The organism is Gilliamella sp. B3801, from assembly GCF_026536645.1.
Taxonomy (GTDB): domain Bacteria; phylum Pseudomonadota; class Gammaproteobacteria; order Enterobacterales; family Orbaceae; genus Gilliamella; species Gilliamella apicola_I.
Genome location: NZ_JAFNNR010000001.1, coordinates 1 through 230,686, shown reverse-complemented (window position 1 = coordinate 230,686; position 230,686 = coordinate 1). Strand labels below are relative to the sequence as shown.

Sequence of the window (230,686 nt, the reverse complement as noted above, 5' to 3'; positions counted from 1 at the left end):
GCTAATTTTGCAGCGTGCATAATGGCTTCTTGAGAATGTTTTCCTTTCTCTCCATAAGCAATATTATCGGCTATTGTTCCATTGAATAAATGCACGCGTTGCGATACATATCCAATCTGGCTTCGTAATGATTTTAATGTGTAATCTTTTATATTAATCGAATCTAACAGAATTTCGCCGTTTGTTACATCATAAAAACGAGGAATTAAACTGGCTATGGTAGATTTACCGGCTCCAGACCGTCCAACTAATGCAACCGTTTGCCCCGCTTTTATCGTAAAACTGATATCATTGAGTGAGGGTGTATTTCGAGTAGGATAAGTATAGGTAATATGTCTAAACTCTATATTACCATTAACTTTATCTTTCTCAATTTTACCTTCATCTTCTTCTAATGGTGAATTTAAGATCCCAAATAATGATTCACAAGCTACCGCACCTTTTTGTAATTCAACATGTAAACTGGTTAATTCACGAAGTGGGCGCATAACCGCAACCATAGCAGAAAATACAACGGTAAAAGATCCAGGCGTGATATCCAAACTTTCACTGGCAACCAGATACAAGATGCCCCCTAAACCTAAAGTTGCAATCAACTGGATGATTGGTGTTGACAATCTTGAAACAAATTCAATTTTTAATACGCCACGTCGCACAGTATCCGTTATCTGGCTAAAATTACGTTTTTCGTAATCCTTGGCATTAAATATTAATACCTCTTTATGACCGTTTAACATTTCATCGGCAGCGGTGGTAATTTCACCCATCCCTTTTTGCATCGATTTAATGGTTTCTCTAAATTTTTTGGCAATAAATTGTGCGATAAAAATGATTAAAGGAACAATGATAAATAGCACTAATGCTAATTTCCAACTACCATAAAACATGACACAACAAAGTCCAATGGCGTAGGTAATTTCTCGAACCAAGATAATTAATGCATCAGATGAAGCTTTGGATAAGAGTTGTGTATTGAATGTGATAACTGACACAAGGTCACCCACAGAACTCTTATCATGGAAGCTAACGGGGCTTTTAACAAGATGATTGAAGATTAACTGCCTAAATTTGGTGACAACTTTGCCCGACAACCACGATAGACAGTAGGTCGATGCGTAGTTTGACAATCCTCTTAACAGTATTAAACCAATGATCGATCCAGCAATGATCATCAATAACGAATAATTTTTTCCCATTAAACCATGATCCAATAACGGTTTTGTAAGAGAAATTAGCGTAGCATCAGTAGCGGCATTTAATAGCAATCCAAACACGGCCGCAATTAATGCTTTTTTGTATGGTGCAACAAAAGGCCAAAGCAGTCTAAGTGTTTTCCAAGAGGTATATTTGTCCGACATAAAGTTAATTAAAAATTATCAAAATAATAGGTATTATACTACAAATAACGATGTCTCGTTAGTTTAATAAATGCTTAAAAGAGTCTTAGTTAATTATTCCTACAATAAAACTTCGTTCATTTAAAATAGAATAGAATCTTCGCATCAAAAAAAATGCATATCTACTCGATATGCATTTAGATCACCCAATCGTCGATTATTTTTTACATTTAGCGACTAACTGAGAGGTTGAATAACCTTCTATACGTTCAAGAATAATGGCCTCGCCACCATAACTGACTACTTTTTGCGCTTCAGGCCAATTATCAATGGTGTAGCCTTCTTTCGCAATCACATCAGGTCGAAGTTCTTCCACAATATGGCACGCATTATCTTCACTAAATACGATGACATAATCAACAAATTCGAGTGAAGCCAGTAACGTGGCTCGAGTGTTTTGATCTTGAATAGGTCTATCAGCACCTTTATATTTTTTTATCGAATCGTCTGAGTTCACTCCCACAATGAGAATATCACAAACATTTTTAGCTTGTTGCAAAGAACTTAAATGCCCTAAATGTAACAAATCAAAACAGCCATTTGTAAATCCAATTTTTTTACCTTGTTTTTTTAATTCATCAATAATTGGCTTAGCATCGGATAAACTGATAATTTTATTTGTTCGAGTACACTTAATTTCACATTTTTTTGTCGTTAATTTTGCTTTTAATTCATTAAAAGAAACAGTGGCTGTGCCTAATTTTCCAACCACAATTCCTGATGCAATATTGGCTAATTGCATCGCTTCGGCAATTGGTGCTTTTGCACCTAAAGCAATACCTAATGTGGCTAAAGAGGTATCTCCTGCACCAGAAACATCGAAAACTTCTTTAGCTTCTGTTGGTATTTTGACAATGAAATTTTTATTTTCACATGAAATATAAGCCATTCCATATTCACTTAAGGTCACAATAATATTTTTAATACCATATTGTTTTAAGAAAATATCAGCACCTTGTTTCAATTCATCATCAAATTGTGGACTATCAGGATTGAGTTTAATACCTGTTGCATCAAAAAATTCTTTGATATTTGGCTTAATTAATGTTGCACCACGATACTTAGAATAATCATTACCTTTTGGATCAACAATAACTGGAATATTAAACTTATTACAAAGATTAATAATCATCTGAGTGGTTTCTTGATTAAAAATACCTTTATTGTAATCCGATAACAAAACAATATCGGTCATCTTAATGGCTTGCTTGACTAACTTAGAAAATTTAGGGAGTAATTCAGGTACAAACGGAAGTAGCTTTTCAGCATCAGCACGAAGTAAATGATTATGATTAGCGATGAATCGTGTTTTGATAATAGTTGGATGATTTTTCAATCGATAAAGATGACTATGGCTTCCTGCATTTTTTAAAAGTGAAGTAACAAGCTTACCGTTTGTGTCTAAACCAACAAATCCTAAAAAAGTAGGTTTACAGCCAAGAGACGCTAAATTTGCCGCCACATTACCTGCCCCACCTAACATTACCTCTTCATGATCCAATCTGAAAATGGGTACGGGTGCTTCAGGAGAAATCCGCTCTACCGTTCCATACAAAAAACGATCCAACATAATATCCCCAATGACCGTTACTTTAGTATTTCTAAATCTATCAAGGTAAGAATAAAATTGATTCATATTAATATTTCCAGTTTATGCTATTTCAATATTTTTTTAATTTCTTCGAAAATCGAATTTGGTTTGATACTTTTCATACAGATATGATTGTTGTTTTTATTGATACAATATGATGCCCATTTATTATTTATCCATTCGCATGTTAAAGGACACGCACTGGAAGAAATATTGACATTATCTGAATAACCATAAAAGTCTGCAGAAGTCGGACCAAAAATCACGACTGAAACACCACCTTCTAAAGACTTTCTTAAATGAACCATTCCACCTTCTCCATCAATATGTAACATGGAATTTTTCAAAATAGCTTTCAACTGATTTAAAGTCGTTTTTCCAACTAAGTTTAAATCCGTACCTTTAATTAACTGACATCTATCTGTCGATACACCTAATTGAACAATTTTGTATTCTGGAAACGCTGTTTTTATCAGCCTGACTAATTCATCATAGTATTCAAGCGGATATAATTTTGTGGATTCACTTTGAGGATTTGTCCCATCCACCCCACGATTAAGCGTAATAAACTTTGTATCGGCTAATTTTAGATCTTTTAAAACTTTTTCATCATCAGATAGTGCTGGTAAAAATTTATAATTATTGCGATCAATATTCAAAAAACCATAAATATCTGGCTGTTGCAATCTATTTTGATTATTGATTATAGAATACTGAATACTTAATGAGTCAATTTTAGGTGGATCGTACACAATTTTACCATTTATTCGATAAAATTCTTCATACAATTTAACCAATTTTTTTAATTTCAAATTTACATTTGACGGGAGTAAAACTAAATTATTTTTAACTATTAGTGGAAAACGATCTATTTTAAAATCAAGTAAGTAAGCTACTCGATCTTGATTCCACTCATCTTTATGATAGATATTAAAAACTGATTCCCCAATCAATTCTTTAACTAATTTGGTATTCTTTACGAAAATATCGATAGTTTTAATTTCATCTTTCAAATAATCTAAGAGATAACTACAGTAATTAAGATTAATTAAGATATCACCGATTCCCCCTGTAATGAAAAAAGATAAACGATCTAAGCGATATTCAATTTCATAGGGTTCATTAGTAATCGGATCAAATTTTTGCTTGTTTGATTTAAAGTCAAAAAGTTTACACAAATTCCACCACAACAATTTGATTGCAGCTTTTTTATACTTATTGGAATAAAGTGATTTATATTTGTTAACTTTTTGCTGTAATTTATCAAAATAGTTCATAATTGATTTCTTATTTACTCATATAGTTTCAATATTAAAATATATTTACATTAACCTAGCTTTTGGGCGGGGTATTATACCCTAAAATAAAGGAAAATTTTTAGAAAAATTTCTAATAATTAAAATTATTTTTATAGCAAAAAAACTGAATAAATAAGTAATTATATTTATAACTTGAGTAAACAATCGTGTTATTTAACTATGCTAGTTTAGTCTTTGACCTTTCCAATAAAGCGACTATTGATAATAATTAATTTATACTTTCATCATGCTTTAAAAATTTTTTGACTTGTTCAAAAACAAAATTTGTATCTATAGATTTCATGCAGATATGGTTGTTGAGACTATTGATGCAAGTTTTTGCCCATGTTTCATTTAACCATTCGCAACTAAATGGGCAAGCTTTAGAAGCAATATTAATATTGTCAGCATATCCATAAAAATCGGCAGAGGTAGGCCCAAAAATCACGACAGATACCCCTCCATTTAAAGCCTTTCTTAAATGTACCATTCCCCCTTCACTATCAATATGTAGTACAGAATGCTTAAGTAATACTTTAAGGGCGTCTAATGATGTTTCGCCAACCAAGTTTATATCAACATTATCAATCAGTTGACATCGATCGGTTGATGCGCCTAATTGAACAATTTTATAATTTGGATAATTGATTTTAATAAGATTTACTAAAGCATTATAATTGTGTAAGCTCCACAGTTTAGTGGACTCAATCACATTACCTTGATTATCAACGCCCCTGTTGATAGTGATATATTTACCTGGCTTGAGCCTTAAATTGTTTAATATTCGGTTTTCGTGAAATATTTTAGGGGTATACTTAAAATTACGACTAATATTTAATAAATTAGCAATATCAGGTTGTTGTATTCTTTTATGTCCATTGATAAGCGAAAACTGATTAGTCATGCCGTCCATAAAAGGTAAGTAATCAAAAAAACGGGTATTTTTCTTGTAAAAATCTTTGTAAACGTCAATAAGTTTAAGCAATTTTTTATTTTTGGAATGCTTTGAATAAATGAGGTTATTTTCTAAAATTTGTGGGTATCTAACTAATCCTATTTTCAACAGATATTTATCATTTATTGGCTCTAAAACGGGAAAAATATTAAATTCAGCCCCACCATCTAAAGATTTCACCATACCAGCATTATTAACAAAAATATCGATAATAATGTTGTTAGGCTTTAAATATTCTCGTAAATAACAAGCGTAATTAAAACCAATTAAAATATCACCAATACCCCCTGATAAAATTAGGGCTATTTTATTTAAATTTTTCTTAGATATTTTATCTTTACTGGTTTTTAAACTAATTATTTGAACAATGTTCCACCAAATTAATTTAAGCGCAATTTTCTTATCATTAACTTTGTATTTTGTTTTATATTTATTAACTTTTCTCTGTAACTCTTTAAGATAACTCATAATTAATATTACCCCATGTATTAATTTGAATTTTTCCAGCCATTACAATTCGTAATTTAATAAACGCTATCAATTAAATGGGTTGCTACATTACATGCTTACATTAGAACGTTAAAAGCATTGACAATTTACTGCTTTTCTAACTTTCTAATCACTATATTACGTACTATTTTGCAATTGGGTTGAAACATTCAATTATTCGTTTGGTAAAATTAGCTAATATTTTAGTTAAAGGTTTGATATATTTTAATCACGCAAAAAAAGGGATACAGATCATACAAGTGCCATTTATCACAAAGCTGATCCCATTTTTCTATACTGTATCGTGTAACATTATAATATAACGTTTAAAGTAAGCTTATCAATCATATGTCAAATAACATCAGTCATGATTAAACACCAAAATCAGTCTTCAAAGCACAACCAAACTTGGAATTTTCTAATGTTATTTAGTTTATAGCCAATTATTCAAAACAAAATGCCTTTATTTCAATTATAATTTTTAATTCAACATTCTGTATTTTTTTATGCCAATCAATAGAAATCACACTCTACTAAAGATTTTTAGATTATTTCACGACACAACGATTTTATTGACTCTTAATACTTAAATTTTATTACAGTGTTATATTTAATAATTGATAACTGGTCAACATTATTTTTATAAAAAAGTTAACTAATAATTCCAAACTCAATATTGGATGGCGGTAAGTTTATACTATTAGTCACTGAATTGGGAATGAAAGTTGGTAAATATTGATTTTTGAAGTTCGTTTGTATAAAAATTGATTCATTTACTTAACAATTTCAACCAACATGACCTAAATTTAAACGATTATCGATAGCGTAAATTATCCTACGCTTAAATTACACCAAAGGTCTGAAACTTTTTAATGTTTCTTTAATCTGTTCGATAATCAATTGGATATCTAATTCAGCAATCGGATCACCTGCCTTTGTAATCTTGTTTTGTTGTGTAAATAAAAGTTTAGCGTTCGTGCCGATAGGTGCCCATACTTTATTCAGATTAAAACCAGCATTAAAACGATTATTATAAACCGCTATCAATGGTTTATTATAAGTTGATGCAACATGCACAACTGATGTATCCACACTAATGACTAAATGACATAGCGAAACAAGCGCTGATGCCACAATAAAAGATGGATTTCTATTGAGATGAATATTCGGTAATTCATCAATAGCACAAATTTGCTTCTGTTCCCCCACAATAATGGTAGTACAATTTTTTTGTTGTGATAGAAAAGCGTTAATTCTTTTTATTTGTTCATGTGAAAAACTTTTCGTTTCAGACGATCCAAACGGATTAAAAACAATAATAAATTTATCCGATCCATTACACACTTCGTTAATAAACTTTTTGGCTGTTAATAATTCATCATGATAAATATTGAGATGATATTGAACACAATTATAACTAATTTTCAGAAGATCTAGAATTTTACAGCTTCGTTGAGTGATATGAGCGTTCACCTCGTTAAAAACAATTGAAGTATCATATTGTAAGAATTTAGATTGATTAAACCCTATGGTATGCGTCGGGTCAAAAGATGAGATAAGTTCAACTCTTCTAAGACTATTATCACCTTCATCATAAAGATCAATGGCAAGATCTATCTTGATATTTTTTTCGGTTTTGCAAAATTTTTTTATCTCTTTTTTATTAAAAAAGTAAGCATTATCGACTTCAATAAAACCATTAAATAAAAAGCTTAACCGTTCATCCACAACAACATTCACTTGATAATTTTTCTGTCTTAATTCATTAATAAGAAAAGATGCAACGATTGCATCACCAATACCAAAATCGCACATGACTATTAATAATGAGTGATATTTTTCAGCATCAAAAATGGTTTGATTTAATTTTCGTTTGTTAAGTTGATTTGTTTTAAGATTATTCTTAATCTTTTTAATTAGAAAATTTCTATATCGATTAAGGCGTTTGAAGCATTCAATCATTCTTTATTGTCTCGTCAGTTTTCCATAATAAATAGTTCAACAATTTTGTCTTATAAAACAAATCAATCGTTATTTTTCAATTGGATTTTTTTCAAAATTAATCATCGATTCATACCATAATCCCGTAATTTATTGGCGATTGCCGTATGTGATACGCCTAACCGTTTCGCCAGTTTACGAGAACTTGGATATTTATCGTATAACTGTAATAAAATCTCTTTTTCAAACTGTTTGGTCATTTCATCTAATGTCTTATTTTCGATATTATCAATGCTAGATATTCTTGATGAAGTTTGCACTGGTAACTCAATATCATTGACGGTCAATTTAGTTGATGTCAACTGAGATAGAGCGCAATACAGAATATTTTTTAGTTGTCTTACATTCCCTGGCCATGAGTAGCGGGCTAAATAGTCAAAAACTTCATTATCGACATAAGGAGCAGGTATGCCTTGTTTATCGGCAAATTCATTGACAAACATCATGGTTAGCGGAGCAATGTCTTCTTTGCGTTCGCGTAATGAAGGAAGATGTAATGAAAGCACATTGAGCCGATAATAGAGATCTTTTCTAAATTTTCCTTGTTCGACTAAATCGGCTAAATCAACTTTTGTGGCACAAATAATACGTACATCAACATACACCTCGTTATCATCACCAACCCGACGAAAATAGCCATCATTAATGAAACGTAATAACTTGGTCTGCATTTGAAAAGACATTTCATCAATACCATCAAGTAGAACCGATCCGCCATTAGCCTGTTCAAAAAAACCTTTTTTACTTTCTATTACTCCCGGGTAAGCCCCTGCAGCATGACCGTAAAGTTCGCTTTCAACCACTTCATCTGGCATTGCAGCACAATTTAACGCTAGAAAAGTTTGCTCCCCTCGAGGACTGTATTGATGACAGGCATAAGCAAGTAGATCTTTACCGGTGCCCGTTTCTCCCGAGATTAATAACGGTTCACGTTGTATCGAAAACGCTTTAGCTTGTGCAATTAATTTTTGCATGGCATTACTTTGTGTCGCAAAAATGTCAAAAGCCTGACTTGCCACAACATGAATTTTAGATAATCTTTTTTTAAGATATTCTATAGGTTGGATGATAAAAATAGTTTTTGATGTTTCGTTAACTTTTTGCAACAGATAATACTGTGCATTAAGTACAATAATGGTATCATCTAGCTCATCAACACCTTGCGTCTTATCCAGATGAAATATTGCCTGATAGTCAAAAGGTTGTTGTAACGTTAACAAAGTCGATGAAAGTAACGTTTTAGCCTTGTCATTATATGCTATCAGTCGTTTATTATGATCAATTTCAAGGATGGCTATTTGCATTATAATCCGCCCATTTTTCGTTTAGTTTCATCAAATTATTATATCGATTTTGCCAATCAGCTGTTTTGATTAAATCGTCATAGCTAATTTTGTTTTTTGTTAACAGCGATTGCGCTTTGGTTGATCTAAGGGAGTGTTGTTTATCTAAACTTTCCAATTGTTCTAAAATCGCAAAAGATCCTTGACGATTATTACATGCTAACAACAGATCACAACCTGCTGCTAATGCATTTTTCGCTCGCTCAGCATAATTTCCCATGACAGAAGCACCTTCCATCGATAAATCATCCGAGAAAATGACACCATCAAAATGTAATTGTTGACGAAGCACTGTTTTAAGCCAATAGCTTGAACCGCTCGCTGGTTTATCATCAAACGCTGGATAGATAACATGCGCAGGCATAATTGCATCAAGTTTTTTATCAGCAATTAATCTGGAAAATATCTGCATATCATGTTCAATTAATGATTGATTGCGATGATCAACTGGCGTTTCTTTATGAGAATCAGCAATAACATGACCATGCCCCGGAAAATGTTTACCGGTTGTTTTCATTCCAGCACTATGCATACCATCAATCATTGCTGATGCAATTTGGTATGCGATATCGACATCTTGATGAAACGAACGTGAGCCGATAGCCAAACATTCATGACCTAAATCCAATACGGGCGCATAACTCAAATCAATATCAAAGGCAATTAGTTCCATTGCTAACAACCAACCGGCATCAAAAGCTAAGGATTTTGCTTGTTCAATATCATTCAGCAACGCATACGATTGTGCAGGGGGAATTAATGTAAAACCTTGTCTAAAACGCTGAACTCGTCCCCCTTCATGATCCACTGAAATTAATAATCGTTCTGGGGATACTGAACGAATCTCTTTTATTAATTCTGATAATTGTTCTACATTCTGAAAATTACGGCTAAATAAAATGACGCCCGCAACTAAAGGATTTTGTAACAGCGTTTGATCTTCTTTGGTTAAGGTCGTCCCCTCAAAATCAATTAATAGCGGTCCCATTACTCATTTGCCTCAGTTTGATTATTATCAGTTTGCGTCTTTGGCTGAGCAAAATCTTTTGAAGCTACTCTCTCTAAAATTTCACCATTTTGGGTAGAAAGTAATTCTATTGAAAGATCAGCATCTGTGCCATTATCATCATTAGGTAATTGATAAAGTGTGGTAAACAATACATATTGCGCATTTATTGATTTAGCTAACCCAATCATTTTTCCTCGAGACACAAATTTATCATCTGAACCAATACCGATTGCTTGTTTAGCTTGATTAATTGATTGCTTATTAACAACAGAAAAAATGGGTTGCTTACTCATTAACTGGTGTAGCGCTTCATCAATTTGATTATTTGCGACAAATTCACCTGTACGATTTTGTATATCACTGATTAATAATACTCTATTGCCTTCAGGGATTGATGAGGATTGTAGTATTTTAGTAATAAATGGCGATAAAATACTTCGCCAATCTGTTTTTTTAACAATTTGCGGTGGAGTTTCAATAATGCCTATTGGTGAATTATCAATTGGAGGAGTATCGACTGTTTTTTTAGAATCAAGAAGATGACACCCGACCAATAAACTGACAAATGCACTAAATGCTAATAACCTTATAATTTTTTTCATATTAAATTAACCTAATAATCGCCCCAAATTTTTTCCACCTAATAAATGCATATGAATATGAAAGACCTCTTGTCCCGCATCTTTATTACAATTCATGATTAATCGATAACCACTTTCATCAATTCCTTCTTGTTTAGCAATGTTAGCGGCCACAATCATCATATGTCCAAGTAACTGTTCATCTTGTTCAGTCACATGATTAACGGTTGGAATAAGTTTGTTTGGAATGATTAAAATGTGAGTGGGGGCTTGCGGTGAGATATCTCGAAAAGCGGTCACTTTATCATCTTGAAATACGATATCTGCAGGAATTTCATGTCGGATAATTTTACTAAAAATAGTTTCTTCTGCCATTATATTTTCCTTATATAAAACCCGATAAAAGTTAAATTAGAGAAAGCATAACATATTTTTATTATAAAAGTGTATAGATAACGTTACAATTTACAGAAACAAAAAATCTAAACTAAATTGTTTACCATTTCAAAAAAAACAGAGTATAACGCTAAGAAATCATTAATTTTAATGCTAATACCAGTAAGAACATCCCAAACAACTTAATCAGTTTATCCACTGAAATTCTTTGTGCAATTAATACGCCCACTTTTGCCATAGGAATACTAGCTAGCATAATGGCTAATACAGCAGGAACATAAACAAAACCAACGCAATATTTTGGTAAAGGCATGACATGCCAACCAGAAATGATGTAACCTATCGTGCCAGCTATGGCAACCGGTAGCGTAAAAGCCGCTGATGTGCCGATTGCTTTACGCATACCAATACCGCATTTTTTTAGAAAAGGCACGACTAATACGCCTCCACCTACGCCAACTAAAGCGGCAAAAAGACCAATAACACCGCCCATTGCGATATAAATACTAGTATTCAACTTTACCACTTCAGTAGCGTGATTGTGCGCAACTTGACGGGTTTTAAAAACAAATTGACTACCAACATAAATCATGAAAATGACAAAAATCCATTTTAACCAAACACCCGGTATCAAAGGCGTAATGTAGGATCCTCCGATAGTACCAATAATACAACCTAAAACCATTCTTTTTAAAATAGACCACTCGATATTGTGGTTTTTATTATGCATCCAGCTTGAAGACAAACTCGTCCCAATAATTGTTGCTAAAGATGTGGCTATAGCGATATGGTTTGTCCAAACACTATTAACGGTAAAGTGGTTGAGTGTAAAAATTAGCGCTGGCACAATCAAAGCGCCCCCACCGATACCAAACATGCCGGCTAACAGACCTGCTGCCGCCCCAATGCAAAGAAACAGAATAAATTCTAGTATCATAAAGCATCCTTTTGTTTTAGTAGCTAACATTAAAATCGAGATCATAAATTCAGATTTTAAATAATATTTCAAATAATCATTTGGTTATGCATCGAAATTGTACGGTTTTACAGGGTTAATATTTGACAGACCACCTAAGTTTAACATGACAATGTATTCAGTCATGATCAAATAGTGACAGATGACAAAAAATCGCTTATGTTAATAGAAAATCAATGAATAAAATAAATTTCTAAAAGTTAAAATGGTAAGGAGTACATCATGAAAGATCGATTAAAATGGGTTGATGAATTTTGTTTTATGGGCGAAACAGCAAGCGGTCATGCCTTAATCATGGATGGCGGCATTGAACACGGCGGTCGCAATCGAGGTGCTCGTCCAATGGAACTATTACTGCATGGTGCTGCTGGTTGCATGGCTTATGATATTGTCGCTATTTTAAAAACAGCTAAAAAAGATATACGGGATCTGTGGATTGATATCGATAAAACTCAAGCTGATTCTTCCCCTAAAGTTTACACCTCGATTAACTTTCATATTGTCGTCACAGGTAAGAATATTGACAACGAAGTTGTCGAAAAAGCCATAAAACTTGCATCTGAAAAATATTGTAGTGCCTCAATTATGTTAGGTAAAACAGCAAAAATGAGTTACACCTATGAAATAAGAGAGCACCATTAATCGTATAGATCGAAAAGTTATATATAAATAACAAGTTGATCTTAGCTGTATAACCATTCATCCATTAACATATTGAATGTAGGCTTTGATTTTATATGAGAATGGTTATGCCGCAGTTAACAAAGAGTATGCGATTTCGAGATCTGGTCATTCTTGGATTGCTTTTTATTGGACCCGCAGCCCCAGTTGGATTATTTGGGGTATTAGATGCAACGAGTGATGGCGCCACTGCGTTAGTGTATATGGTAGCTACATTAGTTATGGGGTTTACGGCATATTCTTATGCCAGAATGGCAAATGCGTTACCCCATGCCGGATCGGTTTATGCTTACTGTTCAGCGGGAATTCATCCTCATGCTGGTTTTTTAGTCGGTTGGTTATTATTGCTTGATTATTTGTTTATCCCAGCTGTGGCTTATTTATTTAGTGGAATATCCCTCAATGCTCTTATGCCTGATATTCCTGTTTGGCTATGGACGGGTTTAGCGGTTATTGTGACAACAGCACTCAATTTAATAGGGATTAAAAAATCGATTAATATCACTTTAGTTATATTAATTCTTGAAGTCTTAATTTTATTAGCGATTTTAGCGGTGGGAATGTGGGTATTATTAACAAGTAATATTGAACGAGACTGGTTAAGACCATTTACAGGGGGACAATTATTTACTTGGGAAAAATTATTTACAGCGGTATCCATTGCCGTATTATCGTATTTAGGTTTTGACGCCATCGCAACTTTTTCTGAAGAAAATCGTGGTGAACGCAATTTAGTCAGTCAAGCTATCCTAACTTGTTTATTCATAGCAGGGTTACTGTTTGTTATTCAAATTTATGTCGGTTCATTACTCAGTCCCTACTCTCCCGAATATCTGCAAACGCATACAGAATTACAAGGAAAAGCCTTTTACAATATTGTTAACCAAGAGATAAGTCTATGGCTTGGATGGGCATTAGGTTTAATGAAAGCAATAGGCGCGTCATTTGCTGCCATGGTCGGACAAGCTGCTTCTAGCCGTTTACTATTTAGTATGGGTCGAGATAAACGCTTACCTGCAATGTTTGCAAAGGTCGGTAAGCAAAGCGGCGTACCTACTATCGCAATTTTATTTGCAGCAATTTTTAATTTAGCCTTGGCAGCGATTGCCGCAATCAGTCCAAAAGGATTGCCAACTTTAATTTCATTTGTTGATGTTGGTGCACTCACTGCATTTATTATGTTACATCTTTCAGTGATCGGCTATTTCAAGTTTAAAAAACAGAATTTCAACTATGGGATTTCTTCTTTTATATTTGATATATGTTTGCCTATTATCGGTATCTTGGTCTTAATACCGGTATTACTGCATATTGATAATCAAGCCAAAATAGTGGGGATTATCTGGTTAACGATAGGCATTGTTGTTTTGATTTTTAATCAAGGAAAATGCCAATTAACGGCATTCACTAAAGCGAATATATAACCTAATCAACTTTAATTTATATCAACGATGCTATAGTGTATTGAATAATAGAATGGAATATATCAAAATAACAATTAAATACATTTAAGGGATTATTACACTATGTTGGCGGAAATATTACGGGGAGCAATGATCTCCGGTAGTCTTATTATTGCTATAGGCGCACAAAATCTATTTGTACTAAAGCAAGGTTTATTAAAAAATCATATATTCTTTGTATCAGCTATCTGTTTTATATGTGATTTTACCTTAATGTCTATTGGCATCATGGGAGTCGGAACATTTATTAGTGCCAATCCTTTTATTACCAATATTCTTGCCATTTTAGGGGCACTTTTTTTAATATGGTATGGATTTAACGCATTAAAAAGTGCGATAAAAGGCACAAGTAGTATGCAAATTGAATCTCAAGATACAAAAAACAATAGTTTACTTAAAGTCGTACTTGCGACTTTAGCTGTGACGTTACTCAATCCACACGTTTATTTAGATACGGTTGTTATTGTTGGGGGAATTGCAGGCACGTTAACCAGTGAGCAGAAAATAGCATTTCTAATTGGTGCTGTTTGTGTTTCATTTATCTGGTTTTTTGGTATTGGTTACGGCGCCAGACTTTTAACCCCCCTATTCAAACAAAAAAGAATGTCGGTCATTTTAGATTGCTTGGTCGGTTTGGTAATGTTTTATATTGCTTATCGATTAATTATGTATGTTTACCAAGGTATTTAATTGACTTAAACAATTAATATACCATTATTGACCAACAAGATCGTTTCAAAACTTGTGATCACTATGATGATTGCAAGTTAAGTTGAAATATTTGCGAATCTCGTCAAATTTTATTAGCCAACCTGATTAATCCAGCCTTTTTAATCTATAGCATAGTGGTCTTTCATTTTAAACAATGACTATGTTTGTATTGAAAACCTGCACTAATGCGTTTTATTACCTAAATATCTGCAAAATTAAAATCTTTAGCTTATTTTGTTGTTTAGATTAGTGGATTGATAATAAATTCAAATGAAATTTACATATTATGCATATCAAATTCGTTCCAGACGAATTTGTCGAACGCTTGCGTTCTCATCGCTTAGTTTACTTAAATTAGTCTTGTTAATTATGCTGAAAAACGAAGAAAGAAAGTGGTGGGTCGTGAGCTTGATTATTCGGCACATCGTGTGCCTCACCCCTTCGGGGCCAACACTTCGTGTTGTTCAAATTCGTTCCAGACGAATTTGTCGAACGCTTGCGTTCTCATCGCTTAGGTTTACTTAAATTTATATTGTTAATTATGTTGAAAAACGAAGAAAGAAAGTGGTGGGTCGTGAGCGATTCGAACGCTCGACAAACGGATTAAAAGTCCGCTGCTCTACCGACTGAGCTAACAACCCATATAAGAAAACTAAAAGTGGTGGGTGATACCGGGTTCGAACCAGTGACCCCCTCCTTGTAAGGGAGGTGCTCTCCCAACTGAGCTAATCACCCCAAATGTTTTATTGCTAAAACGTCACGGTAAAGATTGGTGGGTGATACCGGGTTCGAACCAGTGACCCCCTCCTTGTAAGGGAGGTGCTCTCCCAACTGAGCTAATCACCCTTACCGTGTGGATGTGCATTATAAGGCACGTCTTATTTCAGTCAACCTTTTTTTTCATAATTTCGCAAAATTAACTTTGTTCGATTTAATTTTAATCTTATTTTGCGTAATACTTCGCAAAAATCCCTTTTTTTCATTTTTATTTAATCAATCCTTATTATGCTTGGTCATAAGGTAATTTAAAATCATAAGTACACAATCGATCATGTTTATCCGAAAATGTCGTATTAAAATTTATATTGAACCCCAAAGGTTACGGTATCAAATTATCTATTTGGTTAACACTCAAACAGCAAAACAAAATGAGACTACCGTTAACTACCCTTATCAAAACTTGAATGATGTTGAACAATTGATTCTTGAGCTAAAGAATCGTATTCCAACACAATCGGTTTTTGAACTTTATCTTAATGAAAATGATTTCCAAACCAAACAACTCAAACTTCCACCACTTAATTTAGCCTTAGGCGAACTAGCTTTATATGTTGAAGCATCGATTTATCAATTATTTGAACTCACCGCTACAAACGTCTGTTATGATTTTATTTATTCTGCTGACAAACCTTATCTTAATGTAACAATATGTAAACGTGATTATGTCAATGAGTGGCTGGATTTATTTAAAAAACACAATTTAAGATTACACTGTATTGGTGGAGTAATTAATGAAGAGATAATCAATTTTTTACCCTGGCGACAAGAAAAACAGAAAAGGCAGAAATTTTCGTTACTTGTTACTATGGTGTGCATAATGGGTATTGCTTGCTGTTCTATGGGTTATTCATGGCATCAAACGCAACTTAAACTCAGTCATTACACCCTATTAAATGTCGAACAACAACATAACGAAAAACGGTTAACTCAACAATTAGCAACTTTTATTCCTAAACTGTCGGTTAGCCAACAACAAATTTATCACGTTTTAACACTACTTTCAGAACAATTACCACCTGTTATATGGTTAGAATCATTCCATTATCAACCGCAACAAGTGATGATTTCTGGTTATAGCTTTCGTCATATTGAGATTATCAATTTTAATCAAACGTTATTACGGCACGATAACATCATAAAAAGTCAGATTCATGACATAACCAGACAAGAACACAATTTGTCATTTAAAATGGAAATCACATTTAATGAAGAGTGATTTTTTTAATCGCCCACTTTGGCAGCAATATACTATCGGTTTTGTCTCTATCATCACAATGATCATCATTAGCTATCTATTTTTTATTGAAGATATTGCTAATCAAGCCAAACAGCAATTTAAACAGCATCAGATTCAGAGTGAAAAAATAAAACAGCTACAAACCCAAATTGACCGATATCAAACCCAAATGAATAGATCATTCATTTTACTTTCAGAAAAAGATTTGGCTCATGCGATTACACAATACCAGTTAACTTTACATACATTCAGATACTATCGAACGGATAACAAAACGATGTGGGATATTGAGCTCCATGGACAATTTACTAATTTTCTAAACTTATTATCGACCTTTAACCACAATAGCTATTATCTTGATTTATCTGATTTTAGGATTCTTCGACAAAATAATCATCTAATTATATCGTTTACATTATCTTTCGATAAGGAAACAACATGAATCATTATTTATTCTCTAGCTTAATTTTTATCATGATGATTTGCTTTAATGCTGATGCAAATCACCGTTTGGCACGCGATCCATTCAATCTGACTGATTTGATATCGTGTACCGAACAAACTAACCAATTATTAGCACAGATACAAAGCTGGCAACTTAGCGGAATCATACAATCACAGCACAATAATTATTATCAAATCTGGTTAACGTCAACACAGCAATGGTTAGCAATAATCAATAGTGAGATTCCTCCAATGTTATTGCCTTGGCAAATCAAAACGCTTACGAATGATAACGTTGTTTGGCAAGCAAATCTGGCTCAATATTGTCAAGATAGTATTGTCTGGATGATGCCATTAAACAAGTGATATGAGGGAATTAACGTATGGCTAACATCCGATATCTTTTATTAAAACACCTCAAAAAATGGCAAATTATTAGCACTGTTTTATTCCTTGCTCAAGTCAATACTAGTTCAGCAACTAACAATCAATTATCTAAAATAAACCATTCGGAACTTATCACGTTAAATTTTTATCAAACTGATATTGGTATTATTTTGCAAGCATTAGCTGACAGTAAACAACTTAATTTGATTATGACAGAAGACATAGCACAAAAACAGACTATTAAGCTTCAAAATGTCGATTGGCATAAAGCATTAATGATTATAATCAATAGCGCTAACTTACAAGCCAAAATTGAGGACAATATCTTATTTATTTCAAAAGCGGAAGATCCCGAACAGATTAATCAAAAACAACGATTAGATAAATTATCACTTGAACAGCGTTTACCCTTAGATACTTTACCTATACGTATTGAGCATGCCGATCTGAACACATTATTGGATATCATCCATAAGCAAGCGCTATTGTCTGAACGTGGTAAAGTGATTGTTGATAAACGGACTAACTCGCTGATCATCACTGATATTCCCCCCAAATTGACAGCGATTAAAAGTCTTATCACATTGTTGGACAAAGCAATACCACAAGTCCATATTTCCGCTCATATTGTCAATATGAGTGATGAAAGTATGTCAGAACTGGGGATTAAATGGGGTTATGTGGGGCAGCCTTCGCAGTTAATCAATAAGTTCGATGTAAAATTGGGCGCTGCCAGTTCAACGGCTAATCTGGGCTTTAATCTTGCGAAAATGTCTGGCAGTTTACTCAATTTAGAGTTATCTGCACTACAGGCGGAAAATCAACTTGAAATTATTGCCAGTCCTAACTTACTGACCGCCAATCAAAATATGGCTTCAATTAAACAAGGCACTGAAATTCCTTACGAAGTATCGAACGGTAGCAGTAACTCGACTTCCATTGAGTTCAAACAAGCCGTTTTAGGATTAGAAGTGACGCCTAAAATCATTGGTGAACAGAGTATGATTTTAGATCTCCATATCACTCAAAACACCGCTGGGCAAGCGATTAAACGCAGTGATGGCGGTGAAGCCCTCGCTATAGATACGCAAGAAATCAAAACCCAAGTCAAGGTAAAAAGTGGCGAAACAATTATACTTGGCGGTATTTTTCATCAAATAAATAGCAAAAACGATCATAATGTACCTTATGTTAGCCAAGTCCCTATTATCGGTAGTTTATTTAAGTACAAAAATAAAAAGCAACAAAAGCGAGAATTAGTCATTTTTATTACACCGCTATTAGTTGAGTAAATGTGTACAGAGTTGTATCATACCCTATATTTTATATTTTTACTTTGAGGTCAATAAAGGATTCAAAGTATTGTTTTTTTAAATCATTGTGATTTTCACTTTTTACACTAGTAGAGAATATTATGTTTCATGTTGTCGCTTCGGATTTAGATGGCACCTTATTAACGCCTGAACACAGTCTTTCACCTTATACCAAACAAGTTTTGCAAGCATTACGTCAAAAAGGCATTCATTTTATTTTTGCTACAGGGCGACATCATATTGATGTTGCGCAAATGCGTGAAAATATGGAAATTGATGCATTCATGATAACGTCAAATGGCGCCCGAGTTCATGATAGTCATGGAAACTTAATTTTTAGCCAAAATGTCGAACCGACGCTCGCCAGTCAAATTGCCCAAGAGTGCACTGACGATCCACTAGTGTTTACCCATATTTACCGAGGTGATCAGTGGTTAATTAATAAAGAAGATGCCTATTCTCTTAGCTTTCATCAAGAAAGCCGCTTTACTTATGAGTTTTTTAATCCTTTTGACTTTGAAACAGATGACATAGCTAAAATCTATTTCACAACAAGTGATGATGCCCTTCATCCACATTTAGTCAAATTAAAAAATCGGCTTGATGAAAAGTATGGCGATCAAGTCAGTATTGCCTTTTCATCATTAAATTGCCTTGAAATTATGGGCGCTAATGTGTCCAAAGGCAGTGCGTTAAAAAAAGTGGTCGATAAATTAGGATTAGCATTAAACGATAGTATTGCATTCGGTGATGGCATGAATGATTATGAAATGTTAAAAATGGTTGGAAAAGGGTGTATAATGCAAAACGCCACGCCAGATTTACGACAAAAATTACCTGAATTAGAAGTGATTGGTTCAAATGCTGATGATGCCGTACCGCATTATCTTGATAAACTTTTTTCAATTAATCCCTAACCAAATTATTGATAAAAATGAAAGCAGACAAAGAACTTAACACAATTGGATTACGCTGCCCTGAACCCATAATGATGGTTCGCAAAACGATGAGAGAGCTTGCTGTTGGGCAAGTTCTTCTTGTGATTGCTGATGATTTAGCAACAACTCGTGATATTCCCAGCTTTTGCCGGCATATGGATCATGAACTATTAAGTTCACAAATTGAATGCCCACCTTTCTATTACTGGATAAAAAAAACGCATTAAATGCAGGTCAACATGTTGCTAAAGATAGATATGTTTATCAATTAAAATCAAGTTGATATAGATAATATCGAAGTGTTCGCCAATCGCGAGTTGTCAAATTATCGCTCATCAAAAAAAGGGTACAGTGTTGCCCTGTTCGCCTTGATTTCAAATTCAAAAATAGACTATAACGAAGTATTAAGGGTTTTCGCATTAAATGCCAACGCTGATTGTGCCAATAAATCTGATTGATGTGATGAAATAAAGCTAATTCACCAGTTATTGTTTGAAAATAGCTAAGACTGCGCCACCACTCAACTATCAATAAAATGATCACCACAAATGTATAGGCGTTAAATGAGGTATCGGCAAATAAAAATAGGCTAGCCATTATTAACAATAAATAAAAACTTGATGAAATGATGATTTGCAAGTAAGATTGCTTAAGTTTTGTACTCCACATAATGATCACCCAAAAATAATAACGTCTAACTTTCTCATACTTTGCTAGAAATATTTTAGAATTAATCAATAATTGTGAAACAACACGCACATAGAATCGTATACGATAAATCGTTATTTATTAAAATGGTTAACTTCAAAATTACGATAGATACACTAAAATCAAATTTTTAATGTGCAATTGAAAGATGATTGAATGATTTTTAGGAAGAGTATTTTATTGTGTTGTTCGATTAAATTGAGTGCTCAGTATTGAAAACGAACAAAGGGACTTATCACTTTTTGTTTTATGCAATTTACTATAATTAGTATATACTCATCGACCTAAAAAAAGTTAAAAACCTTACAGGAAATAGAGTTTTTTTAATTATTTCCAAATTTACCTTAAATCAATTAGGTAGGAATGATTAGTGATGTTAGTTAGAGTAATAAAGTTTTTTCTCAAATTTTTTGCTGGTTGCTTACTGTGTGGCTTAGTCATCGGTATAGCTGGTTACGCCTATTATTCAAAGGATCTACCAGATGTTGCTACACTAAAAGATGTGCAATTACAAACACCGTTACAAGTACTCAGTAAGGATGGTGAGTTAATTGCGATTTTTGGTGAACGTCGACGTACGCCTCTTAAATATGATGAAATACCTAAAACGGTTATTAATGCGGTTATTGCCACCGAAGATTCCCGATTTTATGAACACTTTGGTATCGATCCAATCGGAATTATTCGCGCAATGTATATCGGATTAAAACAAAAAGGATTTTCACAAGGTGGAAGTACCATTACTCAACAAGTTGCTAAAAACTTCTTTTTAACTTCTGAAAAAAGTATTTCTCGAAAAGTAAAAGAAATGATCTTAGCGATCCGCATGGAAAAAGAGCTGTCCAAAGATGAGATCATGGCACTTTACTTAAACATGATTAACTTTGGTTCACGAGCTTATGGTGTTGCCGCAGCTTCCTATACTTTTTTTGGTAAAACACCTGATCAATTAACTTTAGATGAAGCCGCTTTATTGGCTGGTCTTCCGAATGCGCCTTCTGCATATAATCCAATTTCGCATCCTAATAAAGCATTAACAAGACGTAACTGGGTATTGGGACGAATGTTAGATCAATCCTACATTACGCAAGCGGAATACAATGAAGCCATAAAAAAACCTTTAAATGTCAGTTACCATTCTCCACAGATCGCCTTTTCTGCTCCTTATATTGCTGAAATGGCACGGCAATTTATGTTTGAAAAATTTGGCGAAAAAGCCTATACGGACGGTTATAAAGTTTATACAACTATCTCAAAACAAGACCAAATTGCCGCAACAGAATCAATACAAAAATCGATCATTGATTACGACAAACGACATGGTTATCGTGGTGCTAATAAAATTTTATGGAAAGAAAATGAAACCGCTTGGGATGACGCAAAAATCCTCGAAACATTAAATAAATACACCTGTTATAGTGGAATCTGCCCAGCCGTTGTGCTGAAGTCTACGGATAAACAAGCATCAATTGTTTTAACTGATAATAGTCATGTTGAGATTTTGTTCGATGGCATGAAATGGGCAAGACCATTCATCAATGATAATAAACAAGGCGCTTATCCACATAAAGTATCAGATGTGCTAAAAGCGGGTCAGCTTATCTGGGTGAGAAAAGTTAACGACTTATGGGAACTGTCTCAACTACCCACTGTCAATGCGGCATTGGTTTCATTGGATTCTGAAAATGGTGCGATAAAAGCGATTGTCGGTGGTTTTGATTTCAATCTCAGTAAATTTAACCGTGCGACGCAAGCACTTCGTCAATTAGGCTCAAACATAAAGCCATTTATCTATACTGCAACGTTAGAACATGGCTTAACAATGGCAACACTCCTTAATGATGCACCGATTGTTCGAACAACAGGCAGCACGACCTGGAAACCCAAAAACTCACCACCGCAATACGCAGGCCCTTTACGTCTACGCATTGGTTTAGGTATGTCTAAAAATGTCATGATGGTACGAGCCTTACGTGCGGTTGGAATCGACTATGCCGCCACTTATTTAGAACGATTTGGCTTTCCTAAAGAAAATATTTCGCATAACGAATCGCTTGCTTTAGGTTCTGCATCATTTACGCCTTTACAAGTAGCAAGAGCGTATTCTGTTATCGTTAATGGCGGCTATTTGATTACCCCTTATCTAATTGAAAAGATTGAATACACAAGTGATAAAAGTATTATCTATCAACATCAACCTGTTATCGCTTGTCACGACTGTCAAGATGATCTCATTATTACTGACTCAACACCTCAAACTAATAACGATGTGGAAAATGCTACCAATGAATCTGGCAGTGAAGAGCCTGAACAAGCGAATCTCCGAGCGGATGATAATATCATTATTCCTGACATTGAAATTAATCATGAAAATAATAATAAGCCTATCACACCAATTTATGCACCACATACATTAAGTAGTGATATTGCCTTCATTATGAAAGATGGGTTACGTTCAACGGTATTTGGAGGTTCAGATTGGCAAGGAACAGCATGGCGTGTTAAAGCTTTAGGTCGACGAGATGTAGGCGGTAAAACGGGGACAACCAATGCATCTAAAGATGTTTGGTTTTCTGGATTTGGTGCCAATATTGTCACAACTGTATGGATGGGTTTTGACGATCATCGTCGTGAATTAGGAAAAACCTTCCGCGCTGAAGGCGGAGCCAATACGGCCAATCCAATATGGGTTGACTATATGAAAGAAGCATTAAAAGATGTGCCAGTTGTTACAGATGTTCAACCGGAAAACGTAATTAGTGTTACAATCGACCAAAAAACAGGATTATTACCACAATCTGGTGCAAACACCATGACAGAATATTTTATTAAAGGCACTGAGCCTACCCGTTATGCAACTAAAGAAGTCGGTACCGAAACAACAGATTCGGACGGTAACATTTCTGAACTATTCTAATTGAGGTATGATAATGAATGGTTCAATCAGAATAATTGGCGGAAAATGGCGAGGACGTAAATTAGCTGTACTTGACAAGCAAGGGTTGCGTCCGACCACAGATCGCATTAAAGAAACACTGTTTAACTGGCTAATGCCAGTTATTCATGACAGCACCTGTCTGGATTGTTTTTCAGGTAGTGGTTCATTGGGATTCGAAGCCGCTTCACGCGGGGCTAAAAGCGTGACGTTACTTGAAAAAGACAAGCAAGTCGCAAGCCAACTCAACAAAAATAAACAGCTCATAGCAAGTCATGCTATCGATATCTACCATACGGACACCTTAAATTGGTTGAATAAACCTGCCCAAAAAAAGTTTGATATCGTGTTCATCGATCCCCCGTTTCATCAAGGTTTAGTTGCCGATACGGTAAACTACCTTGAGAAAAATAACTGGCTAAACGCCTCATGCTACCTCTACATTGAGACGGAAATCGATCACAATGTATTGAGTTATATTCCGAATAACTGGCATTTACATCGCGAAAAAACCGCCGGTCAAGTTCATAGTTATCTATTTATACGAGAAGAAATTTGATGTTCATATTATTTGGTAAGATTTTTTATTCTATAGTTTGGCTATTTTTATTCGTCAATTTAATCCACCCCTACCCAACTCCAGCCAATGTTGTTGCCTATGTAGGTTTACTCATTTTTACGCTTTTGCACGGTTTACAAGCTTGGATTCTTTACTCAACGATGACCAATCAAGAAAAGCGAGAGGATAAATTTAAACCACTTAGACTATTTATTTTTGGTTTTTTTGAATCACTTAGCTGGAAATATAAAAAATAGTTAAAAAAAAATCTTGCGACCTCAAAAATTTTTTGTATAATGCTCACCACTTCTTACGAAGAATTCCAAAAAGCGGGAATAGCTCAGTTGGTAGAGCGCAACCTTGCCAAGGTTGAGGTCGCGAGTTCGAACCTCGTTTCCCGCTCCAATTTCATCCTTATAAAAACTCTATACATACCCGTTTGTTATATTATTTAATTGTGTTAATAATTATTACCCATTATATTGTCTGTGTAATTCCCTTTTGATAATCGTAGATGTTTTACTTATTAGTAAAGTGAAATGTACTTTGTCTTTTCTCAAAAGACAAACAAAAATAAAGCAAAATAAAAACTCAATTTATTTTGCCCTATATATCGTCGTATGCCTGCAATGCCAAGCGTTTGCTTTACTAATATTATTTTGTTTGCTAAACAACTAAAAACTATTTGTTGTTTTAAAACCACCCCCACCAGATGAGGAACTCGATCTAAATCCACTACTTCTTGAAGAAGAACTCCTTGACGAAGAACGGCTAGAAGATGAACTACTTACTGACCAACCTGAAGAATGCGTTTCTTGTCTGACTACTCTATAGGCTAACAGTGTTTGAATGATGCTTTCAGGAAAAACACGACTATTGAATAAGTTATTCAATAAATCATCAAGTTTTGATGATGATAGATTAAATTCATAAAGAGAACTCGGAATATTATTTTCTTTAAATATATAAAGTGCTTGTTCAAAGCGATGATAAGTATTCTCCAGTTCTCTAATCGTTTTTAGTAACGTGATAAGATAGGCTTCCGTATCCTTAATTTTTTGGTTTAGCTCTAAAATTCTTTCTAACAAAGCATCATCTTCTTTCGATTGAGTCTGCAAAGTTAAATCCGTTAACTTATTAAAAGTTTGTTCTTGGAACAATTTAGCAAGTTGATTTGAAATTGTCCTAAACTGAAAACTTTCGCCTTTTCGAACTTCTTCTAAGGTATTTTCAGTCTCCAGTTTTTGTTTTTTATAATCTGCTAAATCTTGCTCAGTTTGAGCTAATTCCATTTTTGTCTCGGGTAATTTTAAGCTTTTTTCAACTTCATATTCTTTTTGTTCTTTCTGTTTCGAAATTTGTTCGTAGACGTTTTTTTTATTTTCAAAACGCAATTTAGACTCTTTTATTAACGCCTCAAGTATTATCTGATTTTTGTAGTTTTCAGAAAAATTGACAAATCTGGCTACCCAAGCATCTAACTTACGAAATATCCCAAAAGCTTTATAATTACTTTCGCCAAATCGGCGATTAACCAAATAGTTGTAATAACGATTCTTATGATATTGTGCTAATTTGGTTAAAAATTCTTGTTTAGATGCATTATAATTTTTTGTTTCGGAGGTTAACGCTAATTTAGCTTCGTTATAATGATTAAAAATCGAGACATAATCAGCATCACTTTCAAGTTGCATAATCTTCTTTGTTGTTAGCTCATCTAATCGCAACAGCACTTCTGCCATTTTTTGATTATAGTCTTCAATGACATGATCTAATTGACCCGATTTATCTTCTAAATTACGGCATAACTCTTGTAATTGTCGGATGAACTTTTGAATCTGAACATCATCATTTTTAGGCGATTCTAATAAATAAATCGTTGCTATCTTTTGATATATTTCGACCTGTTCATTTTTCATATCCACAATTTTTTGACGAGAATCTTGCAACTCTTTTTTCGCTTTTGTTAATGAAACATTTACACCCGAAAGTTTATCCTCAATATTTCTTTCAATCTTTTTAGGTTGCATTTTTTACCACTCCAAAATCCGTCCTGACTTAACCGAATTTGGGCAAATAAACATTAAACGTCCTTTCGGTTTATTGCATAATTGGTTATTATCAATATGCCCATCATCAATTTTATCTGCTCTGACACTATTATAGGCTTTTTCAGTTACCTGTTGACCAAACATATCCACAAATTCTGTTTCGCCCGTTTCAATACTTTTTACCCATAGCGAAGTGGTATCTCCATTAGGCAATGTTGGAGTAACAATAATGTACCAAGATTTTCCATTCGTGTTTTCATGTGTCCGCTCAACACCCGATTTATAATACGGGTTATCAACAATCGTTAACGTCAAATTAGTTTGAGCAAGCTTAAGATAATAAGCTATCATTTTTTGATAGTTTTCTACATTATCAAAACTGAGATTTTTTAAATCTGCTTGTAACACATCTTGTAATGCAAGCACAGGCCTCATATCCGAATCAGGCACATTAAGTGCTAAAAATTGATTATTATCAGCTTGGATTTTATTTGCTATCGCCTTTGCCCTATCAATAGAATTGTAGAGCATTTCAATTTGACTAAAATCGACAACCTGTTGTCCTTGATTCAGATTGTCAATAACTGAATCAACCTCATGTTGTAATACAGGATATTGCTTACTTTCCTTGATAAATTGGTCACTTTTAATTAATTCTGCTAATCGTCTATCATCTTCAAGCAATGTATTTAACGTTTTCATTTGCAAACGTATTTCAGATAATTTATCACTTACGGTAAGACTGGCTTGCTTAAATTTATTATATGTTTCTTGTTCACTTTCGGTAATAAAAGAACCAGCAACCGTTGGTTTAACCAACGTCGGAATTAAATCTTGATTAAGCAGACTTGCAATAGAAGCTTTTAATTTTTTGGCGGGAATCTGTGCATAATGAATAGGATAATTATCAATTTTGGTAAACTGATTTTTTAACTCAGTTAAGGTGTTTTTAGACATTAAAATCTGACTATAATAATTATCGATGTTGGCTTTGATATCTTTTGTCACACTTAATTTACTGTAAACCACTATGACAGATAAAAACAAAATAACACCGACAACTATTGATATCGCCTTTCTTTTAATATAACAGCGTACCAACAAATGCTGAAACCAAGAACGCTTAGGAGCATTAAAACGTAATCGATGATCAAACCATCGATTAATGCCTTCTTCAATGATTTGATTATCGACAATTTGCCCTTTAGCTTGATAGTAGGATTTAATACTTTCTTTTAAATTACTCCGTAATTTATCGCGATCCAAATGCTCAAGTAACAGTTGCTGTTTTTGGTAAAGCTCATCAATTATTGCCATTGCACCTAATTGATCACTCAGTTTAATATCCTGCATCAACCCTCAACCTTCAAAATGATATTATTAAAGCGTTGTTTTCCTTCTTCAACAATCCGATCTATTTCTTTGGCGTTATCAATCGACTCATTTCTGAGTTCGGCAATTAATTGTTGGCTTGATTCTTGGTAATTTACAATTGATTCGACCAAAGCTCGCAATGAATCCGCTTTAATGGTTGAGCCATAACCTGCTTTTAAACCTTCTTCTAGTTGTTTATTACCAGAAGTCGCAATGCTTTCAATACCTTTACTCATACCTTCTTTCATTGCCTCTAAGGTTTTCGTACTTTCACTTAATCCTGTTAATGAAGTAATTGAAGCACTTAAAGCAGTAAATACAATTTCGTTGGTTGAAAAAAAGCTAACACTTTGTTGATAAACACGTTCTTTCACAGAAGTGGTTTGCTGTAATCGGGCAAAGACTGCTTCGGCAGAATTATAAGAAACAGTTAAATTATTGGCGAGATCTAACACAATTTGATAACGACTATCTTCTTGTTGAACATTACGTAATGCTTCATCTCGTAAAAGTTCTAGACGAGCACGTGCGACAGGATCATCAACATTAAAATTATCAACTTCAGCAATAGCCTCTGTTAATTTTTGTTTGCAGTCATCAAGGCGAGCAGTAGCAATTTGCAATACTTCGTGCGCAACAATTTGAGCTTGTTTTAAGCCAAAACGGAAATCTTGATAAGCATTTAAAATAACATGTTCACGTTGAACCTGATTGCCAGTTTCTTTCGAAACCTCTAAATAGGTTTTCTTAATCAAGTTAAATCGATCTGGAATAGAACCGCGTTGAAATGTCATCCAACCCATTTTGATTTTTTCGATAAAATCTAATTTACCGTCATCTAGCCAACCCAACATTTTTTCCATATCCGTACGAATACTGTCAAAATGGCTGACAATTTTGGTATAGCGATCTGAAACGTGTACACCGTCTATTTGCTCCCGAACCACTTCATTAAATGCACTTTGCTGTTGAAGTGTTCGCGCAATGGCAATAATACGATTTTTATCAATTTCAGCAATATTATCTAATAGTTTTAAAATCGGCGCATCGGCTTGAGGTTTAATCATAATTCCGATTTTATTTAACAATTGTACAGCTCTATCTACATATGAAACAACCTGACTAGACATCCTTTTTATTCCTTTAACCATTTTATCTTTAATATTAATCGCTTAAGCGAGCTGATTGAATTATATCTTAATAAAAAACTAATCACAATTTGAGATTAGTTTTAATTAAAGGTTAATAATTCAAATTTAATAATAAAAACGCAACCCCCGTTTTTGGCATAATATTCCCAATATATTTCAAAAATATGAGCAAAGATGTAATTTATGTTTTGACATATCGCCATTTTGAGAATGGGAGTAATTGGCTATCGCTGACAATAAGGTGGCAGTTAATTTTTTTATAAAAAAATGACTAAGAAAATGGATTCAATCTATTGGATAAAAAAAATAAACTATTTAAATGAATATCAAAAGTAAACAATTTAACTAATCATGATTGCTTATTTTTTGATTGCCAATTTTATTGCTATATGGTAAAAAAAGCTAAGTTACTTCTTTTTTAGTTTTATTTCTTTAAGTAAAAAAACAAACAAATTACAATTTTACACTTTCCCATTTTTAGTAATATAAACTGTTTTCATATTTAGCATTAACAATAATCTGTTGCTAGTCAAAAAAATCGTTTCCAATTATTAGTTATATAAGTAGGTATATGTTCAAAAAATTAAGCCCTCTTTGTTTTTTAACATAATTGCCAGATTCACGTAATGAGTTCTCAGCTGTCATTTTCAACTATTTGCTCTGTCGATTCAGAGTTCTGTTTAATTGTTAATATAAATGAGAGATTACCATGAATAAAATATATAAGTTGGTATGGAATGCACAGCGTCAAGCTTTTATCGTAACTTCAGAAAAAGCACAATCTAAGAGTAAATTATTTTTCACCAATTTACTGTCAATAACAACATTAACGTTAGCCTCGATTTCCATAAGCTATGCACAATGTATTGATAATCTTTCAGACAGTAATACGAATTGCCAGCAGCAGAGTGATCAACAACCATACGACAATCATCAAGTTAGCCAGCAAACTCCAAAATATTTTCAATATCCTTACTCAATAACTAACTTAAACAATTCGGTGGAAATCACACTGCCAAATCATATTGAATCGAATGACGATGGTTATGATTACTCAAGTAGTTCTGATGTCGATAATTTAACTGTGAATCAGCCAGCGGGTGAAATCATTGGCGGTAAATATGGCATTAACATCAATCATAATGGTAAAGGCTCTACAAATCTTACCATTTCTGGCAGTGTTATTGGAAAGACAAATGCGGGGATACAAGTCACACATGCAATTGATGCCCAAGATTTAAATATTACAGAATTAGTTGGTGCTAATATTCATGGACAAGAATTTGGTATCCAGGCAATAAATAACGGGCGTGGGGTAACAACAATTACCACCTCAGAATCCGTGATCGCTGATAAGGGGATTGCTATTAATGTGGAAAATAACGTTGATACTAAAGGTTTAAATATCACGCAATCGGCTGGCGTCATTCATGGTATATTAGCGATTAGAGCTATGCATAATGGTAAAGGTTCATTGAACATCTCAACATCGGGAGAAGTCATTTCTGACTCAGGAGATGGAGTCTACGGAATCAACAATTCAAACGCAAGTGATATTACTATTGGTCAATATGGCGGTTCAATCAAAGGTGCTCTAAATGGGATTTTTGCTAATAATGCAGGCAACGGTTCAACTACAATCACAACGGCTGGAAACATAACAGCACAAACACAATATGGCATATTCGCTCATAATGATTACAATACTCATGATTTAACAGTTACCCAGTCTAATGGACATATCACTAGTCAATCCCACGGTATGAAATTGGAAAACTATGGTAATGGTTCAACAGTCGTAACCACGTCAGGGGATATTATTAGTCAGGAAGGAGATGGGATATTAATCGATAATTTAAACAATACCAAAAAACTTACATTTAACCAATTAAAAGGCAGTATAACTGGCTATCATCAAGGTATTAATTTAATCCACACTGGTAATGATGCTATGTCAATTACAGCCAATGGGGATATTATTGGTCAACAATCAAATGGTATAGCCGCTTTTGGCGCTGCAAATACTCAAGAATTAACTATCAATCAATTGAAAGGCAATATTATTGGTTACACTATTGGTATTTTTGCTCAAAATCGCGGCACAAATTCAACACTGATAACCACTTCTGGTAACGTAACAGGACAAAATTTAAGCGGAATATCTGTTCAGAATGATACTAATACGCATGATATCACCATAAACCAAGCATCCGGTACAATCCATGGGAATTTAAATGGGATTGAAACTTTCAATATGGGTAATGGCACAACGCTAATTACAACTGCAGGTGAAATAACCTCAAGCTCATCAAGTGGTATCTATTCGATAAATTATAACAATGCGAAAGATATTAATTTGATTCAGTCACTTGGAAACATTTCTGGAAAAAACTATGGTGTTTATCTTGATAATAACGGTAATGGTTCAAGCTCTATCACTGTAGCTGGCAACGTTACTGGCGATAGTAAAGATGGTTTATTTGTTAATAATCATACTAATACTAAAAATCTAACCGCTAAACAATCTTCGGGTATGATTCAAGGAAAAGAGAATGGTATCAATTATAACAATTCTGGTAATGGCTCAACCTATATAACAACTTCAGGCAGTGTAAGTGGTGAAGAAAATGATGGTATATATGCAATTAACGATATTCATACACATGATTTGAATGTTATGCAAACGAAAGGTAGCATTAATGGATATCTAAATGGAATCAATATACAAAATAAAGGCAGTGGCTCAACATCAATAATTTCATCGGGTGATGTGGTTGGTAGCCAAAAAAATGGTATTCATGCATTGAATGATCAATCAAGTACTAACTTTGTTGTTTCGCAAACATCGGGATTGATTAAAGGGTTAATTTATGGCGTTTACATTGAAAATAATGGAACAGGATCAACATCAATTAATTCATCTGGAGATATTGTTGGCGGTCAAGAAGACGGCATTTATGCATTAGGAAATGATAATACACAAGAAATAAAAATTGGTCAATTAGACGGCAATATCACAGGATCAAATCATGGCATTAATATTATAAATAATGGTCAAAATTCCAGTACCATTACCACATTAGGCAAGGTTAATGGATTAGAAGGTCATGGTATTAATGCTATCAATAATTCTCATGCTAAAGATCTGACCGTGATTCAATCATCTGGCGAAATTAATGGTAAATTAAATGGCATAAAAATGCTCAACAATGGAACACGTTCAACCCTAGTCAGTATAGCCAGTAACGTTACCGGTAACTCGCTTGATGGAGTAGAAGTTATAGGACAGTCTTCAACCAATAATTTGATATTTGGACAGATAAAAAACAGTGAAATTAAGGGATATATTAACGGCGTTAATTTATTAAATAATGGACAAGGTTCAACAGGATTAAAAGTGGCAGGGAAAATAAATAGCCAAACCCGAGATGCTGTCCTTGTGGTTAATGATACCAACACGAACAATCTTTCGTTTAAACAAGAGAAAGAAGGCAATATAGAAGGCGCTTTAAATGGTGTTTACCTCACCAATCAGGGACGTGGATTTACGCATATTGTTAATGAAGGTTCAATTCTTTCTAATGGTGGTAATGGTATTTTCGTGGTAAATAAAAATTTGACACAAAACCTCAAAATTGAATCGTCTGGTAATATTAAAAGTTTTGATAATGGTATTAATGCCCTAAATGAAGGAAAAGGCTTTACCTCATTATCATCTTCATCAAATATTACAGCTAACATGGGTTCAGGAATTCATTTAATTAATGGAGAAACAGCAACCGATATGACCATTAATCAATTAAATGGCGTAATCTCAGGTTTTGATAGTGGTATTAAAGCGATAAATAATGGTTCAGGCTTCACGCAAATTGATATATCGGGCAAAGTGATTAGCCAAGATAATGTATCTGGGAATGGTATTTATACTTCAGGTAAAGAAAACGCGAAAACCTATATTAATCTTAATCAAGGTGCTGATGTTTCATCAGCAAATAATATTGCGATAAGAAATGAATCAACCGATTCCATCGTCTCACTAAATAATGGTTCTAAAGTAAGTGGAGAAATCAGATTAGGTTCGGGCAATGATACCTTGATCATGAATCAAGGTGCCGATATTTCTGCACTCACTATCATTGATGGTAGCGAGAAAAAAAATCAAATCAGGCGCGCATCTGAACTTGATACGCTCATACTGAATTTACATCTTACAGGTTCTTCAACCTCTGATGGTGCCATTAATAATGTTGCTATTTATAATTGGGAAGATATCACACTTAAAAATACAGGTAGATTAACATTAACCGGTGATCTTAACACCAACAAGCTAACGCTTGAATCTGGTGCTGTAGTTGACCTGCACCCTTCTCTTCATCAAGTTAAAGTTAATGGTAACGTCTACAATGGTGGAACAATCACTTTAAGAAACACTTTTGCCGGCGATAACATGACAATAAGTGGTGATTACATAGGTAATAATGGTAAATTAATACTCGACACCGTTGTTCAAGATAGTAATAGTCCAACAGATAAATTGATTGTAAACGGTAACACATCGGGCAATACATTTATCAGCATCAATAATATTAATGGATTAGGTGCGGATACAGGTAATACCAATGGCATTGAAGTCGTTCATGTTGATGGTACGAGCACGAATGATGCATTTAGCATTGAAAATCAACATATCGATGTGGGTGCTTACGAATATATCCTATATAAAGGCGATATTAATAAACAAAATAATAATTGGTATTTACGATCATTTTTGATTAAAGATCCAGAGCAACCAATCAATCCGGACAACCCAACCAACCCCGAAAATCCGACTAATCCAACTAATCCGGATAACCCGAACAATCCAGATAACCATACAGAACCTACCGACCCGATTATCGACCCTGACCCGCAAGATCCTAATGTAACCCCTGGAACAATAACATACCGAAAAGAAGTCCCAATGTTTGCTGCCATTCCCGCCCTATTACGTCAAGCTGATAATATTATGCAAGGCAATATGCACCAACGTATCGGCAATACGCCATTTTTAGATTCACCGATGACTTGGGGCCGATTCATCAATAAACGGATCAATTTACAACAGAGCGGTATAGCTAACGCGCATAGCAAAGGGAATTATACAGGCTTACAGTTAGGTAGTGATATTTTGCAGAATAAAGAATGGCGTATGGGGGCTTATTTTGGTTATTTACGTGGAGATTTAAGTGTTGATGGCTTTGCGAGTGGAAAAAATGGTCGAGTGGGAAGTAACAAAATCGATTCATACTTTTTAGGTGCATATGGTACCTATATGCAAGACAATGGCACATATGTGGATATTGTTTTACAAGGTGCGCATCATCATACCGATGTAAAACCGAATGGAAATAAAAACAGCAAACAAAAAGGATACGGTTTCAGTGCATCGATCGAAACAGGCAAACCCTTAAACTTATCGGATAGTGGCTGGAAGTTAGAACCACAAGCTCAAATCATTCACCAATGGTTAAATTTGGATGATAGTCATGTGAGTGGAAACACTAAAATTAAACAGAGTCATATCAATAAATGGTTATTCCGTGTTGGTGGTCGAATGGAAGGTCTATTCCAAACCGAAACCGGTATTTTACGTCCCTATGCAAGGGCGAATTTATTCTATTCACCTAATGGTGCCGATCGTATTAACTTTGCCAGCCAGAGTGCATCAACAAAATTCAGTAATGGCGCAAAATACCTCAGCTCAGAAATTGCACTCGGTGGCAGTTATGAATTAAACAATCAAATGAGTATTTACACTGAAGTTGGGCATACGTGGACTAATGGTGGAAAAGCAAGAGTTAAAGCGCCTTTCAGTAGTTCAATAGGTATTAAAGCCAACTGGTAATATTACTGAGCATCCTAATTCAAAAACAGATAAAACCGATAACGTTGTTGCTATCGGTTTTATCTTGAAATTTGTTTACTACTTTTATAATTTAGCCCCAATCATTCATCCAATCACGCTTACAAATCGATAAAAACTAAAAATACATTTTTAGACTTTGTGATATTAATTATCGTCTTCTAGCAACGATTTAAAATCGCTTTCACATCACTGCGTAATTAATCTTAATAATTATCTCAAGCGCTATATAAAAAAACATTATGATAATGATTATTTTCTATAAAGATACTAATGAATTATGGTACTGTTTCGGCTTGTTATACAGATTTTGTTTCAAAATAGGAAAACAATTATGAGTCAATCATCCAATCCATTAGTTCGTTTCTATCTGAAAGTAGGATTAATACCACAGATACTATTAGGATTAATTTTAGGCATTATTTTGGCTGCCGTCTCAAAAGAAACCGCCTTAGATATGTCTTTGATTGGAGAACTATTTATCAATGCGCTTAAATCCGTTGCGCCAATATTAGTATTGATTCTCGTTATTGCCTCAATTGCCAATCACCAACAAGGCAAGCAAGCAAACATGAAACCCTTAATTGCACTTTATTTGACTGGAATGATGTTAGCAGCATTATTAGCCACGGTTGCCAGTTTTCTATTTCCGTCGCAAATCTCATTTGGTGATACACTTGAAAATTTAACCTTTACTCCACCTAATGGCATTTCTGCGGTATTAAAAACTTTATTAGAAAAGATGATCGATAATCCAGTTAGTGCCCTTATCAACGCCAACTATATTGGCTTAATTATATGGGGTGTGGGCATTGGTTTAGCCTTAAGGCACTCAAGTGAAACAACCAAAACCATGATGAGCGATTTATCTTATGCTATCTCATTTATTGTGAGAATTATCATCCGTTTTGCGCCTTTAGGTGTATTTGGACTTGTAGCATCAACACTGGCAAAAACAGGCTTTGGCGAATTATTAAAATATGCGCATTTACTGATTGTTTTAGTCGCTTGTATGCTGATTGTTGCATTAGTGATTAATCCCCTACTCGCATTTCTAGTTATGCGTAAAAACCCTTATCCATTAGTATTTACATCTTTAAAAGAAAGTGCGATCCCCGCCTTTTTTACCCGTAGCTCTGCCGCCAATATTCCTGTTAATATTGAAATCTGTAAAAAATATAAAATGGATGAAGATACCTATTCGGTTGCTGTGCCACTTGGTGCTGCGATTAATATGTCTGGGGCGGCAATCACCATAACCGTTTTGACACTTGCCACTGTCAACTCAATGCCAGCAAGTGCGAATATCCATGTCGATATCTACTCCGCACTTCTACTCTGTATTATTACTTCTATATGTGCTTGTGGTGCATCAGGTATTGCCGGTGGCTCACTGCTTCTTATTCCGGTTGCCTGTAGTATGTTTGGCATACCGAATGAAATTTCAGCAAATGTAATTGGTATTGGCATTGCAATAGGTGTCATTCAAGACTCCGTTGAAACCGCATTAAATTCCTCCAGCGATGTGGTGTTTATCGGTGCTGTATCATCAGCAGCGCAAAAGAAACAATCGGCATTAAATTAACATCTTATTTTTTAATGAAGGATTATTTAAACAATCAGTTAATCAAACAAAATACTTCACTGCTTCAATACCTCCCAAAAGCATGATAATCTAACCATTATCATGCTAAGCGATGAAAGTCACATTTTAACAATGTTATGTGACACCATTCATTTTGGTGTCTATAACCCACATGCACAATAAGATTGCTTTTATTAAAACGACTCATTATTATGAGAATCTTTTTAACAATTTGACAACCCCCTATAAATCACTATGTCAACACAGTCATTCTCAAAAAAAGGTAACGACACTAAAGCAGCATTGATCCGTAGTGGCATGGCGTTAATGACAACTTATGGCTACCTATCCTCAAATCTAGAAAGCATATTGAAACAGGTTGGTGTACCCAAAGGGTCATTTTATTACTACTTCAAAAGTAAAGAAGATTTTGGGCGAGCCATTATCGCGTCTTATGATAGCTTTTTTAGTCATAAATTAGATAAACATCTAACCGACAGCTTGATATCATCACCACTCGCTAGAATCAAAGCTTTTTATGAAGATGCTAAACAAGGCATGGCAAAATATGATTTTAATCGTGGTTGCTTAATTGGCGAACTAATCCAAGAAGAATCGTTATTACCGGAAGGGTATGCACAACTACTTGAACAGATTTTACAAAATTGGCAGACCAAACTAGAACACTGTTTATTACAGGCACAACAATGCGGAGAACTGAGTTCAGCGGTAAACTGTAAAGCCCTTGCAGAATTTTTTTGGATTGGTTGGGAAGGCGCCGTAACTCGTAGTAAATTAATAAAAAAATCGGCACCTTTAGATCTGTTTATTCAACTTTTTTTAGATAAAATAATTCAATAATACCAATGGTTAATTTTGATTTATTCCCTCCTAACCAATTCATGTTACGCACGCTTAAATAACCTTTAAAAGACAATTTATATTATTTTGATTGCCTATCACTAGGCAATATGATACAAATAATAGCGAATTATCGTACTATCTTTTCAAGCAAAAAATAATCGATAAATTCAATATACAATCTTTCCACCTTGTACTTCGTTTCATCATTTTATTTGTAAATAACGCAATTTTATTTTTATTCATAAATATCTTTACATAATGCATTAAATTTTCATAAGTTTTTTGTATCTCGTTACATTAAAAACAAAATATTCGTTGGTTAATTTTCTATCAGCATTTTCATTTAAATTAAAAGCTATATTTTACATAAATATAAATATCTCTGATTAAGTGAGAGGAAATAATGAACAAAATTTATAGGCTTATTTGGGATGCAGTACGTCAAAGTTATGTACCAACTTCGGAAAATACCCAATCAAAAGGTAAAAGTTTTTCGGTCAAATTGCTTACTGTTGTCAGTTTGAGTTTTGTATTAACACATTACAGTTATGCAAGTGACACGGCAAACGATTTAAATAATGCAATTGTTTCACAAAAACATAATATTAATCAATCATTAAACTTGCCATACAGCGGTAATCCTCTACAGAATTTTATTAATCACAGCGCTGGCATAAGTATTTTTGCCACCTCAAAAAACATCACTATATCAAACGATATTACCAACTCGAATGATGGATACGATTACACAACCGACAGTAACACCAGTGATTTTACTTTTAACCAAGCGGCTGGCTCCATAACTGGTGAAGCCAGTGGAGTAAATATTACTCACGGCGGTATTGGTTCAAGTAACATCATGCTATCAGGCGTGATTACAGGAAAAGCTGAGAATGGGCTCGCGGTAAACAATACCGAAACCACAAAAGATTTAAAAGTATCACAAATGGGTAACAGTAGCATTCAGGGTAAAAAAAATGGGATTAAAGTCGAGAATAAAGGTAACGGAACCACAACACTAACCACTTCTGGACGCGTTGTTGGTGAAGCAGCCAACGGAATACAAGCTGATAATGCGACAAGTGCAAAGGATCTTAAGGTTATCCAACTGATAGGAAGTATATCGGGCAGAACAAATGGTATTTATGCAAACAATAGCGGAACGGGCTCGACAACGGTCACTACCTCTGGCGAAGTCATTGGTAGCCAACATGAAGGAATTTACATATTTAATGATACCACAGCCAAAGACATCACCGTTACACAAATGAATGGCAGTAGTATTAAAGGCCACGCAAATGGTGTCAATATTATAAACAACGGTATAGGATCGACGTTGATTAATGCATCAGGAAGTGTTGAAGGTCAAACAGCAAATGGCATGTTTGTCGTCAACAAAGAAAATACAGAAGATCTCACCGTTAACCAATTAGAAGGCACGATTCATGGTAGTACAAATGGTATTAACATGACAAATAATGGTAACGGTTCAACACTGGTTACGACTTCAGGTGATGTCATTGGTGATCAAAATGACGGGTTATTCAATGCTAATCATGCCAATGCCCATGACCTCACACTTAATCAGTTATCCGGCAAGATTCAAGGTAAGCAAAACGGGATCAATATGGCGAATAATGGTAAAGGCTCAACCTTTATCACCACCTTAGGTAATATTATTGGTACTGAAAATGATGGGCTATACTCCTATAACGGTAACAATACGCATGACCTTACTGTGCATCAATCTGGGGGCACTATAAATGGCAAGCTTAATGGCATCAATCTTGCCAACCAAGGAAACGGATCAACCACCATTAACTCAGTGGGTGATGTCATAGGCGAAAATAATGATGGCATGTATGTGGCGAATGATGTCAACACGCAAGATCTGACGATTAAACAAAACGGTGGCAAAATCAGTGGCAATACGAACGGGATTAATCTTGCTAATAAAGGAAAGGGATCCACATTCATAACCACACAAGGAAAAGTGTTAGGCAACCAAAATGATGGTATGTTTGCCCTTAATGATACTACCACTCAGCATCTCACCGTCGAACAATCAGACGGAAGTATTCAAGGTAATAAAAATGGCATAAACATGGCGAACAAAGGCAACGGTTCAACCCAAATTACCACATCGGGTGAAGTCATTGGGAAAAATAATGATGGTATGTATGCCTTTAATGATATCAACACACAAAACATCACCGTCAACCAAAAAGGTGGAAAAATTTCTGGTAATTTAAATGGCATAAACATGGCCAATAGCGGTAAAGGTTCAACCACTATTACCACCTCAGGCGAAGTATTAGGCAATAATAACGACGGTTTATATGCGGCGAATCAATCAAACACTCAAAATTTATCTATTACACAATCGGCAGGCATCATTAACGGGAATGCCAATGGGATCAACATTGCCAATCATGGTAATGGATCGACTTCTATTTCAACATCAGGCGTGATAAAAGGACAGAAAAATGACGGTATGTACGCCTTAAATGGCGCCAATTCACATGATCTAACCGTTAAGCAATCATCAGGAAATATTTATGGTGCATTAAACGGTATCAATATGGCAAACAGTGGTCTTGGTGAAACCAACATTACCACGTCGGGAGATGTAATCGGTGCAAAATACGATGGGTTATATGCTGTTAACGATGTCCATACAACAGATATGAAGATAAATCATATACAAGGTAACATTACAGGCCAAAAAAACGGTATTAATATTACCAACAAAGGTGAAGGATCATCTTATATAACATTAACCGGTAATGTAACCGGTTCAACTTATGATGCAATCGTTGCTTCAAATGATTCAACCGCTAATGATTTATCGGTAATACTTGATAATAATGCCACCATTACAGGACAACTCAATGGCATCAATTTAGTGAATAAAGGTCGTGGTTCAACCTCTATTAACATTAATGGATCGGTCCTAAGCCATTCTTTAGATGCAATCATTGTGGCTAATGATGTTACAACAAAAGATCTGATCTTTTCGCTCCAAAATCAGGCACATATTCAAGGAAGTAAAAATGGGATAAATCTGACTAACCAAGGATTAGGATCGACAAGCATTACTGTCGAAGGTAACATTCAAGCAGGGCGTGGAGATGCGATCTCAGCGTCCAATAAAAATAAAGCTCAACATTTATATATTGAACAAAAGGCAACCAGTAGCGTAACCAGTTCAGATAATGGTATCAATGTGAGTAATTTAGGAACAGGGATTTCATCTATTACTGTATCAGGAAATATTAATGGTGATAACGGTTCGGGAATACTAGTTAAAAACGGCAATACATCAAGCGATCTCATCTTATCTCAAAAGGCTGGTAGCATAATTGGACTAAATAGTGGGATTAATGTCACCAATAACGGGACAGGCATAACTAAAATTGATATCGCAGGCACGGTAGTTGGTAAGGGGCAAAATCAACTTAACCTTCCTGGTGCTGGCATTTACTCATCAGGTAATGTTGGGACAAAAACCTATATCAATCTTAATGCAGGATCGGATGTTTCAGCCCTAATAGGCGCATCAATTAAAAATGAAATTAGTGATGCGATAATTACTCTTAATGATGGTTCAAAAATCAGTGGACAAATCCTACTTGGAACGGGTAATGATACCCTCACCATTCATAAAAATGCGAATATTACCGACCTCACGATTATTGATGGTGGTAGTGATACAATGCGCAGTTCACAATCATCGTCAACCGATACACTGAATCTTTACCAAGATATGACAGGATCATCAACAAGTACGGGGCGTAGTGGCGATGTATCTGTGCTAAATTGGGAAAATATCAATGTAGGGCAAGCGATAACATTTACATTAACAGGCGATTTAGATACTCAAAACCTTACCTTAAACGCTGATTCTGTTTTGAAATTACAAACATCATTAAATCAAGCTACGGTAAACGGTACCATCAATAACGCAGGTACCATAACGCTGAGTAATTCAAAGGCTGGCGAAAATTTAATAATTAACGGTGACTATGTCGGCAACAATGGTAAATTAATACTGGATACCGTGGTACAAGGTAGTGAAAGTGATACCGATAGATTAAATGTGAATGGTCATGTAACTGGACAAACACAATTACAGATAAATAATGTCAATGGAATTGGGGCGGACACCACAAATACAAATGGCATTAAAGTGGTGAATGTGACAGGCAGTAGTACCAATGACGCATTCAATTTGCAAGGTGGACATTTAGATGTCGGCGCTTTTGAATATTATCTTTATAAAGGTGATCTCAATAAGCAAAATGATAATTGGTATTTACGCTCCTATTTGGACAACCTATATGAAGATCAAAATACCGACAAGAATAATACTCATTCAAAGAATGAAGAAAATAATCCGGGAACAACTGATTCTAACAATGATGAAAATAATCACGATTTGAACCCTATTATTGATTCAAATCATCAAAAAGAAGAAAAGCATAATACCAACAACAAACGCTTAACTTACCGAAAAGAAGCCCCACTTTATTCAGCGGTGAGTGAGCAATTACGTCAAGCGGATATTATCATGCTCAGCAATCTACACCAACGCATAGGTAATACGCCAAGCAACGATGTCACTAACACATGGGGTAGATTCATTGCAGCACGTAACGATATCAAACAGAACGGTGTATTGAATACTCACAGCAAAGGAAATTACACCGGTATACAATTAGGTAGTGATATCTGGCAAGATAATGATTGGCGTATAGGCGCTTATTTTGGTTATCTATACGGTGACTTAAAAGTTAACGGGTTTGCTAGTGGTGTAAATGGACATGTTGGAAAAAATACGACTAACACGTATTTTATTGGTGCTTATGGGACTTACACGCATGATGACGGCAGTTATCTGGATTTAGTGGTGCAAGCTGCACGACATAAAATCAATATCAAACCAAACAGTAACACCAACAGCAAACAAAAAGGCTATGGCGCCACCGCTTCAATCGAATTAGGTAAACCGTTTAAATTCAGTGATATGGGTTGGAAGCTAGAGCCTCAAGTACAGATTATACACCAATGGCTCGATTTAGATAAAAGCCATATAAAAGGTAACACAACCGTCAAACATAGTAATAATAATGCTTGGCTATTCCGTATTGGGGGTAGAATCGAAAACGATTTTGCTATGGATTTTGGCACGTTACGACCCTATGCGCGAGTAAACCTGTTCTATTCGCCAAATGGTGCTGATCGTACCCACTTTGCTACACCAAGTTACACCAAGACAATCCGTAGTGGTGCGTCACATACCAGTACTGAATTAGCGATTGGTGGAAGCGTTGACATCAACACGCAATTTACCGCCTACGGTGAATTGGGTCACACTTGGTCAAATGGTGGCAATGCCAGAGTCAAAGCCCCAATAAATGGGTCAATAGGCCTCAAAGCCAACTGGTAAATTAATATAACAACCCCATTAAAACCGATATTGGTGATCAAACAAATATCGGTTTTTTTATATTTAAACCGTTATACAAGTTTAGGCTGACTAAAATAAGCGTAAAATTAACCCCATTAGTTAATACGATTGATGGCAATTTTAACGCATCAATAGCTTGATTAATATCTGTTGCAATAGACTAGACAATCGGTCTATAATTTTTAGACCAACTGTCTAGCAACATTAAATCAGCCTGTTCACTGACTACCTGTTCTACCAATTCAGTGAGTAAACATACCTTAGATTGCCAAATGTAATAAGGAATAACCATGTCATTCAAAGCTATTGTGTTAGAAAAAGATGAAAACCACGGTTTTACAAGTTCTATAAAAACCGTCCCCCAACAACAATTACTTCAGCAAGGTGACACATTAATCGAAGTTCACTACTCAAGCATTAACTATAAAGATGCATTAGCACTCACTAACAAAAGCCCCGTTGTCCGACAATGGCCAATGATACCGGGTATTGATGGCGTGGGTAGTGTCATTGAGTGTGCAAATGGTCACTATCAAAAAGGGGATATGGTCATCTTAAACGGTTGGGGATGTGGTGAAACCCACTGGGGATGTTTAGGACAATATGCCTACTTAAAATCAGAATGGTTAATTCCGTTACCACAAAATATCACCCCTTATCAATCAATGGTTTTGGGTACTGCCGGCTATACCGCCGCCTTATGTGTAAAACGACTGCTTGATTTCGGCATCAAACCGCAAAATGGCGCTATTCTTGTAACGGGTGCAAGTGGTGGCGTGGGTTCCATTGCTGTTGCCCTGCTAAGCAAATTAGGTTATAGCGTAACAGCCTCGACCAGCAAAATGGATGATCAAGACTACCTACGCAAACTTGGTGCAACCAATATCATTGACAGCCAACCATTAAAACAAGCAGGCAAACCACTCCAAAAAGAACAATGGGCTGCCGTTGTCGATGTGGTTGGGTCACACACACTTGCAAATGCGTGTGCACAAACACAATATGGTGGCATAGTAGCTTGCTGTGGATTGGCACAAGGTATGGACTTACCTGCAACGGTTGCACCATTTATTTTGCGTGGTGTAACATTAGCCGGTGTTGATAGTGTAATGGCAACTTATCAACATCGTTTAGCGGCATGGCAGTTATTATCCCAACATCTTGATGCATCAATGCTATCCCATATTGGCAAGACCATAACTTTAAACGACTGCAATGATATCGCCACTAAAATGATAGCAGGACAAATAAAAGGTCGATATGTGGTTGATGTGAAAAAATAAAGTTAATCTTGACGCCTTAAAAGCATTCAAATTAAGATAATCAAGCCAATCAATACCGACAAAAAAATGTTGATCTTAAATACATTATGTAAGTGTTGACTATGGCTTAATATGATACTTTTGTTTGATGCCAGCTAGCTCGTCATGCGTGGTGGCATTAAATGCTTCGACCATCCAGTCTGGCCAACCTTGACCTTCTATAATCTCTTTTTTAAATTGGAGCTCTTCATCTGTCTTATATTTGCCTTCGTTTAAGTCGGTTAAATCATCAAAACACATAAAATTATTGACCCAACCCCAGACCAGATAACTGCCTACACCAGCACGTAATGGGTCTAACAGTATATGGTCGATTGTCTTATGGGTATGAGGTTTACACACCATTAATATGGTGCTATTCAGTGAGTTTCGAGAAAAGTTATGCACCACTACCCCTTGTAAATACGCCCAGTCATACTCTTTAATTCGCTTTTTATTGGGGTGAAGAAGATAAATTGGGTTATAAAGAATTCTAAAACTAAAAAAGTAACTTTCGTTCACATAAACCTGACCCGTTTTGCGGTTAAAAATTATTGGGCTTCCACGACGTGTAAAAAGATTTTGGTATAAACCTGGTAAAATAATATTAAAAAAAGCAAATATCATAGCTAATAAACCAACAATATCTACCATAAAAAAATATATATCTTCTTCATCTTGAAAATTTATAAGACTAAAACACAATTCGAATCCTATAAAAATTCCTGGCACTGCCATAAATAAAGCTAAAAGAAAAAGAAATGAATAAAAAATCTGATCCTCTTCTATTTTACGAATAAAAGCACAATAATTATCATTGGCATAAAGTAGGCGATCATCCTCCCCCGTTATATATGTCGGGCCTTTATCTAAATCGCCAATACAACCGGGTATTTGTGGGCGGTATTTTGATGCCATGTTAACTCCTTATTCCTTATCGTTTTTTTGATATCCAAGCTTATTATGACGCTTCAACATTATACTTTTGTTTGATTTTAGCTAACTCCTCATGCGTGGTGGCGTTAAACGCTTCGACCATCCAGTCTGGCCAACCTTGACCTTTTATAATCTCTTTTTTGAATTGAGTTTCTTGTTCCCATTTGTATTTACCGTCATTCAAACTAATTAAATCATTGGCACACATAAAATTATTAACCCAACCCCAAACCTGATAACTACCAATGCCATTGCGTAGCGGATCTAACATAATATGGTCGATGGTTTTATTGGTATTGGGTTTGCATACCATTAAGATAGTGGAATTGAGGGAATATCGGGAAAAGTTATGCACGACCACCCCTTGTAAATACGCCCAATCGTATTCTTTAATACGTTTTTTATTGGGATGCAAAAAGGTTAAAGGGTTGCGTAATATCTTAAAATTAAAAAAATAGCTTTCATTGACATACACTTTACCGGTTTTACGGTTAAAAATAATGGGGCTGCCTTTACGAGTGAAAAGGTTTTGGAATAAACAAGGAACAACTATTGCGTATAAAGCAAAAATACAAGTGATTAAACCGATTGTTATAATAATGAATACAGTTAGATCTTCTTTCATTGTGAACTCTAATAGAAGATGACATAATTTAGCGCCAAAAAAAAGAATCGGACTACTTATACATAGCAATATGAAACATAGTGAAAGATAAAAAAGTTGATCGAATAAAGTTTTACGTATAAAAACGCAATAATTATCATTAGCATACAATAAACGTTGATCGGCACCTGTTAAATAGTTACCGCCTTTATCTAAATCACCTATCCATCCAAGGATTTGGGGTTGATATTTTGATGGCATGGTTTTACTCCTGATTCCTTATTGTATAGCGTTATATCCAAGCTTATTATGACGCTTCAACATTATACTTTTGTTTGATTTTAGCTAACTCGTCATGCGTGGTGGCATTAAATGCTTCGACCATCCAGTCTGGCCAACCTTGACCTTCTATAATCTCTTTTTTAAATTGGAGCTCTTCATCAGTTTTATATTTGCCTTCGTTTAAGTCGATTAACTCATCAAAACACATAAAATTATTAACCCAACCCCAGACCAGATAACTGCCTACACCAGCACGTAATGGGTCTAGCAGTATATGGTCGATTGTCTTATGGGTATGAGGTTTACACACCATTAATATGGTGCTATTCAGTGAGTTTCGAGAAAAGTTATGCACCACTACCCCTTGTAAATACGCCCAGTCATACTCTTTAATTCGCTTTTTATTGGGGTGGAGAAGATAAATTGGGTTATAAAGAATTCTAAAACTAAAAAAGTAACTTTCGTTCACATAAACCTGACCCGTTTTGCGGTTAAAAATTATTGGGCTTCCACGACGTGTAAAAAGATTTTGGTATAAACCTGGCAAAATAATATTAAAAAAAGCAAATATCATAGTCAATGAAAGAATTATAGTTACCAATGAAGCATATATATCTTCTCTATCATCAAAATTTATAGGTATAAAAAATAATTTGACTCCTGCAAAAATTCCTATAGCGCTCATGAGCAGAGCTAAAAGAAAAAGAAATGAATAAAAATTTTGATCTGATTTTGTTTTACGAATGAAGGCACAAAAATTATCATTGGCATAAAGTAGGCGATCATCCTCCCCCGTTATATATGTCGGGCCTTTATCTAAATCGCCAATACAACCGGGTATTTGTGGGCGGTATTTTGATGCCATGTTAACTCCTTATTCCTTATTGTTTTTTTGATATCCTAGCTTATTATGACGCTTCAACATTATACTTTTGTTTGATTTTAGCTAACTCGTCATGCGTGGTGGCATTAAATGCTTCGACCATCCAGTCTGGCCAACCTTGACCTTCTATAATCTCTTTTTTAAATTTGAGCTCTTCATCAGTCTTATATTTGCCTTCGTTTAAGTCAATTAAATCATCAAAACACATAAAATTATTGACCCAACCCCAGACCAGATAACTGCCTACACCAGCGCGTAATGGGTCTAGCAGTATATGGTCGATTGTTTTATGGGTATGAGGCTTACACACCATTAATATGGTGCTATTCAGTGAGTTTCGAGAAAAGTTATGCACCACTACCCCTTGTAAGTACGCCCAATCATATTCTTTAATTCGTTTTTTATTGGGGTATAAAAAGGTTAACGGATTGCGTAGTATTTTAAAATTAAAAAAATAACTTTCGTTTACATACACTTTACCCGTTTTACGGTTAAAAATGATTGGTTCACCTCGGCGAGTAAATAAATTATGATAAAGTTCAGGAATTATAAGATACATAGCGACTACTGAAATGACCTCTGCAAATATAGGTAGAATCAAAAAATAAATCTCATCTTTACTATCCCATAATAAAATTAATTGAAAAGACATATACATTGCAATAGGTAAGAATAAAATAACGACAGTAAATATCACTGAATAAAAAATCTGATCCTCCTCTATTTTACGAATAAATGCACAATAATTATCATTGGCATAAAGTAGTCGATTATCGGCATCCGAAATATATGTAGGACCTTTATTTAAATCGCCAATACAACCGGGTATTTGTGGGCGGTATTTTGATGCCATGTTAACTCCTTATTCCTTATTGTTTTTTTGATATCCTAGCTTATTATGACGCTTCAACATTATACTTCTGTTTAATGACGGCTAGCTCGTCATGCGTGGTCGCATTAAACGCTTCGACCATCCAGTCTGGCCAACCTTGACCTTCTATAATCTCTTTTTTAAATTGGGTTTCTTGTTCCCATTTGTATTTACCATCGTTCAAGCTGATTAAATCGTTCGCACACATAAAATTATTGACCCAACCCCAGACCATATAACTGCCTATACCAGCGCGCAGAGGATCTAACAATATATGGTCGATTGTTTTATGGGTATTAGGTTTGCACACCATTAAGATGGTGCTATTGCGTGAATATCGGGAAAAGTTATGCACCACCACCCCTTGTAAATATGCCCAATCATACTCTTTAATACGCTTTTTATTCGGGTGTAAATAGGTAAGCGGATTTTTTAAAAATTTAAAATTAAAAAAATAGCTTTCGTTGACATAAACTTTTCCTGTTTTACGGTTAAAAATGATTGGGGCACCTCGGCGAGTAAATAAGTTTTGGTATAATTCAGGTAAAATCGCATAAAACCCTAAAAAACAACCTATCAATGCGAATATACATACAGTTTCAATTTTCACATCATAATCATTTGAAGTATTAAATACAAAGACTATAAGAGATACGAAAACAGTTGCTGGAATCAAACAAATAAACGCTAATAAATAACCCAATGTATGACCAATCTGTTCAGATTTCGGTTTCCGAATGAAAGCACAAAAATTATCATTGGCATAGAGTAGTCGATTATCTGGCCCCGTAATATATTTTGTGCCTTTATCTAAATCGCCAATACAACCGGGTATTTGTGGGCGGTATTTTGATGTCATATTAACTCCTGATTCCTTATTATATAGCGTTATATCCAAGCTTATTATGACTCAACATTATACTTTTGTTTGATATTGGCTAGCTCGTCATGCGTGGTGGCGTTAAACGCTTCGACCATCCAGTCTGGCCAACCTTGACCTTCTATAATCTCTTTTTTAAATTGAGTTTCTTGTTCCGACTTGTATTTGCCGTCATTTAAACTGATTAAATCGTTTGCACACATAAAATTATTAACCCAACCCCAGACAAAATAACTGCCTACACCAACGCGTAATGGGTCTAACAGTATATGATCGATTGTCTTATAGGTATTGGGTTTACACACCATTAAGATGACGCTATTGCGTGAATATCGGGAAAAGTTATGCACCACTACCCCTTGTAAATATGCCCAATCATACTCTTTAATACGCTTTTTATTCGGGTGTAAATAGGTAAGCGGATTTTTTAAAAATTTAAAATTAAAAAAATAGCTTTCGTTGACATACACTTTACCTGTTTTACGGTTAAAAATGATTGGGGCACCTTGGCGAGTAAATAAGTTTTGGTATAATTCAGGTAAAATAACATAAATCCCCAAACAACAACATATAAAACATGATATACCTAAAATTTCAGTTTTCACATCATATGGTGAAGTATTGAATACAAAAACTAACAGTATCGATAAAATAGTTGCTGGAATCGAAAGAATAAATGCTAATAAATAACCCAATGTATGACCAATCTGTTCTATTTTCGGTTTTCGAATGAAAACACAATAATTATCATTAGCATAAAGCAGTCGATTATCGGCATCAGATATATATTTTGTGCCTTTATCTAAATCGCCAATACAACCGGGTATTTGTGGGCGGTATTTTGATGCCATTATATTCTCCTTGTTTTAATGGTTTAGTTAAATTTTACCTTTTTTAGTAATGATTAGTGGTATTTCTTCACGATTATTGTATTGAATAATTATTTGGTACTTTTTAATAAAATATCTGGGCTTACTTCCTGCTGACCATATATCAACGGTTAATCCATCCATATCAAGATCACTTGGTTTTTCGTAAATCATATAAGGTATATTATCGTTTGGGGGTTGGGTTAACACATTTTTAGTGCCGTCAGGTAAAGTTTTGATTAATAAAAATTCAGATGGTTCACGGATATGCTTTGGATGCACTAAATTACTTATCTGCGCATTTTCTGATGTAAGATTATCATATTGTTCAAAGAATTGCTTTTTATCCAATATTATTTTATAACCATTTACACCTAATGGGTCATTTATATGATTTAATTTGATCCCTTTATCTGTGCTTGCTTGATATTTTACATCGATATAACTATCTTCTTCGCCAAATTTTTTGATAAAAAACCTAATATAAACAGTTAGGTTTTCCTTTTCATTTAAGCTTGCAAATTTTGGAATATTCAAATAAAAATAGATATGCCTTTGATATCGATTAGCTGAATTTAATGTCGGAATTTGTGGTGGTGTAATATTCAATTTTTTTACATGCAAAAAAGTTTGAATATTATAAGTCGCTATTGCATAATCATTTAAAGCTAAACCAAAACCACTGTGATCAGTGTAATCCTCTTCTCGATAAGCGCTATAGCCCAAATAATCAAACTCTGCCTGTTTGCCAAAACAGCAGCGGTTTAACCAATGTTGAATAGGGGTTAAATTATCGTATTTTTTACTGAACATAATCATAATTGCACCTGCAATCGCTAAAATGGCACCAATAAGTATAATCACCCATCCCCCTGCTAATATAAGCAGGAAAGAACCAATTCCTGACATTAAAGCCCCCATAACACGTGATACCATGTAACGTTTATCTTTCATATTCATCATATCTAATGCACTGTATAACTCCCCAGCAGCCTCGATCATAGACATTACCCCAAATACTTTATTGACCGTGGTAGATATCATGCTATTTAAATTAATTTTAGCTTTTAGGAGACTTACATTTTTGCCTGCAATAAGCGCATCTTTTAGTTGCATATTTAATTTGATATTTTTATATTGGCTAGTTATATCAACAGCAAGAAGTCCTAATGATAACAATTCTTTAAGTAGCTGTTGTTGGGCTTGTTGAGCGCCATTTCCTTCTTTAACCTTATCCCAATCTTTCAGGATATCGTTAATATTCATTAAATTAATACATCCTAATACCCCACCCACCGCAAGATTGATTTTAAAGGTAAATTTTCCTTTTTTGATTTCATTTTCAGCTTCTTCTAGATCAATTTTAATACTACTCTGATTTTTTTGATTCTCATTGAACACAACAACATCTTTTACTTTTCCAATTTTGTCATCGATTTTGGTTTTGGCTCGGTTGGTGTTTTTATCACTGGTTTCGTTCAATATTTGGGTCGTGGTTGTTTTGCCTCGATTAGCATGTTCTAAGCTTTCAAGACGTATTTTTTGCTGATATTTTAATTTGAAATAATCTTTATAGGCTTGCTCCATAAATTGTTTTAAATTATAAGGGCTTAATTTGCCATTAATACTGTTTATAAAGTTAACAAATAAAGTTTTAGTGTGTACGTCAGGAAAACATAACGTAAATTTAACCTTTTGCACTTTGCCCGATCCCGTTTTGACTGGCTTTTCATCAATATCAAAATTGTCGAGAAAGGCAAGTTCGTGTGGGTGATAAATGCCTCTATTAAAAAAAGACCGGTGCATTTGGGTGAATAAATTCTGAATTTTAGCAATATTTGCGGGTCTCACTTCCACATTAATTTCAACCGGCAAAGCCCCAAGTTTAGCTAGTTGATCAAACGCATTTAATCGCATCCACTCGGTTTTAATTGGAAAACGTAAGGTATCTTTCGCCAAGATTGCCTGCTTTTTTAGTGCTGTATTTGCTAGCGGTTTGCTTTCAAGTGTAACTGCCGCTTCGGCGGTTTGGGTAAGATTAGATAGCTGTTGTTCAATGGCTTTAAGTTCTTTGTTAAGTTGCTGAATTTGGGTTTCATAGCTCCTCTTTAACTTTCTAAGCTGTTCACGTGCAGCGGGATCACTGGCTGGAATGTTTTGCTTTTGCTTTTCCAATTCGGCTATTTTTTGTTGGTTTTGTTCGATTTCAGCTTCTGCTCGTTGCTTGTTTTCAAGTAATACTTTTGTTTTATTTTCTAACTCGATATTATGTTTTTTTTCTGTATAACGATTAATAACCGAAAAAAATTTAGTCGCTTGTGATATCAGTTCAAGGGGTTTTAACAGACTATTATCAGTCAGATCAACATAAAGTTCTTTATCATGATCGATTCCTTTAGGGTTATCGTATTCACTGATGTAGTAAATACTTTCAGGATTACTGAGTAGTTCGTCCCATAATGCGCTGTCTTCATCCAATTTTATTTCGGAATGGGTGGAATCGAGTAACATATTTGTCACTTGTGATAGATAGACTAGTTGCGTTTCTTGACTGCTAAAATCAAATTCACGTTGCCAAAAATGGTTGGTATTGACGCTAAGCGGTTTTGTTTCAGTAAAAGCTGAGGTAAAGCCATCTTTGCCAAATAACCAACGTGCATACGTAAAATAGTCTAATGACCACTCTTTATGGTAGTTCACTACTTCTTTATATGCTTTTTCTAATTCAATATCGAATTTTTTAATTTCACCTTGATTGATGTGTTTATCAAAATCCTCAAGCTTTTCCCTTTTTTCTGCATATAAACTGCTTACACGAGTAAGCATTCTTGTCGATTCGGGAATGCCATTATAGCCTACAGTGTCCAGACCCGAATTTTTAAAATTTTCAATCTCTTCTTGTACTTTTGCAATTTGTTGATCATAAACAGATATAATAGAAGATCGGTATTGTTCAATTAATTGCAATATCATGCGTTTTTTGAACATAACCGGTTTATAATAGTTAAATTGTCGCTGTAACTTTGGATTAATGGTTTTGAACATGTTTTTCGCACGTTGTGCATAAATTTTATTCAAATTATCAATATCGTCAAAACCGTTTATTGTTTCTTCCGCTAAATTGATTTCATCGTCAGTCAGTGGCTGTTCATTAAATTGATGCAGATGTACAATGCGCTGTGTGTTAAGTTCTTCGGCAATGCCAAATGTGTCTTCTAATACAACACCACAAGATATTGGTTTCGATCCTTTATATAACTGGCTAGCATGCGTTGCAAATTGTTTTTTTTGCTGTTTAAAACTGTTAAAGGTATGCGCCGATTCAAAGAAAGGTAATTCATTATCATCAAAACGAAACTCCAATACTTTGCTTGGGGTTTCGGTATTATTTACCTGACCAAAGATATCGGTAAACGGGACAGCCCGGTTACCGGTTGCTTCTGCCGGAGACTGAGCTAAATTAGTAATATCTATTTTGGTAAAACGAGATAATACTTGATTGTCTTGCTCTTTTAGATAATCTTCAACGGCTGTTGTACTCCAAGGTTGCGCACTGTATGCTACCCATGCTTGAGTATAGTCTTGTTGTAGATGAATAAATGCTGCCGGAATAGTGTGACAGTGGTTTTTACAGGCTTTTGATAATGGTCTTGGTTCGGTACAAGCGAGTTCGTGGTTGTTTTTTAACCTTAACGCCCCTTCAATACATTCATATGTATGGATTATTCGACTGTTTATATCTTCACCTTGTTGTTGCATTACATAGATGTAACCGTCTCGCAAAGTTCGTAAAATATAACCGTATTCGTTTAATTCTTCATCGGGCATTCGTGATTTAAAATTTAAATTTTTTGTATAATTTGCCAACTCTTGATAATCGGGATCCGCCCCAACCGTTTTATGTGGTTTCATTTTTATCACCGCCTGACGCAATAAAAATACCGGTATTCCTGTACGACCACACGCCAGGCAATTACCACAGGCTTCGTTTTTATTTTCTATGACAATGTTTTCTGCTTTATTCATCGTATACTCTTTAATTCTTTATTTTTCTTTATTCTGTTAATAAATGGATTTGACTTTCAAGGTTAATCTTGGCGTTAATGACATGTTTAGAGAATGTACCGGGTGCCAGTTGTGCTTTAGGGATCTGTTCAAGTACTTGTGGATGTGTAGTAAATAGATGTTGATACCGTAATCCATTTAATCCCCAAAACAGGATATCAGCAGCATCGGTTAAGCCTAATTTGTCAGCTTGTTCAATTAATTGTGTTGCCTGTATAATTACCTGCTTTTCAAGTGGCACATTTTTTTGTTCCTCAAATCGTGTGCGGTTATTTGCCCATGCATTAACAAGCGTGCGAATGACCCTTAATTTTTTTAAACGCTCACAGTATTCAACACTCCAACCTTGTTCTATTGTTGATTCGTCTTTATTTATATAAGGAATGAATTCTCCATTGTGAATTGACGGATAATAATAGTTTTCAATTTGTGAAAATTGCGCTTTGAGCCATGCGTTGTCTTGGTCTGAACCAAGTTCATGTAAAAATTGCATCCGGAAAGGTTCAAAAAAGGGATAATAATGTTGTCGCAATGTTTTAGCGATGTGATTTCCAATATTAATAATTTGTTTTGCCAATATTGACGGTTTAAGATCGGTGACAATAAATGCACAGATATACCGTTTTGACCAAAAACATTCAACCGAGGCTTGCATCGTGATTTTATCAATGATTGCTTGTTCTAAAAATTGATAAGGTTCAGCAAGCATAACTAATGTTGGGCATACGCTTGGATCATAATCTAAATCAGTGCGTAAAACCGTTGTAAGTTTTTTTTCGCCAAATGATTTATCTTCACCATATAAACTCTGTAATCCTCTACGTGATAATGGACTGACCGAATTAAGTGCGATTTTATTATCAACTAAAAGATAGCGATATTTGTTGAAACTGGCTCTTTTATTTAATTCTCTAAGCATATTTAATCCATTTCGGTACAGAGTTTAACATCTAACTCGCTTGATTTTAGTTGAATTTTTTTGTTTAGGGTCGCAGGTGACATTTTTTGCATTGCATTACATTTAAGATAAACATTATCTGGCGAGCCGAGTTCAATCCCTGCCTTGCTGATTTTGATGTACGAGCCACCACAAACAAACGTCATGTCTTGCGCTGCGGTAAAGCCTACTTTGCTGTCGACACTGTTTATTTGTATATCTTGTTTTGCCGCCAAGGCTAGTTGGTCGGTTTGGGCTTGTACATCGATATCACCTTGATTAGCAAACACTTTCATCCCCGATTTTTGTGCCAGTAAGCTAATCGCTTCTGATGTGGATACGGTAATATTTTTTAACGCCGTGATATCCGTCTGGTTTGACGTTGTCACCGTTACACTGTTGGCACTGGTAAGCTGGATATTTTCTGGACTGGTTAACGCTATGCCTTGTTGGGCATAAGCAAGAATGCCAGGTTGTGATATATTGGTTACTGCACTTTGTAATTGTTGTTGTGAATCAACATCAGGCGCATGACTTTGCGCTTGTTCCGCCGCATTTTGGAGTGCCTTAGCTATCGATAACGCATTTTCCAGTTCGGCAATTGCCCCTTGCATATCCAGTTGCTTGCCTTGCGCTTTCGGCTCGGTCTGACTGGTCAAATACAATCCTCGATTCGCCGCAATCGCCCCCCATTCATCGGTACGCAGTTCAAACCCTTCACCCCGTTGCTCTTTGTTGTTGTTAACAAGATGCCCGATATTGAGTTGTGTTTTACCGTATTCGGTCGCCAGCTTGATATGCTCTTGCCCCCGTTTGTCATCCATACGTAACTTGTTATTGGTTGGGGTACGAATCACATTACGGTGTTTGTTTATTGTCGTCACATGGTCGGGGTGCGCACTGTCATGCAGGGCATGGGCAATATACGGGCGGTCGGGATTACCGTTAGTAAAGGCGATGGCAACTTCTGTGCCGTCAATCAGCGGAAAATGGAAGCCATATTGATTGCCGGCATAACTTCGGGCCAGTCTAACCCATAAACTTTCTTCACCACTGCGCCACTGTGCTAAGTCGAAGTTAAACTTGACCCGATAACGACCGTGTATATCAATGTAACCATACGTATCATTGTCAGGACTGGTCACTCTGGCCGGTAGTGTCCCTTTTATTTCCGGAAAAGGTAACACTTGTGGGCGGTAAGGGATTAATACATTAAATGGTATTGCCGTAAATTCGATTTGATAAGGTTGACTGCGGTCTCCCCTGCCCCGTGTGGTTAAGATGATTACGCCGTCTTGAATGTTATCTAAAGGACTGTTTTCGATAAACACCTGTTGCCCCGGTGTCAGCGTAAAATCATTACAATATCCATAAATAATCTGTTGGTGGCTGATTGCCTGCTGATGCCGGATTTTGGCATACCATTCCCCACTTTCTACAACATTTTCTTCTTTGTCTTGTCGTCGGTTTTTGTAATGTTCATCGTATCGGTAATCGTTACCATATGTCGTGGTTGAATTGACAGCCGTGTTGGCGGTCGATAGCATGTTATCTTTTGCCTGACGATAATTGTAATCGTTTACTGTGACGGTTTGTAATGTAGTGTGTGTGGTTTGCGATAATGCCCATATGCTGTCACAACTGCGGTCTCCCATTCCGCTTGGGGTCTGGTATAGTATGCTACCATGTTTGGTAAAGGCTTGTTGTTCATCCCCCAGTACAATCACCCCACAATGATGTTCAGCATGCGTTTCAAAACGTAGCCATATCCCGACATCTGCCAGTAAGCGCAAGATAAAGTTTAAATCACTTTCTTTCCACTGCGTTATCAGCTCTCTTATCGGGTAGGTTTGCGTTAATTCTAAGCGGTAGTCTATGCCGGTAAAACCATGTTGGCGTAAGATTGATTCCACCACACTAACAACACTTTGATTTTGATATATGGCACAACCTATATTGTTTTTTAATAGGGCTAATTTAGGTTGTAACACGATTTGATAGCGGGCTTCATCTTTACTGGTCGACAGTAAACTAAACTCGGTTACCACGCCATGAACGGTGCGGGTTGACGGTCGTTTATCCAGTGAACTTATCCCACCAACCAGTGCATTCATTGACGCCGGTAAAAACGAAAACGATGCTGGTTGTTTTAAGATTGCATCGGTTGACAGTGAGCGGTTAGCGGTCGTAAATATAATGGTATATTGCCACAGGTTATCGAGCTGTTCTTGAAGGTCGACCGAATAAATGGAAATATCATCTAATTCGCTGGATTTATCAAGTTTAAGAATATAACGATTTTGGGGGGTGTCACTACCTTTAAAGGCATTAAGACCGGCAGAAACTAGATTAAGCAAAGACTGATTTGAAATTGACATCCGAGTATTCCCTTACAAAGCATATCCCATACAAAATAATGTTTGTAAATATTTATTAAAGTTATTAAATGCAAAAAAGATTAATGAGTAATCAATAAGTTTATAAATTACCTTTTTTTTAGTGATAAATCAACCAATAAATTAATAATATAGATTAGTGGTTTCATTGATTGATTACTTAATTTTTCAATCAATTAGTACATTGTTATTGTAAATTTACATTACACGTTAATGTTGTTACTTAGTAAATTTTACTTATTAGTCGTTATTTAAAATTTAATAGGGTGAGATATCGGTATTTAACTAAACCTAATTTTTGGGGGAAAACTGTGTTGTTGACATTGTGTAGTATCGATGTAATTTGTGGTTTTATTGTCAATGGAAACATATTTGAATATTTTCATACATCGGTTTAGAGATTATGATTGATTATTTTTTGTTAATTCCTTATTGTATTGAATGTGTAAAACTTTAATGTTCAGTAATCTTTTTCAGACGCTATTTACCCACCATTAATTTTGCAATTATGTATAATTCATCTTTAAAGGGGATATGATATGCCATACAAAACACGCAATGATTTACCTGAATCCGTACGTCATGTACTGCCAGAACATGCTCAAGATATATTTAAAGAGGCATTTAATAGTGCGATTAAGGAATACCAAGATCCGAAAAAACGACGAGACAATAGTCCGCCTGAGCAAGTTGCCTTTCGTGTTGCTTGGTCGGCAGTTGAAAAACTTTATCATAAAGATGAAAACGGCAAATGGGTAGCTAAATAATATTATCAATATGATTTGAGTATTAGAACAATACTAAAGCCAACTATGATAGTTGGCTTATTCATATGTTTAATCTAGTGTGATATTTTGTCAAATCTGAAGCCCTTACTCAGTCAAATAGACTCTTTTATGGTTAATACCGATTTCTATTGTGATGATCAATATATAGTGTGAATTTCTTTTAACGTTGTGGTTGATATCTGGCAACTATAATTAATTTATTTTCCTCATGTTTTATTTTCTCCTTTCTTGTATTTGCTGTTTTGCTAAACCTGCCATATTGCACCGATATTTTCCTTATCAATACGGAAAATGTTGGTTAGTAATTCTTTATTTTTCCTTTTATACTAAATTTGAATCGTCAACAAACATAGGTGCTTGATTATGAATAATAAAGGTTTACCAAAAGATTTTTTATGGGGAGGAGCGGTTGCTGCTCATCAGTTAGAAGGGGCTTGGCAAGCGGGTGGAAAAGGAATAAGTGTTGCCGATGTCATGACCGTTGGTTCGCCAAAAAATTATCGTAAAATTACCGAAGGAATTATTGAAGGTGAGTATTATCCTAATCATGAAGCCATCGACTTTTATCATCATTATAAAGACGACATTAAACTTTTTGCCGAAATGGGCTTTAAATGTTTTAGAACGTCAATTGCTTGGACACGGATCTTTCCTAAAGGTGATGAGCTTGCGCCAAATGAAGAAGGCTTGAAGTTTTATGATGATCTTTTCGATGAATGTTTAAAATATAATATTGAGCCCGTTGTCACCCTTTCACATTTTGAATTGCCTTATTATTTAGTCACCGAATATGGTGGATTTCGTAATCGAAAATTAATCGATTTTTTCGTTCGTTTTGCCGAAGTGTGTTTTGATCGTTATAAAGATAAAGTCAAATATTGGATGACGTTTAATGAAATTAATAATCAAGCCAACTTTGATGAGGATTTTGCGCCGTTTACCAATTCAGGTATTTATTATCAAGCTGGCGATAATCGTGAAGAAATTATGTATCAAGCGGCTCATTATGAGTTAGTTGCCAGTGCTAAAGCCGTGCAAATTGGTCATGCGATCAATCCCGATTTTCAAATCGGTTGTATGATTGCTTTTGTACCTATCTACCCCGAAACCTGTAAGCCGAGTGATATATTAATGGCGCAAAAAGTCATGGAACGTAAATACTTTTTTGCCGATGTGCATGTTCATGGTCAATATCCAAATCATATTATCAAATATTGGCAACATAAAGGCTTTAAGTTAGATGTAACCAGCCAAGACTTAGAGGTACTAGCAAACGGCACCGTCAATTATATTGGCTTTAGTTATTATATGTCCAATGCGATCAGACATAAAGCAGGCAACGATCGTTATGAATTTAATGAAAAAACCGATTTGATCGGTAATCAATACGTCAAAAAATCGGATTGGGGTTGGCAAATCGATCCTGAAGGATTGCGATACGCATTAAATTGGTTTACGGATATGTATCATTTACCGTTATTTATCGTGGAAAATGGTTTTGGTGCTTATGACAAAGTCGAGGCTAATGGTGCAGTACATGATCATTATCGTATTGAATATTTGCGTGAACACATTAAGCAAATGAAGCTGGCTGTTTTGCAAGACGGTGTTGACTTAATGGGCTATACCCCTTGGGGCTGTATCGATTTAGTTTCGGCAGGCACGGGCGAAATGGAAAAACGTTATGGTTTTATTTATGTCGATAAGGACAACAAAGGCAATGGCACGTTAAAACGTAGTCGCAAAGATTCATTTGCATGGTACAAAAAAGTGATAGAGTCAAATGGCGAAGTTTTATAAAAATTCTGATTTATAACCCATTTTATGGATAACAACTTTTTAGGAGAAGCTATGAAAAAAGCGTTAATTATTTGTGCTGCGGGTATGTCTTCATCGTTAATGGCAAAAAAAGCAACCGAATATTTTACCAATAAAAATAAGGCGATTTCAGTTGATGCTGTTTCAGCAACCGAAGGCAGTAATATGATTAAAAATAGTGATTTTTCCCTGTTTTTAATTAGTCCACAAACAATGATGATGTTAGATAAATTTAAAAAATTGGGCGATGAAGTCGGTAAGCCTGTTGTCAGTATTCCTTTTCAAGCTTATATCCCTACCCCTTCGGGGATTGAACAATTAGCGAAATTGATTGAGGAAAATATCCAATAATTTTAGATCATTGCTGTTTTCAGTATTGGGCGCCGTTTTTTGACCGTTTTAGGGTCGGCGCCCGGCGATGTTGCTTAGAGTGTGTTTGATTAGCAAACTAAAGCAACCACACTATTCTTTATCTTTTTAGCTGTTATAGGTGTGGATGATAATGATTAAAAATAAACAACGCGATCTTATTAGCCTATTAGTCGGCTCAAAAAATCAGTTTAAAAGCAGTGCGTTGCTGGCAACTGAGTTATCATTATCCGATAGAACTGTTCGTACTTATCTTAACGATTTAAAAGCATTGATTGAATGTAATGGCGCCAAAATTGTCAGTAAACAAGGCTATGGTTATCAATTGCAAATCTTGGATAGAACGGCGTTTAATTCGTTTTTGATTGAACATCATTTATTAGATCGGCATGAAGAACAAGCCAATATACGGGAAGTCTGTCACCGCAAACACTACATTCTTAATCTGCTATTACTGGAATGTCAAAAAATCGATATTGAAGCATTATCCGAACAGTTATTTATTAGTTCATCACAACTCAATAAAGATATGCTGGAAATAAAAAATCAGCTTCAACCCTTCGAACTGACTTTAAAGAAAAATAAACAACTATTTTATGTGGACGGTGCAGAAAAAGCCAAACGTCATTTTATTATGAGCTATTTTTTTCATGAAGAATCCATGAACTTTTTGCAGCGTTTAACTTATTTAAATAAGTTTAGTGATGCAATCAGTTTTGACACGTTAACCATTATTATTTTAGATGAGTGTCGTGAAGCAAACATAAAATTGTCCGATGTGATGATGCAAAATATTGTGTTGCATCTTTCTTTAAGCATTAAACGTTTACAATCTGGTCTGACCATTCAAAATTTGGATATGCCAGAAACAACTAAAAGTTCATTGGAATTTCACGTTGCGAAAAAAATAATTGATCGTATTGAGACAGTAATTGGTTTTGCTTTTCCGAAAGAAGAACAGATGTATTTAACCTTGCATTTGATGAGTAAATCTAACTTTATCCAACAAGATTTAGATGCGCAACTCAGCTTAATGTTAACCGATTTATTACTTAAGATTCAGCTTGAAACAGGCTATCAATTTTTGAAAGATGAGCAATTAAAAAATGGCTTGGTTCAACATTTAAAACCGATGTTAGTAAGGTTAGCGCAAAATATCAAACTTGAAAATCCATTACTTAGAGAGATCAAAACCTGCTCGCCCGAATTATTTGACTTAGTTAAGCACTATTTTAAACAACTCCCTAATCTAACTAAGTTAACTGTTCCTGATGATGAATGGGGTTATTTAGCCCTGCACTTTTTGGCTTCCGTTGAAAAACTGAAAAATGCGCAAAAAATGAGAGTATTAATTATTTGTGCAACCGGATTGGGTAGCGCTCAGCTTTTAAAAAATCGGGTCGAGTGTGAATTTGATGAGCGTATTAAAATTATTGATACCCGAGGCTATTATGAAATTGAACCCGACATGTTAAACGAAGTGGATTTTATTATCTCTTCAGTTGATCTTTCTGCTAAAGTCTTTAAAATTCCGGTTTTTCATGTTTCTGTTTTTTTTACTGAAGAAGATGTGCAAAAAATTCGGCGTTATCTTTCTTCACGTCATGTCATAACTTCATCCAATCTGAACTTGATGTCATCGACTCATATCGTCAATGAAAAAAGTCATTTGTCCTATCTTGAGCAAGTCGTTGAAGAGGTGACTGCTGATTACTTTTATTTTTGCCAATGTCCATTAACGAAAGACGATATTTTAGATCTTTTATTGGAGCGTTTAGCGGTCAATGAAGCCTGTTGTTATAAATCAAAGATGATTAAACAAATGGCTAAACGAATGGTGTTAGGAGATATCTTTTTTAGTCCTAACATTGTGGTACCGCATCCTGCTGTTCCTGTCGGAAGATTATCTAAAATGGGGATAGCGCTGATTCCTCATGGTGTCTATTGGGATAAAAACTACCCTGATATTCGCTTTATTTTTCTTATTTCACCGTCTGTTTATCAAAATCCTTCTTTAGCAATGATGACGAAAGCAATCGTCAATTTGATTGATGATTCAGCGATGCAACACCAATTATTACAATGCCAAACTTTTTCCGAATTTAAATCACTGTTTATTAAACTTATAGAAAAGGGAGCGTAACAATGATTCAAAAAATGAGCTCAGAAGATATTCAACTAGTCGCTTTTAATATTATTTTGCATAGCGGCAATGCCAAAACCAAAATCCATGAAGCCTTTCAGGCAATGCGAACAGCCAAGTTTGACCAGGCTAATCAACTTCTTGAAGAGGCTAATCATGAAATTTTAGCAGCCCATCAATCTCAAACCGAATTACTGCAATCTTATGCCAATGGTATGCAAATCGAAATGGAAATTATTATGGTGCATGCTCAAGACCATTTAATGACAACCATGACAATGCGTGAAATTGCAATTGAGATGTCATTTTTATATCAAAGATGTGATCAACTATCGGCTAACTAAAGAGGTTAAGCAATGATGATAAACGCCCAATTTGATAAGTCTAAAAAATTGAGTTTAACTAATCTTTATTTTAATCGTTTTTTAGCGATTCGCTACTCGACTGCTTTTTTGCTATTTTTGAATCTTTACTGGGCTGTTTTTTTGCTTGGTTCGAAGTCCTACACCGCTATTTTGCCTATTACGCTTTTTATTTTGGGTACATTAACCGCTTTTGAACAAGTAAAGCTTTATCGCAATCATGATAACTTTCTACCATTTGCTAAGTTATTTTTTCAAATGATGCTTTTAATGTGTGGCGTGTTAGTTATCACCCTTTATACATCTTTATTTCATCTCTTTTTTCCATTTTTAAAAGATTCGCAACCTGTTTTAAATACGATCATGGGGCTACTAATTGGGAGTGGTGTAATGGCTTTTTTAATGCTTAAAAGATTGGCAAAAATTCAACGTAACGAGGATAAACATTTTAAACGAATCCAAGCTTATGAAGAAATTATTAATTAGATGAGGAAAACAAAATGAATACCGGATTTGTGTTTTTACAAAAGTATTTAATGACACCAATGGCAAAAATATCACAATTTAAAATTGTGCGCGCGGTAATGGCTGCCGGTATGGCATCAGTACCTTTTTCAATTGTTGGCTCTATGTTTTTAGTTTTTAATACCTTGCCAATGACATTCACGGGGTTAGAAGGTTTTTTTGAAAATACGTTTTTTCGGGTCAGTGATCTGTATATGATTGCCAATACCGCTACAATCGGTATTTTAGCGCTCTATTTTAATTTTGTTGTGGGCTATGAATTAACAAAAATTGAAGCTGAGGAGACAGGCTTAAAAGTGAATGCCCTTAACGGTGCAATGTTATCGGCTTTTGCATTTTTTATGACTTTACCGGAATTAGTCATGCAAAATGGGGTGATTACATTATTCAGTGATCAAAGTAACCTTGTGTTTAATGGTCTACGTTTAACGCCTTTTGTGTTTCGCTTAGGCACATCGGGGATCTTTATTGCTATTGTCATGGCAATAGTCGCCACGCATCTTTATTTTTTATGTGTCAGACGAAATTGGGTTGTTAAAATGCCCGAAACCGTACCATTAGGTGTTTCACGCTCCTTTACGGCGTTGATTCCAACGTTTGTTATTGCTTTTTGTATCATTATTTTAAATGGCTTTTTAGTGTTTATGGGGACAGATATCTTTGATATTGTCAGTATTCCGTTTACGTTTGTGACTAACTTAACCAAAAGTTGGTTAGGGATTATGGTTATTCTTTTTTTAATCCATGCATTATGGGTTGTAGGGATTCACGGGGCAAGCATTATTGGGGCGTTTATTACGCCAATTATGTTAGCCAATATGACCGAAAATACCGCAGGTGCACATATTCCATTCGCGGGTGAATTTAATAATTCATTAGTCATTTTAGGCGGCTCAGGTTCGACACTGTTAATGACGTTTTTTATTGCTTTTTTTGCTAAATCAAGCCAGTTAAAAATTTTAGGTCGTGCGTCCGCTGTTCCTGCCATATTTAATATTAATGAGCCGATTATTTTTGGTATGCCGATTGTTTATAATCCCTATTTAGCTTTACCTTTCTTTTTAGCGCCAATGGCATGTGGAACATTAGGTTACTTTGCTATTAGTTCGGGTATTATGAATCCCATTATTGCTTTAGTTCCTTGGCCGTCACCAATGGGGTTAGGCGCCTTTATCGGGACAGGCGGAGATTATAAGGCGGCCATTGTTGCGATACTGTCTGCTATTTTAGCTCTGTTTATTTATCTTCCGTTTGTTAAACTTTATGACAATAAATTATTTAAAGAAGAGCAAGGCAAACCAGTTGATGATGTTCAAGAAGTTGTCGAAGCCGATTGAAAATAAACGAGTATAACCGTTTTATCAATTTATAAGTGTTAATTTAAGTCACGATTAATCATTCATTAATCGTGATTTTTTTGGATGAGTTTTTGCAAACTAAAAATTGTGTTGAATTATCAATACGTCCATTAACAATCACTGAACATAATTTACTCAATGCATGAATCTTCTATGCTATATTCATCTATTCCTCCACTTCAATTTTTGACTCGCTTTTCACATTAATAATAACGATGCCTAGCGACAAAAGTGGGGGAAGTTATCATGTATTTAGCAGGAGGTGTTGTATGTCCTATTTGAAAAATCTATTCATTAAGTATTGCTGTTTTGCTTTGTTTTTATTGGTATCTCAGCAAGTGCTTGCTGTTGAAACTCATCAACTAAAATTAGAAGCAGGTGCAGTTGCTTCACCGGATAATTATGGTGCTATGGCAGCGAAGGAAATACTTGAAAAAGGTGGAAATGCAGCCGATGCAGCCGTGGCTACTGCATTTACCCTTGCCGTGACCTATCCTGAGGCTGGCAATATTGGCGGTGGTGGATTTATGACACTTTGGATGGATGGAAAACCTTATTTTATCGATTATCGTGAAGTTGCACCCCATAATGCCTTTAAAACCATGTTTTTAGATAGTAATAATGAAGTCATCCCTGATTTAAGTCTTTATTCTCATCAAGCTTCTGGTGTACCGGGTACGGTTGCCGGTATGTGGGCTGTTCATCAACGCTTTGGTCAATTAACCTGGCAAGAAGTGATGGCGCCAGCAATACGCCTTGCTAATGAGGGTTTTATTGTCCCACCGCAACTTATTGAACGTTATCAAGAAGCGGTTGTGACTGCGCCAAACAACGGTTATTTTAAGCAATATTTTGGTAATATGAAAACCAATAAACTATTTAAACAACCTGAATTAGGCAACGTCTTAAATAAAATAGCGCAGTTTGGTCGTGACGGATTTTATAAAGGGGAAACAGCCAAACTGATCGCCCAACAAATGAAAAACAATAATGGTTTTATTACTGAATGTGATTTAGCAAATTATCAGATTAAATGGCGTGATCCTTTGATTGCCAATTGGCATGATATGCAAATCGTTACCGCTCCCCCACCAAGTTCCGGTGGCATTGGGCTGGTTCAACTATTATTAATGAAGCAAGTATTAGCTGATATGTTTAAGGATATTAAGCCCAATTCTGCGCAATATATCCATTTATTAGCAGAAATTGAAAAACGTGTTTTTGCTGATCGCGCCGAATACATGGGCGATCCTGATTTTATCAGTGTCCCCGTTGCAAAACTTATCGATCAACAATATTTAGTTGAACGTGCCAAACAAGTTAATCCTATTGCGATTTCGAAAACTGAGCAAGTGAAACCGGGTTTAGACTGGCAACATGAAAAGTTACAAACAACGCATTTTTCAATTGTTGATAAGTGGGGAAATGCAGTATCAAATACTTATACGTTAAATGGTTGGTTTGGTTCGGCTATTGTTGTCAAAGGTACAGGTATTTTACTTAATAATGAAATGGATGATTTTAGTAGCAAGCCCGGTATTGCCAATCAATTCGGTGTGGTCGGTAATGATGCAAATGCCATTGAACCCAATAAACGTCCATTGTCATCCATGTCTCCAACCCTATTTATCAAAAATAATAATGTAGAAATGGTGATAGGTACCCCTGGTGGTTCGCGCATCTTCACATCTATTTTTCAAGTCGTGGCTAATGTTTATGATAATAAGATGTCATTAAAAGATGCAGTGGATGCGGTACGTTATCACCACCAATTATTGCCGAACAATGTGATTTTTGTTGAGCGGTTTCAAACAACTGTACCGAATTTGTTTAAAAAAGAGTTAGAAAACATGGGATATCGCTTCGTGCAACAAGATTTTAGCGGAGATATTCAAGTGATTAAAATTCATAATAATAAACCAGAAGCCGTGTCAGATATCCGTGGAAGAGGTCAAGCGATTATCGTCAATTAGAGGATAGATTTAAGATTACATAAAGAATCAATGTGTTGGGTAAATTGTGCTATCAATGATTAGGATTACACTTAGATTTTTTCTAGATAAGTATGGTAAAAAGTAAATAAAAAGCCCGTCTCATTGACGGGCTTTTTATCGCGATTTGAAGATAATTATTCTGCAATAATTTCAACAATAACTTTAGCAAAAGCTTCGCTGTGTACTTGGAATAACACTTCAAACTCACCTGTGTTACGTAATACACCATTTGGTAAGCGAACTTCGCTTTTTGATACTTCAATACCACGAGCTTTAACCGCATCAGCGATATCACGTGTACCGATAGAACCAAATAAACGACCTTCATCACCAGCTTTAGAAGTAATAGTCACTTTACCAAGTGCATTAATTTCAGCAACGCGCTCTTCTGCGGCTTTTAATGTCTCAGCAAGTTTTGCTTCTAATTCAGCACGACGCGCTTCAAAGAATTCGATATTCTTTTTAGTCGCAGGTACTGCTTTACCTTGTGGAATCAAAAAGTTACGCGCATAACCCGCTTTAACATTAACTTGATCACCTAAGCTGCCTAAATTAGCAACTTTATCGAGTAGAATAATTTGCATTATATGTTCCCTCTGTTGCTAATTACTGATGGTTGTCAGTATATGGTAATAATGCCAAGTAACGAGCGCGTTTGATAGCGCGAGCTAATTGACGTTGATATTTTGCGCTAGTACCAGTAATACGACTTGGTACGATTTTACCACTTTCAGTGATATAGCTTTTTAATAAAGAAACATCTTTATAATCAATTTCTTTAACGCCTTCTGCAGTAAAACGGCAGAATTTGCGACGACGGAAATAACGTGCCATTTGGCTATTCTCCTAATAGTTTAATTTGGTCAGCATGTAACACAAGTTGACTTGTTTGATTACGTTTAGTGTGTGTACTAATAAAGCCACTCACTAATACTTTGCTGCCTTTTTTTATGTAACTTAACTCTTGTTGTCCGCTGGCAATAACGGGCATTATACACCATGCTTGCCTTGTGAGTTCTGCTTCAATTTGTTCAGAAACATGTTCTAAATAAAATTGGCAGTGTGACACTCCACTTGGACTGATTTTTCTTATCGGGGTCTTGGTAACAATACCCGATAACACCAAACGATTATTCTTCGGAATCATCGTCCATGTTTACTTCGCTAAAATCTTCTTCAGCGTTACGACGCTCATCTTTAGCTTTTAACATTGGTGAAGTTTCAGTTACAGCATGTTTAGTACGCATAATTAAACTGCGAATGACTGCATCATTGAAACGGAAGTTATCTTCAAGCTCGTTAACAGCTTCTTGAGTCGCTTCAACATTCATTAACACATAATGTGCTTTGTGCAGTTTTTCGATAGGATAGGCTAATTGACGACGACCCCAATCTTCTAAACGATGAATTTTTCCACCGTCAGTCGTTAATGTACCAGTATAACGTTCGATCATACCCGGTACTTGTTCACTTTGATCTGGGTGAACCATAAAAACAATTTCGTAATGACGCATTATCGCTCCCTACGGATTAATCAGCTTTCTGTCGGGGCAACCGCAACCCATTGAAAGCAAGGAACATGAAAATTTGGCGGTTGAAATCGACGGGGCATTATATATCAACTGACCATAATTGACAAATGAATATGTTAAGTTTAATAAATTTTTGTGCCAGACTAATACTGATGATAATTGTTTGATAACAATAAATTTATGGAATACTTCAAGCAAATTCTTAAATAATTCTTGATAAGTCTAATCATATTTTCATTCTTGGGTTTCTTTACCAATTAAAAAGGTCACCCTTTGGTGACCTGAATATAGCAAAACATTTATTGTTTATCTTTATGTTGTAATCTTATTTTGCCGCTTTTACGGCTAAGCCTAACTGCCATACTGCCATTGCATAATAGCTACTGTGATTATAACGGGTAATGACATAAAAATTAGGTAATCCATACCAGTATTGATAACGATTCCCCATATCAAGCCTTAACAAGCTAACCTGTTTATTGCCATCTAATGTGCTTTGTGGTTTCAATCCTGCTTTGGCCAATCTTTCAATCGAATATTTGGTACTAAACCCTGTTTCAAGCGATAATGCCTGTCCATCGGCTTTTACAGCCACTTTTTTTCCTTTTTGCCAACCATAGGCTTTAAAATAGTTGGCAACGCTGCCAATCGCATCTACCGGATCCCACAAATCAACATGACCGTCATGATTAAAATCCACCGCATGATTTCTAAATGCTGATGGCATAAATTGACCGTACCCCATTGCCCCAGCAAATGATCCATTTAAATCAAAAGGATCAACACCTTCATCTCGACACATAATTAAGTAATCTTCTAACTCTTTAGCAAAATAGGCCGAGCGTCTTGGGTAATAAAAAGCAAGTGTCGAGAGTGCGTCAATAATTTTTGTTTTTCCCATGACTCTACCCCACCCTGTTTCAACACCAATAATACCGACAATAATTTCAGGTGGAACACCATACTCTTTATAAGCTTGCGCTAACTCTTTTTCATATTTATGCCAGAACTCTACTCCTCTTGGCAGATTGCTAGGCGTGATAAATTTATTTTTATAGCGGATCCAAGCACCATTAGGGCCAGTCGAAGGCCCCGACTGTGGTGCTTGTTTGTCCATTAAATTTATAACCCAATCAAGTTTTGTGGTTTGTGCTAGTACTTCTCGAAGTTGTTCCCGATCAAAGCCATGTTTATTGACCATTTTATCGATAAACTTTTCTTGTTCAATAGCCAATGGCGCATCGTTGACAATGACAAGATCATGCTCTTTTTCAAGATAAACACCACCCGCTACATTTGATTGACCTCGATGTTGTTGCATCGGCGATGTTGTCGAGTTGTTACTTTGGCAAGCAACAAGTAACCATACCATACTGAATAAAATGACAATACGTTGCATAACCCATCCACATTTAAAGAGTTAAATAATAAACAGCATAATAATGTATTTCATGCTATTCAACAATGTTTTGACAAGGTTGCCCTTGAGAAATCTGCTTGATATTGGTTAATGTGGTTTCGGAGATATTCAATAAGGCTTCTTGCGTTAGAAAAGCTTGATGCCCTGTAAAAATCACATTATGACACGATGATAATCGACGGAACACGTCATCTAAAATAACATCATTCGATTTATCTTCAAAAAAGAGGTCTCGTTCATTTTCATAAACATCCATTCCTAATGCGCCAATTTTGGTTTGCTTTAAGGCATCGATTGCGGCTGTCGCATCAAGTAATCCACCACGACTGGTGTTAATAATCATGACGCCATTTTTCATTTTTTTAAATGAATCTTTATTAAGTAGATGATAGTTTTCAGGGCTCATTGGACAGTGAAGCGTAATCACATCGGATTTTGCATAGAGTTCATCAAGTTGGACATACTGCGCACCTAATTCGACTGCAATATCATTTGGAAAAGGATCATAAGCTAAAATATTCATACCAAAACCTTTTAGGATTCGGATCACTGCTTGTCCAATTTTACCAGTACCAATCACGCCTGCGGTACGATTATGCATATTAAATCCAGTTAAGCCATCAAGGGCAAAATTCGCATCGCGAGTCCGTTGGTAGGCTTTGTGAGTACGTCGATTAAGCGTCATCATGAGTGCAACGGCATGCTCGGCTACTGCTTCAGGTGAGTAAGCTGGTACACGAACAACCGTAATGCCTAATTTTTTGGCTTCAGCAATGTCAACATTATCAAATCCGGCACACCGTAACGCTAAGATTTTTACCCCACAATGCGCAAGTTTTTGTAAAACGGTTTTGTCAACTTCATCATTAACAAATACACAAACGGCATCATAACCTTGTGCTGTGACTGCTGTTTTATGACTGAGTTTATGATCATAATATTCGATATTAAAACCAAATTTTTTATTGGCAATCTCTAAATGTTCTTTGTCATAGTGTTTACTACTGAAAACCGCAATTTTGATTGAATGTTTCATTTTTTTGCACCTCTGTTCATGGTGATTAACGCATGTTTAGTTGTCTCTGTTTTTTATAGTTTTATTAAAACTATACAGACATTGTAAACCTAAATAAAATAATTTCAGCTCAATGCTATTATGAATGAATTGTTTGCTTTGACCTTAGTGATTATTTTGACAATGATATGTTATGATAGCACTTTGCTAAAAAACTAACCAATAATGTTAAATAATGAATAGAAAGCAAGACTCCATTGTTAAGACCATTTTCACGACTAAAATGCTAATATGTATTTTTACTGGATTCGCATCAGGCCTACCTTTTTATCTTTTATTGCAATTATTACCCGCTTGGCTTGATAGTGAAGGAGTCAATATCAAAACAATTGGCGCGTTTACTTTAACTCAAATACCTTATATTTTTAAGTTTGTTTGGGCACCCTTTATGGATAACATCGCTTTATTTAATTTGGGACGACGCCGTGGATGGATGTTTATTTCACAAATTATATTAGTGATTTCCATTGCCAGTCTAGGATGCTTTTCTCCTTCGTTAAACATCTGGTTGATTGCAAGTATTTCATTCATTATTGCTCTCTTTTCTGCCACGCAAGATATTTCACTTGATGCTTTTCGACGTGAATTATTGTCAGACCAAGAGTTAGGATTAGGTAATAGTATTCATACTAATGCTTATCGTATAGCAGGTCTAGTCCCTGGCTCGCTATCATTAATTTTATCCAGCTATTTGCCTTGGAGCAGTGTTTTTATTATTACAGCACTCTTTATGATTCCAGCTGTTATTATGACGCTTTTAGTTAAAGAACCTCAGAGTTATACCCCTAAAACCCATTCCATTGAAGATATTATTATTAAACCCTTTAGTGAATTTATTACACGTAATGGAGTGATTAAAGCGCTTTTGATTTTAGCCTTTATTTTCTTATATAAATTAGGTGATAGTATGGCAACCTCGTTAGCAACGCCTTTCTATCTACAAATGGGATATGATCGATTAGATATCGGTTTAATTGCTAAAAATGCATCGTTATGGCCAAGTGTATTTGGTGCTTTAGTCGGTGGAATTTTAATGATAAAAATTGGCATCAATCGAGCACTTTGGTGTTTTGGCTTTGTACAAGTTGTCTCAATATTAGGTTTTGCTTGGCTTTCAATTGAAGGCCCTTTTACTGAAATCGCCCTTTTCCAGAAAGTTTTATTAGCACTTGTAATTGGATTTGAAGCCCTTGGTGTTGGACTTGGATCCTCTGCTTTTGTTGCTTTTATTGCAAAAACTACTAACCCACTTTATACCGCAACGCAATTTGCATTATTTACTAGTATTGCATCCATTCCTAGAACGTTAATTAATGCTACTACTGGTATCCTTGTTGAAGATTTAGGATGGACATCCTTTTATGGTTTATGTACGATTCTTGCTATACCAGGAATGTTATTACTTTTTGTAGTTGCGCCATGGAATAAAAAAACTTAGGAGAGAATATGGATCAATTAACTCAAGCATTAAATTTTCGGCATGCATGTAAAAAGTTTGATGACACGAAAAAAATCGCTCAGGCTGATATGGAATACATTTTAGAAGCGGGTCGATTATCACCGTCTTCTTTTGGTATTGAGCCTTGGCATTTTGTCGTTGTGGATAATGATAAAATCAAAACGGAATTACGTGCTGCTTGTTACAATCAAGAACAGGTAACTAGTTGTTCACATTTTGTCATTGTGCTTTATCGTAAAGCCAATAATTTTACATTACAAAGTGAGTATTTGCGTCGTACCGTCGCCCGTGGATTACCGAATGCTAATGATCAAACTGCAATCGATACGGCAAGTCAATATTTCATCAATTTTTATGAGCATGGTTTAGCAAATGGATTAACCGTTAATCATTGGTCAGAAATGCAAGATTATCTTGCTTGTGCCAATATGCTAACAGCGGCAGCGTATCGAAGTATTGATTCGTGTGCTATTGGGGGATTTGAATACGACAAAATTGTGCAAATACTTGAAAAATATATGCCGCAATTTAGTGCTGAATCTTATGGTATTGGACTTGGTTTAGCGTTTGGTTATCGATTAAAAGAGCCAACAGCAAAAATTCGCTGGCCACTAAAAGATCTTACAACGTATTTATAAAATTAAAAAAAACTTCCGTGCCTAATGGCGACGGAAGGAACAAAATGAAAAAAACAACACCGAATTTATTTAACCGATTGGTATAAGGTTTCGGCATCTGTTGATGCCGAATCCATAATAAACACCACGCCAGATAAAATATTGCCAATTTGTGGATCGGTAATATTTTGTTGTAATGACGTTAATATTTCTTGCGCCCAATTGATTTTTCGTAGTACGGCTTCTACGTTTTCTTTTGAAGGATTATTCACTTTCATTTCCCTCCATCTTGCTAGGATTTCATCTTTAAAAATAATGAATAATAGTTATCAAAATAAGTAACAGGTTTTGAATAAGAAAAAAACACATTTTAAAGGCAAAAAAGATAAAAATAAAACAAATGTTGTTTTAAAAAACTTAAATTCAATTAAAAAAACCGAAAAGAAAAAGATAATCGCATTTTAACCAATTAAATAAATATATTGTGTCTACCTATCGCTACAATAATCAATTTTTTTGCCAGAATGAGATCGATAATGATAGACTTGTGAGCCAGAAATATCGTTAATATCAATTGGTAGACTGTTTGTTGGCTGTCAGTAATTAAAAAATTTTCTGCACGAAAATTGACAATAAGATGCCAGAACAAAAATGAGTAAGGATTTTAAAGATGAAGACTAAACATGTACGTTTGTTAATACTGGGTTCTGGTCCAGCTGGATATACCGCAGCGGTGTATGCCGCACGTGCTAACCTTTCCCCTACCTTAATTACCGGATTACAGCAAGGCGGACAGCTTACCACTACAACAGAACTCGAAAATTGGCCAGCAGGTGCACCTGATTTAACAGGCCCTGAATTAATGGTCAAAATGCGAGAACATGCCGAACGATTTAATACAGAGATTATTTTCGATCAAATTGATCGTGTCGATTTTAGCAGTAAGCCTTATAAGCTTTATGGCTGTGAAACAGAATATCATTGTGATGCATTGATTATTGCAACGGGTGCGTCTGCCCAATATCTAGGCTTGCCTTCTGAAGAAGCTTTTAAAAGTAAAGGGGTATCAGCTTGTGCGACTTGTGATGGATTTTTCTATCGTAATCAGAAAGTGGCTGTCGTCGGTGGCGGTAATACAGCTGTCGAAGAAGCACTTTACTTAGCTAACATTGCAAGTGAAGTTCACTTAATTCATCGTCGTGATACCTTTAGAGCAGAAAAAATATTAATGAATAGATTGCACGAAAAGGTACAACAGGGAAAAGTGATTTTACATACTCATCGCATTGTTGATGAAATTTTGGGCGACAATATGGGCGTAACGAGTGTCAGGTTACTAAGTACTCAAGATCCCAATATCAGTGAAAAAGTCGCTGTTATGGGCGTTTTTATCGCCATAGGTCATAAACCAAATACCGAGATTTTCGAAGGACAACTTGAGTTAAAAAATGGTTATATCAAAGTCAAATCAGGTACTGAAGGGCGAGCAACACAAACCAGTGTCGAAGGAATTTTTGCAGCAGGCGATGTGATGGATCACATTTATCGGCAAGCCATTACTTCGGCAGGTACGGGTTGTATGGCGGCATTGGATGCAGAACACTATTTAGATAATTTAAAATAGAAAAATATTGATATTCATGTCATTAGATAAACAACGTCAAACTTATTTATTAAATTGGCTAAAGCAGCATGCAAAAGGATATAAATCTGACTTGCGTGTCTCGACTTTAACCGGGTTTTTGTTAACCATTTTTGTGATCTTTCAAGCGGCTTTGTTAGCGACGATCTTACAAAAGTTAATTATTGAGCAACACAGATTTTTTGACATTTTGCCTTATTTTGGTTGTTTGGTTATTGTGTTTTTAGTCCGCGCTGGTTTACTTTATTTACGAGAGAAAATTAATTTTATTTTAGGCAAAAAAGTTAGAAAACAGATTCGTCATCAATTAATCAATCAGCTTGAAAAATTGGGCCCTGCCTATCTAAATCGAAGCACCACCGGTGCATGGAGTACATTAATTATTGAACAAGTTGATAATCTCCAAGATTTTTTTGCCCGCTATTTACCGCAAATGCGTTTAGTGAGTATGGTACCTATTTTAATCTGTATCGCAATTTTCCCTTTTAATTGGGCAGCAGCACTTATTTTACTCGCTACAGCCCCATTAATTCCGATTTTTATGATTTTAGTGGGTATGGGTGCTGCGGATATTAATCGTCGCCACTTTAAAGCATTGAGTTATCTAAGCGGTCATTTTTTAGATCGATTAAAAGGTCTAAATACCATTCGGCTGTTTAATCAAGGCGAAAAACAAGCTCAAGAGATTAAGCGTGCATCCGAAGATTTTCGCGTTAAAACGATGCAAGTTTTAAAAGTCGCTTTTTTGTCTTCTGCCGTTTTAGAGTTTTTTACCTCGATTTCAATCGCCATTGTGGCGGTATATTTTGGATTTTCTTATTTAGGCGAGTTTGATTTTGGTTCTTATAATGGCACAGTCACGCTTTTCGCTGGTTTTTTTGCGTTAATTTTGGCGCCAGAATTTTTTCAGCCTTTACGTGATTTAGGCACTTACTATCATGCGAAAGCCGAAGCTATTGCTGCCGCTGATAATATTGAATCTTTTTTAAATGATGAAAATTCATCAATAAATGCTGAACATCAAGTAAAATCGATTCCCTTTAATGAGCCATTAAAATCTATTGAAGCAGATAACTTAATCGTGTTATCTAATGAGCGACACCCTATTGTTGGCCCTTTATCATTTTCGCTAAAGGCGCCTTTTAAATTAGCATTAATAGGAACCAGTGGCGAGGGGAAAAGTTCGTTAATGCAAGTTTTACTTGGTTTTTTGCCTTATCAAGGCTCATTAAAAATCAATGGGATTGAGTTTAATCAGTTAAATATCACTGATTGGCAAAAACAAGTCAGTTGGATTGGTCAACATCCCTATCTTTTTAATAGTTCTGTACGAGATAATATTTTACTTGGTAATCCGCTTGCCAGTAATGAAGAACTTCAAGCTGTCATTTGTAAAGCACAGCTTATTGACGTTGTAGCTAAACTGCCTGAAGGATTAGATACCCTTATTGGCGAAGATGCTATCCGGTTATCGATTGGACAAGCACAGCGCGTGGCTTTAGCCAGAGCGATGCTAAAGTCTTGCCAATTATTGATTTTAGATGAACCTACAGCAAGCTTAGATCAAGAAACAATTAATCATTTAGAACGACATAATATTGCCCCTAATACGATTACAATTACCCATCAGTCGGACGATATGCAGTACGCAGATCAAGTTTGGCAACTGGCTCATGGTCAATTAAATTGTAACGTTAAGGAGATCACATGCTAGCAATTTTGCGTCCATACATTGCTCTGTATAAACACTATTTTTGGCAAATCTTAATTGGATTATCTTTATCGATTCTCACCCTGTTTGCAAGTGTGTTTTTGCTCTCTTTATCTGGCTGGTTTTTAGCGTCAACCGCTTTTGTGGGGGTAGCTGGTTTGTATTCTTTCAATTATATGCTTCCTGCTGCTGGGGTGCGGGCAGCAGCGATTACCCGAACGGCAGCACGCTATATGGAGCGTTTAGTTGATCATAATACAACCTTCAAAATTCTTGCTTACTTAAGGACATTAGCTTTTCGCAAACTATTACCATTAAGTGCCAATCAATTAGCACAATATCAAAAAGCGGATCTGCTTAATCGATTTATTGTCGATATCGATGCGCTTGATCATCTTTATTTAAAACTTTTTTCGCCCATTGTAACTGCATTGATAATGATCGCAATTTTATTTATCGGATTAAGTTACATTAATCTACCCATTGCGCTCATCATTACCATTATTCTCACGCTGACTTTGCTTACTGTACCTGTAATTTTTTATTATGCCGGTAAACAATTAGGCGAGACATTGGCAAAACAGCAAAGCGATTATCGTTCACAACTGATTAGCTATTTACAAGGACAAGCTGAACTCACTTTATTTAATGCCCAAGCAAAGTATCGTGATAAACTTGATGAACTTGAATCACAGTGGCTTAGTAATCAACAACGTCAATCAACATTAGTGGCGCTATCGAGTGCATTAATTTTATTAATCTCAGGTTTTTTAACACTGCTGGTATTATGGCTGATCACTCAATATACACTTTCGCCATTAGTTGCCTTATTTGTATTTGTTTGTCTTGCCAGTGCAGAAATTTTAATGCCCATTCCTAATGCCTTTATATTTTTAGGGCAAATCATCGCTTCGGCATCCCGTATAACGGCTATTTTTAGTCAAACACCTGAAATTACCTTTGTGAAAGAAGGTAAAACACTTGATTTGACAATGGCTAAATTACAATTTGATAAAGTTAATTTTAGTTATCCAAATCAACCTTTTATCATATTAAAGGATTTTTCGTTAACGGTTGAATCTGGTGAGCATATTGGGTTGATTGGTAAAACCGGCTCAGGTAAATCAACACTGCTCAATCTGATTAATCGCATTTGGGAACCCAATTCGGGGTCAATCTATTTGAATGATACCCCTATTAACCAGTTGGATGAAAAAACACTTCGCCAAGCTATTGCTGTCGTTCCGCAAGTTATTACCATTTTTAGCGATACGTTACGGCAAAATTTGCTGATTGGTAATGAGCAGGCTACCGATCAGCAATTGATAGATGTTTTACATCAAGTTGAGCTGGATAAATTACTTATTACGGAAAAAGGTCTCGATTTACTTATTGGGCAAGGTGGGCGTGCGTTATCGGGTGGTGAAATTCGCCGTATTGGGATTGCTCGAGCATTACTGCATCATTCACCCTTGATTTTAATGGATGAACCAACCGAAAGCTTGGATCAACAAACGGAACAGCAGATCATTAAACTTATCCAACAATCCTGTAAAGGTAAAACTTTACTTATGGTAACACATCGTTTAATTGATAATCCGTTATTTGATCGAGTAATTTCGCTCTAACTTAGCGTGTAACATAGTGTTATTATTTATATGTTTTTTAGGATAAATTTTTAGAGAACGTACATTTTGTGACTGTTTAACATTTTAAACAGTCAAACTTGAATACGTGACAAACCAGTTAAGATGTTTAAATTTTTTGTAAGATAACTTTTGCCTAATGGTTATCTACACTGCAATTTTTAAAATATGTTATACTAGTGCTTTATTTAGATTGATAGAGAGTTTATTTTGCAACAGTCATTACAAGATTTCATTACAGATAAAATTGATGATTTAAAAGGCAAGGATATTGTCATTCTTGATGTGAAAGGTAAATCAAGTATTACTGATTATATGGTCATTTGCACCGGTACATCAAATCGTCACGTGTCTTCAATTGCAGGGCATTTAATTGATGAAGCTAAAAAGCATGGGTATCTTGTTTTAGGTAGTGAAGGACAAAGTGATGCTGACTGGGTTGTTGTCGATATGGATTCTGTGATTGTGCACATCATGCAAGAAGAAAGTCGTCAACTTTACGAACTTGAAAAACTTTGGGGTTAATTAGGTGAAAATACAGCTCATTGCTGTAGGCACTAAAATGCCTAATTGGGTCACAACTGCTTTTGATGATTATCGCTTTCGTTTTCCGAAAGATATGCCTTTAGAATTAATCGAAATACCGGCAGGAAAACGTACTAAAAATGCCGATATCGTTCGTATTTTAGATAAAGAAGGCGAATCGATGCTTAGTGCTTGTGGCAAAGGTAACCGTATTGTCACGCTAGACATTCCCGGTAGACCTTATACTACTCATAATTTAGCCGAGCAATTGGAACGTTGGAAGACAGATGGACGTGATGTCAGTTTATTAATTGGTGGGCCTGAAGGACTTTCACCAGCTTGCAAAGCAGCAGCAGAACAAAGCTGGTCATTATCCCCCCTTACCTTACCTCATCCTCTTGTTCGAGTTATTGTGGCTGAAAGCCTGTATCGAGCTTGGAGTTTAACCACTAATCATCCTTATCATCGTGAATAATGACAGAGTTTATCATGAGTGAAATTATCTTAGATCTGCAAGTAGCAACAACACAAACTGATCGCCTTCCCACTGAACAACAAATCATGCAGTGGTTAAACGTTATTCTGCCTCAATTTATGGATCAAGCAGAAATAACGATTCGTATTGTTGATGAAGCTGAAAGCCAACAATTAAATCATACCTATCGACAAAAAAATAAACCGACCAATGTGTTATCTTTTCCTTTTGAGTCGCCAATTGATATTGAAGTGCCACTTTTAGGTGATCTCATTATTTGTAAACAAGTCGTCGAAAAAGAAGCACAAGAACAACATAAATTATTAATTTCGCATTGGGCTCACATGATAGTGCATGGCTGTTTGCATTTACTCGGTTATGATCATATTGTTGACGAAGAAGCAGAAGAAATGGAAAGTATCGAAATTGATATTATGAAACAGTTAGGATTTGATGATCCTTATCAACCCATTGACTAATTAAAACAAATCATTACACTATTCTCATTCAATTTATAATTCACATTAACTAAGCTGAGTATAAGAATAATTTACATCATGCAAAATAACTAAGGAATCAAGCAAATGAGTGATGATAATCACCGGAGCCCTAAAAAAGGGTTTACTTTATGGTTAAGTCAGTTATTCAATTCAGAGCCCAAAGATAAAGAAGAACTGATTGAAGTAATTCGTGAAGCCGAAGAAAACGAACTGATTGATCCTGATACTCTCGACATGATCGAGGGAGTAATGGATATTGCAGAACAGCGTGTTCGCGATATTATGATTCCTCGTTCTCAAATTGTAACAATTAAAGATAATTACACGCTTGATGAGTGTTTGAATATTATTTCTGAACATGGACACTCTCGTTATCCTGTCATAAGTGAAGATAGAGATCACATTGAAGGTATTTTGTTAGCTAAAGATCTTCTTATGTTTATTCGTCAAGGTGTGGATAATTTTGATCTGAAAAAAATTTTACGCCCTACTGTTGTTGTGCCAGAAAGCAAACGTGTTGATCATATGTTGAAAGAGTTTCGAATGGAACGCTATCATATGGCTATAGCTATCGATGAATTTGGTGGTGTTTCGGGCTTAGTCACCATTGAAGATATTTTAGAGTTGATTGTTGGTGATATCGAAGATGAATTTGATGAAATTGAAGATCGTGATATTCGTCGCTTATCCCCTCAAGTCTATACTGTTCGAGCACTGACACCTGTTGAAGACTTCAACGATGTTTTTAAAACCGATTTTAGTGATGAAGAAATGGATACCATTGGGGGGTTAGTCATGCAACATTTTGGACGTTTACCCTTACGAGGCGAAAGTATCACTATTGATGGTTATCAATTTAAAGTGACCATTGCCGATCGTCGACGGATCATTCAGCTTCATGTCACTATTCCTGAAGGGGCAACCGTTCCTAATCTAGAGTTATCTGAAAATGCTTAAACATCTGGCATTAGCTATAATTTTCGGGAGTATCGCTGTTTTTAGCTATGCTCCTTTTCATATTTGGCCTTTAGCATTTATATCCTTTGCAGGACTGTTATGGCTTCTAGCTGATAAGTCTAAAAAGCAAGCGATGCTGATAGGATTTTGCTGGGGAATCGGCTATTTTACAGCCGGTGTGCATTGGATTTATATTAGTATCAAACAGTACGGCGAATTGCCATCATCTGTGGCATTAATTATTTTAGGATTTTTGATCCTTTACCTGTCACTTTATCCAATGCTTTTTGCGCTATTACTTAGCTGCTTAAAACGATTTGCACCGCCGTTTTCATTGAAACAGCTAGTCTTTGCTGCTCCTATTTTTTGGCAATTAACTGAATTTTTACGTGGTTATATTTTAACTGGTTTTTCATGGCTTGAGTTAGGTTACAGTCAACTTGACAGCCCATTACGAGCTTATTTTCCCCTTATTGGTATAAATGGTGTGACATTATTAACCACCATTTTAAGTAGTTTAATAACATATTGTTTGTTTAGACTTAAACAAAAAGCTTTCACAAAGCACTTTTTTGGTGCATTAATTGCACTTTTTACGATCTCGATTGCACCATTTTTATTCAATCAGATCAATTGGACTAAGGTAGATAATCACCGAGTAGCTAATTTTGCGTTGATACAAGGTAATATAGCACAATCATTAAGGTGGACTCATCAACAACTAAATCAAACTATTGATACCTATACCAAATTAACCAAAGCAAATTTTGGAAAAGATAAAATCATTATCTGGTCAGAAGCCAGTATTACAGATTTTGAAATAAATCAACAATCATTATTGCAGTATCTTGATAATCAAGCCAGAGCAAATGAGACAGAAATCGCCGTTGGTATCATCGATTATCGTTTCAATGGAGGAAGATATGATGATGACGGTAATGTTTATAATACGCTACTGGTATTAGGTGATAAAACACCTTATGAATATCCAACCAATAATCGGTATCAAAAACACCACTTAGTGCCATTTGGTGAATTCACTCCATTGGAAGCCGTACTTAAACCGATTACGAATCTATTGGGTATTCCCATGTCATCGATGCAATCAGGTGACATAAAGCAAGCACCATTAATAATGAAAGGGTTTAAATTTACTACTGTGATTTGTTATGAAGTAATTTTGTCTGATTTAATGTGGCAAAATTTTTCAGCTGATACTGACTTTTTACTGACCGTTTCTAATGATGCTTGGTTTGGTGACAGTATTGGGCCTAAGCAACATCTTCAAATGGCACAAGCCAGAGCATTAGAGTTTGGTCGTCCTTTGATAAGGAGTACCAATAATGGCATCACAGCCATTATCGATCATCATGGTAAAATCATCCAACAATTACCCCAATTTGAAACATCAGTGTTATCTCAAACCTTATCCCCTACAATCGGTTTAACACCTTATGCAAGATGGGGAAACAGACCTTATTTAATTATCATGCTTCTTATGACACTTCCTTTTTTTATAAAAAAAAGGAAGTCATGTTGAGACTGGCATAATTATTGCTTAAATCTAACTAATTCTGATTAAAATTACTTCGTTCAGTTGTGACAAAATTTTGGTCACAATTGTTCGCATCTAGCTCCAATGATATATAAATAAACAGTAAAAAGTACTTTTATAGTAAAAAATAAGTTATAATATACGCCCTTTGTAAAAATATTAAATATATTTAATATGATACAAATTAAACAGTAGGAGATGAGTATGAACATAAAAACAAAATTAACCAAATTAGTGTTATCATTTGCAATGTTAGGTCTAATAAGTGGTTCAGCAGTTGCTGAAGAACTGACTGGCACATTAGCCAAAATTAAAGATAGTGGTGTGATTGTTGTTGGTCATCGTGAATCTTCTATTCCATTTTCCTACTATGGTAAAAACCAAGAAGTGATTGGCTATTCACAAGATTACTCTAACTTGATTGTTGACGCCGTCAAAAAAGAGTTAAATATGCCTGATCTTAAAGTAAAATATTTACCGGTTACCTCTAAGACACGTATACAATTACTGAATAACTACACATATGATTTTGAATGTGGTTCAACAACCAATAATCTTGAGCGTCAAAAAACGGTTGGTTTTTCAAATAGCATCTTTATTGTTGGTACACGTTTTTTAGTTAAAGCGGATAGCAATATCAATAGTATTGAAGACCTTAAAGGTAAGAACGTTGTAACTACAGCTGGAACAACGTCAGAAATTCGTTTAAATCAAATCAACAATAAGGAAAAATTAAATATTCGTATTATTACACCAAAAGATCATGGTGATGCATTTAATGCGCTTGAAACCGGTCGAGCAGCAGCATTTTTAATGGATGATGCATTATTAGCAGGAGAGCGTTCTCGTGCCATTAATCCAAGTGAATGGAAAATTATTGGCGAACCACTTTCTTATGAATCTTATGGTTGTATGTTAAGAAAAGGTGATGTCCAATTTAAGCAATTAATGGATAAAGCAATTGCTGATGCTCAAACATCCGGAAAAGCATTAGAATCATATAACAAATGGTTCACTCAACCTGTGCCACCAAAAGGGGCCAATATGGAACTTGAAATTTCACCAAAAATGGTTGAGTTATTTGCAAATCCTAATGATAAAGCATTAGATTAACACTTTTCTTCTCTTTCTAATCCCATGTACTAAATGTGAAAACATTTAGTACATAATCTAATTTATGTGAATTAAATATATTATGAGTTTTAATCGAATACTAGCTTTGGAACCTTTTACAGCCTTTTGGAAACATCTTTGTGATTCCATAATGAGCTTTAATTGGATGCTATTTTTTGAACCGACACCTTATGGAGACGGTATTTACTTAAACTGGCTACTCGATGGCGTTTTTGTGACAGTTTCGTTAGCAATCACCGCATGGATCATTGCATTTATACTAGGATCATTGGTTGGTATTTGCCGAACATTAGACAACAAGCTGTTAAACAAGTTTGCTGCTTGCTATGTCCAGCTATTCCGTAATATTCCTTTATTGGTACAAATGTTTTTATGGTATATGTTATTTCCTGAATTATTAAGCGGAAGTTTCAAAACATGGTTTATGTCTGAACTGTCCCCTAATATCAGTGCGTTTATTACCGCTGCAATTGCGTTGGGATTATTTACCTCTGCACGTATCGCTGAGCAGGTAAGAACAGGTATTCAAACATTGCCAAAAGGTCAACGATATGCGGCAATTGCTCTTGGTTTAACAAACAGACAAGCGTATTGTTATATTTTATTACCGAATGCTTATCGGCGCATCATTCCGCCATTAACTTCCGAGATGACCAATATTATTAAAAATTCATCCGTTGCTTCTACAATTGGGTTGATCGACTTAATTGGACAAATCGAACGTATCAATGATGCTACAAACTGTATTATTGAAGTGTTATGTGGCGTAACGCTTGCTTTCGTGTTGATAAACTATGCGGTTCTTTTCATTATGCGAAATGTTGAAAAACACATGCGTTTACCAAATATGAGTCAAGGAGGATAATATGCAGTTAATTAATTGGATTGCCGATATCCCTTCATTGGTCATTGAAAATTATCCATTATTATTAAGTGGATTATGGTTAACAACCAAAATTACTTTTATTGCCGTTGTTTTTGGTATAGTTTGGGGAACGGTACTGGCGTTAATGCGTCTATCAAATATTAAAATATTGAATGTTTTTGCCAAGTGCTATGTCAATTTATTCCGTTCCATTCCACTTTTATTAGTGCTGTTATGGTTCTATTTGGCACTACCACAGGTTATTAAACATTTGTTTAATCTTCCTCCTTATGCAGATGTGCGTATTGCTTCGGCTATGATTGCTTTTGCGCTTTTTGAAGCCGCTTATTATTCTGAAATTATTCGAGCAGGAATTAGCGCTGTTGCTAAAGGTCAATATCATGCTGCTTATGCTTTAGGAATGACAAAAAGCCAATCCATGCGTTTGATTATTTTACCTCAAGCATTCAGATCAATGATTCCATTACTGTTAACTCAAGGAATTATTTTATTCCAGGATACGTCTTTGGTTTATGTAATGAGCTTAATTGACCTGTTTGGTGCAAGTGTCACTCAAATTGGTAGTGTGCAAGGCGGCACAGTCAAATATTCTATGATTATTTTTGCAGCAGCAATTTATTTTATAATTTGTTTTACTGCTTCATGTTTAGTTAATTATTTCAAAAAAGGGATAAGTCGATGATCTCCTTAGAAAATGTATCAAAATGGTATGGACAATTTCAGGTATTAAAAAACTGTACTACACGAGTTGGTAAAGGTGAAGTTGTCGTGGTTTGTGGTCCTTCTGGATCAGGTAAGTCAACGCTGATTAAAACGGTTAATGGTTTAGAGCCCGTACAAAAGGGTAAAATTATTATTGATGGCACTGAAGTGACCAGCAAATCAACTAATCTAGCAAAATTACGCTCTAAAGTCGGGATGGTGTTTCAGCATTTTGAACTGTTCCCACATTTAACGATTTTAAAGAATTTGACGTTAGCTCAAATCAAAGTGTTAAAACGATCTGAAAAAGAAGCGCGTGAAAAAGCATTATCATTGTTAGATCGTGTTGGTTTACTTGCACATGCCAACAAATATCCTGCGCAACTTTCTGGCGGTCAACAACAGCGTGTTGCCATTGCACGTGCACTTTGTATGGATCCAATTGTCATGTTGTTTGACGAACCGACTTCAGCACTTGATCCTGAAATGGTTAATGAAGTGTTAGATGTCATGGTCGAACTAGCTTATGAAGGCATGACCATGATGGTGGTGACCCATGAAATGGGCTTTGCTCGAAAAGTGGCACATCGTGTTATCTTTATGGATGCTGGCGAGATTATTGAAGATACATCTAAAGAGCAATTCTTTAGTAACCCAGAATCAGATCGAGCTAAAGACTTTTTAGCGAAGATTATTCATTAATATATAAAAAAGCACCAGCTATTATTAGTTGGTGCTTGCTTAATCTACTTTTTAATTCTTTTACTTTTGCGAATAATTTGTTATTTGTTTAACTAATCCACTTTCCCGATGTATTTGACTTTTAACTACCCGCTCTAAAATTTTTGTATCAGCGTAAATGGATACTGACTCTTTAGCCCTAGTGATTGCAGTATAAAGTAAAGAGCGATTTAATAACGGTGAGAATTCAGTAGGTAGTATTATATTTACATGATCAAATTCAGAACCTTGTGATTTGTGTATTGTCATTGCATAGGCTGTTTCATGTTCAGGTAGTCGATAAGGTGAAAAGCCTTTAATTATGCCATCCGAAAAAGGAAAATAGACTCGCAATTTAGAACTATCATGTTTTGCATTTAGTGTAATTCCTATATCACCATTGTATAAACCTAACGATGTGCTGTTACGTAAAATCATAACTGGTCGACCGATATACCATTGTTCACGTTGCTTTAAATTAATCAATTTATGTTTAGCTAATAGCAGTTCAATTTGTTTATTTAATCCTTCTACGCCAAATTTTCCTTCACGTACAGCACATAATAAACGGCATTGAGCAAATTTAGCCAAAACAGCAGCTATATCATTATTTGAGTGATGCCTAATGGCATTTAAGTAATCTTTATAATGTTCAACACAGTCTTCTAAAAGCGCTTGGTAGGTTTGACGTGATGAAAGTTCATAATAACTAACATCTTGTAAAGTATTATCAGCAAGTAGCTTTTTAACATTATGATACTGCTCTTCTTTTACTGCATTTGCTAACAATCCAATACCGGATGACTCGTTAAATCGATAACTTTTTTTCAGTAAACAGATGCTATCAGCAATTGTTGTTACTGGTTGGTTCGTAATTGGGATGGTATAGCCGGTTAACTTGCTTAGCTCATCGGCTCTTGATTGGCTGTACCCATTTGAAATAAAGTGACATAAGTCTCCAAAGACCGCTCCGGCCTCAACTGATGAAAGTTGGTCTTTGTCACCTAATAAAATTAGTCGAGCAGAAGCAGGTAGGGCTTCAATAATTCTCGCCATCATATTGAGATCAACCATTGAGGCTTCATCAATTACAAGAACGTCGATATGTAATTGGTTATTCTTGTTATAACTAAACGAGCGATTATCAGTTTTTGCGCCCAATAGTCGATGAAGTGTTACTGCTTCGGTTTTAATATTTAATGATTCAAAAGATAGCTGTTCAATTGCTCGCCCTAATGATTCTGTTAATCGAGATGCTGCTTTGCCGGTTGGCGCAGCTGCTACGATTCGTGTTGCCGGGTTGTTTAATACTATTCCAGCTAGAATTTTAGCTACGGTAGTTGTTTTACCTGTACCCGGCCCACCAGAGATGATGGCAACTTTTCGTGTTAATGCAACAGCAACAGCAATCTTTTGCCAGTCAATACTTGCGTTATTGTGAGAAAATAGTTGGTCGAGTATTTTTTTTAAATTGATGTTTGGCGTAATATCCAATTGAGTTTGATTGAAATAGCGCGCAACAAAACGTTCATCTAACCACATGCGTTGAAAATAGAGTTTGTTTTCAATAAAAACTAAAGGTGCTAGTTGATCGCCAAAACTGACAACATGTTTATTAGACGCTAACTTAAGTACATTAACCCAATCGTTATTCGTCGGTGAATTAAGTTCTGACCAGATTTGTGGCTCAATATTTTCTAATCGAGTAAGATCAAGGCACACGTGCCCTGCTCTTACTTCCATACTTAAGGATAAAACTAAAAAAGCAAAACGTTTAGCAATGACTTCATCTTCACAATCAATTTTATTAACCAAAAATTGAGCCAAATGAAGATCTAATAAACTGATCTGACTATTTTGCTTAAATTGTTCTAACCATGTAATTAACATACTTTATACTTTGTTTTATTCGGTTTATAAACCATATATATCTCGTTCTTTACCATCTGGATAAGTGATTTTAAAACTTAGATTAAGGTTTTTACTTTCACTTGGGTTTAAGGTGAATTGCCACGTTAATAATCCGGTTTGTTTGTCATATTTTGCGCCATCATATTTGGTATCATTAAGTGTTACCGCTTTATTTAAGATAACAGGTAGTTGATCCTTCACAATAATATTTATTGGCAACGCTTTGGTATTTTTGACCTCAATAGTATAAGCATATTTTTCTGAAACATCATCACCAAATAATGTAGGCGTCGAGGTCTCTTTTATATTACGATTTCTGGAAACTAAGATATTTTTATCACGCCCTAATGAAAAATCCAATGAGCCTTTAGTATTTTTGGTTGAAATCATCGTTTCCCCCATAAAATTACCACTGAAAAAGATATTGGCTTTTCCTGATAATAAATTCAGCTTATCCCAATCATTTATTTGCGCTAGTAAGTATGCGTTATTATTAAATTTAGGCATTGAAACATATTGGTAATTTGCTTTAACATCTTTGGTTTGTAATGTGATTATGTTATTTTTACTATCGTTTTTAATTGTATAAGGTAATTTAATATCAAATTGGGTATTGATACCTAATGTATTAACATTGCCAATTTGACTAGGATTAACCAATTTCGATTTGGCGTCACGTTCATAGTACTCTTGTTTTTCAGAGCTGGAAAAAAATAAACCGCTTTTTTCATTATAAACGTCAATATACCATGGATTAAAAACTGGTGGAGTAATATCTTTGCTCGGATTAGATGTCGATAAACTAAAATCAACATTTTGCCAATCTAAACCAGTGTTTTGGTGGATTTCTGCTTTATATGTTAATTGGAGTGGCGAATTGATATCCGCTACTCGCACATCATAAGCTGGTTCCCAACCTGCTTTAGTTGTGATATATGAAAGCGTGATAGGTAGCGTTATATCTTTGTCAGAAGCGACTTTGACTATAACGGCATTGTGTAGTTTTCCATTGTTAGTTTGATTTTCATCTAGTTGTTTTTGATATTCGCTTATCTGCTCGTCTAACTGAACGACTTCTTTTTGTAATCGATTTTGTTCATTTAACGATGTGGTCATATTAGTTTTCACAAAATCTAATACATTTTTCATTGCTGTTAAGTCATCAGGTCCTTTTTTAGCTAAAGTATCTAAACGGTTACCTTGTAAAAGCAAAATTTGTTCCTTAACAGCTTTGAGTTGGATTTCTACTGTATCGCGCTTTTCTTGTAATTGTTTCTGTTTTTCAATAATTGATTGAATATCTTCGGCGTTACGAATGTTAGCCAGATATTTATCATTAAATGATGTAGATAATACTCGGACATCACTATTATTACCAAAACCTACATTGATTGTATTTGGTTTAACCTCATTAGCAATACCTGTTAATACTATTTCACTTTCACCTTTGGTTAATGAAACAGTTGACTGACCTTGTAATTCAGCACCTTTTAGAAACAACGTTACTTTATTGAGTATCACGTCATTAGCGGCTAATACGTTGCTTGATATTAACGCACTTAATAATAATAATTTTTTCATTGTTTTTCCTTTGTTTATAATAAATTTAGATTTTTCATTTAATTGAACTATTCCCGAGGACATGACTATTTTGTCTTAATTAATAAAAAAATCTAATATTTTTTGATATTATTTTTTTGTTTAATATATTGAACATTTCATAAAATTAATATAAATTATGTTACAGATATAAAACACAAAAAGAGAGGTGTTGCTATGAGTAATTTTAGCTATCTAAAACAGGCAATTAAGCGAAAAAATTTATCCCTACAAACCGTTGCCGATGCTTGTAAAATGACCAAAGGTTATTTAAGTCAACTTATCAATGATAAGGTTAAAAATCCTAGCGCACAAAAATTACAATCCCTTCATCACTATTTACAAATAGAGGAATCGACGATAAATAAAAAAGTCGGCGTCATATTTGGTAAATTCTACCCTTTACATACTGGTCATATTCATTTAATTCAACGAGCCATTAGTCAAGTCGATGAACTTTATGTTGTGCTCTGTTCAGATACTATCCGTGATATGGCACTGTTTGAACAAAGTGCAATGTCTCGCCAACCAACAATTAATGATCGTATTCGTTGGTTACTGCAAACGTTTAAATATCAAAAAAATATCCATATTGAATTATTAAAAGAAGATGGAATTCCTGCGTATCCAAACGGTTGGCTTGAGTGGAGTGATCGTGTCAAAAAACTATTTAGAGAAAAAGGCATAAAACCCAATTGTGTCTACTCGAGTGAACCTCAAGATGTCGCTATGTATAAAGACTTATTCGATTTAGAAACAGTACTTATCGATCCAGAACGGAGATTTATGCAAGTCAGTGGGACTCAAATACGTCAAGCACCGCTGCAAAATTGGCAATATATTCCGACTGAAGTAAGACCATTTTTTGTTAGAACCGTTGCTATTTTAGGCGGAGAATCCAGTGGAAAATCAACACTGGTTAATAAACTCGCCAATGTATTCAATACGACTAGTGCATGGGAATATGGTCGTGATTATGTATTTTCACAGCTTGGGGGGGATGAACGTGCTTTACAGTATGCTGATTACGATAAAATCGCATTAGGTCACGCACAATATATTGATTTCGCAATAAAGCATGCCAATAAGGTCTCTTTTATTGACACTGATTTTGTCACCACTCAAGCTTTTTGTAAAAAATATGAAGGTAAAGAACACCCTTTTCTACAGGCGATGATCAACAACTATCGTTTTGATTTAGTGATATTGTTAGGTAATAACACACCATGGGTTGCTGACGGACTACGTTCACTAGGCAGTCCAAAACAACGTAAAGATTTTCAACAATTACTTATCTCAATTCTTGAAAAAAATAATATCAAATATATTCCAATTGATTCGCCTGATTACGAAGAACGCTATTTACGTTGTATTGAATTGGTTAATCAACTTATTAATGATAAAGAGTATTAATTATGAATAAATTAAGTCATCTTGCTATATTTATTGGACGTAATAAATTTTACCCTCTATTTTGTGTACTTTGTGTTACGTTAGCCTTTTTATATACTGATCCTTTTACCCATTTGAATTTACGTTATTTTGTCTCTTATGTTGGTGCTTTTTGTGGGCTACTATGTGTTATTTTATTGGCTAAACGCAAAAATATGGGAAATGTTATCGGTATGCTGGCAGTGGTTGCTGAATGTTATGCCAACTACTTGGGTAACAATATTGGTGCAGGCTTGCCAACTTTCTACTATTTTGGATCGCATATTGTTGGGTTAATCACTTGGGAAAAAAATCAAGACTCACATAAAAATGTTAAAGTGCGTTCGTTGAGTGAAAATGCTTTTCTATATACCCTGATTTTTTTAATCGCAGCAGTATTTTTCAACGTCTACTTAACCAACGCAATTGGTGTTGAAAATACCGTTTATCAATTAATTACAAACTGTTTTATCTTCGGATTAGGCGTTGTAGCTCAACTACTATTAATGATGCGTTATTCATTCAATTGGTATTTATGGGTGATATTAAATGTGTTAGTGATTGGGTTAAATATATATACAAATAATATCGTAATCGCAACGCAATACTTAATCTACCTGTTCAATGCCATTTACGGTATTTGTGAATGGAAACAATCTGAATCTAAACAAACGACCTAACATATTGTTTATCATTAGCAGATTGCTATTAAATGGATAATTTAATAATCAAAAAATAGAAAATAATAAACTTATTTTCTATTTTTTTGACTAGCAATGAGATAAACCTAAATTGATATTTTAATTTTTGAAGTTAACCTATCGAAATATTGGCATTAACATAAATAAACAGCCATTATTCAATTTCACCTTTTACCAAAGGTACAAATTTTACTTCGCCCATATTTTTCGTTATATAACTATCGCCACTACGCTCAATTAATTGTAAAACTTGATGGTTTACTCCTACGGGTATCACTAATCGACCTTTATCTGCTAATTGTTTAACAAGATTAATTGGTACTTCAGAAGCGGCTGCGGTAACAATAATCCCATCAAAGGGACCACGCTCTGGCCACCCTAACCAACCATTACTATGTCGAGTAGCAATATTGTGAATGTCGAGTTGTTTTAAACGACGTTTAGTATTCCATTGTAAACTTTTGATTCTCTCGATCGAACAAACGTGATCAACTAACTTTGCCAAAATCGCCGTTTGATAACCTGAACCCGTCCCTATTTCAAGAACTTTTGAATCGGGTTCAAGCTTTAACAATTCAGTCATTCGGGCAACGATATAAGGTTGTGATATAGTCTGTCCACTACCAATGGGCAAAGAACGATCATCATAAGCTTGATGAGAAAGGGCTTCATCAATAAAATGCTCTCGAGGTGTTGAGGCTATCGCGGCTAATACACGTTCATCTTTGATTCCTTGCTGACGCAATAATTGAATTAGAGACTGCATTTTTAAACTTTGCATGTTAGTTACTCATTTCCTGTAATCAATTCTCGTATTACACTTGTTGCATAACAACCTGATGTTAAATAGAAGTTAATCTCAATACTATTATCATTTATCCATTGCCAATTAAGTTGCTGAGGACGCAATAATATCGAACGTCTTGAGGTTTCAAGACGCTCTTTTTTAAATAATTCAGTAAATAGTGACCAGTTGACTAAACATTTTTGCTCAAATTCAAGTGAGCAAGATTGAGTACCAAGTTGAGAATCCCCTATCATTGGAGCAGTAATATTAACTTCCCCGTTTAACATCCGAGATTGTAACAATGAAAGGTCATTTGATTGCGCAACAAACCAACTTCCTCGTTGAGCTAATTGCAAAATATCACCTTCTAAAACGGTTTGATGCAGACCTTGTTCGATACGTTTACTGACAACATCATTAAAAATGGCACTTCGTGCTGCTGAAAGATAAAAACTTCGTTTTTTACGATCTTTAACGGTAATTTCACCATTAGCCCATTTTAATGCTTGAATTATATTATTATCATCTCGACCAAAGCGCTGTTCGCCAAAATAATTGGGTACGCCATGTTGTTTAATGGAAGCTAATTTTGATTCAAGTTCAATAGTATCACTTAAGTGAGTTAGCTTTATTTTAAAATAATTACCTTTTAACGCACCTATTTTTAATTTTTTATTATGCCTTGTAACCTTTAAAATCTGACAGCCTGCCAAATCAAAACCAGTAAAATCAGGTGATTCCTTTCCTGGCATATGTAAACTGAACCATTGCCGAGTCACTGCATGTCGATCTTTAAGCCCTGCATAGCTCACCAATTTTGGCGAAATACCGACATATTTAGCTAACTGTTCAGCAACAAAAATAGTATTACAATCTTTTTTTTCAAGATAAACTAAAACATGTTCACCTTCGCCGGTTAATTCAAAACCAAGATCTTCTGTTACCACAAAGTCTTCATATTGTTGCTTGTATTGTCCCGTTGTTTTCGGCTTTCTATATAAAAAATTAAGTTCTGCTAACACGAATAATGCCTATTATGTAAATGAATCAATTTAACGTTTTTGAAAGAGTAATACTACCGCTTCACATGCAATACCTTCTTTGCGCCCAGTAAAGCCTAGTTGTTCAGTCGTGGTGGCTTTAACACTGATTTGATCAAAATGAACATTGAGATCTTCGGCTATATTAACTCGCATCTGATCAACATGAGGACGCATTTTCGGTTCTTGTGCAATAATAGTGGTATCTAAATTGACCAACTGGTAACCTTTTGCTTGAACAATGCCATAGACCTCTTTAAGTAATATTCGACTATCAATACCTTTATATTTAGGATCAGTATCTGGAAAAAGTTTTCCAATATCACCTAGTGCTAATGCGCCAATTAGCGCATCAGTAATCGCATGTAACACAACATCACCATCAGAGTGTGCAACCAAACCATATTGATAGGGTATTTTTACACCAGCTAAGGTGATGGGTCCTTCCCCTCCAAATTTATGAACATCAAATCCGTGCCCTATTCGCATAAATCACCTTTTTGCATTTGGTTAGTTAAAAAAAATGAGGCCAGAGCTAAATCTTCTGGATGTGTAATTTTTATATTATCCCGACGGCACTCAACTAATAGAGGATGTCCACCAGCATATTCAATCGCTGAGGCTTCATCAGTAATTGGCACATGATTATTTAAAGCAAGTTGTAAACAAGACTTCAACTCACCAACCTTAAATAGTTGAGGCGTTGCAGCCCCCCACAAATACGTACGATCTTCTGAAGATTCGATAACGTTGTCATTGGTCTGGTAAGCTCGTTTGACAGTATCACTGATACGCGTTGCTAAAATAGCACCCTGTTGTGTTTCAACCACGGTGTTTATCAAACGATTTATATCATTATGATCAACACAAGGTCTGGCTGCATCATGCACTAAAGCCCATTGTTCATCATTTAAAACCTGTAGCCCAGCTAAGACTGAATCAGCACGAGTTGAACCACCTTTGACAACATGAATTCGAGGATGAGTTGCAATAGGTAGAGTTGCAAAAAGATGATCTTTAGCATGGATAGCAACAATAATCTTGCCTATTCGTGGATGAGATAGTAACTTTTGTAATGTATGTTCTAAAATGGTCATTGAACCAATTTTAAGATACTGTTTAGGCGTTTGGCTATTCATTCGGCTACCAATCCCAGCTGCCGGAACGATTGCAATAATATTACTCGTGTTGTTCACATAATGCCTTATTATTGATGAGAATTTGAGTCGATAATGATTCGGTAAAAATATTCATTAGGCTTAACCATGCCTAAATGGCTACGTGCTCGCTCTTCTATCGCTTCTGAACCACGTTGCAAATCATTAATCTCGGCAAACATCTGTTCATTACGGACTTTAAGTTTATTGTTTTGTTCATGCAAGCTTGCAAGCATTTGCACATTTTCTTGATAATCATAGACATTATTTTTTCCAAACCATAAAGAGTATTGCAGATAACCAAGTAACACCAGCAATATTAATACTATTTTCCATTGCCTCATACGTTTAATTTTACCTTTAATCTAGATACATTTTACTGGTTTAGGTAATCCAGCCAATTTCGTTGCTTGTTTTGCTGGTCCTTCTGGGAATAATTTATATAAGTAACGGCTATTGCTTTTTTCTGGTCCAAATTTTTTTTCTAATGCTTTGACTAATGCTCGAATCGCAGGTGACGTTTTATATTCCAAATAGAAATCACGAACAAACAAGATAACATCCCAGTGCGCCCGAGTTAATTCGATCGATTCTTGTAACGCCAGTTCTGGCACAAGTTCAACAGACCAATCCTGCCAATTTTTTAAATAACCGTTATCATCTGTTTTTATCTGTTCTAACATTTTTTCAGTACGCAGTTTTATTTTCTGGATATTATACTCAATTATATGCAATCCAACACTAATTTTGATGTTTAAAGTCACAGTATGGAGCCAATAATGCTTAAAATTGACGAAAATTAAAGCAAACAAGCTTTTTTTCAAAAATAGCTATTTACAAATAAGTCCGACTCCTTTAATATTCACAGCCATTGCGGAAGTGTGGCTGAGCGGTTGAAAGCACCGGTCTTGAAAACCGGCGAGGGGCGACCCTCCCAGAGTTCGAATCTCTGCGCTTCCGCCATTTTTCAATTCAATGTATTGAAAAAGGTGAAGTTTTTAGTAACGTCGAGTATTTCCCCATTTTTATATTCATGCTAAAATCGTTAATAATTATAATAATTTTAAAATCTGTATATAGTAAATTTTTATAACAACATCGAATTTACCTCAATTCTTTTTAATTGGACGTTAGACCTGTACAATTTCTTCATATAAACTTATAACATCAGTGACTTTTATTCCATAAAATTATGTTATATTAATAATAACAAATTCATTCTTACCCAGAATCACCTTAGGATAAAACTCAGGAAAAATTCCCCAGTTTAAATGCAATAACCAGTACGCAATTATTGGTCAAAAATATTAATTTGGCATATAAACTACCTTTGCAAAATTGCACCCAATCAACCATCAGTTTTCAACGTTTTTAAAGTTAATTACTGCGTTGGTAAGTCGCCTTACCTTAATCAACTGAGTAATGTGCTAACGCATGTTCTGTTACCAATCTTGAGTGATGAATCCTTTCTCCTGTCCAATCACGAAAGATTAAACAGAAACTATGTTGATAGATATAAACCAAATTCACACATCTTATTTTACCTGTCAATGACAGATCAAATAAGTGTCCATGACATGGAGGTGGGAAAATATAATTAATATTGAATAGTTGAAGATATTTTTTATTAATGTCATCGCTTCATCTGATAATGGAATGCGATGTGATTATTCTGTTTTCGTTCTTTCAGCGGAAAGATTCAATATTTTACTCTATAAATCAAGTTTATAGCTTCAAAATCAAATTTAGATGAAGCAGGAAACCCCGTTTCAATATGATTAACTCCCAAGGCCTCTAACTCTAAAGCTAAATTAAGTTTTTGTTTTGGATTCATCGCATTTTGTGGCGCTTGTTCCCCATCTCTTAACGTTGTATCCAGTATAGATATTTTTCTCATTTTACCCTCTTTTTTTAAAATAACATACATACTGGTATGTATTAAATCACACAAACAATAACTTGTACACAAATAAAACAAAATAATATATTTTAGTATTTACAATAATTTAACTAATTGTTGCTTTTAAAATGTCGTGGTGTATTATTACATAATATACATACTAATATGTATTTATTAAAAGTAATATAAACATAAACGGAGATAATTATGATAAATGTAGCTATTAATGGTTTTGGTCGTATTGGGCGTAGTTTTATGCGTGCGTTGTATGAGAGTTCGCATAATATCAAAATTGTTGCGATCAATGATTTAGGTTCGATTGAACAACTAGCACATCTTTTAAAATATGATACGGCTTTTGGACGTTTTGCTAAAAGTGTCGAAGTAAAAAAAGGTTGCTTGGTGATTGATGGTCATGAGATTGTGGTATATCAAGAGCGTAATCCTGAAAATCTCCCATGGGCGAAACACAAGATCGATATAGTACTAGAATCAACAGGTGTCTTTAACGATGGAAAAAAAGCTCAAGCCCATATCAAAGCCGGGGCTAAAAAAGTTCTCATCTCTGCGCCTGCATCAAATGTTGATTTGACTATTGTTCAAGGTGTTAACAACCACATGTATAATAAAGATGAACATCACATTATTTCAAATGCCTCATGTACTACAAACTGTTTAGCTCCGTTAGTTAAAGTATTACATGAGCATTTTGGTATTAAATCGGGATTTATGACAACTATTCATGCTTATACACAAGATCAAAATCTACAGGATGCTCCACACCGTGATATGAGGCGAGCGCGTAGTGCTGCTCAAAATATTGTTCCTACATCAACAGGTGCTGCGCAATCAATTGGTATTGTCATCCCTGAGTTGAATGGAAAATTAGATGGTAGTTCTGTACGGGTTCCGGTAATTACAGGATCAATGATAGATCTAACTCTAAATCTAGAGAAAGAAGTGACAGAACAACTAGTAAATGATACCATTAAACAAGCAACCAGCTCTAAAAAAATAGATGGTATTCTCGTTTATACAGAAGATGAAATTGTATCATCAGATGTTATTAAAAATTCAGCTTCATCTATTTTTGACTCTAAACTCACTAAGGTTATTGATGGAAAACTACTCAAAGTTGTTAGTTGGTATGACAATGAATGGGGGTTTTCAAACCGTTTAGTGGATACTATTTTACAGATTAAATAAATAATTAATTAAAATCATACTATCGACTGATGGTATGATTTTTATGGTGAAAATGAATAATAAACAAAATTCCAAAGATAAACTAATTAAAGCTATGGCTGATCTTCTATTAGAAAAAGGTCTAGCTGCTACTAGCCCAAGAGATATTTTAACTCGTGCTGAAGTCGGTCAAGGTAGCCTTTACCATTATTTTAATGGTAAAGAGGATCTGTCCCTATATGCAATAAAATATAACGTAGATCAACTAATAAGTTTTAATGCTTCAGTGCTAAATACAGATAAAAATGCATATAATAAACTTTCAGATCTGCTATTAAGAGCTCGTAACATAGATAGAGGATGTGTAGTTGGTCAAATGGCTCGAGATAGAGCTATTATGGAAAACAAAAAGTTAGCGTCAGAGGTTAATCGTGGATTTGAGTCTATGAAAAAAACGCTAGAAAGTCTTATAAAAATTGGGATTGCTGAGGGTAGCATTTCTAATATTCTTGCACCATTAGAAGCAGCAACGCTCTTAATGTCTGCTTTGCAAGGTGCGTATATTTCTGCAAAAGGATTGCAAGATGATTCCTATTTCCATCTAACTATTAATACATTATTGAAGATATTTACGCCATAACATAAGTTTTACAATCCTGTTTTTTTACTTGTTTTTATCAACTCCATTTATTACTAGTCGTGGACAATATGATTGTTTCCACTAAAAAATTGAACTGATGTCGTCTCTGGGGTTTAGATAAAAATCGCAGGAGAAAATTTAATGCTAAAAATTCAGATAAAAATTTAATGAAATAAATATAAAGATATAAAGTTAGCACTTTTATTTAATCCAGCACTTACATCATTTTTTCAATTAAAATCAGATCTTTTTATTTTTTTATGTACTTTTATTCTGATTTTTTAAAATAATTAATTATTGCGTCAGTGGTGGAATTTTTTCTTAAGTTTTTTCGCCAAATTAGAAAAATATCGATTTTTAATTTTAAATCTTGACTCCTAATTAATTTTTTATATGCAACTCCCTCAACTTTTGCTTGTGTCATTGACTGAGGCAATAGCATCATTCCTTTACCTAACGATACTTCAAGTAACATAGATAAATTATCTTGTAGTTCTGCACGCCGTACAATTGGAAGTTTGAGCGTTTTAAATACTCGTTCACACTGTTCATAAAAAACAGGATTTAAGTATTGTTTAAACCAAAAGAGTGGTAAATCGGTCACATCATCAAGATCTACTCTTTCTTGCTTACTACAGGGGTGACTAGTAGGTAAAACTAAAATCATCGGTTCTTTATAGACTAATAACGAATTTTCGTTGATATCTCTCATTTGATAATCAGAAACAAAAGCAAAATCAATATTTTCTTTTTGTAGCTCTAACAACAGCTCTTTGGATGTGTAGTTGTGTTTATAAATTTCGGTTTCTTCGCTAAAATCCGACAAAAATAATCTAAAGTAAGGAATAAAGTCAAAACAAAGTGTTTTAGTTGTCCCTAGCACTACTTTTTTCACTTCTCTCGATTTGATCGATTTGGTTATGGAACAAAGATCATTTAATAATCGTGTTGCTTTTGATTTAAGATCTTCTCCTTCTTTAGTTAAAACCACATTATGGGAATTTCTCAAAAAAAGGGTGACCTTTAACTTTTCTTCTAAATCCCTGATTTGAATTGAAAGCGGTGGTTGGCTTACGCCTAACTTTTCAGCCGCTCCTCTAAAACTACGTTCTTCACAAACTGCTACGAAATACTGCAACTGCTTTATAGTAGGTAATCTTTTACTATAAATATCCACTATGCCTTAAACCTCTATACATTTAAATCCACATAATTTTCAATATGTTCTTTGAAAATTCTTACTCTATTAGGCATGTAATTTCTATCCTTAAATATTAAATAAATAGGTCTAGTGCTGCCAATCCAATCTGGTAATATTTGTATCAACTCCCCCTTTAATATACTATTTTTGACAAATTGAGATGGGACAAAGCAAATTCCCATTCCTTCTTTTGCAGCCTCAATGATCAGTTCCGTATCATCCATGACTAAACATGGGATTGACCTCACTTCATAATACTCATTTTGGGTTTTATTGGTCAGTGACCAAGTTAAATTATGATTAATATTGATTAAATTTTTATCCAATAAATCAATTGGATGAGCACAACCACCAATTCGTTCTAAATATTCTTTAGAGGTACACAATATATTTTTGGATAATAAGATTCTTTTAGCTACCCAACTGCTATCGGTTAGATCTCCTACTCGGATAGCAATATCAATATTCAAATCAGCCAAATCGACAACTTTATTAGTTGCCATCAAATCTATTTTTATATCCGGGTATTTTTTCATAAAAGAAAAAATACACTTACCAAACCATTGATGTGTCAGGCTTATTGGTGCTGTTATTTTAATTGTGCCCGATAATTTTTTATAATAATCATTTAAATTTTCAGCTGTTTCGACAAACTCCTCTACTAAATTGGTAAATTTAGCAATATACATTTGTCCCAATGTCGTCAGCGTTATTTTTCTACTGCTTCTGAACATCAAAAGACCACCAATAGCTTCTTCTAACTGAGTTAAGCGCCTACTGATTGTCGGAGATGGTATTGAAAGCTTAGTTGACGCTTTAACGATACTACCTTCTTTAATTACATTAACAAATATGAGTAAGTCATCGATTGATAATTTCATTTTTGGAATTTAATGTTGTTATTTTGATCATAGTACTATAAATGAATTCTAAATAGAATGAAAAATAGTTTATTTATAATTTTTTATTTTAAGAGGAAAAATATTCATGAATATATTTGTTACTGGTACAGAAAGTGGAATTGGTCATCAAGTGGTAAGCATTGCTTTATCACAAGGGCACAAAGTTTTTGCTACTTATCTGTCAGAGAAAAAAATAAACGAGCTTAATTCAGATAGTTTATTTACTTACAAACTTGATTTGACAGATCCACTACTAATTAAGAATGCAATTTTAGAAGCTGGAATACATTTGGGAACCATAGATGTTTTAATAAATGTCGCTGGAGTATCATATTTTAACGATCCTTTCACAACAACAGATACAGAGTGGGTAAATACACTTAACGTCAATGTAAGTGGATATTTTTTCTTAACCCGTGGAATACTTCCTTTTTTGAAAAAAAGTCAAAATCCTCACATAATTAATATTTCATCAATATGGGGATTAAAAGGAAGTAAAGATATGTATTCTTATTCAGTGTCTAAACATGCAGTACAAGGTCTTAGTGAAGGATTAAAAGAATATTGCAAGCCTATAGGTATTAAAGTTTCCAATCTTGTTTTGGATAAAGTTGACACTGATTTTAGAGAACATATGGAAAAATATATAAGTTTTAACGATGAACAAAAATCTCGCATGCTTAAACCAAGTAATGTTGCTGAAATAATCATGTTTTTAATTAATACGCCGAAAGAGTTATTAGTGTCATCAATAACGTTAGATGCTTTTTTATGGAAATAAGGAAGATTAAAATGAAAAACAATAAATTAGCTTTTTTACTTGTCACTTTATCTGCCTTTTTTTGGGGTTCTAATTTTAATGCGGGCTCGATTGTTGTGGCATCTGTCACCCCTCTTACAGCTGCATCTGAACGTTTTATTATCGCTGCTATTGCCATTTTTATTTTTATGCTTATTAAAGATAAAAATAATATCATTGCATTTAAATCAAATTGGAAACCGTATACTCTTCTTGGTTTATGTGGTATCACCGGATTCAATTTGGCTTTCTTTATGGGATTACAAACAACATCTCCGATTAATGGTGCACTTATCATGGCAACGTCACCTATCACAACAACGTTAATTGCGTCAATTGTTGATAAATATCGAGTGTTATGGTCACAAGTAATTGGCATGTTAATAAGTTTGGTTGGTGTGATTTTTGTTATCAGTAATGGCGATATTAATAATATTATCAAGTTGCATTTTAACCGTGGTGATTTAATCATTTTATTGGGTAATTTAGCCTGGGCAATCTATACTGTCGGATGTCGTAAATTTATCAGCAACTCAACACCACTACAAACCACAAGTTTTACCATGTTAATAGGTACAGTAGGCATTGTTCTATTTACAATATTTCAGGGTAATTTAGTGAATGCAATCATTAATATTTCATTGTGTCATCACTTAATACTTATTTACATGGGAATAATTGGTTCAGTACTGGCTTATTTATTTTGGAACGTCGGTATAAAAAATCTTGGTGCGGCAAAAACGTCTGTATTTTTCAATTTAGTCCCCGTTTTTACTCTATTATTGGCTTTTATAAATGGCTTGATACCAACTGCTTTACAGTTAATCGGTGCTTTCATGGTGATTGGTGGCGTTATAGGTGCAACAGGTGCGTATAAAACTGTTATGAAAAAGGATTAATCAAAACGATGTAATAAATATATTCACAAACTGATTTAATAGTGTGGCAACTGACCACATTATTGAACAAATATCTTTATTAGCGAGTTTTGTCATGGCAATTCAGAGTATCACAATACAATAATATGGCGATAACTGATTAATCATAATAAAACTCAATACCCATCTTTTTAGATCAGACAAATGGAATTTAGTTATTCAAATCCTTGCGTCAATATCAAAACACACTCTCTTGAATGATTTGTGTATAGCACTCTGCCTTTCATTCTAAATTTCTAACCATCATCACGAAATCATATTAAGAAAAACATTTAATTATCAATTAAATCATCAAGTTAAAGTTTAATAATTCCAATCAAATTCAATCGACTTAACACAGAAAATATTCTCTTTGATATCAATTTCATATCACAAAATAAGTATTTTTGTATTTTGTTATTTCCGTTTAGTCTTTCAACAGTTGTACAACTAATGATCACTTTTGTATATCAGAAAGAGGAAATAAAAAATGCCATCACAATATTTATTAATAAACCGATATCCTGTAAAAAAAGAAAAAGGACAGGAAATTGAAACATTCGCTTTAACCAAATCTAAAGATCTTATCAACAAACATAGTTTTTATATTTCGGATGATAAAGAAGAATTGATTGAATTTATCGCGTTAGGCTCGTTAAATGAATTAGCAGATTACGAAAAAAGTTTTGCACAGGATTTTACCGAATATGCTAACTATCTGTGCGGCGATATTAAGCGTGAATTACTTTTTTATGTTGAAAGTCCTATCCGTTCCGTTACTGTCATTCCTCAAACAAATTTTGTTCAACTTCGTCATGTCGAAGTATTACCTACAGCCTATAACGCTTATTTAAAATGGCGCAACGAAACTATTTTCAATGTTGTTAAAAGTAACGCTGACAAAATCACTTCTTTTGATGCTTATCATTCACTCATTAGCCAAATTCCTGGCGTAATGTTTATCTCATGCTTTAACGGAGCTATTGAAGATTACATAAAACCATTTACAGATGAGCATTACAAAACGATTGTTGCACAAGCAGGAGACAGCTACATCACCGGTGGTAAAGAAGGACTTTATACAAAAATCTATAGAAAATTAGGTGGTTAATAGATTTCCACTATTAATTATAAGGAGAATCATTTTGAATAAATTAGTTGTTGTTGGCGATAAATTCAATGAATTTGCAAAACTTGATGGAACGATTACGTTAAGCCAACTTGCCATAATGGCACAAATGCCTGCAAAAGTTTTTAACATTAAAAATCATTTATTTCCTGGATTGGGGTGTAAAAATGATGAAATAAGTAAATTTAACATTAGCAACAATAGCCCTGAACATTTGGATTTGAGTTCATTATTTTCATTTTATGGTAATAATTTTGCACCGAATATTTATACTCATCAACACAACACTTATAACGTGCTAATCGGTCAAGCAAAAAAATTGGATCAATCTAATTTTGAATTACCTTTTATTCTTGATGAAAGAAATATGCTTATGGGTGATCATCAAACTGGTAGTCATGTACAGGGAATGATTATTACTGAAGCTTTCAGACAAACTTTTATTGCAATAACAGAAGAATTTTTTCTCGCAAAAGAAAATAAAAAAGACACCTATTTTGTCATCAATGAAATGAATGTCAATTTTGAAAACTTTTTATTTCCTTTACCAGCCATCATTCATTTTGAACTTCTCGACATAGACCAAAATAATTATCGGTCAAAGTTGAAAGCCAAAATAACAATCAAACAGGCAAATAAAATTTGTGCCACGATGTTGACCAGTTACGTGGTATATCCGGCGAAAGAACTTTTAGAAAAAGAATCAAAGTTAGCTAAAGATGCAGTGGCTTTATATTTGACTGAATATAAAAGTTTTATGGCATAAAAAAGGAAAGCGTTATGTCAAAATTCCAATTAATTCCAACAACACAAGGCCCTTTATATCCACCTTCTGAAGTGGTTGATAAGTACGGTAACTTTGTCGTTGTAGGAAATTTAATCAAGGAGAATAATGCCATCTCGTGGGGGATGGCGTTAGTTTCCCCAAAAAGCCAATTACCCAAATTTGGTGAAACATGTGCTTATACAATTACTGAAGAATTAGATATTAAAAATGAAAAAAGACTCGCAGAAATAGAGCTTTTTACATTACCGCTTCCGCTACCTTTAAATAATTATCCAATGGTCTTTGCACCGGAACAATGCCCTAATGCTTCACAAATCCGACGCCCTAGTCTTCCATTAAGTAATGGTTATATCTATGACTATCGGGAAAATGACGGACTTCGAAAACTCAATAAAATTGTACTAAGTGATTGGTTAAAAGCGCAAGGAACACTTGATGTAACCATTGATGGTTCCGTTGCTCGATTTGATTTTTGTTTTAAAAACTTAATACCAAATAGCCTTTACACCGTAATGAGCTTAAGAGAAAAAGATCTTAATCCGCAAGAATTAACCCGCCCTGGGCCTTTAGGAATTCCTAATGTTTTTGTGACTGATAATAACGGTTTTGCTAACTATTATGCCATTTTGAACAATCCTTTTCCAAAACATGAAAAAGACAGTAATCGAATTATCAACGTCATTGTGCTGTTCATGAGTTCACAACAGTCTTATGGCGGTGCAATTGGATATTTTGGACTAGGAGGCGATGTCCATGCCCAACTCAAATTGAGTCAAATAGATTTATTTGACCATTTAATTACAAACCCAATTAAGGAGAAATAACATGCCACATATCAATATTATCAGCTGGCCGATATCTGATGATGAAAAAGCTAAAAAATTACTCGAAGAAATAACAGTTGCGACGCATAAAATTTTAGGTTGCCCTATAGATAAAATCTCGATTAGCCTTCAAGAAGTTTCCCCTTCACGGTGGTCAGATGCAGGCGTGATAGGAACTGATCCTAACTTTCTAACCAAAAGCAGGGCTTATATAAGTAAGGACGCTGAGCATGATGCAAACAAAAAGTAATACAAATCAAGCTATAGCTGCATTTTTTGATGTGGATGAAACACTTATAACGATCAAAAGTATGTTTAATTTTTTTGAATATCTGTCTGAAGTAAAAGAACTTCATGATCTCAAAGTTCAATTTGATGACGCATTCAAACAAGCAAGAGCTAACAATCGACCAAGAGAAGAACTCAATTCCATGTACTACCAATTACTTTCGGGTATGAGCATGGATGAACTATTTTCAATCGGTAAGATTTGGTTTGAGCAAAATGTTGTCAACAAGAATGCCTTTATTCAAAAAACAGTTGATCGCTTACATCAACATCAAACTAGAGGCGAACGAACAGTATTTGTTTCTGGGTCAATGCTACCGCTTTTAAAACCGATTGCTGAATATTTAAAAGTCGATGACATTTTGTGTGTTAATCCGGTTGTTGACCAACAGCGAATTTTGACAGGTGAAATTACAGGGATACAAACTATTGGAGCGGGTAAAGCCACCGCAATCGAAAAATTTGCCTTAGAACAAGGAATCGATTTAAGCAGTAGCTACGGGTATGGAGATGATATTTCTGATTTAAATATGTTGTCTTGTGTCGGTCATTCTGTTTACGTCGGCGATCATCCTACGATGTTACAACTTGCCAAACAAAATAACTGGCAAGTTTTATGATTTAAAAAAAGCAATGTTAAAGATAATTAACATTTAGATTGGAGAAATTTTAATATGGAAGAAATTGTAATTGTAGCGGCCAAAAGAACCGCTATTGGAGCATTTCTTGGTAGTTTTGCTGACATACCAGCAACAGAATTAGGCGCAATGCTCATTAAAAATATGCTAAAAGAATCGAATATTCCTGCTAACGAAATCGATCAAGTCATTATGGGACAAGTTTTAACCGCTGGTTGTGGACAAAATCCAGCAAGACAAACAGCGATCAAAGCAGGTTTACCCGAAAAAGTAACGGGATTAACGGTGAATAAAGTCTGTGGTTCGGGTTTGGTGGCTATCAATTTAGCTGTTCAAGCAATTAGAAATGGCGATGCGCAAATGATCATCGCAGGAGGACAAGAAAGCATGTCAACCGCAGCGCATGCTGTTAAAGGAATTCGTAAAGGTAACCGTTTAGGGAATTCGGCATTAATTGACACACTCGTTCATGACGGATTAACCGATGCCTTTCATCAGTATCACATGGGGGTAACAGCTGAAAATGTTGCCGAAAGTCATCATATTACTCGTGAAGAACAAGATATTTTTGCACTGTCCTCACATCAGAAAGCCTTAAATGCAATGAAGAATAATTGTTTTGTCAATGAAATTACGCCAATAACATTAGCCACGAAAAAAGGTGAAGTCGTAATTGATAAAGATGAAGGACCGAGAGAAACAACGCTGGAGAAATTATCAACATTAAAACCTGTCTTCAAAAAGGAGGGAGTTGTCACTGCCGGTAATGCATCATCCCTCAATGATGGTGCAGCAGCGGTAATAGTATGCAGTAAACAAAAAGCAATATCTTTAGGATTAACACCTATGGTCACGATATCTGCTTTTGCCAATACAGGTATCAATCCTTCTGTTATGGGGCTGGGTCCGATTAGTGCCATCGAAGCTTGTTTGAAGAAAACAGGTATGTCTATTGATGATGTCGATCTGTTTGAGTGTAATGAAGCATTTGCTTCACAATCTTTAGCTGTCCAAAAAGTATTAGCGTTAACTAACGATAAACTTAATGTTAACGGTGGTGCAATTGCATTAGGACATCCGATTGGTGCATCAGGTTGTCGTGTCTTGGTTACACTTATACATCAACTAATATCACAGAATCTCAATGTCGGTATTGCTGCATTATGTGTCGGTGGAGGTGAAGGGGTGGCAATGAGTATTCATCGAAATTAAAGAGGAATTAGATTATGGAATCAGGCATGAAATCAATACAGAAACAAGAACAATCAACTACAAGTATTCTTGTTTCTGCCATACTTATTGTGCTTTTGGTCGGTTCAGTTTATATCAGCCAACTCATTTTTCAGGAAATTTCAAAAAGTTTTAACATTGATATTTTAGATGCAAGAAGTATATTTAGCTTATCTTGTTTTTTCTACGCTATTTCCTTTTTTATTTATGGTCCATTATCAGATAAAGTATCAACAAGATTTTTAGTGGTATTTGGGAGTATTGGAACCATTATTTGTCTTGGTTTATCTGGTATCGTCGAATCATTCAGTCTCTATTTAATCATTATGTCATTAATCGGTTTTTTTGCAGCATCAGTTCCGGCTGCATTATTTGCCTATACGGCTAAGAATACACCTAATGAAAAATTGCCTCAAGCAATGGGAGTGATGATTTCCGCCTCTATTGTCGGTATTATTTTTAGCCGTAGTGTAGTAGCCATGATGACTGATTATTGGTCTTGGCAAATTGCCTTCTTTATTTATGCATTGTTAATTGTTTTTGCTTGTCTTTTTATTCCAATGGGTATAAAAAACACGAACAACAATACTTCCAACATGAGTATCGCAAATACTTATCTCACCGCGGCTAAGTTACTGCTAAATAAAACGGTACTTATTTTTCTGTTTGTTGGTTTTCTTCTGTTTTTTGTTTACCTTGGATTATCATCATTATTAACCTTCTATTTAAAAGGCTCGCCTTTTTATCTTTCATCAACGGTATTAGGATGGTTAAACTTTGCAGGAATCAGCGCCGTCATTGGTACTATCATCACAGGCAAATTATCTCAATTTATGACTAAAGGTAGATTATTAATTATTTGCCTTGTATTTGTCAGCATATCAGTTATCACCATCGGATTTAGTACCAATTTATTTTTTATCGCCTTAGGTATTTTTTGTTTATTTCTTTTTGTGTTTGGACTGCAACCTATAGTCATTTCAATACTTAATCAAATTGTACCGATTAATTCAAGAGGCGCTATTTCTTCTTTATATCTTTTATCTTGTTTGGCTGGAGGAAGTATTGGTACTTACGTATTAGGTATTTTCTATGAGAACTTTAATTGGAATGGGGTAATGATTACCAGTATTAGTCTGACGATCATCAATATAGTGATAGCGCTATTCGGGCTCAAATTAACAAAATAATAGGAAAAAATAAAATGGAAACTATCATGGTAACGGGTGGAACTGGGTCAATTGGCAAAGGGATTGCAAAAGTTCTTCTAGAAAATCATTATAAGGTTATCCTTGTCGGAAGAAATTCAGATAAATTATCCGCTACGCATCAAGAATTAGAGTTGTTAACAAACAATAAGCATATTCTTACTCAGATCATCGATATTACTCAAGAAGATCAAGTTGCCGAAAAATTATCGTCTATTTGGGCAAACACGCCAATTGACGGATTAGTCAATGCTGCAGGTCTAGGGGAACCGATTGATTATTTTTTATCCACCAAAAATGATTGGGACGAATCTCTTCAAAGTAAACTTTGGGGCTCAATCAATATGACCAAACAGATCACAAAATTAATGGCAACCAATAAGCGTGAAGGAAAAATTGTCATTATTAATGGAACATTTTGTTACGATCCAAACCCCGATTTCATTATAAATAGTACCGTCAATGCAGCCCTATCAGGCTTTACTAAAGCTGCTTCAAAGTATTTAGGAAAGCATGGAATTCGCATCAACGTCATTAATCCTTGGATTACCGAATCTGAATCTTGGTACAAAACCTCAACCAGACTCGCACAATCTTTCTCAACAACTGCGGAATCATTAAATGATAATTTCAGAAAAATGAATCCATTAAACAAATTTACTGATGTCAATGATATAGGCAATGCCATTGTATTTTTATTCAGTAAAAAAGCTGGTTATATCAACGGTGCTTCAATCAATCTTGATGGTGGAGCATCAATCGGTTATTAAAACAATTTTAAGGAGAATACCTATTATGAAAAAATTTTTACTATCTACCCTCATTTTTATCTTTTCCACTTTTTATGGAGCGATGAGTATGGCCGAATTAAAAACTGTTTCTAAGTCATTTAATGCTCCAACTGGGATTGCCTTTGACAGTTCTGGGGCGATGTATGTGACCAATTGGTCTGGTAATTCAGTGGTTAAAATAGATACTAAAGGCAACAAACAAACCGTTTATTCGAATATTTCCTCACCCGCTGGAATTGTCATAGATAAACAAGATAATATCTATGTATCTTCTTATAGTGATGATTATATTTTAAAAATTACCGCAAATGGAGAAGCTCAAAAAATTTCTGACGGTTATCATACTCCGACAGGCATTGCATTTTCAAATTCTGGAAATTTGCTTATTACCAATCGTTCGACGGGTGAAATCGTTTCACTCAATTTGAACAGTGGTCAGAAAGAAATTATCGTACGAGGATTATCTACTCCAGTCGGCGTCACACAACTTCCTGATAATAGTTTAGTGGTTTCTCAATATAGCGGTCGTTTAACAATGATTGACCCGAATGGCAATAAAACTGAGTTAGGTAGTGGATTTACTCGACCAGGTGTTGGTATTGTCACTGTTTCGCCTAGTGTGGTTGCAGTAATTGATAATGGAGCCAATATGGTACGTCAGATTGATGTGAAAACTAAAAAATTAGATACATTAGTTTCATCGTTATCAGGTGCTGTAGCATTAGCTTTATACAATAATCATTATTATATAGGAACATGGGGAGATGGAGCGGTATATAGGTTTAATAATGATTAATTATGACGGACAAATTGGAGAACTTTTAAATGCATAAATTACCACAAAGAACGTTAGGCTCAGATATTAGTGTCAGTGCAATAGGTTATGGAGCTATGGGACTGAGTGAGTTCTATGGCCCTACTGATGATCAGCACTCAATTAGGTTGCTACATTCCGTTGTGGATAGTGGCATAACCTTGATTGATACAGCTGATATGTATGGTCGTGGGCAAAACGAATTACTCATTGGAACATTGCTAAAAGAATTAACTTCATCACAACGAGAACAATTATGTATTGCAACTAAATGTGGAATAGATAGAAACAATACTATTGGCTATGAAAGAAAAATAAATAATGCTCCTCAATACATAAAATCATGCTGTGAAGCATCTTTAAAACGATTAGGTATTGAACAAATCGACCTCTTTTATATTCATCGAATCAATCCCGAAAACCCCATTGAGGAAACAATGGAGACGATGGCAACATTAGTAAAAGAGGGAAAAATTAAGCATGTTGGTCTTTGTGAAGTACCTAAAGATTTATTAATCCGCGCACATTCAGTCTTTCCAGTCGATGTTGTTCAAACTGAATATTCACTTTGGACTCGGGATATTGAAGATAATCTATTACCGCTATTAAAAGAGTTAAATATTGGACTGGTTCCCTATTCTCCGCTTGGGCGTGGTTTTTTGACAGGAAAATATCAGTCAGGAAAAGATTTTGCAGACGGTGATTTTCGTAAAACTAACCCAAGATTTTTAGATGCGAACATAGAGCACAACAAACTCCTATTAAATGCACTAAAACCGATGACAATTAAATATGATTGTACAAGTGGTCAAATTGCTTTAGCGTGGTTGCTTGCGCAATGGGAAGGTGTTGTTCCTATTCCTGGTACAAAACAAGAAAAATATTTGTTCGAAAATGTTAATGCCTGTTTTGTTACGCTTGAAAAAGAAGATCTTACCATTCTCAATGATTTAAAAAATCGTATTGATATTAAAGGAGACCGCTATACACCAGAAGGTATGAAAGGTATCTTTTAAAAATACTCTGACTGAGCATTTAACAATGAGAGCCTAATGTTGCTTTATTGAAACAATCAATCAGCAATATAGGTAACAGGTGATACACAATTATTGCTTAAATATTATTTTTATACCGCATAGAGATAATAAAAATCATTAAAAAATAATCAGTTTGGAATATCCATAAACGCTATTTTATTTTGTTCATTATTAAAATTTTGATATTAGATATTAAATAAAAAAAAAGCCCGAATAATTAGGGCTTTTTATGTGATTTATTATAACGATTAAGTTCGTTTTCTATTTTTTCTTGCCTTTGTATTCATCATAATACTCTTGAGCTAGTTTACGCATCGATAAGCCAATTGCCGCATATTGATACTCATTTAAGTTAGCTAATGAGGCACGAGCTGAAGGATGTTGTACAGCAAACCCTTTACCCGGTAATAGCACCACACCCGCTTCATCAGCAATTCTAAATAGCAATTCAGAAGGATTTTTATTTTTAAGAATCCATTTGGCAAACTTATCATCATAAAGTTCACGACAAATGTGTTCAAGGTCGATTAGCGTATAATAATCAACACTGTTTCCATCTGTTTTATGTTTCAGACCCACATGCTGATATAGCGAAGCCGCACGACGACGTATTAATGTTTTCAACGTTGTTTTATAGCTCTCATCCGTGTCCATCATTTCACAAAGTGCAAATAATACCATTTGCACTTGTTGAGGTGTTGAAAGTCCTGCTGTATGGTTTAATGCAACTGCACGACTGTCAGCAACTAAACGATCAATAAATTTGAGATTTTCAGGATCGGTAACAATTGAGCTATAACGTTTATTTAAAACTTGTTTTGCTTTACTTGGCAATGATCGAATTGTTTTATCAATGACATTATCTTGTGCGGTTGCAATTACCCCTAAACGCCAACCGGTTGCCCCAAAATATTTAGAGAATGAGTAAACTAAAATGGTATTTTTAGGGCAAATAGCAAACAAAGATTGGAAATCATCGGCAAATGTACCGTACACATCATCCGTTAAAATAATGAGATCAGGACGTTTTTTAACAATATCAGCTATAATTTTTAAGCTTTTATCATCAATTTTTACGGATGGTGGATTGGAAGGGTTAACAAGGAAGAAAGCTTTAATAGCAGGATCTTCTAATTTGCGTAATTCAGATTCAGGATACTGCCAATTTAAATTAGGATCCGAATTAATTAATACTTCAACTAATTGATAATCATTTAAGGCTGGAATTTCAAGATAAGGGGTAAAAATTGGTGCACCAACTGCAATTTTATCGCCATTATGAATCAAACCATTTTCTTTCATCGAATTGAAAACATAAGCCATGGCGGCTGTACCACCTTCGGTTGCAAAAAGGTCGATATCATCGATATTTAGATAGCTTGCCCCCATTTGTCTTAACACATAGGATTTGACGACTTTTTCGCTGAACCGTAGCATTCGATCAGGAACAGGATAGTTACAACCTAAAATTCCTTCTACCATTTCTTGTAAAAATGCATTTTCATCAAGACCAAGTTGATCACGAATATACGAAAATGCTTTACCTAAGAATGGAACACCAGGGGTATTGTAATTTTGACGAATAAAATGCTCAAAGCGCCCTGTTAATCCATCTTTAATTGGAAAACCACCTACCCCTTCATTGAGATAAGAATAAGACATTTCGGATTCTTGAATCGCAAAAACACCAAGCTGGAAAAAAGCTTGACGCGGCCAAGTTGCTAAAAAATTAGGATTACCACGTCCTGCATTTAACATAGCATGATCAGGATGGCTTTGGGCAAGTTTAATTAAGTTATCTTTTAATTCAAAAGGACTTAAATTAGCATATTTTGCATAATCTGATTTGTTCTTCATAATCTTTTACCTTTAATTTGAGTTTTTGCTTAAACAAAAGCCACAACCAATGGACCTAATAAAGTTAGGAATACATTCGCCAGTGCGTAGGTAATAGCAAAAGAATTAGTCGGTGTTGAATTGCCTGCTTTATTTAGCACTTCACCAAAGGCTGGATTAGCACTTCGTGAACCCGCTAAAGCACCGGCAAATACGGCAGAGTTTTTATAACCAAGTACATATTTACCAAAATAAATCGCCAGTAACATCGGTAACAGAGTGACCACAACTCCGATTAAAAACAGTGATAAACCTTGTTCTTTAATGGTATCGATTGCTTGAAGACCAGAACTTAAACCCACGACAGCGACAAAGCCTGCTAAACCAAAATCTTTTAAAAGTTGCAAAGCGCCAGTTGGAATATTGCCTACGGTTTGATGGAAAGATCGATACCAACCAAATAAGAGACCAGAAAGTAATGCACCGCCACCTGCGCCTAGGGTAATTGGAATATCGCTAACCCGAATCACAATTAATCCAATAATCAGCCCAACGACAAGACCTAAACCATGAAATATCCAATCTGTTTTTTCGCTTTTGGTAATCGGTGCACCAATTCGATCTATAACACGTCGAAGATCACTATCCGCCCCATAAATGGTTATCACATCACCTAGTTTTAAAACAATATCATTGTTTAATGGAAGGCTTTGACCATCGCGATGAATCGCAACTAAATAGATACCATGTTTTAAACTGATTACTTCGTCAGATGAAAGTACTTGTGTTAAATTCTCTCCAACATAACGAGAATTACGCATTTCAACATCTTGAGTATTCATCACCACATCCATTCCTGATGCAGAATTAATTTCTGTACCCAAAAGATCATTCGCTTGGATCATAGCATCACGGTGACCAACAACTAAAATAATATCTTTAGCTTTAATCACTGTTTCAGGTGTCGCCTCAAGAATTTTATTGCCTCGTTTTATTCGTTCAATGCTAATGCCATTTACCGTTTTTTCTATATCTGAAACACTTTGATTAATCTTATTTGTCACCCGATACAAACGACCACTAATATCAGATAAGGCAAAATTTTGATTAGCACCTAATAACATCGAGCCATGAAGTTGTTCAGCTTGCGCCTTAATTGCATCATCGCTGATATCTCTACCCATGATTTTAGGTAAAATATTAACACAAACAATAATGGCACCAAGGGAACCAAAGATATAAGTTACAGCATAGCCAATCGTAACATTACCTTGTAAACGACTTAACTCTTCTGCGCTTAAACCAAGCTGAGTTAACGCATCAGAAGCAGTACCCATAATAGCAGATTGTGTCAATCCCCCTGCGGCAAGACCGGCTGCCAACCCTTTATCTAAATGGAATATTTTTGCTAAAACAACGACAGTCACAAAACCTGCAACCGCAATGAAAAGTGCTAAAAAGATTTCTCGTAATGTTTTAATACCTAAAGATCGGAAAAACTGAGGGCCACTTTCAAACCCAACAGCATAAATAAATAGTGCGAAAAGTACCGCTTTAACGCCAGCATCAACAGTTACACCAAATACACTCAGTGCTACAGCGACAAGCAATGAACCGGCTACGCCACCCAGCTGAAATTTACCGATACGAATCCCACCAATTAAATAACCTAAACTCAATGAGAGAAATAATAATATTTCTGGTGAGTGTTTGAGTCCATCTAAAATCCAATTTGAAAGCCATTGAAACATAATCATTGTCCTCAAGTGCTAAAATGATGAATTAAGAATATATGAAAAGATATAAAAAGGAATTTGAAGAATATTCACTAATTTTTATGAATACATTAATATATTAAACTGCTATTTAAAGAATAGAAAGTTAATTTTAACAATTGATATCATCGTTAGAAAAATGGTAAAAAATTTTTTTTGTTCCTTTTTGAAAATAAGGAATTTTTACTGTAATAACTTATTTAAACTAATTCGAGAATACTTTAGAAGATTAGTGCATTATCATTAAAAAATGATAACGCACTAAAATAGGTAATTATTAAGTTCACAATAAAGTGAGCTTAATTTTTATCAATTTTGGACAAATTTATGTTGAGATTAAATTCCATTCCAAATTGATTTTATTTACTGGACTTTGAAGATATTTTGGCGAATTCTATAATCTAGATCATTGACCCAACGATTATAGTTACGATGAACTTCACCCTTCTTATTAATTAAATTTGGGCTGACTGATTTATATTGAATTTTATAGCCTTCTGAAGAGAAATTGATATTCATGGTAGCTTCATATTTTAGATTTAATAACGATGCACGAATATTGTTGTTATCAATTAAATCTAGTTTCCAAATACCATATCGAGTATCACGTTTTTTATTCACCGCTAAAATAGCATTTTTAACCTGCTCTTTACTCAAACCTTGCGATGATGACTCAACTGTTCTTGGTGCCTCATATTTATTGGCACAACCAAATAATAGACAGATAAAAAAAGTGGCTATTATCAACTTAAAAAACTTCATTTGTTTACTCCTTGAATAAAAGTGATTAATTTTTGATTTAACGTTTTTTACAAATTAACAACGTATGTCCATAACCTAAGCCATCAATATCTTTTTCAACATGAAACCCTGCTTCATTTAAACATTGATAAAATATTTTAGAATGGTAAAAACGACTATTGCCATTTGCTAAACAGGTGAAATATAAAGACGAGGCATTCAGACTTAATGCACCGGCCTCAAATGTCTGCCTATCCCAAAACAAATCCATAATGCAAACCGTTGCATCATCTTTCATACTGCGATGAATTAGTGTTAAAATGCGAGTAATTTGTTCACGACTAAAACAGTCAAGAAACTGACTCATCCACCAAACATCAGCTTGATTGGGTAAAATCTCATCTTTCAATAAATCAACTTCAAAGCCCTCAATCCGATCAGATAAACCAGCTTGTTGAATATTTTGCTTGGCAACATGAATTTGCTGCGGTAAATCCAAAAGCGTTATTCTAATATTCGGATTTTGTTTAGCACAAAAAAGTGCCCATTTACCTGTATTGCCTCCCACATCATAAATATGCTTTGGATTTAATTGTTCAATATGTGAAAAAGCGACAGGAAAGGAATGATCAGAATAGAAATGGTCAAATTCAAACCAGCTTTTTTTGGCTTTTTCAGGTAACACTTGTAAGGCAGGATATATGGTTGACCAATCACCAAAAACTTTTAAACCTTCTGGTTTTCCCGATTCAAGAGCAGATTGAAGATAGCGCATGCTTTCATAACAAATATCTTGAGTAAAATTAAGATTAACTTTCGTCATTTTGTCATGCAATAAATAATGACCAATTTTTGCCAAAAAATAACGGGAATGCTGTTGATAAATGACATGCATACTTAAACCAATATCGAGTAATAATTGAATTGCATATTCAGATAAATCAATCTCTTTAATGATTTCATCAACCGTTATTCCGTCAGTACTTGCTCGGTCTATACTTGCTAATATTCCTTTATCTCTCATACAAAGGACAGCTTGAAATAAAATAGGCGAAAATGCGATTTTTTGTGCTTCCGTTATCGCCTCTAACGCAGAGTATTTATCTTCGTTATATCCATATCTAATGTTTTCTTGTCCAGTCAATCTATTGCCTTTTTGTTGATTTAATGTATTGTATTAGTAAATTATCCGTTAAAGGATATTTTTTTGTAATAATATTACAAAATAGTGTTAAGTAAAGAATTAAATAATTAAAATGCTAAAAAATTGAAATAAAAATGAATTTTTCTTTTACCATTGAAAATTGGTTTGCTTTATCTTCTGGTCTCTCAACAAAATCTGACTGGGAATTATGGTCAACATCTTTTAATCATAATTGGGATATGCCCTTACCAAAAACGAAAAAAATACCGATGATGCAAGCCCGTAGAATGAGTATGGGCTCTCGATTAGCTGTGGATGTTGGACTTGAACTGATTGACAATCATCATTTGGATTTAGCGATTTTCACCAGCCAACATGGTGAATTGGAAAGAACCCATAAAATCCTAACTTCGATGAATCAAAATCATGATATTTCACCGACCGATTTCGCACTTTCTGTGCATAATACGGCATCGGGATTAGTCACTATCATCAGTAATAGAAGTATACCTATTAGCTCAATTTCTGCACACAATGACAGCTTTCAACAGGGGTTAATTGAAGCATTTTCAATCTTACATCATGGTAACAAAAAGGTCTTGCTTGTCGATTTTGATGGTTTTGTTCCAGAAACCTATCAAAAACAGATTAATTATCATGTTCCTGCTTATGCCGTTGGCTATATATTAACAAGCGGTGATCAATTAAGTTGTCAAAGCATCGATAAATCATCACAGGTCTACCAACCTATTTATCCTCAATCAATCGCTTTTTTACACGCTTATTTGTGTAAACAAAAACATTTTATTATTCAAGGAAATTCTCAAGATTGGCAATGGACATTAAATCAGTAACCTCAAAAAAAATCTATACTTTAAATCAATGTTGGCGATTATTCGCAATAGCATTTGGTTTCCTATTGTTTGGCGTTTTTGGTTTTGTTGTCTTATCAATTTTTTGGTTTAGTTTATTAAGACTAGCTATTTGGAATAAAAACGACCGAATAACAGTTGCTCAGTATAGTATAAGTATTTGCTTTAAAATTTTTATCGGCATTATAAAATCATTAGGGATTATTCAATATCAATTTGATGGACTAGAAAAACTGAAACAAGATAAAAATTGTCTAATTGTGGCTAACCACCCTTCTTTGCTTGATGTGGTACTGTTAGTTTCTGTTATGCCACGTTGCGATTGTTTAGTCAAAGGCGCATTATTAAATAACGTTTTTATTAGTCGTATTATCAAAACAGCCGGATATATATTAAATGCGGAATCGGAAAAGATATTACCACAATGCCAACAAATATTATCCAATAATGGGCGAATACTCATATTCCCAGAAGGAACTCGAACCGTTCCAGATCAACCGATGAAATTACAACGAGGTGCAGCAAATATTGCATTACGTTGCCATGCCGATATTCGGCTTATTCATATCCAGTGCGATCCTCCTTTTTTGATAAAACAACAAAAATGGTATGACATCCCTATCAAAAAAACATCATTCAACGTTACGGTTGGTGAAAAAATTTCGATTGATGATTTTGTCGAGCCAAATACAACCGTCGCAGCAAGAAAATTAACACGATATTTAACCTCTGTCCTGATTAAGGCTGAGAATAGTTAAGTTATAGCAAAGATAAAGGTACTTTAATGGAACAACTACACAATGAAATTAAAACGTTAATAATTAATGTATTAAATTTAGAAGACATCACTCCTGAGGATATAGATACTGAAGCCCCCCTATTTGGTGAAGGCTTAGGCTTAGACTCTATTGATGCGTTAGAACTGGGTTTAGCAATCAAAAACCAATTTGGTATTGTATTATCCGCTGAAAGTGATGATACCAAAAAAATGTTTTATTCTGTTAAAACATTAGCTGATTTTATCGTGTCTCAACAACAAGGAGCCTAAATATATGGACAAGCAACAAATTTTTGAACAAGTTCAATCTGCACTTGTACAACTTTTCGAATTATCGCCAGACGATATTAAACCCGAATCAAAACTTTTTGAAGAGTTAGATCTTGATAGTATTGATGCTGTTGATTTAGTCGTTCATCTACAAAAAAAGATTGGTAAAAAAGTTGATCCTGAGACATTCAAATCGGTAAGAACAGTCCAAGATGTTGTTGAAGCAGTAAACAAACTAGTTAATAATCAATAATAAAATAATAATATGAACAAAGTTAAGTCAATAATAAACAAGATAACCAATATTTTATTTGTCTTTTATCCATTTATTATTTACTTATCACTACACTACCAACATGTTGAATTAGCTATTTTTTATTTGATATTTTTATTTGTTTTTAGGTTAATTACATTACCAAAACTATTTTCAAATATTAAATGGCTAAGCATAGTTGTAACATGTTTTGGGTTATTGTTGACCGTAATTAGCTGGCTATTTTCAAAATATCAACTCCTACTGTTTTATCCGGTAGCCGTTAATTTGATATTTTTTATTGTATTTAGTTACTCATTAACTCAACCACAAACAATAATTGAAAAATTTGCCAGAATGAACAATCCACAATTACCCGATCAGGCTATACGTTATAAACGTAATGTGACTATTTTTTGGAGTCTATTTTTTATTTTTAATGGCTCTGTCGCCTTAATAACATGCTTACTTGAAAACATGTATTGGTGGACAATTTATAATGGCTTAATTAGCTACCTTTTAATCGGAATTTGTATGGGAATGGAATGGCTAATCCGTCAAAAATTTCAACGTTAAATCTATTATCACAGCAGTTACTGCGATCAGAACAAGAAGTTATCGCATTTAGACACAAACAACCTTTAACCGTTGCGGATCTTAAAACCAAAGTATTCGAAATTTGCCATGCATTAAAACACGATAATAACCAATTATGGGCATTATCAATGCATGATAGTTTTAATTTCGTAGCGGGATTATTGGCATTATTTTATTCAGGAAAACAGCCTATACTCCTTAATCCATCTCATCAAGAGATGCACCAATACTACACCGCTCTTTTAACCGATAACGAGCTGAATAGCAGTCAATTTATCGATAAGAAGATGATCAATATTAATCAATTACCATTAGCAAATTTTTGCAATGAAAAACAACAATTAACTTATAATTTTAAACAACAGACATTAACGCTATTTACCTCTGGCTCAACGGGTCTGCCAAAACCAATTGAAAAATCGGTTTACCAGTTACAACATGAAATTGAAATACTTAATAAGGATTGGGGAAAAACAACTTATGATCTAGTCATTGCATCTGTTTCACATGAACACATGTATGGATTAACGTTTAAAATCATGTTATCACTGTGCTGTAAAATACCCTTTGTTTGTGAACCCGTGCTTTATCAAGAACATTTGGCAACATTCAAGAATAAACGTATTATTTACATCACAACTCCATCGATTATTAAAACGTTAGATAATCATTTACCCGTGATTAATTGTGATAAAGTGATTTCATCCGCAGGTAAATTAAGTTATCAAGAATCACAATTTTGTTTCGAAAATTTAGGCGTTTTACCAAATGAAATCTATGGTTCAAGTGAAACCGGTATTATCGCTACTCGACAACAAACCCAGCCGAATACGCCATGGACGCTCTTTTCTTCAATGCGAATTGAATATGATCAAAGTTTGCAGCAAGCCATTTTATACACGCCATTATTAGATCAACCTGAAGTTCTGAATGATAAAATTAAAATAGTCAGTAATCAGCACTTTCATCTATCGGGACGGAAAGACAAAATAATTAAGATCTCTGAAAATCGAGTATCACTTACCCATATAGAAAATAAAATTAATCAACTTAACGAAGTTGAACAAGTAATAATTATTCCATTAGAACAAAATAATCGAACAATACTTGGTGCCGTAATTCAATTAACGCCAAGCTATAAAAAACTTTTGCAAACCTACAATCACTTAAAATTAACACAATATTTTCGACTTTTATTAAAAGATACATTATCATTAATTGAAATGCCCAAAAGATGGCGATTTGTTGAGTTTCTTCCTAAGAATTCTCAAGGAAAATCCAGTTACATTGAATTAAAAGCATTGTTTAATGCGTTAAAGAAGAATAATGAATAAAAAATATGTAAATGAAATAATAACCAATGTTAGCGAAATAGATCATTTGACTAAAACTGAAGCAAGCATTGAATTTACTATTCCAGATGATCTTTTCTGGTTTAAAGGACACTTTCCGTCTCAACCATTATTACCGGGCGTTGTTCAACTAAACTGGGCGATTTATTATGCTAATCAAATCTTTGGCAGAAAATTTAATCTAATATCAATCGATCTTGTCAAATTTCAATGCCCTGTTTTGCCTAATGATCCTATTATTTTAAATTTAGTTTGGCATAAACAATCCAATAAACTTGAATTTAACTATACTATTACCAACAATGATAGTCATAAAGTTGCTAGTTCAGGAAAGCTAACCTTATGTCAGTAGCGTCATTACATCCAGCAACAGATTATTGCTTTGTTATTCCTTGTTATAATCATAGCCAAACGCTATCAGACGTACTTAAACGCATTGAATCTTATCAATTAACTTGTATTTTAGTCGATGATGGTAGCGACCCCGATGCAGCGCAGCAACTTAAACAAATCACGAGCCAATTTACGTGGGTAACCTTAATTCATTTACCGATTAATCAAGGTAAAGGAGCGGCGGTGATGGCGGGGCTCAATTATGCTTTAAATCAAGGCTATACCTATGCGATACAAATCGATGCAGACGGACAGCATGATACCAACATTATTGCCGAATTGATTCATCAGTCACAATTAAATCCGAACGCACTTATCTCGGGTTGCCCTGTTTATGATAGCTCTGTTCCTAAACATCGGCTCATTGCCCGATATATTACTCATTTTTGGGTCTGGGTTGAAACCTTATCATTTTCAATTAAAGATAGCATGTGCGGATTACGTATCTATCCTTTGCAACAAACATGTAATTTAATTGCGCATTATCAAATTGGAAAAAGAATGGATTTTGATACAGATATTATGGTGAGATTGTACTGGCAAGGTATGCCATCGATTTTTGTTCCTACTCAAGTCACTTATCCTAAAGATGGCATTTCACACTTTAAACCATTAAAAGATAATTTACTCATCACATGGATGCATACCCGATTATTTTTTGGTATGTTGCCACGTATCCCAACATTAATTAAACGAAACACATCCCAAAAGGCTTCACCGTCACATTGGTCACAGATAGAAGAAAGAAAAGGTCTTTGGGGAATCAAATTGATCCTCAAACTTTACCAAATTTTTGGTAAAAAAGTGGCAAAAACGATCATGTTTCCGGTTATAAGTTATTTTTGGTTAACCGGAAAAAAACAACGTCAAGCATCAAAAAACTATTTGCAACAAGTTAAACAATTTTATGAAAATGTCCCGTTAGTTGATAAAAAACAACTGACTTCTTTTCGGCATTTTCAGCGTTTTGGCGATTCACTCTTAGATAAATTAGCCAGCTGGCAAGGGGATATTAACATTCAAGATATTTATTCATCCAGCAAACAAATATTTTTCGATTTAATAAATAAAAAACAAGGCATAGTATTAATCTGCTCACATCTCGGTGACATAGAAATGTGCCGAGCCATTGCAGAGTATTCACATGATGTAAAAATTAATGCATTTGTGTTTAAAAAAAATGCCGCACGATTTAACCAAGTATTAAAAGAAGTCAATCAAGCCTCAACCTTTAATTTAATTGAAGTTGATAGCTTAGGGCCAGATACAGCAATCTTACTTAAACAAAAGCTTGAAGCCGGTGAATGGGTCGCTATTGTGGGTGATAGAACATCAAGCAATCCTCACCAAAGAATTCAAGAAAACAGCGTAATCTGGGCTGATTTTTTGGGTAAACCAGCGCCATTTCCTAAAGGTAGTTTTGTTTTGGCATCAGCTTTAGGTTACCCAGTCTATTTAGTTTGGGGGCTGAAACCCAATGGGCGTTATCAAGTCTATTTAGAGCATTTTGCTGATAAACTGATTACATCAAGAAAAAATCGCCAAGCTGAACTTGAAATGATCATTCAAAATTATGCAAAAAGATTAGAATATTACTGTCTTTTATCCCCTTTAGACTGGTTTAATTTCTTTGATTTTTGGCAATTCAGTCAACCCGATCCCAATAAATTAAATATAAGAAATAAAAGTAATGAAAAATGATTTGAAACACAGCGTAACAATTGAATATACCACTTCATTCCATGATACAGATGCAATGGGAGTGGTATGGCATGGTAATTATCTAAAATTTTTTGAAAAAGCAAGAGAAGCCCTATTCCAAAAATTTAATTACGGTTATCAAGAAATGATCGACTCTGGCTATTTGTGGCCGATTGTTGATACGCGAATAAAATACATATCGCCGACGATAGCAGAACAAACATTAAAAATTGTTGCTACCTTGGTAGAATACGAACATCGGATAAAAATTAATTATCTCATTTTAGATGCTAAAACCGAAAAAAAAATGACATCGGGCTATACCATACAAGTTGCCGTCTCTGCTTCAACACAAGAAATGAGCTTTATCACCCCTCAAATTTTCTTAAATCAATTTGGATTATAAAAATGAATAAATTTATTGCGCTCCTATTGACTACCCTTGCAATATTTTTTTCAAGCCTAACTTACGCTATCACACTTGATGAACTGCAACACCAATTCAGTAAAAATGAAGTGATTCGAGCGAATTTTACGCAAAATCGTTATATAAATGGATTATCCAATCCGCTTCATTCAACCGGAAAGATGATTTTATCCCAAAAATGGGGATTATGGTGGCAACAACAAACGCCTTTTACGATGACTTTGAAAATGAATAATCAAAGAATGGAGCAACGCATCGATGATCAAACGCCTCAAATTATTACCGCTGAAAATCAACCTCAATTATTCGAATTTAACCATCTGCTAACAGCTATTTTCACTGCTGATAAACAAAAGTTAGAAAATAACTTCATGATAAATTTGTCAGAACAAGAGCATCAATGGACACTTATCCTTACCCCCAAACTTGCGCCATTGAACAAAATATTTAAAGAGATAATTCTGACTGGTCATAAACATTTAAATACGATAACACTCAATGATATGCAACATGATAAAACAGTGATCACTTTTTCAAAACATCAAACGGCTAATTTGACAGAACATGAACTATCATTATTCAAATAATTCAATGAAATCAAAAAAACGAGCTTTTTGGTGGCTGTTAGTCGTTATGGGTTTGATGCTTGCGCTCGGTTATCTTATTTTGAATAGCAAACTTAACAGTAGTGTCTTATCACTGTTACCGAAAGAACAAACTCACGATGTGCCGACAGAACTTATTAATGGATTTCAAGACAGGCTTGATAAACAACTGGTTTGGTTAATCAAACCGACAGATCCCCATAATTTAGCCCCCATAACATGGTGGTACCAAAATCTAAAACAACAGTCTTTCATCGCTCAAGTTAATGGGCTAATTGATGAAAATTTTCAGCAAAATTGGGGGACTTTTACTTATCAATATCGTTATCAATTATTGGATGCAAAAACCATTGAACGACTTAAAACTGGCACTCAATTTAGTTGGATTCAAAGCCAACTTTATTCGCCATTTAGTGGTGTTAGTGCAGCTGAACTTAACCACGATCCCTTATTACTTACCCGTTCATCTCAACTAAATCAACTAAGTGACACGCATCATTTAACAATAAAAAATAATTGGCTAGCAGCCCAAGATGCACAAGGTGATATCTGGTATATGATTTATGCTGAATTAAACGGTTCATCGTTTAATATGAACGCTTCACATCAAATGGTGACACAACTTAATTTGTTAGCTGAACAGTTAAAAACAAAGTGGCCTGATACTCAAATTTTAAAACGGGGCGTACTGTTCTATAGTGATCACGCAAGTACTGAGGCAAAAGCAGATATTACCACGATTGGCAGTTTATCCATTATTGGCATTATTATATTAATGATTACGGTATTCCGCTCTGTCAGACCTGTTTTTCTTTCATTGTTATCAATTTTTATTGGTATGATTTGTGGATTAGTTGCGGTTCTCTCAATATTTGGTGAAATTCATATTATGACACTTGTCATGAGTACCAGTATCATCGGCATCACAATTGATTATTCATTGCACTATCTAACCGAACGTTTGCTTCATGGCAATCGTGAATCAGCAATGAGCAGTTTGAAAAAATTAATTTCTACATTGTTCATTGCATTATGCACCAGCTTTATAGCCTATCTAATTTTATTAATTGCCCCATTTCCTGGTTTAAAACAACTTTCTGTTTTTGCTGTATTTGGTTTAACTGGTGCATTTTTAACAGTCGTATGTTGGTATCCTTTTTTAGTTAAAAAATTACCTGTTCGTGAACAAGTTGGTCAACATTTATTAACTTTTTGGCTTCAGCTTTGGCAATCGAGCGTGATGCAATGGGGCATGGTGATCTTTGCATTAATCTTTATTGCTTATGGATTAATACATTTAAAAGTTGATGATGATATTAGTAAATTACAAACTTTGCCAGCCGAACTACAACAACAGGAAAAACAGATAGTCAGTATTACACACCAATCAAACGAACAAAAGTGGTTTATTGTTTTTGGCGATAATGCTCAGCAAACATTACAGCGGCTTGAAAATTTTATCCCACAATTAGAACATGCAAAACAACAAGGCGTATTTGCACAATATCAAATAATTAATTTACCTTCTATTAAAAAACAGCAAAAAAATGTTGCGCTGATTCAGCAATATGCCCCTGAAATCCTAGCTTCATTGCAACAATTAGGTATTAATGCAAATCCACCAAACATTGTGCAACCTATTGATGTTATCACTCCCGAACAATGGCAACAAAGTGTAATTAGTCAAGGTAGAAAGTTACTCTGGTTATCATTGAAAGATGGGAAAAGTGCAACATTAATTCCCATTAGTGGGATTGAGCAATTAACTGAACTTAAAGCGTTATCCAAACCAGATCAAGGTATTCATTGGTTAGATCGCCGTTCAGAATTTAATACCATGTTTACCCATTATCGAATCCATTTATCACAATTAATGGTTGGAGCCGTATTAATTATTTGTTTGTGCTTTATTTTTTATAATATCAAACAAGGTTTAAAATTTGCGTTAAAAAGCACATTACCTACACTGTTATCAATTGGTATCGCGCTATCGGTACATGGTATAATAGGGCAAACAATAAATTTATTCTCAATGTTAGCACTGATTCTTGTCATTGGCATCGGTATCGACTATAGTCTATTTTTAAGTAATGATAAAAGCCAAACTCAAAGTGCACTATTGGCAGTGATTTTGGCTGCCTTAACAACATTATTATCGTTTGGTCTACTCATTATTAGCCATACTAGTGCAATTATGGGATTTGGTTTAGTTTTAACAAGTGGCATATTTGGCGCTTTTTTATTTGCTCCACTTGTTATAAGAAATAAAACATAAAACACAAATAAATAGAAATATCAGGAATTTTTGGATGAAGAAATATTTAGTTTTACTGATTTTAGCACTAACAACACTCATTTCAGCATGCGCACATCAATCTGAACAACCAAAAGCTTGGTTAACTAAGCAAATTAATATCAAATTGCCATCGCCCAAATTTAATCAACCTTATCACGACCAACAACTTCTTAAATTTAAATACCACAATCACGAAAATTCAATTATTACGTTAGTGGATGCGAATCAAAATCAATTGAAAGTTGTGGCATTATCTGCATTAGGAGTGCGGCTATTTGAACTTGAATATGACGGAAAAAATGTTAAAACGAAACAGAACATTTTTGTTAAAGAACTGCCTCCTCCAGAGCAAGTTCTATCAGATATTTTGTTTAGCATTTTACCAACCAAAGAGTGGCAATCTTCATTACCGAAAGGTTGGATTCTGGTTGATAATGAATTTAACCGAATCTTATCAGATGATAAAAATGAACCTATACTGACCATAACTTATCAAGAAAAACTGTCTGATCAGATCCGCAAACCGATCCGAATTGAACATCAAATATTTGGATATCAAATTATTATACAAAGTATGGATACAGCTAAATGATATATATAGCGGCACTTGGTGCAATTAATGCTTTAGGTAATAACCTTACAGAGATAAAACAAAATTTAACAGAAAAATCTGGCGCCAGACACTGTCTGGTTGAAGAAAATCACTGGTTATTAAATGGTAAAAAAACCTGGTTAGGCAAAGTGAAAGACAACTTGCCTGATATTCCAGAACATTTATCCCAATATGGAACACGCAATAATCAATTATTGTATGCAGCTTATTTACAAATTCAGCATGAAATTCATCAAACTATCGAAAAATACGGTACTCAACGTGTTGCTATCATAATGGGAACCAGCACATCAGGAATTCATGAAGGTGATATTTATATTAAACATTGTTTAACCAATAATAATCAACAAAACTTATTTACCTACAATCAGCAAGAATTGGGGGATCCGTCTTCGTTCCTTAAGGCTTTACTAAAATTACAAGGCCCAAGCTATACCATATCAACTGCTTGTACGTCGAGCGCAAGAGCAATTATCAGTGGTAAGCGACTTATTGAAGCAGGTATTGTTGATGCTGCAATAGTGGGCGGTGCAGATAGTCTTGGTAGAATGCCTATCAATGGTTTTAATGCCCTAGAAGCCCTATCAGAAAATCCTTGTATGCCTTTTGCCCAAAATCGTAATGGAATAAATATTGGTGAAGCAGGCGCAATATTTTTATTAACGAAAACTGAAACCAGTGACATTGCTGTTTTAGGTACTGGCGAATCCTCCGATGCTTATCATATATCTTCACCTCATCCCGAGGGCATTGGCGCTGAACAAGCGATGCAATTAGCGCTGGATGATGCCAAATTACAACCAAGCCAAATTGGTTATATTAATTTACATGGTACAGCAACCATATTGAATGATATCGCTGAAAGTAAAGCAGTCTACCGATTATTTAATCAAACATTACCACCCTGTAGCTCAACAAAACATCTGACCGGGCATACTTTAGGTAGTGCGGCTGCCACCGAATTAGCTATTAGTTATTTATTACTTGAACAAAATATTTATCTACCTAAACAAGATTTTTCAATATCGCAATATGATGAAAATCTGGATAAAATCAACATAGTTACTCAAGAAATGATGTTAAAAAAACCTATTATAATGTCAAATTCTTTTGCATTTGGAGGCAATAATACATCACTTATAATTGGAAAAGTTTAATGCAATATCATTTAGCAAGTTATTATTTACCACACGAAAAACCAATGGTCATGATTGAAAAGGTTCACTTTGTTGATGCACAGCAATGCATTTGCAGTGTTGAGGTAAATAAACAAGGCATACTATCCCCTTTTTTAAATGAAGATGATACGTTACCAAATTTTTATGCCATTGAGTTAATGGCTCAAACTATAGGTGTATGGAATGGTTATCATGGCATGGTGAGTGATAAAAAACCCACACTTGGTATGTTATTAGGCGGACGCGCAATTAAAAGTACGTTAAACGCCTTTCCATGCAATAGTCATTTAATGATTCATGCAAATTTGGTACTTAATGATGCCAAATTGGCTAATTTTGAATGCAAAATTATGATCAATCAAGAAATCGTTACAACCGGAAAATTAAATGTTTATGAACCAGATGAATGCGAATTAGACAATTTATTTGGTCAACAGCGATTTGGATAGGAGAAGAACAATAATGGAAAGAACAGTACTTGTCACTGGGGCAAGTAAAGGAATTGGTCAAGCGATTGCTTACAAACTTTCACAAGATGGTTTCACTATCGCCGTTCATTACCACAGTGATAAGCAAGGCGCACTTGATACTCTAGCTACCATTGAAAAATTGGGTGGTAAAGCACGTTTAATACAATTTGATGTCAGTAACCATTCGCAATGTCAACAAACGATTGAGCAAGATATTGCACTTAACGGCGCCTATTATGGTGTTGTGAACAATGCAGGAATCATACGAGATGGCGCCTTCCCTGCACTAACAGAAAATGATTGGAAAGATGTTATTCATACAGATCTCGACAGTTTTTATAATGTTCTTCATCCTTGTATTATGCCAATGATTGGACTACGCCGTGGGGGGCGTATTATTGTTATCTCATCTGTCTCTGGCATAGCAGGCAATCGAGGGCAAGTTAATTATAGCGCAGCAAAAGCGGGGGTAATCGGCGCAAGTAAAGCATTAGCACTTGAACTGGCTAAACGAAAAATCACTGTTAATTGTATTGCTCCGGGATTAATTGATACTGGCATATTAGATATGGAGCCCATTGCACTGCAAGAAGCAATGAAAATGATTCCATTAAAACGAATGGGACAGGTTGAAGAAGTTGCGGGGCTTGCCAGCTATTTAATGTCAGATTTAGCAGGATATATCACACGCCAAGTCATTTCAATCAATGGAGGAATGATATGACCAAAAGAGTCGTTATAACAGGTATGGGTGGTGTCACGGCATTTGGCAATGACTGGTTAAGTGTACAAACAAATTTAAAGCAATTAAATAATGCCGTCAGATATATGCCTGAATGGGAAATTTATGACGGACTGCACACAAAATTGGGTGCCCCTATCGACAATTTTACCTTACCAGAACATTATACCCGTAAAAAAACTCGCTCTATGGGTAGAGTGTCATTACTGTCTACTAAAGCAACAGAACTAGCGTTAGAAAAAGCAGGATTATTAGATGATCCAATCCTAACGAATGGTGAAACAGGTATCGCTTTTGGTTCTTCAACAGGAAGCACTCAGCCAGTTGCTGAATTTGCAACTATGTTAAACGAAAAACATACTAACAACATAACGGCGACCACCTATATACAAATGATGCCACATACAACAGCGGTAAACACTGGCTTATTTTTTGGATTAAAAGGTAGATTGATAACAACCTCGAGTGCTTGTACTTCTGGAAGCCAAGCTATTGGATATGCTTATGAAGCCATTAAATACGGGATGCAAACTATTATGGTTGCTGGAGGAGCTGAAGAGTTATGCCCTTCCGAAGCTGCTGTATTTGATACTTTATTCGCAACAAGCCAATTAAACGATCAACCCAAAAAATCACCACGACCTTATGATCGGGATAGAGACGGACTGGTTATTGGTGAAGGAGCCGGTGCACTTATACTGGAAGAGTATGAACATGCCAAAGCCCGAGGTGCTAAAATATATGGTGAAATTATCAGTTTTAAAACCAATTGCGATGCTAGTCATATCACACAACCACGCCAAGAAACCATTCAAATCTGTATGGAACAAGCTTTACAACAAGCAAGATTAGATCCTAAACAAATTGGTTACATTAGTGCTCACGGTACAGCTACCGCCAGAGGTGATATAGCCGAAAGTAATGCTGTTGCCAATATCTATGGTAACCAAACCCCAATATCGTCATTAAAAAGCTATTTTGGACATACACTTGGGGCTTGTGGTGCAATTGAAGCTTGGTTATCTGTCGAAATGATGCATAATGGTTGGTTCAACCCAACTATTAACCTTGAAAATGTCGATCCTGCTTGTGGTGACTTGGATTATATTGTCGGTTCAGGCCGAAATTTGGATATTGAATATATGCAAACCAATAATTTTGCTTTTGGCGGTATCAACACTTCAATTATTATTAAACGTATCTAGTTTTTTCTAAAAATAACAACTGTATAACTTAATTACAGTTGTTATTTTCTAGGGGGAAGTAATTAATACTCCGTTTCAAGCGAATAAAAAGGGCATTACAGGCCATTTCCTTGCCTGAAAAACAATCTTTCAACGCTTTTTACCACATTTTTTGAAATTTTCTCAGAAAGTTTTTGTCTACGTTGATAACTGACAGAAATAATCTTATGCGAATCCAAGTGAGATAAAATAAAATCATCACTGGTACTGATTTCATCCACCAAGCCTTTATCTTTCGCTTGTGTTGCAAACCAGTGTTCACCCGTTGCCACTTGATCGATATCGATATTGGGACGATACTCTTTAACAAAATCTTTAAATAACAGATGAGTTTCTTCAAGTTCTTGTTTGAATTTTTGGCGACCTTCCTCAGTGTTTTCACCAAACATGGTTAACGTCCGTTTATACTCCCCTGCTGTTTGTAACTCAATATCCACATCATGCTTTTTAAGTAAGCGATTAAAGTTAGGAATCTGAGCAACCACGCCAATCGAACCAACGATAGCAAAAGGTGCTGCAACAATTTTATTGGCAGTACATGCCATCATATATCCACCACTTGCGGCCACTTTATCAACGACAGCAGTAAAAGGAATATTACGAGTTCTGAAACGTAATAATTGTGATGCAGCTAATCCATAACCATGTACAACACCACCAGGACTTTCAAGTTTAATCACAACTTCATCTTCAGGTTTAATAATCGCTAATACCGCCGTAATTTCTTGACGTAATTCTTCAACTTCGTGCGCATCCATACTACCATTAAAAGATAACACAAATAGTTTGGGTTTGGTCTTTTCGTCCGTTTGGTTAATGGTCTGTGAATCAGACGAATCTTCGGAGATCCCTGCTTTAGGCTGTTCGCCCGCTTTTTCCTGTTTCTTTTTTTGCTTAGTGGCTAATTTTGCCTGTTTCTTCTCAAGCTTTTTCTGTTTTTTGAGATCTTTCATAAACTGCTTAGCTTCGAGCTCGTCCATGCTCGACATTAACATCTCATCTTTAACTTGTTCATACTCTTGACTGACATCTTTTACCGATAAGCGACCAGCAATCGTTGCCGATTTGCGACGCTGACTTAATATGAAGATCAGCACGGCTAAAATTGCAACAACAACAGTAGCTGTTTCAGCTAAGAAAAGAGAATATACTGAAAACCAATTCATTTAATAATTATCCTTTGATTGAATATTTTATTTATTATAACAATATAATTGAGGATTGTGCCGAAAATCAACAAAGATAAAAATTGTCGCTTTATTCGGCAATTCAAATTATTTATACTGTTAGCCCAATTTATTGTTATATGAGAACGAATATGTCTTTACGCCCAATTACCGAAATTGCCAATCACTGTAATATACCTGAAGAATTTGTCCTTCCTTATGGTAAACATGTAGCCAAGATCGATTTATCCATTATCAAAGAAAATCAAAACAAAACAACAGGCAAATTGGTACTTGTTACTGCTATTACGCCAACTCCCCTTGGAGAAGGTAAAACGGTCAATACCATTGGGCTAAGTGAAGGATTGAATTACTTAGGCAAAAAAGCGATTGCTTGCATTCGTCAACCCAGTCTTGGACCGGTATTTGGTGTAAAAGGTGGCGCAGCCGGTGGTGGGCAAGCCGAAGTATTACCGATGGAGACATTAAATTTACATTTAACGGGTGATATCCATGCGATAACAGCAGCGCATGATTTAGCATCGGCAGCATTAGATTCACGACTTTATCACGAAGATCGTCTTGGTGATGAATTCACAAACGAAACGGGATTACCTCGTTTAAATATTGATATTCATCGCATTGTTTGGAAACGCGTCATTGATCATAACGATCGAGCATTACGTAAAATTACTGTTGGCGTCGGTGGCGGTGTAAATGGCGTTGAACGTCAAGATGGATTTGAAATTACCGCTGCTTCGGAGCTTATGGCAATTTTAGCTTTAGCTTCGGATTTACAAGATATGCGGGAACGCATTGGACGTATTATTTTAGCTTATAATACTAATGGCGAACCGATAACGGCTGAGCAACTTGAAGTTGCAGGTGCAATGACAGTATTACTTAAAAATGCCATTAACCCAAATCTGATGCAAACTGTCGAAAATACACCGGTTTTAATTCATGCTGGGCCTTTTGCTAATATTGCGCATGGTAACTCTTCTGTTATTGCGGATCGCATTGCATTAAAACTTGCTGACTATGTGGTGACTGAAGCAGGATTTGGATCGGATATGGGGATGGAAAAATTCTTCAATATCAAATATCGTCAAGCAGGAATCAAAGCTGATTGTGTTGTATTGGTAGCGACTGTACGAAGTTTAAAATCTAACAGTGGTAAATATAACATTAAGCCGGGTCAACCCATTCCAAAAGAGATATCGGAATCTAATGTTGAATTACTTGAAATTGGCGCAGCTAACTTGGCGTGGCATATCAATAATGCTAAAAGTTATGGTTTACAAGTCATTGTGGCTATAAACCGCTTTCCACATGATAGCGAAGAAGAACTTGCTTTCTTACAAAAATACGCGGTTGAACATGGCGCATTGGCGTGTGAAATTAGTGAAGTCTTTACACAAGGTGGTAAAGGTGCTGAAAAACTGGCTGAGCATGTTATCAAAGCTTGCGCTATGCCGAGTAAAATTCAATTGCCCTACCCAGATAACATGCCATTGATTGATAAGATTCAAACTATGGTAAAAAAATATGGCGCTAACAAAGCAAATTTATCCGCTAAAGCATTGGAAAACATCAAAGAGATCGAAGCATTGAAACTGGATCATCTGCCACTTTGTATTGCTAAAACACCTATGTCAATTAGTGCTGATGCCAACTTAAAAAATGTCCCGACTAACTTTGATGTCGATATCAGTCATTTAGCCATATCCGCTGGTGCTGGTTTTATTCGAGTTTATGCAGGAAACGTCATGACCATGCCAGGACTTGGTACCAATCCAGCATATAGGCAAATTGATATTGACAAAGATGGTAATATTATAGGTTTAAGCTAATGCAAGAAGTGATTATGCAAACCAAACAACAATATAAAGCATTTATAGATGAACAAAACTGTATTGGCTGTGGCAAATGTATTCGTGTTTGTCCAACCGATGCAATTGTTGGCAGTAAACAAGTTTTACATACCATTTTGCCACAATTATGTACCGCATGTAGTAATTGTATTAATACCTGCCCAACGGACTGCATTACTTTAAGCACTTTAGGCGTGAGACTAAGTGACACAGAAGAGTTACAGTTAACGCATAAAAAGCAGCAACGGCTCAATCACAATCAGTTAGTTCCACCGACAATATTATTTCCTCGCTCTGTGCCAGCAAGTAATACTCAAAATGTAGTAAGCCAAACCGATCGAAAACAGTCGATTGCTGATGCGATTGCCAGAGTAAAAGCCAAAAAAAACCTCGCTAAATAGCGAGGTTTTTATTTAAGACTTAATGCCAACCAATTATTTATTCGGTTAATATCACAAAAATATATTAGTCTTTATTGCCACTTCTAAATGCTCGTTTACGATCATTTTCAGTTAAATGACGTTTACGAATACGAATCGATAATGGCGTAACTTCGACTAATTCATCATCATCAATAAACTCTAATGCTTGTTCTAGTGACATCTTAACAGGTGGTGAAAGCGTTGTCGCTTCATCGGTACCTGACGCACGCATATTGGTTAATTTTTTACCTGTTAAACAGTTAACCGTTAAATCATTTGATCGAGTATGAATACCAATAATTTGACCTTCATAAACTTCAGCGCCATGACCTAAGAACAATTTACCGCGATCTTGCAAGCTATAAAGCGCATAGGCTAATGCTTTACCAGTACCGTTCGAAATCATTACCCCGTTATTACGTTGTCCAATTTCACCTGGGCGCACATCATCATAATGACTGAATGTAGAATAAAGTAGACCAGTACCCGACGTCATTGTCATAAATTCAGTTCTAAAACCGATAAGACCACGGCTTGGAATCACATAATCTAAACGTACACGTCCTTTACCATCAGGTAACATATTGGTTAAATCACCTTTACGTAAACCAAGTGCTTCCATCACTGAACCTTGATGTTGCTCTTCGATATCAAGCGTCACTTGTTCAAATGGTTCTTGCTTTTTACCGTCAATGTCACGATAAATAACTTTAGGGCGTGATACCCCTAATTCATAACCTTCACGACGCATATTTTCGATTAATACAGATAAATGCAATTCACCTCGACCAGATACTCTAAATGCATCCGGATCTGGCGTTTCTTCTACACGAAGCGCAACATTATGCACAAGTTCTTTTCTTAAACGTTCTAAAATTTGACGTGAAGTGACATATTTACCTTCTTTACCGGCAAAAGGTGAACTGTTGACATTAAAGAACATCGTTACAGTTGGTTCATCAACACTTAAAGCAGGTAAAGCTTCAACACAACTATTATCACAAATCGTATCAGAAATACCTAACTCACCTAATCCGGTTAAAGCAATAATATCACCAGCTTCAGCAACTTCTGCTTCATAACGTTGCAAGCCTAAATGACCTAAAACTTGCCCTACTTTACCCGTTCGTTTATTCCCTTCACTATCAATAATAGTGACTTGTTGATTTGGTTTTACACGACCTCGTTTAATGCGACCAATACCTATAACGCCAACATAATTATTATAATCAAGTTGTGAAATTTGCATTTGGAATGGGCCGTCTAAATCAACTTTCGGTGGCTCAACATATTTTACAATCGCTTCGAATAATGGCGTCATATCTTCAGCCATATTTTCATGGTCAAGCCCTGCGATTCCCATTAAAGCTGAAGCATAAACAATCGGAAAATCTAATTGTTCATCAGTCGCACCTAAATTGACAAACAAGTCAAATACTTGATCGACAACCCAATCAGGACGCGCACCCGGACGGTCAACTTTATTAATAACAACGATTGGTTTTAAACCATGAGCAAACGCTTTTTGTGTCACAAAACGTGTTTGTGGCATTGGGCCGTCCATTGCATCAACCAGCAATAGCACAGAATCCACCATAGACATAACACGTTCAACTTCACCACCAAAATCAGCATGTCCTGGGGTGTCAACAATATTTATACGGTAACCATTCCAGTCAATCGCTGTGTTTTTAGCTAAAATGGTAATACCACGCTCTTTTTCAAGCGCATTTGAATCCATTATTCGCTCGTTATCGTCACCACGCAAATTATCAAGCGTACCTGACTGTTTCAACAATTTATCAACCAAAGTTGTTTTACCATGGTCAACGTGAGCAATAATGGCTATGTTTCTTAAATTTTCAATCACAATTAAAATCCCAATTAGGAGACAGATTCTTTAGGCGCAATATTGTACACCTTTTTGATCCAAATGTTGATCTATATCATAAAGTTTCTTTAAAAGAGTGCAATAAATTGATAACCACTTAGAATTTTTAAATTATATTACAAAAAATTAGATTATTAACACACTTCGGCATAAAACTGATCAGCAAACTCTTCTACTTTTGACCAATCTGTATATTCAATCATGGGTTTACTTACATCGGTATCACCTTTACCAAGCCACATAATAAAACGGATCATATTACGGTCAAACCAATTATATTGTGGATAATAAAGTGCCCCTGCAAACACAGCTTTGATGGTCGGTTTCCATAATATTTTAGCTAAAAACTTTCTGGTATATAAATTGGTTTCAGGGGTATTTTTATTGAGCTTTCTTGCCACCATATTCACCCCAAAAAATCCAGACTTTATTTGATTTAATTGCTGATAATGAGCATCAATAAATTTTTTCATTATTTTACTGTAAAAACCATAACGAATTGAACTTCCAAGAAGCACTGCTTGATAGGGTGTTAAATCGATTTTGGTATCCGGTAATAACTCAATCACGTCACAATCACACTTGTGACCCAAACGATTTTTTATTCGCTCCATAATTTTGAGTGTTTGTTTTTCGTGGGTAGTATAAAGTAACAAGACTTTAATAGCAGTGGTCATAACATTGCCTCTTTATTTTAAATATCGACTAATTATCAATATTACTTTTTTTATGATAAAAATTAACAAATTCGGGATGATTTCATGCAAAACTTTGATTATAGTATTAAGCTAATTTAACCAGACCGGAACTGAATATGACGATTTCACCTCCAAAACTGAGTGCAATTATTTTGGCGGCAGGAAAAGGCACACGGATGTATTCCAACCTTCCTAAAGTTTTACACAAAATCGGCGATAAACCGATGTTACAACATGTTATTGATACTGTTCAACAACTTAATCCCCATTATATCAATATTATCTATGGACATGGCAAAGATCAGCTTGAAAAGGCACTGGAAAATCAATCCGTAAATCTTGTTTTTCAAGCTGAGCAACTCGGAACAGGACACGCAGTCCAGCAAGCCATACCTTATATTCAAGATGAAGAAGATATTTTGATTTTATATGGTGATACGCCACTTATATCGGTTCAAACATTGCAAACTTTAATTAACAATAAACCCAAACAAGGTATTGCACTGTTAACCGTTAAACTAGATGATCCAACTGGTTATGGACGTATTGAGCGTAATAATGGCAAAGTGACCGCCATTGTTGAACAAAAAGATGCCACGCCAGAACAGCAAAAAATTAATGAAATTAATACGGGTATTATGATCGTAACAGGAAAACTATTGAAAAACTGGTTATCTCGTTTAACAAATCATAATGCACAAAAAGAGTACTATCTGACTGATATTATCAATTTTGCTTATCAAGATGGATATGACATTATTACTGCTCACCCTATTGAACAATTTGAAGTTGAGGGAGTCAATAATCGTCTACAATTGGCCACACTAGAGCGCCACTATCAACAGCGACAAGCAAAACGTTTACTTACCGCTGGCGTGACTCTACTTGATCCCGAGCGATTTGACTTACGAGGTACACTTTCACATGGTATGGATGTCACCATTGATTGTAACGTCATCATCAATGGCAATGTCAAATTAGGGAATAACGTCTTTATCGGTGCTGGATGTATCTTAAAAGACTGTATCATTGGCGATAATAGTGAAATTAGTCCTTATAGCATAATTGAAGATTCAATCATTGCTGAACAATGTACGATAGGGCCTTTTGCTCGATTACGTCCAGGCTCAAAACTCGATGAAAAGGCACATGTCGGCAACTTTGTTGAACTTAAAAAAGCCCATTTAGGCAAAGCCAGTAAAGCGGGTCATTTAAGTTACCTTGGAGATAGTGAAATAGGGAGTAACGTTAATATCGGTGCAGGCACTATCACTTGTAATTATGATGGTGCAAACAAATTTGAAACCATTATTGAAGACGATGTCTTTGTTGGCTCTGATACACAGTTAATTGCTCCAGTGAAAATTGGAAAAGGGGCAACCATTGCAGCAGGAACAACGGTTACTAACAACGTGGGGGACAATGAACTTGTGGTAAGCCGTGTTAAACAAAGACAAATTAGTGGCTGGAAGCGACCTACAAAATCAAAATAGCGAGGAGTAAACTGTGTGTGGAATTGTCGGTGCCATTGCTAACCGTGATGTAGCAGAAATTCTGTTAGAAGGCTTAAAACGATTAGAGTATCGGGGCTATGATTCGGCTGGTCTTGCCATTATATCGCCTCAAGGTGAATTACAAAGAGTAAGGCGAGTTGGAAAAGTCAATAAACTGAAAGAAGCACTTGATAGCAAACCATTAAAAGGCTCGATAGGCATTGCGCATACACGTTGGGCTACACATGGTGAACCGACAGAACACAATGCGCATCCCCATATTTCCGATTATATTGCTGTTGTTCATAATGGTATTATTGAAAACTATGAACCACTCCGTGAAAAGTTGATTGCTAAAGGCTATCAATTTCGCTCTGAAACAGATACGGAAGTTATTGCCCACTTAGTTCACGATATTATTTCAACTGATAATTGTTCATTATTTGATGCGGTAAAAAAAGCCATACCATTACTACGAGGAGCTTATGGTACAGTAATTATGGACATACGAAACCCTGACCAACTTGTGGCGGCTCGTTCCGGTAGCCCGTTAGTAATTGGTTGTGGTATCGCTGAGCATTTTATTGCCTCAGATCAACTTGCTTTATTACCCGTGACCAATCAGTTTATCTATTTAGAAGAAGGTGATATTGCACTGATTACACACAAAACCGTTTCTATATTTGATAAAAATAACAATCAAATTAAGCGCCCATTTATCAACTCTGATGTTAAATATGATGCAGGAAGTAAAGCAGGCTATAACCATTACATGCAAAAAGAGATATACGAACAACCTAATGCAATCAAAAATACATTGGAAGGTCGTATACAGCATGGCAAAGTCAATTTATCCGAATTAGGCGAACAATCTAACACGATACTTAAACAAGTTGAACATATCCAAATTGTTGCTTGCGGTACCGCGTATAATGCTGGCATGGTTGCTCGCTATTGGTTTGAAGCATTAGCAGGGATTCCTTGTGATGTCGAAATAGCTTCAGAATTTCGCTATCGTAAACCTGCTAAACATAAAAATAGTTTATTTATTTCACTATCTCAATCGGGTGAAACCGCCGATACACTTGCCGCATTAAGGTTAGCAAAAGAAAATCACTATTTAAGCACCTTAGCCATATGTAATGTCGCTGCTTCAACGTTAGTACGTGAAGCCGAACTGGTATTATTAACCAAAGCAGGAGTTGAAATTGGTGTAGCTTCAACAAAAGCATTTACCACTCAATTGACTGTATTACTACTACTTGTTGCAAAATTAGGTCGATTAAATCAGATGGCTCAAAGTACGGAACAAGCAATTGTCCATGCTCTTCAAACCTTGCCCAATCGTATTGAACAAGTACTCATTGCGGAACCGAAAATCAAAAAACTGGCCGAACAATTTGTTAATAAACATCATGCGCTCTTTTTAGGGCGTGGCGAGCAATACCCGATTGCCATGGAAGCATCATTAAAATTAAAAGAGATCTCTTATATCCATGCAGAAGCTTATGCAGCAGGTGAATTAAAACATGGGCCTTTAGCCCTTATTGATGCCGATATGCCCGTCATTGTGATGGCTCCCACAAACGACATGCTAGAAAAGTTAAAATCAAATATTGAAGAAGTTCGGGCTCGGGGCGGTCAACTTTATGTTTTTGCCGAACAAGATGCAGGATTTATAAGCGATGATACAATGCATATCCTTAACCTGCCTTATATTGAAGAGTTAACGGCACCTATCTACTACACCGTACCGACACAATTATTAGCCTATCATGTGGCTTTAATAAAAGGTACAGACGTTGATCAACCTCGTAATTTGGCAAAATCGGTGACTGTTGAATAGCTTTTTAAATATATTATCTAACAGTCTTAAATTTTAAATTGACCTATCAGACAAGCCTCTTTTTTAACGAGTTTAAATAACCCAATATTATCCTTAGACTGATTGGGTTAAGTAAAAATTGATTAATTCAAATAATTATTCCCACGATTGAAAATTAAATTTTTACCTATAATTAACGAATAATTTAAATTTTCGTTGACTTTAAAAATTTAATAACTTAGCATTTATTTTACTTTGTTAACATTTTCTTTACGCATTAATTATAAGAAACTGTTATTCATATAAAAAAATGCTATACCCCCCTAAACTCAATGGGTCTCAAATAAATGACCTTACCGAAAAATGAGATAAATTTAGTTAACGGTAGTCGTCGAGGAGTCATTAAAGATGGTTATCAAATTTCAAGGGGAAAAAGGTATAGATAAGTGGCATTATGATATTAGTATCTGCACGTCATGGTAAATTCTAACTGAGTTTCACTAATATTTATGCAGTAATATAAACTTTTACTGCATAATTTTTTGTCATACAAATTATAGAACAGTTAAAATGAAAAAAATATTATTAAGTATAGTTTTTTTTGCAATAATTCCATTTTTATCACAATCCCAAGAATTAGAATGGTTCTTAGATGAAGATGAGCAAGGTCTACTATTTATAGCATTAAAAATTAATGATCTTGATGAAGAACTTACATGTATACTAGATACAGGAACTACAGAGGTCTTAAATTTACCAATAGATATTATTAATAAAATTGAAGATAAAGTTGAAAAAGATGATAAACGAAAGCGTACTGATATACTAGGCAACATCCAATATTCTCGTCAATTTATGTTACGAAACGTTAAAATTAATAATTTATTTTATGAAAAATTAGAAATTGAAGAGTATAAACCTTGGGGAGCTATTTTAGATATAAATACTGGAGAGAAAAAAGCAAAAAAAGAGCAAAATTTTGATTATCAACATGTTGCAGTAGCTGGTTTAGGCTTTTTTGTAAATAAAGTCGTTACTTTTGATATCATAAGTAACAAACTCATTTTATCTGATAATTTTACAAAACAAATTGAAAACGATTGGTTAGAAATACCTTTCACTAAAGGTTCAAAAGGACATTTAATATTAAATGCTAATGATGATGTCAAAAGTTATGCATTAATATTCGATACTGGTGCAGGAAAAAATATAATTAGTTCTAAAAAACTTTCTAATAACAAAGAATTAATAAAATTAAAAGAATTTCCTTTTTATATTACGGAACTATCGTTTGTCGATATTCCTAATTTCAAAGATGATTTTATAGTACTTGATGGGTTAACTGATGATTTGCCTGCTGATGGCATACTTGGCAATGATTTTTTATATAGTTATATCGTTAAGATTGATTTTAAAAATCAGAAAATGTGGATAAAACCTCAACCGGAAGAATAATATATCGTAAATTTACGGTATTTAAACTTACTACTCTATCAACACATGCAATATATGAAACAAGAACCAATTTAAAACAATAAAATTGGCATTAAATAAAAAAACTCCATCATAACTAAATTTATAGTAAAAACGGAAAAAATTGAATAAGTTAAAAATTAAATTAGAAAGCATGACAAGCAAAAAATACAAAGATTTATTTCCATTTTTTCTTTTTGTTAAATTCTTTAGGATATTCAACCCACCATATCGCAAAAAAATCAATAAAAAACAATACAAATGTTGACCATATTAAAAAATTATAATCTGAATTATTCTTGGAAATATCTCCCCCTTTAGATAATAAAACACCATGAGAAATAGTGACAATATAGCTATAAATTAGACTGATACGCCTCTTCCATATTAACTTAGTATTATTATGATTTTTTATTAATGGTTATATTTTAAATCAATTACATATAACCATGATCAACTATAATCAGTCTTTTTGATAATCATTTTTGTTATCGTTTTATATTATCAATTAAAAATATTACATACTGTTTTTTCGAAATTTTTCAGATTTTTTTCCTGCTGCTTTTGAATATTTTTAATTTATCCTCTTAAAATGTGATTTATATCACAAATTTTAAAAATACCCCTCCTTTTGCAACGTGATCTTGATCACGTTTACTGACATTTTCTAATGAATCCACGCCATGAACGTATCTAAAATAATGTTAATTCAATGACATCAATCAATAAGGAAGGTAACGAAAATGAGTCGTTCAAACATAAAAGTAAAAGTCCAAAATTTTGGGCGTTTTTTAAGCAACATGGTTATGCCAAATATTGGCGCATTCATCGCATGGGGGTTGATCACCGCTATTTTTTTATACAATGCAAGGGATCACAGTGCTGGGGGCTGGTTTCCAAATGAACGTGTATCAACATCGTTTATTGGACCGATGATCACTTATTTATTGCCACTATTAATTGGTTATACCGGCGGTAAACTCATGTATAACGACCGTGGCGCCGTTGTTGGTGCGATTACAACTATTGGCGTAATTGTCGGGTCATCTATACCAATGTTTTTAGGCGCAATGATAGCTGGTCCTTTAGGCGGCTTTATGATCAAGCAATTTGATCGCTTAATAGATGGTAAAGTTAAAAGTGGTTTTGAGATGTTAGTCAATAACTTTTCAGCTGGCATTCTTGGTATGATGCTTGCACTAATTGCTTATTTTGCTATTGGTCCAGCTGTGGCTTGGTTAACCAATATATTGATTATCGCCGTCCAATTTATGGTTGATCATGGATTATTGCCACTCACCTCTATTTTGGTCGAACCGGCTAAAGTTTTGTTCCTCAACAATGCCATTAATCATGGTGTCTTTACCTCATTGGGTGTGACACAAGTAGCAGAAACCGGTAAATCGATTTTCTTTTTAATTGAAGCCAATCCGGGTCCCGGTTTAGGGCTTTTACTGGCCTATATGTTTTTTGGTAAGGGTGCCGCAAAAGGATCGGCTAGTGGTGCTGCGATCATTCATTTTTTTGGCGGAATTCATGAGATCTACTTTCCCTATGTGTTAATGAATCCCCGCTTGATTATTGCCGTTATTATGGGCGGAATGACCGGAATATTCACGTTAACAGTTTTTCATGCAGGTTTAACAGCTCCAGCTTCGCCCGGTTCGATTTTTGCTGTAATGAGTATGGCAAAAGGTTCCTATCTTGGCGTAACGCTTTCGGTCATGGCGGCGACGGCTGTCTCTTTTGTTATGTCAGCGATTTTATTAAAAACAACCAAAACATCGTCTAAAAGTCTTGATGATGCCAAATTAAGTCTTTCAAGCATGAAAGATGAGGCTAAAGGAAGAAAAAATGAAACGTTTGATCTAACTAAAGTCAAAAAAATAATCGTGGCTTGCGATGCAGGCATGGGCTCAAGTGCAATGGGTGCCGGTGTTTTACGCAAGAAGATTGAAAATGCCAACTTGGCAATCAATATTAGCAATCTAGCCATTAATGATCTGCCCGATGATGTAGATATCGTCATTACGCATCAAGATTTAACGCACCGAGCCAGACAGTATGCCCCCAATGCTTGGCATATTTCGTTAACTAACTTTTTAGATAGTGAGTTATACAGTCAATTAGTCGACCAACTTAACCAGGCATTAGGAATTGAACAAAAGATAACGACAAAAAATGCCCCCCAAACTTCCGATAATTCCCCTCTCTTCCAATTAACCGACAAAAATATTTTTTTAAATTTAATCGCCAAAACAAAAGAAGAAGCCATCCGTTTTGCCGGTCAAAAATTAGTAGAAAATGGCTATGTTGACCCTGCCTACATTGAATCGATGCTAGAACGTGAAAAATTGACTTCAACCTATTTAGGTGAATTTATCGCTGTCCCTCATGGCACCATTGAATCTAAAAAAAGTGTAATTAATACAGGTATCGTATTTTGCCAATACCCCTCAGGTGTTCAGTTCGGTGATAACAAAGAGGATTACGCCAAAATTGTTATTGGGATAGCTGCACGTAACAACGAACATTTGGACGTGATTGCAAAGCTGACCAACGCTCTCGATAACCCCAATACCATTACAAAACTCACAACAACTCACAGCGTGAAAGAGGTTTTAGCCTTATTAGGCTAATGCTGTTTTTGTACGCCTTACGTTTAGGTAAGAAAACTCGAACATTATTGAAACTCACAAGATATAAGGTATAAATTATGAAAGCATTACACTTTGGCGCGGGTAATATTGGACGCGGTTTTATTGGTAAATTATTATCTGATGCAGGATTTCACGTCACTTTTGCTGATGTCAATCAGCAAATTATTGATGAATTGGCACATCGTCATCAATATTCGGTCAATGTAGTTGGAGAAGAAGCAAGTACTGAGATAGTCTATCACGTCGATGCCATTAACAGTACATCACCTAACATTTGCCACCACATTGCAACGGTTGATTTAATTACAACCGCTGTTGGTCCACAAGTATTGAATAAGATTGCCCCAATTGTTGCTCAAGGTATTTTGAAAAGATATCAACACGATAATCAAGCGCCGCTAAATATTATTGCCTGTGAAAATATGGTTCGTGGTACTACTCAATTTAAGCAAGCAATCTTTGCACAATTACCTGAAACCTTACATCAATGGGTAGAAACACATATTGGTTTTGTTGATTCTGCAGTCGATCGCATTGTGCCGCCGACCCTATCATCATCAGGTGATATATTAGCCGTAACGGTTGAAACCTTTTCAGAATGGATAGTTGATAAAAAACAATTTATTGGTACTATTCCGAATATAGCCGGTATGGAGCCTGTCGATAATCTTATGGCTTTTGTTGAACGTAAATTATTTACGCTCAATACCGGGCATGCCATTACGGCCTATTTAGGCTTTTACTACAATTTCGCAACTATTCGTGATGCAATATTGAATGAGCAAATTCGTTTCATTGTTCGTGGAGCAATGGAAGAAAGTGGGCAAGTATTGATTCATCGCTATAATTTTGATGATCAAAAACACATGGCATATATCGAAAAGATTTTATCCCGTTTTGAAAATCCCTATTTACACGATGATACCGCCAGAGTTGGACGTCAACCCATACGAAAATTAGGAGCAAGTGATCGTCTCATAAAACCACTACTTGGCACATTTGAATATCAGATTAACAATTGTAATTTATTGATTGGTATTGCTGCTGCCCTTAACTATCGGAATAATGATGATGAACAAGCAGTGCAATTAGCAAAACAGATTGTTAATCATGGAGTGATACCCACTTTTTGTCAAATTTCGGGCATTGATAGTCATAATCCAGTTGTTCAACCAATCGAAGAACTTTATACTGCAATGCAAAATCATCAATTTTTATTAAAAGATGTCGGATAAAAGGCTACAAGAAGATAGAATCCTAGAAAAACTCAATCAGCAAACTGATATTCACAGTTTGCTGACTGTCGCCATTAAACTGATCAACAAAAGTGTGAATCGGTTGATTCTCAACATTTTTTGTAAGGAACCCCATGCCATTAAATTTGTAATTCCTTCACTTATTGGTAAAAATGGGCCTTTAAATGATACATCTGTTTGTTTAAAATTGCTTTTTGCTTTGGGCATTTTAAGCCGTGCAGATTATGAAGATATCGAATTACTTATTGCCATTTTAGATGAGCTGGATCTTAGTGATAAACACTATCACTATAGTGATGACGAGATTCTTGGACCGATAAGCTTATTACATGATATGGTGTTACCGCAAAATTGGGTGTTACAACAAGATCAAGTTGCCGAACTCGGGATTGTCGATAATTTTAAATCATCCATTTTACAAAATCGTTATCAGCAAATGATCCGTTCAGCGCTGATTATTGCGATCACCGATCTTATTCTTCGAATTAGTAATAAACCCAAACATAAAGATCATGATTAACTGTCTATTACCGACTTTTTAACGTAAAAATTATTTTAAGTGGGTAAAGTTAGTAGTAATGATCGGCTTTATTTCCCACTCTTTCATTTAGTCGGTATAATGCCACCATTTTATTGTAAATTGGGTTATTCATGAAAACGTTATTTGCCAGCACCTCGCGCGGACTTGAGGAGTTACTTAAGAAAGAGTTAGAAGAGTTAGGCTCGATCAATTGTAAAGTTACTCAAGGTGGTGTCTATTATGATGCCGATGAAACAACGTTATATCAGTCTTTATTATGGTCTCGTTTAGCATCACGCATTCTATTACCGCTTGCTGAATTTGATATATATAGTGATTTGGATCTCTATTCTTGCGTTTTTAATCTAAAATGGACTGATATTTTTGCCGTCGATAATTCATTTGTCATCAATTTTGTCGGGGTAAATGATTTTATCCGTAATAGTCAATATGGTGCATTGAAAATCAAGGATGCAATTGTCGATCATTTTGTCCGACAAACAAATACACGTCCTAATGTTGCAAAACACGATCCCGATATTCGAATTCATGCTTATCTTCATAAAAATCGTGTTACGCTATCCCTCGATTTAAGTGGAGAGAGCCTGCATCAACGTGGTTATCGTCAACAAACAGGTCAAGCACCACTAAAAGAGAGTTTAGCGACAGCAATCATTTTACGATCAGGCTGGCAAATTGATGAACCGCTACTTGATCCTATGTGTGGTTCGGGTACATTGTTAATTGAAGCAGCCATGATTGCAGCTAAAATCCCACCAGGATTTCATCGAAAACAATGGGGCTTTTTAGCATGGAAAGGGTTTAATCCTACACTTTGGAATGATCTGCTATTAAGAGCAAAACAGAATATTTGCCACCCCAAAGGCGTTTTTATTGGTTATGATAATAATGCAATAGTGTTGGAACGTGTACAACAAAATGCACGTTATGCAGGCGTGAGCGATTATATTAGTTTTGCCAAACAAGATGTAACTCAATTAATCAATCCACTTTCATCCGAATCATCAGGCATGATTATCAGCAATCCGCCTTACGGTGAGCGTTTAGAAAGTGAACCTGCACTCATTGCCCTACATACTGCGTTAGGTCAACTTATTAAACAACATTTTGGTGGTTGGCGCCTATCACTGTTTAGTGGTGCCCCACAACTATTAGATTGCTTACAAATGCGTGCAGATAAGCAATTTAAGGCAAAAAATGGCCCACTGGATTGTGTGCAAAAAAATTATGTCATCGCCAAACGTGATAACACGCTACCGCTTTCTAATCCTAATTTACCGGCAGCGGATTTTGCGAATCGATTACGTAAAAATAAGCAAAAACTGGAAAAATGGGCTACTCAGGAGCAATTGGAATGTTATCGTCTTTATGATGCTGACCTGCCTGAATATAATGTTGCCATTGACCGTTACAAAGACAAAGTTGTCGTGCAAGAATATGCAGCGCCCAAAAATATTGATCCTCAAAAAACACGGCAACGGCTATTTGATATCATTAATGCGACTATGTCTGTATTAGAATTAACAGCCGATCAACTGATCTTAAAAACTCGGGAAAAGCAAAAAGGTAAACAACAATATCAAAAACTTGCTCAAAAGCAGGATTATTTTTTAGTGCATGAATACCCCATCAATCACCGTAAAACCCAATTTTGGGTAAATGTGACTGATTATTTAGACACAGGCCTGTTTTTAGATCATCGCTTGGCACGTAAAATGATAGGTGAAATGAGTGATAATAAAGATTTTCTTAATCTGTTTGCTTACACAGGAACTGCCACCGTTTACGCAGGGTTAGGCAATGCAAAATCAACTACCACCGTGGATATGTCACGTACCTATCTGGAATGGGCAGATCGCAATTTAAAACAAAATGATTTAACGGGTAAAAAACATCGCTTAATTCAAGCTGATTGTTTGCTCTATCTTGCACAATGCAATGAACAATTTGATCTCATTTTTATCGATCCCCCGACATTTTCAAATTCTAAACGCATGAATGAGACATTTGATGTTCAACGTGATCATCTTAAGTTAATGAGCGATCTAAAACGATTACTAAGACCAAATGGCGTTATTGTCTTTTCGAATAATAAACGAGGTTTTAAAATGGATGCGCAAGGTATGCAAAAATTAGGCTTAACCTTTCAAGAAATCACTAATAAAACACTATCATTAGACTTTAAACGCAATAAACAGATTCATTGTTGTTTTATTGTCAAACATCTATAGTTACAAACCCTCTTACGAGGGTTTGCTTAATCCCTTAGTGTCTGTTTTGCTATTTGCTTAAATTAACTGTTTTTTGGATTTTTTAGCGCACCACTAAAACCGAGGTTTGTGCGCCACGAACAACACCTGACGCATTCGATCCAAGCAGGTGAGTCGTGATATTAGGACGTCTGGATCCTAAAATAATTAAGTCTGGCTTGATTTCGTTAGCTATTGATAAAATTTCGTCACGTGGATTACCAAATGCAATCGAAAAGGATAAATTTTCGCGCGGAAGATTGATGGTATCGAGTAACCGGTGAAATGCTTGTTCTGTTTGCACCGTTGCCTTATCTTTAAATTCATCAAAACCAAATGAATAAGCATTTACTATAGCGGATGCAATAGGTAAAACGTGGAAAAAAATAACGTCTGCATTCGATAATTTGGCTAAACATTCCAAATGTGGGATCACTTTTTTGGTTAGATTATCTTCAAGAATATCAATCGGAACTAGAATTTTTTTATACATAATAAGTACCTCGCAAATAACATCTGATAACATATCTTTTATGTTAAAAAATAGAGTTAGTGAAAATTATCATACTAGTTTTAAATTTATTCGCTAATGTTTTTTCGATAAATAAGCTTGTAGATACTTACTACTGTTTTAACTTGTTTTCGATAAAACTAAATGTTAGGTACTATGGTATCAATCTTGTTCCTAATCGTTAAAATGGTTTACCGTGGTGATCTAAATCAACTTATCGTAAGCAATAGAGTTATTTCAAAAATGTAATTTAGGTGAACGCTGAATCATTGATGATACTTTACACTTTCAATCAATGTTTGATAATGTTAATTTTATGATTACTTTATCGGGGAAAAGAGACTAATTGAGATCATCTATTGTCCAGACCAATTCAGCCGATGTTACAATTGATGAAAACAATCAAAAAAAAAGCGTAGAGGTAAACAATTAATAGAAGAAGTCCCCCAAAATGTCAATGAATATTAATTTATTACATTATTCGCAACCCCTAAGACTATTGATTATAAAGAGCATATCGGGTTTAATACTCTTCCTTCAGCTTGGATTTTAGAAGATAACTTAACATGAAAATCATATTAGCATCCACATCACTTTCACGAAAAAAAGTACTGGAAAAATTAGCCATTCCATTTGAGTGCGTGGCCCCTATTTGTGACGAAACTCCACTCCCAAGAGAATCTGCAAAACAATTAGTTGTGCGTTTAGCAAAGCTTAAAGCCCAATCATTAGTAGCTCAATACCCAAATAGCTTAATTATTGGTTCTGATCAAGTAGGCGTTTTAGATGATCACATTGTTTGTAAACCCCATACTGTCGAAAACGCCCGTATGCAATTAAGAAATAGCAGTGGTAAAGCGTTTTATTTCTATACTGGTATGACTGTTATCAATACCGTCAATGGACAATCCACCACAATTTGTGAACCTTTTAAAGTTACTTTTCGCCAGTTAACCGATGCTGAAATTGACGCATATATTTTAAAAGAGATGCCATTACAGTGTGCTGGTAGTTTCAAATGTGATGAGCTCGGCATTACTTTATTTGATAAATTAGAGGGTGAGGATATCAATTCGTTAGTGGGTTTACCCTTATTAAAATTGAATAAAATTATGATAACAATGGGATATAATCCGCTTTTGATCTCATAAGTCAGTGTTCACTAAGTAACACACTGACTTATCTTTATTCATCGGTCAATCGACCCGCTGACATTTTCATGATTTTTTGGCTATAACTTGCCACATCATTATCATGAGTGACAATTAATAACGCAGTACCTTGATGATGTATATCGGATAAAAGTTGCATAATATCGGCGGCGCTTTCGTCATCCAAATCACTTGTTGGTTCGTCTGCGATAATGATTTGAGGCTGGCAAATCAGTGAGCGTAAAATAGCAACACGTCGCATTTCACCGCCTGACATATTAGCAGGATAAGCATCTTGCAGATAACTGACCTTCGCCTTTTCAAGTAGGCTTTGTGCATAACTTAAACACTGTTGATTTTGGCGTTTGGTTAAATAAAAAGGTAAGCGAATATTTTCTAATACTGTTAAATTTGGCAATAAACTGCTACCTTGTGGAATGTAACCAATCTGTTGATTACGGAACGCAGACACTTGCTGATCATCCAGCTCAAATAAATTGGTCTTATTAAGTATGATTTTACCTTGAGTTGGCGTAAGTAAACCGGCAATCATGTTAAGTAAAGTTGTCTTACCACTGCCTGATTTCCCCATTATGCAAACAAACTCATCTTTATTCATTGTAAAACTTACGTTATTTACTGCTGAAAAAGTTTGCTTACCTCGTTGATAATCCTTGCGTAAATTTTTAATCTCCAACAACATTACTCACCCTCTCTTAATGTGCGATAAGTATCAAATTTAGTTATGGATAACGCAGAGTAGATACATGAAAATGGCCCTATAATTAAAGTAAGAATAAACACTATTGTGGCATAGATTAATGCATCTAACAGTGAAATGCTCATACATGGCAAACCAATAGACTGGCAAATCAATAAGCTAAACGCATATAACAACACCGCAGCAATGACAATTCCAGCGATAGCGCCTAATGCACTAATAATTAATGATTCACGTAGTAACATGCTGACAATATCACGACGTGAGGCGCCTAAAATACGCAGTAGTCCAATTTCTCGTTTACGCTCATTTAATGTCGAAGAAAAAATGATAAAGATCACCGCAATAGCCAGTATCCAGAAAGTAGCAGACAGACTATACACAATGGTCGAAAAGCTGTTTAAATATTTAGCTATATTGCTTAACATACCTTTAGTCATAACAAAGTCAATATTATAATTTATAGCATATTTGGGCATGATTTGATTGACGACATCTTTAGGTTGAGAATCGGGATCAACCTTGATAAAAATCGACGAGGCATAATTGGCAAAATGATCGACATCACCTTCAATTAATTTTGCTTCTTTCATTAAAGACTGTGCCGCTGACATGGTCATAAATACCGAGGTGTCAAACCCCATACCTGTTGAATCCATTTTTGCTGCCACTTTATAGGGATGATTATAAAACATAATTTCATCCCCAATATTTGATGTGATTTTTGCGCCGACCACGACTTCATTATCGTTTAATGGTTTAGTTAGCTGGGTTTGCAACCAAGGTTTTATAACAAAATCGCTATGTTGATCAAAACCAATTAATTGCACTTTAGAACTGCAACATCCAGCGTTTAGCGAAGCAATAAAAAGTTGCGGTGAAATGGACTGTATTCCTTTAATATTTTTGATTTTTTCCATTAAATCAACTTTCAAATAAAAGCTACTCGGTTCTCCACGCAATAATGCAACTTCAAGATTTTTTTCATAGCCATAAGGGACAATCAGGATATCCGCACCTAGACGATCGGCCATACCCGAAATCCCTAAACTCAGGTTTTTCATTAAGACACTACCACCAAACAACGTCGCCGAAAATAGCATGATAATGATAATTAAACTACAACTACGAAAAGGTCTACGCTGTATATTTCGCCATGCTAAATTAGCAATAGTTATTGGGGTTTCTTGCATGTTTTAAATCCATCTATCTACTATTTTTTAATATTCTTATAATTCACACTCAAATTTTTTTAACGATTTTATTCAAATAGAATACATTAATTAAAGACACCAAAAATAAAACACCAGATAGTAAAACTAAAGCTGGTTTAGCACCCATATTACAACGCATCATCTCGTTTGAGCATACCCCAATTAAAACAGTCGGAATGGCGATAGTCAAAAGTGAGATACAAGCTAACGCCATACTTAAACCAAGACGAACAAACATTGTCCGACTTAGTAACATTAATGTGCCAATGGCGATAATCAAAGCACCAATACCTAATTCGGCTCGGGCTGTCCAAAAGCACTTCATAATTTTACCAGCTCCTGTATGACTATGTCCGGTATTAGCAACCTGATTATGTATGTCGTTAGCCGTATTTATTAGGGTATCGGGATGTGGACAGACAGGTAAAATATACAACGGAAATAGGATAATCATCAATCCAAGAAACATAATAAATAGTGATAAAATTATTCGATTTTTCATATCATTGAAGCCTTATTAATTATTAATCACACGGGCAACTTTGCCATGCTCTAAAACAACCGTGGTTTGTGCATGTTTTGAAACTTCAACAGAATGTGTTACAACAATAATAGTGCTGCCCTCTTCATGTAGTTGATGAAGTAAGTTCATTACCATTGCTTCATTACTTTCATCTAAATTGCCAGTAGGTTCGTCAGCTAATATTAATTTTGGATAGTTAATTAAGGCTCGCGCGATACATACACGTTGTTGTTCACCACCAGACAACTGACGCGGTAAATGTTTAGCTCTTGCAGCCAACCCTACTCGTTCTAATGCCTGCAAAGCTTCGTTTTCGTCAACCATACTATGATAATATTGCGCTACCATCACGTTTTCGAGTGCCGTTAAATAAGAGACTAAATGAAACTGCTGAAATATTAATCCAATTTTATCTCGGCGAATTTCGGTTAATTGTGGTAATGAGAGTTGAGTAATATCCTGACCATCAAGAATTACTGACCCAAGTGAAGGTTTATCCATGCAACCAATAATATTCATCAACGTGGTTTTACCACTCCCCGACGGTCCCATTATAGACAACCATTTTCCTTCTTCCACGGTTAAATTCACTTCCGATAATGCATGCAGTGAACCATAAATTTTAGAGACATTATTAACTTCGAGTATATTCATACTTATTTCCTATTCGCCACGTAACACAAGCGCTGGCTCGACTTCAAGCGCACGTTTTACGGGAATTAAACACGCAATGACTGTCACAATAGCTGAAATAACAATTGTTGTTGGGATAAGATAAAACTCAATTACAATAGATCGACCAAATACATTAGTGCTTATCACCTGTGCAAAAATCAGTCCACACACCACGCCTATCACTCCACCGATTATGCCTAAGATTAACCCTTCAGCCAAAAACTCTTTAGCGATACTTTTGTTATTTGCACCAATGGCTTTTTTCAGTCCAATTTCTTTTCGACGCTCCATGACAACCGTCATCATAGTTGTCGCAACACATATCATGGTCAGTATTAGTACCACCAAAGTGACTAAATAAAGTAATGAAGACAGTTTACCCAATACGGAGGATTCAGATTGTGTTACCCATTTGATTAAATGAGGATCGACCGTTAAAGAGTTTGCTTTTATTTTATCAATATAGTGTTTTAACTCATCTTGTGTAGCTGTAATACTCACTTCTACCACTTCGGCTTTATCGCTATCTTTCAAAAATTTATCTAAATCATGTAAACCAATAAAAATATAACCGTCTTCAGTGCGTCCTGTTTTAACAATACCCGTAATTGTTAACTCTTCGTTATAGCGAGAATCTTGTTTGGTTTTTCCTAAAACCGGCATTGTGCTACCAATGGTTAATTTGGCAAAGTTTGCAATATCGGTACCGATTAAAATTTCATGGGAACGTTTAGGTAGTTCGCCTTCAATTTTCCAGTAAGGACTTGTTTTAATCACTTGTTCAAAATCCGTACCGACCATAATATAAGGCTGTTGGTTACTGCGAATAGATTCATAACGAAACGGGGTTACGCCAAGTAGTTTTTCTTTGGGTAATAAACTTACCGCTTGTGAGACATCTGCCATTGTCATCATTGATTGATTATCAGCAGGCAAGAACAACATATTGGCGCCATAGGAGCGAAACTCTTTTCCCATTTGGCGAGGAATATCATAACAAAGTGTTATCATACCAAGTAAAACTGTTGCCCCTATTGCCACACCAAGTAAAGCAATAAGAATACGTGAACGGCGACGAATAAGAGAGCTAAATATTGTTTTGATGATAAAGCGCTGATTTTTATTAATCATGATTTTGACCTTTCAATTACCGTCCATGTAAAACATCAGTTGGGCGTAAAAACATCATAAAACGCAATGCCGGTAAACTTCCCATAAACGTAATAAAACTCACCATAATCAATACCAATGGGATGATGAGCATTTTAGGCTCAATAAAAGAACCAAATACCGTGTGACCAATAATCTGTGCAAAGCCAAGACCGATAAAATAGCCGAAAATTCCGCCTAATAATGCAATAATAAAAATCTCGGTTAATACTAGCATTGCAACAGCTTTATTGGTTGCGCCAAGTGCCTTTAAAAGTCCGATTTCAGTACTCCGCTCAATGACATTAGCAGTCACTAAATTTGAAATAGCAAGTGCTGAACAAATTAACGATAGAACCGTTAATAAAAGCATTAATAACTGCGTTTTTTGTAAAATAGATCCCTCTGATTCGGCGACTTGCATAATGGCTTTTACTCGCACATCTGGCATCAACTCTTCTATTTGATAGGCGATCGAACTGATATATGCTGTACAATACCAAGTATCCCATTCTGCTCTTGATAAGCTATTAGGATCTTGCGCTGCTTTACGAGCCAATTCATTCTCTGGCGTTGTTAATGCACTCACTTCGACCCGTTCAACAAGCCCTTCTTTATTGGCTAAGTGTTGCGCAACAGGGAGAGAAACATACAGTTGAGAATCCTCAATTCCGCCACTATGAAAAATATTATTGATGGTCAATGTAATCGTATTTTTAGTGTGTGGCGAAATCAGTTCAATAGTATCGCCGATTTTTAAATTCCACTGTTTAGCGACTGTCTCGCCAACCATCACTCCTTGCAAGTTATCATCTTGCATGGCGCTTCCTTCAATCGTCCACCATGACTTCATCGCTAACATCCCCGTATCCACTTCATCGCCCGTTGGAATATTAAGATGCTTATTAAACCATGTTCCGACCAGAGTAATTGGTTTATCATTAAAGGTTGCTTGTGTGGTGAAATATGGGGCAAAATCAACAATATTATATGCCCAGAAAATCATTTTAATTTTGACTAAATCATCTTGCTTGATATATTGAATAGTGGCTTGATTTTCATCATTATCAATTTGATACAGTTCACTAACCAAAGCCGTTCCACGTGGCACAATGTTTAAATTAGCGCCATAGGCTTTAAGTTCTTGATTCACTTTATCACCTACATCAAACATGACATTCAACATGGCGGTTGCTAACGATACTCCTAAAGCAACGGTTAATGCTATCAAAAACAGCTTCTTTTTTTGACGAACTAATACGCTTAGTAACATTGTGCGAAACATATCTTCTTCCTTTGGGAAACCATTTACTTAAAGCGGCTTTTTTCTGCTTCAAGGTGAGCTGTACGAATTACCATGTTTCCGTCAATAATTTCATATTTAAGTGGAACCGGATTACAACCACCTGAAAATCCGATAGTGGCAATGTTCATAACGACATCACATAAAATACAAACCACTTGATTGCCACGCTGATAATAACCACTTGCACCACAAATATCACAAGCATCAAAGCCTACTCCATAAGCATTTTCACTCTTCTTGATAACGATAAAACGTACTAGCGTTCCATCGCTTGCTTGAAAACCATACCGATGCAAATTGCCGTCATTGACTTGAGTAAGTGGGATAACAACTAAACCCTCTTTATTTGCTGAAACCGGTTCAGCTGGCGTTAACTCTACCCCTTTTTCAAATATATAACGCGCACGTGTAACGGTATAAGCGGTCATTGCCATGCCAGCCATGAGTAATAACGAGGTTCTTCTATCTGTGCGTAGCTGTGCTTTAAGTTTTCGAATCTGAGCCGGATTACTTCCTACTAACGAAGCCGTTTTAGATTTTATATATAAAATAACCGTGAATAACAGCACAATTGCCATAAAAATAAATGTAAATAAATTGACATGTGCCAGAATAAAAATAACTAAATCCATCATCCATTTTTGTGTGGAGATAAAACGTCGGACAATTAAAATTTGAAGTAAATTAATGCTGTTTGCAATCGTGTATATCAGCAAGGATAAAACAGAAATGGTAATAACCCATTTAGTTGATAACCGTTCACATATTCGACACGTAAATTGACCAATTAATACCGCTAATAGCAACGCAAAACCATAACCAATCCATTTAAACAAATAATCATTATTAAAAATCGACTCCATTCCTACATCAAATTGGAAAGGATAAAGCATTAGATTAGGTAAGCACTGTGCCATTATTAATCCAATTGCCAATATGAATAAACCATTAAATATGCGGTTAAAAAATAACGCCGACGAGCGGACTTGAATAAGTATAATAATTAACAACGGGATAGTAATAACTAACCAACAAATAATGACACCAAGATCATAATATTCACGCACTGCAAATGCTGTGTTACGTTTTAAAATGGTATAAATTAATGCAACAATTGAGCCTAAAATAAAACCGACAACGATAAATGTTTTGATAGGACGGGGATTGAATTTAGTCAGTAGCGCACAAAGCAACGCTATCATAATTGCGGGAACAAAAGTATTATCAGTGACGTTGATAAGGTATTGAAGCATAATAATTGCCTAGCCATTACAATTTATTATTGACGAGTTTAAATCTCGTCAATAATAGAGTACTTTTTTAAAATTTTCTTATTGTTGCAAAACGAAAGTTACCAAGCTCGTGGGATATAATCAAAGTCCCAAGATACTTCAATAGGTTTGCTCCAGAAACGACCTTCTACGCCAGTTTCTTGATCTACATGTAATAAGTAACCTTGTTTTTCTGGATTTTCAATAGTGAAGGTAACTTTATATTTTCCAGCTCCATCAAGTTTAACATTATTACCATAGTGAGGACCGTCAGAAGCATTCATCGGCATGAAATTACCTTCGATTGTTTTATCACTACCTTGTTTTTGAATTTTATATTTTACGGTTAAGTAAGGAACAAAATCACCGACACCATATCCTAAATTATTATCAGCTGTAGCTGAAATGTCAGCTTCAAGGTGCATATCCGATTTTGATGCAGGTAGTCCTCCCATTCCAGCGGGTTCCATATCCACTGGTTGGAAATATACGGCACCGATATGCAAAGGCCCTACCGTCACTTCATCACCAATAGGAAACTCTTCAAACCCTTTTTCTTCACCAGGTGCTGGCGCTGATGCAGCATACGCAAACGAAGATATTGCAAGTATTGACGAAATTCCTGCGGTTAATAATATTTTTTTCATTTCAAACTCCTCTAATTTTAACTACTCTTTATTACGAAATAACTAAATTGCTATCGCTACCAATACTTGCTTTTTTTCTATTTTTTCCGTCTTTTGAGATACTTTGTTTTATAGTACGAAATGGAAAATGCAACGACTATCACCATGAATATTTGTGGGAGTAATGTTTCAACAGTTGGATATATTCCAAGCACTTCAATTGAGCGTACAAAATCAACGGGGGTTACATGGATAATATCAGCTTCTTGTAACTCTTTGACACCACCACCGGCAAAAGCAATAGCCATGATATACATTAATATACTCGTGCCAATAAAAAATGGTTTAAGAGGCAGTCTCATTGTTCCAAAACGAATGATAATAAAGATTATGGCTAATACTAGCGTTCCGATTGCTAGCCCATACCAAACCATGTCCATGTGTTCTTTACTTTCACTCAACATAGCTTGATAGAATAAGATTGTTTCTGCACCTTCGCGGAAAACCGCTAAAAAGGCAGCAAATCCTAATGCAATACTACTGCCTGAAGATATAGCACTTTTAACCTTACCTTCTACATAATTTTTCCAAGCTTCTGCTTCAGCTTTTGAAAACATCCAATTACTTATGAAAAATAAGACCACTGTCGCTAATAACATTGCGACACCTTCAATAATCTCTTGATTTGCCCCGCTAAGATTGACAATGGAATTAAGTGCAATTGCAGCAAGGACACTAGCAAAAACGGCGAAAAGTGAACTCATATAGACAACTTTGACCATTTGAATATTTCCTGAACGCACTAAGTAGGCCGAGATAGCAGCTATCACTAATATTGCTTCTAAACCTTCCCGGAAGATAATGATAAATGAAGCTAACAACACACTCCAACCGCTCTCTTTTTTGCCGTCTAATTCGTTAGCATCTTCATGAAGCATTTTCAAAATGACATCGATCTCGGCACGAACAGTTTTATTTGAAGCACCATCTGACATTAAACGCTTAATTTTTGCGAATTGATATTCAGTATCGGTTCCACGCTTACCCGAAATATAAGACATAACTGCGCGTTCAACACCGTGTTTTTCATAAAAACCAAAATAAGCATTATTAACGCGAGCTTTAGCCTTTTCAGGATCTTTCATAAAATAGAGATCATAGGCATCATTAAGAATGACATCCATTTCGTCAATAATCGCATTCCATGTTTCATATTTTTTTTCAGCTGCATAAGATGAAGAAACAAAAGCAACTACGCTAACAAAAAATAGCAATGTTAGCGTTAAATATTTTTTCACAGCCATAATCTCTTATTTTCCTAATAACATTAAACCTATTGGTTTATTGTCTGAAGGTAACTGCAATTCTTGACTAATAACGTCTGGTTTGATGGCATGAATATAACGTGCACTTAAATCCAAAGCCGCTGAAGCCAAGTAGACGTTTTGACTCATCGCACCTACAGCAATATTGCCAAAATTATTAGCTTTTTCTTCTTTGATATTATTAAATGCGGCTGAATCAGTAACGAAAATCAGCACATAATTAGCTCGTTTTACAAAATTTTGTAAACCAACATCGGCACGAATATCTTTATTGTTTATTTCTTTTAGATAGTGCCCTTCCCACTCATACAAAAAGGTTCCCTTTTCACTTGCAACATAGATTCTTACATAAGGTTGTTTACCCGTACCCATTGGAACAGTCCATCCTGTTGTTCCTCGATTCAAACCACTTGCAGCCCAAAGCACAGTAGAAAGTTCTTCATCCGAAATTTGTCCATTAGGAAAACCAGGACCAGGTGTTGATGACCGTTTTGTTAAACTTTCAAATAAACTCATGCCATCTTTTGTTTGAGGAGCAGGTAAAGTAATATCGGCATAACATAGAGAGATAGAAAATAATGATGAGAATAAAATGACAACTATTTTTCGCACAATATACTGCATAATTACCTCTGACATTTTTGTAATCTAATGGAGGTGCTATCTTATTGCTAATAATTCCAATTATCAATACAAACTATCATTTTTATCATTAAAGTAATAAGAAAATTAGCGATAATTTTTTAACGTATTGATTTGTAATCACCTATTTTTTAAAAAAACGTTAATACCTTTAATCCGATTAAATTACCTTTACTTAAATTTTTTTATAACTAACTTTAATCTTATTTATTACTGAAATGTTATAGACACTTTGTTATCATTTACACAATTTTTAATTCAAAATTAAATGCTTCTTCTCGAAATCTTTGTTTGCAGGCTAGGGACATTGATAAAAGTCCTTTTGAAAGGTAGATTTTTATTAGCAAATGCGTACAAGAATAGAAAAAATTTGCCACAAGTTGAATTTAATTCATTTGCTTCGTAAAATAGCAAAAATTTTATTTTTGGCTGATTATGCAACTTCATTTAGTCGTTAATACATTTGGTTCTGACCTGCAACGCCGTTACGGCGAAAAAATTTATAAACTGACTTTACATGGTGGTTTTAGTTGTCCTAATCGTGACGGAACTATCGGTGTTGGTGGTTGTACCTTTTGTAATGTCGCCTCGATCATTGATGAGTCCATTCAAGTAAAAACGATTTCACAGCAGCTTGCCCAACAAGCGCATCAGATGAAAAAATCCAAGCGCTATCTTGCCTATTTTCAAGCCTATACCAGCACTTATGCCGAAGTTGAAATACTCAAAAATATGTATGAAGAAGCACTCAATAGTGCGGATATTGTCGGTCTTTGTGTCGGTACTCGCCCAGATTGTGTGCCAGATGAAGCGCTGAATTTACTTGCCAGTTATCAAGCAAAAGGCTTCGAAGTTTGGCTTGAGCTTGGCTTACAAACGGCTCACGATAAAACGTTACACAATATTAATCGTGGACATACATTTGATGTCTATCATCAAACGGTGCAAAAGGCTCGTCGTCTTGGTATAAAAGTTTGTACTCACTTGATCATTGGTCTGCCTAAAGAAACCAAGCAGGATAATTTAATGACGCTTGATAAAGTGTTAAATAGTGGTGTAGATGGTTTAAAACTGCATCCGTTACATATCGTTGAAGGCAGTATTATGGCTAAAGTGTGGCGTGCAGGTCGGCTTGACATACTCTCTTTAGAGCAGTATGTCGATATTGCTGGCGATATTATTAGGCAAACACCAGCCCATATTTTGTATCACCGCATCTCTGCCAATGCTCGTAAACCTACCTTACTTGCCCCTGATTGGTGCGAAAATCACTGGCAATCAATGAATGCTGTAGACCAAAATTTAAGGAAATTTGGTGCTCAAGGTAGCGCGATTAACGACACATATCATTGTAAACAATCTAAAGATTCAATTGACAATTTAGGCAGTTAGCGGTTTAATTCCTAACAAAGATTTTAAAAAAACAACATAATTTAAGGATTCTATTTTTTAAGGATGAAAACATCAAGAGTTAACATTGCATCTAAAAGATTTGCAAGCGTTGTTAAAGTTAATATTCTTCCATTTATATACTGTATTTTTTTATTTTTTTTAATAAAGATTTTTTCAGCAGATAAATATGAATGGTTGGTCGATTCAGGCGTGTTCAATAATCTATGTCAATTACCAGTAGGTGGACGATTAACAACTGAACCCATCATTGTTTTAATTCCCTGCTTTCTTATTTTATTTTTACTCAAAAATAAAATGATCCGATACACATATATGTTAATTGTGCTTATCTATCTTTTGTGGTCTTTTTATTTGCGTTTCAATTGGTGCTAAAGGTAAAATTAAAAAGTCTGTTTAGATAATTTGTTTTTAACAGCCCCATTAAGGTTTAATTTTGCTAATAAAGCTTTGGAGTACAATTTTGTGAAAATTAGATCCTTTATGCTATTAAAAAGGATCTAAAACGGCATTAAGAATCAATATCAACGTTGATAGAATTGCCCACAACAATGCATGTTAACGTATTAGTATGAATTAAAATAAAAGTGTAAAGATCGTTAGATTGTGGAACCGAAATAAAGAATAACCAAAGCGAAATTACCGATTTAAAATCATTTAACATCGCTTTGGTTCATTAAGATTTAGGGGGATTTTCAATAAAAATGATTCAAATCTAAACTTTTGAATGATTGTCTAAACGTTCATTTATATCGCTGACAATTTTAGATAATGTTTCACGCTCTAAAAGAGAAATATCAATTTCACACTCTTTGTTATCATACTTAATGCATAATGTTTCATTAACACTACAAAATAATACTAATAATCCTAATGGCAGTAGTAAAATAGATAGAATGATTTGCCCAATATCCCCAAAATGTGAAAACAAATCGATAATTTCTTTTATTCCTAAACAGACTATTATTGCGCCGATCAATCCGCCTTTAAGGTTATATGTACGAGTAATGGAAAGAGAATGAATACTTTTTATTGGAATTTCTCTTTTTTTACCGGCAAGATTGGATAAAGGATTCTTGCTAAAAGAATTAGTTAATTCATCAATGTTGACAACATCATCATTAATTTCAATTTTAGTTTTCTGCCAAGGCGTTAGCAGTGATTGTTTGAATTGATGTACGACCATTTTTTTCCTTGTTATAATTTTTAGATAAAAATAAAGAGTTAACTTTATGGGCGCAGAATATTATCATTTAAAAATCATTCAAACAATAAAATTCATCATATTTTTAAATTAAAAGCGCAAGCAAAAAACGACCTATTTTTTCGCTAAAAACTAACGATAAAATCTATTTTTTGTACCTTGTCTAGCAACAAGTATATAATATGCCTTTCACACTTGAGGCAATGTGCATGCAACTCGCTTTTTGTATCTATAAATATTTTCCTTTTGGTGGTCTGCAACGTGATTTTTTGCAGATTGCTAATGCTTGCTTAGCTCGTGGACATAAAGTTCGTGTCTATGTGATGGACTGGCAAGGCGATAAACCTGTCAATTTTGATATCATCTTAGTACCCAAAAAAGGGCTTTCAAACCATCATCGAAACCAAAATTATTATTATTGGGTAAAAACACATTTACAAACGCATCCTGCTGATTGTGTTGTTGGTTTTAATAAAATGCCTAATTTGGATGTCTATTTTGCAGGCGATACTTGTTTTGCAGAAAAAGTGTCACATAAGGGCTTTTTTTATCAATTATTACCACGCTGTAAGCATTACTTGGCATTTGAAGATGCGGTATTTAATCCACATCACCACACACAAATAATGGCTCTTACTAAACAGCAAATACATGACTTTGAAAAGTATTATCACACCCAACCTTCACGTTTTTCATTACTACCACCTGGTATTGCACAAAATCGTCAATATAATTCTGATTCACCAATAAAACGTCAACTATTTAGACAAACCAATCAGATAAATCAGGATGATTTTGTCATAGTACAAATTGGTTCAGACTTTAAACGTAAAGGGGTTGACCGTACATTATATGCAATTGCTGCATTGCCTGAAGACTTAAAACAAAAATTGGTTTACTTAGTTGTAGGACAAGACAAAGCTGATGATTATCAAAAATTAGCTAAACAGCTTGGTATTTTACCGCGAGTTCGCTTTTTTTCGGGTCGTGATGATATTCCTGATTTTCTATTTTCAGCCGATTTACTGCTGCATCCGGCAAGACAAGAAGCCGCAGGTATGGTATTAGTTGAAGCATTAGCAGCAGGTGTACCGGTCATTGTATCTGGCATTTCAGGTTATGCCTATCATATCCACGATGCTAATGCTGGCGTTGTGCTTAACGAACCGTTTGTTCAATCTGAACTCAATCAAGCCGTCTATCATGCCATCACGGATAAACAACAATTGTTAACTTGGCATAATAATGCCATCCACTATGGCGAAACAGCGGATTTATATCATTTGGCTGAACGTGCCACAGACATTATTTTAGGTTGTAGACATTATGAATGAAATCAAACTTAAATCACCGTTCGATCAGATATGGAAAAATAAAGATCCATTTACTGAAGTTGAACTGATTTCGGGCACTATCTATCGAGCAGTTAGTCAACGAAAAACATTAAATTTTGAACAAGATGGACAATCATATTTTATTAAAATTCATCGTGGTACAACAATAAAAGAGATCTTAAAAAATCTGTTATCATTCAGATTGCCCGTTTTAGATGCCAAACAAGAATGGGATGCAATACATCGTTTAGAGCAAGTGGGTGTCAATACGATGGATGGACGCGCTTTTGGGCGTAAAGGTTTCAATCCTCTTACCCGTCACTCCTTTATTATTACCCATGATCTCAATCCTGCTATTAGTTTAGAAGATTTCACACAATCATGGGCGACAACACCGCCTAGTTATCACTTAAAGCGTTCATTAATTATTTATCTGGCAAAAATGATCGCCAATATGCATGCAGCAGGTGTTAATCATCGTGATTGTTATCTGTGCCATTTTTTACTTGATTTACCACTGTTTGAAAATCATCAACAAATAAAATTGTCGGTTATTGACTTACATCGAGCACAAATTCGTCAGCAAGTACCCACCCGCTGGCGTGATAAAGATCTGATTGGACTCTATTTTTCATCCCGCAATATTGGCTTAACAACGCGAGATATTTGGCTATTTTTAAAAGTTTATTTTAATAAGCCGTTAAAAACAATTTTACGAGATGAACACAAGTTGATTAGTCACACTCAACAAAAAGCAGAAAGAATTCGCAAACGTACGGAAAAATATCATCTTTAGCAATAAGGAGATACTATGTTTATTGAACAAATCGATATTGAAGGATTTCAAGGAATAAGCCGATTATCATTAAAATTAAATTCACAAGCCAGTGTTCTGATTGGTGAAAACCGTTGGGGACGTTCAAGCTTAATCCGTGCACTAACCCTTTTATCACTGGATAAAAAATTTTATCAATTTGTTGATTCCGATTTTTATCACGATAAACATGAAAATTATGGCAATAAAATTAGTATTACTGCAACTTATTGCGAATCTTATGAAAATGAGCTGAATAACCAAAGTCATCAAACTTTACAAGCTGTTGCTTATCAAATAGAACAAGATAATTTTAGACGAATTACTTATCAACTCACGGCTAATAAACACAATACAAATATTATTAGCCAACATAATTTAGTTGATTATCACAACAAGCGCTATACGCTTTCCGATCCAGATTCATTCATTGCAACCCTTATTGAACTTAATCCAGTAGTCGCCCTTAAAAATGCAACGAATACGCCTAACCTACCTGTCACCAATCAACCTTTATCAGAATATTTTATAGATCAACTTTCTAAACAGTTACACGAACACTCAGCACAGTTAAGTCAAAATGAATTGCAACAAGGCTTAAAAGCTGGACGTGCTTTATTAGAATACTATTTTGGCAATCCTGAACAACGTTATCAAAATGTCGCAAAGAAAAATAGCCCTCGTAGTGAAGATTGGAATTCACTTGAACGCATTAATAATATTTTAGATGAGCTTGATAATCGCTATTTACGGACAGCTTTGTTAGATATTTTCGGCTCTATTATGATTGCCAAAAGTGATAATCCTTTAACGCAAAACGCAGTACCAATTTTAATTTTAGAAGAGCCAGAAAGCCAACTTCATCCAATTATTCTATCAATTGGTTTCCGATTACTTAAAAATCTACCTACACAAAAAATCATCACCTCCAATTCAAGTGATCTCGTTTCTCTCTTTCCATTAGAAAATATTTATCGGTTGATTCGTCTACCTGATCAGATAGTGACAAAATATATTGCACCGAATTCATTGAGTGTTGATGATAACCGTCGAATCTTATTTCACGTTCTCTATCGACGGGCAAGTGCTATCTTTGCACGTTGCTGGCTATTAGTGGAGGGTGAAACGGAAGTCTGGTTACTACGAGAACTCGCAGAACAAAGCGGATATCATCTTAGTTCTGAAGGCGTGCAGTTACTGGAATTTGCTCAATGTGGTTTAAAACCATTAATTAAGTATGCCAATAAAATGGGGATTCACTGGTATGTCATTACCGACGGCGATATGGCAGGTAAAAAATATGCTGAAACGTTAAAATCTTTGTGTCCTTCGGATAAAGACCCGAATGAGTATTTAACTATTTTGCCCGCTCGAGACATCGAGAATTTTCTTTTTAAAAATGGTTTTAGCCATGTGTATAAATTAGCGGCCTATCATACTGTTGAATATATTGATTTTCCCGTCCATAAAATTATTCAAAAAGCGATCCATAATAGCTCAAAACCTGATTTAGCGATTGCAGTTTGTGATGATGCAAAATCAAGAGGAGTAAAATCGATTCCTCCTCTTTTAATTGACGCTTTTTCGAAAATAATTAAAGCCTCAAATAAGCTCGATCCAACATTATAGCCAGTTAAGTCCCTGTCATATTCCGCCGTAGTTATCGGCGGAAGTCGATACAACCTATTTTGCTATACGTTTGTATTTGGCACGTTTCGGCTCTAAGGCTTCTGCCCCTAAAGTCCGTTTTTTCCACTCTTCATATTCGGTAAAGTTACCTTCAAAGAACTCCACATGCCCTTCATCTTGGTAGTCTAAAATATGGGTTGCAATACGATCTAAGAACCAACGGTCATGCGAAATAACTAATGCACAGCCCGGAAACTCTAATAACGCATTTTCCAGTGCTCGCAGTGTTTCGACATCTAAGTCATTGGTTGGTTCATCGAGTAATAGTACATTACCACCAACTTGTAATAACTTAGCTAAATGCACCCGACCACGTTCACCACCAGACAACTCACCAACTCTTTTTTGCTGATCAACGCCTTTAAAATTAAAGCGACCAACATAGGCACGGCTTGGAATTTCGAAGTTACCAATACGCATAATATCTTGCCCATTTGAAATTTCATCCCAAACAGTCTTATTATCATCCATACTGTCACGGAATTGATCGACAGAGGCAAGTTGTACGGTATCACCTAATGTGATAGTTCCTGAATCTGGTTGTTCTTTACCCGATAGCATTCTAAATAGCGTCGATTTACCCGCACCATTTGGACCAATGATCCCAACAATCGCCCCTTTAGGAATACTAAATGACAGATTATCGATTAATACTCGATCACCATAGGATTTAGTTAAGTTTTGCACTTCGATAACTTTATCACCTAAACGTTGCCCAGGCGGAATAAAGAGTTCATTAGTTTCATTACGTTTTTGGTAATCGTTGCTATTAAGCTCTTCAAAACGGGCTAGACGGGCTTTGCTTTTTGCTTGGCGACCTTTTGGATTTTGGCGTACCCATTCAAGCTCTTTTTCAATCGATTTACGGCGAGCAGATTCGGTTGCCGCTTCTTGCGCTAATCGCTGATCTTTCTGTTCAAGCCAAGATGAGTAATTGCCTTCCCATGGAATACCTTCGCCACGGTCTAGCTCTAAAATCCAACCAGCAACATTGTCTAAGAAGTAACGGTCATGGGTTACAGCGACTACAGTGCCTTCATAGTCATGTAAAAAGCGTTCTAACCATGCTACAGATTCAGCATCTAAATGGTTAGTCGGTTCGTCAATTAATAACATGTCCGGTTTTTCCAGCAATAACTGGCAAATAGCAACACGGCGACGCTCACCACCCGATAAATTTTCGATTTTTGCATCCCAATCAGGCAGGCGTAGCGCATCGGCAGCTCGTTCTAATTGATTATCCAAATTATGCGCATCTTGCGATTGAATAATTGCTTCAAGTTCAGCTTGTTCTTTGGCTAATTTGTCAAAATCAGCATCTGGATCAGCATAAGCCGCATAAACTTCATCTAAACGAGCCAATGCTTTTTTGGCATCACCAACAGCTTGTTCAATTGCTTCACGTACAGTTTGCTTAGGATCAAGTTTAGGTTCTTGCGGTAAATAACCTATTTTTATGTCCGGCTGTGGACGAGCTTCACCTTCAATTTCGGTATCCACTCCTGCCATAATTCGTAGTAATGTCGATTTACCTGCCCCATTTAAGCCAAGAACACCAATTTTGGCACCAGGAAAAAAACTTAAAGAGATATCTTTTAAAATATAACGTTTAGGAGGAACAATCTTCCCAACACGATTCATGGTATAAACATATTGCGCCATAAAACATCATCCGTTTGTTAAATTAATCATAGCCAAGTTAATTTTACTTGCTATAAAAGTCATGCCGTATATTGTAACGATTCTGTCAATGGGGTCTAGGGTTATTTGTCGAATTGATTAGATTTATTCACTCTCTTTTATGTTTAACATGCAATATAATTGGTTTTATATATAATTAATAACCTATTAAATTGACAGTATGAGTGATAAAGACCATTTTAGGAGCAAGAATGAGTAACATCACAGTTAATTGCCATATTGATCGACAATATATTGTCGATACTTATTACGCGCTGCAAGATTGTTTGGATGATGAGTTTACACAAAAATTAGATGATTCAATTGCTGATAATATGCGTAATTTTACCTTCACCTTCGATAATGAAAAAATAGTGAGGCTAAATAACGATAAAAACGAAGCCAGTACTTTCTATTACTCTGATCTATATCAAATAAAAGAAACCACAACTGGGTTATTTTTTTTTAGTAATAAGATAATTTTTGAATTTGTTCGTTATGATCTGTTTCAACAGGATGAGTTACTGCTGCTAAAAGATTATCTGGCTCCTTATTTAAGCAAAAATCAACAACCCGAAATAGCAACGATAAATTATCAATTTGACTATCAACGATTATATGTTTTATTTCGTCATATATCTCGCAATCATTACAAAACTACGTTGACTTTATCTATTTTCTTTTCCGTTTTAGGTTTGTTGGCGGCAATTATAAAAAATTTGCCACTGTCTGTATTAGCTTTCATATTAGCTATTATTTTATTACCTACGATACTTAATTTTAGTCTTAAACAGCAAGCAAGAAAACAGGTTTTAACATTAAATGAACGCTTTCGCAGTATGACCTGTATTTTTTATAATGATCATATAGCATTCAATTACCAAAAAAGAGTAGAAAATTATTTTAATATTAACTATGCTGAATTTTTCAAAATCGAGAAAACACCAAAAGGTTATGCGTTTTTTATACAGCAAGATATGGGTTATTTCTTTTTTTATGAAGAGTTTTCTTTTAAACAACAACAAGTGCTGGAAGAGAAACTGAAACACTATAGCAATTATTCAGAGAAGTAATACCATACCCTTTTTACTCATCCCACCTAATACGAGGTGGGATGTTAATCAGATTATAAGAAGGTGAAGATTTGATCTTTCGGCAGACGTGATTTAGGACGATGCGCATTACCATCATCTTGAGCACGATAACCTAATGTTGCAACCACAATGCTTTTCAATCCTTTGTTTTTAAGATCTAAAATTTCATCCATTTTTGCAGAATCGTAACCCTCTATTGCAGTAGAATCCACACCAATTGCCGCAGCGGCAAAAAGCAATTGCCCTAACGCAATATAGGCTTGTTTACCTTCCCAACACTGTTGCGATTCAGGTGTCTTGCTGTTTAAATTTACAAAATAACGTCGACCCTGATCTTGAGACGCCTTTAATTCCGCCGAAGGCAAACGTCCGTCTTTCTCTTCTTGATTAAGGAGATTGACTAAATGGGCTTCATCCAACGGGGTTTTAATGCAAAAAACAATAGTATGTGATGAGCCGGTGACACGTGGTTGATTAAAATCAGCTATTGCTGGCAAAATTTTATTTTTAGTGGCTTCGTTATCAATAACATAAAAATGCCACGGTTGAGAGTTAACCGAAGATGGACTGTTTCTTAATACTGTTAAAAGTTGTTCAATCACCTCAGCCGGAATTTTTTTAGTTGGATCATAATGTTTTGTGGTATAACGTTTTTCTGAAATTTCAACTATGTTCATTTTAATGTCCTTAATTAATGATTTAAATAATTAATACCATAAGAAATAGTATAACCAGAATGATAAGACGCTCAATATATTATTTTGATAGGACGAACTTTGAAAATTAGTCGAGAATAATAGTTAGAATAAGGCATAGACAATTTTAGTTTAGAATATTTTTTATTCATTGACAAATAATCGTTGACACATTCATCAGCATTTGATAAAAATAACACCAATTTATTTTGTATAACTGTTGAATTTAGAGATTTTTATGTTTATTAACTTTTTAACTCACAACCTCAGCCTCCTCCTCGCATTGTCTTGCGCGGATAGCTTGTGTTTGGAGTAAAAGTTTTAAATATAAAATACTCGACAAATTAACAAGAACCCGCGCTAAAGTGCGGGTTTTTTGTTTTATAACGCTAAACACCGAGATAGCGCAAATAAGAAAAGGAAAAAAACAATGAGCAACCAAGTCATTATTTTTGATACAACATTACGTGATGGCGAACAGGCATTACAAGCAAGTCTAAGTGTAAAAGAAAAATTGCAAATTGCATTAGCTTTAGAACGAATGCGAGTTGATGTTATGGAGGTTGGTTTTCCTGTTTCATCTCCCGGTGATTTTGAATCGGTACAAACCATTGCAAAAACCATCAAAGATAGTCGGGTTTGTGCGCTATCACGCTGTATTGATAAGGATATTGATGTTGCCGCTGAAGCATTGAAAGTTGCGGATCAGTTTCGCATTCATACCTTTATGGCAACATCGACGTTACATGTACAAGATAAATTAAAAATGACATTTGATGATGTCGTTGACAGGGCTGTGCACTGCATTAAGCGTGCACGTAATTATACTAATGATGTGGAGTTTTCTTGTGAAGATGCAGGTCGTACCCCAATTGATAACTTATGTCGGATCGTTGAAGCGGCAATTAAAGCCGGGGCAACGACGATCAATATCCCAGATACTGTCGGTTATACTGTTCCTTATCAATTTGGTGGCATTATTCGTACCTTATTTGAACGTGTCCCGAACATTGATAAAGCGATTATCTCTGTTCATTGTCATGATGACTTGGGTATGTCGGTGGCTAACTCGATTAGCGCGATTCAAGAAGGTGCTCGGCAAATTGAAGGGGCGATGAATGGTTTAGGTGAACGAGCAGGAAACACCGCTTTGGAAGAAGTGATTATGGCGATCAAAGTTCGTCAAAATATCCTAAATGTTCATACTAACATCAATCATCAAGAAATTTATCGTACCAGTCAAATTGTCAGTCAAATTACCAATATGCCAATACCGGCGAATAAAGCCGTTATTGGCAGTAATGCTTTTGCGCACTCATCCGGTATTCATCAAGATGGTATTCTAAAAAACCGAGAAACCTACGAAATCATGACCCCAGAATCAATTGGGTTAAATCAAGTTCAATTAAATCTTACCTCACGATCAGGGCGTGCAGCCGTTAAACATCGATTAGAAGAATTAGGCTACCATGATACAGACTATAATTTAGATCAAGTTTATGAAGCTTTTCTTGAATTGGCAGACAAAAAAGGACAAGTTTTTGATTATGATCTTGAAGCATTAATATTCATTAATCAATTGAAAGATGAACAAGATCATTACAAATTAGATTACTTTAATGTTCAATCAGGTTCCACGGTCGTATCGACTGCATCAGTAAGCTTAATTATTGGTGATCAAAAATTCTCTGATGCAGCAACTGGTAATGGCCCCGTCGATGCCGTTTATCAAGCAATAAATCGTATTACTGGCGAACCTATTTCAATTGTTAAATATCAATTGGCATCAAAAGGTCAAGGCGAAAATGCGCTAGGTCAGGTTGATATTGTTGCTGAATATAAAGGTCGAAAATTTCACGGCGTTGGGCTAGCTACCGATATTGTGCATTCGTCAGCTTTAGCATTGATAAATGTCTTGAATAATGTTTATCGAGCAAACCAAGTTGCCGAGGAAAAACAAAAATTACATCATGATTGAGAACGAATCTTGTTTTGTTCATCAGGAACAAAATAACCAATTTTAATGAGATTGTTAAGGAATAAAAACATGTCACAAAATTACCATATTGCAGTATTACCTGGGGATGGAATTGGGCCAGAAGTCATGAAACAAGCCTATAAAGTGCTTGATATTATCCGTCAAAAATATCAACTTTCTATTACCACAAGTGAATACGATGTGGGTGGCGCAGCGATTGATATTCATGGCTGTCCACTACCTAATGACACACTGGAAGGTTGTGAAAAAGCCGATGCCATATTGTTTGGATCTGTTGGCGGGCCTAAATGGACACATTTACCCCCTGATCAACAGCCAGAACGTGGTGCATTATTACCACTACGTAAACATTTCAAATTATTTGCTAATATGCGACCAGCAAGTCTTTATCAAGGTTTAGAAGAACTTTGTCCTTTACGTGAAGACATTGCTAAACGTGGCTTTGATATTTTATGTATGCGGGAATTAACTGGCGGAATCTATTTTGGTTTACCCAAAGGACGTGAAGGCACAGGTGCCCAAGAAAGAGCTTATGATACCGAAGTCTATCATCGATTTGAAATTGAACGTATCGCAAAAATGGCTTTTGAAGCAGCTAAAATTAGACGTAAAAAAGTCACCTCGGTAGATAAAGCCAATGTTTTACAAACATCAATATTATGGCGAGAAGTTGTCACTGAAATTGCTAAAGATTATCCCGATGTCACGCTTGAACATATGTATATTGATAATGCCACTATGCAACTGGTGAAAGACCCTTCACAATTTGACGTGATTTTATGTTCAAACCTATTTGGCGACATTTTATCGGATGAATGTGCCATGATAACCGGTTCAATGGGAATGCTACCTTCTGCGAGTCTAAATGAGCAAGGTTTTGGGTTATATGAACCTGCTGGTGGTAGTGCGCCCGATATAGCAGGAAAAAATATTGCCAATCCAGCCGCCCAAATACTCTCTTTAGCATTATTAGTCCGTTATAGCTTAAAACGTGATGATATTGCTAAAGCAATTGAAAATGCAGTTAATCAAGCGCTGGAACAAGGCATCAGAACAATTGATTTAGCTCGAGGCGGTCAGTATGTTTCAACCGATGAAATGGGCGATGCTATCTGCCGTTTTATCTAACAAAATTTAATATGCTTAAGTTGAAAAAATTCGGTTAATCTTCAGGATAACAATAAAGGAATAAAGCAATGTCAACAAACCCAAAAACATTGTATCAAAAATTATATGATGCGCATGTTGTGTATGAAGCGCCAAATGAAACACCTATTTTATATATCGACCGTCACTTAGTTCATGAAGTGACCTCACCTCAAGCTTTTGATGGTTTACGGGCGATGAATCGAAAAGTGAGACAACCCCATAAAACCTTTGCAACCATGGATCATAATACATCAACCAAAAGTAATGATTTAAATGCATGTAGCGAAATGGCTCAAATTCAATTAACTGAACTTGCCAAAAATGCTGAAGAATTTGGTGTTTCACTTTATGGGCTACACAGTCCATTGCGAGGTATCGTCCATGTTGTCGGCCCAGAACAAGGGATGACATTACCCGGTATGACTATAGTTTGTGGGGATTCACATACCGCAACACATGGCGCATTTGGCGCACTCGCTTTTGGTATTGGCACATCAGAAGTTGAACATGTATTAGCAACGCAAACCTTAAAACAAGGTCGTGCTAAAACCATGAGAATAGAAGTGAAAGGTCAAGTGGCCGACGGCATTACCGCTAAAGATATTATTTTAGCCATTATCGGTAAGACAACCAGTGCTGGTGGCACAGGGCATGTCGTTGAGTTTTGCGGTGAGGCCATTAAAGCCTTATCAATGGAAGGCCGTATGACACTATGTAATATGGCAATTGAAATGGGAGCTAAGGCTGGTCTGATAGCACCCGATGAAGTCACCTTTGCATACTTAAAAGGTCGCCAATTTTCACCAAAAGGGGACGATTTTGACAAAGCGGTAGATTATTGGAAAACCTTAAAAACCGATGACGGTGCACATTTTGATCGTGTTGTTACTCTTGAAGCCAAAGATATTGCCCCACAAGTCACTTGGGGAACCAATCCCGGACAGGTCACATCCATTGATGCCGCCGTGCCAAACCCAAATGATTTTGCCGATCCCATTGAAAAACAGTCTGCTCAGCGTGCATTAACCTATATGGGATTAACCGCAGGGACAAAAATGAGTGATATCAAGATTAATAAAGTCTTTATTGGATCCTGTACTAATTCTCGAATTGAAGATCTCCGTGCCGCGGCAAAAATCGCTCAAGGACGTAAAGTCGCTAACGGCGTGCAAGCTTTGGTGGTGCCTGGCTCGGGGCCTGTGAAGCAACAAGCTGAAGCCGAAGGTTTAGATAAGATTTTTATTGATGCGGGTTTTGAGTGGCGTCTACCTGGGTGTTCAATGTGTTTAGCCATGAATGATGATAAATTAGCACCGGGGGATCGCTGTGCATCGACCAGTAATCGTAATTTTGAAGGGCGACAAGGTCGAGACGCCAGAACGCATTTAGTCAGTCCTGCTATGGCAGCCGCAGCAGCAATCACTGGCTATTTTACCGATATTCGCAAACCATTTTAAGGAGACAGTCATGGCAAAATTTACAACACACACAGGACTAGTCGTTCCTTTAGATGCGGCTAATGTTGATACTGATGCGATTATTCCAAAACAATTTTTACAAAAAGTGACTCGCACTGGATTTGGTAAACATGCTTTTCATGAATGGCGGTTTTTAGATGATATTGGCGAACAACCTAATCCTGATTTCGTTTTAAATAAACCTCGTTATAAAGGCGCCAGTATTTTATTAACACGTGAAAATTTTGGCTGCGGTTCATCCCGTGAGCATGCACCATGGGCATTAGCAGATTATGGTTTTAAAACGATTATCGGATCAAGTTTTGCCGATATTTTTTATAACAACTCGTTTAATAATCAACTATTGTTAGTGAATCTGTCAGAAGAAGACATTGATGAACTTTTCAAAATTGTTGAAGCCAATGAAGGAATCGAATTTACTATCGATCTGGTTAACGAAGTCGTGATTGCAGGCGATAAGCAATATCCTTTTAAAATTGATGCTTTTAAACGCCATTGTTTATTAAATGGATTAGATAATATTGGTTTAACGCTACAACATGAAGATGCAATCAGTGCATTTGAACATAAAATCCCTTCTTTTTTAGCATAAACTCTTAATGAAGATATCATCGCTTATTACTATTTAAGCGATGGTATATCACCTTTTTTTAAAATAAGTTACCCAAGAACATTTCACTTAGATGACCAATATAATATATACTTCCGCAACTTATTTTTACATCAGAAAATTATGACTATAAATTGTTCATAAGGAATAAAAAGTAACAAAGAATACGACAATAAATCATCAAGATGAGTGAATTCAATTAAACAATCTAGCGATCATTTTCAATGGTTGATAGATTGTGCTTCATCACCAGTCAGTAAAGTTATCACCCATAAATGATGATTGAATAAAATTAACGGTATAACTAAAGTTGTTTGCGTTGATTTGACGGTGGAATAGATAACGCTTCTCGATATTTGGCGACGGTACGGCGTGCAATAATAATACCCTGATCTTCAAATATTGAGACTAACTTACTATCACTTAACGGTTTTTTTCGGTCTTCTGCTGAAATATATTTTTTGATTAAAGCTCGAATTGCAGTAGATGAGGCTTCACCACCTGATTCCGTATTAACATGGCTGGAGAAAAAGAACTTGAGTTCAAATATTCCCCTCGGACATTGCAAATATTTTTGCGATGTTACTCTCGAAACAGTGGATTCATGCATATCAATTGCCGTGGCAACATCAGATAAAATCAACGGTTTCATCTGCTCTGTTCCATGCTCAAAAAAAGCTTGTTGATGTTCAACAATAAATTGACTCACTTTGAATAAAGTTTCATTGCGACTTTCAATACTTTTTATAAACCAATTCGCTTCTTGCAAATTTGCACGAATATATTGACTATCGCTATCATTAGCCGATTTTGCCATTTTCGCATAGTGTTGATTAATGCGTAGGTTGGGTATGGTATCAGTATTCAACTCAACCTGCCATTTACCCGCCACTTTTTTAACTAGTACATCGGGAACAACATAATCAGGTTGCGTCGTATTCAGCAGGTCACCAGGATAAGGATGTAAATGCTTGATAAATTCAATCGATGCTTTAAGTTGTTCCTCACTCACATTGAGTAATTTTTTCAATGTTCGATAATCACGGCTTGCCAATAATTCCAAATGATTATCAATTATCTGTTTAACTAATTTTGGGGCATCTAAATATTGAATTTGAATTGACAGACACTCTTGTAGCGTTCTGGCTCCCACGCCAATTGGGTCAAAATGCCAAATCCGCTTTAAAACAGCCTCAATTTCATCAAGCTCTATTTCAGCATTACCTTGCGCTTCAAGCAGTTCTTGAGTTGTCGCCGTTAAATAACCGCGATCATCAATGGCTTGAATGATTGAAATTGCAATGGCGCGATCAGTCTCGCTAAAAGGGGTAAGATCAAGTTGCCATTTCAAATAATCGTATAGCGTTTCATGAGTTTCACCCTGATAGATAGGTAATTCATCGTTACAATAATCCGAATAAGTACCAGACGGCGTCCCAGCTGAATAAATATCATCTAAGGATGCATCTAATGGTATATCCTCAGGTATTTCTGGGCTATCTAATGCGTCACGGGTATCTAAATTTTCAGTCACCGCACTTTCGTCAACGTTAATTTCGTCATAGTGTTCAGCAATTTCTAATAAAGGATTATTTTCAAGTGCGGTTTGAATTTCTTGTTGTAATTCCAAAGTTGACAACTGAAGTAATCGAATAGCAAGTTGTAATTGTGGCGTCATCGATAATTGTTGGGATACTTTCAGCTGAAAACTAGGTTTTATCATAGTCTAAATTCATTTCCTAAGTAAACGCGTTTGACATATTCGTTACTTAAGATACTACTTGGTGTTCCATCGGCAATCAAATGACCTTTATTGACGATATAAGCTCTTTCGCAGACATCTAAAGTTTCACGTACATTGTGATCAGTGATTAAAACACCAAGTCCACGATCACGTAGATGTTTTATTATATTTTTAATATCAATTACTGAAATCGGGTCAACGCCAGCAAAAGGTTCATCCAACAAAATAAATTTTGGATTAGCCGCTAAAGCTCTGGCAATTTCAACTCGTCGCCGTTCACCACCCGATAAAGATTGACCAATACTATCCCGAATATGCGTAATATGAAATTCTTCAAGCAGTTCTTCTGCTCTTTCTAATTTTTCATTTTTATCTATGTCTCGGCGAGTTTCTAAAATCGACATGATATTATCAATAACAGATAGTTTTCTGAAAATTGAGGCTTCTTGAGGTAAGTAACCTATTCCTTTTTGAGCACGTTCATGTAATGGTAAAATACTAATATCATCGTCATCCAGATAGATTTTACCCGCATCTAACGCCACTATACCAACGACCATATAAAATGTGGTTGTTTTACCTGCGCCATTAGGCCCTAGCAATCCGACTATTTCGCCCGAATTGACTGTTAAGCTCACATCTTCCACAACGCGCCGTTTTTTATAAACTTTGGCTAAATTTTCTGCCTTTAATATTGACATTTTATTTATTCATCTCTTTTACTTGATTAGGTAAGATAGTGCTCTTAACTCGTGCGTTATTATTTGAATGTGCAGTAATGTATTGTTTTTTGACATCATAAGTAATGAGTTCACTGCTAACATGATTATCTTGTTGATACATGTGGGCATTACCTTGCAATGTTACCTTATTGTCTTTAACACTGTAGATTACTTGTGAAGCGTGACCTGTTACAATTTTATTTTTTTCAGGTAAGATTTGCTTAAACTTTACTGGTTTGCCATAAGCAGTGATTTTTTGTTTTGATGAATCTTGCATATCTGTAATAACAACTTTATCTGCAATAATAGTTAATTCATCTTGAACAATATTCACATTACCACTAAAAGTAATGGTATTTTTTTCAATATCAATTTGTTGATTATCGGCATCAATAGCAATCGGTTTATTGTTAATTGTTGTTTTTGGCGTTTGTTCTTGATTTTCATTTGAAATTTGAATATTGGATTGATCCGCAAAACAACAAAATGACACAGATAATAGTAAAAATAATGGAAGAATAACTTTTTTTTGCGAACTCATTTTTTATTTTGCCTCAGTATTATAATACGTTTTTATATTTTCAAGGATATTAGCCGTTTTGGCTTGTAAATCACCATCTAACCCAATGCCTGTTGAGTAAAATCCAATGCCTTTGAGTATTACAGGGTCTTTAGATGTGACATGTTGTGTATTTAAATCAACCACCGCTTTATCCGTTTTTACTTGTTGCAATTGAGCATCTGGCACAAGATTATCTAACTGAACATCCTGATAAAGATAAATCAATTTATCATCAGTCAAGGTTGCTTTTTTTGCTTTAATATGCCAAGTGGCAACATGATCGGCATCATAAAGGGTAAAATTAGGTAAATCAAATTCGGTATTATCCGTATCATCAAAATAACGGACATGTGCTGATTCAATTTTATAAATAATTTCTCCTGATAAATCATAAATTTTAGTTATCATTTCATCACTTTGATAAATAGGCGTATTAGATAAATCTGTAATAGGTTGAGTGACAACATCATTATCTTTCTGATAATTATAGTAAACGCCAATCACAATAATGAGAAGTAAAATACAGATTAAGTTTTTTTTATTCATAACAGAAGTCAATTACGCTCATAAAGTTAATCACAAGTTAGGAAAAAATATTATTTAATTAAGCCAGAAATTTAAGATATTTTACTGCATTTTTCATTAAATTAATATCTGACATTAAAAGAAGTTAAATTTTCTTGGAGTGGTAATTCACTCATATTAATTTGGGTAATGCGAGCAGATCGCGGTCCACCATGCTCTAACCACAGTATTAGCTGTGAAATCTGTTGATTATTACCTTGTGCAATTATTTCAACGGCACCATTTTCTAAATTCTTAACATAACCCACTAAGCCTATTTTTACTGCTTGTTGATAAGTAAAAAAACGAAAACCGACACCTTGCACCGAACCACTTACTATAATTTTAATTAGTCTTATCATGTCACAACCTTATACGACTCTTTTCTTAGTCAATAATAATGAAGTTATATTGATATTTGAATCAATATATTCATATTTTATATATTTTACTTTTATTGATAAAAAGCTATGATGAATAAAAAACAAAACCTAAATACTCAAATGATTAAATAAGGAATAACAATGAAACGACTCTTCAAATATAAAAAAAGTTTGTTTTTAATTATGTTGATTTTGTCATTAAGTAGCTACCTTTTTTGTCAACAAATTTATGCGTATTTTCTGGTTGATACAGATAAAGTAGGCGTTGTTGTCGATGAATTTAATGGTGTCAAAGTTTACTATAATGGTCATGTAGGTAATGTGAGTGGACGCAATACGTCTAAAGATGGATATAATCTCGGTTTGAAATACCAATGCGTCGAATTTATTAAGCGTTATTACTATGAGCGCTTTGATCATAAGATGCCAGATAGTTATGGTCATGCGAAAGATTTTTTTGATGATTCTATCGCCGACGGAAAAATCAATCCCAAACGTAATCTACTGCAATATCACAATGGTTCAGGGTCAAAACCTCAAGTTGAGGATATCATTGTCATGGGATGGAGCAGATATGGTCATGTCGCTATTATCAGTAAAGTCAGCGATAATGAGATAGAAATTGTCCAGCAAAACCCTGGTCCTAATGCTAGCTCTCGTGAAACGATTCCTTTAATTTATAAAGACGGTCTATGGAAGATTGATTCATTTCGGGTTTTAGGCTATCTGCGTAAAAATTAATGTTAAATTAATCATTATTAAGAGAATATAAATTTAAAAACTATTTATAATTTATATAAATAGTTAATTACGATCCCAGTTTTTTCCATCAATAAACTAGGATCGTTATTGTTTCTTGTAAAAAAGCAGTTCAATAATTTACTTATAACTCTTTACTTTTGATATCTCCAATAATCAATCCATTATTGATTAGTTCAGGAACATCAACATAAATATTAATACCATAAATTTTACCGTGCCAATCATTATTAACTTTTTTTGCTTTTATATAAAGCTCTTTATCCCCAATTAGTTGACCTTGATTATAAACTTTATCAACATCAATTTTCTGTACAGTGTTAGATCTAACTAGATTGTGATTTTCAAATTCGTTACCTGATATTGATAATCCTAATCCAGCAATAATTACACCGTTCCAATCATTGAACAGTTTAGTTGGTGTTAAATCTATCGTATGTTCAGAAATAAGTTTTCCTTGATTATAAACATCCTTAGATTTTATAGACATTGTTTTGTATACATCAACAATATTATTATTTTCAAACTTTTCTCCTGAAATATTGATATCATATCCTTGCATTTGACCTTTCCAATCATTTATTAAATAATCTGAATTGGTATTTAAGGTTTGTTCAGAAGCTAATGTTCCTTGATTATAAACTTTTGTTGAATCTATACTTAATAACTTTTCTGCAGTAACTTGGTTATGGTTTTCAAAATTTTTTCCAGTAATCGTGATATTGCTACCTTTAACGAATCCATTCCAATCATTTTTGAAATAGCCTTGACTTATCAACGCTGATTTAAAAGATGATAATTCGCCTTGGTTATATAAATCAGTAGCGTTAATTGTTAAGTTATTATACCCTTCAATTAAATTATGATTTTCAAGTTTTTCACTTGATAGTGATATATTGTAAGAAGTAATCCTACCATTCCAGTCATTTTTGAAAATTTTGCCGTAAATGGACAGATCCCCTTTTGAATTCAGTTCTCCTTGATTGTAAAGATATTCTTTTTCAGAAATAGATAAATTTCCACCTCCATAGATTACATTGTAGTTTTCTAAATTTGAACCAGTTAAAGATATTGAATTAGCTGTTAACTCACCTTTCCCTGCATTTATAAAGTAAAAAGCGTTTATATTAATGCGATCGGATAAAAGTTTTCCATAGTTATTCAAATGAATTACCGAACTATCTAAATCAACTGAAGACTTAACTAAACCATAATTTTTAAATGACGACCCCTTTATATTAATATATTTACCAATTTCAATATTTCCAGGGCTGTTATTTATAAAGTCATCACTATTTACATAAAGATGATATGATTTTATCGTGCCTTGATTTTCAAAAATACTGGATTTTAGTTGGATGTTTTGGTTCTGTGATTGAATCAAACTTTGTTTGTCGTTAAAAATAGTGTAACCAGATAGGGCAATATTATTTTCCGCCAATATTTTGTTTGCATTATACGTGTCGTTAGCTTTCATAGTTATATCATTACTTGCTTCAATAACACCATAATTTTTAACATATTGGGCTTTAAGTTGAACATTTTTTGATTTGATATCATTTGTATTTAATATATAACCGCTATCAGCAGTAAATTGTTCTCCAGCGGAAAGCTTACCGAAATTTTCTACATATTGACTTTGTATATTAAGATTTTTTCCACTTTCTATAGTCGTATTGTTTCTTATTCCAGAACTATTAAAATTAATTGAATCCTTTGCCGTCATATAATTGTTATTAATAATGATACCATTGGCATTGATGTTAAGGTCTCCAGCACTTACGCCCAACGTTCCTGAATTACGCACACCGACACCTTGTTCATTTGCACTCAATGTAATTTTACCTGCGTACATGCCACCTAAAGCAGATACATCAATACCATAATTAAATCTATCTTGATAGATTTCATCTTTTTTATTCTCAGTAAAGCTTAAATCTGTACCGACATTATTTTGACCTGCTATCACATTAATTTCTTTATTAGCCCATAATTCAGCATTAATTTTCACACTTCGAGCAATGATATCCGTATAATCTTGCCCGGTATTTTTTAAGCCTTGACCCGTAACATAAATATGTCCACGTTCAACTTGATACCCAGTCAATTTTCCGTTTTCTACTAGCGGTTTACCGGTTGTTAAAGTTGCTCGGTCAGCATTGATAAAACCACATCCATTACAGGTTATACCCGCTGGGTTGGCAATGATCACTTGTGCTTTTGGACCGGCCACTTCAATGTATCCATTCAACTGACTAATATTAGGTGAATTGACTTCATTCAAAATGACTTTAGCGCTTTGTGTGAGTGATATATTACCGTTAACAAACTCCACTAATTGCGTTGCATATCGATCTGTTCCATTATTTAATATCACTCCTTTTTTGGATACATCAAATTGAGTATATTTATTATGTGAAACCCCACTACTCGATGGATTAGTAATATTAATTATTTTGATGCCGTCAGAATGTTGATAAATATCGGGGCGTTGACTACGGTCGGCTGTTTTGTCTGCGACAATATTGGTAGCATAACAGCTATCAATCAGACTAACCATTCCCAATGCGATATACGATATAAATATTAAAGGTTTTATTTTGAAGGGTTTTGCTGGGTAAATTGAGCCGTGTTTTTGATGAATTATTCCAACTTTATTTTTATTACTTGCCACCATTTGATGCAATTTAACCAGTTCGGATACAACAATAAATACATTTCGAGCTTTATTAAAAATAATTCGATATAAATTTCTATTCATATTATTTCCACCTTTCATCAATTGTTAATGCATTAAGTTATATACAGCTAATTTTTAGATAAATAAAAGTTCAGTGAACATTGAAAAAATTTGACACAGTAATTAAAACTTAAGAAGTTTTATCGTTTATTAATATCATCAATAAGATCTATTAATTTTTTTAGTCTAATGTTACATCAAGAACATTTAAATTAGATAAGGAGGATCAGCGAAACAATTTAAGTTAATTACAACTCACTGAGGGAATTATGATAAATTCCCTGTGATATCGATTTTTTTATTGAATAATAACAATAGGATACCTCATCAAACCTTAGTATAAAGATAAGATTTTATTGATTTTTCTGATTGTTATAATCGCGATGCATTATATGGAAAATAATCATATCCGTAATATTAGATATGATAGTTTCCGTTTTTATTGTATTTTGTTTGTCATTGGAAAAAGTATTATTATCTAAAGTGAAAAACATCTCTGAAGCCGAATTTTCGATTTTATATCGCTGATTATGTTGAGCGTTATCTAATTTATCAACATTAATTGTACCTAGATTGTTGATATTATTTCCACCTGCTACATTGATACTATTAGTTTTGATAATTCCTAACCAATCATTCTTAAATTGCTTAGTTTCTGTATATATCTCATTTTTGGCAAATATCTCGCCATTATTATAAATTTGCCCAGCTTTAATAACGAGTTTATCCTTTGCGTTTACGATTTTTCGATTGTCAAAATTTTCACTGTTTATTTCAATTTTATTAGCGCTGATTTCCGCTTGCCAATCGTTTTTAAAATTAGTGCTTTTAGTCGTTAATCGCTCAACTGCTATTAATTTCGCTTGATTATAAATATCAGCTGTATCAAGTTTTAAATTTTTATTGGCAGTAACTTTATTGTAGTTATCAAACCTACTATCTTCAAATGAAACCAAATCATTAACAGTAATACCATTTAGACTTATTTCATCGGCATTTACCTCTCCTAACCGATCATTTTTAAAATAATTACTGGATATTGCTATTTTATCCTGAGCCAATAATTTTCCTTGATTATATAATATTTCAGTAGAATTGATTTCAAGTTGTTCTTTAGCAATAATTTGATTGTAATTATAGATTTTTGATGAAGATAATTTAACTTTATTCGATTTTATGATGCCTTCCCTACCATTTTCCAATTTGCTAGCGTTTAAAGATAGCGACTCCTTTGCTAACAATTGACCAAAGTTGGATACTTCTTCAAGTTGTAAATTCATGTTATCTGCATCAATAACACCAAAGTTAGTTAAATCTGTCCCTAAGTCATCATTTTTGATACGTATTTTTGAACTTTTTAAAATACCTTGCCAATCATTTTTTAAGTTTTTGATATTTAATTCCATCTTATCTTTAAATGCGATATTACCATTATTGTACATTCCGTTAGTTAATCTTATATTAGCCCAATTACCGGTAATCCAACCATGGTTATCAAATTGCATACCGTTTACATTGATTCGATCCTCTGCAATGATTTTACCTTGCGATGTATTGGTTATTTTCGATTCAGATGTGTTTCCTAAGTTTACCGTTGGTGATTTTACTTCACCTTCATTAACGATATTATTTCCTTCTAATGAAACATTTTCTCCAGCTTGAATTGAGCCTTTATCCTTATTGGTGATATTATCACTATGTACGATTAAATCTTTTTCTGAGGTTAATTTGTTCTCATTTGTCACGTCATCTGCAACTATGTTTAATTTATCCTTAGCTTCAACTTCACCGTAATTTTCAACGTTTTTCCCCTCTAAATCTACATCTGCTGATTCAATTTTCCCTTCCCAATCATTTTTTATATTATCACCCGATACACTAATTTTATCGGTGGTTGATACATTTCCCGCATTTTCAGTATAATTAGCAGAAATTTTTATCATTTGTGCTCTTAATCTTCCAACATTTTTGGTACGTTTGGCTGTTATTGTAATAGCTACAGCATTTATATTACCTGTCCATGTACTAATAAATTCTTGACTAAATGAAGTAATATTTTTTCCTGCTGACAATTTACCCTCATTCGCAACCAATTTAGATGCTTTTAGATTGATATCTTCTTTCGCTTCAACGGTTCCATAATTTTTTACTTCTGTTTTTGCCATTAAACTGACATTTTTTTGAGCAGCAATTGTGCCATGATTTTCTATTTGTTGACTGTTTAATAAGATGTCTTTTGTTGCTTTAAGATTACCACCGACATTATTTAAAATTTTACCATCCACCGATAAATTTAACGTCCCCGCATTAGCCATAAGTATTCCATTATTACGTACACCTACCCCTGTTTCGGTACCTATCATCTTAATTTTTCCAGCATACATTCCACCTAACGCTGAAACATCCAGTGCAAACTCAGGTTGCGCAGTATTGGGGTCTGATACGATTTTTTCAATCTTAGTCAGATCTGCTTTCACTTTGCCTTGACCGGTCACAATAGTGATTTCTTTATTTGCCCATAACTTGGCATTGACATTCACACTACGTGCGATTAAATCGGTGTAATCTTGCCCTGAATTTTTTAATCCATCCCCTGTAATGGCTATTTGCCCTTTTTCAACATGATAACCAATCAATTGTCCATCTTTCATTAATGGTTTACCGGTCGTCAAGGTTGCCCTATCTGCATTAATAAAACCACAACCATTACAGGTTATACCGGCCGGATTGGCGATGATCACTTGGGCTTTTTGACCGGCCACCTCGATATAACCATTTAATTGGCTGATATTTTGCGAATTCACTTCGTTTAGTATGACTTTGGCGCTATTTTGCAGTGATGCATTACCATTAATATCACCGGCTAATTGTGTTTTACTACCGTCACGAGAGTTATTTAAAATGACGCCATTTTTTGAAACATCAAATTGCGTATATTTATTATGTGAAACGCCCCCTTTTGTTGGCGTTGCGATATCAATTTGTGTTACGCCGTTTGGTAAGCCTTGAATGGCTGGACGTTGCGCTTGATTGGCATTTTGATCGACAACGATATTATTTGCGTAACTAGATTCAACAATGCCAACCATACCTAAAGCGATATAGGATAAAAATACTAAGGGTTTTAACATAAAGGATTGATTTTTATGTTTAGAAATCACTTCAATTTTTTTTGTAGTCTGATTATGACTTGTCATGACTTGATGGGAACTAACCATTTCGGATACCACAACATACAATCCACGAGTCTTATTAAAAACAATACGAAAAAAATTCTTGTTCATAGTATTTCTCACCTTTCATCTATTTTCTAACATGCTAAGACAAATCATATTTATCTATTAAACAATGGGTCATGCTCAATAAATCCATATTTTTTTATAATTAACCAAACAAATAATTATTGAAATTGATACAACTAAAAATGACAACGATAAGATTTATATATTTGGAACCATTACCACAATTTGATTGCCCCTAAAATAAACAGGCTAATAGCAACGGAAAATTTTATATGATTTAGATAACTTAATTTTTTTATAATAAACTTTAACTTCATATTTAGTCAAAGATTTTATTTATTTTTTTGTCAATTTTCGAGTTTAACTAAGTTAGACTTTAATTCTTTTGAAGTTTATGCCACACAATAAAATTTTAATATTTGGTTTAATAGTCCACGTATTAAGGAGTTCATGTCAAATCAGATGCTTTTATTAATCCGATTAACAAATCATTGATGTTTTTTGAACAGTTAAATGATCAATGTTGTTAATAAACCTTCATCACAAAATTATCGATGAAAAACAAAATTTTATTTCAAAATAATCTGTCAATAGAGGGAAGGAAATTGAACGAAAGGATTATCAAAGGAACGAAATGTGGCATTATTGGCTTATCAGTCATTTAAACACAACTGATAAACCAATATGATATTTTACCGAGATAAAATTTTATTTATCATGATTAAAACTTTTAAATGTTGGATAAATACTAATCACTGATTTCTTGTAATTCTTTTGCATTTATCTGTCCAAAATTTTCTATCCCATTTTCAACTTTTAATACAAGAAGATTAGTATCGATAACGCCAAACCAATCATTTTTGAAATGTTTACTGACACCGTCTATTTTATTTTGGGCAAATAACTCTCCATTATTGTAAAACTCTGTTACGTTAATCTTCAATGTATCATTAGCACGGATTGATTTTCGATTATCAAATCGTCCTTCAATTATTCCTTCTTCATTTATTTGTCCTTCTATTTTAATCGTGTTGGCACTGATTTCACCTTGCCAATCATTTTTAAAGTTGTTACTGACTATATCTAATTCTTTTGATGAATGAATTTTTCCTTGGTTATAGCCATCTGTAACTTTAATCGTTAACTTTTTAGCAGCAGTGATTTCATTGTAATTTCTAAAATTTTCAAACTGAGTAAATATTTCATTAGCCTTTATTAGGCTTTGCCAATTATTTACAAAATTACTGCCTGATAAATAAAAATAAGTCGCTAAAATTTTCCCATAATTATATAAATTATTAGTAATCACATTCATCGAACCAACCTCTATTAGACCATAGTTGGTAATATCATTATCAAAATTAACAGAACTAGGCTCAATCATAGCGTAATTGGAAGATAGTTTACCGTTCCAATCATTTTTAAATTCATGATAGTTAAAATGTAAATTTGATTTTATCGCAATTTGACCTTGATTATACACTTTTCCCATCGATTCAATATCTCCAGCATCACCACTTACCAATCCCCAATTATCAAAATGTTTCATCGTTATGGAAACAGCTTTATCGGCTTCTATTTTTCCACGCCAAGTATTAACCACGGTTCCAACATGTCCGGCACTTAAAACTACAAATGAACTTTTAATATTACCTTCATTAACTATATTTGTTCCAGATAATGAAACAACTTCTCCAGCTTGAATTAAACCTGTATCTTTATTGATAATATTTTTTTCACTAACGACCGATATTTCCTTTCCAGATGTTAGTTTATTTACGTTCATAACATCAGCAACAATGCTTAATTTAGCCTTGGCATTTACTTCGCTATAATTCTCAAAATCTTTCCCTTCTAAGGTAATATTTTTCGACTGAATTACACCAAACCAATCATTTTTGATTTTATCACTCGATACAGTAACGCTTTCTCCTGCTGATAAATCACCCGCATTTTCGGCATATGATGCTTTAATTTCCACCTTTTCAACCGCATTCATTTTGCCCACATTTTTAGTGTGCCCTGATTTTAATACAATTGTGTTGGCGCTCACATTCCCTGTCCATGTACTAAGAAAGCCCTCACTTTCTGCGCTAAGATTATTGCCTGCAGACAATCTATTTTCGTTGGCAATCAATGTATTAGTTTTGATTTTGATATCTTCTTTTGCTTCAATAATCCCATAATTTTTTATCTCTGTTCTACCCAACACGTCGACATTTTTTTGACTGGCAATTGTGCCATGATTTTCTAATTGTTGACTGTCTAGCAAGATATCTTGTGTTGCCTTAATATTACCCCCCACATTATTTAAAATTTTACCACTAACCAATAGATTCAACATTCCCGCACTTGCCATGAGTGTCCCATTATTACGAACACCTACCCCTGCGTCAGTACCCACCATCTGAATTTTTCCGGCATACATTCCGCCTAACGCTGATACATCTAGAGCAAACTCAGGTTTTACAGTATTCGTGTCTGATACCACATTTTTAATTGTTGCCAGATCTGCACTCACTTTGTTTTGACCTGTCAGAATAATGATTTCTTTATTCGCCCACAATTCCGCATTAACCTTTACACTACGTGCAATTAAATCGGTATAATCTTGCCCTGAATTTTTTAATCCATCCCCTGTTATGGCTATTTGCCCCTGTTCCACGTGATAACCCGCCAATTTTCCATTTTCCATTAGCGGTTTACCGGTGGTTAAAGTTGCCCTGTCTGCATTAATAAAACCACAACCGTTACAGGTTATGCCTGCCGGATTGGCGATAACTACTTGGGCTTTTTGACCGGCTACCTCGATATAACCATTTAATTGACTGATATTTTGCGAATTTACTTCGTTCAATATTACCTTGGCGCTATTTTGTAGTGATGCATTACCATTGATATTACCGGCTAATTGCGTTTTACTACCGTTTGAAGAGTTATTTAAAATGACACCATTTTTTGATACGTCAAATTGGGTATATTTATTATGGGATACGCCATCATTGTTTGGTGCTGTGATATCAATTTGCGTTACACCGTTTGGTAAACCTTGAATCGTTGGGCGTTGCGCTTGATTGGCACTTTGATCGACAACGATATTATTTGCGTAACTGACGCCAGTCATACTGACCAGTCCTAACGCAACATAGGATAAAAAAACTAACGGCTTTAATAAATAAGATCGGGGATTATCGATCGAGTTATTGTTGACGTGAATACGCTTGCCTTGCTGACCCTTACTAACCACAACGTGATGTGATTGTGCAATATCAGACACAACAACAAATAATCCACGAATCCGATTAAAAACAATACGATAAAAACTTTTATTCATAATATTTTACCTTTCATCTTTTTGTTAATAGCCGTAATAAATCATATTAATATTAAATTATGGACAGCAAATTTTCTAAAATGACTTCAGAATCAGATAAGACTATTAAAAAATTTAATACGAATTCAACTAAAACGGCTGCGTTATGATTAATGCTTTAAAAAGCACGCAAATGACTTACAGAACACTTAATGACTTTTATTAAGCTAACGGTGCAAACAAAATTTTTATATTGTTTAGATAACTTAATGTTTATATATTAAACTTTAAATTTTCATTTAGTCAAAGAATTTTACCTAATGAATTGTAAGCAAAATTTTATTTTCAAATTTCAAAATGGTTAAAAACGAAGACTTGTATTGATATCTTTTTTTGATAATGATTAAAGGTGAGAGATAAATGTAGATAACATTTAACATAATAGAATCTTAACAACCTGATTTAGCAAACGAGAAATAACGTTTGGTAAACCAGGTGAGTAATTTTATCAATTAAAGCTTACTGTCATGCATTTTATTGATTAACGAAAATACCATTGATCACGCCAATGTTGTTAATATAGGCTATTTTAGATTCAATATATTTTGCATTAATTATTCCATGGCTGTCGTTGGTCAATGTCCTAGCTGTTAATTTAATATAATCATCTGAAGTTATTTTTCCTTCGTTATAGATGAGGTTAGCGAGTATACTAATTGATTTATTGACAGATAGCGTTCCATAATTATTAAAATTATAGTCAATATCTAAATCAATAGTGTCTGATGCTATCCAACCAAACCAATCATTATGAAAATTTCTACCGTGTAACTGTATTTTATTTTTAGCTAGTAACTGACCATTATTGTATAAACTACTTACGTTTAATTTGAAATCATCATTGGCTTTTGCAAAATTTCGGTTATCAAAATTTCCGCCTTTGATTTCGATTTGGTTAGCATTGATTTCGCCTTTCCAATCATTTTTAAAGTTATCAGTTTTTATTGCCAATTTATCGGATGCAAAAATCTTCCCTTGGTTATAGCCGTCTTTCACTTTGATCACCGATGAATTTAATGCACTAATTTCATTATAATTATCCAACTTATTGGTATCCATTGTAATTAAATCGGCTTTGATTTCACCTTTCCAGTCATTTTTAACTTCATTGCCTTTTAAAATGATTTGTTTATTGGCAAATAATTTTCCTTGATTATAAAACTGGTTACCCCCATTAATTGACAGTAATTGACCCGCCTTGAGTTCATTATGATTTTCAAAATTACGCGTATTTATATCCACCTCATCAGATTTGATAATACCTTGCCAACTATTTACAAATGCATTGTTTACTACAGATAAAGTATGATTAACTAAAAGTTGACCATAATTATAAACATTATTATTCAAAATATTTAAATTATCAGCATTGATGACGCCATAATTAGTGATAGTAGCATCCGATTTCGTTTTGTTGATATGCATATAATTACTGGCTAATTTGCCATTCCAATCATTTTTAAAATCTTTAATGTATAAATTCAAATTGTTATTTAGCGTAATTTGACCTTGGTTATACATATAATCTTGTAATTCCATTGATCCATTATCCGCATTTATCTGTCCAGAATTCTCAAATTGATTAGCATGAATATCAAATAATTGCTTAGCATTGATTTTTGCTCGCCAAGTATTCACAATTTTCCCAACCTCTCCTTCCCCTAAAAATACTGAGTCACTATTGATTGTGCCATCATTGATGATGTTATTTGCAACTATTGAAACTTTGTCCTCAGCTTTGATCAATCCTGTATCGCTATTTGTAATGTTGGTTCCTTTTAACAATAATTGCTCATCTGATAGTAATTTATTGATATTATTTATGTTTTCTACCGATATCACTAAGTTTTCAGCAGAATTAACTTCGCCATAATTTTCAAAATTTTTCCCATTCAAGTTAATATTTTTAGCGTTAATAATCCCTTGCCAATCATTTTTGATATTGTCGCTTGTTAGGGTAATTTGTTTTCCTGCCGTTAAGTTCCCATTATTTTCTGCTGTTGAAGCATTAATGGTGACAGTTTCATAGGCTTTCATTTTACCCACATTTTTAGCTTGCTTAGCATTAATCACAATGTTATTCGCTTTTACATCCCCTGACCAAATACTAATAAACTCATCACTGGTTGTTGAAAGAGAATTTTTTGCAGACAGTTTTCCTTCATTGGTAATTAACGTATGGGATTGAAGTTTAAGGTCATTTTTGGCTGTGATTGTGCCTAAATTTTTAATTTCAGATTGACTTTTTAAGACAGTTCCTTCAGAGGATTGCATCGTTCCTTTATTAATAATTTTGCCATCAGCAGAAAGATTCAATGAACCGGCACTCGCCATCAGTTTTCCTTCATTTCGTACCCCTACACCATTTTCGGTACCGACCATTTTAATTTTACCTGCATACATTCCGCCTAGCGCAGAAACGTCCAATCCAAACTCAGGCTGATCAACTTGATTATTAAATCCTTGCTTTTCAATGGTATTCAAATCAGCACTTACTTTAGCTTGTCCTGTGATAACATTAATTTCATTATTTGCCCATAATTCCGCATTAACATGGACACTACGTGCAATTAAATCGGTGTAGTCTTGACCTGAGTTTTTTAAACCATAGCCATTAATTTCAATACGTCCGCCATCAACTTGGTAACTTTGCAATTTACCATTATCCATAATGGGTTTACCCGTCGTTAACGTGACTCTATCAGCATTAATAAAACCGCAACCATTACAAGTTATACCGGCAGGATTGGCGATAATGACCTGCGCTTTTTGACCTGCAACTTCAACATAACCATTTAACTGACTAATATTTGGAGAGTTAACTTCATTTAAAATCACTTTTGCACGATTTTGTAATAATCTATTACCATTAATGTCGCCAGCTAATTGGGTATTAGTTCTTCCTGTCGCATTATTGAGTATGACACCATTTTTGGATACATCAAATTGGTTATATTTGTTGTGAGAGACACCGCTATTACTTGGCGCTGCAATATCAATTTGTGTTACGCCATTTTGCAAGTTGTGCACATTAGGGCGTTGTGCTTGGTTAGCCGTTGGATCGACAACGATATTATTGGCATAACTGACATTAACCACACTAACCAAACCCAATGCAATATATGACATAAAGACTAAAGGTTTTAATCTGCAAAACTGAACATGCTGGATTGGATTAGGGTTAACATGAACTGTTTTAATTTGTTTAGCATTATTGGTTACGACTTGATGCGATTTAGTCATTTCAGATACCACAACAAACAATCCACGGACTTTATTGAAAATAATGCGATAAAAATTCTTATTCATAGTATTTACACCTTTCACCTATTATTTTGTTAAAACGTAAAAAATAAAATCATCATATTAAACAAATGATTATTTCAATAAATCTACAAAAATAGTTAAATACGGCAATACAAATAATATTTTGAATTTAATGCAACAAAAGGAAATCGATAGGATGATAAATTACGTTAACATTAGCTAGTTATCCACTAATTAACCATCATCCTTGGTAGAACAGAAAGAAACAGACACACCAAATTAACATCATTTAGATAATTTGATGCATGTATAATAAACATTAAATTTATATTTAGTCAAAGTTTTATTTGTGCATCCGTAATTTACATTTCTTTGTTAATCCAAACAATTTTTTAGGGTTAGCTAAGACTTTTGATAACAAGATTTTTCTAAATTATTAATTTATCACTTAATTTATTTTCTGTTTTGTTAAAAAAGTATTTCTATCAAGCAGATAGTTGGTGTGATCAAATCGGTTTTAATATTTGGGCACTTGATGATGTTTTAATTTTATTCGGTCTAGATATTTCTATTACCAGTAATTTTATTGATATAAATTAGGTAAGTTATAGAAATTTTTATGTTTTTTGGGGATTAAAGTGAATGAGTAGAAAGCTCATAAGTTGACAAAGATTGAAAAAATTAATTTTTAAGATCCTAGCTTACCTATTGATGATATATTTTAGTAAACTAGGATCTTATCTTTACAACAAAACAGAATTAATTGATCAAATTAATCTATTCATCTTTTGCATTAGTGGACTTTCCATTAATTAGACCACGATTAACGATTTTATCAGATAAATTGTCAGTAATAATTTCAGCATTAATCACACCATGCCAATCATTGAGAAAATGATTACCCGCTAATTTAATCTCTCTTTTCGAAATCACATTGCCTTGGTTGTATGTATAATTAGAATTAATAGTTAACTGATCACCAGCTTCAACCTCACCAAAGTTTTCCATATTTGTTATAACATTCAGATCAATATTTTCAGCTTTAATTGAACCAAACCAATCATTTTTTAGGTTGTGACTGACTACTTTTACTTGTTGGTTAGCCAATAATTCACCATTGTTATTAAAATCATTCAGGTTAATATTCATTGTATCATTCGCTATTAATTTATTACGGTTATCAAATCTATTACCTGTGATTTCAATGTTATTTGAATTTATTTCACCAAGCCAATCATTTTTGAAATTATTGCTATTAATTAATAACTTGCCTTCAGTTAAGAGCTTAGCTTGATTGTAAGCGTTTTCGACATTGACATTCAGCTCAGAATTAGCAAAAACTTGATTGTAATTGTCAAATTTTGCACCTAGCAACGTAATATTATTAGCTTGTACTTCGCCTTTCCAATCATTTTTGAAGTTGTCACTCGTTATAGATAAATCATTTTTTGCCAATAATTTACCTTGATTGTAAACATTCTTAACATCAATATTGAGTAAGTCATTGGCATTCATTTCGTTATAATTAATAAATTCACCCGTTTCGTTAACTTGATCATTGTTGGTTTTAATGTTCACAAGATTTATTTGATCAGCATTAACTTTACCGTTCCAATCATTTTTAAATGAATCAAAAGATAGATTAATTTTGAAACTTGGTGTTTCTGAACTTTCAGAATGTGGTGAAGGTTCGGGTGAAATTGATGATAAAATTCCTTGATTATAAAGTATTCCTTTTACGGCGATATCGATGGATTGTACACCATTAACAGCACCATAATTTCTAAAGTTATTGCCTTTTAAATCAACGATTTTCGATTGCATTGTACCATTCCAATGATTAAAAACATCATCACTAATAACATTCATATTTTCTATTGATGCTAACACACCGTTATTGGATAACATTTTGGAATTTATGGATAATTCTTTTTGCGATCGAATCAGACCTGTTGAATGATTTTGAATGTTCTGACTTGCTAGCGTTAATTTATTATCTGAGGTTAACGTATTAATATTATTTATATCTACAACGTTAATGATCAAGTTGTCAGTTGCGTTAATTTCTTTATAATTTTCTAGATTTGTTCCTTCAAGTTCTATATTTTTTGACTGAATCACACCAAACCAATCATTTTTGATTTTTTCACTTGATACAGTAATACTTTCTCCTGCTGATAAATTCCCAGCATTTTCAACACTTGATGCTTTAATTTTCACACTTTCAGCCGCATTAATTTTCCCCACATTTTTGGTTTGCGCTGCGTTTAATGTAATATTATTAGCACTCACATTCCCTGTCCAGGTACTCAGAAATTCCTCACTTTCTGCACTAAGATTATTGCCTGCTAATAATCTATTTTCGTTGGCAACCAATTTTTCAGCTTTTAGATTAATGTCTTCTTTAGCATTAACAATGCCATAATTTTTTACTTCTGTTTTTCCCGTTAAAATGACATTTTTCTGACTAATGATTGTGCCATGATTTTCAATATTGTCACTCTTCAATAAGGTGTCTGTCGCAGAATTAAGATTACCACTTACGGTATTTAAAATTTTGCCATTTGTTGATATATCTATCGTTCCCGCACTGGCCATAAGTATCCCATTATTACGAACACCTACCCCTGCTTCAGTACCGACCATCTTAATTTTTCCGGCATACATTCCACCTAACGCTGAAACATCCAGCGCAAATTCAGGTTGTTCAGTATTGGTGGCTGAGGCGACTTTTTCAATCTTTGTCAGGTCTGTACTCACCTTCGCTTTACCTGTCACAATATTGATTTCTTTATTAGCCCATAACTTGGCATTGACATTAACACTGCGTGCGATTAAATCAGTATAATCTTGCCCTGAATTTTTTAATCCATTCCCAGTAATGGCTATCTGACCTTTTTCTACTTGATAACCTGTTAATTTTCCATCTTCCATTATCGGTTTACCGGTGGTCAAGGTTGCTCGGTCTGCATTAATAAAACCACAACCATTACAGGTTATGCCGGCCGGATTGGCAATAATCACTTGTGCTTTTTGACCCGCCACCTCGATATAACCATTTAATTGGCTGATATTTTGCGAATTCACTTCGTTTAATATTACCTTGGCGCTATTTTGTAGTGATGCATTACCATTAATATTACCAGCTAATTGTGTTTGGCTACCATCACGAGAGTTATTTAAAATGACACCATTTTTTGATACGTCAAATTGGGTATATTTATTATGGGATACGCCATTATTGCTTGGTGCTGCGATATCAATTTGTGTTACACCGTTTGGTAAACCTTGAACGGTTGGACGTTGTTCTTGGCTGACATTTTGATCAACAGCGATATTATTTGCGTAACTAGATTCAACAATACTAACCATACCTAATGCGATATAGGATAAAAATACTAAGGGTTTTAACATACAGGATTGATCTTTTTGCTTACAATACCCTTCCATTTTTTTTGTGGTTTGATTTTGACTGGCTATGACTTGATGAGATTTAACTATTTCAGAAACCACAACAAATAATCCACGAACTTTATTAAAAACGATGCGATAAAAATTTTTATTCATAGTATTTTTCACCTTGTATCTAATTGCTGATGTCTGAAAACAAAAGCATATTAAGTTATTAAAAATTAATTAAATTTATAAAAAAAGAAAAAATTAATATCCTTTTATTAACAAGCAAAGATATTAATGGGTTACTACAACTTGAAAAAAATATACAAATTCTATCATTCGGGTATTTATGGGGATTTCCTATTAACCAACAGAAGATTAATTAGTTTTGATTATCATCAATTTTATGTCGTTAACATGAATAGTTTGACCACTGACTCAATATTTAAAAATTGACGTAAAAAGAACAATATTTCAAATCACTCATTGGATCTTATTAACAAATAGCTATTGGTTAAATATTGTTTTTATTTGATATATAAATGTAAGTTAATCTTATTTAACATGACTAATAAATATCAAAAAAACAAATAATACTGGAACTGATTGATTTCACAATGGTGTGTCTTTTATTGATTGATGTGAAATTGTGCCTATACCACAAGGCATTCATTGGATAAATAAAGTGTACTATATAAACATTTATTTGAGGTTCGGTCAAAGACTTTATTAAATTATTTTATATATTATTGAAAGAATTTAATTCAATTTTAATTTAAATCAAAAAAATTTAACTTTAGTAAATTTTTATATCAATGTTTTGCGATTTTAATGTTTATTTTTTAAATAAGATGAAAAAATTAGTTTCTAATTAACCATTATTTTTACTTTACTACGTTTTTTCGACATTTATTGCTTTTTAAAGAATAGTGGTGGTTTTAGGGGTAAAAATTTATATGAACAGCATCTAAAGACAGTAATGTTAGAGAAAAGAAGCATTACATTTGATCACACCTTTTTAAGATAGCTAACATTAATGAGTAAGTTAAATCGGTTTCTATTTTCAGTATATGATTATTTAAATTTCGAAAAATAGACCCTGGTTTTCTAATTTTTTATACATAGAAAACCAGAATCTTAAGTTATAAACAACTGTTCAAGTTAAAAAACATTAGCAATCCATAAGTTATAGTTGATTTTCATCATTTATAATTCCTGTTATTAATCCATAATTCTCAATGTGATTCACTTTCGTTTTAATGTATTTTGCATTCATCACAGCTTTCCAATCATTTCTAAAATAATCAGCATATAACCAGATGTGCATATCAGAATCAACTCGTCCGTAATTATAAAAATTCTTTGTCACAATATTCATTAAATTACTTGTTTCAAATTTTCCATAATTCGATAACTGAGTCGAAAGAATATCTAGGTTTTCAGCTTTAATCAAACCATACCAATCATTTTTAAAATTGGTGCCGCCTATTTCTAGATCTCCAAATGTAAATAAAGTCTTGTTATTGTAGAAATCATTAACGTTGATAGTTATATATCGATTAGCTTTTATTTCGTTCATGTTGTGCATTTTTCCACCGGCGATATCCAGTTTATCGGCATCAACATGAGCTGCCCAATCATTTTTAAAGTCTGCACTATATATACCAATATGATTATTTGATGTAAACCTACCTTGATTGTAGATGTTGCTAACAATGATTTGTAGATCATTAGTCGCATTAAAGGTACTATGATTGTCCAGTTTATCAGCAAATATTGTCACTAAATCAGCTTTGACAATACTTTCATTTCCTTCATTCGAAAAATATGAAGTATTAATATCTAAATTTTCATCAGATAATAACTTAAATTTATTATATAACTGTTTCACCCCAATATTTAGGGAATCTTGAGCAGTTATTAAACCTTTATTTTCTAATGTTGTACCGGATAGATCAATTTTGTCAGCGCTTATTGAAGCATTCATCTCATTTTTTAGTTTGTCACCCTGAATGCTTAATTCATGTTTCGCCAATATCTTCCCTTGGTTATAAAAATCCTTAGATTTAATTTTAATTTGATCTTTTGACTGTATCGAACCAAAGTTAGAAAAACTTTCATTGACGATCTGTTGGTCGAAATCAATTAAATTAGCGTTGATTGTTCCTTGCCAATCATTTTTAAAATTCTTATTCTGATTTACTTTTAGAGTTTTTATTGCATCAAATTGACCATTATTGTAAAAATCATTACTTTCAACGATTATTTTACTGGATGAGTATACCGAACCTTTATTTTCAAAATAATCATTATTGGCATATAATTCACCGACTTTTATTTTGCCAAAAGCAGTATTAATAAAGTCACTACCCACTTCATAAAAATAGCCTACATCGATAAGACCTTCGTTAACACTTTTATGTGGATTTATTAACTTGAAATAATCAGCTATTATTTTGCCATTGATGCCATTGTTATAGTTTATTTCAGCAGATATATCCAATGCGCCAGTTAAAATTGTACCATCAGAATCGAAATTTTGTGTTATAACTTCCGCATCATAAGCGTTTATTATTCCGTCTTTTTTGTTAGAAAATTCTATACTATTAATCCTGATTTCGTTTCTTCCCACTAATTCATTAAGATTCGTGATACTTTTAACATTCATAGTTAATCTATTGTCGGCAACAAGTTGACCATAATTGACAAATTCGTCACCAAAAATTTTGATATTATTTGATTCAATTTTGCCTTTCCAATCATTTTTGAATTTTCTACTGTTTATAGTGACTTCTTTTTTAGCGGCTAATTTTTTATTATTTTCAAACTGATCTGCGAGCAGATTAATTGTGTCATTTACGTTAATATTGCCTGTATTTTTTGCCATATTCGCATTAATTTTTAGATTTTGCGCTTTTATATTTGCTGAATAACTATTATCAAACTCTTTACTCGTTGTTGTAATCTGTTTACCCGAAGATATTAATCCTTGGTTACCAACCCAACTTTCTGCATTAAGCGTGATATCACCTTGCGCATTTAATCTATCAACATTTTTTATTTCTGCTTTACTGGATAATACAATGTTTTTTGAACTTTCAATTGTTGAATGGTTTTCAATTCCACCATAAGTCGTTTTGAATTCAAGGTTTTGCGCTGAACTGATATAACCAGCATTAATTACTTTGCCATCGTTGGTTACAGTTAATGTTCCTGCATTTGCCAATAACGTCCCATTATTTCGTACACCAACGCCATGTTCTGTCCCAACCATTCTAATTTTATCCGCATACATGCCCCCTAATCTTGAGACATCTATGCCAAACTCGGGTTGTCCAACGTGATTATCAAAGCCTTGTGTATCAATATGTTTTAAATCCGCGCTAACTTTTGCTTTACCCGTTATGACATTGATTTCTTTATTTGCCCATAATTTAGCATTGATATTGACACTTCGAGCGATCAGATCACTATAATCTTGTCCGGTATCATTTAGACCATTACCTGTAATTTGAATATGACCTTTTTCGACCAAATAGCCTTCTAGGTTACCATTTGTTACAATCGGTTTACCGGTTGTTAACGTGGCTCTATCTGCATTGATAAAGCCACAATTATCACAGGTAATCCCAGCTGGATTAGCGATTATCACCTGTGCTTTTTGTCCGGCGACTTCAATATAACCATTTAATTGGCTGATATTGTTAGAATTAACTTCATTTAAAATGACTTTTGCGCTGTTTTGTAATAGTGGATTACCATTGATATTTCCTGCTAGTTGTGTATTCGTGCCACCAGTAGCATTATTAAGAATCACACCCTTTTTTGACACATCAAATTGAGTATATTTATTATGAGACACACCGTTTCTACTCGGTGCAACAATATTGATTTGTGTTGTACCATTTTGTAATTCCTTAACGACAGGACGTTGATTTTGATTGGCTAAGGGATCAACCACAATACCTTTTGCATAAGTTGTACCAACAATACTTACCATACCTAATGCAATATAGGATAAAAATGCAAGTGGTTTTAATGTGCAATATTTTGTATCGTTATTTGAATTCTGTTTAATATCCGTTTTTTTAGCTTTTCGGCTGCAACGTGATATCGCCTGATGTGATTTTACAATTTCAGATACCACAACGAACAATCCACGAGTTTTATTAAAAACAATGCGATAAAAATTTTTATTCATAGTATGTCTCACCTTTCATAGATCTACTCTTTTTTACTCAAAAAGAATCGGAATTTTCTTAAAAACCAGTCATTTTATAAAAATCAATTTATTCTATAATCAAGGCATAAATTAAGATTACTGTTTTACAAAATGACTAATATCAATTAGTTACTACAATGAAAAAATGACTACAGTGTAATTAACAATCTGTTAATTGAATTGAATCAAATCCAATTAATATCAATAGTTAATATAACTTTTTACTGCAAAATGTAATGTGAAATTAAGCTCATATCCATTAGTCATCGTTTTGTATAAGTTATCGATAGTTAACTTTCATAAAATAGGACTATTCAAATAAGGTTAATTCAAGTTATAAAAAGGAAATTTAATAGAATCTAACAACCTGTATAGCGAAATTAGATGGCTATTCTTTTATGGCTGACTGAATGCTTACAATCAACAAAAATAGTGACCTTTTTAATGTTATGTATCTTATCTTGGTGGTAAGAGTTAAGACTTTTCCGCGATTAATAAACACTTAAAAAAACTGTAATCAATTTATTAATATTTGATCGTTTTATCATCAGTTTACAAAGTAATGATAAAACCCATGATTATGCGGTTTAGATAAGATAACTTATATATAATAATCTTTAAATAAACTTTCAGTCAAAGGTTTATTTAAAATATCTTCATTAGCTTTACAAAAAATTTTTTTAATTTTTCTTCATTAACTAATGCATTAATTATTATCGAGTTATTTAATTGATTTTATTTAGTACTTATTATTGTTTATTGAAAACAATAATAAGTACTAATTTATTGTTGGCTAAATGATAGGTAACACTAATAAGTCCAATTTAAATAGAATCCGAGTGTTAAATGATTAGTATTAAATTTGTCAGGTTTATGTAGAGGCACGCCAGCAAACATATCATAATAAAGACCAAAGTGACGTCCTCTGATTCCGATAGCCGAACCGACTAATTTTTTACCCGTCAGATTTTCGGAATTTCCCCCAAATACGCCACCGGCATCCAGTCCTAAATATAATTGCTGGTTTAGTGGCGTATACCATATTAAATCATTGCGAATAAACCAGCCATTATCGGCACTTAACATCTCTTCACCATCAAATCCTCGTACCGTCCAACGACTACCAATCGAAAATCGATCCGGTGCAGTTAATTTATTACGTCGAGTGTATTGTCCTTGTGAATCAAGGCTGTATCCAAAATTTTGATTACCGAGTTTAAAAGGCACATAAACGGATAAATTAGCATTAATGATATCGGTTAAAGCACTACCGATTTCAGATTTTTCTTCAAATGCTTTTTGTGCGCCAAACCAACGTACGCCTTTTTGATAAGATGCACCTGCATAAACAACGATATTATCGAAGTAGTGACTATGCTGTAAGCCAATTCGCCAATTGCTTGTTTTGCGCCGCTGAATTTCGATTTCGGTATCATTGATGAAATTGTGAGACTCTCTTAAATTGATGCCATAACTTAATATTGTTTTTTGCGCTTCATTACGGTGCAATACTCGGCTTATTTGAAAATTATAATATTTACTCCGTCCTTTGTATTGATAATCGACCACATCCGAAATTTTTTGATTATAGGTATTTGCATACATCGAGGCATCAAAAAGCCAATAACCAAATGGGACAGAATAGGCAAATAGATAATTTTTTGAGCCATAATCGTCCACGCCCTCTAAATTATGTCCACCAGAAACATAAAAACTGTCACTAAGACCAAGTGGATTATCCAAATAAAGTGTGAGCCCACCTTGATAGCGACCCGTACTTTTTGATCCCGAATTATCTAACGATAATCCTATTCGCCAATATTTCGACTGTTGACGTTGGATAACAATATCTGTTTCACCGGCCTCTTCTCCTGGTAATAATTGGATTTGAGCACTGGCAGTTGGGATTCGCTGAAAATTTTCAAGTCCTTGTTCGATAGCGCGTAAGTTAAGTAAATCCCCTTTTTTTAATGGCATATTACTTGTTAAATTGGCTCTGGTGTCACTATCTGATGAATAAAAAATATTTCTTACCGTTCCTTTCAGCAACAATAAAGTAAATGTTCCTGAATTAAGATCTTGTTGAGGCGCCAAAACCCGTGTTGTGATATAGCCATAACTAATAAGCTGATTTTGTAATTCCGTCATCAGTAAATTTAAACCTTTGCCACCCAAGCAACGACCTTCCGCTTGTTTGGCTAACGTATTTAACGGTATGGTAATTGGAAAGGCATCACGTTCTAACAATTCAACATGTTGAATCGGAAAACAAAATTCCTCTTCAGGAAAATTGATCGTCTGAATTTTTTGTAAAGGTGACATTAAACTTACATTAGGTGTTTTAGTTGACAATGCCTCTTCTGTTGCTTTTTGTCTTTCTTGTTGGTAGATCAGCTGCTGATCACTGATCTTTCGTTCTTGTGCTGTCGGTAACTGCTCAGCAAATACGTTATTTGAAAAGATAAAACTTATTACTACAATTAACAATACTCTGATTTTCATCATTTTTCCTATTATTGTATTTTAGTTTGCGCTAATGTTAATTCGATAATCGAATTTAGTCCATAAAAAAATAGACATGCGTTAAAAATAATCAGTTCAATCGTTAAAATCTTTTCTAAATAAAAGAAAATATATTAGGATATATCAGCATGAAAATTTAAAATAAATCGTTTGAAATCTCGCAGGCAATATTTTGATTATACTAATTGATAATTATGATTCTTTTACGTTTAATATTTATGATTATCTTTGTCGAGCTAAAGCCAAAGTTAAAGTGATTAAAAATAATGAGATGACAATTGACCAATTGAAAAAATTAAACTTTTCTAAAATTGTTCTCTCACCAGGACCGGGGAGTCCTAGCAATGCAGGAATAACTCTTTCCGTTCTAGCTGAATTCAATCGTACCTGCCCAATATTCGGGATCTGTTTAGGACATCAAGCAATAGCACAGTATTTTGGATATGAGATTGTCAAATCTCCGCAACCAATGCACGGTAAACTCGATAATATTAATCATGATGGTCGAGGAGTCTTTACTGGAATTGACAATCCACTGACGGTAGTGCGTTATCACTCTTTAATGGTAAGGGATAATTTATTACCTACATCATCACCACTCATTGTCACCGCACGAAATAAACAAGGATTGATTATGGGATTACGCCATAAATATTTACCTATTGAGTCGTTACAATTTCATCCTGAAGCAATCAAAACAGATTGTGGTTTGCAAATCATCAAAAATTTTGTTCATCAATAGGATTTACATGAAAGTTCATATCGATTTTGAAGGTCAACATAAATATTTTTGCGATCCCATAAAAATATTAGCAACAACTAAAGTGTCATCCATAAAAAAATGCTTAGAAGAGATTGAATCATTTATTGCACAAGGATTTTATGCAGTAGGATATTTAGCCTATGAGAGTGCAATGGGCTTTAATCAGGCTAATCAAACCCAATCCAATCCGCCTCAAGATACCGATTTACCTCTACTATTATTTGGTATTTATGATAAATACTCATCTCACCCCCCTAAATCAATACCTCATTATCAGGCAGAACCATTAGTATTAAGCTGTGATACAACTATTGAAGAATATAATCAAAAAATTGATTTTATCCGTTCTCAAATTGAATTAGGAAATACTTATCAAACCAATTATACCATTCAATTTAAAGCGCCTTTTGACGGAAATCCAATTGATTATTACTATTTTCTTCAAAAAAATAATCAGGCAGATTATTGCGCTTATCTTGAACATGATGATTATCATATTTTATCGATTTCACCCGAGTTATTTTTTAGGATTGAAAATAAAACGATTACCACCAAACCGATGAAAGGCACGGTAGGACGAGGTTTGACTACACAACAAGATAATCAACAACGCCTTTTGCTGATGTCAGAAAAAAATCTAGCAGAAAATATGATGATTGTTGATTTACTTCGCAATGATTTAAGTCAAATTTCCAAACCCGGCACGGTTGTTGTACCAACGCTCTTTTCTGCTGAAAAATATCCAACCGTGTGGCAATTAACCTCAACTATTGAGGGGCAATTAATTGAAAATATTCATTTATTCGACATTTTTCGAGCATTATTTCCATGCGGTTCAATCACCGGTGCGCCAAAAGTTAGTACGATGCAAATTATCGCTCAAATTGAGAACACTGCTCGAGGGGTCTATTGCGGCACGATTGGATATATTGAACCATTTGGACATAAAATGGTATTTAACGTGCCAATTCGCACATTAACGATAAATCAGCAATATATGCATTATGGTGTGGGTGGAGGGATTACCTGGGATTCCACTTCACAAGATGAATATAACGAAATTTTAATTAAATCAGCAATTTTAAATCGTACAATTACCATACCAGAATACATTATTGAATCACTGTTACTTGAAAATGGTCAGTTTTTTTTATTGGATCAGCATTTAACAAGATTAACTGATTCTGCAAGTTATTTTAATTTTGAGTGCAATATCCGTATCATTAAGTTAGCCCTAATGAATCTGGCAAACACCTATTCTAAAAATTTGTATAAAATACGGATTTTACTTAGAGAAAATGGGCAGTTTGAGATTAATCATGATAGTATTATCACGCCTTTGCAAATCGCCGAAATTGAGTTTGCTCCAAATTGTGTTAATAACCAGAATCTCTTTTTATACCACAAAACATCAATTCGGCATCATTTTCCGGCACTACTCCCTGCAAAAGAGTATATTAACTTTAATCAACATGACGAAATCACAGAGTTTGTTAATGGTAATATCGCGTTATTGGTTGATAATCAATGGGTAACCCCCAAAATCACCTCTGGCTTACTGGCGGGGACAATGCGGCAATTTTATTTGGAATCAAAACAATTAGTTGAAAAAACACTGACTAAAAAAGATGTATTATACGCTGAAAAAATTGCATTCATTAATAGTGTTCGCAAATGGGTGGAAATTGATGATAAAGTTTTTAACCACTTCAAACAACAATTAAAAAACGCAATGATATAAAGGTAACGATTTCGCCAACTCAATGGCGAAATGTTATCGAATCACTTAACGTATTATCAAGGTGGCAAAGTCACGCTCTTCATCCTGCCAACCTTTCGATAATGCATTGACTAATGCGGCATAGCCATTATTTTTTAACGCTATACGATGTTCAAAAAATTTTGTTTCAATATTTTCTTTACTATCTTTAACAACCCAACGCCCTTTTATTATCGCATCGCCGGTGTAACTGCCATGAAATCCATCAATAAATAGTTTGACGGTCAATGTTGGGGTAGTAATTGCTTTGGTTGAAACTAAATAATGAGGTAGAAAAATCGCTAAATCTTGTTCTAAACGATCACCAAGTTGTTGTGAAAGCGATGATCCCCATAAATTGTTTGAGGCCGTAACAAACTGAATATTATCCGTTTGCAAAACAATCCCTTGTTTGTTTAAAAAACTAGCTACATCTATGGATTCAATCCATATAAAACCATGCGCTGAATTCAAGGTTTGTGAACGTTGATTTTGTAAATGACTCTCTAATTGAAAGTAATGTTTTTCAGCGGTTCCTGAAGAACAGCCAACTAATGTCGTTAATAATGCCATAATCCCAATTGTAAAAATGCGATTTATTATACTCTTCATTATTTTTTACCTTTTGCTTTGGGTTCCAAATCTTGTTTAACAGGTGCAGAGAATATTAAAGCATTGCTTTTATCATTCAATGTGCTTAACAATGGCGTTAACTCATCCATCATTTGTTGAATTTTTTGTAAACTCTCTTTTATTTGATTACTCATTTCTGAACCAGGTTGTAATTCTTTCATTGTATCGTTCAATGAGCGTAACGCTTTTTGCAGATCTTTTGGCATCGCTTGCATCTCTTTGCTTGCCATGATCTTATTCAACGAATTCATTAAACGCTCACTCGATGCCAATGATTGATTAAACTGATCCATTGTTTTATTTAGTGGTAAATTATTGAAGTTATCTAATAATTGTAAAATTTTAGCTTGTATTTGTGCTATGCCTGTTGAAGTAGTGTCGATGGTATCATAACCATATTGCACAGCTGTTTTTTCATTGTATTCATTTTTTAAATCAGGATAAAAATCCAAATCAATATACAGCGCACCCGTAAATAAATTTGATGTTTTAAGCGAAGCTCTTAAACCATTTTTTTGTTCTTCCATGATCTGCTTTGCAATATCGATTTTTTCATCCACTAAATCGGATAAACGATCAGGCTCAATCTTAATTAAGACCGGTACTTTTTGATTCAGTATTGACGATTCATTTAACATGTCTATGGTATAAAATGGCACTTTGCTAACCGTACCGAGTCTTATTCCATGATACTCAACCGGTGCGCCAACATTTAGCCCCGATATGGAATCTGAAATCATGATCAGGAACTCTTTATATTGAGTGTATTGAGATTCTTGTATCGACTTTTTATCATCGTATAATTGATATAATGCATACTGCTGTGCTGGAGCCCCCAATTTAGATCCGTCGGGTAAATCAAAACTGATTCCCCCAGATAACAGAACATCTAAAGAAGGAAAATTCAAACTTGCACCCATAGAAGAAAGTGTTAAATTAATTCCACCTTCTTTCCAAAATCTAACATTTTGTGTCACTAGCGCATCATAAGGCTCTTTGATGAAAATTTGATATTTCATTTTACGCGCTTCAACATCAAACAACGAGGTTTCTACATTCCCTACCCGATAGCCTCTAAACATCACTGAAGCACCACGCGGTATCATTCCGCTTTGATCACTTTCTAAATTTAACCGAATACCCTTAATACTAGGATCGGATATGGGTGGCGAATCGGACAATTCAAACGGATCGTTTTTAAAGCTATGTTTATCATTTCCTGCGACTAATTCAATATAAACACCCGATAAAATCGTACCTAATCCCGTAACTCCATCACGTCCTATTTCTGGTTTAACCACCCAAAATATGGAGTCATTTTTAAGCAAAGGCTCCATATTTTTATAGATTCGTCCTTTGATGACAACTTGATTATAATCATCCGATAACGTCACTTGATCTATTATGCCTACATCAACACTACGATTTTTAATCACCGTTTTTCCAGCAACAATACCACTAGCATCTTTTGCCAGCAAAGTGAAAGATGTACCTCTATCAGCAAAATGAGAGTAAATTATCCAAAGCCCAACAATTACAGTAACAATAGGGATAATCCATATTGCTGAGATAGCTCTGATTTTGATAATTTTTGCTAATCTATTTGAATTTGTCATATGTTTCCTATAACGCTAATTTCTAATTGGTCTACGATCCCAAATTAATCGAGGATCAAATTTTTGCGATGCAATCATTGTCACAATTACGACGGTGGCAAAAAATACAACACCAATATCTGGATATACCCCCATCATTTGTTGATTTCTAACTAATGAACACACGACAGAAACCACAAAGATATCAATCATTGACCATTTACCGATAAATTCGACAGCACTATATAATTTTTTCATTCTCAAACAATTTTGTTTATTTTTTCGCTTAACCGCTAAGGCAAAATAACAAAGCCAGCTAAGTGAAATAATTTTCAAAATTGGAATAACAACACTCGCTGTAAAAATAATTAACGCAACAGGAACATCACCCGCTTGCCACATATAAATGACCCCATCCATAATGGTTGAAGTCGATGATGAACCAAATACAACCGTTATCATAATGCCATATAAATTTGCTGGAATATAAATTAGTAATGAAGTTGTTAGTAATGCAATCGTCCATTGTATTTTATTACGGTTTCGAATCTGACTTTTCTGTTTACATCGAGGACATTTAGCATACTCAAAAGGAACAATAGCCTGACAACAGCTACATAACTTTAATTTTTGACTGATTGCCGTTTTACCTGTTTTTAATTCGCCTTTAGCAAAATTATTTGTTTTAATCTCATTCCAAATTGCATCCGGAGAAAAAATAACTAACGCTTTTATATAAAAAAAGGCGAATAAACAAAAAGCCCAAAATGAACTGGTTACGCCGATATTACCGTAACTCATCAACTTAACAAAGCTAACCAGTACCCCTGTTAGAAATATTTCTGGCATGCACCAGTGTTGAAATCTTTCGTATACAACTAACAGATCTCTTTTGCGATATTTTGAAAGCTCTATTTTAGAGCAAAGTAGCGCAATAATTGCTAAATTAATAACGGGAAAAAGCAATACAAACACGACAAAAAGCGCCGAAATATAACTGTAATTATCATCAAATAGTGTTTTAGGTATATCAATAACACTCACGCCATTAAAATTACCGACCAGACGAATATCAATAAATATAAAATGACTTGCTGCGATAACCATTATCAATGCACATATGGCGTAGATCATCGCTTTAAACTTCATATCTGCATTATTTTTAGCTAAGGTGGTATTACAACGAGGACATACCGCCTTATGTTTCAAAAGAATATCAGATAGCTCTACAACCAAATCGCAATTTGGGCACAATTCATATTCATTACATTGTTTATCAATGGTCATTATTTCCCTTTATGTAAGCGCTAATGAGATATGTAAAAAAAGTTAAGTTTAGCATAACATTTAAGTCTAAAGCTTTAAACAATTTGATCGACAAAAAATTGACTTCAATAAGATTAACTTAATCCGTATATGACTTATTAATCGCATTAAACTCACAGTAACAAATACCATTTTGCAGGAAAAAAGAGCAAATAATATCCAATTTTTACCTTATTTACTTTCTATTTTTTCAATTATTTTTTTGATAAACAAGTTCATTGGTTTTTATTTGTCTCAATGTATTGCTGGCTAACACTTATCTCGAATTGAACTAAACTATCTCTATTTTTAGTCCCTCACTTAAGTCTAAATTAGCGCATGAATTTAGTCGACATCATGAAAAAAAACATTTTATTATGTATCAGTTATTATCTATTTTATTTAAAGCAAAAAAAACTTGATACTGTATAACAATACAGTATAATACCACCCAATATGCTAACTCAGTGGAATTTTATTATATGAACGAAAACAAACAACGTGCACTTTCAGCAGCATTAAGTCAAATCGAAAAACAATTTGGTAAAGGTTCTATTATGCGTTTAGGGGATACCCAAACGTTAGATGTTGATGCCGTCTCAACTGGTTCTTTAGGACTTGATATTGCATTAGGCATTGGTGGCTTACCAATGGGGCGAATAGTTGAAATTTTTGGACCAGAATCATCAGGTAAAACCACATTAACATTATCGGTTATTGCACAGGCTCAAAAAGAAGGTAAAACTTGCGCATTTATTGATGCAGAACACGCCTTAGATCCAATTTATGCAGCTAAATTAGGTGTACAAGTTGATGACTTATTAGTTTCACAACCCGACACCGGTGAACAAGCACTTGAAATTTGTGATGCATTAGTTCGTTCTGGTGCAGTTGATGTGATCATTGTCGACTCGGTAGCAGCATTAACACCTAAAGCTGAAATTGAAGGTGAAATGGGTGATTCGCATATGGGGTTACAAGCTCGTTTGATGTCACAAGCCCTGCGAAAACTTACTGCAAATATTAAAAATGCGAATTGTTTAGTCGTATTTATTAACCAAATTCGGATGAAAATTGGTGTGATGTTTGGTAACCCAGAAACCACAACTGGTGGTAATGCACTTAAATTCTACGCATCTGTTCGTTTAGATATCCGTCGTACTGGTGCAGTAAAAGAAGGCGAAGATGTGATTGGTAGTGACACACGAGTTAAAGTTGTTAAAAATAAAGTCGCAGCGCCATTTAGACAAGCTGAATTTCAAATACTATATGGCTGTGGTATTTCTAAAGATGGTGAATTAATTGATTTAGGTGTCAAACATAAATTAGTTGATAAAGCGGGGGCATGGTATAGCTATAACGGCGAAAAAGTGGGTCAAGGAAAAGCGAATTCAATTAAATTTTTACAAGAGCATCCCGAAATTGCCAATGAACTTGAAACTAAATTACGAGAACTATTATTAAATAGTCCTGCGGTTTTTTCTGATGAAGACGCATCACCAGAAGATGAAAGTTTTGAGTAATGAGCAAAAAACTCAATAAATCTATCTTAAATAAAGCTGTGCAATTACTTGCACAGCGTGACCATTCATCCTATAAATTAAATCAAAAACTAACACTATTTTTTGCCAGAAAAATCAAAAGTTCGGACGAAGAGTATCACGAACAATACCATCAACTTAGCTCAGAAATTAATGATGTTATTGAGTATTGTATTGAGCAAAATTGGATGAATGATGCCCAATATATTGAAAAATATATTACTATGCGAGCTAACAAAGGATATGGTAAATACCGAATTGCATTAGAACTTAAGCAACGAGGTTTACCAACCGACTTAAGCCGTGAAATTCTGAATAATTCAGATATAAATTGGTCTAAAATTGCTCACCAACAATTAATTAAAAAATTTAAACAAATTGATCCCAAAAATAAACCTTTGTGGTACAAAAACATACAATTCTTAACAACCCGAGGTTATACACAAGATGATGTAAAAAATGTGTACAGTTTGTTGACTTAAACTGGTAAAATATCTAAAATGTATTCAATCGAAGTTTGAACGATACCCTTTACGAATAAAGCTCACTAGGTCATTTTATTTTTTCCTTATTTACTTGTAATATTAGCTAGATTCACTGCAGTATAAAGAACATCTACTATTCAACTTTAGTTGTAACGGGTATATTACTATATTTAAATATCTATCATTTTTATATGGAAGCCTAAATGAAAAGCACTGCAGAAATTCGTCAAAATTTTCTTGACTTTTTCAATAGCAAAGGACACGAAATCGTAGCAAGTAGTTCCCTTGTTCCACATAATGATCCAACATTACTATTCACTAATGCTGGAATGAATCAATTTAAAGATGTATTTCTTGGTATAGATAAACGTCCTTATAATCGAGCAACAACAGCACAACGTTGCGTACGCGCTGGCGGTAAACATAACGATCTTGATAATGTTGGCTACACAGCTAGACATCATACTTTCTTTGAAATGCTAGGTAATTTTAGTTTTGGTGATTACTTCAAACGTGATGCAATTCATTTTGCATGGGAATTATTAACCAGTAAAGAATGGTTTAATCTTCCAAAAGATAAGCTTACTGTGACTGTTTATGAAACAGATGACGAAGCTTATGCTATTTGGGAAAAAGATATCGGTATTCCAAAAGAACGTATTATACGAATTGGCGATAATAAAGGTGCGCCTTATGCATCTGATAACTTTTGGCAAATGGGTGATACCGGCCCTTGTGGACCGTGTACCGAAATTTTTTATGATCATGGTGATCATTTATGGGGTGGACCGCCAGGTAGCCCTGAAGAAGATGGTGACCGTTTCATTGAAATTTGGAATATCGTCTTTATGCAGTTTAATCGCCATGCCGACGGTACCATGGAGCCTTTACCTAAACCTTCTGTTGATACAGGTATGGGACTTGAACGTATTGCTGCCGTACTGCAACATGTTAACTCTAATTACGATATTGACTTATTTAAACAGTTAATTAAAGATGCAGCTGAAATTATTCAAACTAAAGATTTAGAAAATAAATCTTTGCGAGTTATTGCCGATCATATTCGATCTTGTGCGTTTTTAATTTCAGATGGGGTGATGCCTTCCAATGAAGGTCGTGGCTATGTATTACGTCGAATCATCCGACGAGCAGTACGACATGGTCATATGCTTGGCGCAAAAGGAATATTCTTCTATAAACTGGTAAAACCATTAATTAACGTAATGGAAAATGCCGCAGTAGAATTAAATAATAATCGTGAACATGTTGAAAATACCCTGAGACTAGAAGAAGAACAATTCTTAAAAACATTAGAACGTGGTTTATTCTTACTTGATCAAGAATTAGCAAAAATTACAGGTCATGTTTTACCGGGTGATATTGCCTTTAAGCTTTATGATACTTACGGTTTCCCATTAGACTTAACGGCTGATGTCTGCCGTGAAAAAAATATCACGATTGATGAAGTCGGTTTTAATAACTGTATGGAAGAGCAACGAAAACGCGCGCGTGAATCAAGTTCATTTAGTGTTGATTATAGCAATGTGATTAAACTTGATGAGGTAACTGAATTTTTAGGTTATCAAGCAACAGAATCTTCCGCAAAAGTTATAGCGATTTTTAAAAATGGCCAAAAAGTTGACAGTATTCATGCCGGTGAAGACGCTATTGTGATATTAGATAAAACCCCTTTCTATGGTGAGTCTGGTGGTCAAATTGGCGATAAAGGTGTCTTAACCAATGCTAACCTTGAATACACCGTTTTTGATAGTCAAAAATATGGTAAAAGTATTGGTCATTTAGGGCAGATCGTAAAAGGATCCCTAAAAGTTGGTGATAATGTTACTGCTGCGATTGATGTTGAGCTACGTGAACGCATTCGTCGTAATCACTCTGCTACACATTTATTGCAAGCTGCACTGCAACAAATTTTAGGCAATCATGTTCATCAAAAAGGTTCATTAGTCAATGATAGCTATCTGCGTTTTGACTTTTCACATAATCAAGCCATAACAGCAGAGCAAATTACTGAAATTGAAAATCTGGTGAATCAACAAATACGTCGTAACTTACCTGTCGATATTGAGTTAATGCCAATAGATGAAGCTAAAAATAGAGGCGCTATGGCATTATTTGGTGAGAAATACGAAGACATTGTTAGAGTGCTAACAATGGGAGATTTTTCGATTGAATTGTGCGGAGGTACGCATGTTGATCGAACTGGTGATATAGGTCTATTTAAAATTACCTCAGAATCCAGCATTGCTTCTGGTGTTCGTCGTATTGAAGCTACAACAGGGCAAAATGCAATGGAGTACATACACCATGAATCCAATTTGTTAACGCAAATTGAACAATTGGTAAAAAGCGACAAATCTACAGTTTTAGTTCGTATTGAGCAATTGCTTGAACAAACTAAACAGTTAGAGAAAACCATAGAGCAATTAAATGCACAAAAAGCTAGCCAACAAAGTGCACAACTGCTCAAACAATGTGAAAACATTGGTAATAAAAATTTGCTAATCGCTAAACTTGATAATGTCGAAGCGAAACAATTACGCACAATGATTGATGATCTTAAAAATCAATTGAAGTCTGGAGTAATTGTTCTTGCTGCTGTTAATGGTGACAAAATTAATTTAGCTGCTGGTGTAACAAATGATTTAATTAATATTGTTAAAGCTGGCGAATTAGTATCTCAATTAGCATTAATGGTAGGTGGTAAAGGTGGTGGGCGGCCTGATTTCGCCCAAGCAGGTGGAATGGATCTTTCAGCGTTACCAGGAGCGTTATCTTCTGTGAAAAAGGAAATCAGTAATAAATTACAAGCTAGTTAGTGAGATAGATTCGATTGACTTAAAACAAGCCAACAGAGTTTGTCTTTTAAATCCATTATTGTGTTTATTGATGGACTAACGAAGCTACTTTTTATAACAGTTTGGATATATAAATAACTGAGAGTAGGAGATCGAATGTTAATTTTAACTCGGAGAGTAGGTGAAACACTAATTATTGGTGACGATGTTGTTATTACCATTTTGGGCGTGAAAGGCAATCAGGTCAGAATTGGTATTAATGCACCTAAAGAAGTTTCTATTCATCGTGAAGAAATCTATAACAGAATCCATCAAGCACAAAACAAGGCTGATGAGGTTTCTGAGCCTAAAGAATAGCAATATTTTGGGCACGAATTAAACAACTAGAACGCGTAAGCAAAAAAATGTTTGACTTATTTTTTGTAAACCGTAATATGTGCGCCACACATAATGATTTTGTTGTTCAGATAAAATCATGGTTGTTTTGGTGAGATGGCCGAGAGGCTGAAGGCGCTCCCCTGCTAAGGGAGTATGCGGTCAAAAGCTGCATCGAGGGTTCGAATCCCTCTCTCACCGCCATTTTTAAAAATTTAAAATATGCATCCGTAGCTCAGCTGGATAGAGTACCCGGCTACGAACCGGGCGGTCAGGGGTTCGAATCCCTTCGGATGCACCATTTTTACGAACTTACAAGCATCCGTAGCTCAGCTGGATAGAGCACTCGGCTTCGAACCGAGCGGTCAGGGGTTCGAATCCCTTCGGGTGCGCCATTTAAGCATCCCAAAAGATTCTTCGATTTATGCTAATCAATCAAAGGTTATAATGTGTAAAACCACCTAAAAAATTATTCTATACGCATATATTAATCATCTGCTCTGCTCTACACTTTAGCATGTTTACCAATACCCCAAAAATGCTTATATAAAACGCTCTACAACGCTTTTTATGTTTCTCAGGCCTCTAATGTCATCTATTCCTACCCAAGCCCTAAAAAGTGTTTTAAGCAAGATTAGAAGTCAAAGTGCACATTCTAAGTTAATACTAAAATGAAAAATGAACACCATAATAAAAGCGTTATGATTCCACAAATTATCCCTGTTGTTGCAAAACCAAAACCTCTTTTATTATTATTTTTTATATCACTCATAGCAACAGCACTCAATACTATAGCGACAATAGCGACGACAATACTTAAAATATTGATGACCAAAATAGAAACCAGTGATGAAATTCCGCAACTCATCCCCGCTATAGCTAAACCACTTGTTGCTTTATATTGTTGTTGATCCATTTATCTTTTGCCCCTTGATACTTTTGAAAAATAAAATAAATAGCAGTTAAGTATAAGATTATCGTTTTAGCAGATCAATATAAGATATATTTCACTTTATCAATCATAAATCACCGCTATTCAAATTATTTTCGTGATAGATGCGAATAAAATCGATATCAGTAGCAATTGACATATAACAATAACTAAATGATTTAGATAATGATTTAATACTGTATAAAAATAGGAAAATAGATTTAAAACCAATATGAAACATCGGTATGATAAAATTTACCAAAAAATGATTGTTAATAACTTGTATTTGTTTTTCTTTTATGAATAATAGTCGAGATAAATATTCAGCAGTATAAGCAAGAAAAATAAATTATAAAATAATTGCTTTTATCCAATTGAACTACATTGATTGACGAATATCAGTTAGATTTCTTCGGGTATACCACTCCGGTTGAATCCCGATATAAATCGAGTATACTAAGCTCAAACTTTAAATATTTATAATCAGTCTGCTTTTTTTATTTTAAATATGGTCGTCGCTATATTAAAATAACCATTAAAGTAGATAGATATCTTTAATTAATCATAATGGACTTTTTTTATGTTGGACCCGAATTTACTCCGAAATGAATTGGATCTTGTCGCTACTAAATTAGCGCGCCGTGGATTTAAATTAGATGTTGATAGTATTCGTCAACTTGAAGAAAAACGTAAAGTACTACAAGTTGAAACCGAAAGCTTACAGGCAGAGCGTAATGCACGTTCTAAAGCTATTGGTGAAGCTAAAGCTCGTGGTGAAGATATCACGTCCGTACGTGAAGAAGTCAATAAGCTTGGTGAAAGACTCAACAGCGCTAAAGCTGAGCTCGAAATCTTACTGAATCAAATTAAAGATATTGCTTCAAATATTCCAAATATACCGGATGATTCTGTACCTGACGGTAAAGACGAAAATGATAATGTTGAAATATCGCGTTTTGGTACGCCAAGAACATTTGATTTTCCAGTACAAGATCATGTTGCTTTAGGTGAACGTTTTGGTGGGCTTGACTTTGCTGCGGGTGTAAAACTCACTGGGGCTCGATTTGTGGTGATGAAATCTCAAATTGCGCGTTTACACCGTGCTATCGCTCAATTCATGTTAGACCTTCATACCGAGCAGCATGGCTATGCTGAAATTTACGTACCTTATTTAGTTAATAAGGCCACTTTATTTGGAACAGGTCAATTACCAAAATTTGCAGGTGACCTATTTCACACAAAACCGCTCGATGAAGAAGCAGAAAGCAGTAATTATGCATTAATCCCAACCGCTGAAGTTCCGGTAACAAACTTAGTGCGTGATGAAATTTTAGATGAAAGTGAGCTTCCATTAAAAATGACCGCTCATACACCTTGTTTCCGTTCTGAAGCAGGATCTTATGGTAAAGACACACGTGGTTTAATTCGTATGCACCAATTTGATAAAGTTGAGTTAGTGCAAATAGTGAAACCAGAAGAATCCATGCAAGCGTTAGAAGAGCTTACTGCTCATGCTGAAAAAGTGTTGCAGCTATTAGAACTGCCTTATCGAAAAATTGTGCTATGTACCGGTGATATGGGCTTTGGTTCTTGTAAGACCTATGATCTTGAAGTTTGGGTTCCTGCTCAAAACACTTATCGAGAAATCTCTTCTTGCTCTAATATGTGGGATTTCCAAGCACGTCGTATGCAAGCTCGTTATCGTAGCAAAGCAGACAATAAAACTTATTTAGTCCATACTTTAAATGGTTCTGGATTAGCGGTAGGGCGTACATTGGTTGCCATTATGGAAAACTATCAGCAAGCTGATGGAAGCATTAAAGTTCCATCCGTTTTAGTCCCATACATGAATGGTGTCGAAGTAATAGGCTAAAAAACGTTTATTAACCCTATAATAGCGCTATTCATTAGCGCTATTTTTTTATTAATTAAGGTGAAATCATGATAAAAGGTGTTGTCCTGTCAATACTCGCATCATGCCTTTTTGGCTTACTTTATTATTATCCCGTGTTATTGCATCCCTTGTCAGTTACTGATATCTTTTGCTGGCGATTGTTGACTTCTTTTCCTGCGATTGTGATTTTAATTTTAATCGAAAAACAGTGGTCTGCCATTTATCTACTTTTTGTCCGTATAAAAACACATCCCCTTCTCTTAATTGGGTTATTGTGTTCTTCACTACTTTTGACAATCCAGATGATGATCTTTATCTGGGCTCCTATCAATGGACATGGCTTGTCAGCTTCGTTAGGCTATTTCTTATTACCATTAACCATGGTTATTTCAGGACAGCTGTTTTATCAAGAAAAGCTCAGTTTTTTACAAAAAATAGCAGTGGGGCTTGCGGCATTAGGGGTCGCTATTGAAATTTTCAATACAGGCGCATTTTCGTGGGAAACAGCCGTCATTGCCCTAGGATACCCCGTTTATTTTATGACACGCCGAAAATTACAAATAGAGGGCATTGCAGGCACGTTTTCAGACTTCTTCTTTATTTTTTTTGGCTGTTTGATCTATTTTATTCTTAACTACAGTTGGGATGAGATTATTCATGACATGACGAGTTTTCCTATTTTTATCCCTATGCTAGGAATCATTACCGCTATTGCTTTTGCAATGTATTTTGTTGCAAGACGATTACTACCGATGGGATTATTCGGATTACTTGGATATGTAGAACCTGTTCTGCTTTCTATGGTATCGGTAATATTTTTGCATGAATCTGTATCATCAGAGCATATCATCTCATATGGGCTTATTTGGTTGTCTGTCTGCGTATTAGCATTAGAAGGGAGTATATTTGTTTTACGAGCGATAAAACGTAAAAGAATTCGGTAAATAACATTCGATAAATAACAAAAAAGCACATTTTAATGTGCTTTTATTTGATATAGTGAAATTTATTTACTAAACGTGACCGGCTGGCCATAACTTTCAATAATCGCTTGGATTCTGTCTAAGGTTTCTCTTGGAGGTGCCTCAACGCCTTCCAATTGATATTTATCCCCTATCGTATCCCACTTATAAGCCCCCATTTTATGGTAAGGCAATAATTCAACACGCTCAATATTGTCCATTCCTTGAATAAATTGACCTAGTAGATGCGCAGAATTATCATCATCCGTCCAGCCTGGCACAACGACATAGCGGATCCATGTTTTTTTATTAATTTTTTGAAGATATTTAGCAAACTCAAGTACCCGTTTATTCGAAACACCGACCAGTTTTTGATGTATTTCATCATTCATCTGTTTTAAATCAAGCATCACTAAATCCGTTACTTCCATTAACGCATCAACAGTCTGATCAAGTTGTCTAGCATAACCGTTGGTATCCAGACAGGTACTTATACCCTCTTCATGACAAGCCTTAAACCATTCTGTAATAAATTCAGATTGCAACGTTGCTTCACCACCCGATGCGGTGACGCCGCCCCCATTAGGCATGATAAAACTTTTGTAAGAAACAATTTCTTTCATTAGTTCATCAACCGTGACCTCTCGTCCTGCTTTCAAATCCCAAGTATCACGATTATGACAGTATAAACAGCGCATTAAGCAACCTTGAAAAAAAACAATGAAGCGAATTCCTGGCCCATCAACAGTACCAAAAGATTCGAAAGAATGAATACGACCTTTAATCGGTTGTTTTGTTGTCATAATGATATTGTTATTTTGTTCCATAAATTTTCTCTAATCGTTGCTCACATTGCTTATACGTTATTTTAACTCAGATACGGTTTAGCTTTCACCAATTACACTAATCAGAAACGCTTTTTAATTTAGGTAATTATATAGGTTAAAAATGAATGATATCAACACAACTACTCTTTTACGAATAATGAATATGAATTTAGTCAATATTATAAAAAAATAGCGCCCTTTTAGGACGCTATTTTGTCGTAATTTAAAATCAACTAAATTACATAGATTGTGTAAAAGTACGTGTAATGACGTCTTTTTGTTGTTCTTTAGTTAATGAGTTGAAACGCACTGCATATCCAGAAACACGAATGGTTAATTGTGGATATTTTTCAGGATGTTCCATCGCATCTAATAATGTTTCACGATTCAATACGTTAACATTTAAGTGCTGACCACCTTCAACTGATGCTTCGTGGTGGAAGTAACCATCCATTAAACCAGCTAAGTTACGTTTACGTGCATTATCATCTTTACCTAATGCATTTGGTACGATAGAGAAAGTATAAGAAATACCGTCTTTAGCGTAAGCAAATGGCAATTTAGCAACAGATGTTAATGAAGCAACCGCACCTTTTTGGTCACGTCCGTGCATTGGGTTAGCACCTGGTCCAAATGGCGCACCGGCACGACGACCGTCTGGCGTATTACCTGTTTTCTTACCATATACAACGTTTGAAGTAATGGTTAATACAGATTGTGTAGGAATTGCATTACGATAAGTTTTCAGTTTTTGAATTTTCTTCATGAAACGTTCAACTAAATCTACAGCGATATCATCTACACGAGGATCATTGTTACCGAATTGTGGATATTCACCTTCGATTTCAAAATCTACCGCAAGACCGTCTTCATCACGAATGGTTTTTACTTTTGCATATTTAATTGCAGATAATGAGTCAGCAGCAACAGAAAGACCAGCAATACCACATGCCATAGTACGAATAATATCACGATCGTGAAGAGCCATTAATGATGCTTCATAGCTGTATTTATCGTGCATATAGTGAATTGCGTTTAGTGCTGTCACATATTGTTTTGCTAACCAATCCATAAAGTGATCTAAACGAGCAAATACTTTGTCGAAATCAAGATATTCATCAGTGATTGGATCTTCTTTCGGGCCAACTTGCATTTTTAATTTCTCATCCACACCACCATTGATTGCGTATAGAAGAGTTTTAGCAAGGTTTGCACGCGCACCAAAGAATTGCATTTGTTTACCAACAATCATTGGGCTTACACAACATGCGATTGCATAATCGTCGTTGTTAAAGTCTGGACGCATTAAATCATCATTTTCATATTGTAAAGATGACGTATCAATCGATACTTTTGATGCGAACTCTTTGAATCCACTTGGTAACTGTTCAGACCAAAGAATAGTCATATTTGGTTCTGGTGATGGACCCATGGTATATAAAGTGTTTAAGAAACGGAAAGAAGTCTTAGTAACTAATGTACGACCATCAACACCCATACCAGCGATAGATTCTGTTGCCCAAATAGGGTCACCAGAGAATAATTCATCATATTCTGGAGTACGTAAGAAACGAACCATACGTAATTTCATTACGAAGTGGTCAACAATTTCTTGAGCGTCTTTTTCAGTAATTAATCCAGCTTCAAGATCACGTTGGAAATAAATATCAAAGAATGTTGAAGTACGGCCTAAAGACATAGCGGCACCGTTTTGAGATTTAACCGCAGCTAAATAACCAAAGTAAGTCCATTGAACAGCTTCTTGTGCCGTTTTCGCTGGTCCAGAAATGTCGTAACCATATTTAGCAGCCATTTCTTTAATTTGACCAAGCGCACGATGTTGTTCAGCGATTTCTTCACGACGTTGCATTGTCATGGCTAAATCAACACCATTTTCAAAATCCGCTTGTAATGAATTGAATTGTGCAAATTTGTCTTGCATCAAATAGTCGATACCGTAAAGTGCTACACGACGGTAATCCCCAATGATACGACCACGTCCATACGCATCAGGAAGACCAGTGATAACACCTGATTTACGACAACGAAGAATATCTGGTGTATAGATATCGAAAACACCTTGGTTATGGGTTTTACGATAATCAGTAAAGATTTTTTTGACTAAAGGATCAAGTGTTCTGTTGTATGCTTTACAAGAGTTCTCGATCATTTTGATACCACCAAACGGGATAATCGCACGTTTTAATGGTTTCTCAGTTTGTAGGCCAACAATTTTTTCTAAATCTTTTTCAATGTAACCTGCATCATGAGCAGTAATTGTCGAAATAACACTTGTATCAAAATCTACAGGGGCATGGGTAGCATTTTCAATTTTGATGCCTTCCATAACTTTATCCCATAATTTAGTTGTCGCATCAGTTGCGCCAGCTAAAAAAGACTCATCACCCTCATATGGTGTGTAGTTTTTTTGAATGAAGTCGCGGACATTGACATTATTTTGCCAATCACCATCTTTAAATCCTTTCCAAGCGACCGCTTGTACTTCGTTTAAATTACTCATAGTTTTTCACCTCAGGTTTACTAAAATTTCTATCTACTCTTTTGTATATAAGGGTAAATATCATAAAAATCAATGTGGCTTACGTAAATATAATGCCCAATAAGGCAGCGCAACGACTAAACCACCTAAAATATTCCCGATTGTTACAGGAATCAAATTCTTTAACACAAAATGCTCAACGGTTAATTCTTTGAATGCATCCGGTGATACACCTATTGCATGCCAAAATTCCGGAGAAGCAAAATTGTTGATCACAATTCCCATTGGGATCATGAACATATTAGCAATGCTATGCTCAAAACCACTTGCCACAAACATTGCTACCGGTAAAATCATGATTAGCATTTTATCTAATAAACTACGACCAGCGTAACTCATCCAAGCCGCCAAGCACACCATTAGATTGGCTAATAAACCAAGAAAAACAGCTTCAATAAAGGTATGATGCAATTTATGATCTGCAGTTTGCAGAACATTTAGTCCCCACATCCCATTGGCTACCATATATTGACCTGAGAACCATATCACGCCAACAAACAGTATAGCACCAATAAAATTACCAATATAGACTAAAATCCAATTGCGAATCATTCTAAACCAACTGACTTTATGCGTCATTTTCGGCAAAATTGTTAAAACTGTTGAAGTAAAAAGATCTGCTCCACAGCAAACAACGAGCATAAGTCCTAATGAGAAACAAATACCACCGACTAATTTAGCAAGTCCAAACGCAACGGTAGATGTACCTGTTGTCACGGTAATATAAAATACAAAAGCAATTGAGATAAATACACCTGCAATAATTGCAGATAAAATCGTGCTACTAGGGTGCTTATTTACTTTATAATTACCGACCTCTTCAGCGATTTGGGTCATTTGTGCGGGGGAAAGAGAATCCACAAGCTTATCATTACTCAATGTTAACATCCTCAAAAAAACTAGGGTTTTATGAGGCGGATAGTATACTCTTAATTTATGTCAAATCATCAATTTTTTAGTTAAAAAAATTTAAAAAATTATAACTCATTATTTTTATTTTATTTTTTTACATTTATTAACATAAATAATAACATTCTGTTTTGATTTAAAAAGTGTTTAACAGTTTTAATAAGCTTTTAAAACAGACAGTTAACTATTTCATAGCAATTATAAACGATTTTTTTGCATTGCTGTTGACTGAAGAAATTCGGATTAAATAAAAAAATTTTCCATCCTTTTTCTGATATATCGAAAAAGGAGGAAAATAAAATAGAACAAGTCTTAAATAAATATGTAAATGTAACTTCACGTTACAATTTGGATATCCTTATCCAAATTTTGCCCGTAATCCAATTGTTATGGATTACTTACCTCTGAAACTAAGAAGTCAACTTTGCTAGGTAACCCTGGTGATACTCGAATCACTTTAGGATTACGCCCAATCACTTCATAGCCTTTTGGTAATGTTCTGGTATCCAATTTTATCACAAAATTGGCTCCTCTTTCCCAACGACCACCTGATACACCGACTAGGTGATAACGACCAATTGCATCGGTTGTAATGATTTCACCCCGAGCCGTAACCAGTTTGATCCCCCCTAATCCTTCTTCACCTTCATCTTGAATACCGTTACCATTTTTATCCACATACACTTTTCCGAAAATAAGCGCATCATCAAATAATGGATCAGCCGTAACCGTTACTGTTGCATGAGAGGTATTGGATACAACTCGTCCAGTTAATGAGTTTATCGCTTTCGCTGTATTGGTATATTCGCCTTGAGTCACCCCCGAACCGACCACCAGCATATAAGTAAGCGTTACTTCATCGTTAGATTTTAATTTGATGACCTGAGAGGTGACCGTTCTTCCGCCACTAGGATCAGCAACTTTTTTACCATCAAGACGCGTTGAACCTTTAACAAACTTAAAGCCTGCCGGTAAGATATCTTGTATCTTGATAGCTGAAGCACGTGGACTATTATTGATAATTCGAATTGAGTAAGGCACGATATCACCTACAACGACATTATCTTTCTGTGCCATTTTAATTATCGTGACATCCTCATCCGAATTACGATACCCTAATAGCATTTCATTTGCTAACCGTGTCAAAGTTGTTGACATATCTTTTAACATGACAGGCACAGTGTGAGCACCACCCACGCCATTGAACGTTACCGAAGCTGGTGGACTAGCTAAATTAATTAAGTCATGTTCAATTACTTTACCGTTATTGTCTGCGTATTGATCAAATGACGGTATCAAATCAAATAAAGGATTACCACGACCAACATTGACACTACCATCGTTATACTCGCCATACAGGACTCTAACAAAGTATCGTGCTGCACCATTATTATTGGTATCAATAATGAGGTTACGGAAACTAAATTTACCATTTTCACCACTTATTGACTTAACCGGTTGACCACTTTTATCTAAGATGTGTTGTTTATCACTATCTAATAAGTAAACATTCACACCTTTTAAGCCATTATAATTAGCAGCACCTTTTAACCCTCCGCCATGATTATCATCAAGAATTCTTCCTTCAATGAATCCTCCATTGATATAACCAAAGTTTTGATCGATTAAACTCCCCGAAATATCTAATGTTGCCACGTTTTCTGTTTTAGGGGTATTTACGGTGCCATTACGATCATGATGCGCATCATCCGGATCAAAGCTTGCTCTTAAAGTCGTTGGTATACCCGTAACTTCAATTTTCCATTTACCCGGAATAATATTGTTAATTTCATAATCAACATCACTCGCTGCTAATGTGTGTGTAAAGTGGATAGCAGGATTGTTTACATTCTCGAATAATAATGTGACCGGCGCATTAACTGAGCTATCAATTGAAGGATTGTACTCGCCATCATCATTGTTATCTAAGAATACTTTACCTTTAATACCACTTAAACCACTCCAAGCAAAAATTACTCCTTGAGCATGATCGGTTGCACTCGCAAACTGGTAAATTTCCTCCATTTCGTTATCAGTCTTATTCGTTGTTGCAGCAATATTACTATCTGTTAGTAAGAAACTACTTATATAGTTAGAATTTTGAATAGAGACTTTAACTTTGTAGTTAACACCTGAAACTAGGTTTTCAAACTTATATTGACCAAGATCATCAATATTTGTGCCTGTACTTATTGCCTCAACACTATCAACCAAATCATTTTCGACAAATAATTCAACGGCATAATGCGGGAATAGTGAATCAATACCAATATCTTGAGCTGTTATTGCGTTACCATCATTGGTATCGATATCAATCACAACTTGACCACTAATGCTTGCTTGACCTTTTAGACCGAAATCAACATTGGTGACTAATGGAGAAGATGCCGCATTCATATCTAGTTTTGTTCCATTTGGAACATCAGTAGCAGGCATACCTTGTGGTTTAACCACATAGCTATAACTATAGCCTGAACCTGCTACTGGTTGAACAGTAATAATCCATTCACCCTCTGCAATATTATTGATTTCATATTGACCGTTAGCATCACTCACAGCGGTTAGAAGAATATTAGGATTATTCGCATCCCTTGCTTCAACGGTAACACCCGCTAAAGTAGTATGATATGTCTGATGTATACCTTTTCCTGAGTAATCTTTATAAATTTTGCCTTTTAACGCTTTTTGACTCTTATAACCATAATCAATATTGTCAACTTGTTGATTAACACCCGCTACCACTAACATATCATGATTACTTGCATTTCCACCATTAACCATGGCTGGACTGAAACTGATTTGATATCCAGACTGCAATAAGGTGCTATCATCAACACTCACTTCATATTGATTATATGCCGTTAAATTATCAAACTGGTAATGACCATTGCTATCCGTTGTCATTCTGATTTCAGGCGCACCACTTAAGCCATTACTTTTGAGGGTAACAGGAATACCATTTAAAGGTCTATCAATAGCTGCCGCATGGTAATTCAAACTAGCATTATCATTGATATCCATATCGACAACCACTCGCCCGGCAATTTTAGCACTCCCCTTCAAGCCATAGTCGATAGTTTTACCTGCGGTATCTGTGGCAGAAATGGTTAGTTTCAACTCGCCAGGATTGACCTGATCAATGGATAAATAATTTACAGCGTAATTGACGTAACTATAATTCCAATCTTGAGGATAGCCTGTAATTTTAACAATCCATACACCCGATGTTAGATTGTTTATTGCATAACTACCATCGGCAAGTGATACGCTTGAAACTTTTGCGTTATTACTTTGATTGATAGCACTCACCTCTACCCCTGATAACGTAGGATAATTAGCATTATGAATCGCATTACCCATAATATCTTGATAGATATGACCACTAATACCTATATTACCTTTATAACCGAAATCATTACTGACTTTTTGGTCGTTGTCCGCTGAAACAACTACAGGGGCAATATCGAATGCGTTATTCGTCGATGCCTTACCTGTCGGACTAAAGCTAATGACATAACCACTTAAAGCGTTTGTAGGGTCCGTCACTCGAATTCGATAATTACCACTCGATAAACCATTAAATTCAAAATAGCCATTACTGCCAGTGTTCGTTTGTTTATAGATAACAGTATCATTAGTTGGATCAATTAGGTTTATGGTTAAATTAGCAATACCGGTATCACCTTGTGACAATTGTTCATCGACATCGTTGTCCAGAACAACCATACCTGTAATTATGCTTTGACCTTTCATACCTAGATCAAGTTTGATATCTCGACCGGTATTTGAATCAACCTGATAACTAACACTATTAGTGTTGCTCCCACTTGGAGTTACTGATTTTTCAACAAAATAGCTATAAACCAAACTTGAACGTGTTGGATGTGAAACCGAAACTGTCCATTTGCCTTCAGTAATGTTAGTAAACGAAAACTGACCATCGCTACCAACTGTTTGGCTTTCTGTCACTTTTTTGTTATTCCATTCACCTTCAATTTTTACAACAGCACCCTCTAATTTTGTATGGAATGTTTGATAAGAACCATTTCCGCTTGCGTCCAAATAAACTGTTCCTGATAAGTTGCGTTTAATTTGATAACCGAAAGCACGTTTTTCTGGATTAAGTTCATACCGACTGTCATTCGGACCATTAATATCAAACGTTGCTATCGCCGATGGCGTTGCTGGATTTCCTGGACTAAAGACAAGTTTATAATCATTATGATTTACTGTGCTTGTAATTTCATAATTATGTTGACTTAATCCGTCTATTTCAAAAGCACCTGTAAATGGGTCAACCGATATATCTTTAGGTGTGAAGCCCGATTTATTGTTTGCTGAATTTAAGGTTATTACTGGGGTTATTGGTGTAGATAACTGACCAAATGCCATATCGTTTTGACTATATTGATCATCATTATCTCGGTCAATAACCACATAACCTGTAATTTTACTGCTACCGCGATAACCGATATTGATATTGTCAATTGAAGGTTGATTGACAGTTAAGTTAATATCTAATGACAAACTATTATTCTGCCCAACAATCGTTCTGTTATTCATTGAAGTATAATTTAAAGCATAATTATTCCAATCTGCCACTGTTTGTGAGTTATCAGCAGAAAGAACCCATTGACCTGGTGACATATTTTCGAATTTAAAATTTCCTGAACTGTCAGTTATTACTGAAAATGTTGCTTGATTATTAGTCGCATTAGAATTTGGGCTTGGCACTTTTGTCAAATTAAGTTTGACCCCAGCAAAGCTGGTATCAACATCTGTTTTACTTTGACTATTATCCACATCAATCGTTACTTGTCCTGCGATAATACCGTCATAATTAAATCCAGTACTACTACTGAAATCATCATTAGTTAGCGGCATAAAATCAATGATATTTTTATTATTTGCTATCTCTGATGCAGGAATAAGTTTAGCGCCATCTGGTGTAATGACTTCTACTTGATAATAATAATTTATAGGTAGCTTTTCGAAAAGATATTGACCATTTTTCGATGGATTACCATTTAAAGAAATATTATCCGTATCAATTGTTTTAAGGGTTTTATATTGATTTGAGCCTGGAACCTTATAATTTAGATTCACCTTCACGCCATTAGTAAGCTCATCAACCGTTTTGATTTTATTGTTATTAAAATCAATCCAGACATCACCACCAATTTTTTGCTTACCTAAAACAAGATAATGATTATCAAGTGATCCTTCTAAAGGTAATCCACTGACAGGAATAATGATATTTTGTGCTTGATTTCCTGATTTACTTTGTTTGAAATCATAGTCACTAATCGAATTCATTATGATTTTAACAGAATAATTAACACCCGTTCCGTATAATAGATTAGCAAAATGATAATGACCATTGTTGGTTTTTTGAGTCATCAATGGCTGTCCACTGGCATTTAATCCTGAATATAATTCAACAGTTGCCTGTACCGAGCCATCAAGTGGATGCGCAAATTGATTTGTATGATTCAAATCTTGGTTAGAATCGTTAAAATCGATATACACATTACCTTGAATACCATCATAGCTAGCCTGATTATAATAGAATATTTTACCGTCAATACCTCGATTATTGATAATGATATTTGATATGGTATCAATCGGTTGTGCTGAGTTTTCGCTATTCCCAACAATAACATAGTTTTGTGGGGCTAAAATAACACTGACTTTATAGTTACCATCTGGCAAATTATAAAAATGATATTCTCCATTGGCATCACTATACTGGCGAACCATTTCTTTATTCGTCGTAGCATCGTATAAACTGAGTAATACCCCACCTAATGGCTCACCGGTTGCAGCAGCAGGATCACCAATTAATGTTTTGCCCGAAATACCACTATTTGTTGCAGTAGTGCTGGTTATACCTGCCGATGGATTAGCATTTGTTTTCCCTGCTAATAAGAAGTATTTACCTTTCTGACTACCACCTTTAGTATTAAAAGATATCGGATTTAAAGTTTTGTTCGTATTGTTATCTGCATTTGCTATCACGCCATAACCGCTCGGCGGTTCAATTTCAACGGTATAAAGGCTAGCTTTCGAATCATCTTTACTTAAACTAAAACTATAATAGCCAATTTCATTGGTTTTAAGCGTACTAAATGGCGTACCTGTTGCGTCACTTCCTTTATATAAATTAATAGTTACATTTGAAACAGGAACATCACCCGTTCTATTGAAACTGATATCGGGTTGGCCATTATTATTGATATCGATCATGACATAACCCGATATCGATGCATCCCCCTCTTTTTTATAAATGAAGTCTAAACCACCACCTGATAAAATTGGCGTCGATGCAGTGATTTGAACATCGTTTACGGTATCAGAAGGACTTTTCAATTCATAACGTTTATCTAAGCCTGTATCCGTTACTTTTATTGTGTAATTATCATTTAAAAGATGACTGAAACGATATTTACCATTACTGTCCGTTTTGGTATAAGAATATAATTTATTACTGCCTTTACGATAAATTTCGACACGTACACCAGTGATTGGCACGTCACCCTTAGACGCATCAAAACTACCATTATCATCATAATCGTAATAAAGCTGACCGCTAATTTCAGTATTATTATTGGCTCTAATTAACCAATATTGATTCGGTACACCTCTTGGTAATAAATAAACCTGCATATATTCCAAATTTGTTTTTATTTCATTTGGAAGATAAGTTTTTTCTGCTTTAGATGCGCTGCTATTACCAACTAATTTGAAAGCACTATGATCCAATCCATTTAATCGCAATAACATACTTGTCAGATATAAATTATTATACCGAGTTGAGTTTTGTTTATTATAAACAAATCGCCCATTTTGTTTTACTTTGTTATCAACAAAATCAGGATCTGCAAGGATAGAATCGATACTTTTCGTTCTATCATAGTAATTAGGATAAATTCTTGGTGTAAAGACCCCTTCTACAGATAAATCTGAAAGATTATACCTTTGTAATTCATCTGATGTTAATAAAACCGATTGCTCATTTTTTTCAGTTGATCCGGTGATGTCTAAATAAATATTACCTGACAAGGCTTCAGTGAGCCCTGAAGGCGCTATCGTTGCTTGCATAAACCATTGATTATTATTATCCATATTTGCTAATGTGCCATCAGCTAATACTTCAAAATTTACTGTACCAGGAGGTGAAGAAGGATCCTTATCGGCAATATCTAAATATTTAGTTTTATCTGCTTGATGAACAATACGGTATTTGCCTTCTGGTAATGATTTAAGATTGATCGTTCGATAGTAATCACCAATAACACTCCATTTTTCATAATTACTTCCATTCCAGAAATAGAGATCAAAATATCCATCGCCTTTCTCAAGTGTTTGTTCACCTGCATAGTCCATATCGCCATTGAGATCATTAACCGGTGCCCCCGAAAATTGTCCTTTTCCTTGCATTAGAAAGTTTTTCGTCATCGGGACATCTAGTTGTTTAAATTGTACTTTATAACTTGGAGCTAACTCTTTAGCGGTATTTGTGACAGCCGTTGTACCTGAATAGATAGCTTTAACGATATAAGTCACATCTCGATTAATACCATCTTGTTGCCCTTGAAAACTATATTCACCCTTGGCATTCGTTAGTTTTTTCCCAATAAAATTACTTCCATTTTCAGTACAATCATTGGTACCGTCATCTTCACAAAGTAAAACAATAGCATTCTTTAATGGTAAGTCATTAGCATTGTACATTTGCCCGGTTTGTATCTCACCATCACCTAACCATGTATCTAACAGTACTGAACCACGAAGAACATCTTCATTAATTTTCAATTTATACCAGATGTTAGTATCTGTGTTATATTTGTTACCACCACTCGCATTAACAACAATGCTTGATATCGTTTTTTTATTATCATTAGGATCGATACTTGAACCGCTATTCTGATCATTATTTTCGAAATCAACATCGCCAGCCTTGATATTACTGTCGCCACCATACTCCTGTTTAGCCGTAACACGATACTCTCCGTTAGGCAAATTGGTGAAATTGTAATAACCCTTGTTATCTGTTGCAAATTCAGTGATAACTGTCCATTTTCCAAATACTTTACGCTCCAAAGTAACCCGATTTTGTTTAATTGGTGTATCTTGATTTGGATTATAAGTGCCTAAAGCCCCTCGATGGCTATTATTTAAATACACATATCCAGAAATCGTATTGGGTCTTTTTGGTGTAAAGTAAAGGGTATCTTCCCAAGTTCTATTTGGAGTGACATTAATCAAATATTCGCCATTATATGATTCGGGATAATCCAAATTATCCGTATCATATTCAACAACAGAATAATAAAATAAACCCGCATGATCGATAGGATAATTTTGTGAGCCTCTTACACCATAAAAACCCGGTTTTTGATAGCTGACTTCTAATTTATTACCTTGTAAATCGGTTGCTTGAGTCACACCATCTTCTTCAAAAAAGACAATTTTAGTATAAGTACTGGCGGTAATTGCTTCAAGCCCATTAATTGTTGAACTCCAGCTCCAATTTCCATTGGCTGTTTTCAAATAATTGACGACTAATAAATTACCTAAATCTTTACGTATTGGTGAATACCAAAAGTTTTGGTTGGTTTTTCTCTCATTAAGTTTGGGTACGATAATCTCTTTAGCAGCAATGTTAGCTTGTGTACCATTACTTAATGTGACTTTTCCTTTATGCGTACTTCTTGATTTAGAGGAGGTACTGGTTGACTTACCGTCTGTGTCATTGACAAAAACAGTATTATTTAAATTTATATTTGACTCTGTGACAACAACTTTATAATCTTTGTCTTTTACTAATCCGACAAATTGATAGGCGCCCAAATTACCGGTAAATTGATAAGCAATTTTCTCCCAATCGGTTCCATTATGTTGGTAAAGTTCGACAGTGGTATTAAGTCCTGTACTACCTTGAGCCGCAAGCGGAATATTATTGCCCGTTTTACCTGAATCTGGGCCTGCTATAATATATTGCTGAGGTCCTAGTACAAACACATTTCCAGATATACTGGATAAAGATGTATCGTTAGGATCTAATTGAAACAAGAAATTAGGACCACTAGGCACCCCAGTTGAGTCAGGTATTGTTAATTGTGCTTTTGCCCTGTTTTTACTATCAGTAGTAAAAGGTGGAGAAGTGACATTTGTTACCTGAATATCATAAGTTGCAACAGCGAGATCACTAAAGCTGTATTTACCATCACCACCTGTAATAACGGTATCGGTTCCCATTACTTTGGTTGTTGTACCGGAATAATACAACTCGACCCTCATATTTTGTAGACCAGTATCAATATCAGCTTCATAGGTATTATTGTTATTTCTATCAACCACAACAACACCATCAACAGAATTGGTATTACGATGTTTAAGATTAAATTGCCCACTTTGATCTGAACCTTCCATCTTAAAAGAAATAAGTTCAGCATATTGATGACTATTATCTGGTAGTATGACATCCCATAATTTATAATTTCGAGTTTTTAAAAAGAGATCAACGTCTTTATCAAAAAAAGCCTCATATTTAACCTGTAATAATGTATTTTTTATCTCTATTTCGCCATTACTATCTGTTTTTAATACGATATTATTATCCGTATTGGTTACCATCCCAACCGTTGATTGAGTTCTCATTTTTACAGGAATGTTGTTAATACCTGCATCTGTACCATTTTTAACTTTTAGATGAATAGTTCCCCCTTTTCCTTTTAAAAAGAGGTTTTGACCTAATTCACCTGTTGCCCCTCTAACAGTTACGTTTTTGGAAACGCTTTCCCCATTATTGGTTGCTATTTCAACGATATAATTTCCTAAAGTGTTAACTTCAAAGTTATACTGGCCATTATCGTTTGTCTGTTCATTTGATATTAAAATACCTTGATCATCTTTTAATGTCACGGATAAGCCTTGTAACGGAAAGGTTACATTTTTTGCGGTATCATCGTAGTCTAAAAATACCCTTCCCGCTATTGGAATTGCATTAGCTACCGATACAATTGTTAACGACATAAAGGTGGATAGCAACATCCATTTTAGACATTGTAATATCGCTTTATAACTAAAAACATCAACCCAAGATCTTTTTTTAGCATTCATTTTCGCTGTTGCATTACACTTAATTCGCATTATCTTCTCTCCTGATATGCGTAAATTCTCTTCTTTTCGATTTTCAGCTTTTAGGTCTGATTTTATTTGCACGGGTAAACGTATTTGACTACTGTTAACTTTTTGCCAACTGTTCATTAGAAACTCCCCACTACATTGACAAACCAACCATGTGAACGGTAGTTCAAGCGTGTTAAGTTGTCGTTATAATCCGTGAAGTTGTAACCCACACCCATCTTGATGTTGTCGCCAACATTACGGTAGACACTGGTCACTAAACCGTCTTTGTGGTCATCTGCCAGATCGGTACGTAGCGTTCGCCCCTCAACCTGATATTCCCAGTCACCCGTCTTATAATTAATCCTTAGTGCATATAAATCAGCGCCTGATGAATACCAATCGCTTTCACCTTTATAACGTAAATGACCCTGTCTTTGTGCCGCCTTAAACGCCGTTTCCCAGTTCGCATTCCATTCGTAAACACCTTCTAATGACCATACCCAGCTCTTTTGGTCATACAAGCTCGACGTATAACGTTTACCACCTGATGATGTTGAGTTCACTATCAACTGGTCATCCGGGTCTAATCCATACACATAGGTCATTTTGCCAAAAAGGTTCAGATTATTGATTACTTGGGGTCGGTAGGCAAAACCGATCATTGACTCCGTGTAATTACTTACTACATCACTTGAATCATCTTGATTACCAAACGTTTTGGCAAAATCAAATTGTCCAAGCCAACTTAAGTTTTCATTAACCACCGTTTTTGCCCGGTTAGTGGTCACCCATTGTCTTATGCGTTCACTACCTTCATCTATCCGATATTCCAGACGATTGCGTATTTGAAATAAATCATTTTTATAACCATAACCAGCGGCATAAATATCCCGACGAGTTTCATCATTTCCGGTTAAACTGGTGTGATTGCGGTGACGATTGCTCACACGGCCTATCGAGTAAGACCCCTCTATAAATTGGGCTTCCGTCGGTTTATAACTTACCCCATAAACATCCGATGTCGTGTGGTCTATGCGGTTGGTTTTAAATTGTCGCTCAGAATATAACTCCATTTGACTCGTCGCCTTGGTTCGACCACCAAATACCGTTGTAATACCGCGACCCGAACTTGAGTCCACATCATTGAGTACCT

General features: G+C 34.8%; 183 protein-coding genes, 8 tRNA genes and 1 pseudogene (1 of these 192 cut by a window edge). 106 read left to right on the top strand and 86 right to left on the bottom strand.

Going from position 1 to position 230,686, the window contains the following annotated elements; genetic code table 11:
• The 10 genes from msbA to J3U14_RS00910 form a co-directional block, all read right to left on the bottom strand.
• A protein-coding gene (gene msbA / locus J3U14_RS00955; RefSeq protein WP_267351285.1) for a lipid A export permease/ATP-binding protein MsbA crosses the window boundary here: on the bottom strand, window positions 1–1,358 show its 5' portion. The gene continues 379 nt to the left of window position 1, outside the view; the window shows 1,358 of its 1,737 coding nt (coding positions 1–1,358); the start codon lies at window positions 1,356–1,358; its stop codon lies off the left edge, out of view.
• Between the two features lie 196 nt (window positions 1,359–1,554).
• Window positions 1,555–3,033 carry a D-glycero-beta-D-manno-heptose-7-phosphate kinase gene (gene rfaE1 / locus J3U14_RS00950; protein ID WP_267351283.1) on the bottom strand — a complete coding sequence of 493 codons (1,479 nt, stop codon included), beginning with the start codon at window positions 3,031–3,033 and terminating at the stop codon, window positions 1,555–1,557.
• A gap of 20 nt (window positions 3,034–3,053) precedes the next feature.
• Complete coding sequence (locus tag J3U14_RS00945) at window positions 3,054–4,265, bottom strand: glycosyltransferase family 9 protein (protein ID WP_267351281.1); 1,212 nt, start codon at window positions 4,263–4,265, stop codon at window positions 3,054–3,056.
• A gap of 250 nt (window positions 4,266–4,515) precedes the next feature.
• On the bottom strand, window positions 4,516–5,709 hold the full coding sequence (locus J3U14_RS00940) for a glycosyltransferase family 9 protein (RefSeq protein WP_267351280.1): 1,194 nt from the start codon (window positions 5,707–5,709) through the stop codon (window positions 4,516–4,518).
• Between the two features lie 867 nt (window positions 5,710–6,576).
• Window positions 6,577–7,692: a glycosyltransferase family 9 protein gene (locus J3U14_RS00935; protein WP_267351279.1), complete on the bottom strand. Its 1,116-nt coding sequence runs from the start codon at window positions 7,690–7,692 to the stop codon at window positions 6,577–6,579.
• Between the two features lie 101 nt (window positions 7,693–7,793).
• Window positions 7,794–9,035 (bottom strand): sigma 54-interacting transcriptional regulator, encoded by a 1,242-nt coding sequence (locus tag J3U14_RS00930; protein ID WP_267351278.1) that lies wholly within the window; start codon window positions 9,033–9,035, stop codon window positions 7,794–7,796.
• Window positions 9,016–10,062 (bottom strand): beta-N-acetylhexosaminidase, encoded by a 1,047-nt coding sequence (gene nagZ, locus J3U14_RS00925; RefSeq protein WP_267351277.1) that lies wholly within the window; start codon window positions 10,060–10,062, stop codon window positions 9,016–9,018. The genes J3U14_RS00930 and nagZ overlap by 20 nt, the downstream gene beginning before the upstream one ends.
• The gene (locus J3U14_RS00920; RefSeq protein ID WP_267351276.1) at window positions 10,062–10,685 is read right to left on the bottom strand and encodes a hypothetical protein; all 624 of its coding nucleotides are present in this window, start codon (window positions 10,683–10,685) and stop codon (window positions 10,062–10,064) included. The genes nagZ and J3U14_RS00920 overlap by 1 nt, the downstream gene beginning before the upstream one ends.
• A gap of 6 nt (window positions 10,686–10,691) precedes the next feature.
• Entirely contained in the window at window positions 10,692–11,039 is a 348-nt protein-coding gene (locus J3U14_RS00915; RefSeq protein WP_267351275.1) for an HIT domain-containing protein, read from the bottom strand.
• A gap of 151 nt (window positions 11,040–11,190) precedes the next feature.
• Complete coding sequence (locus J3U14_RS00910; RefSeq protein ID WP_267351273.1) at window positions 11,191–11,997, bottom strand: sulfite exporter TauE/SafE family protein; 807 nt, start codon at window positions 11,995–11,997, stop codon at window positions 11,191–11,193.
• Window positions 11,998–12,258: 261 nt separating this feature from the next.
• On the opposite strand from J3U14_RS00910, the gene J3U14_RS00905 reads away from it, so the two are divergent.
• The 4 genes from J3U14_RS00905 to J3U14_RS00890 all read left to right on the top strand — a co-directional run bounded on the left by J3U14_RS00905 (window position 12,259) and on the right by J3U14_RS00890 (window position 15,416).
• Window positions 12,259–12,678 (top strand): OsmC family protein, encoded by a 420-nt coding sequence (locus tag J3U14_RS00905; protein WP_267351272.1) that lies wholly within the window; start codon window positions 12,259–12,261, stop codon window positions 12,676–12,678.
• 107 nt (window positions 12,679–12,785) lie between these two features.
• Entirely contained in the window at window positions 12,786–14,141 is a 1,356-nt protein-coding gene (locus tag J3U14_RS00900; RefSeq protein WP_267351270.1) for an APC family permease, read from the top strand.
• A 102-nt stretch (window positions 14,142–14,243) separates the two neighbouring features.
• Entirely contained in the window at window positions 14,244–14,870 is a 627-nt protein-coding gene (locus J3U14_RS00895) for a LysE/ArgO family amino acid transporter (RefSeq protein ID WP_267351268.1), read from the top strand.
• 291 nt (window positions 14,871–15,161) lie between these two features.
• Window positions 15,162–15,416, top strand: coding sequence for a hypothetical protein (locus J3U14_RS00890; protein ID WP_267351266.1), 255 nt, complete (start codon window positions 15,162–15,164; stop codon window positions 15,414–15,416).
• Window positions 15,417–15,456: 40 nt separating this feature from the next.
• On the opposite strand, the gene J3U14_RS00885 is transcribed toward J3U14_RS00890, so the two are convergent.
• The 3 genes from J3U14_RS00885 to J3U14_RS00875 form a co-directional block, all read right to left on the bottom strand.
• Window positions 15,457–15,532, bottom strand: a tRNA-Lys gene (locus tag J3U14_RS00885).
• Between the two features lie 18 nt (window positions 15,533–15,550).
• Window positions 15,551–15,626: transfer RNA gene (locus J3U14_RS00880), tRNA-Val, on the bottom strand.
• A gap of 35 nt (window positions 15,627–15,661) precedes the next feature.
• Window positions 15,662–15,737 (bottom strand) — tRNA-Val (locus tag J3U14_RS00875).
• A gap of 205 nt (window positions 15,738–15,942) precedes the next feature.
• Here J3U14_RS00875 and J3U14_RS00870 point away from each other — a divergent pair.
• The 6 genes from J3U14_RS00870 (at window position 15,943) to tusA (ending at window position 20,217) form a co-directional block, all read left to right on the top strand.
• Window positions 15,943–16,887 carry a PilN domain-containing protein gene (locus J3U14_RS00870; protein ID WP_267351264.1) on the top strand — a complete coding sequence of 315 codons (945 nt, stop codon included), beginning with the start codon at window positions 15,943–15,945 and terminating at the stop codon, window positions 16,885–16,887.
• Window positions 16,877–17,350 (top strand): hypothetical protein, encoded by a 474-nt coding sequence (locus tag J3U14_RS00865; protein ID WP_267351263.1) that lies wholly within the window; start codon window positions 16,877–16,879, stop codon window positions 17,348–17,350. The genes J3U14_RS00870 and J3U14_RS00865 overlap by 11 nt, the downstream gene beginning before the upstream one ends.
• Entirely contained in the window at window positions 17,347–17,718 is a 372-nt protein-coding gene (locus tag J3U14_RS00860) for a hypothetical protein (RefSeq protein ID WP_267351261.1), read from the top strand. The genes J3U14_RS00865 and J3U14_RS00860 overlap by 4 nt, the downstream gene beginning before the upstream one ends.
• Before the next feature lie 17 nt (window positions 17,719–17,735).
• Window positions 17,736–19,031 carry a secretin N-terminal domain-containing protein gene (locus J3U14_RS00855; protein ID WP_267351259.1) on the top strand — a complete coding sequence of 432 codons (1,296 nt, stop codon included), beginning with the start codon at window positions 17,736–17,738 and terminating at the stop codon, window positions 19,029–19,031.
• A 122-nt stretch (window positions 19,032–19,153) separates the two neighbouring features.
• On the top strand, window positions 19,154–19,969 hold the full coding sequence (locus tag J3U14_RS00850) for a Cof-type HAD-IIB family hydrolase (protein ID WP_267351257.1): 816 nt from the start codon (window positions 19,154–19,156) through the stop codon (window positions 19,967–19,969).
• An 8-nt stretch (window positions 19,970–19,977) separates the two neighbouring features.
• Window positions 19,978–20,217 (top strand): sulfurtransferase TusA, encoded by a 240-nt coding sequence (tusA, locus tag J3U14_RS00845; protein WP_411597448.1) that lies wholly within the window; start codon window positions 19,978–19,980, stop codon window positions 20,215–20,217.
• Window positions 20,218–20,254: 37 nt separating this feature from the next.
• On the opposite strand, the gene J3U14_RS00840 is transcribed toward tusA, so the two are convergent.
• Window positions 20,255–20,659 carry a protein YgfX gene (locus J3U14_RS00840; RefSeq protein ID WP_267351253.1) on the bottom strand — a complete coding sequence of 135 codons (405 nt, stop codon included), beginning with the start codon at window positions 20,657–20,659 and terminating at the stop codon, window positions 20,255–20,257.
• A gap of 412 nt (window positions 20,660–21,071) precedes the next feature.
• On the opposite strand from J3U14_RS00840, the gene J3U14_RS00835 reads away from it, so the two are divergent.
• The 4 genes from J3U14_RS00835 to J3U14_RS00820 all read left to right on the top strand — a co-directional run bounded on the left by J3U14_RS00835 (window position 21,072) and on the right by J3U14_RS00820 (window position 24,597).
• A complete protein-coding gene (locus J3U14_RS00835; protein WP_267351252.1) occupies window positions 21,072–23,615 on the top strand; it encodes a penicillin-binding protein 1A in 2,544 nt (847 codons plus the stop codon).
• Between the two features lie 13 nt (window positions 23,616–23,628).
• Complete coding sequence (gene rsmD, locus J3U14_RS00830) at window positions 23,629–24,192, top strand: 16S rRNA (guanine(966)-N(2))-methyltransferase RsmD (RefSeq protein ID WP_267351251.1); 564 nt, start codon at window positions 23,629–23,631, stop codon at window positions 24,190–24,192.
• Window positions 24,192–24,449: a DUF1145 domain-containing protein gene (locus J3U14_RS00825; protein WP_267351250.1), complete on the top strand. Its 258-nt coding sequence runs from the start codon at window positions 24,192–24,194 to the stop codon at window positions 24,447–24,449. Before rsmD ends, J3U14_RS00825 begins: the two co-directional genes overlap by 1 nt.
• Before the next feature lie 72 nt (window positions 24,450–24,521).
• Window positions 24,522–24,597, top strand: a tRNA-Gly gene (locus tag J3U14_RS00820).
• A 269-nt stretch (window positions 24,598–24,866) separates the two neighbouring features.
• Here the strand turns inward: J3U14_RS00820 and J3U14_RS00815 are convergent.
• Genes J3U14_RS00815 through J3U14_RS00805 form a run of 3 tightly spaced genes read right to left on the bottom strand, consistent with a single transcriptional unit; the run spans window position 24,867 to window position 28,747 of the window.
• Window positions 24,867–26,222, bottom strand: a complete 1,356-nt coding sequence (locus J3U14_RS00815) for a hypothetical protein (protein ID WP_267351248.1) — start codon at window positions 26,220–26,222, stop codon at window positions 24,867–24,869.
• Window positions 26,223–26,225: 3 nt separating this feature from the next.
• Window positions 26,226–27,596, bottom strand: a complete 1,371-nt coding sequence (locus J3U14_RS00810) for a DUF6384 family protein (protein WP_267351246.1) — start codon at window positions 27,594–27,596, stop codon at window positions 26,226–26,228.
• Window positions 27,596–28,747 carry a hypothetical protein gene (locus J3U14_RS00805; RefSeq protein ID WP_267351245.1) on the bottom strand — a complete coding sequence of 384 codons (1,152 nt, stop codon included), beginning with the start codon at window positions 28,745–28,747 and terminating at the stop codon, window positions 27,596–27,598. The genes J3U14_RS00810 and J3U14_RS00805 overlap by 1 nt, the downstream gene beginning before the upstream one ends.
• Window positions 28,748–29,477: 730 nt before the next feature.
• On the opposite strand from J3U14_RS00805, the gene J3U14_RS00800 reads away from it, so the two are divergent.
• The 5 genes from J3U14_RS00800 (at window position 29,478) to J3U14_RS00780 (ending at window position 43,872) form a co-directional block, all read left to right on the top strand.
• Complete coding sequence (locus J3U14_RS00800) at window positions 29,478–34,652, top strand: autotransporter outer membrane beta-barrel domain-containing protein (RefSeq protein ID WP_267351243.1); 5,175 nt, start codon at window positions 29,478–29,480, stop codon at window positions 34,650–34,652.
• Between the two features lie 352 nt (window positions 34,653–35,004).
• A complete protein-coding gene (sstT, locus tag J3U14_RS00795) occupies window positions 35,005–36,255 on the top strand; it encodes a serine/threonine transporter SstT (RefSeq protein ID WP_267351241.1) in 1,251 nt (416 codons plus the stop codon).
• Between the two features lie 255 nt (window positions 36,256–36,510).
• On the top strand, window positions 36,511–37,116 hold the full coding sequence (locus tag J3U14_RS00790) for a TetR/AcrR family transcriptional regulator (RefSeq protein ID WP_220216702.1): 606 nt from the start codon (window positions 36,511–36,513) through the stop codon (window positions 37,114–37,116).
• 406 nt (window positions 37,117–37,522) lie between these two features.
• Complete coding sequence (locus tag J3U14_RS00785; protein WP_267351237.1) at window positions 37,523–42,568, top strand: autotransporter outer membrane beta-barrel domain-containing protein; 5,046 nt, start codon at window positions 37,523–37,525, stop codon at window positions 42,566–42,568.
• A 311-nt stretch (window positions 42,569–42,879) separates the two neighbouring features.
• Window positions 42,880–43,872 carry an MDR family oxidoreductase gene (locus J3U14_RS00780; RefSeq protein ID WP_267351236.1) on the top strand — a complete coding sequence of 331 codons (993 nt, stop codon included), beginning with the start codon at window positions 42,880–42,882 and terminating at the stop codon, window positions 43,870–43,872.
• A gap of 99 nt (window positions 43,873–43,971) precedes the next feature.
• Here the strand turns inward: J3U14_RS00780 and J3U14_RS00775 are convergent, their stop codons facing one another.
• Genes J3U14_RS00775 through J3U14_RS00735 form a run of 9 tightly spaced genes read right to left on the bottom strand, consistent with a single transcriptional unit; the run spans window position 43,972 to window position 56,595 of the window.
• Window positions 43,972–44,808 (bottom strand): DUF6708 domain-containing protein, encoded by an 837-nt coding sequence (locus J3U14_RS00775; RefSeq protein WP_267369541.1) that lies wholly within the window; start codon window positions 44,806–44,808, stop codon window positions 43,972–43,974.
• A gap of 43 nt (window positions 44,809–44,851) precedes the next feature.
• Entirely contained in the window at window positions 44,852–45,691 is an 840-nt protein-coding gene (locus J3U14_RS00770) for a DUF6708 domain-containing protein (protein ID WP_267351534.1), read from the bottom strand.
• 46 nt (window positions 45,692–45,737) lie between these two features.
• Window positions 45,738–46,577: a DUF6708 domain-containing protein gene (locus J3U14_RS00765; RefSeq protein ID WP_267369539.1), complete on the bottom strand. Its 840-nt coding sequence runs from the start codon at window positions 46,575–46,577 to the stop codon at window positions 45,738–45,740.
• 43 nt (window positions 46,578–46,620) lie between these two features.
• Window positions 46,621–47,448 (bottom strand): DUF6708 domain-containing protein, encoded by an 828-nt coding sequence (locus J3U14_RS00760; protein ID WP_267351537.1) that lies wholly within the window; start codon window positions 47,446–47,448, stop codon window positions 46,621–46,623.
• Window positions 47,449–47,491: 43 nt separating this feature from the next.
• Entirely contained in the window at window positions 47,492–48,325 is an 834-nt protein-coding gene (locus J3U14_RS00755) for a DUF6708 domain-containing protein (protein ID WP_267369537.1), read from the bottom strand.
• Window positions 48,326–48,369: 44 nt separating this feature from the next.
• Entirely contained in the window at window positions 48,370–49,197 is an 828-nt protein-coding gene (locus tag J3U14_RS00750) for a DUF6708 domain-containing protein (RefSeq protein WP_267369535.1), read from the bottom strand.
• A 27-nt stretch (window positions 49,198–49,224) separates the two neighbouring features.
• The gene (locus J3U14_RS00745) at window positions 49,225–53,241 is read right to left on the bottom strand and encodes a toxin VasX (RefSeq protein ID WP_267351538.1); all 4,017 of its coding nucleotides are present in this window, start codon (window positions 53,239–53,241) and stop codon (window positions 49,225–49,227) included.
• 28 nt (window positions 53,242–53,269) lie between these two features.
• Entirely contained in the window at window positions 53,270–54,199 is a 930-nt protein-coding gene (locus J3U14_RS00740; RefSeq protein ID WP_267351540.1) for a hypothetical protein, read from the bottom strand.
• A 2-nt stretch (window positions 54,200–54,201) separates the two neighbouring features.
• Window positions 54,202–56,595, bottom strand: coding sequence for a type VI secretion system Vgr family protein (locus tag J3U14_RS00735; RefSeq protein ID WP_267351542.1), 2,394 nt, complete (start codon window positions 56,593–56,595; stop codon window positions 54,202–54,204).
• 557 nt (window positions 56,596–57,152) lie between these two features.
• Between J3U14_RS00735 and J3U14_RS00730 the strand changes: the two genes are divergently transcribed.
• The 8 genes from J3U14_RS00730 to ggt all read left to right on the top strand — a co-directional run bounded on the left by J3U14_RS00730 (window position 57,153) and on the right by ggt (window position 65,949).
• Window positions 57,153–57,380 carry a ChaB family protein gene (locus tag J3U14_RS00730; protein ID WP_220216686.1) on the top strand — a complete coding sequence of 76 codons (228 nt, stop codon included), beginning with the start codon at window positions 57,153–57,155 and terminating at the stop codon, window positions 57,378–57,380.
• 384 nt (window positions 57,381–57,764) lie between these two features.
• The gene (locus J3U14_RS00725; RefSeq protein WP_267351544.1) at window positions 57,765–59,201 is read left to right on the top strand and encodes a 6-phospho-beta-glucosidase; all 1,437 of its coding nucleotides are present in this window, start codon (window positions 57,765–57,767) and stop codon (window positions 59,199–59,201) included.
• Window positions 59,202–59,252: 51 nt separating this feature from the next.
• A complete protein-coding gene (locus tag J3U14_RS00720) occupies window positions 59,253–59,570 on the top strand; it encodes a PTS cellobiose transporter subunit IIB (protein ID WP_220216684.1) in 318 nt (105 codons plus the stop codon).
• Window positions 59,571–59,721: 151 nt separating this feature from the next.
• The gene (locus J3U14_RS00715) at window positions 59,722–61,731 is read left to right on the top strand and encodes a BglG family transcription antiterminator (protein ID WP_267351546.1); all 2,010 of its coding nucleotides are present in this window, start codon (window positions 59,722–59,724) and stop codon (window positions 61,729–61,731) included.
• Window positions 61,732–61,733: 2 nt separating this feature from the next.
• A complete protein-coding gene (locus tag J3U14_RS00710; RefSeq protein ID WP_267351548.1) occupies window positions 61,734–62,075 on the top strand; it encodes a PTS cellobiose transporter subunit IIA in 342 nt (113 codons plus the stop codon).
• A gap of 12 nt (window positions 62,076–62,087) precedes the next feature.
• Window positions 62,088–62,579: a hypothetical protein gene (locus J3U14_RS00705; protein WP_267351550.1), complete on the top strand. Its 492-nt coding sequence runs from the start codon at window positions 62,088–62,090 to the stop codon at window positions 62,577–62,579.
• Window positions 62,580–62,593: 14 nt separating this feature from the next.
• Entirely contained in the window at window positions 62,594–63,955 is a 1,362-nt protein-coding gene (gene celB / locus J3U14_RS00700; protein WP_267351552.1) for a PTS cellobiose transporter subunit IIC, read from the top strand.
• Between the two features lie 290 nt (window positions 63,956–64,245).
• Window positions 64,246–65,949 (top strand): gamma-glutamyltransferase, encoded by a 1,704-nt coding sequence (gene ggt / locus J3U14_RS00695; protein ID WP_267351554.1) that lies wholly within the window; start codon window positions 64,246–64,248, stop codon window positions 65,947–65,949.
• A gap of 155 nt (window positions 65,950–66,104) precedes the next feature.
• On the opposite strand, the gene rplI is transcribed toward ggt, so the two are convergent.
• The 6 genes from rplI to J3U14_RS00665 all read right to left on the bottom strand — a co-directional run bounded on the left by rplI (window position 66,105) and on the right by J3U14_RS00665 (window position 69,946).
• Entirely contained in the window at window positions 66,105–66,554 is a 450-nt protein-coding gene (rplI, locus tag J3U14_RS00690) for a 50S ribosomal protein L9 (RefSeq protein WP_267351555.1), read from the bottom strand.
• A 22-nt stretch (window positions 66,555–66,576) separates the two neighbouring features.
• On the bottom strand, window positions 66,577–66,804 hold the full coding sequence (gene rpsR, locus J3U14_RS00685) for a 30S ribosomal protein S18 (protein ID WP_025314965.1): 228 nt from the start codon (window positions 66,802–66,804) through the stop codon (window positions 66,577–66,579).
• A gap of 4 nt (window positions 66,805–66,808) precedes the next feature.
• Complete coding sequence (gene priB / locus J3U14_RS00680) at window positions 66,809–67,114, bottom strand: primosomal replication protein N (protein ID WP_411596968.1); 306 nt, start codon at window positions 67,112–67,114, stop codon at window positions 66,809–66,811.
• Window positions 67,101–67,484 (bottom strand): 30S ribosomal protein S6, encoded by a 384-nt coding sequence (gene rpsF, locus J3U14_RS00675; RefSeq protein ID WP_065559156.1) that lies wholly within the window; start codon window positions 67,482–67,484, stop codon window positions 67,101–67,103. Before rpsF ends, priB begins: the two co-directional genes overlap by 14 nt.
• Before the next feature lie 343 nt (window positions 67,485–67,827).
• Window positions 67,828–68,901, bottom strand: coding sequence for a lytic murein transglycosylase B (gene mltB / locus J3U14_RS00670; RefSeq protein WP_267351558.1), 1,074 nt, complete (start codon window positions 68,899–68,901; stop codon window positions 67,828–67,830).
• Between the two features lie 55 nt (window positions 68,902–68,956).
• On the bottom strand, window positions 68,957–69,946 hold the full coding sequence (locus tag J3U14_RS00665) for a 2-hydroxyacid dehydrogenase (protein WP_267351759.1): 990 nt from the start codon (window positions 69,944–69,946) through the stop codon (window positions 68,957–68,959).
• A gap of 226 nt (window positions 69,947–70,172) precedes the next feature.
• Here J3U14_RS00665 and J3U14_RS00660 point away from each other — a divergent pair, with 226 nt between their 5' ends.
• Both J3U14_RS00660 and J3U14_RS00655 read left to right on the top strand, forming a co-directional pair.
• The gene (locus J3U14_RS00660) at window positions 70,173–71,435 is read left to right on the top strand and encodes an AmpG family muropeptide MFS transporter (protein ID WP_267351559.1); all 1,263 of its coding nucleotides are present in this window, start codon (window positions 70,173–70,175) and stop codon (window positions 71,433–71,435) included.
• Between the two features lie 8 nt (window positions 71,436–71,443).
• Window positions 71,444–72,094, top strand: coding sequence for an NAD(P)H-dependent oxidoreductase (locus J3U14_RS00655; protein WP_267351560.1), 651 nt, complete (start codon window positions 71,444–71,446; stop codon window positions 72,092–72,094).
• Window positions 72,095–72,159: 65 nt separating this feature from the next.
• Here the strand turns inward: J3U14_RS00655 and J3U14_RS00650 are convergent, their stop codons facing one another.
• Window positions 72,160–72,351, bottom strand: coding sequence for a hypothetical protein (locus J3U14_RS00650; protein WP_267351562.1), 192 nt, complete (start codon window positions 72,349–72,351; stop codon window positions 72,160–72,162).
• Between the two features lie 392 nt (window positions 72,352–72,743).
• Between J3U14_RS00650 and trxB the strand changes: the two genes are divergently transcribed.
• From trxB to J3U14_RS00590, 12 genes are all read left to right on the top strand, one after another.
• Window positions 72,744–73,697: a thioredoxin-disulfide reductase gene (gene trxB / locus J3U14_RS00645; RefSeq protein ID WP_267351564.1), complete on the top strand. Its 954-nt coding sequence runs from the start codon at window positions 72,744–72,746 to the stop codon at window positions 73,695–73,697.
• 16 nt (window positions 73,698–73,713) lie between these two features.
• The gene (gene cydD / locus J3U14_RS00640; protein ID WP_267351566.1) at window positions 73,714–75,429 is read left to right on the top strand and encodes a heme ABC transporter permease/ATP-binding protein CydD; all 1,716 of its coding nucleotides are present in this window, start codon (window positions 73,714–73,716) and stop codon (window positions 75,427–75,429) included.
• The gene (gene cydC, locus J3U14_RS00635; protein ID WP_267351568.1) at window positions 75,423–77,054 is read left to right on the top strand and encodes a heme ABC transporter ATP-binding protein/permease CydC; all 1,632 of its coding nucleotides are present in this window, start codon (window positions 75,423–75,425) and stop codon (window positions 77,052–77,054) included. The genes cydD and cydC overlap by 7 nt, the downstream gene beginning before the upstream one ends.
• Window positions 77,055–77,279: 225 nt before the next feature.
• Window positions 77,280–77,597 (top strand): ribosome silencing factor, encoded by a 318-nt coding sequence (gene rsfS / locus J3U14_RS00630; RefSeq protein WP_065559148.1) that lies wholly within the window; start codon window positions 77,280–77,282, stop codon window positions 77,595–77,597.
• Between the two features lie 4 nt (window positions 77,598–77,601).
• Complete coding sequence (gene rlmH / locus J3U14_RS00625) at window positions 77,602–78,072, top strand: 23S rRNA (pseudouridine(1915)-N(3))-methyltransferase RlmH (RefSeq protein ID WP_267351570.1); 471 nt, start codon at window positions 77,602–77,604, stop codon at window positions 78,070–78,072.
• A gap of 14 nt (window positions 78,073–78,086) precedes the next feature.
• Window positions 78,087–78,551, top strand: a complete 465-nt coding sequence (ybeY, locus tag J3U14_RS00620) for an rRNA maturation RNase YbeY (protein WP_267351572.1) — start codon at window positions 78,087–78,089, stop codon at window positions 78,549–78,551.
• A gap of 105 nt (window positions 78,552–78,656) precedes the next feature.
• Window positions 78,657–79,529 (top strand): CNNM family magnesium/cobalt transport protein CorC, encoded by an 873-nt coding sequence (gene corC / locus J3U14_RS00615; RefSeq protein ID WP_267351574.1) that lies wholly within the window; start codon window positions 78,657–78,659, stop codon window positions 79,527–79,529.
• Window positions 79,522–81,069, top strand: a complete 1,548-nt coding sequence (gene lnt, locus J3U14_RS00610) for an apolipoprotein N-acyltransferase (protein WP_267351576.1) — start codon at window positions 79,522–79,524, stop codon at window positions 81,067–81,069. Before corC ends, lnt begins: the two co-directional genes overlap by 8 nt.
• A 219-nt stretch (window positions 81,070–81,288) precedes the next feature.
• Window positions 81,289–82,197 (top strand): glutamate/aspartate ABC transporter substrate-binding protein, encoded by a 909-nt coding sequence (locus tag J3U14_RS00605; RefSeq protein ID WP_267351577.1) that lies wholly within the window; start codon window positions 81,289–81,291, stop codon window positions 82,195–82,197.
• 151 nt (window positions 82,198–82,348) lie between these two features.
• Entirely contained in the window at window positions 82,349–83,083 is a 735-nt protein-coding gene (locus J3U14_RS00600) for an amino acid ABC transporter permease (RefSeq protein WP_065559143.1), read from the top strand.
• A 1-nt stretch (window position 83,084) separates the two neighbouring features.
• Entirely contained in the window at window positions 83,085–83,786 is a 702-nt protein-coding gene (locus tag J3U14_RS00595; protein WP_267351580.1) for an ABC transporter permease subunit, read from the top strand.
• The gene (locus J3U14_RS00590) at window positions 83,783–84,508 is read left to right on the top strand and encodes an amino acid ABC transporter ATP-binding protein (RefSeq protein WP_065559141.1); all 726 of its coding nucleotides are present in this window, start codon (window positions 83,783–83,785) and stop codon (window positions 84,506–84,508) included. Before J3U14_RS00595 ends, J3U14_RS00590 begins: the two co-directional genes overlap by 4 nt.
• Window positions 84,509–84,568: 60 nt before the next feature.
• Here J3U14_RS00590 and recD read toward each other — a convergent pair whose 3' ends face one another.
• Both recD and J3U14_RS00580 read right to left on the bottom strand, forming a co-directional pair.
• Window positions 84,569–86,416, bottom strand: a complete 1,848-nt coding sequence (gene recD / locus J3U14_RS00585; RefSeq protein ID WP_267351581.1) for an exodeoxyribonuclease V subunit alpha — start codon at window positions 86,414–86,416, stop codon at window positions 84,569–84,571.
• A gap of 24 nt (window positions 86,417–86,440) precedes the next feature.
• Entirely contained in the window at window positions 86,441–88,018 is a 1,578-nt protein-coding gene (locus tag J3U14_RS00580) for a DUF4139 domain-containing protein (protein ID WP_267351582.1), read from the bottom strand.
• Window positions 88,019–88,213: 195 nt separating this feature from the next.
• Between J3U14_RS00580 and nadR the strand changes: the two genes are divergently transcribed.
• Together nadR and pnuC are read left to right on the top strand one after the other, a co-directional pair.
• Window positions 88,214–89,449 (top strand): multifunctional transcriptional regulator/nicotinamide-nucleotide adenylyltransferase/ribosylnicotinamide kinase NadR, encoded by a 1,236-nt coding sequence (gene nadR, locus J3U14_RS00575; RefSeq protein WP_267351583.1) that lies wholly within the window; start codon window positions 88,214–88,216, stop codon window positions 89,447–89,449.
• Between the two features lie 2 nt (window positions 89,450–89,451).
• Entirely contained in the window at window positions 89,452–90,147 is a 696-nt protein-coding gene (pnuC, locus tag J3U14_RS00570) for a nicotinamide riboside transporter PnuC (protein ID WP_267351585.1), read from the top strand.
• 175 nt (window positions 90,148–90,322) lie between these two features.
• Here pnuC and J3U14_RS00565 read toward each other — a convergent pair whose 3' ends face one another.
• Genes J3U14_RS00565 through J3U14_RS00540 form a run of 6 tightly spaced genes read right to left on the bottom strand, consistent with a single transcriptional unit; the run spans window position 90,323 to window position 93,835 of the window.
• Window positions 90,323–90,949, bottom strand: coding sequence for a protein-L-isoaspartate(D-aspartate) O-methyltransferase (locus J3U14_RS00565; RefSeq protein WP_267351587.1), 627 nt, complete (start codon window positions 90,947–90,949; stop codon window positions 90,323–90,325).
• 5 nt (window positions 90,950–90,954) lie between these two features.
• Window positions 90,955–91,977 (bottom strand): tRNA pseudouridine(13) synthase TruD, encoded by a 1,023-nt coding sequence (gene truD / locus J3U14_RS00560; RefSeq protein WP_267351588.1) that lies wholly within the window; start codon window positions 91,975–91,977, stop codon window positions 90,955–90,957.
• 30 nt (window positions 91,978–92,007) lie between these two features.
• A complete protein-coding gene (gene ispF / locus J3U14_RS00555) occupies window positions 92,008–92,484 on the bottom strand; it encodes a 2-C-methyl-D-erythritol 2,4-cyclodiphosphate synthase (protein ID WP_267351589.1) in 477 nt (158 codons plus the stop codon).
• Entirely contained in the window at window positions 92,475–93,191 is a 717-nt protein-coding gene (gene ispD, locus J3U14_RS00550) for a 2-C-methyl-D-erythritol 4-phosphate cytidylyltransferase (RefSeq protein ID WP_267351590.1), read from the bottom strand. Before ispD ends, ispF begins: the two co-directional genes overlap by 10 nt.
• Window positions 93,192–93,202: 11 nt before the next feature.
• Entirely contained in the window at window positions 93,203–93,496 is a 294-nt protein-coding gene (ftsB, locus tag J3U14_RS00545) for a cell division protein FtsB (RefSeq protein ID WP_267351592.1), read from the bottom strand.
• A gap of 21 nt (window positions 93,497–93,517) precedes the next feature.
• On the bottom strand, window positions 93,518–93,835 hold the full coding sequence (locus tag J3U14_RS00540; RefSeq protein ID WP_267351763.1) for a TusE/DsrC/DsvC family sulfur relay protein: 318 nt from the start codon (window positions 93,833–93,835) through the stop codon (window positions 93,518–93,520).
• A 192-nt stretch (window positions 93,836–94,027) separates the two neighbouring features.
• Between J3U14_RS00540 and J3U14_RS00535 the strand changes: the two genes are divergently transcribed.
• A tRNA-Ser gene (locus tag J3U14_RS00535) sits at window positions 94,028–94,115 on the top strand.
• A gap of 736 nt (window positions 94,116–94,851) precedes the next feature.
• Here the strand turns inward: J3U14_RS00535 and J3U14_RS00530 are convergent.
• Window positions 94,852–95,049, bottom strand: coding sequence for a hypothetical protein (locus J3U14_RS00530; protein ID WP_267351594.1), 198 nt, complete (start codon window positions 95,047–95,049; stop codon window positions 94,852–94,854).
• Between the two features lie 207 nt (window positions 95,050–95,256).
• Here J3U14_RS00530 and gap point away from each other — a divergent pair, with 207 nt between their 5' ends.
• Both gap and J3U14_RS00520 read left to right on the top strand, forming a co-directional pair.
• Window positions 95,257–96,258: a type I glyceraldehyde-3-phosphate dehydrogenase gene (gene gap, locus J3U14_RS00525; RefSeq protein ID WP_267351765.1), complete on the top strand. Its 1,002-nt coding sequence runs from the start codon at window positions 95,257–95,259 to the stop codon at window positions 96,256–96,258.
• Window positions 96,259–96,310: 52 nt separating this feature from the next.
• Complete coding sequence (locus tag J3U14_RS00520) at window positions 96,311–96,877, top strand: TetR/AcrR family transcriptional regulator (RefSeq protein ID WP_267351595.1); 567 nt, start codon at window positions 96,311–96,313, stop codon at window positions 96,875–96,877.
• Window positions 96,878–97,145: 268 nt separating this feature from the next.
• On the opposite strand, the gene J3U14_RS00515 is transcribed toward J3U14_RS00520, so the two are convergent.
• Together J3U14_RS00515 and J3U14_RS00510 are read right to left on the bottom strand one after the other, a co-directional pair.
• Window positions 97,146–98,054 carry a LysR family transcriptional regulator gene (locus J3U14_RS00515; protein ID WP_267351597.1) on the bottom strand — a complete coding sequence of 303 codons (909 nt, stop codon included), beginning with the start codon at window positions 98,052–98,054 and terminating at the stop codon, window positions 97,146–97,148.
• A 14-nt stretch (window positions 98,055–98,068) separates the two neighbouring features.
• Window positions 98,069–98,959 (bottom strand): LysR family transcriptional regulator, encoded by an 891-nt coding sequence (locus J3U14_RS00510; protein ID WP_267351599.1) that lies wholly within the window; start codon window positions 98,957–98,959, stop codon window positions 98,069–98,071.
• Window positions 98,960–99,065: 106 nt separating this feature from the next.
• Between J3U14_RS00510 and J3U14_RS00505 the strand changes: the two genes are divergently transcribed.
• From J3U14_RS00505 to J3U14_RS00450, 12 genes are all read left to right on the top strand, one after another.
• Window positions 99,066–99,761 (top strand): SDR family oxidoreductase, encoded by a 696-nt coding sequence (locus J3U14_RS00505; RefSeq protein ID WP_267351601.1) that lies wholly within the window; start codon window positions 99,066–99,068, stop codon window positions 99,759–99,761.
• 11 nt (window positions 99,762–99,772) lie between these two features.
• Entirely contained in the window at window positions 99,773–100,678 is a 906-nt protein-coding gene (locus J3U14_RS00500; RefSeq protein WP_267351603.1) for a DMT family transporter, read from the top strand.
• Window positions 100,679–101,186: 508 nt separating this feature from the next.
• The gene (locus J3U14_RS00495; protein ID WP_267351605.1) at window positions 101,187–101,807 is read left to right on the top strand and encodes a hypothetical protein; all 621 of its coding nucleotides are present in this window, start codon (window positions 101,187–101,189) and stop codon (window positions 101,805–101,807) included.
• Between the two features lie 34 nt (window positions 101,808–101,841).
• Window positions 101,842–102,591 carry an AfsA-related hotdog domain-containing protein gene (locus J3U14_RS00490; RefSeq protein WP_267351607.1) on the top strand — a complete coding sequence of 250 codons (750 nt, stop codon included), beginning with the start codon at window positions 101,842–101,844 and terminating at the stop codon, window positions 102,589–102,591.
• 14 nt (window positions 102,592–102,605) lie between these two features.
• On the top strand, window positions 102,606–103,436 hold the full coding sequence (locus J3U14_RS00485) for a hypothetical protein (protein ID WP_267351609.1): 831 nt from the start codon (window positions 102,606–102,608) through the stop codon (window positions 103,434–103,436).
• A 1-nt stretch (window position 103,437) separates the two neighbouring features.
• Window positions 103,438–103,686, top strand: coding sequence for a tautomerase family protein (locus J3U14_RS00480; protein WP_267351611.1), 249 nt, complete (start codon window positions 103,438–103,440; stop codon window positions 103,684–103,686).
• Window positions 103,667–104,344, top strand: a complete 678-nt coding sequence (locus J3U14_RS00475; RefSeq protein WP_267351612.1) for an HAD family hydrolase — start codon at window positions 103,667–103,669, stop codon at window positions 104,342–104,344. The genes J3U14_RS00480 and J3U14_RS00475 overlap by 20 nt, the downstream gene beginning before the upstream one ends.
• A 54-nt stretch (window positions 104,345–104,398) precedes the next feature.
• Complete coding sequence (locus J3U14_RS00470) at window positions 104,399–105,574, top strand: acetyl-CoA C-acetyltransferase (RefSeq protein ID WP_267351614.1); 1,176 nt, start codon at window positions 104,399–104,401, stop codon at window positions 105,572–105,574.
• A 26-nt stretch (window positions 105,575–105,600) separates the two neighbouring features.
• Window positions 105,601–106,782 (top strand): MFS transporter, encoded by a 1,182-nt coding sequence (locus J3U14_RS00465; protein ID WP_267351616.1) that lies wholly within the window; start codon window positions 105,601–105,603, stop codon window positions 106,780–106,782.
• A 14-nt stretch (window positions 106,783–106,796) separates the two neighbouring features.
• The gene (locus tag J3U14_RS00460) at window positions 106,797–107,570 is read left to right on the top strand and encodes an SDR family NAD(P)-dependent oxidoreductase (RefSeq protein ID WP_267351618.1); all 774 of its coding nucleotides are present in this window, start codon (window positions 106,797–106,799) and stop codon (window positions 107,568–107,570) included.
• Window positions 107,571–107,595: 25 nt separating this feature from the next.
• Window positions 107,596–108,387, top strand: a complete 792-nt coding sequence (locus J3U14_RS00455) for a hypothetical protein (RefSeq protein WP_267351619.1) — start codon at window positions 107,596–107,598, stop codon at window positions 108,385–108,387.
• Between the two features lie 29 nt (window positions 108,388–108,416).
• A complete protein-coding gene (locus J3U14_RS00450; RefSeq protein WP_267351620.1) occupies window positions 108,417–109,421 on the top strand; it encodes an aldo/keto reductase in 1,005 nt (334 codons plus the stop codon).
• 282 nt (window positions 109,422–109,703) lie between these two features.
• Here the strand turns inward: J3U14_RS00450 and J3U14_RS00445 are convergent, their stop codons facing one another.
• The 4 genes from J3U14_RS00445 to J3U14_RS00430 form a co-directional block, all read right to left on the bottom strand.
• Window positions 109,704–111,299, bottom strand: a complete 1,596-nt coding sequence (locus J3U14_RS00445) for a bifunctional aspartate transaminase/aspartate 4-decarboxylase (protein ID WP_267351622.1) — start codon at window positions 111,297–111,299, stop codon at window positions 109,704–109,706.
• 29 nt (window positions 111,300–111,328) lie between these two features.
• Window positions 111,329–113,029, bottom strand: coding sequence for an aspartate-alanine antiporter (gene aspT / locus J3U14_RS00440; protein ID WP_267351624.1), 1,701 nt, complete (start codon window positions 113,027–113,029; stop codon window positions 111,329–111,331).
• Window positions 113,030–113,416: 387 nt separating this feature from the next.
• Window positions 113,417–113,815 carry a hypothetical protein gene (locus J3U14_RS00435; RefSeq protein ID WP_267351626.1) on the bottom strand — a complete coding sequence of 133 codons (399 nt, stop codon included), beginning with the start codon at window positions 113,813–113,815 and terminating at the stop codon, window positions 113,417–113,419.
• A 37-nt stretch (window positions 113,816–113,852) separates the two neighbouring features.
• A complete protein-coding gene (locus tag J3U14_RS00430; protein ID WP_416380158.1) occupies window positions 113,853–114,920 on the bottom strand; it encodes a class I SAM-dependent methyltransferase in 1,068 nt (355 codons plus the stop codon).
• Between the two features lie 152 nt (window positions 114,921–115,072).
• Here J3U14_RS00430 and J3U14_RS00425 point away from each other — a divergent pair, with 152 nt between their 5' ends.
• The 16 genes from J3U14_RS00425 (at window position 115,073) to J3U14_RS00350 (ending at window position 128,690) form a co-directional block, all read left to right on the top strand.
• Window positions 115,073–115,792 (top strand): beta-ketoacyl synthase chain length factor, encoded by a 720-nt coding sequence (locus J3U14_RS00425; protein WP_267351630.1) that lies wholly within the window; start codon window positions 115,073–115,075, stop codon window positions 115,790–115,792.
• A complete protein-coding gene (locus J3U14_RS00420; RefSeq protein ID WP_267351631.1) occupies window positions 115,774–116,568 on the top strand; it encodes a lysophospholipid acyltransferase family protein in 795 nt (264 codons plus the stop codon). Before J3U14_RS00425 ends, J3U14_RS00420 begins: the two co-directional genes overlap by 19 nt.
• A 26-nt stretch (window positions 116,569–116,594) precedes the next feature.
• On the top strand, window positions 116,595–116,858 hold the full coding sequence (locus J3U14_RS00415) for a phosphopantetheine-binding protein (protein WP_065559113.1): 264 nt from the start codon (window positions 116,595–116,597) through the stop codon (window positions 116,856–116,858).
• Window positions 116,859–116,862: 4 nt separating this feature from the next.
• The gene (locus J3U14_RS00410; protein ID WP_267351635.1) at window positions 116,863–117,111 is read left to right on the top strand and encodes an acyl carrier protein; all 249 of its coding nucleotides are present in this window, start codon (window positions 116,863–116,865) and stop codon (window positions 117,109–117,111) included.
• Window positions 117,112–117,333: 222 nt separating this feature from the next.
• Window positions 117,334–117,687, top strand: coding sequence for a hypothetical protein (locus J3U14_RS00405; protein WP_267351637.1), 354 nt, complete (start codon window positions 117,334–117,336; stop codon window positions 117,685–117,687).
• Window positions 117,657–119,042 (top strand): AMP-binding protein, encoded by a 1,386-nt coding sequence (locus J3U14_RS00400; RefSeq protein WP_267351639.1) that lies wholly within the window; start codon window positions 117,657–117,659, stop codon window positions 119,040–119,042. Before J3U14_RS00405 ends, J3U14_RS00400 begins: the two co-directional genes overlap by 31 nt.
• Window positions 119,035–119,412: a 3-hydroxyacyl-ACP dehydratase FabZ family protein gene (locus J3U14_RS00395; protein ID WP_267351641.1), complete on the top strand. Its 378-nt coding sequence runs from the start codon at window positions 119,035–119,037 to the stop codon at window positions 119,410–119,412. Before J3U14_RS00400 ends, J3U14_RS00395 begins: the two co-directional genes overlap by 8 nt.
• Window positions 119,403–121,154, top strand: coding sequence for a glycosyltransferase family 2 protein (locus J3U14_RS00390; RefSeq protein ID WP_267351643.1), 1,752 nt, complete (start codon window positions 119,403–119,405; stop codon window positions 121,152–121,154). Before J3U14_RS00395 ends, J3U14_RS00390 begins: the two co-directional genes overlap by 10 nt.
• The gene (locus J3U14_RS00385; protein WP_065559108.1) at window positions 121,144–121,560 is read left to right on the top strand and encodes an acyl-CoA thioesterase; all 417 of its coding nucleotides are present in this window, start codon (window positions 121,144–121,146) and stop codon (window positions 121,558–121,560) included. The genes J3U14_RS00390 and J3U14_RS00385 overlap by 11 nt, the downstream gene beginning before the upstream one ends.
• Window positions 121,561–121,562: 2 nt before the next feature.
• On the top strand, window positions 121,563–122,168 hold the full coding sequence (locus J3U14_RS00380; protein ID WP_267351646.1) for an outer membrane lipoprotein carrier protein LolA: 606 nt from the start codon (window positions 121,563–121,565) through the stop codon (window positions 122,166–122,168).
• 4 nt (window positions 122,169–122,172) lie between these two features.
• Window positions 122,173–124,461: an MMPL family transporter gene (locus J3U14_RS00375; RefSeq protein WP_267351648.1), complete on the top strand. Its 2,289-nt coding sequence runs from the start codon at window positions 122,173–122,175 to the stop codon at window positions 124,459–124,461.
• A 34-nt stretch (window positions 124,462–124,495) separates the two neighbouring features.
• Window positions 124,496–125,074 (top strand): DUF3261 domain-containing protein, encoded by a 579-nt coding sequence (locus tag J3U14_RS00370; RefSeq protein ID WP_267351650.1) that lies wholly within the window; start codon window positions 124,496–124,498, stop codon window positions 125,072–125,074.
• Window positions 125,071–126,252 carry a beta-ketoacyl-[acyl-carrier-protein] synthase family protein gene (locus J3U14_RS00365; protein WP_267351652.1) on the top strand — a complete coding sequence of 394 codons (1,182 nt, stop codon included), beginning with the start codon at window positions 125,071–125,073 and terminating at the stop codon, window positions 126,250–126,252. The genes J3U14_RS00370 and J3U14_RS00365 overlap by 4 nt, the downstream gene beginning before the upstream one ends.
• The gene (locus tag J3U14_RS00360; protein WP_267351654.1) at window positions 126,252–126,722 is read left to right on the top strand and encodes a 3-hydroxy-fatty acyl-ACP dehydratase; all 471 of its coding nucleotides are present in this window, start codon (window positions 126,252–126,254) and stop codon (window positions 126,720–126,722) included. The genes J3U14_RS00365 and J3U14_RS00360 overlap by 1 nt, the downstream gene beginning before the upstream one ends.
• Window positions 126,723–126,735: 13 nt before the next feature.
• Window positions 126,736–127,467, top strand: a complete 732-nt coding sequence (locus J3U14_RS00355; RefSeq protein WP_267351656.1) for a 3-ketoacyl-ACP reductase FabG2 — start codon at window positions 126,736–126,738, stop codon at window positions 127,465–127,467.
• Complete coding sequence (locus J3U14_RS00350) at window positions 127,464–128,690, top strand: beta-ketoacyl-ACP synthase (protein ID WP_267351658.1); 1,227 nt, start codon at window positions 127,464–127,466, stop codon at window positions 128,688–128,690. Before J3U14_RS00355 ends, J3U14_RS00350 begins: the two co-directional genes overlap by 4 nt.
• Window positions 128,691–128,785: 95 nt before the next feature.
• Here J3U14_RS00350 and sohB read toward each other — a convergent pair whose 3' ends face one another.
• Window positions 128,786–129,895, bottom strand: a complete 1,110-nt coding sequence (gene sohB, locus J3U14_RS00345) for a protease SohB (protein ID WP_267351660.1) — start codon at window positions 129,893–129,895, stop codon at window positions 128,786–128,788.
• Between the two features lie 152 nt (window positions 129,896–130,047).
• On the opposite strand from sohB, the gene J3U14_RS00340 reads away from it, so the two are divergent.
• Both J3U14_RS00340 and J3U14_RS00335 read left to right on the top strand, forming a co-directional pair.
• Window positions 130,048–131,748: a formate--tetrahydrofolate ligase gene (locus tag J3U14_RS00340; RefSeq protein ID WP_220216643.1), complete on the top strand. Its 1,701-nt coding sequence runs from the start codon at window positions 130,048–130,050 to the stop codon at window positions 131,746–131,748.
• Entirely contained in the window at window positions 131,748–132,170 is a 423-nt protein-coding gene (locus tag J3U14_RS00335; RefSeq protein ID WP_267351663.1) for an RnfABCDGE type electron transport complex subunit B, read from the top strand. The genes J3U14_RS00340 and J3U14_RS00335 overlap by 1 nt, the downstream gene beginning before the upstream one ends.
• 64 nt (window positions 132,171–132,234) lie before the next feature.
• Here J3U14_RS00335 and typA read toward each other — a convergent pair whose 3' ends face one another.
• Window positions 132,235–134,061, bottom strand: coding sequence for a translational GTPase TypA (gene typA, locus J3U14_RS00330; RefSeq protein WP_065559098.1), 1,827 nt, complete (start codon window positions 134,059–134,061; stop codon window positions 132,235–132,237).
• A gap of 155 nt (window positions 134,062–134,216) precedes the next feature.
• On the bottom strand, window positions 134,217–134,747 hold the full coding sequence (hemG, locus tag J3U14_RS00325) for a menaquinone-dependent protoporphyrinogen IX dehydrogenase (protein ID WP_411604145.1): 531 nt from the start codon (window positions 134,745–134,747) through the stop codon (window positions 134,217–134,219).
• A gap of 149 nt (window positions 134,748–134,896) precedes the next feature.
• Between hemG and glmU the strand changes: the two genes are divergently transcribed.
• From glmU to rlmKL, 7 genes are all read left to right on the top strand, one after another.
• Window positions 134,897–136,273, top strand: coding sequence for a bifunctional UDP-N-acetylglucosamine diphosphorylase/glucosamine-1-phosphate N-acetyltransferase GlmU (glmU, locus tag J3U14_RS00320; RefSeq protein ID WP_267351666.1), 1,377 nt, complete (start codon window positions 134,897–134,899; stop codon window positions 136,271–136,273).
• A gap of 13 nt (window positions 136,274–136,286) precedes the next feature.
• Window positions 136,287–138,119 carry a glutamine--fructose-6-phosphate transaminase (isomerizing) gene (glmS, locus tag J3U14_RS00315; RefSeq protein ID WP_267351667.1) on the top strand — a complete coding sequence of 611 codons (1,833 nt, stop codon included), beginning with the start codon at window positions 136,287–136,289 and terminating at the stop codon, window positions 138,117–138,119.
• A 549-nt stretch (window positions 138,120–138,668) separates the two neighbouring features.
• Complete coding sequence (locus J3U14_RS00310; RefSeq protein WP_267351669.1) at window positions 138,669–139,553, top strand: hypothetical protein; 885 nt, start codon at window positions 138,669–138,671, stop codon at window positions 139,551–139,553.
• Window positions 139,554–140,314: 761 nt separating this feature from the next.
• On the top strand, window positions 140,315–142,210 hold the full coding sequence (locus J3U14_RS00305) for a PTS mannitol transporter subunit IICBA (RefSeq protein ID WP_267351670.1): 1,896 nt from the start codon (window positions 140,315–140,317) through the stop codon (window positions 142,208–142,210).
• A 77-nt stretch (window positions 142,211–142,287) separates the two neighbouring features.
• Window positions 142,288–143,466: a mannitol-1-phosphate 5-dehydrogenase gene (locus tag J3U14_RS00300; protein WP_267351671.1), complete on the top strand. Its 1,179-nt coding sequence runs from the start codon at window positions 142,288–142,290 to the stop codon at window positions 143,464–143,466.
• Window positions 143,456–144,007, top strand: coding sequence for an MltR family transcriptional regulator (locus J3U14_RS00295; protein ID WP_267351673.1), 552 nt, complete (start codon window positions 143,456–143,458; stop codon window positions 144,005–144,007). Before J3U14_RS00300 ends, J3U14_RS00295 begins: the two co-directional genes overlap by 11 nt.
• Window positions 144,008–144,138: 131 nt before the next feature.
• Window positions 144,139–146,259 (top strand): bifunctional 23S rRNA (guanine(2069)-N(7))-methyltransferase RlmK/23S rRNA (guanine(2445)-N(2))-methyltransferase RlmL, encoded by a 2,121-nt coding sequence (rlmKL, locus tag J3U14_RS00290; protein ID WP_267351675.1) that lies wholly within the window; start codon window positions 144,139–144,141, stop codon window positions 146,257–146,259.
• Between the two features lie 82 nt (window positions 146,260–146,341).
• Here rlmKL and J3U14_RS00285 read toward each other — a convergent pair whose 3' ends face one another.
• A complete protein-coding gene (locus J3U14_RS00285) occupies window positions 146,342–146,770 on the bottom strand; it encodes a universal stress protein (RefSeq protein WP_065559088.1) in 429 nt (142 codons plus the stop codon).
• Between the two features lie 584 nt (window positions 146,771–147,354).
• On the opposite strand from J3U14_RS00285, the gene J3U14_RS00280 reads away from it, so the two are divergent.
• Window positions 147,355–147,939: a Maf family protein gene (locus tag J3U14_RS00280; RefSeq protein WP_267351677.1), complete on the top strand. Its 585-nt coding sequence runs from the start codon at window positions 147,355–147,357 to the stop codon at window positions 147,937–147,939.
• Between the two features lie 34 nt (window positions 147,940–147,973).
• Here the strand turns inward: J3U14_RS00280 and J3U14_RS00275 are convergent, their stop codons facing one another.
• The 10 genes from J3U14_RS00275 to J3U14_RS00230 all read right to left on the bottom strand — a co-directional run bounded on the left by J3U14_RS00275 (window position 147,974) and on the right by J3U14_RS00230 (window position 157,373).
• On the bottom strand, window positions 147,974–148,642 hold the full coding sequence (locus J3U14_RS00275) for an ABC transporter ATP-binding protein (protein ID WP_267351679.1): 669 nt from the start codon (window positions 148,640–148,642) through the stop codon (window positions 147,974–147,976).
• Complete coding sequence (locus J3U14_RS00270) at window positions 148,642–149,853, bottom strand: ABC transporter permease (RefSeq protein ID WP_267351680.1); 1,212 nt, start codon at window positions 149,851–149,853, stop codon at window positions 148,642–148,644. The genes J3U14_RS00275 and J3U14_RS00270 overlap by 1 nt, the downstream gene beginning before the upstream one ends.
• A 49-nt stretch (window positions 149,854–149,902) precedes the next feature.
• Window positions 149,903–150,376, bottom strand: coding sequence for a DUF4418 family protein (locus tag J3U14_RS00265; RefSeq protein ID WP_267351682.1), 474 nt, complete (start codon window positions 150,374–150,376; stop codon window positions 149,903–149,905).
• A gap of 15 nt (window positions 150,377–150,391) precedes the next feature.
• Window positions 150,392–151,051: an ABC transporter ATP-binding protein gene (locus J3U14_RS00260; RefSeq protein WP_267351683.1), complete on the bottom strand. Its 660-nt coding sequence runs from the start codon at window positions 151,049–151,051 to the stop codon at window positions 150,392–150,394.
• 9 nt (window positions 151,052–151,060) lie between these two features.
• The gene (locus tag J3U14_RS00255) at window positions 151,061–152,203 is read right to left on the bottom strand and encodes an ABC transporter permease (protein WP_267351685.1); all 1,143 of its coding nucleotides are present in this window, start codon (window positions 152,201–152,203) and stop codon (window positions 151,061–151,063) included.
• Between the two features lie 16 nt (window positions 152,204–152,219).
• Entirely contained in the window at window positions 152,220–153,506 is a 1,287-nt protein-coding gene (locus J3U14_RS00250) for an ABC transporter permease (protein ID WP_267351686.1), read from the bottom strand.
• Between the two features lie 23 nt (window positions 153,507–153,529).
• Window positions 153,530–154,780: a Fe-S-containing protein gene (locus J3U14_RS00245; protein ID WP_267351688.1), complete on the bottom strand. Its 1,251-nt coding sequence runs from the start codon at window positions 154,778–154,780 to the stop codon at window positions 153,530–153,532.
• Between the two features lie 98 nt (window positions 154,781–154,878).
• Window positions 154,879–155,445 (bottom strand): iron transporter, encoded by a 567-nt coding sequence (locus J3U14_RS00240; protein ID WP_267351689.1) that lies wholly within the window; start codon window positions 155,443–155,445, stop codon window positions 154,879–154,881.
• A 77-nt stretch (window positions 155,446–155,522) separates the two neighbouring features.
• On the bottom strand, window positions 155,523–156,728 hold the full coding sequence (locus J3U14_RS00235) for an FTR1 family iron permease (protein ID WP_267351691.1): 1,206 nt from the start codon (window positions 156,726–156,728) through the stop codon (window positions 155,523–155,525).
• 6 nt (window positions 156,729–156,734) lie between these two features.
• A complete protein-coding gene (locus tag J3U14_RS00230) occupies window positions 156,735–157,373 on the bottom strand; it encodes a nitroreductase family protein (RefSeq protein ID WP_065559077.1) in 639 nt (212 codons plus the stop codon).
• Between the two features lie 453 nt (window positions 157,374–157,826).
• Between J3U14_RS00230 and J3U14_RS00225 the strand changes: the two genes are divergently transcribed.
• Window positions 157,827–158,783 (top strand): TIGR01212 family radical SAM protein, encoded by a 957-nt coding sequence (locus J3U14_RS00225; RefSeq protein WP_267351695.1) that lies wholly within the window; start codon window positions 157,827–157,829, stop codon window positions 158,781–158,783.
• A 63-nt stretch (window positions 158,784–158,846) separates the two neighbouring features.
• Window positions 158,847–159,176: a DUF2645 family protein gene (locus J3U14_RS11675; protein ID WP_411596944.1), complete on the top strand. Its 330-nt coding sequence runs from the start codon at window positions 158,847–158,849 to the stop codon at window positions 159,174–159,176.
• Between the two features lie 340 nt (window positions 159,177–159,516).
• Here J3U14_RS11675 and J3U14_RS00220 read toward each other — a convergent pair whose 3' ends face one another.
• A complete protein-coding gene (locus J3U14_RS00220; protein ID WP_267351697.1) occupies window positions 159,517–159,987 on the bottom strand; it encodes a hypothetical protein in 471 nt (156 codons plus the stop codon).
• Between the two features lie 227 nt (window positions 159,988–160,214).
• Between J3U14_RS00220 and J3U14_RS00215 the strand changes: the two genes are divergently transcribed.
• Genes J3U14_RS00215 through J3U14_RS00205 form a run of 3 tightly spaced genes read left to right on the top strand, consistent with a single transcriptional unit; the run spans window position 160,215 to window position 163,782 of the window.
• Window positions 160,215–161,339 (top strand): glycosyltransferase family 4 protein, encoded by a 1,125-nt coding sequence (locus J3U14_RS00215; protein ID WP_267351698.1) that lies wholly within the window; start codon window positions 160,215–160,217, stop codon window positions 161,337–161,339.
• Window positions 161,332–162,135, top strand: coding sequence for a lipopolysaccharide core heptose(I) kinase RfaP (gene rfaP, locus J3U14_RS00210; protein ID WP_267351700.1), 804 nt, complete (start codon window positions 161,332–161,334; stop codon window positions 162,133–162,135). The genes J3U14_RS00215 and rfaP overlap by 8 nt, the downstream gene beginning before the upstream one ends.
• Window positions 162,136–162,150: 15 nt before the next feature.
• Window positions 162,151–163,782 carry a DUF2813 domain-containing protein gene (locus J3U14_RS00205; protein ID WP_267351702.1) on the top strand — a complete coding sequence of 544 codons (1,632 nt, stop codon included), beginning with the start codon at window positions 162,151–162,153 and terminating at the stop codon, window positions 163,780–163,782.
• Between the two features lie 54 nt (window positions 163,783–163,836).
• Here J3U14_RS00205 and ettA read toward each other — a convergent pair whose 3' ends face one another.
• Window positions 163,837–165,504: an energy-dependent translational throttle protein EttA gene (ettA, locus tag J3U14_RS00200; protein WP_267351704.1), complete on the bottom strand. Its 1,668-nt coding sequence runs from the start codon at window positions 165,502–165,504 to the stop codon at window positions 163,837–163,839.
• A gap of 230 nt (window positions 165,505–165,734) precedes the next feature.
• Between ettA and J3U14_RS00195 the strand changes: the two genes are divergently transcribed.
• Entirely contained in the window at window positions 165,735–166,595 is an 861-nt protein-coding gene (locus J3U14_RS00195; RefSeq protein ID WP_267351706.1) for a hypothetical protein, read from the top strand.
• A 53-nt stretch (window positions 166,596–166,648) separates the two neighbouring features.
• Here the strand turns inward: J3U14_RS00195 and nfsB are convergent, their stop codons facing one another.
• Window positions 166,649–167,293, bottom strand: coding sequence for an oxygen-insensitive NAD(P)H nitroreductase (gene nfsB / locus J3U14_RS00190; protein WP_267351708.1), 645 nt, complete (start codon window positions 167,291–167,293; stop codon window positions 166,649–166,651).
• Window positions 167,294–167,741: 448 nt separating this feature from the next.
• Here nfsB and leuA point away from each other — a divergent pair, with 448 nt between their 5' ends.
• From leuA to leuD, 4 genes are all read left to right on the top strand, one after another.
• Complete coding sequence (gene leuA, locus J3U14_RS00185; RefSeq protein ID WP_267351710.1) at window positions 167,742–169,289, top strand: 2-isopropylmalate synthase; 1,548 nt, start codon at window positions 167,742–167,744, stop codon at window positions 169,287–169,289.
• 69 nt (window positions 169,290–169,358) lie between these two features.
• Complete coding sequence (leuB, locus tag J3U14_RS00180) at window positions 169,359–170,438, top strand: 3-isopropylmalate dehydrogenase (protein WP_267351712.1); 1,080 nt, start codon at window positions 169,359–169,361, stop codon at window positions 170,436–170,438.
• A 68-nt stretch (window positions 170,439–170,506) separates the two neighbouring features.
• Entirely contained in the window at window positions 170,507–171,916 is a 1,410-nt protein-coding gene (leuC, locus tag J3U14_RS00175) for a 3-isopropylmalate dehydratase large subunit (RefSeq protein ID WP_267351713.1), read from the top strand.
• A gap of 10 nt (window positions 171,917–171,926) precedes the next feature.
• Window positions 171,927–172,529, top strand: coding sequence for a 3-isopropylmalate dehydratase small subunit (gene leuD, locus J3U14_RS00170; RefSeq protein ID WP_267351714.1), 603 nt, complete (start codon window positions 171,927–171,929; stop codon window positions 172,527–172,529).
• 322 nt (window positions 172,530–172,851) lie between these two features.
• Here leuD and J3U14_RS00165 read toward each other — a convergent pair whose 3' ends face one another.
• From J3U14_RS00165 to yccX, 5 genes are all read right to left on the bottom strand, one after another.
• Window positions 172,852–174,267 carry an RNA polymerase factor sigma-54 gene (locus J3U14_RS00165; protein WP_411596973.1) on the bottom strand — a complete coding sequence of 472 codons (1,416 nt, stop codon included), beginning with the start codon at window positions 174,265–174,267 and terminating at the stop codon, window positions 172,852–172,854.
• Entirely contained in the window at window positions 174,267–174,992 is a 726-nt protein-coding gene (lptB, locus tag J3U14_RS00160; protein ID WP_065559064.1) for an LPS export ABC transporter ATP-binding protein, read from the bottom strand. The genes J3U14_RS00165 and lptB overlap by 1 nt, the downstream gene beginning before the upstream one ends.
• A 1-nt stretch (window position 174,993) precedes the next feature.
• Complete coding sequence (gene lptA / locus J3U14_RS00155) at window positions 174,994–175,554, bottom strand: lipopolysaccharide transport periplasmic protein LptA (RefSeq protein WP_065559063.1); 561 nt, start codon at window positions 175,552–175,554, stop codon at window positions 174,994–174,996.
• Between the two features lie 3 nt (window positions 175,555–175,557).
• Window positions 175,558–176,121, bottom strand: a complete 564-nt coding sequence (lptC, locus tag J3U14_RS00150) for an LPS export ABC transporter periplasmic protein LptC (RefSeq protein ID WP_065559062.1) — start codon at window positions 176,119–176,121, stop codon at window positions 175,558–175,560.
• A 101-nt stretch (window positions 176,122–176,222) separates the two neighbouring features.
• Window positions 176,223–176,501, bottom strand: coding sequence for an acylphosphatase (yccX, locus tag J3U14_RS00145; RefSeq protein WP_267351719.1), 279 nt, complete (start codon window positions 176,499–176,501; stop codon window positions 176,223–176,225).
• 162 nt (window positions 176,502–176,663) lie between these two features.
• Here yccX and J3U14_RS00140 point away from each other — a divergent pair, with 162 nt between their 5' ends.
• The gene (locus J3U14_RS00140) at window positions 176,664–177,263 is read left to right on the top strand and encodes a CHAP domain-containing protein (protein WP_267351721.1); all 600 of its coding nucleotides are present in this window, start codon (window positions 176,664–176,666) and stop codon (window positions 177,261–177,263) included.
• A gap of 142 nt (window positions 177,264–177,405) precedes the next feature.
• On the opposite strand, the gene J3U14_RS00135 is transcribed toward J3U14_RS00140, so the two are convergent.
• The 7 genes from J3U14_RS00135 to J3U14_RS00105 form a co-directional block, all read right to left on the bottom strand.
• Window positions 177,406–180,042 carry a filamentous hemagglutinin N-terminal domain-containing protein gene (locus tag J3U14_RS00135; protein WP_267351722.1) on the bottom strand — a complete coding sequence of 879 codons (2,637 nt, stop codon included), beginning with the start codon at window positions 180,040–180,042 and terminating at the stop codon, window positions 177,406–177,408.
• A 332-nt stretch (window positions 180,043–180,374) separates the two neighbouring features.
• Complete coding sequence (locus J3U14_RS00130; protein ID WP_267351723.1) at window positions 180,375–183,305, bottom strand: filamentous hemagglutinin N-terminal domain-containing protein; 2,931 nt, start codon at window positions 183,303–183,305, stop codon at window positions 180,375–180,377.
• A gap of 706 nt (window positions 183,306–184,011) precedes the next feature.
• On the bottom strand, window positions 184,012–186,597 hold the full coding sequence (locus tag J3U14_RS00125; protein WP_267351725.1) for a filamentous hemagglutinin N-terminal domain-containing protein: 2,586 nt from the start codon (window positions 186,595–186,597) through the stop codon (window positions 184,012–184,014).
• Window positions 186,598–187,110: 513 nt separating this feature from the next.
• The gene (locus tag J3U14_RS00120; protein ID WP_267351727.1) at window positions 187,111–189,945 is read right to left on the bottom strand and encodes a filamentous hemagglutinin N-terminal domain-containing protein; all 2,835 of its coding nucleotides are present in this window, start codon (window positions 189,943–189,945) and stop codon (window positions 187,111–187,113) included.
• Window positions 189,946–190,680: 735 nt separating this feature from the next.
• Window positions 190,681–193,470, bottom strand: a complete 2,790-nt coding sequence (locus tag J3U14_RS00115) for a filamentous hemagglutinin N-terminal domain-containing protein (protein ID WP_267351729.1) — start codon at window positions 193,468–193,470, stop codon at window positions 190,681–190,683.
• A gap of 1,015 nt (window positions 193,471–194,485) precedes the next feature.
• Entirely contained in the window at window positions 194,486–197,500 is a 3,015-nt protein-coding gene (locus J3U14_RS00110) for a filamentous hemagglutinin N-terminal domain-containing protein (RefSeq protein WP_267351731.1), read from the bottom strand.
• An 831-nt stretch (window positions 197,501–198,331) separates the two neighbouring features.
• The gene (locus J3U14_RS00105) at window positions 198,332–200,023 is read right to left on the bottom strand and encodes a ShlB/FhaC/HecB family hemolysin secretion/activation protein (RefSeq protein ID WP_267351733.1); all 1,692 of its coding nucleotides are present in this window, start codon (window positions 200,021–200,023) and stop codon (window positions 198,332–198,334) included.
• A 193-nt stretch (window positions 200,024–200,216) separates the two neighbouring features.
• Here J3U14_RS00105 and J3U14_RS00100 point away from each other — a divergent pair, with 193 nt between their 5' ends.
• Window positions 200,217–200,786 (top strand): anthranilate synthase component II, encoded by a 570-nt coding sequence (locus tag J3U14_RS00100; protein ID WP_267351734.1) that lies wholly within the window; start codon window positions 200,217–200,219, stop codon window positions 200,784–200,786.
• Window positions 200,787–200,793: 7 nt separating this feature from the next.
• Window positions 200,794–202,548 (top strand): aminodeoxychorismate synthase component I, encoded by a 1,755-nt coding sequence (pabB, locus tag J3U14_RS00095; protein ID WP_267351736.1) that lies wholly within the window; start codon window positions 200,794–200,796, stop codon window positions 202,546–202,548.
• 45 nt (window positions 202,549–202,593) lie between these two features.
• On the opposite strand, the gene J3U14_RS00090 is transcribed toward pabB, so the two are convergent.
• Genes J3U14_RS00090 through J3U14_RS00080 form a run of 3 tightly spaced genes read right to left on the bottom strand, consistent with a single transcriptional unit; the run spans window position 202,594 to window position 206,081 of the window.
• Entirely contained in the window at window positions 202,594–203,178 is a 585-nt protein-coding gene (locus J3U14_RS00090) for a PqiC family protein (RefSeq protein WP_267351737.1), read from the bottom strand.
• Window positions 203,178–204,815, bottom strand: coding sequence for an intermembrane transport protein PqiB (gene pqiB, locus J3U14_RS00085; protein ID WP_267351738.1), 1,638 nt, complete (start codon window positions 204,813–204,815; stop codon window positions 203,178–203,180). Before pqiB ends, J3U14_RS00090 begins: the two co-directional genes overlap by 1 nt.
• A 15-nt stretch (window positions 204,816–204,830) precedes the next feature.
• Window positions 204,831–206,081: a PqiA/YebS family transporter subunit gene (locus J3U14_RS00080; RefSeq protein ID WP_267351739.1), complete on the bottom strand. Its 1,251-nt coding sequence runs from the start codon at window positions 206,079–206,081 to the stop codon at window positions 204,831–204,833.
• Window positions 206,082–206,581: 500 nt separating this feature from the next.
• On the opposite strand from J3U14_RS00080, the gene recA reads away from it, so the two are divergent.
• From recA to J3U14_RS00045, 7 genes are all read left to right on the top strand, one after another.
• Window positions 206,582–207,622 carry a recombinase RecA gene (gene recA / locus J3U14_RS00075; protein ID WP_267351741.1) on the top strand — a complete coding sequence of 347 codons (1,041 nt, stop codon included), beginning with the start codon at window positions 206,582–206,584 and terminating at the stop codon, window positions 207,620–207,622.
• Window positions 207,622–208,122 carry a regulatory protein RecX gene (locus J3U14_RS00070; RefSeq protein WP_267351743.1) on the top strand — a complete coding sequence of 167 codons (501 nt, stop codon included), beginning with the start codon at window positions 207,622–207,624 and terminating at the stop codon, window positions 208,120–208,122. Before recA ends, J3U14_RS00070 begins: the two co-directional genes overlap by 1 nt.
• A gap of 206 nt (window positions 208,123–208,328) precedes the next feature.
• Window positions 208,329–210,962 (top strand): alanine--tRNA ligase, encoded by a 2,634-nt coding sequence (alaS, locus tag J3U14_RS00065; protein WP_267351745.1) that lies wholly within the window; start codon window positions 208,329–208,331, stop codon window positions 210,960–210,962.
• 135 nt (window positions 210,963–211,097) lie between these two features.
• Window positions 211,098–211,298: a carbon storage regulator CsrA gene (gene csrA / locus J3U14_RS00060; protein WP_065559044.1), complete on the top strand. Its 201-nt coding sequence runs from the start codon at window positions 211,098–211,100 to the stop codon at window positions 211,296–211,298.
• 129 nt (window positions 211,299–211,427) lie between these two features.
• A tRNA-Ser gene (locus J3U14_RS00055) sits at window positions 211,428–211,520 on the top strand.
• Between the two features lie 20 nt (window positions 211,521–211,540).
• Window positions 211,541–211,617 (top strand) — tRNA-Arg (locus J3U14_RS00050).
• A 17-nt stretch (window positions 211,618–211,634) separates the two neighbouring features.
• Window positions 211,635–211,711, top strand: a tRNA-Arg gene (locus tag J3U14_RS00045).
• Between the two features lie 260 nt (window positions 211,712–211,971).
• On the opposite strand, the gene J3U14_RS00040 is transcribed toward J3U14_RS00045, so the two are convergent.
• Window positions 211,972–212,232: a DUF4190 domain-containing protein gene (locus J3U14_RS00040; protein ID WP_065559043.1), complete on the bottom strand. Its 261-nt coding sequence runs from the start codon at window positions 212,230–212,232 to the stop codon at window positions 211,972–211,974.
• Between the two features lie 595 nt (window positions 212,233–212,827).
• Here J3U14_RS00040 and serS point away from each other — a divergent pair.
• Window positions 212,828–214,120 (top strand): serine--tRNA ligase, encoded by a 1,293-nt coding sequence (serS, locus tag J3U14_RS00035; RefSeq protein WP_267351750.1) that lies wholly within the window; start codon window positions 212,828–212,830, stop codon window positions 214,118–214,120.
• A 68-nt stretch (window positions 214,121–214,188) separates the two neighbouring features.
• Window positions 214,189–215,085 carry an EamA family transporter RarD gene (gene rarD, locus J3U14_RS00030; protein ID WP_267351752.1) on the top strand — a complete coding sequence of 299 codons (897 nt, stop codon included), beginning with the start codon at window positions 214,189–214,191 and terminating at the stop codon, window positions 215,083–215,085.
• Window positions 215,086–215,147: 62 nt separating this feature from the next.
• Here the strand turns inward: rarD and pflA are convergent, their stop codons facing one another.
• From pflA to J3U14_RS00005, 5 genes and pseudogenes are all read right to left on the bottom strand, one after another.
• The gene (gene pflA, locus J3U14_RS00025; protein ID WP_218837373.1) at window positions 215,148–215,930 is read right to left on the bottom strand and encodes a pyruvate formate lyase 1-activating protein; all 783 of its coding nucleotides are present in this window, start codon (window positions 215,928–215,930) and stop codon (window positions 215,148–215,150) included.
• Window positions 215,931–216,168: 238 nt separating this feature from the next.
• Window positions 216,169–218,451, bottom strand: coding sequence for a formate C-acetyltransferase (gene pflB, locus J3U14_RS00020; RefSeq protein WP_220215723.1), 2,283 nt, complete (start codon window positions 218,449–218,451; stop codon window positions 216,169–216,171).
• Window positions 218,452–218,520: 69 nt separating this feature from the next.
• Window positions 218,521–219,369, bottom strand: a complete 849-nt coding sequence (gene focA / locus J3U14_RS00015; RefSeq protein WP_267351754.1) for a formate transporter FocA — start codon at window positions 219,367–219,369, stop codon at window positions 218,521–218,523.
• A gap of 417 nt (window positions 219,370–219,786) precedes the next feature.
• Window positions 219,787–229,671 (bottom strand): SdrD B-like domain-containing protein, encoded by a 9,885-nt coding sequence (locus J3U14_RS00010; protein WP_267369531.1) that lies wholly within the window; start codon window positions 229,669–229,671, stop codon window positions 219,787–219,789.
• Window positions 229,671–230,686: pseudogene (locus J3U14_RS00005) on the bottom strand (hypothetical protein); the annotation flags it as partial. The pseudogene J3U14_RS00005 and the gene J3U14_RS00010, both read right to left, overlap by 1 nt.

Excerpts from the sequence above, each read along its gene's own strand:
- rfaE1 (WP_267351283.1), bottom strand. The coding sequence starts at position 3,033 with ATGAATCAATTTTATTCTTACCTTGATAGATTTAGAAATACTAAAGTA.
- J3U14_RS00945 (WP_267351281.1), bottom strand. The coding sequence starts at position 4,265 with ATGAACTATTTTGATAAATTACAGCAAAAAGTTAACAAATATAAATCA.
- J3U14_RS00940 (WP_267351280.1), bottom strand. The coding sequence starts at position 5,709 with ATGAGTTATCTTAAAGAGTTACAGAGAAAAGTTAATAAATATAAAACA.
- J3U14_RS00935 (WP_267351279.1), bottom strand. The coding sequence starts at position 7,692 with ATGATTGAATGCTTCAAACGCCTTAATCGATATAGAAATTTTCTAATT.
- J3U14_RS00930 (WP_267351278.1), bottom strand. The coding sequence starts at position 9,035 with ATGCAAATAGCCATCCTTGAAATTGATCATAATAAACGACTGATAGCA.
- nagZ (WP_267351277.1), bottom strand. The coding sequence starts at position 10,062 with ATGGGACCGCTATTAATTGATTTTGAGGGGACGACCTTAACCAAAGAA.
- J3U14_RS00920 (WP_267351276.1), bottom strand. The coding sequence starts at position 10,685 with ATGAAAAAAATTATAAGGTTATTAGCATTTAGTGCATTTGTCAGTTTA.
- J3U14_RS00915 (WP_267351275.1), bottom strand. The coding sequence starts at position 11,039 with ATGGCAGAAGAAACTATTTTTAGTAAAATTATCCGACATGAAATTCCT.
- J3U14_RS00910 (WP_267351273.1), bottom strand. The coding sequence starts at position 11,997 with ATGATACTAGAATTTATTCTGTTTCTTTGCATTGGGGCGGCAGCAGGT.
- J3U14_RS00905 (WP_267351272.1), top strand. The coding sequence starts at position 12,259 with ATGAAAGATCGATTAAAATGGGTTGATGAATTTTGTTTTATGGGCGAA.
- J3U14_RS00900 (WP_267351270.1), top strand. The coding sequence starts at position 12,786 with ATGCCGCAGTTAACAAAGAGTATGCGATTTCGAGATCTGGTCATTCTT.
- J3U14_RS00895 (WP_267351268.1), top strand. The coding sequence starts at position 14,244 with ATGTTGGCGGAAATATTACGGGGAGCAATGATCTCCGGTAGTCTTATT.
- J3U14_RS00890 (WP_267351266.1), top strand. The coding sequence starts at position 15,162 with ATGAAATTTACATATTATGCATATCAAATTCGTTCCAGACGAATTTGT.
- J3U14_RS00870 (WP_267351264.1), top strand. The coding sequence starts at position 15,943 with ATGTTTATCCGAAAATGTCGTATTAAAATTTATATTGAACCCCAAAGG.
- J3U14_RS00865 (WP_267351263.1), top strand. The coding sequence starts at position 16,877 with ATGAAGAGTGATTTTTTTAATCGCCCACTTTGGCAGCAATATACTATC.
- J3U14_RS00860 (WP_267351261.1), top strand. The coding sequence starts at position 17,347 with ATGAATCATTATTTATTCTCTAGCTTAATTTTTATCATGATGATTTGC.
- J3U14_RS00855 (WP_267351259.1), top strand. The coding sequence starts at position 17,736 with ATGGCTAACATCCGATATCTTTTATTAAAACACCTCAAAAAATGGCAA.
- J3U14_RS00850 (WP_267351257.1), top strand. The coding sequence starts at position 19,154 with ATGTTTCATGTTGTCGCTTCGGATTTAGATGGCACCTTATTAACGCCT.
- J3U14_RS00840 (WP_267351253.1), bottom strand. The coding sequence starts at position 20,659 with ATGTGGAGTACAAAACTTAAGCAATCTTACTTGCAAATCATCATTTCA.
- J3U14_RS00835 (WP_267351252.1), top strand. The coding sequence starts at position 21,072 with ATGTTAGTTAGAGTAATAAAGTTTTTTCTCAAATTTTTTGCTGGTTGC.
- rsmD (WP_267351251.1), top strand. The coding sequence starts at position 23,629 with ATGAATGGTTCAATCAGAATAATTGGCGGAAAATGGCGAGGACGTAAA.
- J3U14_RS00825 (WP_267351250.1), top strand. The coding sequence starts at position 24,192 with ATGTTCATATTATTTGGTAAGATTTTTTATTCTATAGTTTGGCTATTT.
- J3U14_RS00815 (WP_267351248.1), bottom strand. The coding sequence starts at position 26,222 with ATGCAACCTAAAAAGATTGAAAGAAATATTGAGGATAAACTTTCGGGT.
- J3U14_RS00810 (WP_267351246.1), bottom strand. The coding sequence starts at position 27,596 with ATGCAGGATATTAAACTGAGTGATCAATTAGGTGCAATGGCAATAATT.
- J3U14_RS00805 (WP_267351245.1), bottom strand. The coding sequence starts at position 28,747 with ATGTCTAGTCAGGTTGTTTCATATGTAGATAGAGCTGTACAATTGTTA.
- J3U14_RS00800 (WP_267351243.1), top strand. The coding sequence starts at position 29,478 with ATGAATAAAATATATAAGTTGGTATGGAATGCACAGCGTCAAGCTTTT.
- sstT (WP_267351241.1), top strand. The coding sequence starts at position 35,005 with ATGAGTCAATCATCCAATCCATTAGTTCGTTTCTATCTGAAAGTAGGA.
- J3U14_RS00790 (WP_220216702.1), top strand. The coding sequence starts at position 36,511 with ATGTCAACACAGTCATTCTCAAAAAAAGGTAACGACACTAAAGCAGCA.
- J3U14_RS00785 (WP_267351237.1), top strand. The coding sequence starts at position 37,523 with ATGAACAAAATTTATAGGCTTATTTGGGATGCAGTACGTCAAAGTTAT.
- J3U14_RS00780 (WP_267351236.1), top strand. The coding sequence starts at position 42,880 with ATGTCATTCAAAGCTATTGTGTTAGAAAAAGATGAAAACCACGGTTTT.
- J3U14_RS00775 (WP_267369541.1), bottom strand. The coding sequence starts at position 44,808 with ATGGCATCAAAATACCGCCCACAAATACCCGGTTGTATTGGCGATTTA.
- J3U14_RS00770 (WP_267351534.1), bottom strand. The coding sequence starts at position 45,691 with ATGCCATCAAAATATCAACCCCAAATCCTTGGATGGATAGGTGATTTA.
- J3U14_RS00765 (WP_267369539.1), bottom strand. The coding sequence starts at position 46,577 with ATGGCATCAAAATACCGCCCACAAATACCCGGTTGTATTGGCGATTTA.
- J3U14_RS00760 (WP_267351537.1), bottom strand. The coding sequence starts at position 47,448 with ATGGCATCAAAATACCGCCCACAAATACCCGGTTGTATTGGCGATTTA.
- J3U14_RS00755 (WP_267369537.1), bottom strand. The coding sequence starts at position 48,325 with ATGACATCAAAATACCGCCCACAAATACCCGGTTGTATTGGCGATTTA.
- J3U14_RS00750 (WP_267369535.1), bottom strand. The coding sequence starts at position 49,197 with ATGGCATCAAAATACCGCCCACAAATACCCGGTTGTATTGGCGATTTA.
- J3U14_RS00745 (WP_267351538.1), bottom strand. The coding sequence starts at position 53,241 with ATGAATAAAGCAGAAAACATTGTCATAGAAAATAAAAACGAAGCCTGT.
- J3U14_RS00740 (WP_267351540.1), bottom strand. The coding sequence starts at position 54,199 with ATGCTTAGAGAATTAAATAAAAGAGCCAGTTTCAACAAATATCGCTAT.
- J3U14_RS00735 (WP_267351542.1), bottom strand. The coding sequence starts at position 56,595 with ATGTCAATTTCAAATCAGTCTTTGCTTAATCTAGTTTCTGCCGGTCTT.
- J3U14_RS00730 (WP_220216686.1), top strand. The coding sequence starts at position 57,153 with ATGCCATACAAAACACGCAATGATTTACCTGAATCCGTACGTCATGTA.
- J3U14_RS00725 (WP_267351544.1), top strand. The coding sequence starts at position 57,765 with ATGAATAATAAAGGTTTACCAAAAGATTTTTTATGGGGAGGAGCGGTT.
- J3U14_RS00720 (WP_220216684.1), top strand. The coding sequence starts at position 59,253 with ATGAAAAAAGCGTTAATTATTTGTGCTGCGGGTATGTCTTCATCGTTA.
- J3U14_RS00715 (WP_267351546.1), top strand. The coding sequence starts at position 59,722 with ATGATTAAAAATAAACAACGCGATCTTATTAGCCTATTAGTCGGCTCA.
- J3U14_RS00710 (WP_267351548.1), top strand. The coding sequence starts at position 61,734 with ATGATTCAAAAAATGAGCTCAGAAGATATTCAACTAGTCGCTTTTAAT.
- J3U14_RS00705 (WP_267351550.1), top strand. The coding sequence starts at position 62,088 with ATGATGATAAACGCCCAATTTGATAAGTCTAAAAAATTGAGTTTAACT.
- celB (WP_267351552.1), top strand. The coding sequence starts at position 62,594 with ATGAATACCGGATTTGTGTTTTTACAAAAGTATTTAATGACACCAATG.
- ggt (WP_267351554.1), top strand. The coding sequence starts at position 64,246 with ATGTCCTATTTGAAAAATCTATTCATTAAGTATTGCTGTTTTGCTTTG.
- rplI (WP_267351555.1), bottom strand. The coding sequence starts at position 66,554 with ATGCAAATTATTCTACTCGATAAAGTTGCTAATTTAGGCAGCTTAGGT.
- rpsR (WP_025314965.1), bottom strand. The coding sequence starts at position 66,804 with ATGGCACGTTATTTCCGTCGTCGCAAATTCTGCCGTTTTACTGCAGAA.
- rpsF (WP_065559156.1), bottom strand. The coding sequence starts at position 67,484 with ATGCGTCATTACGAAATTGTTTTTATGGTTCACCCAGATCAAAGTGAA.
- mltB (WP_267351558.1), bottom strand. The coding sequence starts at position 68,901 with ATGCAACGTATTGTCATTTTATTCAGTATGGTATGGTTACTTGTTGCT.
- J3U14_RS00660 (WP_267351559.1), top strand. The coding sequence starts at position 70,173 with ATGAATAGAAAGCAAGACTCCATTGTTAAGACCATTTTCACGACTAAA.
- J3U14_RS00655 (WP_267351560.1), top strand. The coding sequence starts at position 71,444 with ATGGATCAATTAACTCAAGCATTAAATTTTCGGCATGCATGTAAAAAG.
- J3U14_RS00650 (WP_267351562.1), bottom strand. The coding sequence starts at position 72,351 with ATGAAAGTGAATAATCCTTCAAAAGAAAACGTAGAAGCCGTACTACGA.
- trxB (WP_267351564.1), top strand. The coding sequence starts at position 72,744 with ATGAAGACTAAACATGTACGTTTGTTAATACTGGGTTCTGGTCCAGCT.
- cydD (WP_267351566.1), top strand. The coding sequence starts at position 73,714 with ATGTCATTAGATAAACAACGTCAAACTTATTTATTAAATTGGCTAAAG.
- cydC (WP_267351568.1), top strand. The coding sequence starts at position 75,423 with ATGCTAGCAATTTTGCGTCCATACATTGCTCTGTATAAACACTATTTT.
- ybeY (WP_267351572.1), top strand. The coding sequence starts at position 78,087 with ATGAGTGAAATTATCTTAGATCTGCAAGTAGCAACAACACAAACTGAT.
- corC (WP_267351574.1), top strand. The coding sequence starts at position 78,657 with ATGAGTGATGATAATCACCGGAGCCCTAAAAAAGGGTTTACTTTATGG.
- lnt (WP_267351576.1), top strand. The coding sequence starts at position 79,522 with ATGCTTAAACATCTGGCATTAGCTATAATTTTCGGGAGTATCGCTGTT.
- J3U14_RS00605 (WP_267351577.1), top strand. The coding sequence starts at position 81,289 with ATGAACATAAAAACAAAATTAACCAAATTAGTGTTATCATTTGCAATG.
- J3U14_RS00600 (WP_065559143.1), top strand. The coding sequence starts at position 82,349 with ATGAGCTTTAATTGGATGCTATTTTTTGAACCGACACCTTATGGAGAC.
- J3U14_RS00595 (WP_267351580.1), top strand. The coding sequence starts at position 83,085 with ATGCAGTTAATTAATTGGATTGCCGATATCCCTTCATTGGTCATTGAA.
- J3U14_RS00590 (WP_065559141.1), top strand. The coding sequence starts at position 83,783 with ATGATCTCCTTAGAAAATGTATCAAAATGGTATGGACAATTTCAGGTA.
- recD (WP_267351581.1), bottom strand. The coding sequence starts at position 86,416 with ATGTTAATTACATGGTTAGAACAATTTAAGCAAAATAGTCAGATCAGT.
- J3U14_RS00580 (WP_267351582.1), bottom strand. The coding sequence starts at position 88,018 with ATGAAAAAATTATTATTATTAAGTGCGTTAATATCAAGCAACGTATTA.
- nadR (WP_267351583.1), top strand. The coding sequence starts at position 88,214 with ATGAGTAATTTTAGCTATCTAAAACAGGCAATTAAGCGAAAAAATTTA.
- pnuC (WP_267351585.1), top strand. The coding sequence starts at position 89,452 with ATGAATAAATTAAGTCATCTTGCTATATTTATTGGACGTAATAAATTT.
- J3U14_RS00565 (WP_267351587.1), bottom strand. The coding sequence starts at position 90,949 with ATGCAAAGTTTAAAAATGCAGTCTCTAATTCAATTATTGCGTCAGCAA.
- ispF (WP_267351589.1), bottom strand. The coding sequence starts at position 92,484 with ATGCGAATAGGGCACGGATTTGATGTTCATAAATTTGGAGGGGAAGGA.
- ftsB (WP_267351592.1), bottom strand. The coding sequence starts at position 93,496 with ATGAGGCAATGGAAAATAGTATTAATATTGCTGGTGTTACTTGGTTAT.
- J3U14_RS00540 (WP_267351763.1), bottom strand. The coding sequence starts at position 93,835 with ATGTTAGAACAGATAAAAACAGATGATAACGGTTATTTAAAAAATTGG.
- J3U14_RS00530 (WP_267351594.1), bottom strand. The coding sequence starts at position 95,049 with ATGAGAAAAATATCTATACTGGATACAACGTTAAGAGATGGGGAACAA.
- J3U14_RS00520 (WP_267351595.1), top strand. The coding sequence starts at position 96,311 with ATGAATAATAAACAAAATTCCAAAGATAAACTAATTAAAGCTATGGCT.
- J3U14_RS00510 (WP_267351599.1), bottom strand. The coding sequence starts at position 98,959 with ATGAAATTATCAATCGATGACTTACTCATATTTGTTAATGTAATTAAA.
- J3U14_RS00505 (WP_267351601.1), top strand. The coding sequence starts at position 99,066 with ATGAATATATTTGTTACTGGTACAGAAAGTGGAATTGGTCATCAAGTG.
- J3U14_RS00500 (WP_267351603.1), top strand. The coding sequence starts at position 99,773 with ATGAAAAACAATAAATTAGCTTTTTTACTTGTCACTTTATCTGCCTTT.
- J3U14_RS00495 (WP_267351605.1), top strand. The coding sequence starts at position 101,187 with ATGCCATCACAATATTTATTAATAAACCGATATCCTGTAAAAAAAGAA.
- J3U14_RS00485 (WP_267351609.1), top strand. The coding sequence starts at position 102,606 with ATGTCAAAATTCCAATTAATTCCAACAACACAAGGCCCTTTATATCCA.
- J3U14_RS00480 (WP_267351611.1), top strand. The coding sequence starts at position 103,438 with ATGCCACATATCAATATTATCAGCTGGCCGATATCTGATGATGAAAAA.
- J3U14_RS00475 (WP_267351612.1), top strand. The coding sequence starts at position 103,667 with ATGATGCAAACAAAAAGTAATACAAATCAAGCTATAGCTGCATTTTTT.
- J3U14_RS00470 (WP_267351614.1), top strand. The coding sequence starts at position 104,399 with ATGGAAGAAATTGTAATTGTAGCGGCCAAAAGAACCGCTATTGGAGCA.
- J3U14_RS00465 (WP_267351616.1), top strand. The coding sequence starts at position 105,601 with ATGAAATCAATACAGAAACAAGAACAATCAACTACAAGTATTCTTGTT.
- J3U14_RS00460 (WP_267351618.1), top strand. The coding sequence starts at position 106,797 with ATGGAAACTATCATGGTAACGGGTGGAACTGGGTCAATTGGCAAAGGG.
- J3U14_RS00455 (WP_267351619.1), top strand. The coding sequence starts at position 107,596 with ATGAAAAAATTTTTACTATCTACCCTCATTTTTATCTTTTCCACTTTT.
- J3U14_RS00450 (WP_267351620.1), top strand. The coding sequence starts at position 108,417 with ATGCATAAATTACCACAAAGAACGTTAGGCTCAGATATTAGTGTCAGT.
- J3U14_RS00445 (WP_267351622.1), bottom strand. The coding sequence starts at position 111,299 with ATGAAGAACAAATCAGATTATGCAAAATATGCTAATTTAAGTCCTTTT.
- aspT (WP_267351624.1), bottom strand. The coding sequence starts at position 113,029 with ATGTTTCAATGGCTTTCAAATTGGATTTTAGATGGACTCAAACACTCA.
- J3U14_RS00435 (WP_267351626.1), bottom strand. The coding sequence starts at position 113,815 with ATGAAGTTTTTTAAGTTGATAATAGCCACTTTTTTTATCTGTCTATTA.
- J3U14_RS00425 (WP_267351630.1), top strand. The coding sequence starts at position 115,073 with ATGAATTTTTCTTTTACCATTGAAAATTGGTTTGCTTTATCTTCTGGT.
- J3U14_RS00420 (WP_267351631.1), top strand. The coding sequence starts at position 115,774 with ATGGACATTAAATCAGTAACCTCAAAAAAAATCTATACTTTAAATCAA.
- J3U14_RS00415 (WP_065559113.1), top strand. The coding sequence starts at position 116,595 with ATGGAACAACTACACAATGAAATTAAAACGTTAATAATTAATGTATTA.
- J3U14_RS00410 (WP_267351635.1), top strand. The coding sequence starts at position 116,863 with ATGGACAAGCAACAAATTTTTGAACAAGTTCAATCTGCACTTGTACAA.
- J3U14_RS00400 (WP_267351639.1), top strand. The coding sequence starts at position 117,657 with ATGGCTAATCCGTCAAAAATTTCAACGTTAAATCTATTATCACAGCAG.
- J3U14_RS00395 (WP_267351641.1), top strand. The coding sequence starts at position 119,035 with ATGAATAAAAAATATGTAAATGAAATAATAACCAATGTTAGCGAAATA.
- J3U14_RS00390 (WP_267351643.1), top strand. The coding sequence starts at position 119,403 with ATGTCAGTAGCGTCATTACATCCAGCAACAGATTATTGCTTTGTTATT.
- J3U14_RS00385 (WP_065559108.1), top strand. The coding sequence starts at position 121,144 with ATGAAAAATGATTTGAAACACAGCGTAACAATTGAATATACCACTTCA.
- J3U14_RS00380 (WP_267351646.1), top strand. The coding sequence starts at position 121,563 with ATGAATAAATTTATTGCGCTCCTATTGACTACCCTTGCAATATTTTTT.
- J3U14_RS00375 (WP_267351648.1), top strand. The coding sequence starts at position 122,173 with ATGAAATCAAAAAAACGAGCTTTTTGGTGGCTGTTAGTCGTTATGGGT.
- J3U14_RS00370 (WP_267351650.1), top strand. The coding sequence starts at position 124,496 with ATGAAGAAATATTTAGTTTTACTGATTTTAGCACTAACAACACTCATT.
- J3U14_RS00365 (WP_267351652.1), top strand. The coding sequence starts at position 125,071 with ATGATATATATAGCGGCACTTGGTGCAATTAATGCTTTAGGTAATAAC.
- J3U14_RS00360 (WP_267351654.1), top strand. The coding sequence starts at position 126,252 with ATGCAATATCATTTAGCAAGTTATTATTTACCACACGAAAAACCAATG.
- J3U14_RS00355 (WP_267351656.1), top strand. The coding sequence starts at position 126,736 with ATGGAAAGAACAGTACTTGTCACTGGGGCAAGTAAAGGAATTGGTCAA.
- J3U14_RS00350 (WP_267351658.1), top strand. The coding sequence starts at position 127,464 with ATGACCAAAAGAGTCGTTATAACAGGTATGGGTGGTGTCACGGCATTT.
- sohB (WP_267351660.1), bottom strand. The coding sequence starts at position 129,895 with ATGAATTGGTTTTCAGTATATTCTCTTTTCTTAGCTGAAACAGCTACT.
- J3U14_RS00340 (WP_220216643.1), top strand. The coding sequence starts at position 130,048 with ATGTCTTTACGCCCAATTACCGAAATTGCCAATCACTGTAATATACCT.
- J3U14_RS00335 (WP_267351663.1), top strand. The coding sequence starts at position 131,748 with ATGCAAGAAGTGATTATGCAAACCAAACAACAATATAAAGCATTTATA.
- glmU (WP_267351666.1), top strand. The coding sequence starts at position 134,897 with ATGACGATTTCACCTCCAAAACTGAGTGCAATTATTTTGGCGGCAGGA.
- J3U14_RS00310 (WP_267351669.1), top strand. The coding sequence starts at position 138,669 with ATGAAAAAAATATTATTAAGTATAGTTTTTTTTGCAATAATTCCATTT.
- J3U14_RS00305 (WP_267351670.1), top strand. The coding sequence starts at position 140,315 with ATGAGTCGTTCAAACATAAAAGTAAAAGTCCAAAATTTTGGGCGTTTT.
- J3U14_RS00300 (WP_267351671.1), top strand. The coding sequence starts at position 142,288 with ATGAAAGCATTACACTTTGGCGCGGGTAATATTGGACGCGGTTTTATT.
- J3U14_RS00295 (WP_267351673.1), top strand. The coding sequence starts at position 143,456 with ATGTCGGATAAAAGGCTACAAGAAGATAGAATCCTAGAAAAACTCAAT.
- rlmKL (WP_267351675.1), top strand. The coding sequence starts at position 144,139 with ATGAAAACGTTATTTGCCAGCACCTCGCGCGGACTTGAGGAGTTACTT.
- J3U14_RS00285 (WP_065559088.1), bottom strand. The coding sequence starts at position 146,770 with ATGTATAAAAAAATTCTAGTTCCGATTGATATTCTTGAAGATAATCTA.
- J3U14_RS00280 (WP_267351677.1), top strand. The coding sequence starts at position 147,355 with ATGAAAATCATATTAGCATCCACATCACTTTCACGAAAAAAAGTACTG.
- J3U14_RS00275 (WP_267351679.1), bottom strand. The coding sequence starts at position 148,642 with ATGTTGTTGGAGATTAAAAATTTACGCAAGGATTATCAACGAGGTAAG.
- J3U14_RS00270 (WP_267351680.1), bottom strand. The coding sequence starts at position 149,853 with ATGCAAGAAACCCCAATAACTATTGCTAATTTAGCATGGCGAAATATA.
- J3U14_RS00265 (WP_267351682.1), bottom strand. The coding sequence starts at position 150,376 with ATGAAAAATCGAATAATTTTATCACTATTTATTATGTTTCTTGGATTG.
- J3U14_RS00260 (WP_267351683.1), bottom strand. The coding sequence starts at position 151,051 with ATGAATATACTCGAAGTTAATAATGTCTCTAAAATTTATGGTTCACTG.
- J3U14_RS00255 (WP_267351685.1), bottom strand. The coding sequence starts at position 152,203 with ATGATTAATAAAAATCAGCGCTTTATCATCAAAACAATATTTAGCTCT.
- J3U14_RS00250 (WP_267351686.1), bottom strand. The coding sequence starts at position 153,506 with ATGTTTCGCACAATGTTACTAAGCGTATTAGTTCGTCAAAAAAAGAAG.
- J3U14_RS00245 (WP_267351688.1), bottom strand. The coding sequence starts at position 154,780 with ATGCTTCAATACCTTATCAACGTCACTGATAATACTTTTGTTCCCGCA.
- J3U14_RS00240 (WP_267351689.1), bottom strand. The coding sequence starts at position 155,445 with ATGAAAAAAATATTATTAACCGCAGGAATTTCGTCAATACTTGCAATA.
- J3U14_RS00235 (WP_267351691.1), bottom strand. The coding sequence starts at position 156,728 with ATGGCTGTGAAAAAATATTTAACGCTAACATTGCTATTTTTTGTTAGC.
- J3U14_RS00230 (WP_065559077.1), bottom strand. The coding sequence starts at position 157,373 with ATGCAGTATATTGTGCGAAAAATAGTTGTCATTTTATTCTCATCATTA.
- J3U14_RS00225 (WP_267351695.1), top strand. The coding sequence starts at position 157,827 with ATGCAACTTCATTTAGTCGTTAATACATTTGGTTCTGACCTGCAACGC.
- J3U14_RS11675 (WP_411596944.1), top strand. The coding sequence starts at position 158,847 with ATGAAAACATCAAGAGTTAACATTGCATCTAAAAGATTTGCAAGCGTT.
- J3U14_RS00220 (WP_267351697.1), bottom strand. The coding sequence starts at position 159,987 with ATGGTCGTACATCAATTCAAACAATCACTGCTAACGCCTTGGCAGAAA.
- J3U14_RS00215 (WP_267351698.1), top strand. The coding sequence starts at position 160,215 with ATGCAACTCGCTTTTTGTATCTATAAATATTTTCCTTTTGGTGGTCTG.
- rfaP (WP_267351700.1), top strand. The coding sequence starts at position 161,332 with ATGAATGAAATCAAACTTAAATCACCGTTCGATCAGATATGGAAAAAT.
- J3U14_RS00205 (WP_267351702.1), top strand. The coding sequence starts at position 162,151 with ATGTTTATTGAACAAATCGATATTGAAGGATTTCAAGGAATAAGCCGA.
- ettA (WP_267351704.1), bottom strand. The coding sequence starts at position 165,504 with ATGGCGCAATATGTTTATACCATGAATCGTGTTGGGAAGATTGTTCCT.
- J3U14_RS00195 (WP_267351706.1), top strand. The coding sequence starts at position 165,735 with ATGAGTAACATCACAGTTAATTGCCATATTGATCGACAATATATTGTC.
- nfsB (WP_267351708.1), bottom strand. The coding sequence starts at position 167,293 with ATGAACATAGTTGAAATTTCAGAAAAACGTTATACCACAAAACATTAT.
- leuA (WP_267351710.1), top strand. The coding sequence starts at position 167,742 with ATGAGCAACCAAGTCATTATTTTTGATACAACATTACGTGATGGCGAA.
- leuB (WP_267351712.1), top strand. The coding sequence starts at position 169,359 with ATGTCACAAAATTACCATATTGCAGTATTACCTGGGGATGGAATTGGG.
- leuC (WP_267351713.1), top strand. The coding sequence starts at position 170,507 with ATGTCAACAAACCCAAAAACATTGTATCAAAAATTATATGATGCGCAT.
- leuD (WP_267351714.1), top strand. The coding sequence starts at position 171,927 with ATGGCAAAATTTACAACACACACAGGACTAGTCGTTCCTTTAGATGCG.
- lptB (WP_065559064.1), bottom strand. The coding sequence starts at position 174,992 with ATGTCAATATTAAAGGCAGAAAATTTAGCCAAAGTTTATAAAAAACGG.
- lptA (WP_065559063.1), bottom strand. The coding sequence starts at position 175,554 with ATGAGTTCGCAAAAAAAAGTTATTCTTCCATTATTTTTACTATTATCT.
- lptC (WP_065559062.1), bottom strand. The coding sequence starts at position 176,121 with ATGAATAAAAAAAACTTAATCTGTATTTTACTTCTCATTATTGTGATT.
- yccX (WP_267351719.1), bottom strand. The coding sequence starts at position 176,501 with ATGATAAGACTAATTAAAATTATAGTAAGTGGTTCGGTGCAAGGTGTC.
- J3U14_RS00140 (WP_267351721.1), top strand. The coding sequence starts at position 176,664 with ATGAAACGACTCTTCAAATATAAAAAAAGTTTGTTTTTAATTATGTTG.
- J3U14_RS00135 (WP_267351722.1), bottom strand. The coding sequence starts at position 180,042 with ATGAATAGAAATTTATATCGAATTATTTTTAATAAAGCTCGAAATGTA.
- J3U14_RS00130 (WP_267351723.1), bottom strand. The coding sequence starts at position 183,305 with ATGAACAAGAATTTTTTTCGTATTGTTTTTAATAAGACTCGTGGATTG.
- J3U14_RS00125 (WP_267351725.1), bottom strand. The coding sequence starts at position 186,597 with ATGAATAAAAGTTTTTATCGTATTGTTTTTAATCGGATTCGTGGATTA.
- J3U14_RS00120 (WP_267351727.1), bottom strand. The coding sequence starts at position 189,945 with ATGAATAAGAATTTTTATCGCATTATTTTCAATAAAGTCCGTGGATTG.
- J3U14_RS00115 (WP_267351729.1), bottom strand. The coding sequence starts at position 193,470 with ATGAATAAAAATTTTTATCGCATCGTTTTTAATAAAGTTCGTGGATTA.
- J3U14_RS00110 (WP_267351731.1), bottom strand. The coding sequence starts at position 197,500 with ATGAATAAAAATTTTTATCGCATTGTTTTTAATAAAACTCGTGGATTG.
- J3U14_RS00105 (WP_267351733.1), bottom strand. The coding sequence starts at position 200,023 with ATGAAAATCAGAGTATTGTTAATTGTAGTAATAAGTTTTATCTTTTCA.
- pabB (WP_267351736.1), top strand. The coding sequence starts at position 200,794 with ATGAAAGTTCATATCGATTTTGAAGGTCAACATAAATATTTTTGCGAT.
- J3U14_RS00090 (WP_267351737.1), bottom strand. The coding sequence starts at position 203,178 with ATGAAGAGTATAATAAATCGCATTTTTACAATTGGGATTATGGCATTA.
- pqiB (WP_267351738.1), bottom strand. The coding sequence starts at position 204,815 with ATGACAAATTCAAATAGATTAGCAAAAATTATCAAAATCAGAGCTATC.
- J3U14_RS00080 (WP_267351739.1), bottom strand. The coding sequence starts at position 206,081 with ATGACCATTGATAAACAATGTAATGAATATGAATTGTGCCCAAATTGC.
- recA (WP_267351741.1), top strand. The coding sequence starts at position 206,582 with ATGAACGAAAACAAACAACGTGCACTTTCAGCAGCATTAAGTCAAATC.
- J3U14_RS00070 (WP_267351743.1), top strand. The coding sequence starts at position 207,622 with ATGAGCAAAAAACTCAATAAATCTATCTTAAATAAAGCTGTGCAATTA.
- alaS (WP_267351745.1), top strand. The coding sequence starts at position 208,329 with ATGAAAAGCACTGCAGAAATTCGTCAAAATTTTCTTGACTTTTTCAAT.
- csrA (WP_065559044.1), top strand. The coding sequence starts at position 211,098 with ATGTTAATTTTAACTCGGAGAGTAGGTGAAACACTAATTATTGGTGAC.
- J3U14_RS00040 (WP_065559043.1), bottom strand. The coding sequence starts at position 212,232 with ATGGATCAACAACAATATAAAGCAACAAGTGGTTTAGCTATAGCGGGG.
- serS (WP_267351750.1), top strand. The coding sequence starts at position 212,828 with ATGTTGGACCCGAATTTACTCCGAAATGAATTGGATCTTGTCGCTACT.
- rarD (WP_267351752.1), top strand. The coding sequence starts at position 214,189 with ATGATAAAAGGTGTTGTCCTGTCAATACTCGCATCATGCCTTTTTGGC.
- pflA (WP_218837373.1), bottom strand. The coding sequence starts at position 215,930 with ATGGAACAAAATAACAATATCATTATGACAACAAAACAACCGATTAAA.
- pflB (WP_220215723.1), bottom strand. The coding sequence starts at position 218,451 with ATGAGTAATTTAAACGAAGTACAAGCGGTCGCTTGGAAAGGATTTAAA.
- J3U14_RS00010 (WP_267369531.1), bottom strand. The coding sequence starts at position 229,671 with ATGAACAGTTGGCAAAAAGTTAACAGTAGTCAAATACGTTTACCCGTG.